At 38.7% G+C, this 230,686-nt stretch carries 230 protein-coding genes and 7 pseudogenes (2 of these 237 cut by a window edge); 120 read left to right on the top strand and 117 right to left on the bottom strand.

Annotated features, from left to right (window positions below; all coding sequences use genetic code 11):
* The 5 genes from cutA to RQ359_RS07830 form a co-directional block, all read right to left on the bottom strand.
* Positions 1–1,367, bottom strand: the 5' portion of a protein-coding gene (gene cutA, locus RQ359_RS07850) for a glyceraldehyde dehydrogenase subunit alpha (protein ID WP_338116985.1). It extends 823 nt beyond the left edge of the window; only the first 1,367 of its 2,190 coding nucleotides appear in the window; its start codon is at positions 1,365–1,367; its stop codon lies beyond the left edge, outside the window.
* A 30-nt stretch (positions 1,368–1,397) separates the two neighbouring features.
* Positions 1,398–1,769: a DUF2203 domain-containing protein gene (locus RQ359_RS07845; RefSeq protein ID WP_156016996.1), complete on the bottom strand. Its 372-nt coding sequence runs from the start codon at positions 1,767–1,769 to the stop codon at positions 1,398–1,400.
* A gap of 68 nt (positions 1,770–1,837) precedes the next feature.
* Positions 1,838–2,323: a hypothetical protein gene (locus RQ359_RS07840; RefSeq protein WP_457921158.1), complete on the bottom strand. Its 486-nt coding sequence runs from the start codon at positions 2,321–2,323 to the stop codon at positions 1,838–1,840.
* Positions 2,324–2,340: 17 nt separating this feature from the next.
* On the bottom strand, positions 2,341–3,102 hold the full coding sequence (locus tag RQ359_RS07835; RefSeq protein WP_156017000.1) for a hypothetical protein: 762 nt from the start codon (positions 3,100–3,102) through the stop codon (positions 2,341–2,343).
* On the bottom strand, positions 3,053–3,937 hold the full coding sequence (locus RQ359_RS07830) for an ABC transporter ATP-binding protein (protein WP_240900128.1): 885 nt from the start codon (positions 3,935–3,937) through the stop codon (positions 3,053–3,055). The genes RQ359_RS07835 and RQ359_RS07830 overlap by 50 nt, the downstream gene beginning before the upstream one ends.
* Before the next feature lie 41 nt (positions 3,938–3,978).
* Here RQ359_RS07830 and RQ359_RS07825 point away from each other — a divergent pair, with 41 nt between their 5' ends.
* A complete protein-coding gene (locus RQ359_RS07825; protein WP_054838267.1) occupies positions 3,979–5,262 on the top strand; it encodes a hypothetical protein in 1,284 nt (427 codons plus the stop codon).
* A gap of 59 nt (positions 5,263–5,321) precedes the next feature.
* Here the strand turns inward: RQ359_RS07825 and RQ359_RS07820 are convergent, their stop codons facing one another.
* Both RQ359_RS07820 and rfbB read right to left on the bottom strand, forming a co-directional pair.
* Positions 5,322–6,125 (bottom strand): hypothetical protein, encoded by an 804-nt coding sequence (locus RQ359_RS07820; RefSeq protein WP_156017002.1) that lies wholly within the window; start codon positions 6,123–6,125, stop codon positions 5,322–5,324.
* 72 nt (positions 6,126–6,197) lie between these two features.
* The gene (gene rfbB / locus RQ359_RS07815) at positions 6,198–7,130 is read right to left on the bottom strand and encodes a dTDP-glucose 4,6-dehydratase (RefSeq protein WP_054838269.1); all 933 of its coding nucleotides are present in this window, start codon (positions 7,128–7,130) and stop codon (positions 6,198–6,200) included.
* A gap of 214 nt (positions 7,131–7,344) precedes the next feature.
* Here rfbB and RQ359_RS07810 point away from each other — a divergent pair, with 214 nt between their 5' ends.
* The 5 genes from RQ359_RS07810 (at position 7,345) to RQ359_RS07790 (ending at position 11,905) form a co-directional block, all read left to right on the top strand.
* Positions 7,345–8,553 (top strand): NADP-dependent isocitrate dehydrogenase, encoded by a 1,209-nt coding sequence (locus RQ359_RS07810; protein ID WP_156017004.1) that lies wholly within the window; start codon positions 7,345–7,347, stop codon positions 8,551–8,553.
* Positions 8,554–9,014: 461 nt separating this feature from the next.
* The gene (locus RQ359_RS07805; RefSeq protein ID WP_054838270.1) at positions 9,015–10,196 is read left to right on the top strand and encodes a Cdc6/Cdc18 family protein; all 1,182 of its coding nucleotides are present in this window, start codon (positions 9,015–9,017) and stop codon (positions 10,194–10,196) included.
* The gene (locus RQ359_RS07800; protein WP_156017006.1) at positions 10,177–10,503 is read left to right on the top strand and encodes a hypothetical protein; all 327 of its coding nucleotides are present in this window, start codon (positions 10,177–10,179) and stop codon (positions 10,501–10,503) included. The genes RQ359_RS07805 and RQ359_RS07800 overlap by 20 nt, the downstream gene beginning before the upstream one ends.
* A gap of 129 nt (positions 10,504–10,632) precedes the next feature.
* Positions 10,633–11,445 (top strand): mechanosensitive ion channel family protein, encoded by an 813-nt coding sequence (locus tag RQ359_RS07795; protein WP_054838271.1) that lies wholly within the window; start codon positions 10,633–10,635, stop codon positions 11,443–11,445.
* A gap of 169 nt (positions 11,446–11,614) precedes the next feature.
* Positions 11,615–11,905, top strand: a complete 291-nt coding sequence (locus RQ359_RS07790; RefSeq protein WP_054838272.1) for a 4a-hydroxytetrahydrobiopterin dehydratase — start codon at positions 11,615–11,617, stop codon at positions 11,903–11,905.
* Here RQ359_RS07790 and RQ359_RS07785 read toward each other — a convergent pair.
* Entirely contained in the window at positions 11,889–13,058 is a 1,170-nt protein-coding gene (locus tag RQ359_RS07785; RefSeq protein WP_457921157.1) for an MFS transporter, read from the bottom strand. The genes RQ359_RS07790 and RQ359_RS07785 overlap by 17 nt on opposite strands.
* A gap of 283 nt (positions 13,059–13,341) precedes the next feature.
* On the opposite strand from RQ359_RS07785, the gene sor reads away from it, so the two are divergent.
* Both sor and RQ359_RS07775 read left to right on the top strand, forming a co-directional pair.
* The gene (gene sor, locus RQ359_RS07780; protein WP_156017010.1) at positions 13,342–14,292 is read left to right on the top strand and encodes a sulfur oxygenase/reductase; all 951 of its coding nucleotides are present in this window, start codon (positions 13,342–13,344) and stop codon (positions 14,290–14,292) included.
* Between the two features lie 170 nt (positions 14,293–14,462).
* Positions 14,463–15,254, top strand: coding sequence for a tetratricopeptide repeat protein (locus RQ359_RS07775; protein WP_162308993.1), 792 nt, complete (start codon positions 14,463–14,465; stop codon positions 15,252–15,254).
* Between the two features lie 4 nt (positions 15,255–15,258).
* Here RQ359_RS07775 and RQ359_RS07770 read toward each other — a convergent pair whose 3' ends face one another.
* The 3 genes from RQ359_RS07770 to RQ359_RS07760 are packed head-to-tail and all read right to left on the bottom strand — an operon-like array spanning position 15,259 to position 16,707.
* The gene (locus tag RQ359_RS07770) at positions 15,259–16,071 is read right to left on the bottom strand and encodes a gamma-glutamylcyclotransferase (protein WP_054838275.1); all 813 of its coding nucleotides are present in this window, start codon (positions 16,069–16,071) and stop codon (positions 15,259–15,261) included.
* Positions 16,071–16,355, bottom strand: coding sequence for a hypothetical protein (locus RQ359_RS07765; RefSeq protein ID WP_054838276.1), 285 nt, complete (start codon positions 16,353–16,355; stop codon positions 16,071–16,073). Before RQ359_RS07765 ends, RQ359_RS07770 begins: the two co-directional genes overlap by 1 nt.
* Entirely contained in the window at positions 16,324–16,707 is a 384-nt protein-coding gene (locus RQ359_RS07760) for an NfeD family protein (RefSeq protein ID WP_156017014.1), read from the bottom strand. Before RQ359_RS07760 ends, RQ359_RS07765 begins: the two co-directional genes overlap by 32 nt.
* Positions 16,708–16,740: 33 nt before the next feature.
* Here RQ359_RS07760 and RQ359_RS07755 point away from each other — a divergent pair, with 33 nt between their 5' ends.
* Together RQ359_RS07755 and RQ359_RS07750 are read left to right on the top strand one after the other, a co-directional pair.
* Entirely contained in the window at positions 16,741–18,048 is a 1,308-nt protein-coding gene (locus tag RQ359_RS07755; RefSeq protein ID WP_054838277.1) for a thermopsin family protease, read from the top strand.
* A 19-nt stretch (positions 18,049–18,067) separates the two neighbouring features.
* Positions 18,068–18,877: a slipin family protein gene (locus tag RQ359_RS07750; RefSeq protein ID WP_156017016.1), complete on the top strand. Its 810-nt coding sequence runs from the start codon at positions 18,068–18,070 to the stop codon at positions 18,875–18,877.
* Positions 18,878–18,910: 33 nt separating this feature from the next.
* On the opposite strand, the gene RQ359_RS07745 is transcribed toward RQ359_RS07750, so the two are convergent.
* The 6 genes from RQ359_RS07745 to RQ359_RS07720 all read right to left on the bottom strand — a co-directional run bounded on the left by RQ359_RS07745 (position 18,911) and on the right by RQ359_RS07720 (position 26,930).
* A complete protein-coding gene (locus RQ359_RS07745) occupies positions 18,911–20,005 on the bottom strand; it encodes a DNA double-strand break repair nuclease NurA (RefSeq protein WP_156017017.1) in 1,095 nt (364 codons plus the stop codon).
* Positions 20,002–20,709 (bottom strand): hypothetical protein, encoded by a 708-nt coding sequence (locus RQ359_RS07740; RefSeq protein WP_156017020.1) that lies wholly within the window; start codon positions 20,707–20,709, stop codon positions 20,002–20,004. Before RQ359_RS07740 ends, RQ359_RS07745 begins: the two co-directional genes overlap by 4 nt.
* Positions 20,699–23,761, bottom strand: coding sequence for a hypothetical protein (locus tag RQ359_RS07735; RefSeq protein ID WP_156017022.1), 3,063 nt, complete (start codon positions 23,759–23,761; stop codon positions 20,699–20,701). The genes RQ359_RS07740 and RQ359_RS07735 overlap by 11 nt, the downstream gene beginning before the upstream one ends.
* Positions 23,762–23,767: 6 nt before the next feature.
* On the bottom strand, positions 23,768–25,375 hold the full coding sequence (locus tag RQ359_RS07730; protein WP_054838282.1) for an ATP-binding protein: 1,608 nt from the start codon (positions 25,373–25,375) through the stop codon (positions 23,768–23,770).
* A gap of 99 nt (positions 25,376–25,474) precedes the next feature.
* The gene (locus tag RQ359_RS07725; protein WP_054838283.1) at positions 25,475–26,074 is read right to left on the bottom strand and encodes a DUF5591 domain-containing protein; all 600 of its coding nucleotides are present in this window, start codon (positions 26,072–26,074) and stop codon (positions 25,475–25,477) included.
* Complete coding sequence (locus RQ359_RS07720) at positions 26,046–26,930, bottom strand: tRNA guanosine transglycosylase family protein (RefSeq protein WP_156017024.1); 885 nt, start codon at positions 26,928–26,930, stop codon at positions 26,046–26,048. The genes RQ359_RS07725 and RQ359_RS07720 overlap by 29 nt, the downstream gene beginning before the upstream one ends.
* 197 nt (positions 26,931–27,127) lie before the next feature.
* On the opposite strand from RQ359_RS07720, the gene RQ359_RS07715 reads away from it, so the two are divergent.
* The 9 genes from RQ359_RS07715 to RQ359_RS07675 all read left to right on the top strand — a co-directional run bounded on the left by RQ359_RS07715 (position 27,128) and on the right by RQ359_RS07675 (position 34,796).
* Positions 27,128–27,805 carry a hypothetical protein gene (locus tag RQ359_RS07715; protein WP_156017026.1) on the top strand — a complete coding sequence of 226 codons (678 nt, stop codon included), beginning with the start codon at positions 27,128–27,130 and terminating at the stop codon, positions 27,803–27,805.
* A gap of 100 nt (positions 27,806–27,905) precedes the next feature.
* Positions 27,906–29,801 (top strand): thioredoxin domain-containing protein, encoded by a 1,896-nt coding sequence (locus tag RQ359_RS07710; RefSeq protein ID WP_156017028.1) that lies wholly within the window; start codon positions 27,906–27,908, stop codon positions 29,799–29,801.
* A 12-nt stretch (positions 29,802–29,813) separates the two neighbouring features.
* Positions 29,814–30,536 (top strand): SDR family NAD(P)-dependent oxidoreductase, encoded by a 723-nt coding sequence (locus RQ359_RS07705; protein ID WP_156017030.1) that lies wholly within the window; start codon positions 29,814–29,816, stop codon positions 30,534–30,536.
* Positions 30,533–31,171, top strand: a complete 639-nt coding sequence (locus tag RQ359_RS07700; RefSeq protein WP_054838285.1) for a thiaminase II/PqqC family protein — start codon at positions 30,533–30,535, stop codon at positions 31,169–31,171. The genes RQ359_RS07705 and RQ359_RS07700 overlap by 4 nt, the downstream gene beginning before the upstream one ends.
* A gap of 5 nt (positions 31,172–31,176) precedes the next feature.
* Positions 31,177–31,824, top strand: a complete 648-nt coding sequence (locus RQ359_RS07695; protein WP_156017032.1) for a hypothetical protein — start codon at positions 31,177–31,179, stop codon at positions 31,822–31,824.
* A 143-nt stretch (positions 31,825–31,967) separates the two neighbouring features.
* Positions 31,968–32,687, top strand: a complete 720-nt coding sequence (locus RQ359_RS07690; protein ID WP_156017034.1) for a hypothetical protein — start codon at positions 31,968–31,970, stop codon at positions 32,685–32,687.
* A complete protein-coding gene (locus RQ359_RS07685; RefSeq protein ID WP_457921156.1) occupies positions 32,687–33,736 on the top strand; it encodes a glycosyltransferase in 1,050 nt (349 codons plus the stop codon). Before RQ359_RS07690 ends, RQ359_RS07685 begins: the two co-directional genes overlap by 1 nt.
* A 101-nt stretch (positions 33,737–33,837) precedes the next feature.
* Positions 33,838–34,227, top strand: coding sequence for a cupin domain-containing protein (locus RQ359_RS07680; protein ID WP_054838288.1), 390 nt, complete (start codon positions 33,838–33,840; stop codon positions 34,225–34,227).
* A 2-nt stretch (positions 34,228–34,229) separates the two neighbouring features.
* Entirely contained in the window at positions 34,230–34,796 is a 567-nt protein-coding gene (locus tag RQ359_RS07675; RefSeq protein ID WP_054838289.1) for a hypothetical protein, read from the top strand.
* Here the strand turns inward: RQ359_RS07675 and RQ359_RS07670 are convergent.
* On the bottom strand, positions 34,773–35,189 hold the full coding sequence (locus RQ359_RS07670) for a hypothetical protein (protein WP_156017036.1): 417 nt from the start codon (positions 35,187–35,189) through the stop codon (positions 34,773–34,775). The two genes, RQ359_RS07675 and RQ359_RS07670, sit on opposite strands and share 24 nt — an antisense overlap.
* Positions 35,190–35,263: 74 nt before the next feature.
* Between RQ359_RS07670 and RQ359_RS07665 the strand changes: the two genes are divergently transcribed.
* Positions 35,264–36,319, top strand: a complete 1,056-nt coding sequence (locus RQ359_RS07665; RefSeq protein ID WP_054838291.1) for a TIGR04084 family radical SAM/SPASM domain-containing protein — start codon at positions 35,264–35,266, stop codon at positions 36,317–36,319.
* Positions 36,320–36,398: 79 nt separating this feature from the next.
* Positions 36,399–37,091 carry a hypothetical protein gene (locus RQ359_RS07660; protein WP_054838292.1) on the top strand — a complete coding sequence of 231 codons (693 nt, stop codon included), beginning with the start codon at positions 36,399–36,401 and terminating at the stop codon, positions 37,089–37,091.
* Here RQ359_RS07660 and RQ359_RS07655 read toward each other — a convergent pair.
* Together RQ359_RS07655 and RQ359_RS07650 are read right to left on the bottom strand one after the other, a co-directional pair.
* Positions 37,062–37,418: a ferritin family protein gene (locus RQ359_RS07655; protein ID WP_156017976.1), complete on the bottom strand. Its 357-nt coding sequence runs from the start codon at positions 37,416–37,418 to the stop codon at positions 37,062–37,064. The two genes, RQ359_RS07660 and RQ359_RS07655, sit on opposite strands and share 30 nt — an antisense overlap.
* A gap of 36 nt (positions 37,419–37,454) precedes the next feature.
* Complete coding sequence (locus tag RQ359_RS07650; protein WP_156017038.1) at positions 37,455–39,818, bottom strand: M1 family metallopeptidase; 2,364 nt, start codon at positions 39,816–39,818, stop codon at positions 37,455–37,457.
* A gap of 198 nt (positions 39,819–40,016) precedes the next feature.
* Here RQ359_RS07650 and RQ359_RS07645 point away from each other — a divergent pair, with 198 nt between their 5' ends.
* The gene (locus RQ359_RS07645) at positions 40,017–43,334 is read left to right on the top strand and encodes a S53 family peptidase (RefSeq protein ID WP_457921155.1); all 3,318 of its coding nucleotides are present in this window, start codon (positions 40,017–40,019) and stop codon (positions 43,332–43,334) included.
* A 44-nt stretch (positions 43,335–43,378) separates the two neighbouring features.
* Here RQ359_RS07645 and RQ359_RS07640 read toward each other — a convergent pair whose 3' ends face one another.
* Positions 43,379–43,729, bottom strand: coding sequence for a hypothetical protein (locus RQ359_RS07640; protein WP_054838329.1), 351 nt, complete (start codon positions 43,727–43,729; stop codon positions 43,379–43,381).
* A 118-nt stretch (positions 43,730–43,847) separates the two neighbouring features.
* Between RQ359_RS07640 and RQ359_RS07635 the strand changes: the two genes are divergently transcribed.
* Both RQ359_RS07635 and RQ359_RS07630 read left to right on the top strand, forming a co-directional pair.
* The gene (locus RQ359_RS07635; RefSeq protein ID WP_054838296.1) at positions 43,848–44,753 is read left to right on the top strand and encodes a (Fe-S)-binding protein; all 906 of its coding nucleotides are present in this window, start codon (positions 43,848–43,850) and stop codon (positions 44,751–44,753) included.
* The gene (locus RQ359_RS07630) at positions 44,746–45,876 is read left to right on the top strand and encodes an LUD domain-containing protein (RefSeq protein ID WP_054838330.1); all 1,131 of its coding nucleotides are present in this window, start codon (positions 44,746–44,748) and stop codon (positions 45,874–45,876) included. The genes RQ359_RS07635 and RQ359_RS07630 overlap by 8 nt, the downstream gene beginning before the upstream one ends.
* Here RQ359_RS07630 and RQ359_RS07625 read toward each other — a convergent pair.
* The 6 genes from RQ359_RS07625 to RQ359_RS07600 form a co-directional block, all read right to left on the bottom strand.
* On the bottom strand, positions 45,867–46,670 hold the full coding sequence (locus RQ359_RS07625) for a hypothetical protein (RefSeq protein WP_054838297.1): 804 nt from the start codon (positions 46,668–46,670) through the stop codon (positions 45,867–45,869). The two genes, RQ359_RS07630 and RQ359_RS07625, sit on opposite strands and share 10 nt — an antisense overlap.
* Before the next feature lie 34 nt (positions 46,671–46,704).
* Positions 46,705–47,775 carry an aspartate-semialdehyde dehydrogenase gene (gene asd, locus RQ359_RS07620; protein WP_054838331.1) on the bottom strand — a complete coding sequence of 357 codons (1,071 nt, stop codon included), beginning with the start codon at positions 47,773–47,775 and terminating at the stop codon, positions 46,705–46,707.
* A 153-nt stretch (positions 47,776–47,928) separates the two neighbouring features.
* On the bottom strand, positions 47,929–48,468 hold the full coding sequence (locus tag RQ359_RS07615; protein WP_054838298.1) for a hypothetical protein: 540 nt from the start codon (positions 48,466–48,468) through the stop codon (positions 47,929–47,931).
* 31 nt (positions 48,469–48,499) lie between these two features.
* Complete coding sequence (ilvD, locus tag RQ359_RS07610) at positions 48,500–50,185, bottom strand: dihydroxy-acid dehydratase (protein ID WP_054838299.1); 1,686 nt, start codon at positions 50,183–50,185, stop codon at positions 48,500–48,502.
* A 240-nt stretch (positions 50,186–50,425) separates the two neighbouring features.
* Positions 50,426–50,806 (bottom strand): PadR family transcriptional regulator, encoded by a 381-nt coding sequence (locus RQ359_RS07605; protein WP_156017046.1) that lies wholly within the window; start codon positions 50,804–50,806, stop codon positions 50,426–50,428.
* 118 nt (positions 50,807–50,924) lie between these two features.
* Complete coding sequence (locus RQ359_RS07600; protein WP_156017048.1) at positions 50,925–51,653, bottom strand: class I SAM-dependent methyltransferase; 729 nt, start codon at positions 51,651–51,653, stop codon at positions 50,925–50,927.
* Positions 51,654–51,687: 34 nt separating this feature from the next.
* Between RQ359_RS07600 and RQ359_RS07595 the strand changes: the two genes are divergently transcribed.
* Complete coding sequence (locus tag RQ359_RS07595; protein ID WP_054838301.1) at positions 51,688–52,242, top strand: hypothetical protein; 555 nt, start codon at positions 51,688–51,690, stop codon at positions 52,240–52,242.
* Here RQ359_RS07595 and RQ359_RS07590 read toward each other — a convergent pair.
* The 6 genes from RQ359_RS07590 to RQ359_RS07565 all read right to left on the bottom strand — a co-directional run bounded on the left by RQ359_RS07590 (position 52,239) and on the right by RQ359_RS07565 (position 57,852).
* Positions 52,239–53,126 carry a LysO family transporter gene (locus RQ359_RS07590; protein WP_156017050.1) on the bottom strand — a complete coding sequence of 296 codons (888 nt, stop codon included), beginning with the start codon at positions 53,124–53,126 and terminating at the stop codon, positions 52,239–52,241. The two genes, RQ359_RS07595 and RQ359_RS07590, sit on opposite strands and share 4 nt — an antisense overlap.
* Positions 53,116–53,397, bottom strand: a complete 282-nt coding sequence (locus tag RQ359_RS07585; RefSeq protein WP_054838332.1) for an ArsR/SmtB family transcription factor — start codon at positions 53,395–53,397, stop codon at positions 53,116–53,118. Before RQ359_RS07585 ends, RQ359_RS07590 begins: the two co-directional genes overlap by 11 nt.
* A 523-nt stretch (positions 53,398–53,920) precedes the next feature.
* Positions 53,921–54,736 (bottom strand): nitrilase-related carbon-nitrogen hydrolase, encoded by an 816-nt coding sequence (locus RQ359_RS07580; protein ID WP_054838305.1) that lies wholly within the window; start codon positions 54,734–54,736, stop codon positions 53,921–53,923.
* Positions 54,727–55,548 carry an NAD+ synthase gene (locus RQ359_RS07575; RefSeq protein ID WP_156017052.1) on the bottom strand — a complete coding sequence of 274 codons (822 nt, stop codon included), beginning with the start codon at positions 55,546–55,548 and terminating at the stop codon, positions 54,727–54,729. The genes RQ359_RS07580 and RQ359_RS07575 overlap by 10 nt, the downstream gene beginning before the upstream one ends.
* Before the next feature lies 1 nt (position 55,549).
* Positions 55,550–57,166: a hypothetical protein gene (locus RQ359_RS07570; RefSeq protein WP_156017054.1), complete on the bottom strand. Its 1,617-nt coding sequence runs from the start codon at positions 57,164–57,166 to the stop codon at positions 55,550–55,552.
* 26 nt (positions 57,167–57,192) lie between these two features.
* Positions 57,193–57,852: a uracil-DNA glycosylase gene (locus RQ359_RS07565; protein ID WP_156017056.1), complete on the bottom strand. Its 660-nt coding sequence runs from the start codon at positions 57,850–57,852 to the stop codon at positions 57,193–57,195.
* A gap of 105 nt (positions 57,853–57,957) precedes the next feature.
* Between RQ359_RS07565 and RQ359_RS07560 the strand changes: the two genes are divergently transcribed.
* Positions 57,958–59,154 (top strand): hypothetical protein, encoded by a 1,197-nt coding sequence (locus RQ359_RS07560; protein ID WP_054838308.1) that lies wholly within the window; start codon positions 57,958–57,960, stop codon positions 59,152–59,154.
* Entirely contained in the window at positions 59,147–59,815 is a 669-nt protein-coding gene (locus RQ359_RS07555; protein WP_240900135.1) for a chlorite dismutase family protein, read from the top strand. Before RQ359_RS07560 ends, RQ359_RS07555 begins: the two co-directional genes overlap by 8 nt.
* Here the strand turns inward: RQ359_RS07555 and RQ359_RS07550 are convergent.
* Positions 59,793–60,296, bottom strand: coding sequence for an NUDIX hydrolase (locus RQ359_RS07550; RefSeq protein WP_054838310.1), 504 nt, complete (start codon positions 60,294–60,296; stop codon positions 59,793–59,795). The genes RQ359_RS07555 and RQ359_RS07550 overlap by 23 nt on opposite strands.
* Positions 60,297–60,340: 44 nt before the next feature.
* Positions 60,341–60,952 (bottom strand): hypothetical protein, encoded by a 612-nt coding sequence (locus RQ359_RS07545; RefSeq protein WP_054838311.1) that lies wholly within the window; start codon positions 60,950–60,952, stop codon positions 60,341–60,343.
* A 53-nt stretch (positions 60,953–61,005) separates the two neighbouring features.
* Here RQ359_RS07545 and RQ359_RS07540 point away from each other — a divergent pair, with 53 nt between their 5' ends.
* The 5 genes from RQ359_RS07540 (at position 61,006) to RQ359_RS07520 (ending at position 66,566) form a co-directional block, all read left to right on the top strand.
* Entirely contained in the window at positions 61,006–61,212 is a 207-nt protein-coding gene (locus RQ359_RS07540; protein WP_054838312.1) for a hypothetical protein, read from the top strand.
* A gap of 243 nt (positions 61,213–61,455) precedes the next feature.
* Positions 61,456–61,914: an HIT family protein gene (locus RQ359_RS07535; RefSeq protein ID WP_054838313.1), complete on the top strand. Its 459-nt coding sequence runs from the start codon at positions 61,456–61,458 to the stop codon at positions 61,912–61,914.
* Entirely contained in the window at positions 61,901–64,891 is a 2,991-nt protein-coding gene (locus RQ359_RS07530; RefSeq protein WP_156017058.1) for an FAD-binding and (Fe-S)-binding domain-containing protein, read from the top strand. The genes RQ359_RS07535 and RQ359_RS07530 overlap by 14 nt, the downstream gene beginning before the upstream one ends.
* A 168-nt stretch (positions 64,892–65,059) precedes the next feature.
* Positions 65,060–65,893 carry a TIM barrel protein gene (locus tag RQ359_RS07525; protein ID WP_156017060.1) on the top strand — a complete coding sequence of 278 codons (834 nt, stop codon included), beginning with the start codon at positions 65,060–65,062 and terminating at the stop codon, positions 65,891–65,893.
* Positions 65,874–66,566, top strand: a complete 693-nt coding sequence (locus tag RQ359_RS07520; protein ID WP_054838314.1) for a phosphoglycolate phosphatase — start codon at positions 65,874–65,876, stop codon at positions 66,564–66,566. Before RQ359_RS07525 ends, RQ359_RS07520 begins: the two co-directional genes overlap by 20 nt.
* 27 nt (positions 66,567–66,593) lie before the next feature.
* Here the strand turns inward: RQ359_RS07520 and RQ359_RS07515 are convergent, their stop codons facing one another.
* Genes RQ359_RS07515 through cobT form a run of 3 tightly spaced genes read right to left on the bottom strand, consistent with a single transcriptional unit; the run spans position 66,594 to position 69,123 of the window.
* On the bottom strand, positions 66,594–67,265 hold the full coding sequence (locus RQ359_RS07515; protein WP_156017062.1) for an HAD family hydrolase: 672 nt from the start codon (positions 67,263–67,265) through the stop codon (positions 66,594–66,596).
* Between the two features lie 54 nt (positions 67,266–67,319).
* Positions 67,320–68,084 (bottom strand): sugar nucleotide-binding protein, encoded by a 765-nt coding sequence (locus tag RQ359_RS07510; RefSeq protein WP_338116986.1) that lies wholly within the window; start codon positions 68,082–68,084, stop codon positions 67,320–67,322.
* 37 nt (positions 68,085–68,121) lie between these two features.
* On the bottom strand, positions 68,122–69,123 hold the full coding sequence (gene cobT, locus RQ359_RS07505) for a nicotinate mononucleotide-dependent phosphoribosyltransferase CobT (protein ID WP_156017064.1): 1,002 nt from the start codon (positions 69,121–69,123) through the stop codon (positions 68,122–68,124).
* 34 nt (positions 69,124–69,157) lie between these two features.
* Here cobT and RQ359_RS07500 point away from each other — a divergent pair, with 34 nt between their 5' ends.
* The 5 genes from RQ359_RS07500 (at position 69,158) to RQ359_RS07480 (ending at position 72,388) form a co-directional block, all read left to right on the top strand.
* Positions 69,158–69,508, top strand: coding sequence for a hypothetical protein (locus RQ359_RS07500; RefSeq protein WP_338116987.1), 351 nt, complete (start codon positions 69,158–69,160; stop codon positions 69,506–69,508).
* Between the two features lie 184 nt (positions 69,509–69,692).
* Complete coding sequence (locus RQ359_RS07495) at positions 69,693–70,220, top strand: MFS transporter (RefSeq protein ID WP_457921154.1); 528 nt, start codon at positions 69,693–69,695, stop codon at positions 70,218–70,220.
* The gene (locus RQ359_RS07490; protein ID WP_457921153.1) at positions 70,190–70,813 is read left to right on the top strand and encodes an MFS transporter; all 624 of its coding nucleotides are present in this window, start codon (positions 70,190–70,192) and stop codon (positions 70,811–70,813) included. Before RQ359_RS07495 ends, RQ359_RS07490 begins: the two co-directional genes overlap by 31 nt.
* Before the next feature lie 86 nt (positions 70,814–70,899).
* Positions 70,900–71,832 carry a quinolinate synthase NadA gene (nadA, locus tag RQ359_RS07485; protein ID WP_156017065.1) on the top strand — a complete coding sequence of 311 codons (933 nt, stop codon included), beginning with the start codon at positions 70,900–70,902 and terminating at the stop codon, positions 71,830–71,832.
* A gap of 145 nt (positions 71,833–71,977) precedes the next feature.
* Entirely contained in the window at positions 71,978–72,388 is a 411-nt protein-coding gene (locus tag RQ359_RS07480) for a transcriptional regulator, SarA/Rot family (RefSeq protein WP_156017066.1), read from the top strand.
* A 177-nt stretch (positions 72,389–72,565) separates the two neighbouring features.
* On the opposite strand, the gene RQ359_RS07475 is transcribed toward RQ359_RS07480, so the two are convergent.
* The 4 genes from RQ359_RS07475 to tpiA are packed head-to-tail and all read right to left on the bottom strand — an operon-like array spanning position 72,566 to position 75,230.
* On the bottom strand, positions 72,566–73,267 hold the full coding sequence (locus tag RQ359_RS07475) for an MBL fold metallo-hydrolase (RefSeq protein ID WP_054838317.1): 702 nt from the start codon (positions 73,265–73,267) through the stop codon (positions 72,566–72,568).
* Positions 73,268–73,270: 3 nt separating this feature from the next.
* Positions 73,271–74,080 carry an aldose 1-epimerase gene (locus RQ359_RS07470; protein ID WP_054838318.1) on the bottom strand — a complete coding sequence of 270 codons (810 nt, stop codon included), beginning with the start codon at positions 74,078–74,080 and terminating at the stop codon, positions 73,271–73,273.
* Between the two features lie 53 nt (positions 74,081–74,133).
* On the bottom strand, positions 74,134–74,550 hold the full coding sequence (locus tag RQ359_RS07465; protein ID WP_054838319.1) for a hypothetical protein: 417 nt from the start codon (positions 74,548–74,550) through the stop codon (positions 74,134–74,136).
* Between the two features lie 5 nt (positions 74,551–74,555).
* On the bottom strand, positions 74,556–75,230 hold the full coding sequence (gene tpiA / locus RQ359_RS07460) for a triose-phosphate isomerase (protein ID WP_054838320.1): 675 nt from the start codon (positions 75,228–75,230) through the stop codon (positions 74,556–74,558).
* 26 nt (positions 75,231–75,256) lie between these two features.
* Here tpiA and RQ359_RS07455 point away from each other — a divergent pair, with 26 nt between their 5' ends.
* From RQ359_RS07455 to RQ359_RS07445, 3 genes are all read left to right on the top strand, one after another.
* Positions 75,257–75,763: a DUF429 domain-containing protein gene (locus RQ359_RS07455; RefSeq protein WP_054838321.1), complete on the top strand. Its 507-nt coding sequence runs from the start codon at positions 75,257–75,259 to the stop codon at positions 75,761–75,763.
* A gap of 193 nt (positions 75,764–75,956) precedes the next feature.
* Complete coding sequence (locus RQ359_RS07450) at positions 75,957–76,226, top strand: ArsR/SmtB family transcription factor (protein ID WP_054838322.1); 270 nt, start codon at positions 75,957–75,959, stop codon at positions 76,224–76,226.
* A 181-nt stretch (positions 76,227–76,407) separates the two neighbouring features.
* On the top strand, positions 76,408–77,391 hold the full coding sequence (locus tag RQ359_RS07445; protein WP_276608305.1) for a zinc ribbon domain-containing protein: 984 nt from the start codon (positions 76,408–76,410) through the stop codon (positions 77,389–77,391).
* Positions 77,392–77,623: 232 nt separating this feature from the next.
* Here the strand turns inward: RQ359_RS07445 and RQ359_RS07440 are convergent, their stop codons facing one another.
* The 3 genes from RQ359_RS07440 to RQ359_RS07430 all read right to left on the bottom strand — a co-directional run bounded on the left by RQ359_RS07440 (position 77,624) and on the right by RQ359_RS07430 (position 80,464).
* Positions 77,624–78,013 (bottom strand): single stranded DNA-binding domain-containing protein, encoded by a 390-nt coding sequence (locus RQ359_RS07440; protein ID WP_054838323.1) that lies wholly within the window; start codon positions 78,011–78,013, stop codon positions 77,624–77,626.
* A gap of 137 nt (positions 78,014–78,150) precedes the next feature.
* Positions 78,151–78,741, bottom strand: a complete 591-nt coding sequence (locus RQ359_RS07435; protein ID WP_156017067.1) for a hypothetical protein — start codon at positions 78,739–78,741, stop codon at positions 78,151–78,153.
* A 616-nt stretch (positions 78,742–79,357) separates the two neighbouring features.
* On the bottom strand, positions 79,358–80,464 hold the full coding sequence (locus RQ359_RS07430; protein WP_256201958.1) for an MFS transporter: 1,107 nt from the start codon (positions 80,462–80,464) through the stop codon (positions 79,358–79,360).
* A gap of 326 nt (positions 80,465–80,790) precedes the next feature.
* Here RQ359_RS07430 and RQ359_RS07425 point away from each other — a divergent pair, with 326 nt between their 5' ends.
* The 4 genes and pseudogenes from RQ359_RS07425 to RQ359_RS07410 all read left to right on the top strand — a co-directional run bounded on the left by RQ359_RS07425 (position 80,791) and on the right by RQ359_RS07410 (position 84,742).
* Positions 80,791–81,864: a hypothetical protein gene (locus tag RQ359_RS07425; RefSeq protein WP_054838327.1), complete on the top strand. Its 1,074-nt coding sequence runs from the start codon at positions 80,791–80,793 to the stop codon at positions 81,862–81,864.
* Positions 81,861–82,448 (top strand): hypothetical protein, encoded by a 588-nt coding sequence (locus RQ359_RS07420; protein ID WP_054838328.1) that lies wholly within the window; start codon positions 81,861–81,863, stop codon positions 82,446–82,448. Before RQ359_RS07425 ends, RQ359_RS07420 begins: the two co-directional genes overlap by 4 nt.
* A 672-nt stretch (positions 82,449–83,120) precedes the next feature.
* Positions 83,121–83,529 (top strand): annotated as a pseudogene (tnpA, locus tag RQ359_RS07415) (IS200/IS605 family transposase).
* Positions 83,504–84,742 carry an RNA-guided endonuclease InsQ/TnpB family protein gene (locus RQ359_RS07410; protein WP_457921152.1) on the top strand — a complete coding sequence of 413 codons (1,239 nt, stop codon included), beginning with the start codon at positions 83,504–83,506 and terminating at the stop codon, positions 84,740–84,742. Before tnpA ends, RQ359_RS07410 begins: the two are co-directional and overlap by 26 nt.
* A gap of 181 nt (positions 84,743–84,923) precedes the next feature.
* On the opposite strand, the gene RQ359_RS07405 is transcribed toward RQ359_RS07410, so the two are convergent.
* A complete protein-coding gene (locus tag RQ359_RS07405; protein ID WP_054839239.1) occupies positions 84,924–85,913 on the bottom strand; it encodes a glycosyltransferase family 2 protein in 990 nt (329 codons plus the stop codon).
* A 158-nt stretch (positions 85,914–86,071) separates the two neighbouring features.
* On the opposite strand from RQ359_RS07405, the gene RQ359_RS07400 reads away from it, so the two are divergent.
* On the top strand, positions 86,072–86,842 hold the full coding sequence (locus RQ359_RS07400) for a winged helix-turn-helix transcriptional regulator (RefSeq protein ID WP_338116989.1): 771 nt from the start codon (positions 86,072–86,074) through the stop codon (positions 86,840–86,842).
* A 344-nt stretch (positions 86,843–87,186) separates the two neighbouring features.
* Here RQ359_RS07400 and RQ359_RS07395 read toward each other — a convergent pair whose 3' ends face one another.
* A complete protein-coding gene (locus RQ359_RS07395) occupies positions 87,187–87,474 on the bottom strand; it encodes a hypothetical protein (protein ID WP_054839237.1) in 288 nt (95 codons plus the stop codon).
* 282 nt (positions 87,475–87,756) lie between these two features.
* Here RQ359_RS07395 and RQ359_RS07390 point away from each other — a divergent pair, with 282 nt between their 5' ends.
* Together RQ359_RS07390 and RQ359_RS07385 are read left to right on the top strand one after the other, a co-directional pair.
* On the top strand, positions 87,757–88,311 hold the full coding sequence (locus tag RQ359_RS07390; RefSeq protein WP_054839236.1) for a hypothetical protein: 555 nt from the start codon (positions 87,757–87,759) through the stop codon (positions 88,309–88,311).
* A 47-nt stretch (positions 88,312–88,358) separates the two neighbouring features.
* Positions 88,359–89,126: a winged helix-turn-helix transcriptional regulator gene (locus RQ359_RS07385; RefSeq protein WP_156017069.1), complete on the top strand. Its 768-nt coding sequence runs from the start codon at positions 88,359–88,361 to the stop codon at positions 89,124–89,126.
* 571 nt (positions 89,127–89,697) lie between these two features.
* On the opposite strand, the gene speD is transcribed toward RQ359_RS07385, so the two are convergent.
* Together speD and RQ359_RS07375 are read right to left on the bottom strand one after the other, a co-directional pair.
* Positions 89,698–90,072: an adenosylmethionine decarboxylase gene (gene speD / locus RQ359_RS07380; RefSeq protein WP_054839240.1), complete on the bottom strand. Its 375-nt coding sequence runs from the start codon at positions 90,070–90,072 to the stop codon at positions 89,698–89,700.
* Positions 90,073–90,518: 446 nt separating this feature from the next.
* Positions 90,519–90,899 (bottom strand): putative metallopeptidase, encoded by a 381-nt coding sequence (locus RQ359_RS07375; RefSeq protein WP_054839235.1) that lies wholly within the window; start codon positions 90,897–90,899, stop codon positions 90,519–90,521.
* A 538-nt stretch (positions 90,900–91,437) separates the two neighbouring features.
* On the opposite strand from RQ359_RS07375, the pseudogene RQ359_RS07370 reads away from it, so the two are divergent.
* Positions 91,438–91,698 (top strand): annotated as a pseudogene (locus RQ359_RS07370) (hypothetical protein).
* On the opposite strand, the gene RQ359_RS07365 reads toward RQ359_RS07370, so the two are convergent.
* The 4 genes from RQ359_RS07365 to RQ359_RS07350 all read right to left on the bottom strand — a co-directional run bounded on the left by RQ359_RS07365 (position 91,640) and on the right by RQ359_RS07350 (position 93,257).
* Complete coding sequence (locus tag RQ359_RS07365; RefSeq protein ID WP_156017071.1) at positions 91,640–91,795, bottom strand: hypothetical protein; 156 nt, start codon at positions 91,793–91,795, stop codon at positions 91,640–91,642. The pseudogene RQ359_RS07370 and the gene RQ359_RS07365 sit on opposite strands and share 59 nt — an antisense overlap.
* An 11-nt stretch (positions 91,796–91,806) precedes the next feature.
* A complete protein-coding gene (locus RQ359_RS07360; RefSeq protein WP_156017072.1) occupies positions 91,807–91,983 on the bottom strand; it encodes a hypothetical protein in 177 nt (58 codons plus the stop codon).
* 28 nt (positions 91,984–92,011) lie between these two features.
* Positions 92,012–92,236, bottom strand: coding sequence for an AbrB/MazE/SpoVT family DNA-binding domain-containing protein (locus tag RQ359_RS07355; RefSeq protein ID WP_054839279.1), 225 nt, complete (start codon positions 92,234–92,236; stop codon positions 92,012–92,014).
* 622 nt (positions 92,237–92,858) lie between these two features.
* Entirely contained in the window at positions 92,859–93,257 is a 399-nt protein-coding gene (locus RQ359_RS07350) for a hypothetical protein (RefSeq protein WP_156017073.1), read from the bottom strand.
* A gap of 950 nt (positions 93,258–94,207) precedes the next feature.
* On the opposite strand from RQ359_RS07350, the gene RQ359_RS07345 reads away from it, so the two are divergent.
* A complete protein-coding gene (locus tag RQ359_RS07345) occupies positions 94,208–94,675 on the top strand; it encodes a hypothetical protein (RefSeq protein ID WP_054839276.1) in 468 nt (155 codons plus the stop codon).
* 1,168 nt (positions 94,676–95,843) lie between these two features.
* Here RQ359_RS07345 and RQ359_RS07340 read toward each other — a convergent pair.
* A complete protein-coding gene (locus RQ359_RS07340; protein WP_156017075.1) occupies positions 95,844–96,002 on the bottom strand; it encodes a hypothetical protein in 159 nt (52 codons plus the stop codon).
* On the bottom strand, positions 95,999–97,015 hold the full coding sequence (locus RQ359_RS07335) for an AAA family ATPase (protein WP_156017077.1): 1,017 nt from the start codon (positions 97,013–97,015) through the stop codon (positions 95,999–96,001). The genes RQ359_RS07340 and RQ359_RS07335 overlap by 4 nt, the downstream gene beginning before the upstream one ends.
* A 307-nt stretch (positions 97,016–97,322) precedes the next feature.
* On the opposite strand from RQ359_RS07335, the gene RQ359_RS07330 reads away from it, so the two are divergent.
* From RQ359_RS07330 to RQ359_RS07315, 4 genes are all read left to right on the top strand, one after another.
* The gene (locus RQ359_RS07330; RefSeq protein WP_156017979.1) at positions 97,323–97,625 is read left to right on the top strand and encodes a hypothetical protein; all 303 of its coding nucleotides are present in this window, start codon (positions 97,323–97,325) and stop codon (positions 97,623–97,625) included.
* A gap of 39 nt (positions 97,626–97,664) precedes the next feature.
* Complete coding sequence (locus tag RQ359_RS07325; protein ID WP_156017079.1) at positions 97,665–98,717, top strand: thermopsin family protease; 1,053 nt, start codon at positions 97,665–97,667, stop codon at positions 98,715–98,717.
* A 298-nt stretch (positions 98,718–99,015) separates the two neighbouring features.
* The gene (locus tag RQ359_RS07320; protein ID WP_420856782.1) at positions 99,016–99,969 is read left to right on the top strand and encodes a potassium channel family protein; all 954 of its coding nucleotides are present in this window, start codon (positions 99,016–99,018) and stop codon (positions 99,967–99,969) included.
* A gap of 290 nt (positions 99,970–100,259) precedes the next feature.
* Positions 100,260–100,535 (top strand): hypothetical protein, encoded by a 276-nt coding sequence (locus RQ359_RS07315; protein ID WP_054839105.1) that lies wholly within the window; start codon positions 100,260–100,262, stop codon positions 100,533–100,535.
* A gap of 526 nt (positions 100,536–101,061) precedes the next feature.
* Here the strand turns inward: RQ359_RS07315 and RQ359_RS07310 are convergent.
* The 4 genes from RQ359_RS07310 to RQ359_RS07295 form a co-directional block, all read right to left on the bottom strand.
* Positions 101,062–101,802, bottom strand: coding sequence for a hypothetical protein (locus RQ359_RS07310; protein ID WP_156017081.1), 741 nt, complete (start codon positions 101,800–101,802; stop codon positions 101,062–101,064).
* 205 nt (positions 101,803–102,007) lie between these two features.
* A complete protein-coding gene (locus RQ359_RS07305) occupies positions 102,008–103,522 on the bottom strand; it encodes a hypothetical protein (RefSeq protein WP_156017083.1) in 1,515 nt (504 codons plus the stop codon).
* Positions 103,523–103,533: 11 nt separating this feature from the next.
* Positions 103,534–106,002 (bottom strand): hypothetical protein, encoded by a 2,469-nt coding sequence (locus tag RQ359_RS07300; protein WP_156017085.1) that lies wholly within the window; start codon positions 106,000–106,002, stop codon positions 103,534–103,536.
* A gap of 7 nt (positions 106,003–106,009) precedes the next feature.
* Positions 106,010–106,576 carry a hypothetical protein gene (locus tag RQ359_RS07295; RefSeq protein WP_156017086.1) on the bottom strand — a complete coding sequence of 189 codons (567 nt, stop codon included), beginning with the start codon at positions 106,574–106,576 and terminating at the stop codon, positions 106,010–106,012.
* Between the two features lie 265 nt (positions 106,577–106,841).
* On the opposite strand from RQ359_RS07295, the gene RQ359_RS07290 reads away from it, so the two are divergent.
* The 3 genes from RQ359_RS07290 to RQ359_RS07280 are packed head-to-tail and all read left to right on the top strand — an operon-like array spanning position 106,842 to position 110,007.
* The gene (locus RQ359_RS07290) at positions 106,842–109,118 is read left to right on the top strand and encodes a hypothetical protein (protein ID WP_156017090.1); all 2,277 of its coding nucleotides are present in this window, start codon (positions 106,842–106,844) and stop codon (positions 109,116–109,118) included.
* Complete coding sequence (locus RQ359_RS07285; RefSeq protein ID WP_054839253.1) at positions 109,115–109,513, top strand: hypothetical protein; 399 nt, start codon at positions 109,115–109,117, stop codon at positions 109,511–109,513. Before RQ359_RS07290 ends, RQ359_RS07285 begins: the two co-directional genes overlap by 4 nt.
* Complete coding sequence (locus RQ359_RS07280; protein WP_054839254.1) at positions 109,513–110,007, top strand: hypothetical protein; 495 nt, start codon at positions 109,513–109,515, stop codon at positions 110,005–110,007. The genes RQ359_RS07285 and RQ359_RS07280 overlap by 1 nt, the downstream gene beginning before the upstream one ends.
* A 142-nt stretch (positions 110,008–110,149) precedes the next feature.
* Here RQ359_RS07280 and RQ359_RS07275 read toward each other — a convergent pair whose 3' ends face one another.
* From RQ359_RS07275 to RQ359_RS07250, 6 genes are all read right to left on the bottom strand, one after another.
* Positions 110,150–110,461, bottom strand: a complete 312-nt coding sequence (locus tag RQ359_RS07275; RefSeq protein WP_054839255.1) for a hypothetical protein — start codon at positions 110,459–110,461, stop codon at positions 110,150–110,152.
* 417 nt (positions 110,462–110,878) lie between these two features.
* Positions 110,879–111,808 (bottom strand): Ldh family oxidoreductase, encoded by a 930-nt coding sequence (locus RQ359_RS07270; RefSeq protein ID WP_256202175.1) that lies wholly within the window; start codon positions 111,806–111,808, stop codon positions 110,879–110,881.
* The gene (locus RQ359_RS07265; RefSeq protein ID WP_054839256.1) at positions 111,783–112,451 is read right to left on the bottom strand and encodes a glycerophosphodiester phosphodiesterase; all 669 of its coding nucleotides are present in this window, start codon (positions 112,449–112,451) and stop codon (positions 111,783–111,785) included. The genes RQ359_RS07270 and RQ359_RS07265 overlap by 26 nt, the downstream gene beginning before the upstream one ends.
* 119 nt (positions 112,452–112,570) lie before the next feature.
* The gene (locus RQ359_RS07260) at positions 112,571–113,854 is read right to left on the bottom strand and encodes a phytoene desaturase family protein (RefSeq protein ID WP_156017092.1); all 1,284 of its coding nucleotides are present in this window, start codon (positions 113,852–113,854) and stop codon (positions 112,571–112,573) included.
* A 253-nt stretch (positions 113,855–114,107) separates the two neighbouring features.
* Positions 114,108–114,497: a p24 family protein gene (locus RQ359_RS07255; RefSeq protein WP_156017095.1), complete on the bottom strand. Its 390-nt coding sequence runs from the start codon at positions 114,495–114,497 to the stop codon at positions 114,108–114,110.
* 460 nt (positions 114,498–114,957) lie between these two features.
* Positions 114,958–115,998: a hypothetical protein gene (locus tag RQ359_RS07250; protein WP_054839350.1), complete on the bottom strand. Its 1,041-nt coding sequence runs from the start codon at positions 115,996–115,998 to the stop codon at positions 114,958–114,960.
* Positions 115,999–116,349: 351 nt separating this feature from the next.
* Here RQ359_RS07250 and RQ359_RS07245 point away from each other — a divergent pair, with 351 nt between their 5' ends.
* The gene (locus RQ359_RS07245) at positions 116,350–117,498 is read left to right on the top strand and encodes an RNA-guided endonuclease TnpB family protein (RefSeq protein ID WP_156017098.1); all 1,149 of its coding nucleotides are present in this window, start codon (positions 116,350–116,352) and stop codon (positions 117,496–117,498) included.
* A 171-nt stretch (positions 117,499–117,669) separates the two neighbouring features.
* Here the strand turns inward: RQ359_RS07245 and RQ359_RS07240 are convergent, their stop codons facing one another.
* The 3 genes from RQ359_RS07240 to RQ359_RS07230 form a co-directional block, all read right to left on the bottom strand.
* Positions 117,670–119,022: a hypothetical protein gene (locus tag RQ359_RS07240; RefSeq protein ID WP_054838800.1), complete on the bottom strand. Its 1,353-nt coding sequence runs from the start codon at positions 119,020–119,022 to the stop codon at positions 117,670–117,672.
* On the bottom strand, positions 119,019–119,552 hold the full coding sequence (locus RQ359_RS07235; protein WP_156017101.1) for a hypothetical protein: 534 nt from the start codon (positions 119,550–119,552) through the stop codon (positions 119,019–119,021). The genes RQ359_RS07240 and RQ359_RS07235 overlap by 4 nt, the downstream gene beginning before the upstream one ends.
* Positions 119,553–119,767: 215 nt before the next feature.
* Positions 119,768–119,968 (bottom strand): hypothetical protein, encoded by a 201-nt coding sequence (locus RQ359_RS07230; protein WP_054838797.1) that lies wholly within the window; start codon positions 119,966–119,968, stop codon positions 119,768–119,770.
* Between the two features lie 30 nt (positions 119,969–119,998).
* On the opposite strand from RQ359_RS07230, the gene RQ359_RS07225 reads away from it, so the two are divergent.
* The gene (locus RQ359_RS07225; RefSeq protein WP_156017104.1) at positions 119,999–120,220 is read left to right on the top strand and encodes a hypothetical protein; all 222 of its coding nucleotides are present in this window, start codon (positions 119,999–120,001) and stop codon (positions 120,218–120,220) included.
* Between the two features lie 153 nt (positions 120,221–120,373).
* On the top strand, positions 120,374–121,027 hold the full coding sequence (locus tag RQ359_RS07220) for a metallophosphoesterase family protein (protein WP_156017980.1): 654 nt from the start codon (positions 120,374–120,376) through the stop codon (positions 121,025–121,027).
* A 272-nt stretch (positions 121,028–121,299) separates the two neighbouring features.
* Here RQ359_RS07220 and RQ359_RS07215 read toward each other — a convergent pair whose 3' ends face one another.
* The 5 genes from RQ359_RS07215 to RQ359_RS07195 form a co-directional block, all read right to left on the bottom strand.
* Entirely contained in the window at positions 121,300–121,944 is a 645-nt protein-coding gene (locus RQ359_RS07215; RefSeq protein ID WP_156017106.1) for a peroxiredoxin, read from the bottom strand.
* 80 nt (positions 121,945–122,024) lie between these two features.
* Positions 122,025–123,005 carry a DHH family phosphoesterase gene (locus tag RQ359_RS07210; protein ID WP_156017109.1) on the bottom strand — a complete coding sequence of 327 codons (981 nt, stop codon included), beginning with the start codon at positions 123,003–123,005 and terminating at the stop codon, positions 122,025–122,027.
* Positions 123,006–123,015: 10 nt separating this feature from the next.
* A complete protein-coding gene (locus RQ359_RS07205) occupies positions 123,016–123,612 on the bottom strand; it encodes a cysteine hydrolase family protein (RefSeq protein ID WP_156017112.1) in 597 nt (198 codons plus the stop codon).
* 229 nt (positions 123,613–123,841) lie between these two features.
* Positions 123,842–124,456 carry an endonuclease V gene (locus RQ359_RS07200; protein ID WP_156017115.1) on the bottom strand — a complete coding sequence of 205 codons (615 nt, stop codon included), beginning with the start codon at positions 124,454–124,456 and terminating at the stop codon, positions 123,842–123,844.
* The gene (locus tag RQ359_RS07195; protein WP_054838796.1) at positions 124,426–124,905 is read right to left on the bottom strand and encodes a protein-tyrosine phosphatase family protein; all 480 of its coding nucleotides are present in this window, start codon (positions 124,903–124,905) and stop codon (positions 124,426–124,428) included. Before RQ359_RS07195 ends, RQ359_RS07200 begins: the two co-directional genes overlap by 31 nt.
* Before the next feature lie 74 nt (positions 124,906–124,979).
* Between RQ359_RS07195 and RQ359_RS07190 the strand changes: the two genes are divergently transcribed.
* Entirely contained in the window at positions 124,980–125,726 is a 747-nt protein-coding gene (locus tag RQ359_RS07190; protein ID WP_156017118.1) for a KaiC domain-containing protein, read from the top strand.
* 82 nt (positions 125,727–125,808) lie between these two features.
* On the opposite strand, the gene RQ359_RS07185 is transcribed toward RQ359_RS07190, so the two are convergent.
* The 3 genes from RQ359_RS07185 to RQ359_RS07175 all read right to left on the bottom strand — a co-directional run bounded on the left by RQ359_RS07185 (position 125,809) and on the right by RQ359_RS07175 (position 127,828).
* Entirely contained in the window at positions 125,809–126,228 is a 420-nt protein-coding gene (locus RQ359_RS07185; protein ID WP_083476992.1) for a phosphate-starvation-inducible PsiE family protein, read from the bottom strand.
* Between the two features lie 101 nt (positions 126,229–126,329).
* Positions 126,330–126,938 carry a sulfite oxidase-like oxidoreductase gene (locus RQ359_RS07180; protein WP_156017120.1) on the bottom strand — a complete coding sequence of 203 codons (609 nt, stop codon included), beginning with the start codon at positions 126,936–126,938 and terminating at the stop codon, positions 126,330–126,332.
* A 47-nt stretch (positions 126,939–126,985) separates the two neighbouring features.
* Positions 126,986–127,828 carry a CBS domain-containing protein gene (locus RQ359_RS07175; RefSeq protein WP_162308994.1) on the bottom strand — a complete coding sequence of 281 codons (843 nt, stop codon included), beginning with the start codon at positions 127,826–127,828 and terminating at the stop codon, positions 126,986–126,988.
* Positions 127,829–127,872: 44 nt separating this feature from the next.
* Between RQ359_RS07175 and RQ359_RS07170 the strand changes: the two genes are divergently transcribed.
* A complete protein-coding gene (locus tag RQ359_RS07170; protein WP_054838793.1) occupies positions 127,873–128,331 on the top strand; it encodes an 8-oxo-dGTP diphosphatase in 459 nt (152 codons plus the stop codon).
* A gap of 210 nt (positions 128,332–128,541) precedes the next feature.
* Positions 128,542–129,627, top strand: a complete 1,086-nt coding sequence (locus RQ359_RS07165) for a glucose 1-dehydrogenase (protein WP_156017128.1) — start codon at positions 128,542–128,544, stop codon at positions 129,625–129,627.
* 284 nt (positions 129,628–129,911) lie between these two features.
* Here the strand turns inward: RQ359_RS07165 and acs are convergent, their stop codons facing one another.
* Positions 129,912–131,885: an acetate--CoA ligase gene (acs, locus tag RQ359_RS07160; protein ID WP_156017131.1), complete on the bottom strand. Its 1,974-nt coding sequence runs from the start codon at positions 131,883–131,885 to the stop codon at positions 129,912–129,914.
* Between the two features lie 351 nt (positions 131,886–132,236).
* On the opposite strand from acs, the gene RQ359_RS07155 reads away from it, so the two are divergent.
* The 5 genes from RQ359_RS07155 (at position 132,237) to RQ359_RS07135 (ending at position 137,942) form a co-directional block, all read left to right on the top strand.
* Entirely contained in the window at positions 132,237–132,440 is a 204-nt protein-coding gene (locus RQ359_RS07155; protein WP_054838792.1) for a DUF3311 domain-containing protein, read from the top strand.
* Positions 132,437–134,044 (top strand): sodium:solute symporter family protein, encoded by a 1,608-nt coding sequence (locus RQ359_RS07150; RefSeq protein ID WP_054838791.1) that lies wholly within the window; start codon positions 132,437–132,439, stop codon positions 134,042–134,044. Before RQ359_RS07155 ends, RQ359_RS07150 begins: the two co-directional genes overlap by 4 nt.
* A gap of 265 nt (positions 134,045–134,309) precedes the next feature.
* Positions 134,310–135,677, top strand: coding sequence for an MFS transporter (locus RQ359_RS07145; RefSeq protein ID WP_156017134.1), 1,368 nt, complete (start codon positions 134,310–134,312; stop codon positions 135,675–135,677).
* Positions 135,678–135,984: 307 nt separating this feature from the next.
* A complete protein-coding gene (locus RQ359_RS07140; RefSeq protein ID WP_156017981.1) occupies positions 135,985–136,863 on the top strand; it encodes a carbohydrate kinase family protein in 879 nt (292 codons plus the stop codon).
* Positions 136,860–137,942: a Y-family DNA polymerase gene (locus RQ359_RS07135; RefSeq protein WP_156017142.1), complete on the top strand. Its 1,083-nt coding sequence runs from the start codon at positions 136,860–136,862 to the stop codon at positions 137,940–137,942. The genes RQ359_RS07140 and RQ359_RS07135 overlap by 4 nt, the downstream gene beginning before the upstream one ends.
* Here the strand turns inward: RQ359_RS07135 and RQ359_RS07130 are convergent.
* Positions 137,898–138,335 carry a hypothetical protein gene (locus RQ359_RS07130; RefSeq protein WP_156017144.1) on the bottom strand — a complete coding sequence of 146 codons (438 nt, stop codon included), beginning with the start codon at positions 138,333–138,335 and terminating at the stop codon, positions 137,898–137,900. The genes RQ359_RS07135 and RQ359_RS07130 overlap by 45 nt on opposite strands.
* Positions 138,336–138,347: 12 nt before the next feature.
* Here RQ359_RS07130 and rtcA point away from each other — a divergent pair, with 12 nt between their 5' ends.
* The 3 genes from rtcA (at position 138,348) to RQ359_RS07115 (ending at position 141,258) form a co-directional block, all read left to right on the top strand.
* A complete protein-coding gene (gene rtcA, locus RQ359_RS07125; protein ID WP_156017147.1) occupies positions 138,348–139,352 on the top strand; it encodes an RNA 3'-terminal phosphate cyclase in 1,005 nt (334 codons plus the stop codon).
* 38 nt (positions 139,353–139,390) lie between these two features.
* Positions 139,391–139,960: a hypothetical protein gene (locus RQ359_RS07120; RefSeq protein ID WP_156017150.1), complete on the top strand. Its 570-nt coding sequence runs from the start codon at positions 139,391–139,393 to the stop codon at positions 139,958–139,960.
* 392 nt (positions 139,961–140,352) lie between these two features.
* On the top strand, positions 140,353–141,258 hold the full coding sequence (locus RQ359_RS07115) for a glycosyltransferase family A protein (RefSeq protein WP_240900148.1): 906 nt from the start codon (positions 140,353–140,355) through the stop codon (positions 141,256–141,258).
* Between the two features lie 207 nt (positions 141,259–141,465).
* On the opposite strand, the gene RQ359_RS07110 is transcribed toward RQ359_RS07115, so the two are convergent.
* Together RQ359_RS07110 and RQ359_RS07105 are read right to left on the bottom strand one after the other, a co-directional pair.
* A complete protein-coding gene (locus RQ359_RS07110; RefSeq protein ID WP_156017153.1) occupies positions 141,466–142,401 on the bottom strand; it encodes an NAD-dependent epimerase/dehydratase family protein in 936 nt (311 codons plus the stop codon).
* 50 nt (positions 142,402–142,451) lie between these two features.
* Positions 142,452–142,877: a p24 family protein gene (locus RQ359_RS07105; protein WP_054838784.1), complete on the bottom strand. Its 426-nt coding sequence runs from the start codon at positions 142,875–142,877 to the stop codon at positions 142,452–142,454.
* A gap of 235 nt (positions 142,878–143,112) precedes the next feature.
* Between RQ359_RS07105 and RQ359_RS07100 the strand changes: the two genes are divergently transcribed.
* Together RQ359_RS07100 and RQ359_RS07095 are read left to right on the top strand one after the other, a co-directional pair.
* Complete coding sequence (locus RQ359_RS07100) at positions 143,113–145,101, top strand: protein kinase domain-containing protein (protein WP_338116991.1); 1,989 nt, start codon at positions 143,113–143,115, stop codon at positions 145,099–145,101.
* Between the two features lie 433 nt (positions 145,102–145,534).
* Positions 145,535–145,717 carry a hypothetical protein gene (locus RQ359_RS07095; protein WP_054838783.1) on the top strand — a complete coding sequence of 61 codons (183 nt, stop codon included), beginning with the start codon at positions 145,535–145,537 and terminating at the stop codon, positions 145,715–145,717.
* Here the strand turns inward: RQ359_RS07095 and RQ359_RS07090 are convergent.
* A complete protein-coding gene (locus RQ359_RS07090) occupies positions 145,714–146,094 on the bottom strand; it encodes a Rid family detoxifying hydrolase (protein ID WP_156017157.1) in 381 nt (126 codons plus the stop codon). The two genes, RQ359_RS07095 and RQ359_RS07090, sit on opposite strands and share 4 nt — an antisense overlap.
* Before the next feature lie 673 nt (positions 146,095–146,767).
* Here RQ359_RS07090 and RQ359_RS07085 point away from each other — a divergent pair.
* The 8 genes from RQ359_RS07085 to RQ359_RS07050 all read left to right on the top strand — a co-directional run bounded on the left by RQ359_RS07085 (position 146,768) and on the right by RQ359_RS07050 (position 157,322).
* Positions 146,768–147,991 carry a YeeE/YedE thiosulfate transporter family protein gene (locus tag RQ359_RS07085; RefSeq protein ID WP_054838782.1) on the top strand — a complete coding sequence of 408 codons (1,224 nt, stop codon included), beginning with the start codon at positions 146,768–146,770 and terminating at the stop codon, positions 147,989–147,991.
* A 6-nt stretch (positions 147,992–147,997) separates the two neighbouring features.
* Positions 147,998–148,231, top strand: coding sequence for a hypothetical protein (locus RQ359_RS07080; protein WP_240900150.1), 234 nt, complete (start codon positions 147,998–148,000; stop codon positions 148,229–148,231).
* Positions 148,232–148,545: 314 nt separating this feature from the next.
* Positions 148,546–150,132: a hypothetical protein gene (locus RQ359_RS07075; RefSeq protein WP_156017160.1), complete on the top strand. Its 1,587-nt coding sequence runs from the start codon at positions 148,546–148,548 to the stop codon at positions 150,130–150,132.
* Positions 150,133–150,602: 470 nt separating this feature from the next.
* A complete protein-coding gene (locus tag RQ359_RS07070; protein ID WP_156017162.1) occupies positions 150,603–152,873 on the top strand; it encodes a hypothetical protein in 2,271 nt (756 codons plus the stop codon).
* A 135-nt stretch (positions 152,874–153,008) separates the two neighbouring features.
* Entirely contained in the window at positions 153,009–153,902 is an 894-nt protein-coding gene (locus tag RQ359_RS07065) for a DUF929 domain-containing protein (protein ID WP_054839265.1), read from the top strand.
* 343 nt (positions 153,903–154,245) lie between these two features.
* On the top strand, positions 154,246–155,469 hold the full coding sequence (locus RQ359_RS07060) for a glycosyltransferase (RefSeq protein WP_162199590.1): 1,224 nt from the start codon (positions 154,246–154,248) through the stop codon (positions 155,467–155,469).
* Between the two features lie 280 nt (positions 155,470–155,749).
* The gene (locus RQ359_RS07055) at positions 155,750–156,082 is read left to right on the top strand and encodes a hypothetical protein (RefSeq protein WP_156017166.1); all 333 of its coding nucleotides are present in this window, start codon (positions 155,750–155,752) and stop codon (positions 156,080–156,082) included.
* Positions 156,083–156,161: 79 nt separating this feature from the next.
* Positions 156,162–157,322, top strand: a complete 1,161-nt coding sequence (locus tag RQ359_RS07050; RefSeq protein WP_156017168.1) for an MFS transporter — start codon at positions 156,162–156,164, stop codon at positions 157,320–157,322.
* A gap of 99 nt (positions 157,323–157,421) precedes the next feature.
* On the opposite strand, the gene RQ359_RS07045 is transcribed toward RQ359_RS07050, so the two are convergent.
* On the bottom strand, positions 157,422–158,030 hold the full coding sequence (locus RQ359_RS07045; protein ID WP_156017170.1) for a hypothetical protein: 609 nt from the start codon (positions 158,028–158,030) through the stop codon (positions 157,422–157,424).
* 169 nt (positions 158,031–158,199) lie between these two features.
* Here RQ359_RS07045 and RQ359_RS07040 point away from each other — a divergent pair, with 169 nt between their 5' ends.
* A complete protein-coding gene (locus RQ359_RS07040; RefSeq protein ID WP_457921151.1) occupies positions 158,200–158,340 on the top strand; it encodes a hypothetical protein in 141 nt (46 codons plus the stop codon).
* A 189-nt stretch (positions 158,341–158,529) separates the two neighbouring features.
* Here RQ359_RS07040 and RQ359_RS07035 read toward each other — a convergent pair whose 3' ends face one another.
* Together RQ359_RS07035 and RQ359_RS07030 are read right to left on the bottom strand one after the other, a co-directional pair.
* Entirely contained in the window at positions 158,530–158,730 is a 201-nt protein-coding gene (locus RQ359_RS07035) for a hypothetical protein (RefSeq protein WP_054839269.1), read from the bottom strand.
* 88 nt (positions 158,731–158,818) lie between these two features.
* A complete protein-coding gene (locus RQ359_RS07030; RefSeq protein ID WP_457921150.1) occupies positions 158,819–159,001 on the bottom strand; it encodes a DUF1286 domain-containing protein in 183 nt (60 codons plus the stop codon).
* A 318-nt stretch (positions 159,002–159,319) separates the two neighbouring features.
* Between RQ359_RS07030 and RQ359_RS07025 the strand changes: the two genes are divergently transcribed.
* Positions 159,320–159,667, top strand: a complete 348-nt coding sequence (locus tag RQ359_RS07025) for a DsrE family protein (protein ID WP_156017176.1) — start codon at positions 159,320–159,322, stop codon at positions 159,665–159,667.
* Positions 159,668–159,874: 207 nt separating this feature from the next.
* Here RQ359_RS07025 and RQ359_RS07020 read toward each other — a convergent pair whose 3' ends face one another.
* Both RQ359_RS07020 and RQ359_RS07015 read right to left on the bottom strand, forming a co-directional pair.
* Positions 159,875–160,711: a tetratricopeptide repeat protein gene (locus RQ359_RS07020; RefSeq protein WP_457921149.1), complete on the bottom strand. Its 837-nt coding sequence runs from the start codon at positions 160,709–160,711 to the stop codon at positions 159,875–159,877.
* 136 nt (positions 160,712–160,847) lie between these two features.
* Positions 160,848–161,156, bottom strand: coding sequence for a Rieske (2Fe-2S) protein (locus tag RQ359_RS07015; protein ID WP_083477054.1), 309 nt, complete (start codon positions 161,154–161,156; stop codon positions 160,848–160,850).
* A gap of 148 nt (positions 161,157–161,304) precedes the next feature.
* Between RQ359_RS07015 and agl3 the strand changes: the two genes are divergently transcribed.
* Together agl3 and RQ359_RS07005 are read left to right on the top strand one after the other, a co-directional pair.
* The gene (agl3, locus tag RQ359_RS07010) at positions 161,305–162,468 is read left to right on the top strand and encodes a UDP-sulfoquinovose synthase (RefSeq protein WP_457921148.1); all 1,164 of its coding nucleotides are present in this window, start codon (positions 161,305–161,307) and stop codon (positions 162,466–162,468) included.
* Between the two features lie 298 nt (positions 162,469–162,766).
* Positions 162,767–163,348 (top strand): zinc ribbon domain-containing protein, encoded by a 582-nt coding sequence (locus tag RQ359_RS07005; protein ID WP_457921147.1) that lies wholly within the window; start codon positions 162,767–162,769, stop codon positions 163,346–163,348.
* A gap of 273 nt (positions 163,349–163,621) precedes the next feature.
* Here RQ359_RS07005 and RQ359_RS07000 read toward each other — a convergent pair whose 3' ends face one another.
* The 4 genes from RQ359_RS07000 to RQ359_RS06985 all read right to left on the bottom strand — a co-directional run bounded on the left by RQ359_RS07000 (position 163,622) and on the right by RQ359_RS06985 (position 168,541).
* Positions 163,622–165,196 (bottom strand): serine protease, encoded by a 1,575-nt coding sequence (locus tag RQ359_RS07000; protein ID WP_156017190.1) that lies wholly within the window; start codon positions 165,194–165,196, stop codon positions 163,622–163,624.
* Between the two features lie 484 nt (positions 165,197–165,680).
* The gene (locus RQ359_RS06995) at positions 165,681–166,673 is read right to left on the bottom strand and encodes a hypothetical protein (RefSeq protein ID WP_156017192.1); all 993 of its coding nucleotides are present in this window, start codon (positions 166,671–166,673) and stop codon (positions 165,681–165,683) included.
* Positions 166,654–168,285 carry a DOMON domain-containing protein gene (locus RQ359_RS06990; RefSeq protein ID WP_206338989.1) on the bottom strand — a complete coding sequence of 544 codons (1,632 nt, stop codon included), beginning with the start codon at positions 168,283–168,285 and terminating at the stop codon, positions 166,654–166,656. Before RQ359_RS06990 ends, RQ359_RS06995 begins: the two co-directional genes overlap by 20 nt.
* Complete coding sequence (locus RQ359_RS06985) at positions 168,278–168,541, bottom strand: hypothetical protein (protein WP_054839241.1); 264 nt, start codon at positions 168,539–168,541, stop codon at positions 168,278–168,280. The genes RQ359_RS06990 and RQ359_RS06985 overlap by 8 nt, the downstream gene beginning before the upstream one ends.
* A gap of 123 nt (positions 168,542–168,664) precedes the next feature.
* On the opposite strand from RQ359_RS06985, the gene RQ359_RS06980 reads away from it, so the two are divergent.
* Entirely contained in the window at positions 168,665–168,964 is a 300-nt protein-coding gene (locus tag RQ359_RS06980) for a hypothetical protein (protein WP_054839411.1), read from the top strand.
* The gene (locus RQ359_RS06975; protein WP_054839410.1) at positions 168,945–169,139 is read left to right on the top strand and encodes a hypothetical protein; all 195 of its coding nucleotides are present in this window, start codon (positions 168,945–168,947) and stop codon (positions 169,137–169,139) included. The genes RQ359_RS06980 and RQ359_RS06975 overlap by 20 nt, the downstream gene beginning before the upstream one ends.
* Before the next feature lie 267 nt (positions 169,140–169,406).
* Here RQ359_RS06975 and RQ359_RS06970 read toward each other — a convergent pair whose 3' ends face one another.
* The 3 genes from RQ359_RS06970 to RQ359_RS06960 form a co-directional block, all read right to left on the bottom strand.
* A complete protein-coding gene (locus RQ359_RS06970; RefSeq protein ID WP_054839109.1) occupies positions 169,407–169,703 on the bottom strand; it encodes an antibiotic biosynthesis monooxygenase family protein in 297 nt (98 codons plus the stop codon).
* A gap of 425 nt (positions 169,704–170,128) precedes the next feature.
* Positions 170,129–171,022 carry a hypothetical protein gene (locus RQ359_RS06965; protein WP_457921146.1) on the bottom strand — a complete coding sequence of 298 codons (894 nt, stop codon included), beginning with the start codon at positions 171,020–171,022 and terminating at the stop codon, positions 170,129–170,131.
* Entirely contained in the window at positions 170,991–171,146 is a 156-nt protein-coding gene (locus tag RQ359_RS06960) for a hypothetical protein (protein WP_156017198.1), read from the bottom strand. The genes RQ359_RS06965 and RQ359_RS06960 overlap by 32 nt, the downstream gene beginning before the upstream one ends.
* 313 nt (positions 171,147–171,459) lie before the next feature.
* On the opposite strand from RQ359_RS06960, the gene RQ359_RS06955 reads away from it, so the two are divergent.
* Entirely contained in the window at positions 171,460–172,539 is a 1,080-nt protein-coding gene (locus RQ359_RS06955; protein WP_457921145.1) for an S-methyl-5-thioribose-1-phosphate isomerase, read from the top strand.
* A gap of 404 nt (positions 172,540–172,943) precedes the next feature.
* Here the strand turns inward: RQ359_RS06955 and RQ359_RS06950 are convergent, their stop codons facing one another.
* Entirely contained in the window at positions 172,944–173,591 is a 648-nt protein-coding gene (locus tag RQ359_RS06950; RefSeq protein WP_054839112.1) for a peroxiredoxin, read from the bottom strand.
* A gap of 149 nt (positions 173,592–173,740) precedes the next feature.
* On the opposite strand from RQ359_RS06950, the gene RQ359_RS06945 reads away from it, so the two are divergent.
* Positions 173,741–173,980, top strand: coding sequence for a hypothetical protein (locus tag RQ359_RS06945; RefSeq protein WP_054839113.1), 240 nt, complete (start codon positions 173,741–173,743; stop codon positions 173,978–173,980).
* 776 nt (positions 173,981–174,756) lie between these two features.
* Here RQ359_RS06945 and RQ359_RS06940 read toward each other — a convergent pair.
* Positions 174,757–175,806 (bottom strand): zinc-binding dehydrogenase, encoded by a 1,050-nt coding sequence (locus RQ359_RS06940; protein ID WP_240900152.1) that lies wholly within the window; start codon positions 175,804–175,806, stop codon positions 174,757–174,759.
* A 120-nt stretch (positions 175,807–175,926) separates the two neighbouring features.
* Positions 175,927–176,661, bottom strand: coding sequence for an HAD-IIB family hydrolase (locus tag RQ359_RS06935; protein WP_054839114.1), 735 nt, complete (start codon positions 176,659–176,661; stop codon positions 175,927–175,929).
* Positions 176,662–177,407: 746 nt separating this feature from the next.
* On the opposite strand from RQ359_RS06935, the gene RQ359_RS06930 reads away from it, so the two are divergent.
* The 6 genes and pseudogenes from RQ359_RS06930 (at position 177,408) to sfsA (ending at position 184,743) form a co-directional block, all read left to right on the top strand.
* Entirely contained in the window at positions 177,408–178,877 is a 1,470-nt protein-coding gene (locus RQ359_RS06930) for an MFS transporter (protein ID WP_083477024.1), read from the top strand.
* Positions 178,878–179,601: 724 nt separating this feature from the next.
* Entirely contained in the window at positions 179,602–180,615 is a 1,014-nt protein-coding gene (locus RQ359_RS06925; RefSeq protein ID WP_156017201.1) for a TDT family transporter, read from the top strand.
* 257 nt (positions 180,616–180,872) lie between these two features.
* Positions 180,873–181,391: a hypothetical protein gene (locus RQ359_RS06920; RefSeq protein WP_054839180.1), complete on the top strand. Its 519-nt coding sequence runs from the start codon at positions 180,873–180,875 to the stop codon at positions 181,389–181,391.
* A gap of 270 nt (positions 181,392–181,661) precedes the next feature.
* Positions 181,662–183,443 (top strand): glycoside hydrolase family 15 protein, encoded by a 1,782-nt coding sequence (locus RQ359_RS06915; protein WP_054839181.1) that lies wholly within the window; start codon positions 181,662–181,664, stop codon positions 183,441–183,443.
* A 320-nt stretch (positions 183,444–183,763) separates the two neighbouring features.
* A pseudogene (locus tag RQ359_RS06910) lies at positions 183,764–183,993 on the top strand (RNA-guided endonuclease InsQ/TnpB family protein); the annotation flags it as partial.
* Positions 183,994–184,083: 90 nt separating this feature from the next.
* Positions 184,084–184,743 (top strand): DNA/RNA nuclease SfsA, encoded by a 660-nt coding sequence (gene sfsA / locus RQ359_RS06905; RefSeq protein ID WP_276608306.1) that lies wholly within the window; start codon positions 184,084–184,086, stop codon positions 184,741–184,743.
* 396 nt (positions 184,744–185,139) lie between these two features.
* Here the strand turns inward: sfsA and RQ359_RS06900 are convergent, their stop codons facing one another.
* Together RQ359_RS06900 and RQ359_RS06895 are read right to left on the bottom strand one after the other, a co-directional pair.
* Positions 185,140–185,622, bottom strand: a complete 483-nt coding sequence (locus RQ359_RS06900; RefSeq protein ID WP_156017204.1) for a hypothetical protein — start codon at positions 185,620–185,622, stop codon at positions 185,140–185,142.
* 184 nt (positions 185,623–185,806) lie between these two features.
* A complete protein-coding gene (locus RQ359_RS06895) occupies positions 185,807–187,231 on the bottom strand; it encodes a hypothetical protein (protein WP_206338990.1) in 1,425 nt (474 codons plus the stop codon).
* 923 nt (positions 187,232–188,154) lie between these two features.
* On the opposite strand from RQ359_RS06895, the gene RQ359_RS06890 reads away from it, so the two are divergent.
* Genes RQ359_RS06890 through RQ359_RS06875 form a run of 4 tightly spaced genes read left to right on the top strand, consistent with a single transcriptional unit; the run spans position 188,155 to position 192,139 of the window.
* Positions 188,155–189,504, top strand: coding sequence for an ABC transporter substrate-binding protein (locus tag RQ359_RS06890; protein WP_054839314.1), 1,350 nt, complete (start codon positions 188,155–188,157; stop codon positions 189,502–189,504).
* 12 nt (positions 189,505–189,516) lie between these two features.
* Positions 189,517–190,335, top strand: a complete 819-nt coding sequence (locus tag RQ359_RS06885) for a carbohydrate ABC transporter permease (protein ID WP_054839313.1) — start codon at positions 189,517–189,519, stop codon at positions 190,333–190,335.
* Complete coding sequence (locus tag RQ359_RS06880) at positions 190,332–191,144, top strand: carbohydrate ABC transporter permease (protein WP_054839312.1); 813 nt, start codon at positions 190,332–190,334, stop codon at positions 191,142–191,144. Before RQ359_RS06885 ends, RQ359_RS06880 begins: the two co-directional genes overlap by 4 nt.
* A 20-nt stretch (positions 191,145–191,164) precedes the next feature.
* Positions 191,165–192,139 carry an ABC transporter ATP-binding protein gene (locus tag RQ359_RS06875; protein ID WP_156017216.1) on the top strand — a complete coding sequence of 325 codons (975 nt, stop codon included), beginning with the start codon at positions 191,165–191,167 and terminating at the stop codon, positions 192,137–192,139.
* 232 nt (positions 192,140–192,371) lie between these two features.
* Here RQ359_RS06875 and RQ359_RS06870 read toward each other — a convergent pair whose 3' ends face one another.
* Both RQ359_RS06870 and RQ359_RS06865 read right to left on the bottom strand, forming a co-directional pair.
* Entirely contained in the window at positions 192,372–193,763 is a 1,392-nt protein-coding gene (locus tag RQ359_RS06870) for an MFS transporter (RefSeq protein ID WP_156017219.1), read from the bottom strand.
* A gap of 181 nt (positions 193,764–193,944) precedes the next feature.
* On the bottom strand, positions 193,945–194,445 hold the full coding sequence (locus RQ359_RS06865; RefSeq protein WP_156017222.1) for a hypothetical protein: 501 nt from the start codon (positions 194,443–194,445) through the stop codon (positions 193,945–193,947).
* On the opposite strand from RQ359_RS06865, the gene RQ359_RS06860 reads away from it, so the two are divergent.
* Both RQ359_RS06860 and RQ359_RS06855 read left to right on the top strand, forming a co-directional pair.
* The gene (locus tag RQ359_RS06860; protein ID WP_054839117.1) at positions 194,432–195,451 is read left to right on the top strand and encodes a DNA double-strand break repair nuclease NurA; all 1,020 of its coding nucleotides are present in this window, start codon (positions 194,432–194,434) and stop codon (positions 195,449–195,451) included. The genes RQ359_RS06865 and RQ359_RS06860 overlap by 14 nt on opposite strands.
* Position 195,452: 1 nt before the next feature.
* A complete protein-coding gene (locus RQ359_RS06855; protein ID WP_156017224.1) occupies positions 195,453–197,093 on the top strand; it encodes an ATP-binding protein in 1,641 nt (546 codons plus the stop codon).
* Between the two features lie 339 nt (positions 197,094–197,432).
* Here the strand turns inward: RQ359_RS06855 and RQ359_RS06850 are convergent, their stop codons facing one another.
* Together RQ359_RS06850 and RQ359_RS06845 are read right to left on the bottom strand one after the other, a co-directional pair.
* A complete protein-coding gene (locus RQ359_RS06850) occupies positions 197,433–197,957 on the bottom strand; it encodes an adenosylcobinamide amidohydrolase (RefSeq protein WP_083477025.1) in 525 nt (174 codons plus the stop codon).
* Between the two features lie 146 nt (positions 197,958–198,103).
* Positions 198,104–199,282, bottom strand: a complete 1,179-nt coding sequence (locus RQ359_RS06845) for an MFS transporter (RefSeq protein WP_054839118.1) — start codon at positions 199,280–199,282, stop codon at positions 198,104–198,106.
* A 283-nt stretch (positions 199,283–199,565) separates the two neighbouring features.
* Here RQ359_RS06845 and RQ359_RS06840 point away from each other — a divergent pair, with 283 nt between their 5' ends.
* The 3 genes from RQ359_RS06840 to RQ359_RS06830 all read left to right on the top strand — a co-directional run bounded on the left by RQ359_RS06840 (position 199,566) and on the right by RQ359_RS06830 (position 203,273).
* Positions 199,566–200,753, top strand: a complete 1,188-nt coding sequence (locus tag RQ359_RS06840; RefSeq protein ID WP_156017227.1) for an MFS transporter — start codon at positions 199,566–199,568, stop codon at positions 200,751–200,753.
* 223 nt (positions 200,754–200,976) lie between these two features.
* Positions 200,977–203,046: a type IA DNA topoisomerase gene (locus tag RQ359_RS06835; RefSeq protein ID WP_156017230.1), complete on the top strand. Its 2,070-nt coding sequence runs from the start codon at positions 200,977–200,979 to the stop codon at positions 203,044–203,046.
* A 35-nt stretch (positions 203,047–203,081) separates the two neighbouring features.
* Positions 203,082–203,273: a hypothetical protein gene (locus tag RQ359_RS06830; RefSeq protein WP_206338991.1), complete on the top strand. Its 192-nt coding sequence runs from the start codon at positions 203,082–203,084 to the stop codon at positions 203,271–203,273.
* Here RQ359_RS06830 and RQ359_RS06825 read toward each other — a convergent pair.
* The 3 genes from RQ359_RS06825 to RQ359_RS06815 form a co-directional block, all read right to left on the bottom strand.
* Positions 203,270–203,602: a DsrE family protein gene (locus RQ359_RS06825; protein ID WP_054839116.1), complete on the bottom strand. Its 333-nt coding sequence runs from the start codon at positions 203,600–203,602 to the stop codon at positions 203,270–203,272. The genes RQ359_RS06830 and RQ359_RS06825 overlap by 4 nt on opposite strands.
* A 46-nt stretch (positions 203,603–203,648) precedes the next feature.
* Positions 203,649–204,287 carry a molybdate ABC transporter substrate-binding protein gene (locus RQ359_RS06820; RefSeq protein ID WP_338116994.1) on the bottom strand — a complete coding sequence of 213 codons (639 nt, stop codon included), beginning with the start codon at positions 204,285–204,287 and terminating at the stop codon, positions 203,649–203,651.
* 638 nt (positions 204,288–204,925) lie between these two features.
* A complete protein-coding gene (locus RQ359_RS06815; RefSeq protein ID WP_162199601.1) occupies positions 204,926–205,756 on the bottom strand; it encodes a DUF929 family protein in 831 nt (276 codons plus the stop codon).
* Between the two features lie 413 nt (positions 205,757–206,169).
* On the opposite strand from RQ359_RS06815, the gene RQ359_RS06810 reads away from it, so the two are divergent.
* Positions 206,170–207,567 (top strand): 4Fe-4S binding protein, encoded by a 1,398-nt coding sequence (locus tag RQ359_RS06810; RefSeq protein ID WP_054839323.1) that lies wholly within the window; start codon positions 206,170–206,172, stop codon positions 207,565–207,567.
* A 99-nt stretch (positions 207,568–207,666) separates the two neighbouring features.
* On the opposite strand, the gene RQ359_RS06805 is transcribed toward RQ359_RS06810, so the two are convergent.
* Complete coding sequence (locus RQ359_RS06805) at positions 207,667–208,185, bottom strand: winged helix-turn-helix domain-containing protein (RefSeq protein WP_156017238.1); 519 nt, start codon at positions 208,183–208,185, stop codon at positions 207,667–207,669.
* 187 nt (positions 208,186–208,372) lie between these two features.
* On the opposite strand from RQ359_RS06805, the gene RQ359_RS06800 reads away from it, so the two are divergent.
* From RQ359_RS06800 to RQ359_RS06790, 3 genes are all read left to right on the top strand, one after another.
* The gene (locus RQ359_RS06800) at positions 208,373–209,506 is read left to right on the top strand and encodes a hypothetical protein (RefSeq protein ID WP_420856770.1); all 1,134 of its coding nucleotides are present in this window, start codon (positions 208,373–208,375) and stop codon (positions 209,504–209,506) included.
* A gap of 412 nt (positions 209,507–209,918) precedes the next feature.
* Entirely contained in the window at positions 209,919–210,146 is a 228-nt protein-coding gene (locus tag RQ359_RS06795; protein ID WP_054839259.1) for a hypothetical protein, read from the top strand.
* A 35-nt stretch (positions 210,147–210,181) separates the two neighbouring features.
* Complete coding sequence (locus RQ359_RS06790) at positions 210,182–211,009, top strand: zinc ribbon domain-containing protein (protein ID WP_162308996.1); 828 nt, start codon at positions 210,182–210,184, stop codon at positions 211,007–211,009.
* A gap of 88 nt (positions 211,010–211,097) precedes the next feature.
* On the opposite strand, the pseudogene RQ359_RS06785 reads toward RQ359_RS06790, so the two are convergent.
* Positions 211,098–211,175, bottom strand: a pseudogene (locus RQ359_RS06785) (transposase); the annotation flags it as partial.
* A gap of 226 nt (positions 211,176–211,401) precedes the next feature.
* Positions 211,402–212,908 (bottom strand): annotated as a pseudogene (locus RQ359_RS06780) (APC family permease).
* A gap of 390 nt (positions 212,909–213,298) precedes the next feature.
* On the opposite strand from RQ359_RS06780, the gene RQ359_RS06775 reads away from it, so the two are divergent.
* Together RQ359_RS06775 and RQ359_RS06770 are read left to right on the top strand one after the other, a co-directional pair.
* The gene (locus tag RQ359_RS06775; RefSeq protein WP_338116995.1) at positions 213,299–214,483 is read left to right on the top strand and encodes an MFS transporter; all 1,185 of its coding nucleotides are present in this window, start codon (positions 213,299–213,301) and stop codon (positions 214,481–214,483) included.
* 267 nt (positions 214,484–214,750) lie between these two features.
* Positions 214,751–215,533: an XdhC family protein gene (locus RQ359_RS06770; RefSeq protein WP_156017246.1), complete on the top strand. Its 783-nt coding sequence runs from the start codon at positions 214,751–214,753 to the stop codon at positions 215,531–215,533.
* Here RQ359_RS06770 and RQ359_RS06765 read toward each other — a convergent pair.
* The 3 genes and pseudogenes from RQ359_RS06765 to RQ359_RS06755 all read right to left on the bottom strand — a co-directional run bounded on the left by RQ359_RS06765 (position 215,453) and on the right by RQ359_RS06755 (position 217,044).
* Positions 215,453–215,872, bottom strand: a complete 420-nt coding sequence (locus tag RQ359_RS06765) for a DUF1286 domain-containing protein (protein ID WP_156017249.1) — start codon at positions 215,870–215,872, stop codon at positions 215,453–215,455. The two genes, RQ359_RS06770 and RQ359_RS06765, sit on opposite strands and share 81 nt — an antisense overlap.
* A 297-nt stretch (positions 215,873–216,169) precedes the next feature.
* Positions 216,170–216,474, bottom strand: a pseudogene (locus RQ359_RS06760) (type II toxin-antitoxin system RelE family toxin).
* A gap of 56 nt (positions 216,475–216,530) precedes the next feature.
* Positions 216,531–217,044 (bottom strand): annotated as a pseudogene (locus RQ359_RS06755) (DUF1286 domain-containing protein).
* Between the two features lie 37 nt (positions 217,045–217,081).
* On the opposite strand from RQ359_RS06755, the gene RQ359_RS06750 reads away from it, so the two are divergent.
* The 5 genes from RQ359_RS06750 (at position 217,082) to RQ359_RS06730 (ending at position 221,159) form a co-directional block, all read left to right on the top strand.
* Complete coding sequence (locus tag RQ359_RS06750; RefSeq protein WP_054839356.1) at positions 217,082–217,528, top strand: EVE domain-containing protein; 447 nt, start codon at positions 217,082–217,084, stop codon at positions 217,526–217,528.
* A gap of 227 nt (positions 217,529–217,755) precedes the next feature.
* Positions 217,756–219,006 (top strand): MFS transporter, encoded by a 1,251-nt coding sequence (locus RQ359_RS06745; protein ID WP_054839357.1) that lies wholly within the window; start codon positions 217,756–217,758, stop codon positions 219,004–219,006.
* A gap of 121 nt (positions 219,007–219,127) precedes the next feature.
* Entirely contained in the window at positions 219,128–219,982 is an 855-nt protein-coding gene (locus tag RQ359_RS06740) for an SPFH domain-containing protein (RefSeq protein ID WP_156017259.1), read from the top strand.
* On the top strand, positions 219,966–220,415 hold the full coding sequence (locus RQ359_RS06735; protein WP_054839353.1) for a hypothetical protein: 450 nt from the start codon (positions 219,966–219,968) through the stop codon (positions 220,413–220,415). Before RQ359_RS06740 ends, RQ359_RS06735 begins: the two co-directional genes overlap by 17 nt.
* A 294-nt stretch (positions 220,416–220,709) precedes the next feature.
* The gene (locus RQ359_RS06730) at positions 220,710–221,159 is read left to right on the top strand and encodes a hypothetical protein (protein WP_054839352.1); all 450 of its coding nucleotides are present in this window, start codon (positions 220,710–220,712) and stop codon (positions 221,157–221,159) included.
* A gap of 592 nt (positions 221,160–221,751) precedes the next feature.
* On the opposite strand, the gene RQ359_RS06725 is transcribed toward RQ359_RS06730, so the two are convergent.
* On the bottom strand, positions 221,752–222,222 hold the full coding sequence (locus RQ359_RS06725) for a hypothetical protein (protein ID WP_054839405.1): 471 nt from the start codon (positions 222,220–222,222) through the stop codon (positions 221,752–221,754).
* A 314-nt stretch (positions 222,223–222,536) separates the two neighbouring features.
* On the opposite strand from RQ359_RS06725, the gene RQ359_RS06720 reads away from it, so the two are divergent.
* The 5 genes from RQ359_RS06720 to RQ359_RS06700 all read left to right on the top strand — a co-directional run bounded on the left by RQ359_RS06720 (position 222,537) and on the right by RQ359_RS06700 (position 225,188).
* Positions 222,537–223,406, top strand: coding sequence for an SPFH domain-containing protein (locus RQ359_RS06720; RefSeq protein ID WP_156017262.1), 870 nt, complete (start codon positions 222,537–222,539; stop codon positions 223,404–223,406).
* A 165-nt stretch (positions 223,407–223,571) separates the two neighbouring features.
* Complete coding sequence (locus RQ359_RS06715) at positions 223,572–223,943, top strand: GNAT family N-acetyltransferase (RefSeq protein WP_054838704.1); 372 nt, start codon at positions 223,572–223,574, stop codon at positions 223,941–223,943.
* Positions 223,944–224,025: 82 nt separating this feature from the next.
* A complete protein-coding gene (locus tag RQ359_RS06710) occupies positions 224,026–224,427 on the top strand; it encodes a hypothetical protein (protein WP_156017265.1) in 402 nt (133 codons plus the stop codon).
* Positions 224,414–224,818, top strand: a complete 405-nt coding sequence (locus RQ359_RS06705) for a hypothetical protein (RefSeq protein ID WP_156017268.1) — start codon at positions 224,414–224,416, stop codon at positions 224,816–224,818. Before RQ359_RS06710 ends, RQ359_RS06705 begins: the two co-directional genes overlap by 14 nt.
* Positions 224,811–225,188 carry a DUF123 domain-containing protein gene (locus RQ359_RS06700; protein WP_054838701.1) on the top strand — a complete coding sequence of 126 codons (378 nt, stop codon included), beginning with the start codon at positions 224,811–224,813 and terminating at the stop codon, positions 225,186–225,188. Before RQ359_RS06705 ends, RQ359_RS06700 begins: the two co-directional genes overlap by 8 nt.
* Before the next feature lie 144 nt (positions 225,189–225,332).
* On the opposite strand, the gene RQ359_RS06695 is transcribed toward RQ359_RS06700, so the two are convergent.
* From RQ359_RS06695 to RQ359_RS06685, 3 genes are all read right to left on the bottom strand, one after another.
* Entirely contained in the window at positions 225,333–227,579 is a 2,247-nt protein-coding gene (locus RQ359_RS06695) for a heavy metal translocating P-type ATPase (RefSeq protein WP_054838708.1), read from the bottom strand.
* Positions 227,580–227,604: 25 nt separating this feature from the next.
* Positions 227,605–227,817, bottom strand: coding sequence for a YHS domain-containing protein (locus RQ359_RS06690; RefSeq protein WP_420856771.1), 213 nt, complete (start codon positions 227,815–227,817; stop codon positions 227,605–227,607).
* A 252-nt stretch (positions 227,818–228,069) separates the two neighbouring features.
* Positions 228,070–228,582, bottom strand: a complete 513-nt coding sequence (locus tag RQ359_RS06685) for a TRASH domain-containing protein (RefSeq protein ID WP_054838700.1) — start codon at positions 228,580–228,582, stop codon at positions 228,070–228,072.
* A 49-nt stretch (positions 228,583–228,631) separates the two neighbouring features.
* Here RQ359_RS06685 and RQ359_RS06680 point away from each other — a divergent pair, with 49 nt between their 5' ends.
* Entirely contained in the window at positions 228,632–229,069 is a 438-nt protein-coding gene (locus RQ359_RS06680; RefSeq protein ID WP_156017274.1) for a hypothetical protein, read from the top strand.
* Positions 229,070–229,244: 175 nt separating this feature from the next.
* Here RQ359_RS06680 and RQ359_RS06675 read toward each other — a convergent pair whose 3' ends face one another.
* Positions 229,245–230,066 (bottom strand): ABC transporter permease, encoded by an 822-nt coding sequence (locus RQ359_RS06675; RefSeq protein WP_240900154.1) that lies wholly within the window; start codon positions 230,064–230,066, stop codon positions 229,245–229,247.
* Positions 230,054–230,686, bottom strand: the 3' portion of a protein-coding gene (locus RQ359_RS06670; RefSeq protein ID WP_156017276.1) for an ABC transporter ATP-binding protein. It continues 288 nt past the right edge of the window; 633 of the gene's 921 nt are visible here — the last part of the coding sequence; its start codon lies beyond the right edge, outside the window; the stop codon is at positions 230,054–230,056. Before RQ359_RS06670 ends, RQ359_RS06675 begins: the two co-directional genes overlap by 13 nt.

Raw genomic sequence — 230,686 nt, 5'->3', positions numbered from 1 at the left:
GCTCCTATTACCACCAAAACCTTACCATCACCTCTCACTCTTACTGACGCGCTCTCCCATGGTCCAAAGTTATTTTCCTCCACGTAAAATGAAAGTCCTGCTCCTGCTCTAATTCCCTTCAAACGTAGTTCCTCTGCTCTTCTCTCAAATTCCCTATATACATGTTCAGCCTTTTGAAGTAAAGACATGAAATCTCCGCTCTCAAAGTTTATGCCTAAAGGATTCTTGTAAGGTAGAGACGTAACTAAATTTCTTTTCCTAAATTCTATAGGATCAATCTTTAATTCGTCTGCTAAGAGATCCATAATTCTCTCTATAACAAAAATTGCCTCTGGTCTTCCGGCTCCACGATATTGATCCAATGGCGTCTTATTTGTATAAACTCCATATACATTAACTTTTATATTAGGAATTTTATATGCTGCAGGCAACATAGTAGCAGCTATATCTGCTAAATAAGTTGAATGAGAGGCTGCACCCATGTCTAATATTAAATCATCTAGAATTGCAGTTATGGATCCGTCTTTTCTGGCTCCAGCCTTTATGTGATGTATTTGACCTCTACCGTGATACGTTGATCTCATATCCTCGCTCCTTGTAGCTATCCACTTGACCGGTCTCTTTGTAATTATACTAGCATATGCTGTTATAAAATCTTCAGCATAAGGAAATAGCTTAGAACCAAAGGCTCCACCCGTATCAGCTTGTATAACCCTAATATCTCCAACTTTATTACCGAGTGCTGAAAGGAGGAACTTCCTCATATAGTGAGGCGATTGTGTAGATGCATAGACAGTCAGGTTTCCTTCTTGAAACACTGACATTACACCTCTGGGCTCCATAGCAGCAGGATATACTCTAGAAATATTCATTTTCTCTTCTATAATTACATCAGAATTCTTAATTGCTGACTCAGCATCACCAGCTGAATATGTCTTCTTGTAACCTACATTATCTTTACCTTCAATCGCTTTAACTTCGTTTTTAAGCGACTCTTCAGGGTCTATAACTGTAGGCAGCTCTTCGTAGTCTACTTGAATCAGCTCTGCCGCATCGGCTGCAACGTATCTATCCTTAGCAATTACTGCGGCAATTGGCTGACCCGCATATAATATCTCGTCTTTAGCCATAGGAAAATTATTTGGTCTGTTCTCGAACTTGAAAGTAAAACCCGTTATTATGACAGATACGCCGGGGTACTTAAGGGCATCACTGATGTCTACTTTCTTCAACTTAGCATGAGCGACGTTACTTCTTAAAATGAACAATTCTTGAACTCCAGGGAGACTTAGATCATCGACATATTTTCCTTCTCCAGTAATAAACTTAAGATCCTCCTTTCTCTTTGATCTTTGACCAACGTACACACTTTACGTTAGAAGAAATAAGATAAAAACCTATAGTAGACTCAAAATATCGTCCTGCCTAGTTATCCTCCTTCTTCCAGCGAAGCCTTCATCAACGTAATGCCAAAATGATATATCCTCCTCACTGGTTAACCAACACAAAAATGCTGGTTTACCGTTTATAATTGCAGGAAAATCAACTAAGCCTATAGCAGGATCCCTAATAAGAATTCCCCTATTTGATATTTCATCTATTATGTTCTTAGTTGCCATAGTGTATAGCGTAATTGCTTCTTTTTCTCCTTTCATTAATGCATTCTCTGCCAGATATTTAACATCGTTAAGTTCATCTATTTTCTTTCTAATCCAACCCATCATTGACCTGGCAGTTTGTAAATCATAATAGGGATACTGTTGCTCCATATATTTATGGATATGTATTTACACCTATTTAAATGAACTACCCTTTATTTTCGTAATTAAAATTACTATTAGTTCCATCTAGATCTCTTTAAAAAGGATATAAACTCTAGAACAGCTCCTATAACGATCATAAATATTCCACCTATCTTCCACTGGTATGTATAAAGTACTGCCTTAACGCCGCTAAAGGTAAACTTACCCGATACGTTATAAGTCAAATTCAAGGGAATCGATTTTATTGTAGAGTTTTCGCACCGTGTTTTAGGTAAGGTAACATTAATGAACTTGAAATAGGAAGTTTCGTTTACAACTTTCAACTTATACTGACCGTAACTGAGCGAAATCACCGTTGGAGTTGTGACGTTAATGGTTTTACCATCATGAACAATTTCTATGGTTGCAGAACCGTTATAGGAAAGGCTTAATTGTGGATTTATCACTAATGGTTGTACATCAATGATATATTCTCTGGAAAAGGATACATTATTTACATAATGATGGGTTATAGTTACCGATGAAAGGGAAAGGAGCACTAAACCTATGCTTAAAATCAATAAACCTATCCTTATAATCATATTTGATACCTCTTAAATATAATTAGTGAAGCTATAATAAAAATTATTCCAAGAATAAAGTCCACTAATGAACCGAAAACCGAGAAGCCAAGAAAAGAGACGTTACCTGTGATATAATACCCCAACAGTGGAATGTAAGGGTTCATGGGAGAAGTTACTAATATATCTTCCATATTTCTAGAGAGAATAAACTCGTATTCTCCAAGTCCCCCAAAAATAAACATCGAACCTAGAACAAATACTGAAAGAAGTGCAGTAGCGCCGGGAGATCTAACCTTTAAGATTGCGAGAAGTATAAATGCGGTTGAGAAAAAGTATCCAGCAGAGAAAACTCCTATTAAGTCCTCTACGATCCCACCAAGGGAGACTCCAAGACTCACCAAGTAAAGGAGAGTTGTAGATATCCACATTATATAAGGAATAACTATATCATTGAAAAGAAACAGAAGGAAAAGCCACGTTCTCTTTAGTGGCATCATGAGAAAAGACACTATCGAATTGTTAAATATATGATCTCCCAAAACGAATATAATGTTTCTAAGTGCTAATGCAAATGTCAAAGTCTCGGAAACGTTGATTATAGGAATTCCTGCCAGAACTAGGGCAAAAGGCCTGAAATCTCCTTGAGCCAAAAAGGCTGGGAAGAATATGTTTGTAGCTATCATAACTGGGACTATTAGCTGAAGGGTGGGATCTCTGTACCTTTCGTTAAAAATTATCTTGAACGTTCCTCCCAGTCTTTTCGAGAAAAGCATCATCTAAAGATGATCTTCTGATCATTATTATTTTTAGCTTAGCTTTATCTAGAACATCTACCACTTCTCGTATTCCGCCTATTACCTCTATATATGCACCTACGGCTTTAGCGTTAAAACTTGACAATAACTTCAGAGCTTCTTGAGGGTTATCCACTAATATGAGTAACTTGTTCTCAGAGTCCTCACCAATAAAGGTATTCATCAACGAAGATGCCACAATTTTGCCTTTATTTATCATTACCACGTGTGTTATTACTCGCTCTAGTTCTGATAATATATGTGATGAAATAAAAAAAGTAATCCCTCTTCTGTTTAGCTTAGTTATCAGGGAATTGAACTCGTTTCTAGCATTAGGATCTAAATTTGCTGTAGGCTCATCGGCTATGATTAGTTCCGGGTCGTTAAGCATGGCAGAAGCAAGCTGAACTTTCTGTTTGTAACCTGCCGATAATTCGCTCAGTTTCTTCTTTCTAAATTTACATAATTCAAACTCTTGGATTACGTTCTCTGGATCTAATTTGTCGAAGAGAGATGCAGTATCGTAAAGGTAATCTTCTACTGTATTAAGTTGAGGAAAATATAACTTATCAAAAATCACGCTCATTCTACTCCTTACTTCGGGGTTGTCCCAAGGATTCATGCCCAATACTTTTATGTCTCCTGCGTCAGCTTTCAGAAGTCCTGAAAGCACTTTAATAGTAGTAGTCTTTCCTGATCCATTAGGACCTATAAAGCCAGTTATAGATCCCTTTTCTACAGAGAAAGATATTCCGTTAAGAGCAACGTATTTACCGAACCGCTTTGTCATACCTTTTACTCCAATAACGTATTCCAACGATACTTCTTTTATCTAGAATAAATTATAAACATTTTTTAATGAAGTATCTGCTAAATGAACTGGAGAGAAAACTTAGAAATGCACAAGAAGGCGGACTAATAATCCTACCTTTAAGCCAACGAGTTGAAGAGGAAATAAAGGAAAGGGTGAAAGGTAGATTTGAGCTTTTAAGAGAATACTACGGAAACGTAAGCAAACCTGATAGCACACTCGTCATAAATCCATCTAGTTCACCATCTCTATTAGTCCAGCTGAAGAGAGTAATTCTCTGGGAATCATCTGAGGAATATATGAGGAAAATGAGACTATCCTTCAAACTAACGAACATATCTGTAAGGAACATATCCCCTAGAATTGTCTCAAAGGAGAGGATTGAAATAATTAGCAAAGTGTATGATAAGTTTAGATACCCTGTGATCCCCCCCAATGAGGAAGAGGGGAGGCTACTGTCAGAAAGAGGAGTCGAAGTAGTGAATAGAATTCAGGATTTGAAGTATAATAAAGTAATACTTGCCAGACAGCTAAAGGAGGCAGCTTATATTCTATTAAGGTCTAAGGTAATTGATTCAGGACATCTTGTTGACCTCACTGAGACTAGCAACATGAATGAGGACTGGGAAAAGGTCAGAATGGCGGAGGCTGGAGTTTACGGAGCTCCGTCAATTGAAGAAATGAACGGATTTAGACCTTCCTCTTATCCTGCTAAAACTAAGATGGACATGGAAGGAAAGGAAAAAGAAGTAATAATCACTCCTAGAAAAGGGATACCTCAGATTAAACTTATAAAAAATAATATTTATATAGGTAGCATCAAATTATTTGAATATTTTACAGAATTTAATAAAATATCAATAAAGGGAAGAAGGCTGTTTTCGTTCGACAGTAAGGACATAAAGAGTTTACTAAGAATAACGATGAGCAGGGATACGGTCCCTTTTCCGACTCTAACTAAGGACTGTGAGACAATTCTAAAGAATAGGACTTTATGTACTCGAATATCTGCAGAGCTGGCGTTGACCTTTCTATCTTTAAAGACAGAGAGAAGAGACCTTTACGCTGAGGTGTCTAAAACTATACGTAGAGACGTAATCAGGGAAATATTAAATGGAAACAAAAAGAAATATGAGATGACCTACTTGGGGAAAAAATTCTTCCTTGTTTTGGAACCTGAAGGTGAAATGTATATATCATTAAGGGGAGAATGTGAGGGAGGGCGAAGCCTAAAGTCCAAGATAAAAGCAACATCAATTATTTCTACAACTGTAAAATCTAGAAAGATAATAACGCAATGGATAAGATCCAACTTAAGATTAAACGAATGAGAAACTTTGCAGGTTATAATTAATAAAAAGTTCAATATATTTATATATTTTCAGCATGACTATCTGGTGATTAAAACTAATTTACCTTTAAATTCAGATGATATACTATTAACGTCCACGTCATAAAGACATGGGTCTTCCAGAAAGGCAATGGAGCTCTCCTCTGTATTTTTGATGAAGAAGTTCAAAATTGCTTGGTTTATCACTTCAGGCTCACAATTATAGACTGGCATGTCATCACATAGAACCTCCTGTTCTCCTACATGAATTCTCCTTCCAAGAACTAGATCAGAGTAGCCCGGGGGTAACACAATAGAGTTTATAAAGTCTGCTATTAGTCCCAACGTTTTAGGTATGCCGCTAGATCTTTCAAATTGTAAGACAGTAAATCTGTTAAAAGCTGAAAATAATCCAACTCTACAAGATGGAATAAAATAAGGCTTTAATTTCTCTAAGGATTGACTATAAAATGCATCTACTGCAACTGAAGAAGAAACTCCTGAAGATAGAATCTCTGGCCTTTCTATTGGACTAGTTTTAACCGCGACGTCTGAGCCGTTAACCTTTCCTTCTACCACGAATTTTCCAGTACTTATTTGAAAGGAAAAATCGAAATTGAACTTGCTCATCTCCAACTCCTGAGAAAGTAGCCTAGAATATGTCTGCTGGAAGATCGAAAACCAACTATCTACTGGATCACTTGGATTAAGCCTACCGTACAACCTCGGCATAGAAAACGTTACTTTATTTAAATAGAAAAGAATTCTAGCATTATATCTCCTTGTCTTTCCCCTAATTTTAGTTATCTTATTGTTTGTATCAAGTTCAAACGAATCATCGGCGTGCTTTATTATGAAGTTCAAGGCAACAATATATTAAAGTTGAACCTTTTATCTTATTGTTTTACACCTTACCTCTGCAATTAGCGTCACGAACTAACTCCATGGGACGTTATTTACGAAGGAATCTTTAATTAAGGGTTCCCACCATGTTCTATTCTTCAGATACCAATTAACGGTTCTTTCTAATCCCTCGTCTATTGACATTGTAGTGTAGGAAAGGGATGGCTTCATTTTATAAAATCTGTCGTGTCCAGGCCTGTCTTTGACAAATTTCTTCTTAACCTCTTTTCCCATTATTCTTCCAATTTTATCTATTAATTCTATGTTCGTAATACCATGCCCTCCAGGAATGTTGTAAATTCTCCCTCTTTCACCAGTCTCGGCAACTTTCTTTATGAGCTCTACAGTGTCTTCTACAAATATCCAATCCCTCATTTGTTTCCCATCACCGTAAACGGGAACCTCCTTACCCAAAAGGGTCATTATTATAGTCTTTGGTATCAACTTCTCAGGAAACTGTCTTGGACCATAATTATTAGAGGGTCTTATTATCATAGCGTCCATAGAGTAGGTTCTAACGTAAGATAACACAAACATGTCTGCAGATGCCTTAGATGCAGAGTAAGGTGACGAAGGCCTCAATGGAGAATTCTCATCAGCTTCGTTGTCCCCATAAACCTCATCTGTTGATATGTGGACTAGCCTGATTCCTTTTTCCCTTGCGATCTGTAAAAGATTTACGACACCGAAAACGTTCGATTCTAAAAAGGGCCTAGGATCCACTATAGATCTATCCACATGAGTTTCGGCTGCGAAGTTAACTATTACGTCTACCTTATATTCGTCGACGACCTTCTTAACTTCATCATAATTAGAGATGTTGCCTTTTATAAAGACGTGATCTACACCTTCCAAGTTTTCCTTTCTTCCAGCGTAAGTTAAAGCATCTAAAACCACAGGGTTTTCTACTTTTCTGATAAAAGCAGAACCTATGAACCCTGCACCTCCAGTTACTAGAAATTTCATATAGGATTAATGTAAAGTATTGCTTTATATTTCTGCTGAACTTCCGGGCTATAAAGTATATTTTACCCCCCGGTAAAATCTAGCCTTCACAGAAAATCTTTATCTCGTCTTAAAAACTAAAAATGGATAACGGAAAACAAGTCAATGAAAAGATGCGGAAAGTGAAAGATGAAGGATTAATGAATTAATTAACCCCACATTTGAAAACTCATCAATGGCTAAAATAAAGTTTCAGAACGGCAAATGGGATGTACCATCAAATCCCACTATTTTATACATTGAAGGGGATGGAATAGGACCTGAAATAACAAGGGCAGCAATGAAAGTCATAGATACCGCAGTTAGGGTAGCTTACTCGGGCTCTAGACAAATTGAATGGAAGGAAGTATTGGCTGGAGATAAAGCAAATCAGGAAAAAGGAGATAGATTCCCTCAAGAAACTAAAGATGCTATTGAGGAATATAGAGTAATACTAAAAGGACCCCTACAGACCCCTATAGGAAAGGGGTGGAAATCCGTAAATGTTGCTATAAGGCTAATGCTGGACCTTTACGCAAATATTAGGCCAGTTAGGTATATTAATGGAATTGAAAGTCCTTTGAAGAACGCAGAAAAGGTCGATATGATAATTTTCAGGGAAAACACTGACGACCTTTACAGAGGCATAGAGTATATCTATGATAGTAATGAAGCTAAAATGATAAGGCAGTTCATGAAGGATAAATTAAACGTGGAAATAGAGGAAGACACAGGCATAGGAATCAAGGTTATCAGTAGAGCTAAGACACAGAGAATTACTAGACTCGCGATGAGATATGCCGTAGAAAAGAAAAGGAAAAAGGTAACAATTATGCATAAGGGAAACGTGATGAAGTACACAGAGGGTGCATTCCGTGAGTGGGCCTACGAGACAATCCTAAAGGAATTCAGGGAAAATGCAGTAACAGAGGATGAAATGAGTCAAGGTGCGAAAGTAGAAGGAAAGGTAATTGTAAACGATAGAATAGCAGATAACATGTTCCAACAGATTATCCTTAGGCCCGATGAATACGACGTTATACTTGCACCTAACGTGAACGGGGATTACATATCTGACGCTGCTGGTGCCTTAGTGGGCAATATTGGAATGTTGGGTGGAGCCAACATAGGTGATGATGGAGGAATGTTTGAGGCAATTCATGGTACCGCGCCCAAATATGCTGGAAAGAACGTAGCTAATCCAACCGGAATAATAAGGGGAGGAGAACTAATGCTTAACTTCATGGGTTGGTATGAAGCATCAAACTTGATAGAGAAGGTGATAGAGAAGGTGATAGAGAAGAAAAAGGTAACCCAAGATATAGCTAGGTTTATGAACGTGAACCCACTATCAACTAGCGAATTCACTGACATACTATGTAAGGAAATGGAGACCCAAAGTTAGTGGTTTACTGTAAATTTCCTACGTTTCATAGGTGTTATGTTCCCTAATTCGTCCATTTACAATAAAATTCTAAAAAGATAAGATAATTGTTAAATAACTAGACGAAATTTGATAGTGCTATTTGGTATTACAATATATAAGGGGGAGACACACTAAAGCAACAATGTTCTTTTAACTAAAAATAAGCTAACTTACTACAATTTTGTATAATTAATAATTCCAGCACTAAGACGTTTGAGTTCCAAACGCTTAACATAAAATAAGAATCAGTTGAAATTCACGCTGTCTATAATACCCCTAGGTTTTTACGGTAAAAATATAGATAGAAACGTAGGAAATTTACAGTAAACTAAAAATCATCGTTATATTCCTTTGTTGGTTTGATATTACCAACATAGTCTATAACATGTATAATACCATTACTTGATCTTGAAACAATTTTAACATTAGAAACACTAGAAATCGTTGTGATCAGAGAGGCATTGAAGGGTGGTAAGGGTGAGGTTATAAAGGACCCAAAGGTTTTCATAGAGCCCCTTACTGCTTTCACAGAAATCCCTTTCAGGGAAGATATACTTAGAGATACTGCAATAGCAGTCCGTTACTTCGTTAAGAACAATGTTAAGTTCTCCACATTATTCCTAGGCCTGACTGGAACTGGAAAAACCTTTGTAGCCAAATATATGTACAATGAAATCGAAGAGGTAAGCAAAGAAGATCAAGAGTATAAAGGAGTTAAACAAGTATACGTTAATTGTAGGGAGGTAGGAGGGACCCCTCAGGCAGTACTTTCGGTAATTACTGAAAGGCTTACTAGTGGTATTGTTCCAAAGCATGGAATAAATTTGGGAGAATATATGGAGAAAATCAAAAACGTCATGAAAACGTGGAGGGCGTTAATATACCTTGACGAAGTTGACACCTTAGTTAAGAGAAGAGGAGGGGATATAGTTTTGTATCAGCTTCTTAGGTCAGACGCAAACATATCAGTGATCATGATAAGCAACGATATTAACGTTAGGGACTACATGGAACCTAGGGTTCTTTCGTCCTTAGGTCCTTCTGTAATCTTTAAACCCTACGATGCTGAACAGCTCAAATTCATATTATCGAAATATGCAGAATATGGTCTTCATTTGGGTACGTATAACGACGAAATTCTAGCATATATAGCAGCTATCTCGGCTAAGGAGCATGGAGATGCAAGGAAGGCAGTAAATCTGTTATTTAGGGCTGCACAATTAGCGTTAGGCTCAGGATTCATTAGAAAGGAGCATGTAGATAGAGCTATTGTTGAATATGAACAGGAAAGGCTTTTAGAGGCAGTTAAAGCGCTTCCTTTCCATTATAAGTTAGCATTAAGATCAGTGATAGAAGCTGAGGACGTTATGACAGCTCACAAAATATACACAGATATGTGCATGAAGTTAAAGCAGAGGCCTTTATCATATAGAAGGTTTTCCGACATTATATCTGAGCTGGACATGTTTGGAATAATCAAGATCAAGATCTTAAATAGAGGAAGAGCTGGTGGAGTTAAGAAATATGTTGAAGTAGAAGATAAGGAAAAGGTTATGAAAGCTCTAAATGAAACCTTTGAATATGAAGATGACGTGAGCCCCGATGATTTGGGAGAAAGTTAGAGAACTTGAAGAAAGGTTAGAACATATCAAAAAAGAGATTAATGAAATTGAGAAAGAACTGGCTTCTCTTCCCTCAGGGCATATAGATTCGAAGAAAGTTAATGATAACCAATATTATTATCTAAGGTACTGGGAGGATGGAAAGCTGAAGAGTAGATATATAGGTAAGGATGCCTCTGCAATAAAGGCTGAGTTAGAGAGGTCCGCCGAGTTAAGGCAGAAGCTGGCTAGACTGAAGGAAGAAGAGAGTAAGTTACAGAGAGCTTTAGATAAAGTAAATATGGCTGTAATCTCTATTCTTTTTTAATCTATATATTTCTCTAAGCTTAGTTTATATCGTTTAGTTTTATTGATTTGTAGCAAAAAAGATGTATCTAATTTAGTTATAGAGTGTAAATACTTTTAAGTTAATTAGTCTAAATGAGAGTCAGAGACTATGGTCTATCAATTCGTCTCAATTACTACTTCCTTAGACAACCTAGCTTCTAGTATAATAAATGCCATACCATCTATAATAGAATTTATTATCATTGTTCTAATAGGCTATATTGTAGCAAACATTGTTGCCTATTCTATAAGGGTATTTTTAGGTAGATTACCTCAGCAAGCCCACATTTCTATGAGCATAGATCTGGTTGCTGGAGCAATAAAGGCGTTAATTATCATCATAGCTCTGTCTATAGGTCTTGAAGTATTGAATTTACCTGCAGCATATACATATATTCAGCTTATAGCAAATTATTTACCTAAATTGGCTGGTGCTATATTACTATTAACCTTAGGAATAACTTTAGTAAACATTCTAACTGACTACATAAAAGGGCAGATCGGAAATACCTCAGACGAGTTCACCGGTGCTATAATAAACATACTAAGGTTTGGCTTCTACGGTATAATTATAACGCTAGCCTTGATACTGGCTATATTCAGCGTAATACCAGGAGTTAACCCATACATATTCTATAGTTTAATAATAGGTTCAATAATAATATATGCAGGCTTTACAATTATAGAGAAGGTCCTTCAAGGAATACCACAAACGCCAGAGTTCTCCTTCCTACCGGTATATGGAAAGTTCGTCCTCTACATTGCAGTTCTACTAATAGGTATAGCTATAATAGTTCAGCCATTTGCAAACGTTACCAGTATAATCAACACTATAGCTTGGGGAATAGCTATAGCTTTTGCAATAGCGCTTATACCTATTGTAGCATTTATAACCAAGAGGTTCCTCTCAGAAATAAAGTAATATGTTTTTTCTAAATAGATTAAAATATTTTATGTTTTTAAATTTGGATTGTAATTTTATATTAATTTTTTTACGACATATCAGCACTTAAAGGACTCCTCACATTTCAGCCTGGAGAATACTCTTCATCTAACAGTCATTTTTATACGAGGAAATAAGAATTTTATTCATGGCTAAGCTCTCAGAAGAAGAAATAAAAAGAAGATCAAAAGAATTATCTGAAGGTTGGAAAATAGAAGGTCAAAAATTAAAGAAGGAATTTAAGTTTACTGACTTTAAGGCATCAGTTGACTTCTTAAAGAGAATCCAACCAGTAGCAGATTCAATAAATCATCATCCAGATGTCTGTATCTATTATAACAAGGTGATTATAGAACTTACAACCCATGATGAGGGAGGAATTACTAATATGGACTTCGATCTTGCATTGAAAATAGATTCCCTTAGTAAGGTCTCATAACTTTACTATTCCAGTATTTTTTATATAGAAGAAAACTGGCTATTACCATTGGAATCAATAGCATAAGAATAGGAATTCTAAAGAATAGTAAAGATACCAATACACCGTAGGTTGGAGGTAGAACAGTAAACAATATGTTATTGTAAGCTATGAAATAGGAATTGGCTGCGCTTCTTTCTGCAGGAGTTGTAGCTCTAGATATCATTACTGTGGTCATTGGAAAGATGGATCCATGTGGTACTCCTAATATTAACATTCCAATTATCATTATCTCAAATGAGGGTGCAAGTGCGACAATACTCAGTCCTATTGCGGTAAGTAATATGCTGAATGCTAACGGTTTCTTTAAGAAATCGAACGGTCTTATTGACATAAGGAGTCTGGTGCTAAATGATACTAAGTAGAATGGAATGAAGATCGAATACGCCTCTGCTCTAGGAACGTTGAAAACTTCCTTGGCATAGATCGCGAAGAAGGTTGTGATTATTCCAAAAGGAACATTATATGTAGTTATAGCTAAAATTGCTGAAATCAAACCCTCGTTCTTTATAACCGACTTAAAAGCTGACGACTTATTGTCACTCTTTATGCTTTCAGGGAAGTTGAATTTCCACGATACCAGAAATAAAGGTAATGCTAAAGGCACGAATAATAGAAAGATATCATTGTAAGTAAATCTAGTAAGTAAGAAAGTTTCAATTACTGGTCCTATCACTAGGCTCAGGCTCAAGCTCATGGAATATATGTTTAGCAGTCTTTCAGAAGACCGTCTGTCTCCGGCCATAGAGGCAATAGTAATCAGATTAGGCAAAATAATGCCATATATAATGCCGAATATTATTGCATTAATCCATATTGTAATTGAATTTGATAGATAGAATGCTATTAGAAGAGGTATTGATATTCCAGACGCTGTTATGAAGAACTTCTTTCTCCTTGTAGAACTAAGGAACGGATTGATAACTGATGTAGATATAAAAGTAGCTACGAAACCTAACGCTGATAGCGCACCTACCTCAGAGTTAGTAAACAATAGTTGATACTTTGATACCAAAGGTACTGTAGTAGATATCATGTTATTTACGGATCTTGCAGATACTGTGGCTAGGATAACGATTATTATTAAGTAGATTGATGACCGCGTTCTATTCATAGCCTTACATAATAAGTAAATATCCTAAAAAGTTACTTGTTTAATTTTTTAGGTATAGAACTATTAGCGGAAGATTAGGATACCTTACTTTCTCTATATATTTTTTATCTCTACCTTCGTTTTTGACGTATGCTCTGTATTGTTAGTTTTGAAAATATATAAAGAAAGACGGTTTTCTATTTATAATGCCAATACTATATAGGTATAAGCCTATTTATACTTTATGTTATTTTTAGTAAATAATCTTTTTTAAGTTAAAGTAAGATATAGTTATCAGATAACTATGCCAAAACCGTATGTAGCTATAAACCAAGTTATTGTAAAGAACGAGCCTAAGACCTTTGAGATGTTTCAATCTGTGGGTCCTAAAGTATGTATGACAACAGCAAGGCACAAGGGATTTGTTGGATTTCAGAACCACATAGAAATAGGAGTAGTTCCAATGGGAACTAGGTATGGAGCAGCCAAGATGGATATGTTAAAAGAGAGCAGCACAATGGGTCTATATCAATATACCATGTGGAAGGACTGGAAGGATCATGAAGAAATGCATAAGCAAAACTGGAGCAGTTTGTTCAGACTTTGCTATTCATGTATGTCTCAGGTAGTTTGGGGACCGTGGGAGCCTCTTTATGAGATAACAATGGCTGATATGCCTCTAAACACTGAGATGACCGACTTTACTGTGATGGTAGGTCAAAAGTTTGCTTCTGGGGATGCATTATCTTTACCTCCAATATCACAACCTTACGGAAAGAGAGTTGTAACCTATGGAGAACATGTAGTAAAGGAGGGAATGGAGAAGGAATTTGAGGAGACATTGTCTAGACTATTACCAATGTTCAAGAGGGCTCCAGGATTCTTGGGATACATGGTTCTAAAGGAGATAGGAGCTTCTCCTCTAGGCAGCTTACAGCTATCTGCAAAGTCATGGCATCAGATGCTAGAGAGCGCGAATGGAATGGACGTTCCAGATCCAAACGGAAACTTCTCTCCAGAACAAGCAAGGAATAAGCCACAGAAATACGTAGTCCACATGGAATGGAGCAACACTGATGCAGCACAGTTTGGTCTAGGTAGAGTATTTCTATCTCCAGAATACAGAGAGATTCACGATCAGATAGTAGACACCTTAATCTACGGTCCATACATAAGAATACTGAACCCTGTGATGGAAGGTAGCTTCTGGAGAGAATACTTAAACGAAGTGAATCTACAGAAAGCTACTTGGTAAAAGTATTTTTCTTAGTTTAAATACTTTTTTTTAAAAAAATTAGTTCTTGATGACGTGCTCTTCGTTTAACTATTTGTTCTTGTCTTGTTATTATAGAGAGCGAAGATTTACTATAGTATTTTCTATGTCATATGAGTAAAAGTAAAAACCTAGATATCGTATTTTATATTATGGACAGCTTAGAGGAGGCAAGGTCGCAACTTAGGGAGGGTAATTTGAACTACGCATACAAGTTAATTACAGATGAAATTGAAAAGCGTGCATCTAAGGAGGCGTACGAAATATTAGGTGACGTTCTATTTGAAATGGGTAATTTCGAGGAAGCGTTGAACGCATATTCTAAGACTGATAATAACCTGAAGAAAGGGAAAGTCATGGTTAGCTTGGGCTTGTATAACGACGCCCTTTTAGAGTTGGGGGATTTGGATAATCAAGAGGCCCATAAACTGAGAGCTTTCTGTTTGCTTAAGCTCGAGAAATATGAGGAGGCTCTAAGTGAAGCAGAAAAATTTTCTGGTAGTGATCCTTTAATATTTAAAATTAAAGGAATATCTGAGTTCAAGCTCGGTTTGCTCTCGGATTCCATTAAAGATCTTTCAAGGGCATTATCCATGTATCACGACGATGCAGAATTATACTATTATAAGGCACTGGCAGAGGAAAAGCTGGGCGAGGACAAAATAGCTGAAAGAGACGCAGATATGGCAATAACCTTGAATCCCTACTATGCTGAAGTGTATCTTACCAAGGGTAGATTGATGGAATTACACGGTAAGGTGAACGAAGCTATCTCCCTATATGGTAAAGCAATTAGTTTGAGTCCTTCTATGAAGGAGGCTTATGTAAGAAGGGCTAAGGCATTCATGAAAATTGGTGATGAAGAGAAAGCAATGATAGATATAGAAAAAGTTAATCAGCTTGACGATAAAGAGAGCAAAGAAAAGGGAAATCCATTTAGTTAATATTCTATACATATTTTTCCATTCCACTACTTAACTTTCCATGAAAACCCCTGGCCAATCCTTCCTTTATTATTTCTATGTACTCTTTGGTAGGTTCCTTCTCTTCTTTGGAATCAGAAACATATGCCATTGCGTAATATTCTTTACCTTGAAGATCCTTTATGGGGAATATTTCCCTCTTATATTTTACCATATGTTCTTCTGCTCTATCTAAAGAATTTAGCTCATGTAGAAAGGTTTTTACATTATATCCATAAATCCTACCAAGTGGATCCTCTACTAAGTTGGCACAGAAACCGTATTTGCAAGACACACTAAATATCATCCTATATCCTTCTAGGATTGCAGGAAATTCGTTTATCACCTTTTTAACTCCTCGATCCTTTATTACATTTATGTTAGTATTTTCAGCGTAAGAAAAATAATTTACAATTTCAGGCATGCCACTCCACATGGAGTAGTTTCCAGATTCTATGAGCTCTCTTCCCTCAATATCCATGTTATATCTGTAGAGGAAAACGTTGTTCATTCTATATCTTCTTCTTTGATCAAAATAAACTGTCGTAGTTTCCCTAACATAAAGGTCGTCTGGACTTCCAGTAAATCCTTCAACTATGTCAAGTTCTTTAATTAAGCTATCATCAATTTCATAGACTTCGCCCCAAACTGTATTCTCACCCTTCACTATCCCTGGAAAGTTGACAAGGTCATACATGTTATATCCTTCTACATGTGCTAGTCCAACGAACCTTGATTTTCTTAAAAGATGATGGAGCTCAAAACCGTAACGAAATGTGCCATAAACGAACAGGAACATTATCTCTCAGTAGAAATCTCTATGTAATCAAGCCAAAAATCTATTTCTCCTTGGATTTCTCTTTCATTTAATCCATCTATAAGTTTACACGATTCTAAAATTGCAGTTTCGCCTTTAATTCTAAATGTTATTAAGTAAACTTTACTTAAATCACCATCTCCTCCAGCTTCCTCTAAGGTTGGGCTTTGAAAGGATATCATCAGCTTATCTTCTTCTATAGAATAGCTATAGGACGAGTTTCCCTTTAGAAAGTTAATTAGCTTGTCTAGTTTTATTTCCCTCAAATGCATCAGCCCTCTTAACTTTTAGTTTAAGTCCTTGTCTTTCAATTACGGTTACGGTTTCACCTTTATGGATCACCTCATCACTTATTGCTTCCCAAAGTTCTCCTTCCACGAGAACATATCCTACCTTTCCAGGGATTATGTCTTCCTCAACTTGGCCAATCTTTCCTACATAAGAATATATGTCACGATGCCTCGTTTTTAGAATCACATAAACTATTCTATAACTTAGAAATCCTATTAATGCTAAGCTAGGTAATGATACAATAGGGTCATAAATATAGCCGGTTATAACCAATGCAATAATTAAAATAAGTATAGCAATCACAGGAATAACTGCGGGATGTGACATAATTTTAATATAACGCAGGCTTAAATATAAACAATGCTATGGAGGAGAGCTGTTGCAATATTTATAATTGCTTCTATGCTGATTCCCCTTTCATCAGCTACTATAGTTAGCTCTCAGATTGGCAGTAGTTTTCCTATGGGAATTTCAACTTTTCCCCTTTCTGGAGTTTACTATACAAAAGAAGTAGAAGGAGTGATTAATGTTTCTAGCCTTCAAATCGGCGAGTCTTACTTACCCAACGGTCAGCCCTTTGAGATGGGAAATGCCTCTCTCCAGCTTAATGCCATGGTTGATGGTTTATATTGGGCTCAGGACGTAGCACTAATCTGTCAACAAACATCATCTACATTTAATATAAGATTTGTTGTGAACTATTGGAATTTAAGTGGTCCTTTTACATTAAAAGTCAATAACGCAACAGTCACTTCATTCCAGGGCTTAGGTGTTATATGTTACCTAAGTCCCAGTATATCTGCAACTATTCCCTTTAACTTGTCTCTATTTATGTTAGAGAATAGAACTGGTATCTCATTTGGATATGCTTACGATAATCATAGCGAAATATATTATTTTATTCCTATAAGTGGATCTTTTCAAATAGGGGGAACCTCTAAAATAGGTCTTCCTAATGACCTAGAGTTAGTATGGGGAGGTCCGGGAGGCGGGAGCGTAGTTAGCATACATATCAATGCATTATCGGAAATATTTTACAAACAAGGAAATAAAATGGTAATTCCTAATGAAACCTATTCCATAGGTTTCGATACGGGAGAGTCGGTTCAGGGAGTTAACGTAAACGCTGATTTATCTCATCTGTTCTCGCCTAAGGCTCAGGAGAAAACTGGAGCAGATAACCCAACCGTACTATGGCCTATACCCCCATCCATTTCTATAAATCAGCATAACTCTTCCGTCAACGTTACCGTTTATGTAAACGGAAAGCCAATTCCAGATCAGGAGATTGAAGTAGAAACAGGATTTCCTCCATCGCCTATAGCTAAAGCACTGACAAATCAAGACGGAATAGCGTCATTTACAAACATAACATCTTCCTTGTTCGTGGTATATTATCCTGGAAACTTTACTTTGTCATATAGCTATGCTATTTCTTCTCCTGCTCTAAATAGTGTATATTCATCCTTGACTTCTTACTATCATAAGCTTCTTAGTTTCCTTCAATCAGAGGAATATTCCTTTAAGAAGGGAATTACCTCGTTTTTCAATGATGGAAGATATGTGAGTCCTCCTTCGACTACTGTCAATTATCTTCTACTCGAATACATAGTCGCAATAGTAGTTGGCGTGGTAATTTCAGCCGTTTTAGTAAGACTTAAAACTTAGGAAAAATATAACATATAATATGTCTTCTTTGGATTTAGTTATAGGATTAGTTTTTCTGCTTGTTGTTATACTTGTCTTCGTTGCTCTTTCATTTAGGATAGTTAAAGAATGGGAAAAAGCGGTTGTGCTTAGACTAGGTAGACTTTTGGGGCTTAAAGGTCCAGGAATTATATTCCTTATTCCGTTTGTAGACAGACCTATTATAGTGGATTTAAGAATTAATAGCGTAGACGTTCCATCTCAATCCATAATAACGAAGGACAACGTTAGCGTTGCAATAGACGCGGTGGTTTATTATAAGGTAGTAGATGCTCAGAAGGCCATTACGACGGTGTTTAATTATAATGTTGCTGTTCTCAATCTAGCTCAGACATCTCTGAGGGATATAGCGGGTCAGATGGAGCTAGATGAAATATTAACTAAGAGAGAAAGTATAAATCTGAAACTGCAGGAGATACTTGATTCAATTACTGAAGGATGGGGAATAAAAGTAACGCAAGTTACTATAAGAGACATCAGAATATCACAGGATTTACTTTCCGCCATAGCTAAACAAGCCGAAGCAGAGAGGTTGAGACGTTCTAGAATAATAATAAGCGAAGGAGAGAAACAAGCTTCCACAATACTTGCTGATGCCTCAAAATCATATAGTGCTAACCCTGTAGCCCTTCAACTTAGGTTCCTGGAAACACTATCAGATGTATCTCAACGTGGAGGTTTAATAGTAGTAGTTCCCGCTGGAAGCGAGATCTATCCAACCTTAGGAACTGCATTAGCTTCATACGATCTCAAGAAAAACGGAGCTACAACTACTCCTACAAATAAATAGATCTTAATTGAATAAGTAAAAACTTTTTATTTTTTAATAATTGCTTTTTCCTAATCTCTTTAGAATTAAATCCTCTTTTTCCATATTTGACATAGTGAACAGATTGTAAAGGGATATTAACCTTTCGCTTTCCTTTTTAGACACGTTAGAGAGATCGTCAGCCAACTTGTTTAGTATAGTTATTTCCTTAACTTGACTTACCGCCCATCTATTTACGTAGATTAATTCCTTTCCTGGTTCTTCTTCCTTTAGATTCAGCATATCTATTCTCCCGATTGGCGAGGAGAAATCTTTCTGATAATAGTATGATATTAACTTGAGTCCGGCCTCTTGAAATTTTTCTTTATACATTTGGTAAGCATCTTCCAGAGATTTTAGGTCTTCTAGTTTTCTTTCGTGTTGAAAGAAAAGGTCCCATTCTATCGGTCCTATTGATAAAGGAGTATTGTAAATTTCTTTTTCCATTCTGTACTTCAGGAAAAGAAATGAAAGGAGGAAATTTTCTGTTGATTTAGATATTTGTTTCATTCCTCTGTTAGAGAAGTAATTTACAAGTAACCTTTGAGAAAACCTTTTAGATATTCCTATAACCATAGATTTTTCTCTTTTCTCTATTATTTTCATAGCTCTCATCTTAGTGTAATCTTCAAGGTCGGGAAAGCCATCTATATGAGAGTCTTGGTAATATACCGGAGGATCAATTAAAGGTCCATCAATCATTATAACATTAACGTCTTTGCATTTATCGAGAAGAGAAGTTTCTAACTGTAACATTAGGAGAATGGATTTATTTCCTACTATATTCTCGTCGTAATAATTGCTGGTTATTTTAAATTCCTGTTCTATTTCTGGAGGTATTTCCTTATTTCCTTTATCGTTCCCTCTAATTAGGACAGCCCTCGCTATAACGAAGATGTTGTCCTGCACCGGGACTATGTATCTACTTCCGTCTATTGCACAAGCATTGTGCGGAGGAGAGCTCTCTGAAATTTCAGTAAACTTGAAGTCTGCGTTTCCGTCTCTTATATCCTCGTAAGCAATTTCTATTGCAGTATTTAATTTTTCTCTATCTTTTATATTTCTTTCAGCGATTTCCTTAATCGACCTTACTATGTCTTCGCTCTTCATAACGAAATCTCCAGTTGAATTCCTTTTTCCACAAGCAGTTTAGATACTCTATTTACGTCTTCTAGATTTGTTTTGTTAACCCTTATCTTGCTGTCCTCAATCAGCTTTATCATTAACGTTAAAGCCCTCTCATCTAGACCTTTTTTCTTTATTTTATCTATTGTAATGGACTTGATATTACCTAAGTGTTCCTCTGCTTCCCTTTTCCTTAACGACAACTCATGAATGGAACTTGAATTTACGGTAAAGGTCATAACTTCTACATTCTCCTCTTCAAGGAATTGCAACAATATTCTTGCATAAACCTTAAGTAATTTATTTATTTCTTCAATTTTATTTTTAAGATTTACTCTGACGTTGTCGCTTGTGTACTCTATATCCTTTATTAATTCCATCAATTCGTGGTGGACATAGGAAATATCGTTCACTATTTGATCTGGATCCTTCTTGTTATATAACGACTTTATCTCGATAACTATTCTATTTAGACGCTCTGACAACCTATCGTTTCTATCTACCTCTTGAAGCTCAGTTAACATTTTCCTTGCCATAACTATTCCTTCAACGATTTCATTTAGCTTGAAATAGGATTGCTTCAATCTCTCAAGGGATTCTTTCATTCTGGCTAGTTCAGCTCTGATTGACTCTACGTTAAGTGTATCCTTGGTTTCCCTTAATTTAATATATAGATCTTCAGCCTTCAATCTCCTTCACCCTCTCTCTTATCTTTGATACTGTGTCTTCAATCTCTTGGGCAACCTTTGTTTTCTCTTCCTTTATTAAAGGAAGTTCTGGCATTGTTTTATTTAACGAATCTAGCAATACATCTATATCCTTAATTACCCTAGCGCTACCCTTGACTCCTTGAATCATATTGAAAATGTCAACTTTATTTAGGTAATCTATAATCGATGTTCTAACGCCATCAAGGACAGCATTAGTGAGATTAGCTATGAAGAGTCCCAGATGGATTGGCTGATCCTCATCCATGCCTATAGCTGAAACAACTTCGTCTAAGGATCTCTTGAACTCCTCACCCTTATTATTTTCGTAAATTTCCTTTAATGTATCGGAGATTTCTTTAGCTATATTTTTCATATTTCGTATTTTATTTAAGATTTCTTCAATTATTTTCTCCTCCTCAGTAGGCTCATTTATCCCTAAGAACTTTCTGGCTTTAACTAAAGTGTCAACTTTCTTCAATATCTGAATTTCGATCTCGTTATTCATCTTGTTTCTACTCTCCTCAGCTGTTGTACTTAACTTCGAGTAGATTGAGTTAAGAGCTATGTAAGACGCACAGAACCTTAAGTTGTTGACATTTTCCTTTGAGAGCATGCATAATTCCCTATATTTCTCCATAATGTTTCTCATTTCACTTAAACTTCTAATTCCAGCGTCCCTGCGTTTGGCCGTAATAAAATAATCGTCGTTCACTTCCTTTTTAGGAAGTTGATTTATTTTCTCAATAATAGCGTCAATGATCTTTTCCTTGTCCATTTTACTTATAAGTGAACCTGAGATTACTGAGACGTAAACTAGGAATAGTAGGCTCTGATCGTTCTTTGTTTGAAGTAGTTTAGCTATTGCATTCAGGAACTTTTCATCTGGAGACGTAGAAGAAGACGAGATGAAGAAGTTAACTAAAGGATTTACATAGTCGTCCATTCTTTGTTTCAAATATCCTGCCAATAAAGTAGAAATTTTATTAATTGTCTCACCGTAAAGATTACTATAGTCGAGGAAACCTTCCTTGCTTCTGATAATTTCGTTATCCGTTAGATAAGGGACAATTTCCTTCTCTAACACAGTCTCAGTTTCAAAGTCTTCTAAATGAAACTGTTTGGAGCCGAAGATCCTAAACTTCTGGTTTACTACCTCGTTGGTTTTCTCGAATATATCCTTCACTTCAGCTATGCCGTCTTCTGGGTAAAAGAGAATCCAATTGAAAGATTGTATTAGCCTCTTATTTATTGCTGGTAATTGAGGAATTATCAGTTTCTCATATGATTCGTTTATACACTTCTCTACATTTCTCTTAAGCTCACCTAATTTAATTTCCAACGCATCATATCTAATGTTGACGTTTTTCATGGTCTTCTTAGCGAAAAGCATATAGAGGAGTTGTCTCTTCATAGGCGTAGGCACGTCTATACGCATCATGGTTATAGAAAGGTTATTGGTAATCTTCACGAGTCTTTCAATGTCATCCATGTTATTTTCTACAAACTCGTTATTCATTAGCAAAAGTGAATGTATTATGTCCTGAGAAGATTTAATTTTTTCAATTATTTTCTCCATGTCCTGATGTGAAGTAGGCACGGCTAACATTAGGTTAATTTTCTTTTCACCTACGGTTAACTGAATTAACGTAGCTGGAAGGGATAATTGACCTCTCTCCTCAACTTTCCATTCTTGCTTGCCTATTTCTATGAAATTAATTATAGATTCTATCAATTTCTTGTTGTCGGTTAAGTTGTCGTTTACAAAACGCAGGGCCATATCTTTCATTTCCCTAGTTTTGAAATCCACTATCAAACCTCCTACGTTAGTATTAACTATCTTCTCGTAGAAGTCCCATCTCAATGCGTAAGCCTCTACGTTAGCTAAAGGAAGAACTTTTTCCTTGATTGCCTCTAATTCTTCAAAATCCGATATTATTCCTTCATAGACTAACTTTTCTAGCTCCTCGCTGATAAAAATATAAAGTGAATCTTCTATGTCTTTCCCCTTTTTTACTGTTAGAAGAAAATCTTCCAAGTTCTGTGCCACTTCACTATCGGACGTTACCTGGATCCACTTACTGTAAGGTACTAAGTTTCCCTTAACGAACATCCATTTTAAAGGTTCAACTATTTCGCTTTCGTCAATTCCAACTCTACACATCAACGACTTGTAAAGATTCTCCCTATCGCTCCTGTCTATTTCATCCTCTAGTCTGAGTAACTCCTTTTCTCTAACGGTTTCCTCTTCGTCGTTCAAGAAGCTCTTGGCAGGTCCTCTAGAAATCTCTTGGAAAGTATTCTCCACTGATGGAAAATTATCCATTATAACTTCGTTAATCAATCTAACGTATTTCCTCCTCTCTGGCTGGGTAACCCAGAAGGGAAGATCCATATATTTTAAATAAGAAATTAGGTCTTCCTCGTCGAATCCCCTTAACTTCATGGAACAATTCAGCATTAATAAAAACTCCAGCTTGGACGGGGTGTTGAGAGTAACCTTCTTTACTCTTTCTACCAGAGCTGGAAAAGTTTCTTGAAACATCAATTGAAGCTGTCCACCGACACTGAATATCTTGCTATAGGCGCTTGGAGTCATTGACAAGTAAATTATTGAGTTACCCTTGCTGTTAGCTAAGGTCTTTATATTAATCCAGAAATCTCTTATTTTTTCCTTATATTTTCCAAATATAGCCGAGTCTACTAAGTTTTCTACTTCATCTATAAGGAGAATTCCATCCCTATTGGGAATCCAGTTTTCCAGTACATTACTGAAGTTCTCCTTTATTACGGCAATGTTGGAGGAATTACTGTATTCCTTTATTATATCTAGAAAGAAAGATTTTCCTTGTCCCCAATCAGCAACTAAAGCAATAATTTCAGGGGACTCCCTCTCACTTTTAATTCGGTCTAACTCATGGTTTATGGTGCTAAAGAATTTCAGCTTATTTAAATATCTAACACTTGAAATGCATTTGAACAGAGAGAAAGCAGAACTGCTATCAGCTGCAGTCTCGCTAAGTCGCTTAGTCATAATATTCTAATCTGTAGTCAAAACTCTTTCAACTCTTTCTACACTGCCAGCGTATGACCCTAACCTAGAATCCCAAGGTATTCTCACAAGTACAGGACTTTTCATGGATGACATAAGTCCGTTGACTATAACGTATCCGGTCTCTAAAGAGGTGAGCGCGTGTGATAAAGATTCTGGCAGACCTCCAGAGGCAGACATGACATATCTTACATCTTCATGGTAAATTCTATGGAAGAAGAAAGTATTTAACATTGAAAGGACATATTTATCGATGAAGGCTGGCCTTTGGCTTACTAGTATTAAGGATAAACCGAACTTTCTTCCCTGCGTTGCTAAGGTAACTAAGACGTCCTTGGTTAAGTTGGCATTAACTGGATAATCGTTTGATGGAATGTAATTTTGTGCTTCTTCTATTATAAATATTATGAACCTCTGTGAACCACTATACTTAGTTCTTGTTAAGTAATTGTAAGTTATCCTAGAAACGTAGCTGACTATGAGTTGTTTTGTGGTGACGTCTATCCCAGGGGAAGCGTCAGCGGAAAAGTCTATTGTGGCTAAGCCTCTGCTTCTCCACATAAGTTCTAAAGTGTTTTCGGTCAACGATGCGTTTGGGCTAACCAAAGACAGCTTATTTACTACCTTGTTTTTAAATATCTCTAGGGCGCTCTGAACGCTTCTTGACGTGCTATAGTTGAATCCTAATTCCTTGTTAGACGATACCCCGTTAACTTCCTGTTTTAGGTTCTCCAAACCAGTAGTTGTTCCCAGCAGGAAGTTGAACTCCTTCTGGTCATGGAGTGATAGTACATATTCTAAAAAATTGGATTGAAGTGCATTTCCTCCTGTCTGACCATACTTGAGCGAAGTAATGAACTCAGCCAAGTCTCTAGGCGAAAACAGAGAAAGATCTATTGTAAGCCGTTGATCGTTAGGGAGGAGTGGATCCCTCAATACGTACCTCTTTATCCATTTTCGTCCTCTTAACATGTCAGAGTTGGTGTAAGTGAAGTCCGAATAATCTCCATTAGCATCAATTAATATTATAGGAAGTGCATCTTCTTTTTCTCCGATTTTTATATTTGAAAGGTTATATAAAAGATATCTCATATTGTAGCTCTTTCCGCTTCCAGTTTCGCCGAAAATTCCGGCGTGCATAGTTATTGAATTTAGGTCAAGCAAAAGCGGAATGCTAGACCCAGCTAGTCTGCCGTACTTAATGTAACCACAAAGTCCAGGTATTCCATAGAATTCAGGTAAATCTTCGTCCCTTATTTCAGGTAGTGTTCTTATCAACGAGCCAGGCTTTGGGGTTGAGTTATGACTGTACCTTCTTATAATGAAGAGGTTCGCCCTAGTTACCGTGCTTGAACTTAGTAGGTCATATATCTCGGAGGACTCAGTTAAAGGTCTTATCAGTTCAGAGTCCTCTGAGAAGAAATTGTTAATATATTCAAACGACTCAATTCTACCCAGCGATATCCTCTCGTTGTCCTGAATTACTAGTAATTGTCCCATGTTAACCTCGGCATCTTGGCTTAATATTCCCCTGACGGAATTACCGTCACCTTTCTGTAAGACTATTCCTATCGGTGGATTCTTTGTAAGTTCCATTAAGAAGTAAATCTATATCAGGTACATTTAAAACATTCTGTCATCTATTTAAAATTTTTATAAAATAAATCTACCAAATGGAAGCTATCTAATTACTCTTCAATGATCTGTCCGAATTATTCCCTTATTTTTCCCTTCACTTATGAGGCTGAATATTGCGGTATGTATGGACTTGAAGGCTAGCTTATCATACTTAAATAAGGAGAAATTAGCTACTTCAGAAGACAATGACCTAGATACAATACTGTAGTGATGCTTGGGAAGCACACCTACTATAACATCATGCGTTTCGATTATTTTATGTAAAGGTTGCCTTAACAAGTCTATGAATTCTTCCTTCTCCTCTTTGGACATTACCTTTGGGGAATATTCATACGAATTAAATGGATAACAATCCTCGAATTCCCTTGGAACTAAAAGCATGGGCTCAGACACGGAATAGACTTGTATAAAGTCTTCAACACCTGCCTTCTTTATTATGGAATATGCTAGCCTATGTGTTGCAGATCTATTGTAAGGCTTAATGGAAGTACAAGGCAGCAGCAGAGCCAATGGTCTATTAGATTTATAATTACTTAAGAAGAATTGATGCCACTTCTCCACCATTGGATGTTTGAAAAGGTCTAGCCCGTCTCTTTTATGAATAGGTTCAAATGAATTAACATGTAGTTCAGAGTAAAGTTCTTGACAATTTATCACACTCTTCACCGATTTTAGCTTCTAATTCATTAAATGTTAGGTCTGCCTCTTGTACCTTTTTATTTTCATATGAAGAATTGATGAGAACCCATGCATTAATCATGCTTCGAGTTTTCCAGTGTGTTAGATCCGGCTTGAAGGGGAAATAGGTTGAGTCGAGAAAAGAGTAAAGAGTTTCAAGTTCCTCTTCAGACGCCCTTTTTACTCTCCATACTATTTTCCTCTCTCCAACGTACCTTTCTCCTTTTCCTGGTATGATTATCATTCCGTGTATAGCCTTTATTCTGTAAGTCGACGTATCTACACTTTCTGCATCATGAAATACCTTTCTCATATAAGGTGATCCTGCACCCAAAACATGTATCCACCTAGATTCCAAAGACTTTCTAATGAACTTATAGATATGTTTTACAAGGGAGCGACTTCCCTTCTGACCCATTGTAGGCGGAACTATTCCACCGTAGGCTATCTTCCTTACTCCATAGGATTTATAGAAATCTATGGCCTTCTTTAGATCTTCCAACTTGTATGCGTGGACAACGGGGATAATTTCCTTGCTATCTAGTTTATGATATAAATATTCAAAGTTGCTGAAATTCTCCTTTGGTACTGACGAACACGGAGAAACTGGCTTATCCAAGCTCATGAAAACGTTAGCATTAAGATAAAGGTACTTCTTATATACAGCCTCAAGGTTTAGGGATAAACCTCTCATTAGTATTTGGTAACCTCCTGAATCAACCCACGTTTCATTATTCCAAGGTATTTTTTCCCAAGATAATTGATTTATCATGACTGGGATTCCAAGATCCCATATCGGTAGTCGTAAATCTGGAATTCCGAGGATTATCTTCATTCAACTAATGAAATGGTAATACTGATTATATGTTATACCAAGATAATACACATAAACAGTCAGGTAAACAACCCCTCATCACTTATCAGGTAAGGTTGGGTTCTCCATCGTATATTCATTAGCGAAAACGTATTTAAGGTTAAGAATTTGGATCACTTACGGTAATCTGACAGCGTTCAAAATTTCCTATCCTCATCATGGCTAAATGGTTTCTACTGCTCTCAGTAATCGTTGCTCTATCTATGTTTCATAATGTTATTGCAGATTCGAACTTAAGTAATGTAAATTTTACCCTATATAACGGCTCGAGCATCACGATTTCATATTACAATAATGTTGTCGTAATATCCCACAACACCTCAATTAACATACCAGTTGGTTCTGTGGTGACAGTACAAGCGTTAAGTACTACTGAAAGCCCATGTATAGAGGTCAACGGAATTAAGAGTCAGGGAACTGCTACCTTCACTGTAAATGGAGGTCAAAGTTATAACGTAACAGTGACCTTGAGACCTATCATGGTATCGCTCAAAGTGATTTATAGGGGTATGGGTAACGTTTCAATAACGTTTCAGAACGGATCTATCATAAAAGTGAAGAACGGAAGTACAATTATATTGCCAGACTTCTCTCTCATAAAGCTGAACGCAGATCCTAAGTCTGGATATGTATCAAACTGGTCGAACGGATTCGAATCTAACGAAATATGGTGTTTTATATCTCAGAATGAGACCCTAACTCTAGATTTCAAGAAAGATCCATCAACGGGATTTAGTGGAGGATCCAATTTATTAATTAATGCTGCTCTGGGTCTGCTTTTGTTAGGGATATACCTATTGCAAAGGTATGAGAAAAGGAAATCTGAAGACATATAATCAAAAATGTAATATAATATTATAAATTTATTTTCATATTATTTCGTAAAACTTGAACTATTAATGAAACATCTTTTATGTTTTAAAACTGAATCTTCATATGGTTAACAACTTATCTAAAGCTAAAAGCGCCTTTTTGAGGGAAGCTGCTGAGCAACCGATAATTTGGAGGGAATGGTCTCCTCAAGTTTTAGAGGAAGCTAAACGTGAAGATAAGCCAATCCTCATAGACGTTGGTGCAGTTTGGTGTCATTGGTGCCACGTTATGGATAGGGAGACTTATTCAAACGAAGGCGTGGCCAGGCTTGTCAATGAAGATTTCATTCCGGTAAAGGTAGATAGGGACGAGATGCCAGATTTAGATAGGGAACTTCAGAATGCAGTTTTTGCAATTACTGGAGAAAGCGGATGGCCGCTAACTGTGTTCATGACACCCTCAGGCAAGGTCTTCTTCGGAGGTACATATTTTCCTCCAGATGATATGTATGGTAGAATTGGGTTCAAAAGATTATTAAAAAACATAGCAGAGGTTTGGAAAAATAAAAGGGATGAGATTGAGAGATCGGCTTTCGATCCATCCACAATCAGTTTTGGAGGGGAAAATCTAGAGTTATCTGATACTATTATTCAAATTATAGGAGAGTACGATCTAGAATATGGAGGACTGGGCAACTCTTCTAAGTTTCCTCATCCTTTAGTTGATACCTTAATGTTAGATTACACTGCAATTTCCGGAGATGATGTGGGAAAGAAGGTTAGCTTGTTTACAGCTAAGAAGATGTATAACGGTGCAATCTTCGATCAAGTTGGAGGAGGTTATCATAGGTATACCGTAGATAGAGAATGGAAAATTCCTCATTTTGAAAAATTGTTAATAGATAACGCAGAAATCATGTTATCTCTTGTTAAGCTCTATGAGGCGACTAACGACGTGGACGTTAAAGACGCGTTGGAGAGAACTTACGCTTTCGTGAAGAGAGAGATGGACATGGGAGAGACCTTTGCCAATAGCCTAGATGCTGATAGTGACGGAATAGAAGGCTATTATTATACTTGGACTTTAGAGGAAATGGAAAGGTGCCTAGCCGAAGATTTTGATTTAGGAAAGAAGATATTTGGAATCTCGAAATCTGAGGAAGTAGAGGGAAGGAAAATTCTACTGCGAGATTTAGAGAACGAAAAATTGATTCAGATTATGGGAAAAGATAAAGCTCTATCTAAGCTGAATTCTATAAGGGAAAAACTGCTGGAGTGTAGAAAAGAGCGTAATCCGCCATTTAAGGATATAAACGACTACACTCATCCCAACGCTAGAATGTCTGAAGCTATGCTATATACTTCAACTTTATTGGGAAATTCCTATGATTTACCGTTGAAGATTTTAAGGAAAGTAAGATCTTCTCCTCACAGAAGGATAACTGGAAATGAGGAACCCTCACTTGAGGACATGGCATCAGTAGCACTAGCAGACATATCAGCATTTGAAATTTCATCAGAACGAGAATTTCTTGACTATGCCAGAGATATATCTTCAGCGATCAGAGAGAAAATTAGGAGCTCTAAACCCTATCCTTTAGATTCTCCCAACGAGAGTTCTGCATCGCTTATATCAAGGCTAATTGCTAAAATGTCTATTTTAGAAGGAGCGGATCTCAAGACTGAGGAAGTGAAGTTCGCAGGTTCCCCATCATTTTACGCTGGCTTGATAGATACGAACTTCATATTACAAAAGGGAGCTTTATCTCATGTGGTAATCGTTGATGAAGGAGATAGTTTAGCGGATCAGCTTCATAGGGTAGCACTACTTTCATTCTATCCATTGAAAATAGTGGAGAGAGTTCTTGATTCTGAAAGGGACCATTTACCGTCATATGTGAGGGCAATGTTTGACGTTAAGAGAGGATCCAGCAGAGCGTTTGTGTGTATAGGAAAATCCTGCAGTCAACCAGTTACAGATCAAGCATCAATTAAACAGCTCCTTAAAACTAAGCTTTAAGGTAATTTAATTATGGGGGAACTTTTACTTGAAAGAAGAGTAGGGGTAATTGGTGTAAGTGAAGGACTAGGGTACGCATTGGCGTATTTTCTACTGAAAGACGGTGCTCATGTCATAATAAATTCAAGAAATGCTAGTAAATTGGAAAAGATTAAGAATACACTTGCTAAATATGGTAAAATAGAAACGTTTGTTGGCTCAATGGATAACGAAAAAGAAATTGAAGATTTCTTTCAAGAATGTAAGAAATCATTAGGAGGAATTGATGATCTAGTGATTACAATAGGAGGTTATGTTGAGGATAACATATACGACCCTAAGGGACTTGATCTAATGATAAATTCTCAGATTAAAACTCCTATTAAAATAATATCAAGTGGAGTCAAGTTTCTTCATGAGGGTTCTACCATAATGATGGTTTCCGCCATGAGAGGGATAAGGAATGCACTACCTAATCAGCTATCCTATGGCATAGCTAAAGCCGGGGTAGCGAAGGCTGTAGAAGTTATTGCTTCTTCACTATTGGATAAGGGAATAAGAGTTATAGGAATAGCACCGAGCGTAATTGATGGAAACTTTCAGGTAGGTAGAAATTGGAAATCCATGAGGAAGCTAGGAGATTGGAAAGCGCCTCCAGAAGACTTCGCTAGCGTAATGTCGCTCTTGCTTAGCGAAAGAGCTAGTTGGATAAACGGAGTAGTTATCCCAGTAGATGGAGGTGCGTTCTTGAAATGAAATCGGATAACTTTTCACATCTTAAAGACAAATACAAAGAAATTTGGGATAGTTACGTTAACCATAAGTTCGTAAATGAACTAAGGGAAGGAACGTTAAGCAAGGAATCATTCAAGTATTATCTCATACAGGATTCTAAATACGTAAAGGAAATGATGAAGGCTTTAGCTAGGGCAGCAGGCAACTCCATAGATGATAAGGTTAATACATTTCTCATGAAAATCCTTAGTTCCAAGGATAGAGGAAGGGAGGTTCATGAAAAGTTAATCAAGAGTATAGGGATAACTGAAACCGAAATAGAAGACTCTAGATTTTCATTAGTTAACTTTGCCTACACTAGGCATCTTCTATTGTCATCTAGAACTTGGGAGGAGTTCGTCTTTGCTTGGACACCATGTATGGTTGGATATTACGAAATAGGAAATATTGCTAAAGATACGAAAATAGAATTATATAGAGAATGGGCTTCCTTCTATGCCTCTGCAGAGTACGGAGAAAGGGTTAAACTGATAATAGATGAGTTAAACTCTATAAAACTTAATGATTATTTAGAGTCATTATTTCAGAATAGCGTAATATTGGAAACGCTCTTCTGGGATTCTGCCCTGAAAATGGATCCTACTCTCTTTAGGTGAATTGCTTGTCATGGGTTACCGAAACTAGCTTTTCATTTTATTGTGACGGAAAGACTTTAATTTTCAATTGTAATACCGGCAAGTTTATCTTAGAAATTAAAAAAAATGATGATAAAATGTCAGTTTTTCTGTTCTCTAATGGTATAAGGGTTACGTTTGACGGTTATAGGCTATTTGATATGCATAATTTAAAGGTTACTAAAGGTGAGGAAAGTAAACAAGAACTTACAAGGCTGCTTCAGGATGCTTCATCGGATATAAACGAAGGAATATCTGTAGTTGGAAATTACTATGGAGTTCCGGTTAAGTTAGTTAAGAAACTTGTAGACGACTTTACGGGGAGTTGTAACGTAGAACCAGAAAGGTACTTAGGCTTCGATATAAGGCAGGTTAAAATATCCTTTGGTAAGGAGTTTTCCAAGGAATCTGCAACTTTCGAAAGTAAAACCTATGCAGAGATAGAAATAGGTAAGGACGGGTGTCTAAAGGCTAAAGTCTACTTCGACGGATCTAAATCTTCTTTCATGACATCTGATGATTGCCAAAATTTCATAGAAGATAAGGACGAGTTCCTCATTAAACTTAGGAGTCTAAATGTACTATTAGAGGAATACAGTGACATAGTTAAGTCTTTAGAAAAATGGGTAGAGTAAGCCTAAAGAAATAAGAATTAATAAAATTATAATGTTATTAATGATTAGGAATATTTATCTACTTTTTTATATAATTTAAATTGCTTTATAGTCTATCCAAAGTTTAGCCGAAACGATTTAAGGGACGCAGTCATATTATAGTTATGTCGGCGTCAAAGGATTTCTACATTAACTTACTAAAGAGCGAAAATTTATATGATAGGTTAGATGGATGGAACAAAATAGATTATTTAATTGATAACGGCATATTAACAAAGAAGGAAATAGAATCCCTCTTGGGAAACTTTGAGTTTCTTCTTTATAATGAAGATGAGACAGTTGCACTCCACGCATTTAAGCTATTAGATAAATTAATACATTATGGAATACTTGAAATAAATGAGAGACTTAGAAATAGAATTGTAGAACTAGTGACGAAGCCCCAATTGGATAACTGGTGGGTAGGAGAAGAAATGATATCTAAGGGAATTCTTAATCCTTCCGATTTGAGCGACAAGTTAGACTTGTTCTTTAATTTCCTAAGATTGCAGAACGCTGATCAGATAGACGCATGGGCCTTAGCAAGGAATCTAGTTAAAGATGATGTAATAGAGAAGTCCTTGTTGAAACCTTATGTAAAGAATATTCTAGTCTTGTTAAAATCTGACGACATGCACTTGAGATTCAACTCTTGGTTGACTGCTTCAGATTTGGTGAAAGATGGAATAGCTAATCCAGAGGACTTTTTGGAAGTCAGGGAATACCTAGTGCAATTACTTAAGAGCGATTACTTCGACGACTTAAGCAAAATTTATGAAAAATACGCTAGCGACTTTCTTGATATTATGACCAAACTCGGAATACTTAATAGCAGTGAAAACTGATGCTGTTAACTTATTTACTAACTTTTCTAACAATTTTAGCTATAATTACAGATATGCTCATATTTATGCAAATTTTAAAGGAAAAGGAATTAAAATTTAATGAAATAAACATGACTCCAAGGGCATCTGTAATAGTTCCAGTTAGAGGAATTGATGAATGTATGGAGGAAAATGTAAAGTCTCTGCTTCAACAGGATTATCCAGACTATCAAGTAGTTTACGTAGTAGATCCGGATTCTGAACCTAATCTAGTGGAAAAATTGAAAAAAATAGGTGTTAAAGTTATAATCTCAAACTATAGGTGCGAACTTTGCAGCGGGAAGATCAGAGCTCAATTATCTGGTTTGGCGTCCAGCGATGGAGAAGTGATAGTCTTCGCAGATTCCGATACTCGCTACGATAAACTTTGGTTGAGGAAGATGGTTTCTGCTCTAGACAAATTTGACGCAACCACAACATATCCATGGCCTAAGCCAACACATCTTTCAATAAAGAATTTAGTTAGAGCTGGATTCTGGACTTTAGGATTCGAATCTCAATTCTCTGAAAAGAATAGGTTTTTGTGGGGAGGTTCGATGGCATTTAAAAGAGATTTAATACTCAGAGCTGAAGTCATGGACGAGCTGTCAAGAGAATGGTGTGACGATTGCACAATGACAAGAATAATTAAAAGGAAAGGTGGAAGGATAGGTTTTCTAATGGACGCGATGCCTCTAAACATTTACGACGAAAAGGATCTTATAAGGTGGTCCTCAAGACAACTGATTACAATACGAAAGTATTCACCAAAGGGTGCAACTGCATATTTACTGGCTGGATTCATATTTCTGATATTTCTAATTCTTTCCCCCGTTGATCCCATTCTCATAACACCGTATTTATTTTGGATAATTAAGAATATAATTAGAGGAAGAAAATATGGGAAGTTATCTATAATTCCTTCCTTAATGACTTTATTTGCGATTCAGTATGCATTATTTCTATTAATATACAATTGGAACAAGAGGGAAGTAGTTTGGAGGGGAAAAAGATATATTCTAAGGAATTAAGGAGAGTACGAATGATGACGTTCTACCCATTTGATTTAATGAAATGGGCGTTGGCAGATTCTGAATCTTTTTAAGTAATGTATGTTTAGAGATTAGTAGCCATGGATTTCTTCAAAGGCGAAGTTAATTCAGTGAAGTCTGATCTAGTGAAGATAGGGCAGAGCAAAGATACCTTCATACAATGGCTTGTGACTAAGGATCAAGGGTGTGAAAGTTATGCCCTTAGAAGGTTTACTATGAAACCTGATGGTATAATATCATGCCATAATCATAAGTACGTAGAGACCTTATTCATATTGCAAGGTAAGGTCAAGGTTAAAGTGGCAGATGAAAGCTATATGTTAGAACCAGGAAACTTCATTTTTATAAATAAGTTTGTCCCGCACGAACTTGTAAATGTAGGTAAAGACGATGTAATTTTCCTCTGTATAATCTCTTACGAGGATGATATGAACATAAAGATTGCAGAAAAATGCGGAAGAGGTTCTTAAAAATGATAAATAGACAGTCATCTCAAAATATAACTATTGAAATATACTTTAACCCATACGCTTTTCATGAAAGTATAACAAAGTATCAGATAGAAAACGATGGAGACTGGATTAAGACTAAGAATGGTTATATGATGAGGGAGTTTGGAAATTATGCTATTTTGATATATCCTATTTTATCTCAAGATAACGATATAGTTATGTCTCTTTCAGAGAAGTTAGATAATCTTGATAGATTTAGAGAATCTCTAATGAAGCCAGGTAACTTCAAGGACTCTATAACTTTACATGTGACTGAAAATGAGATCACCACTTCCCTAGACCTAGATCTACAGGAAATTGTAGGGTTATCGTTAGTTAACGATGTAATCTCCCAGAAGGGAGTGCGCTTTAAGGAAAACGAAGATTTGACTTATGTTTCCGTCTCTATTAAGAGACCATTAACGAGTAATAGCCTAAGCGAATATTTCTCTAAGATAGCTTATGCATTAAAGCTATACTATAAAATAAGGGAAGAGCAGGAAGACATAGCACTTAAGACTTCTTTACAATTTGTTAATTTTCTTTAATAGAGAAGCTATTATCCCAACTACTAAGAGAAGTATACCTATACTCATCGACATATATTCATAAGCTATGTAAGGAGGGATAACTATTTCCTGTTCCTGTATGTCTTGAGTATATGAATAGTTATTTGCAACTACTACCGCAGTAGCTGATGCAACTTTTTCCGTCTTTAGGTCAAACACAGGGCCTCCATAATAGGTTACGTTTAGAGGGTTGGTGAACTTTATGTTAATCAAGGTGCTACTACCTAACGTTGTGCTATAAGTGGAATAAGGCGATATAGTTACATTCTGAGTGAAGATATAAGAGCTAAGAGTAAAGTCACTTATCATTATAGTAATCAATATTACCATCAAGCCAACGATTGCAATTAGTTTGGGGGATATGGACTTCAATCCTAATTATTGTTAATACCTTTGCTAACATATAAGCATATCTTTTTTAATGGGAAATATTTTGGGTCAATGCGATGCTTTGGTTAGTAATGACTACGGGCAAATGTAATCTTATCTGTGATTATTGTGGAGGTTCATTTCCTAAGGACGTGGTATCTTGGCAAAGCAAGTACAATGTTTTGCAACTCAAGCAAGTAATTGAAAAGAATGATAAATCACCTACTATAATATTTTACGGTGGAGAACCATTGATGAACCCAAAGTTTATAATGAAGGTAATGGATACAGTGAGAGCGTCCAGATGGGGTATACAAACTAACGGAACTGCAGTTAGATTGCTTCCAGAAAGTTATTGGAAAAGGATGAACGTAGCCTTGCTTTCTGTTGATGGAAGAGAAGATATAACGGACAAGCATAGAGGAAAAGGTGTCTTCAGAGCTGTAATAAAGAACGCTGAATATTTGAAATCGATGGGCATAGAAACAATAGCGAGAATGGCAGTTACTAAGGATTCAGATATCTATGAAGAGGTAATGCATTTAATAAATCTGAGAGTTTTCGATAAGATTCACTGGCAACTTAATGTAATATGGTCTGAAAGGTGGGATTTTGAGAACTGGGCTGAGAATTCTTATCTCCCTGGTCTAACTAAATTAATGGACTTCTTTATGGAGAATCTGAAGGAGGGTAAGGTAGTTAAAATAATACCATTTCTGGGAGTTATTAGCGCTCACTTCACTGGTGGTTATAGGGGTTCTCCTTGCGGAGCAGGATACTCTTCAATTACCGTGACTCCAGAGGGAAGAATTCTCTCCTGCCCCATAGCAGTGAGGGAGAAATGGGCAGAGTTAGGAAGTGTTAATGGTTTCAGGCTATTGGAGGATCCTCTGCCTGACTACTGTAAGTCTTGTGATTTAAATAAATATTGTGGAGGGAGATGTTTATATGCATCTAACGAAAGATATTGGGGCGATGATGGTTTCCAAGTTGTAGATTCTGTAAATAAGCGATACTTAAGACTAGTTATATCCAAAATTCCTGAAATAGAGAAACTAATAGAGGGCGGAGTGTTAAGCAAAGAGGATTTGATTTACGATCCAGTTCAGGATTCTACAGAAGTTATTCCTTAGCGATGTGAATTAGCGTCTAAACTCAAGGTTTTATGGTGGAAACGTTTAATTGAAGCCATAGATTACTAATAAGATTGTAATGGTTGTTGTGGAATCTTCCAAGGAAATATATAGCAATCTCTTATCTGCAATAAATAAAGCCTCGTCCAAAGTCTTGGTCGTTACGGAAAAACTCGACCAAGATGTGGCAGAGGCCTTACTTTCCAGAGCTGCTAGCGGAATTGACATCAAGTTGATCACCTCGGATAATGTTTGGTCAAAGTGGCTAGCCAATTCTAAGCTATCCTATAGGATAGGTGATGAAAAGAAGATACAAGAAGAACTTAACGAGCTGGAACATCAGATTACCCTGTTCTCCAGACTTCCAATTATTGTAGCAGTTATTCTCTACGCTGTATCATTTGTGCTTTTTCTCAAATATGGTTCTATATTTCTTCTGTTTTCATTGGTTATATCAACTTTGATTACAATTATAATCTTTTATTATATAAAATCTAAGAGATTAAAGGAGATGTATAATCAATATAACATTAGTAAAGAAAACCTGAATAACTTCCAAGAGCAATCAAAAGCCTTTAGAAACGAGATATCTAAAAGATTAGAAATAAATGAAAGTAAAGATATAGGTTTTACTATAATTTGTTGTGATTCAGATTGCTTCATAACTTCAATGCCATTAATTAGACAAAGGGAAGAGCAATATCATTTCTTCGATAGAGTAAATTACGGTGATGTAGTGGTTCTACTGTCTCAAATTCCTATAGCTCATTGAAAGATGCTTGAGCTCGTCATTTAATATCTCCTTAATTTTTTCCTCATTTCTAAACCTTTCCTTGTAGAAATTTATTGCACCCTGCTCAGCTTTTCTGTTTACATATCTGACCGCTCTTTCCCCGACGAATGAAAAGAGTAAACCTAACATGAATAAGGATATAAAAACGGGAATTTCCAGGAAGGAAGTCCTAAACTCCTTGAAGTATTTCCAGTGTTCCTTCTCTTCTAGATATGCCTCTTGAAATGCCTTGTATCTTATGCTGAAACCTTTCGCTAAACCGCTTGCGCCAGCTTCACCTAGTAAGGCTAACAAGTACTTGTCCATGTTGGTCATGGAATATTAGAAGTTTAAAAAATGGTTTTAAGCCAATTTTGATAGAGCGTGCAGCATTTCTATACCAGCCTTAATACCCCTTTCGGCTTCCTTTATTTGTTTCATCTGGAAGAAGTTTGTTACTTCATCCTCAATGCCTATACCTAATAACGGTAATGAATCAGAGAGCACTCTTCCGAATATCCCTGTTCCCTTATATATTTCCCTTATTTTATCTATGTTAAGCTTCAACCAAGTCCATACTGCTATTCTTGAATATGGATTTGAGGAAGCTCTAGTTAGTATTCTCACTATGTCTTGCTTCTTAATCTCACCTGTGTAAAAGAGTCCTAAAGTGAGGGAAACTAGGAAATCCTTCTTGAAGCTGAGCATTGAGTTTATGATCCTTAATTTCTCTTCGTCTAAGTTGGATTTTCTTAATTTGTCCAGCAAATTAATGAATGAGTCTTCTTCCCCAGTTACTGCGTATGCAATTGCAACGGGCTGTTTAATGTCACCATCAAGTTTGTCATAATCGTCAAATAATTTGGCTAATCCTAAGGAAAATCCCTCGTCCGCTATAGCTAGAGTCGACGCTACGTTAGAGTACGCCATCTTCTCTAATCTGCCCTTAGGCTTGCTCCAAAGCTTAATGGTTTCCCTTAATGTGTCCCTTACAAGGTCTCCGTATTTTGACGGACTAATAGCGAAGAGAATTCTCATTTGATCCGCAATCTCGTTGGAAACTAGCGTCGACTTCTGTCTGGCTGAATAAGCTAGGACCTTCTTGTAAGTCTCAAGATCTATCTTTCCAGCTATTAAAAAGTGGAAATAGTCGTTTAGTAATCCCCATTTTTCCATGCTAGATTTTTCAGTCCTTAGAGCCAAATCTAGATCCTCATAAAGAACCCTATAGAACCCTGTCTTGTCAACATTAGCAATCAATTGGCTCGGATAGGCGTTAAGTTCCTTTTCTAGGGTTCTCTCACGCATTAGGACTGACTCATTATTTCCGTTTAATCTATAAGTTATTGGAATTGCATATGTTTTCTCGTCATTTTTCCCATTTAAAAGAAAGCGATCTTGTCTTAAAGCTAGCCTGAACTTTCCTTGATTTCTAATTAACTGAACTACAACAAGCGGGTAACCTTCCTGTTTTATCCAGCTATCCATGATTGGTTTAAGGTTCTCCCCAGATGCCTCTGAGAGTGAATCCCATAGATCGTTTCCAGTAGCGTTGGAGAAAGAGAACTTCTTCAAGTATTTGGAGATCCCTTCCCTAAACTTTTCTTGTCCCAAATAAGCCTCTATCATCCTTAGAACGCTGGCACCTTTACCGTAGCTTATGTCATCAAACATCTGCTCAATATCCGATTCTGACTCTACGTGGGCTTCTATAGGATGTGTGGTAGTTAGGGAATCCTTCATGAGAGCTGGTGCAGTTTCCCCTGTAAGAAACGATTCCCACATTTTCCATTCTGGGAAGGTCTCATTTACTGCTTTATGACTCATGAATGTTGCAAAGCTTTCGTTAAGCCAAAGGTCATCCCACCACTTCATTGTAACTAGGTCGCCAAACCACTGATGGGCCAACTCGTGAGCTACAACCTCCGATACTCTTATCTTTTGTTGAGTGCTTGAGTTATCATCAGCAAGCAGCGCAGTCTCTCTAAAGGTAATTGCACCCCAGTTCTCCATTGCCCCAAAGGCGAACTCCGGAACCGTAATTAAATGTTCCTTAGGTAGCTGGTACTTTATGTCAAAGTATTTTTCATAGAACTCAATGGTTTTTCTTGCCACTTCTATTGCAAATTTTCCTTTACATGACTTTCCTGGCAAGGTAGCAACTATTATTTTAGGCTGTCTGGAGTTATCCTCTATTTCCTCAAAATTACCTATTCCTAGATAAAGGAGATAAGTTGACATCCTGGGAGTCTCATCGAATGAGTATAGTACCTTATCTTCCACGTAGCTCACTTTAGCTTCCATGTTAGAGATTACCTTAAGTCCCTTGTCAACCTTCACATCTAACTTGAATACAGCCTTATATTCGGGTTTATCTACGCATGGTATGAACTCTCTAGCATGTGTAGCCTCAAATTGCGTTGAAATGATGTATTTATCGTCACCGTCATATCTAGCCTTATAAATACCAGTTAGCTGAGTAGTTTCTACTTCCTTGGAGAACCATATTTCCAACGTTTTCTTATTTTCGTTGACTCCATCTATTTTGAGTACCTTTCCGTCGTATTGAAATTTAGTCTCAGCGCCATTCATTTTAACCCTTTGGATCTCAAAGTTCATAGCATCGAGCTTCACATCTTGGGTTTCCAATAAAATTTTTTCATATCCATTGTATTTTAGGTTTTTAAAATCAAAATCTAAACTTATATCGTACCTTTCTATTTTCATGAGATCACTTCTTACGATTAAGTAATAAATCTAAATTTGATTGTAGCATGTTTTCCTTGTTCATTGGCATCAAGGTCCTTTCAAAGCTAAACCAATTATTTATGTCAAGATATTTTGTAATTGTTGATAAAAAGTCAAAAAATGATATTTAAGTAGTATAACGAATAGTCTTTAAATGACCACATCTTAAGGAAAAATATGCCGTTATCGAAAGTGATCACTTTAGTATTTATAGCGATTCTAATGAGTGAGGCCGGGTTAGTAGCTTCATCGTTCTCGGTTCCTTTACTACAGAAAAATCTTGATTCTAACATTCTATCTGATGCAAAAACAATAAATGGTAATTCATACGTTACATTATCTATAGTATTCCAACCCAAGAACTTAGCCTTGCTACAAATGATGGTTGAAAATCATACAATAGTTAACAAGACCCAAATGATGAGATTGTTTATTCCTTCATCTGAGATTTCGAATGCAGTCGCCTATCTTAAACAGAAAGGTCTTTCAGTTGAAAGTTATCTAAATGTCATTACAGTTTCTGGTAAAGCCAGCGAGGTAGAGGACGCATTACACGGAAAGATAGTCGAGTCGTCCTTTCATGGTATTAACTACTATCAATTCTTAGGTAATTCTCCTTTCAGTAACGCTATAATTACAGGGACTAACATAACCGAGGCTTATTTATCTAAGCCTGATACACTTTATAATGCAACACAGCTTGTAGCTTATCAGCAAATTTCGCCCAAAGAAATATACAAAGCCTATAACATAACGTACTTGTTGTCCAGAGGTATAGAGGGCAACGGAACTGCAATAGGAATTTTAGATTTTTATGGAGATCCCTATATAAGTTCTCAATTACAGTCATTTGACTCCAAGTATAATATACCAAATCCTCCGTCGTTCAATATCGTTCCAATAGGTCCTTATGATCCGCAAGCTGGAATAAGCAGTGGTTGGGCGCTTGAAATATCCCTTGATGTAGAATATTCGCACTTAGTTGCGCCCGAAGCTAGCATTTACCTTTATGTAGCCAACCCCGATTTACCTCTTCCTTCCATTTTAGCCAGTATCGTGAATAGCGATCAAGTTAATGTTGTTTCTGAGAGCTTTGGAATTCCTGAGATAGACGTGCTTATAGGTGCAATTCCTCTCAGTTATATTCAGAGTCTAATATATGAGTACTGGTTGGGTGAAGTTGAAGGTATAACTTTCCTTGCAGCTGCAGGAGATGCTGGAGGAACCGGATATAACTATTTCTTATCTCCACAAGGTTCACTGTTGTTCCCTGCATCAATTCCTTACGTTTTATCTGTTGGAGGAACTACGCTTTACGTATCTGGCAACACTTCAGTTCAAACTGCGTGGAGCGGAGAGAGCATTTTTGGCGCAACAACATCTGGAATTAGCTCCATATTTCCTTCACCTGTATATCAAGGGTTATACGGATTTACAAAGGTTCCCGACGTGGCAGCCCTTGCTAACCCTTACACTGGAGTACCAGTCCTTTACTATTATAACATTACGGAACTAATAGGCGGAACTTCTGTAGCTACACCTCTAACTGCTGGTATGATAGACTTGATGACTCAAGCTTACGGTAAGCTAGGTTACGTTAATACGTTACTTTACTCTCTAAATGACACGAATTCGTTCACCAAGGTTAACTTCGGCTATGATACTCCTTACTCGGTAAATGATTTCAACATAGATGGTCTAGGTTACATAAATGCAGGCAATCTATATCAAAACCTACCTTCAGTTCTGCATCAGAAGGAAATTCAAGTCGCTACATATAACTCAACCTACGGAGATGGACAAGAAGTAACAGTTGTTGTCAAGCCTAACTTTCCAGTGAAAAATATGCTGGGAGAAGTTTATAACGGTTCTAATGTGACTCGTTTCTTTACTCTGCACTTCAATGGAACGTATTGGGTAGGTCACTTCAACGCTTCTGGTTCTGGAGTGCAGGAGATAGTTGTAGGCTCAGAAGGAGTTTATGGATTTTCCTATATTACAGTGGGTTATCAAGCAGTGTTTATCTCACCAGAACTAGCTATTTATCCCGAGCCTGAGGACGTCCCAGTTATAGTGGAATTAACCGACGCCAATGGATCCTTGGTGACGCCATATAACTCTGTAAACGTCAATATTTACAAGTATTCGCCTGAGACTAACTCAGTGTCCACTGTTACATCCGTTACTGCTTCCATATCCCCCATTTTCAATATTACTATATTTGGTCAAGTCTTTCAATTAAATACATCGTATTATCTAGGTTACTATAACTTCAGCGATCAGAAGTACATAGGAGGAATTTATGAAGCTAAGGTCAACAACGCTTTCGGAATTGACGAATTCGTAGAAGGAATATACGTTGTCCCAGCCGTCATTCCTGCTGTTGCAACTGAACCACTAGTGATCTCCCCTGGCCAAAATGTGACCTTAGATGTAGCTGAGGAGTCCTTAGGCATGCCCAATATTACTATATCTTTCGTTAAGGAAGGAAAGGTTGAATATTCAGCATCAGTTAATGTAATTACATATGGAGCTAATTCATATTACCTAGCACAAGTTAAAGTGCCAGACATACCTTCTGGCTACTATACGATTATAGCTAACGCAACTTATTCCTCAATTAACTACACAGCCACTGGCATAGGTACGACGCAAATATATGTAGCCCCTCAAAGCTTGGTAACTTCGGTTTCAATATCTCCATCCGGGGTCTTGTACGAGAATCAGACGGCTCATATTATGACCGAGATTAACTACTTCAACGGTTCACCCGTTAAGTACGGTACGTTTGACGCTGTGTTAGTACCAAACTTCTTGTTGAATAATATAGGACAAGGTCAGGTGGTGGTTCAACTTAACTACGACCATGGTAAATGGGTGGGCAACTTCACAGTCCCAGAGGACGCGTTCGGCAGCTCTCAGTTTGGTTCTTCAGGTTACTGGAACGTATACGTCGAGGGAACATCGTTTAACGGATTCCCCACCTTCTCTCCATCTTATCTTAACGTGAGCTCTCTGGAGATATTGCCTTCAGCTGTAAACACGAGAATCTATGTTTTACCTTACGTTTACATAAAGAACTTCGACGGTAATTTTGCAGCCTACTCATACGTCCAAAACGCCAACATAGTTGACCATAACGCTACTATAATTAATAGCGTGATAAACAACTTGATTGTAAAGAACGGCACGGTCACTTTAATTAATTCCACCGTTTTGCATCTAACTCAGGAAGTTAATGGCAGTGTAGAAAGGCTTGGTATTACAAATATTAAGGTAACAAACATAACTGCCATAGGTAAATCAAATTCTCCGTCTAAATATCAAGAGAACGTTTCGATGACCCAGAATACTTCAAGTACTAGCCCAATATCCTTGACTCAGAATAACACTAATAGCAAGGTTACATTGCAATTCTCGACATTAATTGCCTTGATGGTTATTCTAGCAATAGTTATATTTATAGCCCTGCTTACTAGGAGAAAGTTCTCATAAATTCAAGTCATTTTTCAACTTTTTAAATAATATTCAATTTTTATTTACTTTACTGAGGTTATTATTCCCATCCATCCTCCTTGTTCATACGTTACGTTCATGAACTGAACTTGTATTGTTATTTTCTTATTAGAAACCTTTGTCTTAATTTTAACGTCGTATTCGAAATAGTAAATATCCCCTTCAATTTCAGTTTTAGCCTTTTCAGGGAACTCAATTTCGTATCCATACTGCGATGCTATTTCTTCTAATTTCACTGTAAGCTTTGCTATAATATCCTTTATAGTTGAACCATAAAAAGGCTCAAACGTTATAGCTTTCAATTCCTTCTTAAAAGCTAGAATACTCTCGTTAACTCTTTTCTTCTGTGTAAGCTTTCTTGTTTTCTGAGTCACGATTAACATCTCTCAATTTCTGGCTTATAAGGGGATATGCGTATGATTTCCTATATAATCCAAGGTAAGTAATTGTAACAATTTAATGTTACTGGCTGGGAAGGTTCTTTATTAGAACATGTTGTATATAGTATCTCTTATGGATAAATCGCTGAAGGAAGCTCTAATGAAAGTAATGATGAGCGATTTCACTCCTTTTCCTTTAGATAAGTCCATATGTACTGGTTGGGCTACGAATGAGCCTAGGGGAGGAAGAACCATACTATACACAGGTTGTATGTATCAAGTTGCACCGCTATCAGCCATTTTCGATAGATTTATACCAATACTTTCAAAGAATAGGCTCTTCTATGCTTCGCTTTTAAACTTAGCAAAGAAATTCCATCCTGATAAGGCAGCCTTAGATAGGTCATATAAAATACTAAGAAGTATATCTTCTCTTCTGAAAAAGAATGGAATTAACTTCGGCTACATGTATGAGGGCGAACCGTATAGTGGAGCGTTTCTGCTAGAGTTGGGCATGTTGTCGGACTTCGAAAGGTATGCTACTCTAGTAAGAGAAAAATTTAAGCAACAAGGGGTCAAGAGAATTATTACCACAGATCCTCACTCTCACAATGCACTTTCTAGGTATTCGGAGTTCATTACATTTGACATAGATGTAGTAAACTACATGGAACTCTTGAGGGAAGTGGGAATTGGGAAGAAGGGCGATTTCGTAATACATGACTCATGCTTATATTCAAGGTTTCTAAATAAGAGAGAAGTGTATAGGGAACTTCTGAAGAAGGCTGGGGTTTCCTTCAAGGAAGATTATATGGTAACATCCAAGGAAAATTCCCTCTGTTGTGGTGGTCCTCTCTCACCCATCGACGAGAGGGTCAGTAAAAGAATAGGAGAATATAGGGCAAATCAATTAAAGAAAGTTTCAGAAAAGGTGATTGTACAGTGTCCTTTCTGTTACGTTAATTTATCGCCCTACGTTGAGGCATACGATATAGCTGAGGTGATTGACAGTGAATGAAATATGGAATATAGCAATAGATAGAGCGGTAAACAACAACGTCCCCAGAGTAAGGTCAATTCTAGAGTCTTATCCTTATATTAACGACGCAAGGAAAAAACTTAGACAAGGCAAGACCGAGGTAATCAAAGATATCTCCAAGTACGTCGAGCTTACAATAGAATCAGTGAAACGAAACGGAGGAAACGCATACTTTGCCAGGGACGCTAAGGAAGTGAGGGAAATTGTTGATAAAATAGTTGGAGATAATCAAAGAATTGTAATGGGTAAGTCAATGGTGGCATACGAATGTGGAGTTAGGGATCATTTAATAGAGAGAGGAAAGGACGTGTGGGAAACTGACTTAGGGGAATTTCTAATACAGCTCTCAAACGAACCACCTTCACATATAATAGCTCCAGCAATTCACATGACTAAAGAGCAAGCGTCTAAGGTTGTACGTAAAGTTAATCCTGATTCTAAAGCAGAATCACACGAGGAAATAGCCGTTGAAGCGAGGAAATTTCTTAGGGAAAAGTTCATTAATGCTCAGGTTGGCATAACTGGAGCAAATGCCATAGCTGCAGATACTGGGTCCGTACTCTTAATCGAGAATGAGGGTAATATAAGAATGACCACCATCCTTCCAGAGAAGCATATAGCTATTGCTGGCGTGGAAAAGATTCTTCCCACACTTGAACATGCCTTCCTAGAAGTGATGGTTCAATCGGCATACGCTGGGTTGTATCCTCCAACTTACGTTAATTTAACTTCAGGACCTAGTTCCACAGGAGACATTGAAATGAAGAGGGTTTCTCCAGCACACGGTCCTAAAGAGTTCAACCTTATTCTGGTGGATAACGGAAGGATAGAAGTTTCAAAGGATCCCACAATATGGGAGTCACTTCTTTGTATAAGATGCGGAAGATGTCATTTCCATTGCCCGGTTTATAGGGTCTTAGGCAGTACTTGGGGAGACCCGCCGTTTACGGGTCCTATGGGTGCCATGTGGTCATACGTCTCATATAAGGATGCCACGCCTTCGACTTACTGCGTTCATTCTGGAGGCTGTAGGGAAGTCTGCCCCATGGATATAAACATACCCAAGGTTTTAGAGAAGTTGAAATCTTTAAGTCAGAAGTAGTTTATCTGAGAGTTTATTTCGTCTTTAATTTTTCTCATCGCCTCAGCGAAGTCATCCGAACCGTCTTTCACGTTCATAACTGCGCTGTGTCCTTCCTTGATCAGCATTTTAAGACCGTTTCTTATCCCGTACTTCATTACTAGCTTATCGAATTCGTTGGTTGCCACGCTTCCTGCTACGACTACTGTAAGGAAGTCCAATAATGAAAGCAAGTTGTCAGGTTCCTTTGAAAGCGAGATTGCCTTAAGGGAAGTTTCCCTGCTTAGGTTTTTAGCCCATGGATACTTTTCCCTCAATTTTTGCATAGCATCACTGTCGTATATAGCATCTGAGATTATTTGTAAATAATTCATTTCTTTTTCTTCATTTCTTTTCGCTAATAGATCCGGTATCAATCCAGAGGCATCTATCATGACTGAGGTTCTCGTGGGGTAATCCGATATCCCTTGATCTTCCGCTATTTCCTTTATTGTACTAAAAACGCTGTTCACCTCTTCCTCTATAAGCGACATTGACAAGGATTCTCCTGATAAAGAAGAGCTCATTCCTATTATAGAGAATACATCGCTGAATACCAGCATTTCGAAAGCTTCGTTGTAGCGAGGTCTTGCCAAAAGCGGAAAGTCCTTTATTATCTTTTTTGTGTAACCATTAGGCCAATATCTTAGCTTAACTATCATGGGCGGCTTTGCATAGTAAAGTCTCGTGAAATATCCTCCATTGCAGATTCTATAAACTTTAGTTGCAACCTCCTTGGAAACAGAGATCTTCTTTATTAGCTTAAAATAGTCCATCTCTACAAGAAAGAGTAAAAAGAAGACAAAAAGATTACTTAGGTAGGTATCCTTTCTCAGTTAGTAATTCAGCAGTTAGTACGCCTCCTCCTGCTGCTCCTCTTACGGTGTTATGTATAAGCGAGACGTACCTAATCGTCTTCTTGTTTACTTGCGATATTCTTCCAACTACTATGCTCATTCCAGGTGGATTTCCTGCCCATCTATCGAAGTACACTTGAGGCCTATTATCCTTATTAGTTAATAATATTGGTTTATCTGGTGCTGAAGGTAACTTCAGGTCTTGAGGTTCTCCCTTGAACTCCTCCATTGCCTCTTTGACTTTTTCTGCGCTGGTCTCTTCCTTAAATGTTACATACGCTACCTCGTAATGCCCTTGTATTGTGGCTATTCTATGCGTAGTAGCCGATAAGCTGACCTCCTTTATGTGAGGCTCTTGAACGTTCCTCTTCGTCTCGCTTAGTAACCTATACACCTCCTTTACGGTCTTCGCGTCGTATGCATCTCCTAGAGGTAAGATGTTATCCACGATATCTAATGAGGGAATTCCGGGATAACCTGCACCAGAGAGTGACTGTATTGTAGTGACGAAAGCACCCTCCATTTTAAAGTTCATGAATATTGGAGCTAATGGTATTGCGGCTCCTTGTGCTGTGCATAGAGGTGTGGTAACTATAAATCCCTTCCAATCCCTCCTCTTTCTCTGTTCATCAATTAAAGTTACAGTGTGCGAATTTATTTCTGGTACCATCATAGGAACGTCTGGGTCAAACCTATGATCGGGAGAATTGCTTATTACCGGGAAGCCTTGTTTTGCGAACTCTTCTTCCACTGGCCCGGCTGCCCCTGCCGGTAAAGGAGAGAAGATTAAATCAACGTCATCCATTAGCTTTGGGTCTGTCGGTTTCACTTCCATGTCTGCAATTTCCTTCGGAATCTGACCTACTGTTTGCCACCTTGTTATTTCGCCGTACGGTTTACCTACGGATCCCTTTCCAGCTAAGTACGCTGGCTTAATGTATGGGTGCTGTGATAATATTCTAGCGTATTCTATTCCAACTAAACCTGTTGCACCTAAAATTGCGGCTTTAAGAACTCTTCTCATAAGTCTCTCCATATACTACTTTAAATTCAGGGATATAAACTTGTTTTAACAATATAAGTGACTGGCTTTATACCCATTTTTATTACTATAAATATGGAAACCATTATATTAGTCTTTTTAGATTAAATATAAATAATAATAAATTATATTCTTTTAAATCCCTAAACTAGTTTCAAGGTTAATAAATGCGGCTTCAACATATCCGCTTATTAAAAGTGTTAGCCCTACTCCTATTATGATGAAAGCGTAATCCCTAAGTATTGACTTGTTAAGGTTTCCCTTTGTAATTGCACGACCTAGTATGAAACTTTCTCCCATCATGACCGAATAACATATGAACTCAAACCAGAAAAAGGGTAAGAACGCTTCATTGGAAGCTAAAAGCACTCCAGGTACTTTGTTCATAGCTCCTAAGGATGCGAAGGCGTATGCAGTGTCTCCTAGAACAAAGAGTCCCCAAGCTAAGCCTACGAACGGAATTGACATACCGAGTGCAAGAAGGAAATTGTGCATTCCTATGTAAGCTCCTGAAACTAAGTAGTTGCTGGAAGGAGATGGCACCTCAGATTGTAGCTGATTTGAGATGCTCTTGCCTAATAAAGAAGAGCCAGGTAATGCAGAAATTACAGTTGTTAATGCAATGTTAATTATTAGCATGTATAGAAAGATCTTCGGGTCAGTATTCCGATCCATAGTATGTTATTTATTTGCTTAAAATAAAACTTCATTCATCAGCTTGTAGAACGGCACCCTTGGCTGAGGATGACACTAAGCTAGCGTACTGTGCAAGTAGTCCTCTTCTATAGCGTGGATCTGGAGCCTTCCATGTCGATCTTCTCTCTTCGATTTCCTTCTTTTCCAATTCAACTTGTAATAATCCGCTTTCTCCGTCTATTTCTATAATATCTCCGTCCTTAAGTAATGCTATAGTTCCTCCTACTATAGCCTCTGGAGCTACGTGACCAACCATGATTCCTCTAGTGGCGCCGCTAAACCTGCCGTCTGTAATTAATGCTACCTTCTCTCCTAGACCTTGACCTACAATAGCGCTGGTCACTGCTAGCATTTCTCTCATTCCTGGTCCACCCTTAGGTCCTTCATACCTTATCACTACTACGTCGCCTTCCTTTATCTTTCTATCTAGGACAGCGCGGAAGGCTTCCTCCTCTGAGTTGAACACCTTTGCTGGTCCCTTATGTCTCTTCACCTTGCTTGCAGATACCTTCATTACTGATCCTTCTTCCGCTAGGTTCCCCCTAAGTATTCTTATTCCACCAGAAGGTAAGAATGGTTCCTTTACGTCTCTAACTATGTGGGCATGGGATATTTGAGGCAACGTGAATTCCTTTAGGTTACGTTCCATTGTCTTTCCTGTTACTGTAAGTACGTCTCCATTTAGAAGGCCAGCCTCAAGCAGCTTCTTGAGAATCAAAGGAGCGCCTCCGACTCTATGAAGGTCATACATTGCGTATTCGCCTTCAGGTTTCAGGTAAGCTATCGTTGGAGTTCTCTTGCTTATTCTATCAAAATCGTCCAGCGTCAACTTAACGTTAGCTTCCTTAGCTATTGCAAGTAGATGCAGGACAGCGTTAGTTGAACCACCAGTAGCCATAAGCATAGATATGGCATTTTCGAAAGCCTCAAAAGTCATTATATCTCTTGGCTTTATTCCGTTTTCAACTAGTTTTCCAATAGCTTTGCTTGTTTCCTTTGCATATCTAACCCTCGCGGAATCCACAGCGGGAGGCGATGCACTGCCTGGCAAGGCTACTCCTAATGCCTCTGATATTATTCCCATTGTATTGGCTGTATACAATCCTGCGCAAGTTCCAGGTCCGGGAATAGCGTTGTCCTCCATGATCCTCAAATCCTCTGCAGTCAACTTCCCAGCACTGTAGGATCCCACTGCCTCATAGACGTCCTGAACTGTGATTGGTTTTCCCCTGAAAACTCCTGGTAGTGCTGAACCTCCGTACATGTAAATGGAGGGTATGTTAAGTCTAGCCATCGCCATCATCATCCCCGGTCCAGTCTTGTCGCATCCTCCGAAAGCTACGAAGCCGTCATATCCGTGAGCATTAGTAACTAACTCTATCGTGTCCGCTATCACCTCTCTGCTTACTAGGGAATACTTCATACCTTCGCTTCCCATGGCTATTCCATCAATGACGACTGGAGCCGTGAAAACCCTCGGCGTTGCTCCGGCTTCTCTCACGCCTTCCTTGGCGACTGATGAAAGCCCTAGCAAATGTATGTTACAAGGTCCTGCCTCATCCCATGCGATTGCTATTCCAACTAGAGGTTTTGAAATGTCATTATCATTAAGTCCCATTGCCTTTAAGAAAGCCCTATTAGGAGCTTTTTCATATCCTCCGTAAATAAGGTTTGACCTTCCCTTTATAGAACTCATGGGGATTCCTTAGCTCAAAGGGATTTAAAAACTATGACTAGCCAGATAGTTCACTTTGGCTTGGTAACTACCTTATTAGAGGTTCTGATTTCAAATCAGTTAAGAACTATCTTTTACTATTAACTATTTCTTATTCCCTTATAGCTTCTATAGATACAAACCTAAGTCAAGACAAGTTTATAACAGTTATTATCTATATCTTAAAGAAATATAAACTGAGATATTATCCATAATAAGATCTTATTTGCTCTCTTTAAGTTGCTTAGTATTTTGATTTTCGTTCCTTTTTGACTTCTGATTGTAATCATCAACTATTTTCTCTAAAATTTCTATATATTTCTTTAATATTGGTATATGGAAATCTAAAAATTCATTGCCCTCTTGACTTAGCTTATAGTATTTAGTCCCATTAACATCGTAAGAATTTACGAGTCCAGTCTTTTCCATTTTCTTGAGCGTTATATACACTATGTTTCTTTTTATTTCTTTATTTAGTAGAATATCTAGTTGTTTTTTTATTTCGTATCCATACATATCTCCTTTGTAGAATAAAAGAAATGCTATTAGAATCTGTATAAGTCCTTTAAGTATCATCATCTTTGGTTTTTCTCTAAAAGGCATAGGTATCTTTTCGTCAACCTAATTAAAAAAATAAACTGCCACTTTTATCTATTTCATCCTGACGTGCAGTCTTCATCATGTCAGATAAGGCCAATTTAATCATCTCTTCTCTTTATGTCTATACCTTAGATATTATAGTCATCTCGGAGTCCTCTATACTAAATCCCTTCCATGAATGACCTGCGACGATTTCTATTGGCTTCAATCCAGCCTTCTTTAAAATAGACAGAACCTCATGCAGGCTGTATAGTCTCTGGCTATATTCTATTTTACCTATTTCTTTGTCGTTCATAAAGTACGTTCTCCTTACCATTAATCTTGAAGTGGTTGGATCGAAAGTTTCTCTAGATAGGACTAAATAAGGAGGAGCATATGTATAATATTCATTTGGTTTATTATAAATAGTATAATCCCTATTATCTAGATTTATTATAACAAGACTCTTGCTGACTTTCTTCAATTGATTTAAAATTTTTACGTCGTCCTCTTCCTCGTAGTAACCTAGACTATTGTTTATGTTGATTGTGATGTCAAATTTCTCGTCTTTAAAGATATCCTCCAAGTATCTCATATCTCCAATCTTGAATGTAGCTCCTTGAGTGTTCTCCTCAGCTGCCTTTATCATTTTTTCAGATATATCAACACCAACTACATTAAAACCCTTCTTCACTAAGAAGTGAGAAATTCTGCCTATTCCACATGGGACGTCTAGGATTCTCTTTCCGGTTGAGTACTTTGACGTTACCTCTGATATCCATGAGGCCCACTTCTCCCCTTCGTCCCATAACTTCATGATTTGCTTAATGTAAAAGTCTGATTCGAATACTAGTTTCTTTTCAGTTTCCATAACTTTAAACTGTCACTCGACAATAAAATATGCTATGAAGGTATTGTTGCTTTTTATGGTTATTTTAGTTCTAGTGTTTCCTTTTATGACCTTAGGAGTATCGCCATCAACTTACCTTTACACTGTTAACATTGCTGACGGTCAATTCTTGACTGCCTATTCCTATAATTATACTGTTACTTCATCAACTTTTACATCTTATGTTCTTACCATATCTTTTCCTAACGGTACCCAAATTTACAGCAAGTCCTTAATTGATGGCTCCTCCTGTTTTCCTAACTTCATTCCTTTCAGTGGTCATAACGTATCAATTAGCTACGTAGGGCAGGTTGCGATAGAAGGAAATCAGTACAAAGAATTCAAGGGAACCACTGAAATATATAACCAAACTATACCTATATCCGCATACTTTCTTAACGGAGTTCTCTTTAAGCTGAATGGTACTTACAACCACATAACTTTAAACATGGTTAATATAGAACCTCCACAAAGTACCCCTTCAAATACCTTAGAATATATTCCTATTATAGTAGTTTTTGCAGTTATAATCATAGGTATAGTAGTTATGATAAAGCTGGGAAAAATTTAGGGCAAATTAAGCATTAATGGAAGTATTATAGGGATAACGGCAGTTAGTGTAACTCCGCTAAATACGGCTGTGATTACGTATTCGTCACCCAGCAGCCCTATGTAGAGGGGTAAGGTTGTGTCCATTGAGGTTGCGCCTCCAACCGCAATTGCAGAGTAAGGGCTGTATTTTACCTTCAAAAGAAATGGTATTAGAATGTAAGAGAACTGCTCCCTGAAGAAGTTAATTAAGAAAGCTATCGATCCATAATATGGAGAATAATATGTTGAGACCAGAGGACCCGTGAACGTATACCATCCGCTACCCATAGAAATTATCTCGTCTAGTTTAAGGTTTCCTAAGCCTATAATGTAAAGAATAACGCCAGATATGAGGTTTCCTATTACAACTAAAATTAGCGATAGACCCCCCTTACTTAGTGATTTTCTTATTACATCTATGCTAATTGATTTTGAGGTAGAATAGCCTAGGAAGGAGGCTAAAAACAGCAACTCTATGTTAATTAATGTTCCGTAGCTTAACTCCGGTCTTATTCCCATTCCTACTATCCATCCCAATACAAACGGGATTCCGTATCTATATTGGAAGCTTGCTATGTCTTTCCTTCTCAATTTTATCTCTTCTTTTTTCTGATCTAATAGAAAACCTAAACTGTATGTAACTATTATTACAATTATAGAACCTAAAATAGAATAAATTAAAATAGAACTTATGTCGCTAAAGGAAACCGAGGTACCGGCCCACAAAGAAATAGAAAAGATTAGAACGTAAACTACTATGTCGGACAATTTAATGACGACTTCTATTGACTTTAGCTTTCCTAGTATTCCAAACCCTATATAAAGTAAGATGAAAATTAGTGAAAACGTTAGCTCATTTAGCATCGTAAAAATTGGGTTCCTCTTCCTTTAAATATTTTTCAATACTTCTAGCATTTTTAGTAACAACATAAATATTTTTCCTTTTATCAGCCTTCTTACTTATTATGCCAAATTTCTCTAATAATTCAATATGATATTTAACTGTAGAGTAATTTAAGTCTAACTTCTTTGCAAGTTCATATGCAGTACATGGTTTATTTTGCAATTCAAAAATAATCTTCTTTCTAGTATCCCATCCTTTGTTTTCGAGTAGTTCTTCCATTTTGACTAACATATCTAAAGATAGCCTACCATAAGGTTTAACTCTGAACATTTTTACTCAAGTTCAAATAGCTTTAACTCAATTAATCTAAGTTAAAATAGTTTTAATAGGAGGCTATTGTAAAATTATTTAGTAGAACCACTTTTTATTAAATTCTTGAAAAAAACTAGTATAATAATAAAAGAAGTTATGAAAGAACCAATAAAGTAATAATCTCCTTTTAGACCTAAAATAAGTAATAATATAAAGTAAAACGGTATTATAAGCTTGTAATTAGATCCAGATAGAAATAAACTAATTGTTATCGCTGGTATAAGAAAGAATGGGCTAATTATCGATAAAAGTAGCGTAATAATAAAAATTATTATTAGTATAATTATTAAAGGACTGTACCTTTGAATCAGCATTAGCATCAACTAAATATTTACGAGACCTAAACTATTAAACAGCACTCAATCGTTTAATTATATTTATGATAGATATGAGATTCTCGTTACGACGTAAAGTTGACTTTAAGCTTTTATTTTGATATCTTTTACAATTTAGATAAGTATCTATGAAATTCGCTTCTATGGTCCTTAAATCCTGAGTTTAATCTAGATATTCTATTCTCATTAATATCGATGACAGTTATAGCATTCATCTCCTCTAATTCTTTCATTTCTAACGTTATCTTTCCTGAGGGGGACGAAACCATCGATCCTCCCCAGAAGTACTCTTCATCCCCCTGTCCTACCATGTTTACGAATATGACCCAAACGCTGTTCATTAGAGAGTGGGCTACAATTAAAGACCTCCAATTGTCTCTAATATCTTTTCCAGTTAATCTTAAAGGAGACGCTGAAATTATAAAAATAGCCTCAGCTCCCTTCCTTGAAAGTAGTTCTATTGGTTCTGGATGCCATGCGTCTTCGCATACCACGACTCCCAGTCTTTTTCCATTAAATGAAAATGTTTTCGCAGTTCTCAAATCACCTGGTTGAAAGTATCTTTTCTCGTCGAATAGCTCATAGTTAGCCAAGTAAAATTTATCTATAAAGAAGGGTTTTCTTCCATTTCTTATAACGGATGCGGAATTTCTGAAAATCCCTGGTCTAACTTCCCTCGGAATTCCTACAATAACACAGTTTTGTTTCCTGTCGACAATCTCCTTTATTTTCTGTATCCCGCTCAGAGCCAGTTTAGAGGAATTATAGAACGCATCTTTGGATATATAACCAGTGAGAGAGAGCTCAGGGAATACTATACAGTCCGCATTAGAATTTTGTATTATTTTTAGATGTTTTTCTAAGTTTCCCTCAACGTCACCAGGCTTGACGTAAATTTGAGCTAACTCTACTGTTAACCCCATATCCTAGGATACCTCCAATCTGAACCTACTGTTCTTTCGCTTATTTTAAAGATTTCAGGTGTTCTTCTCTTATGTTCGTTCATCTTAACTAGCTTCACTATTCTTTTCACAGTATTTTCGTCAACTCCGGTCAGTTTAGACACCGCTTCAGGTTCCATGAACTTTTCGAAACAGTAGTAGAGTATTTCGTCAGCCTTCTCATAGGAAATTCCAAGCTCTTCCTCCGCAGTTTGTCCTTTCCATAGAGCGGGAGAACTTGGCTTTTCTATTATCCTTTTAGGTAGGTTCAAGTATAAAGATAGCCTTCTAACTTGAGACTTATAAAGATCTCCAATAGGCAATATGTCAACTCCTCCATCTCCATATTTAGTAAAGTAGCCCAGTAGAATTTCACTCTTGTCTCCAGTCCCTACTACCAAGTAATTTAACTTCTGTGCATATGCGTAGAGAAGCGTCATCCTAGTTCTAGCCTTGATGTTACCTATGATCAATCTGTCATGTATTCCGGTTTTAGATACTATAGTTGATACAACGTCATCAATGTTTATTTCCTCATGGGGAGGATTACCTACAACGTTCAGCATCTCCTTAGAGTCCTCTATATCCTCCTTGGGCGTACTTTCAGATGGCATTAGTAGGACGAACACGTTATCGGTAGCTTCCCTTAGGAGTCTAAGGACTAGCGACGAGTCTATTCCTCCGCTAAGTCCAACTATAGCTCCATCTTTTCCAGCTGCACGTATGTAATCTCCTATTCTCTTTACAAGGTACTTTGAAACGAATCCCCAGTCCAGTTCAAGTTCTCTTATCATATTATGAAATTGTAGAGGAAGATATATTAAACGAAGTTAAGTTTACCTTATATTCTCCAATATAGTAAGACGAATATACCTGAACTGTAAGACAAGATCCGTTTACTGAAAGGGATTTGTTGTCCGTAAAAGCTTCAATTGTTGCGTTAGATCCAGGCTTTATATAATTACTAGGCGTATAGTTCCATACCATGTTGAGGTGATTAGGAACCGAAACTCTAACTAAAGTAATGTTAACTGGAGAGTCCCCCACATTTTCAACCGTTATGTTAACTGATGTTATTGGCTCGCTCTTACCGTTCACGTTTACTTTCACTACTTTTACTGGATCTTGACTTACGTATTGACTATGGGCTAACAGTCCTAAACTTCCCACCACAACTAAAGCTGTAAGCAGTATTGTCGAGATTTCGCCTTTAGGTATCTTTATTTGAGGTAAGTTGTTTCTTACATTGTTGAAATCGTAAAGCTGAAAGACAGATAGGAACATGAGCATAGGCCATACGATGAAATATTCACTCAATGTCCTCCATGAAAACCACATTATCAGCATGGGGTATATCCACAAAGTTTCCCTTAGTACGCCAAATCCTTTATAATACAAATATAGAGAAAGGGATCCTATCACTGTCATCATAAAGGTGAAATACCAAGGTTCTACCTCAAGAATCCCGGTAAAATTAAGTACTGTAAGTCCAGTTAAACCTACTGGGATTGTAGCTACATCGGTAGTAAAAATATGTAAAAATCCGTATGGGTTCCAAATTAAGAAAGGCAGAGATAATCCAATGATTGATATCGTAAACCCATTTAACGTTTTAACGAAGTCTTCCCTTGATGTTTTAAACTTATATATAAGCAGGAAAGGAGTTATAAGCCAAGAAATCTGGTTGAATAAATTTGCAAGACCTAGAAATAAACCTCCTTTCCATCCGCTCTTGAGGTAACCTAAAGCTATGAACGTAGCCCATATTGAAGCTGACACCCCACTAAAGCCAGGTGCCTCAACGTCCGCAGTAATGAATAGGAAGATAATTGGCAATACAGCTATTGGATCTTCCCTCTTTATCCCTACCCTAAATATTATGAGAGATAGCAAATCCTGGAAAATTATATTTAATATGTTAGTAAAATAAAGTGGTAAATTTAATGCAGATAATACTAATATTATAGGTATGTAAAGTAAGAATGATAACGGTGGATAGATAAAAGCATGAGTAATTCCTCCATAAACCGTATACGTAGGCTTAACCCCGAGGGGTTGATAATTAAAAGATGTATATGGGTCATATCCTTTCAAGAGATTCAACGCAGCCTGCACGGTGTATTCTTGATCGTCGGTACCAAACCCGTGAATTAGGCCTATGGATACTATTGTGAAGATAGCCATGGAAATGTAAAACACTACCTTGTCTATCTCGCTGATCTTTCTCTCCCTTGATAGAAGTTGTGGACTGAGGCTAAACATGAATATAGCTATTATCCCAAAGAACGAAATGGACACTAAGGCTGCCTCAACTGGATTATTAAGGATATTTAGCTTAAAATTTAAAATAAATAGCGAAGACAGGATTATCATGCCCACCAGTACGTAGACTACGCTTCGCCTCAGATCCATCATTGTAGATATCTAAGCCAGAAGTTTTAAGCATTATCTGAGTCAAGAAGTGATTTTATTTTTTTGAAAACATTTATCCATTTCTCCCAAGTCAATCTACCACTTATAAAGTTTTGTTGGCTAGGATGATAGGAGGCTATAATCGTTGTCTTACCCACTTTATACGTTGCCATATGGGAGAATTTGCCATGAACGTTAAGGACGTACGTTATAGCTTCAAAGGAGATCCTTCCTAGCGTTAGAATTACCTTCAAGTCGGTTAGAAGTTGAATTTCCCTGTTTAGGAAATATGAACAATTGGTTATTTCCTCAATAGTGGGGACATTTCTTGGTGGGGCACACTTAACGGCATTGGTTATGTAAACTCCCTTAAGCTCTACAAGGTCTTCCCTGCTCTCGCTTTTTGGAGATGAGCTAAACCCTATTTCATACAAGGCTCTGAATACCCTTTCCCCTGACTTATCTCCAGTGAAAACTCTTCCAGTCCTATTTCCCCCATGAGCAGCAGGAGCCAACCCAACTATTAGAAGCTTAGCTTTAGGATCTCCAAAACCTGGTAGCGGTTTACCCCAATATTCAAAGTCCCTATACTTAGGTTTCTTTTCTAACGCTACTAACTTTATGTAAGCAGAGAGCCTTGAACACTTATTGCAATTGATGATTTCGTTTTCTAATTCATTTATCATAATTTTTATTGGCTAAGATTTTATATTTAAGTCTCAAGGTAAAGAACTTGGGATAAGGTTTTTCTATTATGTACTCGTATTAATGTCTAAGAAGGCTTGATTAGAGTGAAGATATTACAAGTATTTTCCGACGAGAATGAACCTAAGGTGTTATGTTCTGTTGTTGAAAAAGAGGGACAAACAAAAGACATACTTCAAATAGAGCTCAGGGATAACGGTCTTCATATATATAAAAGGAATATGGACGATGAAGACCATTATATACTTCCTCCAGTTCCTGAGATTGATAGCTTAGTTAAGGAAATAATAGAGGAAGTAGCAGACGAATTAAGCGTAGAAGCTATAGTATATAAGTATGGGCAAGACAATGAAACTGAGGATTTAGTTTTAGCTGGAACGTGGCATGATCTAGAAAAACTTGCTCTGGCAGCATCTAAACATGCTGCAGTTTCAGCGGACGTGGAATCTAAGGTAATAATTGGAATAGTTAAGTTTTCTAACTTCATTCAGGCTGCAACGTTACTGAGAAAGGAAGATTCTTTTCCTATCATGCAAGTCTTCGTAGACTTCTCAACGGACCCACACACGGTAAAGCTTTACAATGAGATGGGACAGTTGATCGAGAATAGGAGGGAAAACGTGAATGACTTTGAGGAATACGTAAAAGGTCTCACTAACGAGGAGGACTCGGTTATCGTATATAGGGAATCTATAGGCCGTTCTCCTTCACCTACTGAGGTAAAGTACTCTAACGGTGAAACCAAGTATGTCGGCGTCATATTCAAGTACATTATAGGTTTCAATCCTGAGGACTCCTCTGATCCAAAGGTAAAGAACAAGAGGAGACTTTCCACCATAATTAGGGGTACAACATATCTAGACAGGCTATCTGAAGGTAGTGGAGTCGAGGTCATGATAGGCAATCCAATTACATTGGATCAGCTTGTTAAAGAGACACTTAAAATCAAGAGGAGAATACAAAGAACTTTATCCAAGCTTGGCATTCAAGCTACAGATATAAACTACTTTGGGGCAGATGAATCCATACTTAAGGAAATTAAGGACAGTAACCCTTGGATGCTTCTTGTCCCGATAGGATTTTTAGTAGTCGGTTCAACCAAGAAGGAATTCGATGAGTTTGCCTCGAGAATAGTTATGGGACCTACCCCAGACGGCATGGAGATACTAGATGAGGAAATTAAGAGCAACCTTTCCAACATGTTCGTGGGATATTTAGCCAGCCTAGAGGAAGCCCTAATTTTATACAACGATATTGATGAAGAGGTGTCAAAGGATGAATGAAGCCTTCATGTATGTAATGTCAATTAAGTTTGACACGTCATGGTGGTCTAAGAGTAAGGACGAAAGAGCTTCCTTGATTTCCTCACTTGAAGAAACTGAAAATAAAATAAGAAGTAACCTTATCTCCTTGAAGAGGTTTGTTTCTGTCAGAGGAAATTCTGATTTACTCTATTGGTTCTCATCTGCAGACACGGACTCGCTTCTAAATTCAAGGTACTCAGTTCTAGCATCCTTGAGAGGTGCAGCAAGTGAAGGCTATTCCATGATCTCGATATTCAGACCATCTCCTTATGAGATGGGAGGTGGTACAGATGTGTCTAAAATACTTAACCTACCACAACTTCAATACTTCGTGGCGTATCCAATGAAAAAATCTCCAGAATGGTACTTGCTTCCTTTTGAGGAGAGAAGGAAAATTATGGGAGAGCATATAAACATGGCAAAGTCGCATCCTAAAAATCAGGGGATACGCTCATATACGACTTACTCTTTCGGTGTACAAGACGACGAGTTCGTGGTCTTATACGAGATTCCTTCGCTTTCAGACTGGACTCATGTAGTTGAAAAGTTGAGAGAAGCTCTAGCTAGAAAATGGATAGTGAATGAAGCTCCGATACTAGTAGGGGAGACAAAGGATATCAAGTCTGCTTTCTTGCTATGAAATAGATCGCAATAATAGTTTTTGCATCAACGATATCCCTTCTTTCTACCATTGCAAGGGCATCCTGTATCTTTACCTTAACTGGCTCTATTATCTCATAAGGTTCAGGCTTTGCTCCTACGTAGCGTAACCCCTTAGCCAGAAATAGGTGCATTTCTTCGTTAGTTATTCCAGGCGATGGGTAGAAGCTTAGTACCTCGTCAAGCTCCTCAGCTTGATATCCAATTTCCTCTTCAAGTTCTCTTCTTGCCGTTGTAAAAACGTCCTCACCATCCTCTACGCTTCCAGCAGGTATCTCAAATATGTACTTTCCAATTACTGGTCTGTATTGTTTTATTAAAATAATTTCATCTTCACCAATTAGAGGTAATATCGCAGCAGATCCTCTATGTTTGATGATTTCCAACTCTCTCTCAAATCCGTTAGGTAAAGTTACCTTTTCTACTTCGAGGCTAAACTTCCTTCCATTATATATTTTCATGGCTTAGATATCTCCTTTTCTTCTTATTTTTTATTTTTCTGACTTTAACCCTCTTTCTGTTTCCATACCAACCTCTTTACGTATGTCATGGCTTCCTCATACGCTCTCTCCCAGTCAATTTTGAAGAGAACGTAGCCTAGAGCTCCAAATATGACTATAGATATTAAACCTATTTCTACTGGATTAACATTTACTACTTCTGATATTGCTTTTAAACCTAAAAACTCAGTTCCTATTTCAATAAAACTTTTTATTACCTTAGCTACTATACTTATTTGTAACATTGACAAAACGTTAAGCTTGGCCGCACCTCCAGCTAAATACAGGAAATCGTCCATCGGAAGGAAAGGCATAACTGATGCAATAAATAGGGTAATTGAAAACCCTCTATTAACTCCGATTTTCTTCAGGAATATAACATTTCTGTTCTTTTGAAGCGGTTTCTTAGCTGATATTCCTATGGCATACATTACTGTCTTAGATGTTGCTGCTCCCAATCCCGTGACTACGCTTACTATGACGAATGAAAGAGGTGTTACACCGTTCTGGAGAAGAATAGTTGTTGCAATTATTGTATAAGGTCCTCCGAAGAAAGGTGTAGCATTAAAGGCAAAAGATATGGTGAAAAGGAAAAGGAGGACGCCAACATTAAGCATTAATTAGATTTAGACTCACTGCTTAAAAGTTCTATCAAGATGAAGTCTATTTCATGAAAGTAATCTTAGAAAACCCCGAGTTCACGGGTGACATAATAGAGGTAAGGCTTAACGGTGAGTCAATAATGAATTTCTCTCCCTCCAGGATAAACAGTCGTAAAATAGTAATGGACATAGGGGGCATTCCTAGGAAGGGTAATAACATTTTGGAAATAATAACTTCCAAAGGTGGTTACATAAGGCGATATATAGAAATTTGATTTTATGTTTTATACTTTTTAAGTCTCGTTAAAGCTCACCCTTATAATCAATATGTTTTTATTTTTAATTGAATTTATGGAGATTCTACCTATGATTGTTCAAGAAATAGTATTTCTTATATACAGAAACTGATATACATCAAGCTAAGCTGTTTCATGTATGTGATAAAATTGAAAAACAATGCAAGAAATTTTCATACAAAGGCTTTTATGGACGTATAAGCAAAAATAGGTGATACTTTAATGTGTTTGTTCTGTGATATAATAGAACACAGACAAAAATCTTACATAGTTTATCAAGATAGTTACGTTACTGCATTCTTGGATAAGTTTCCCATTAAACCTGGACATACCTTAGTGGTTCCAAACGTACATTCAGAGAACTTCTTAATGATGGATAGTAAAACTTCATGTCAGTTGTGTAATACGCTAAAGACTATTGCGATAGCAGTTAAGGGAGCATTAAAGGCTGACGGCATTAGGTTAGTGTCAAACATAGGTGAAAGTGCAGGTCAAGTGATATTTCATACACACTTCCATATTATGCCAGCTTGGTCTCAGGAACCTGACTTTCCCTCCTTTGTTCCCCGAAAAGAGCAAACGGAAGAGTATTATAGAAGTATGCAAAGTGTTATTATGGATGCAATCAAGTCTGTTTTATCAAATAGTCAAATTCATGGTGAAGTAAATGAGTCTACGTGAGGAGCTAGAAAAACTCTTTGGAGATAACTTTCATGACGACTTAACCAGCAGACTATCTCACTCATCTGACATGGGTTTCGTTCCGGAGCTGGTCTGGAGCGGAATTAAGCTCAAGATAGTTCCAGACTATGTGGTATATCCAAAGAACGTAGAAGATGTAATAGAGCTAGTAAAGCTAGCAGCAAAGTATAACGTTCCCATTACACCCTACGGCAGGGGAACAAACAGATATGGTAACGCTATCCCTGCAGATGGTGGTATATTGATAGATTTCTCTAAAATGCAAAACGTAAGTGTCGACGAGAACGAGAGAGTTGCAATAGCGGATCCAGGAGCTACGTGGAAATTAGTTGACATTTATGCCCAATCTAAGGGCTTGCAGTTGAGGACCTTCCCTTCCAGTTACGACTCAACCGTTGGAGGAGGTATAGCCGGCGACGCCTTGGGTATAGGATCCTACGAGTTCGGTTTCATATCAGACAACGTGAGTTTCGTTGATATGATAAACACAAAGGCAGAACTAGTTCATTTAGAAGGCAAGGACCTTGCCCTCGCTTGTGGAGCTGAGGGAATAACCGGAGTGATAGTTAGGGCAGGTATGAAGCTGAAACCTTTCACTCCGTACGAAGCTATGGTAATATCTTACGCCAATTTAGACCAAACTGTAAAGGGTATAGGCGAATTCTATAGGGAAGTGGTTCCTGCTTGGCATATTCAAGTTAGGGGTCCTGGTATATCCTCGTATATAGCTGAGAAATTCAAGGCTAAATTAGATCAAGGAAAATGGAATATGGTTATCCTTTACCCATCAAGCAGATCTACATTAGTTGAACCAAAATTATATAGGATAGCTCAAAGCACGGGAGGTAATATATTTGAAGGCGAATGGACAGGATGGTGGTCCTTCAATCATGGTGTCAATGCAGCCCTTAGAACTAAAGGAATGTTAGTTCATCAGCACGGTTTAATACATTACACTAAATTGAGGGAGCTTCTTGAAAGCATGGAGAAGTTACTCGGCAAGCTAGGTATGATAACTCCAGACGGAGGTTATGACGTTGACATAGACCTCGAAAAAAGAGAAGTTCTCCTAGTTAACGCGTTCACTGAAGTTAGCGTTAGTCCAGTTGATAAGAAGGTCATATACGACCTAGCTAAAAATACCTTGATGATGGAGGAGTTCATAAAAGCTGGAGGATCTCTGCTTTCTATAGGTATATTCGCTCACAAATACACTAAGAACAGATTAAGTGCAATGGGTAAAACATTCTCTGACTACGGCATTGACAGGTTTGAATACATCTCCAAGTATAAGGAGCAAACCGATCCAGAGGAGATAATGAACCCAGGTAAGGTCTTGGACCCTCAGAGGAGAGCGAAAGAAGTTTTAGAGATTCCTAAGAAACAGAACGAAGCGCTTAAGCTTAGGTTTGGAATTGGGCTAGCAAAGAAGCTTGCTCCTGGAGGTGAGGTTGATGGTTACAAGTTCGTAAGCAACTACTTAGGTGACTTTGCTGACTTCGGTTTAAAATGTATAGATTGTGCCATGTGTGTTACAGTATGTCCACAGTACAGATTGATTCCAGAATGGCCGTATGCACCTAAAGGTATGTTTGATATGGTAAAGGGAGCAATAGCATATTACTACCTGAACGGTTCAATAGACATACCTGATAGCACAATTGCGGAAATATCTGGTTGCCATAAGTGTGGACTGTGCGACGGTGTATGTCCAGCTAAGATCCCAATATCCACGTTATTGATAAAGCTTAATGCAGCAGTAGCTAAGAAAGCTCCAGACGAGCCAGCTGTAGATCTTCCTTTAATCAGCGATGCTTCCTTAGCTGACGTTGTAGACAACAGTAGCGAGAGTGTTCTCTTCGTTGGTAAAAATATAATAAATAATCCCAACGTAGCAATTGTAGCCCTAAAGTTCTTGAAAATGTTGGGACTCAAGGTTCGTCTAGTAGGTACAACAGGCGATAGCGGGTTTATGGACTATATCAGTGGCAACGGATCCATATTGATGGACAAGATGAAGAAAAACTTTGATATGTTCTCGAACACATTAGAGGTGATAACGCTAGCTCCAGAGGACTATAAGACGATGGCCGTGGCGTATAGAGATTATTCGAATTTCGCTAAAGCCAATTCAATGTTCGACGTAATCCCATTCGACATTAGGTTACTTAAGGCTGTAAACGTTGACGGAAATGGTGAGGAAGTTAATCTACATGTGGCATGCTTCTCTTCAGATTATGCAGACGAGGCCATGAAAAGATTAAGGGATAAAGGGTTCAAGGTAAAGAAGATAGAGGGGTGTTCAGGAGCAATATTAGAACGTAATCTGGGAAGAAGGGCTGACGTAATGGCTAGAACATTGGGAGAGAGATATGGAAAGATAGTGACCCTTTGTCCTCTTGCAGCAGCTAAGTTTAGAAGCGTAGGTATTCAGGCAGAGACCCTAATAGAGTTCCTCGCAAAGAAAGTCGGAATAGCAGTTGACGAATACGTGATTACTTCGTTTAAGGTATCTGACGAAGAAAAGAAGCAGCTTCAAGCTTCAGTTTCAGCCTCCATACTTTCCTCTTTGATGGGGAGGACAGACATAATGGTAGAGACCCTAAGCTTTTCATCTTCAGGTATGGACGAATATAAGAAAATTATAGAGCCCTTAATTAACGATGCAGTCGAGGAAATGGGCAATTCCATAGCAGCCAAAATTGATGATTTAATAAACAAGGCTTCGGCTAGCGGCGGAAACAAAGTTTCTGTAGCTGCAGCTTACGTTAGGGCACTCTCAGATCTGATGTCAAGCATTCAACTAGATCAGGTTATACAGCCTCTAGTTTCCACGTTGAAGTCTAAGACAACTGACGAATTTGACGAAAAGACAGTTATTTCGTCGATAGTAACCTTAATTAGACAGAACGAAAGTAGAATTAAGGACATTGTAGCCCGTAAAATTTCAACATAAAATGATTTCACTTTTTAACCTTTTTCCTCTCTTCTTGTTTTTTAATATTCGTCTTAATTCAAAGATTTACAACTACTTTCATCAATAGGATAAGAGAAAAAGTGAATACTTCGTAACGCCTTTCTTCAGTTGTCAACAATTTAATCTCTTTACACTAGAGACTAAGCTATGGCTAAGATTTTCCTCGGAACTGCAGGAGTTCCCTTCTCAGCTAAGAAGGGGACTACTATAGACGGAGTTAAGGCAATAAGAGACCTTTCCTTGAACGCCATGGAGGTGGAATTCGTTCAGGGGGTCAGGATGAAAAGGGAAACTGCACAGGAGACTGGTAGAATAGCGAAGGAGTTAGGAGTTAGGTTGTCTGTACATGCCCCTTATTTCATTAACTTATGTTCATCGGAGAAAGAGAAAGTGGAGGCTTCCAAGCAGAGAATACTAGACACCGCGGATAGGGCTGAAGCTATGGGAGCCGATGCCATTGCGATACATGCGGCATTTTACGGAAAGCTGAAACCAGAGGAATGCTATGAAATGGTGAAGGCTGAAATTGGAGAGGTAATAGACAAGGCTAGAGAGAACGGCATACACGACGTCAAGTTCGGAATAGAAACTATGGCAAAGGATACTGCCTTAGGTACTTTAGACGAGGTCATTGGTCTCTCAAAGGAGGTAAAAGGTGTAATACCTTACATTGATTGGGCTCACACTTTTGCAAGGCAGGGAGGTAAAATAGACTACAAACAAATTATCGATACTTTAGTTAAGGAATTAGGTTTAGTTCACATCAATTCCCACTTCGAATCGCTGAAGCTCAACAAGGGCAAGTACGTAGACGTTCATGTCCCAATTGAAGCGAATGCTCCTCCGTTCGATCAATTGGCAGAAACCCTTGTTAAAGACGATAGGATTTCAATAACTTTGATATGTGAAAGCCCTGAACTTGAGCGCGATGCCTTAAAAATGAAAGCTGTACTAGAAAAGTATGGCTATAACCTCAGGTAAGGTCTTGGTGGTCTCCGATTACGATAGAACCTTAGCACATGAGAAAGATGGGTTCTTCGTGAGTGAGGAAGTTAAACGTAGAATCCAGTCCTTCGTGGAGAGGAACTATTTCGCCATTGTCTCAGGAAGGGAGAAAAGGCTAATGGATATATTCGCTAAAGGGCTAAAACCTACAGCTTGGGTTCTGGAGAACGGTACTCTAATTTTTGTAGGAGATGAGGAGATACTTAACGCCCCAAGGTCCTGGTTCCAAATAAGGGAAGAAGTTACATCTAGGCTTGAGAAAATGGGAATAAATTTCTCTGTAGGAAGGGTAATAGTTTACGTAAATAATAGAGGGTTTACAGATCAAGAGCTGTCTCAACTTAGGGAGATATGTGATGTTGAGTATAACAGAGGCGACGCCATGATATTACCGAAAGGGATCAACAAGGCAAGCGGGATAGTGAAGCTTAAAGAAATCCTGAAGTTTAACGGTAAAACTATAGGGGTAGGAGACGGAGAGAACGACTTGAAAATGATGGAGGTAGTTGACGTTAAGGTAGCCGTTGGTAATGCAGTCCCCATGATAAAGGAAGTAGCAGATCTTGTCTTAAAGCATGAGGACGGAGAAGGGATTCTGGAACTCTTAGACTTGATAGATTCAGGCAAGTTAACGAAAAAGACCAACTAGCTCTTCTTTGAATAGGTACATGTGGAATTAGCTCTGGTCCATTCTTTCAATTATTTGTAGAGCTTCCTTAAGGTCTCTTGCTTTGTTACATAAAAGGTCACTGTAGAATCCGTCCCTGTCAAGCAGGATAGGACTTAAATAGGCTCTCTTAGCTCCTACGTAGTCTATTTCATATATATCTCCTACATGAACTCCTTTCTTTCCTCTTACTTTTTCCATAGCATGGTTGAATATTTTAGGATGAGGTTTCATTACTCCAAGTTCGTAAGACGAAGCTATTGCATCGAAGTATCCTTCAATTTCAGTTTCTTTAATTATCCTGAATACGCTGTCAGTTGAGTTGGTGACAAGAACTAACTTTTTGCCCATTTCCTTTAGGTTGCTTAAGAAGTAAATCGAATCGTCAAATAGTTCCCATTGGCTAGATAGAAGTTGGGAACTATTCAGCTTTTCCACTATGTTAGGTTCTGGATACAAGCCAAGTTCCAAGAAGATGTCCCTGAAGTCCGGCTGTGAAAGCCCCCAAATTTGGGGATGTGGGTAGTGATGGTTGCCAAGAACTTTGTATACTGCTCTGAAAACCTTCCTTTCCTCCACGTCATATCCAAACTCCTTAAGTAGAATTGCTACATTTTGATGATACTTTGGCTTGAAAGAAACTAGTGTTTCTCCCATGTCAACTAGAACCGTATCTATCAATTATTTCACTCTATTAATTAGATGTAATTCCTCTATATATTCCGTTTTCCACTATCAAGCTTCGCCTACTGCCTTCCTCTCAAATAGTCTCAAGAAGTCTTCTCTGCCGTCTATTCTTATACCTAAGGCTCTTAGAAGCCAGTCATCTAAAGACAAGTCTATATAGGGCATTTTAATTTCCTCAACGTCATTACCAAATAAGTTTGATATCTTAGTGCAAAAGTCCAACATTGACGTTCTAGGTCCTGATACGTTTATGAAGCCTTTTATTCCATTTTTGATTAGTTTTTCTAAAATAATAGCAAAGGTATAGATGCTAATTGGAGAGATGAACATTTCGCTAGGGCACCTTATTCTCCTACCTAGGAATGAAGCCTTAATGAATGACTTCAGGATTCCCTCATAGGAGAGGGAATACAGCGCACCTACTCTCATTATTAGATAGTTGCCTAATGACGCAATTCCCGTCTCAGCAGCAAGTTTGCTTAGACCATAATAATTAAGAGGATGCGGAGTGTTATGTTCTAGGTAATATCCTTTCTTTCCATTATAGACCATAAACGTGGAAGGATAAACGTTAACAGCACCTATCTTGCTTCCTGCCCTTGCTATGTTTATCGCCATCCAAGTGTTTGTACTCCAAGCCTTTGGAGGGTCGGAATTGCTTTCCCAAAAGGGAATTTCTGCCGTGTGTACTATTACCTCAGGTTTTTCCCTAATAACTGAAGCCGGGTTAGGCACATAAACCACTTCCTGGTCCTTGAATACCTTTACGAGTTCCTTAGAGATTTCTCCTTGATCAGTAACTCCTATCCTCACTTAGAGCATTACCTCCATAAATTTAGGTGATGTTGGGTTAAATCTTTTCGTTTTTGGCTTCTTCATACACCTTTTCAACTTCCTTCAATATGTTTTCTGTGGTGAAACCCATCTTTATTGCGAATAAGGATAGACCCCCTGCACCTACCCCTTCTTTTACGTAACCCTTCTCGTAGACCCTTAAACCTTCAAATTTGGACTTAGAAAAATCCAGAGGGGAATATTCTACCTTAACTCCTATCTGCGACGCTAGTCCCAATATGTCAGAACTCTTATCTGAAACTATCCATTTAGTAGTCCATATCTCCATATCCTTTAGCTTCATCGGTGCTAGCTTCTTTGTCAGGGCAGCAACCGCAGTCATTTGTGTTCCACCTGCAAGTACAATCTTCCCCTGGAAACCTTGAGCTATCCCAGACGCAGATATAATCATAGGGTCAGATAATCTAGCTATTTTGTCTTCTTCATCGCTTACTTTACTCAGTGCTTCTCTGACTATTTTCTCCTTTAGCTCCATGGGATTATCGGGAGATGCAGAGCTAACTTTTCCAAACGCATTGTACCCTAATGCAACTAACGTGCTCATGGCGGTGGTAGTTCCAGCTGGTATGGACTCTCCTATTATTACTCTGTCGAATCCCCTTGAAAGCTGTTCCCCAAGTCTCATAGAATTGTTCAATATCCTTTCCATGACGTTCATTTCCAGTGCACCGCTTCTGATGTCTTTTCCAGGCTCTCCACCTACCTCGAAGAAGGGAATTGCTAAAGGACGTACTTTAGCTCCAGCGTTCACAACGAAGGTAGGTATCCCGGTCAGGTTCAAAGACGCCCTAGATATAATTGCGGGGCTAGGAATTCCATCTGGTGTTATGGGAACTCCCTTTATTACGTCACATTTTCCGTTAATTAGAAACTCTGCGTCAGCTGCTGGAGTATACATAGTAAGCTCAGGCGTCGCTCCCGCTATCGTAGTGCCAGGTATCATACTTACGTCGGTTGTAGCTATAACTAGAATGAATGCCACTCTTTCTTGAGGCATAACTATTTGTGACCTATCAAATATATGAAATCTCGTGTTCTGGGACTACTATAGAATGGTGGAGGAAGGCACTAAGGTCAGCCTGGAGGATTTCGCGTCTAATTCAGATCTGAAAAATAAAGTGAAGGATGGCGTCAAGGGTCTATTTCAGTGTTTTCTGAAGGAAGCTTCGTGGCAAGGCGGAAACGTGGAAGACTTAATATGGTCATTTGGAAAACAAGGTATATTTCCCCCTTATCTGGTTCAGGAATTGGAGGACTTGTACAACTTGGTCTTCAAGGACGTAGATAAAACAGACGATAGACTCCTTTATGGAATGTTAGTGAGAATTATGGAGGACATTGAGGAGGCAATAAATTACATAAGGGAAAGGAAGAGAAGCTAAAGCTATCAAAAATAGCTAAATTTTAGGCTCCTAGTTAGACGGTGAAAAAATTCTTTATAGTTTAGCTTATAAAAATCTTCTTTTTGGACTTCATGGAATCACAGAAGTGAAAATATCAGATTTGGATCTTTCAAGGAAGAGCGCTGTTAGTCCACTTTAAAAGCATACTCCTTCATTTTAATTAGTGCAGGACGTAAACAAACTTGCAGTAATAGGAAGTGCCAGATCTTTAGGAACTTCCATCATATGGCCTTTCATAGGTTTCGCCCTCTTGACGGTTTATCATTTCTCCCTTGAGTTTGTATCCTTGTTCTATTTACTTCAGGGCATAGTGAGCGTGTTGGCTTACATAGTTTCGGGTTTCTTCACTGACTTCTTTGGAAGAGTTAAAACAATGATTATGTTTTCAGTTTCTGCGTCAATTAGCATGTTTCTAGCCTTTTTGTTTCCTAACCCTTTGTTCGTAGCTCTTGGGGTTTTAGCTCAAAGCTTCTTTAATTCCGGATATTATGTAGCCAATACCTCCATCGTTGGAGACCTAAAGAAGAACGACATCTCATCCCTCATAAGAGCTTTCTCAAGATTAAGGGTTGGAATAAATCTAGGTTGGGCTCTTGGACCTACCTTGGGTGGTTACGTATTTTCCATCCTAGGTTTTAGGCTCTTCTGCTTCTCTCCTCATTGGTTTCTATATTTCCAATCTTCTTGTTGAGGTCTCTTCCTGACGTCAAAACAAAGATAGAGCTATCCCTTCATGTGAGCAAGGAATTCCTGCAGTTTCTGCTTCCTACCTTTTTCACGTTTATGTTAATGGGACAGCTAGGTTTCTCCTACTTAACTTATTACGTTTCTGTGGTTAAGTTCACTACCTTTCAAGTGGGAATCCTTTTCATGATAAACGGTCTCCTGATAGCCACACTTCAGGAAATTGTGGGAAGGAAGATAAGACCTTTTGACATAGTTTATGGTATGTTGATTTACGCAATATCTTATTTCTCTATCAGTCTAGTTTCTAACTTCGTTGAAGCTTCTCTTGACATGGTTTTCATTACATTAGCCGAGATGATTGTAGCTCCCCTTTCTCAAGCTCTAGCATCTTCCTTTTCAGATGATAAATCACGTGGAAGGACAATTGGCATTTACGGTATGGCCACTTCTCTGGGGAGGGTTTCTGGTTCCTCAATTTCTGCTCTGCTCATGACAAGCTTCTTGTACCGTCCTATAGAACTGTGGGGAGCAATATCAACTTTCGGCATAATCTCGTCTATTATATACTTATTGATGTTCTACCATAGGAAATTTTAAATATAATTTATTATATTTGCATAAATTATAAAGTCCTTTGTTACCAATTAAAAGTTTTAATACTAGAAACCGAACATATGTTCGGAATGAGCATCGAATTCATCAAGGAAATAAAACAACTAAAAAAGGAAAAAAATGCAATAATACTTGGCCATAACTACATGGATTACGGAGTACAATTGGTTTCTGACTTTACAGGGGACTCCTACGACCTAGCAGTCAAGGCCATGAAGACAAACGCTGATATAATAGTTTTCGCCGGCGTTTACTTCATGGCAGAGCAAGCTGCAGCGTTAAATCCGGAGAAGTTGGTGTTGTCCCCTGACCCTAATGCAGGTTGTACTCTATCCGATTCTCTAGACGTTGAGACATTGAAGGAATTCAAGAAAATGTACCCAAAGGCACCTGTTGTACTATACATAAATACCAGCATCGCCGCAAAAGCCATGGCGGATTACATTGTAACCTCTTCAACTGCAGTAAAGGTGGTCAGTAGTTTAGATGACGATGTAATTCTATTCGGGCCAGACGCTAATCTAGCCAATTACGTCCAAAGGAAAACCGGAAAAAACATAGTGAAAGTTCCACCTAACGGAAGATGCTTAGTACATGCGAGTTACACAAGACAGTTAGTAGACGTAGCAAGGAAGAAATATCAAGGCGCTTTACTCATGGCACATCCAGAATCCCCGTTAGAGATACTTGAAGCTTCAGATTTCGTTGGTTCTACAAATCAGATGATAGATTTTGCTAGGAAATCCCCCTTAAAGGAATTCATAGTTGCGACAGAGATAGGAATGATAAACGCCCTTCAGATTAACGTCCCTGAGAAGAAGTTTTACCCGTTAGTTACAACTGAGACGTGCAGTTGTGCAAGATGTCCTTACATGGCGATGGTGACGTTAAGGAAAATCAGAGATTCTCTAATGGAGGGCAAACACATAGTTAAGGTAGACCCAGAAGTAGCAGAAAGGGCTAAGAGAGCCTTCGAGAACACTATGAAAATACTAGAAAAATAGAAAAGTGCTTCCTCTTTTCGCTTTAACTTTTGTTTTTATAGCGCAAATCGTATTATATTGAGTTTAGCTTCAATGTAATTCTATAGTTGTTATTAGTAAAATTTTTAATGTGAATTAGTTTATATAATATGTAGAGTGTCATGATGTGGAGACAATAGAAAGGGAAATATTATCTAAATTATCGTTATTTTATATGCAAGTAAAGAGGAAGCTTAACTCCAGTGAGCTACCTGAAGGTTTAACTATTACCGACTTTATGGTTTTGAACTCTCTTATGAATGGCAAAAAAACCATGGTTGAAATCTCCAAGGAAATTAACGCAACTCAGTCATCTATAACGTTATCCATCTCCAAGTTAGAGGAGAAAGACATTGTTAAGAGAATAAGGTATCCGAGCGATAGAAGAATAACCTTCGTAGAAATAACCGATAAAGGAAAAGAAGTTGTGTCGAGCTGCCAAAATAAACTCAATGTGGTTCTTTTGGAGTGTATAGGAAATCTTTCTCACGCTGAGAAAAGGAATTTATTGGAGATTCTAAAAAAGCTGAATTGCTGAAAAGGACAAAAATATTAAGAAAAACATACATGTTATAAGAGAAATTTGTACAAACTATGAGATTAAGCACCAGTTATGTTTTATACGGGTAAAAAGAGGAAAAAATACAAAATGATTAGCGAGAGCAAGGGTTTAGACATAGGTAGGAGTCATATACATGAATCTCCTCAGAGGAAATTAGATTTCAAAAGTAGTACCGTCCCTGGCTATAGTGAACTTCTTACCTACTGCGTTATAAATCTCGTCCTCTATGTGAGTAGGTATATGTGTGAGAATAATCCTCTTTTTGCTTTGATCACCGAACATACTTATGAGTTCCTTAACTGAGGTGTGACCGAACTTCTTGCAATCCTCTACGCATGACGCTTCATGTATAACAACGTCTGATTCTCGTATCTCAGACAATAACTCCTCGCAGGGCTCTGCGGTGTCCCCTGTATATATTAGTTTTCTTTTACCGTCAGTTATTACATAAGAGACTGCATAAATTGAGTGACAAGCTTTAACGCTATAAACCTCTAGATCGTCCACCTTTCCCTTTGGAAGCTTGCTTTCCTTTACGTTTGCAGATATTTGGTTTCCAGTTTCCATATATGAGTTGAGAATTTTGGAGAAACCAGGAGGAGAGAAAATTGTAAGATCGTTCAAACCTCTAACCTTTCTGGAAACCATGTAGTCGAAGACGCCGTCAATGTGATCTATGTGAAGATGGGTGAAGAAAACAGTGTCGGCGTCAACATGGTAATCATCTATTCTAAGGTTGGATCCGGGACCCATATCTAGGAATAGTTTTCCTTCACTTTCAACGTAGATCCCAGCCTTAAATCTGTACGTATTTCTCGATGATCCTGAGCCTGTACCTAGGAAGAGAACTTTCATGTTTTAAGATGATTCTCTCTGCTCATAAGCTTTCTCCAGGAGAAGCGAAAAGGAATACCTAGCGTTCTCTCCTACCTTGAGCACTTTTAGCCCAATGCCGTTATGGTAAGCATCTGGAGCACCGCTCATAGGCTCAATTGCTATTGAGTTAGGTATTCCAGTATATATTTGAAGGAACTTCATGTCCTTTGAAGACAATGTAATTCTATGTTTGTCTGTGGTAAGAATTACCTTTCCTTCAAACAGGAAGCAGTCGTCCAAGCTATTCATGGAGTTTACGTCGACAGTTATAGTTCTCCCTGTTGGAATCTTGTTAACGCTTTCCAGCATTTCCATTTTGCTTGGCTCTATCCTCCATTTATTGGCGACGAAATAAGGATGGGCACCTACAGTCAGGGGAGCATTACTGTTTCCCTCGTTAAATATCTCCATTTCAACTTGGAGTGAGTTACAGCCAATTTCGTATGTAACTCTACAGGAAAGAGCAGAGGGATAGCCTTGATTCTGAATCTTAACTTTGAACGTTACCTTATCTCGACTGGACGCTTCAACGTCCCAACGCAAGTCCTTGGCGAACCCATGGATTGCATTTCCTTCAGAGTTCCTAGGTAAATCATAAACTTTTCCCTCAAAGATGTAAGATCCCCCCTTGACTCTGTTGGCGAATGGTATAAGTAACGCCATTCCTCCTCTAGTTTTTCTCTCTAAGTTTCCGTGAAGCAAAACCTCCTCGCCGTCCTTTCTGAGGTCCACCAAGTAAGCCCCTTCATTAACGATCTCAGCTTCCAGCTCACCCTTCTCTAGTTTTACCATAAAACAGAGATAAAAACCAGTAGATTAAAAGTTAATGAAAATGCACCTATCATTTACCCCTTCAAATACTTGAAGGTTAAACCAAGAAAGATGAAACCTATCAAGTCGTCTATGGGCAAACCGTGGAAAACGGGATAAAACCAAGCCCATTGATATGGTTCCTTGAGGTCAAATATCCAATACAATACATCCTCCATAGTAGAAGCGTAAATGAAGTACCAAAGCGTGTCAATGGATATCAGTTTCCTGGACGCTAGATATGCAGGGTAAAAGAAGATCACGGAATATATAATCCTATAAAAATAGAGGGAGAACACAGGGGAGAACACATCCTTCATCCATTGGGGAGAGGCTGGGTCCTTGGACGGATCCCACTGCATTCCTAATTCAAGAAGAGCGTAAATGGACGCAAATAATGTTAGCGCGATTAAGTTTTCCTTAATACCTAACTTTGAACTGAAGTTTCTCATATAATCTAATTACCAAGAGAGCTTTTAACGAATTCCTCTACGACTTTACAAGGTTCTTTAGCCTTCATTACCGCGCTAGCTACGCCTATGCCGGCTGCGCCCAATTTAAGGGCAGTTGAAACGTCCTCTCCGTTGGTTATCCCCGCCCCAGCAATCAGAAGAACCTTTGGAAACTCCTTCACTTGCTCTACGGCATTAGTTATGACCTCAGGCCTAGCTTTAGAGACTGATATACCGCTGCCTATTAGCTCAGGAGGTTCTATTAATATAGACGTAGGCTCAAGGGTACCTATTGCCTTCACTAGCTCGTTCCTGTCTACGCATACTACAGTGTCAAGGTTCAACTTCCTTGCTCTTGATAATATCTCAGCTATCTCGTCTATTCTGATTCTTCTTTCACTGTGGTTGATTAACGTACCCTCAGCACCAGCATCTTTAACCATCTCTGGAGTAACCGATCCCGTGTGTGCACCTAAAGGGTTGGCGTCAACGTGTTCAGCGTAAACGGGTATTGAAACTTCATTGGATATTCTGTATATCTCGGTAGGAGGAACTGAAATTATGATCTCTGTAGAGTACTCTAAGCTTATTTTCTCTATTTTCTTTGCTATGTCGATTCCTTTTTTGCCAAAGGATGTATCATAAGCCTTGAAGTTAATTAGAATTACAGGCTTTTTCATAAACTAAAGGAAAACATATCACATTTATGACTTTCTGTGGAATAGACCTCGCGGTGAAGAGGAAGACGGATGTGGCTTTACTCTCAGGTAATAAGGCTACAGTATATGAAGTTGATACGGACGAAGAAATAGTTTCGTTATGCTCAAGTTCAAGGTTGATAGCCATAGACTCGCCTCTCTTGTTACTTAAATATAGGGACGTCGATAAGGAAATGATAAGGAGAGGTTTCAAGGTTCTACCGCCGTCGTTTATGGTCTCTTTGGTGGAAAGGGCTATTTCGTTGAGGAGTTTCATGTCAATGTTGGAGACCCATCCTACCTCTTCCTTGAAGAACGCTGACATATGTTGGAGAGACCTATCTAAGAAGAAGGATATAATTGACGCTGTAATTTCAGCTATGGCCGCTAGGTTATATTATGAGGGGAAAGCCCAAGTTATTGAAGCTCATGACGGGAAGGTGATACTTCTTCCTAAGGGCAGGTATAACATCATTCCCGTTGGTGAGAATAGGTTCTATGTGTTCTACATTTGAGGCCAGGAAAGTATTTGTGTTCGCAAAAGATTGAAAGTCTAGCCCTTTAAGGCGTGGAGCAAGTCAGACTTAGTGTAACTCTTTCCTTTTCTCTCTTTGAAATTTGATGGATGTTAAGTTTCCAATCTGTCTACTTTTGATAGAGCATTAGCTACACAAAATATTTAAATATTAGGGTTACCCTAAAAGTGTCATGGTAAATTACTTACTGGATCTATTCTCTTGTTTGGCAGATGAAAATAGGCTAAAGATTCTACTTTACCTAAACGAGAGGAGGCAGGCGTCGGTGAGTGAAATAGCTAAGGCAACTGGTAACTATCAATCTTTGGTTTCTCATCATCTTTCTAACTTAAGAAAGGCTGGTCTAGTTCAAAGGAGGAGAATAGGAAAGACCTCAGTCTACGTTATATCAGATCGCGTGACTAAATTATTAGAATATGTGAGCTCGACGTGGACCAGTTGACATACAAGTAAGAGAAAATATCTCCTAGAAGTGGAAGCGTGTAAATACAGCGTTTTCTACTTTCATTCTAAGATCTACAGTATCTAATGTTAGCAAAATAAAGAGAATACGAATTTTTTTACTTTAAGTAAAAGGTAATTATTTCTTTTAACTTACGCTGCATGCGAACGGAAATATATTAATGTTTGATTTCAGTAAAGAAAAACAGATAATAATGTCCTATCCATACGGTGGACCATACGGTCCTCCATACGGTCAACCTCCAACGCAGCCTCAGCCCTACGGTACTCCCTACGGCTCACCATACGGTCAACCACCTAATCCAATGATGACAATGATGATGTGCTCACAGTCTTCTGGACTAGGAGGCAAACAGCAAATGATTCCAATAAATGGACCCATAAACCTTCAGCAAGTAGTCCAACAAGCAGTTATGTATCTAATGGGACAAGGATTCCAAGCCTTCCCCATGGTAGGACAGAATTTAGCAGTGATACAAGCTCAACACTCATCCCTTCTTGACAAGCTAACTGATCAAAGCAAGGCATACACTGTGAGGATATGCGTAGGTCCGGAATTCGTCATGGTAGAAACTGGAATTTCAAATTTAATGCAGGAGTTACTCACGGCGGGTGTAACAGTAGGAATTTCAGACGAATTATTACATAATAACCTACTCACTATGGCTGGGGGTGGGATAGATGCCTACGGGCTATACAAAGACTATGCCGGTGAGGAACAGTTAATGAATATAATTACTATGGCTATAATGAGTGCTCAAACCTACCCTCAACAATACGGTTCTTACGGACCATACGGTCCTCCATACGGTCAACCTCCAACGCAGCCTCAGCCCTACGGTACTCCCTACGGCTCACCATACGGTCAACCAGGTCAACCTAGTCAGTACCCTCAGCAGCCTCAACAACCGCCGCAGCTGCAAAACCAACCGAGGCCTACTACTCCATCACCCCAACCAGCACCTCAAACAAAGGTTAAATGTTGGAAGTGTGGTGCAGAGAACGATAGTGGAGCGAAGTTCTGCGAGAACTGTGGATCCCCCTTAACTTCCATTAAATGTCCTAAGTGTGGTAAGGAAAACCCAGCTGGTTCCAAGTTCTGCTCTGAGTGTGGAACAAACCTACAGCAAACCATTAATCAATAGAAAGTAGAAGCGCTTTTTTTACTATTATAGAAAATAAATATATACAGATTTTGTTTTAATAATATACATAATAGCTTTTCTCATTTCATGATATTTGGGATTAATAAGAAGTAAACACAATAAAGCGAAAGCGCATTTTTACGCGCGATATGAAAAAAACTTAACGAAAGCGTGCGTGATAACACGTACGTTTTCACATTTTTCTTAATTACTTTTTAAAATATACGATCTTTTAATATCTTCTATTGAAACTCCTTCTGTAACCTCCACGATATCCAGAATCTTCTATCTTCTGATCGGAGAGGTTCTTTTCAGTATTTACGTTTTCGATGTTCTGTGAGGATTTTTCCATTTTACCTTCCCTTCCTAGGGTTAGCCTCATAGAGCCTCTTACTACAGAAACATAACCATTATTTACCTCAATAACGTCGTTCTCGTTTACCTTGCTTATGTTCTCATCCCATAAGCTCATCAGTATTGATCCAGTTTCATCTCCTACTAAAACGTCAGATACCTTGTGTAATGAGCCGTCCTTGTTGGTTACTTGTTTTGGTTCTCCTAATTTAACTACCTTTACTGTTACTGTAGCTGAAGCTCTAGGCTTCAATTCACTTACTTTCATTTTGGGTTCTTTAAAAGCACGTTACGTACATAATAAAACTTTCTCACGGAAAGCTTACAGAAACCTTGTTTCAATTTCTCGGCTCAACAGAAGTTTGCAAAAGTTCATAATTAAAAAAGAGAGGCATCTCAAGGTTATTATGGTGTGTAGCCCGTGATTTCGCTCATCAACGTCATTAAGAAATTCCTATGCTCGTCCTTCATGAAAGGAGTTCTGGTAACATGATTGTAAAATGAGGAAGAGCTTAAGAATTCCCTTCCGCAGACGGGGCACGAATTGTGGTTCTTTTCCAGCTCCTTCTGAAGCCTTGAGAACACAACTTGTTTCTTAAATTCCCTTACTATGTCGCTCAATGTGGATCTATCAACTGTCTCTTCCTTCTTTTCTTCCCTTAGGAAATCCATGATTGCCTTGACGCTCCTTGATTCTATTTTGTTCATTGTTTTTTCATAATTTTTGAGCTCCTCCTCAGCGTATTCTAACCCAAAGTCTATCATTCTTTTCAGGTCATCCAAATCTAAGGCGAACCTCAGTACCATTGCATGTAAAGCCTCCTTAGCTGAAGAGTAAGTTCCCCCTCCAAATGGGGTATTAATATACCACTTTCCTCCATCACTTGAAAATTTTAATTGAACTAAGTTGTTTCCTCGTGAAAGAGTCCTTGGGGCAACCCTCGCGTAACCAACGTGAAGAAGAGCTCTATAGAGGGTTACCTTCTTGGGCTTCATATTTTAGAATCTCAAGGATGCGTTTTAAAACTAATTTAGGCACACACTCTCATGTATCTATTTTGTTGCCTTTTATTTATAAACAGAATTCTCTTCACATCGGGATTACTATGAAATACTTTCATTAATCGCCCCTATCTTTTTATTAGATGCTATAAAATTATTCCTTATTACTTCCGTGAACTGTAGAGTTGACTTTAAAAGATATTAATGAAAAAGGTAAAATGCCTGAGAAGAGAGGAGAAGAGAGTAAAAAAGGATTTGCCTTTAGGGGAAGGTTTTGCTCTCTTTCATTATTTCTTAGATGAGGAGGGCTGTTGGGTCTCTTTCTTCTCTCCTTTCTTCTTGCCTGCCACTTTTTTTTACCTAAATTTCAAGGTTATTCTGGCTTATTTTAAATGTTTCTTACTAGCTAATTGACATCTTCTTAAGCAAAAATAGGAGAGAATAAACTACATTGATTTTAGGTTTAGAAGTAAATAAAATTTATACAGAAAAACAAAAGTTATTTACAATATGTTAACGAGGCTATAAAGGAACAATCTATTATTGGGAGTAAAATTAACGTGAATTAATATTTCGTGAAAAAAGCATATTTTTCTTTATCTTTCTTTAGTTAAGATTTCCTTATGGTCAAGACGACCAGGGAGGCAACTATGGTCATAATACCTGCAAAGGAATACGAATATAAGGGAGATACAACGTAAAGAAAGCCCATAACTAAGTTGCTTATTGATATACCAAGCGCCCTACCCAAGGACAAAGTTCCCATTCCAGTAGCTACCTTTTCAGAGCTTGTAAACTTGGATATGATAGAAGGTTCGAAAGTCTCTATGGCACCTACTGCAATCCCCATTAGGGCACTGAAAGCGTAGAGTAAAGCCAAAGAAACGTTATAGGTAAGGGCAAAGCCGAAGCTTGCAATAGCAGCCACTCCGTACCCAAGGAAGGCTAAACCTGTTATTTCCCTTACTTTACTTCTCCCATAGATTAGAGCTGATAAAGCAGATGTTCCTGAAAATATTGCGAAAGCAAGTGTCCCTAGGTACTCTTGATGCGTAAGCTCTGCTACGCTTATTACGGGAAATCCGAAGCTGAAGAAGGTGAAGCCGAAGAACAAGGTGGAAATAGTAACAGTAACTACTACTTTAACGTTGGTCTTTCCCTTCCTTTCCAACTTTGGTGTCTTAGTTATAGCTATAAGTAAAGTGGATATAGCTAAGGGTATAATAGTTCCCAGCAGCGCGTATTGAACGGGAAGACGAAGGAAGAGTACTAAGGATATATAAATTATCGCAAGGAATGCTCCAGTCTGATCTAAAGTGTGCAATATTCCGAAGGCTCTCTTCCTCTCATCTGGCGTAGTTACCTCGCTTACAAGTGCCCTTCTTGCTGGAGATCTGAAGTTCCTAGCCCACCATCCTGCAGCGATGAGCACGAGGGCAATCAGTGGATTCCCCACTATTCCGGAGAACGACATAAGGGCAATCAACGAATTACCTAATGAACCAACCAGCCTTCTTCCATATCTATCTGCAGCTACCCCTCCCAGGAAGGACATAACTGCACCGCCTCCGTAGTTTATAGCCTCTATAATTCCGTATACTGCTGGAGAGAGGTGATAGTACACCGTGATCAACAGCGGGAGAAAGGACATCACTGCCATATATCCAAGGTCAGCAAAGAACGCAGAGAATGACAGTTTGTAAACTTCCCTTTTCACAACATAGGAAGAGGATCATTTCTTAAAAATCCTTTTGCAGAACGGAGCATTAATGTACTTTCAATATCTTTACCTCAACTCAAAGGAATGACTTTTTCAGTATTTTGAAATATTATGTCTAAAACCCGTTTAATTAAATGTAAACTTTAAATTAAATTCAATTAACAATTTAAGTATTTAGAATTTACATATAATAAAGATATTTTCGTTTTAGTAATTATATAAAATAATATAAAAGTTTTTAATCCAGTTAAAGTCAATAAACATTCATCACTGCTTATATGAGATAAAAAGTTTTTAAAAAAATGTAGACAACAACTATAGACGTGAGGAAGAGCCATAACGATGAAGAAAAGGCCTCTATCACCCCCGTATACAGCGATGTGGTAGACCTTCTAGAATCCGCCAGAAGAAAGTACCAAGTTATAACGGGTGAACTTAGGTCTGAAAAGTCCTTCAATACCTGGCTCTTCCAAGAGATGTTCAATTCTATAGATAGGTACGGTAAGAACTATGTTGGTTTAGATTCTTCATTCATCTTCGTTTATAAGATGACTCATGACTTTTATTACAAGTTTGTTCCATACGTAAGAACTATCAGGGATCTTAAGAGGGACGATCTACTCTTTTACGCTGAGATAATATCAAAACGCTTGGACTTTATAAAGGCTAGGGACGTTCCTACATTGCTCTCCTTCATTTTTCCCCGAAACGTTTCACTGATAAATCAAAAGAACGATGGAGGAAAGTACATAGTTTCAATTAGTCAAACGGCAGACGTTGAGCAAGAGAAGTTCAAGCTAATTATTGAATATGTAACCTCCCTATTAGGCAGCCATCTTGAGATTAACGTCGATAACGTGAGTGGTTTTCACGGCGTCATTGTAGTAAACGATGACGAAGAAGGAAAGAAGGGTAAGGAGAATGCAACCAAATTAATCCCTGTCTCTGAGGGAATCGTGATATTAAGAGATAAGTTAATGAAGAAATTCAACCTAAACATAGATAAGTTCAGATCGAGCTTTTCCAGCACGGTTTTGTCTCAAGCCATCAGGATCTTCAACGTAACAGGGATCACAAATATAAGCCAAACTTTTGATGCCTTTATGGATTTCTCGGATTCAGGATATTCACTTCTGCCTTGCCCTAGGCTAGACGAGACAGAATTTCACGTACCTTACACCAAGGATCTCCCAAAGGTTGTGGCCATCCTCGAATCGCTTTACCCTGGCATTAAGATAATTCTAGACAAGAAGGACATGATTCTCATTTTTCCCTTTTCAGTTGATGGGGACATGTGTCCTAGGTTGAGCGAACAATTGAAGGAAATGATAGGGGAAAGCAACCTGAAGGAAAAGATTAATTGTAAAGGTCATATCATTTCTCTGAAGATATTATGAAGGACGAAGTTTGGAAGAGAATTCCTTGGCACATAGGAGAGAACACCAGGAAACTGCTTGAGGAAGCTTGTCAGAATATAGGGATACCTCAGCTAGAGAGGTGTTCCGACAAGATTCTCAATTACTCCATTGAAATGATAAGAATAGGAGAGGACATAACTCAAGAGGAAGAGCGATACGCGATCATTGGATTTAACGTTCTTTCATCCTCCTTTTTCTTCTATAGATTGTTAAGACTTAACGGGAAAATAAGGGAAAATGTTGAGGATATCTCTAGCTTGATATCTGCGACTGTGTCCTCCATAAATGAGGAAACTGGAACAGACAAGGCGAAAATATTTATGGGGGTAGCAGTTGCATTAGTAAGGCTTATCTCCAATGTAAGGCCGTCAGTGGAGAAGAACACAATCAGAGCTAACCTAACTAGCATCGACGATGAGACTGCGTCTCAGCTTATAGACCTTTTAGAGAGTACCGCAAAGAAATTAGAATTGTTCCACTCAATTGAAAAAAAGGGAATATTCTTCAAGTTGAGTCTAAAGTATAGTGAAAACGTAGAAGGGCAGCATAATGTTTCTGGCTGAACATGCCACGGCGGGTTCAGTTCATTTTAGATTTAAATTTCTCAAAGGGATAGTTGAGAGGATTCCTGATTCTCTCATGTTAGTGGCCTCGACTAAGTTACGGTCGTTCTTGTAAGCACAACCAAGATGGGAGACTACTTAAATGCTGTCTCCCAGCTTTCTACTGCATAACAACTACTGAAGACGCGTGCTGTTTCATATACTCCACGAGGAAACTATGCATTTAGTTTAGCATCGAACTCTACGGTGTTTTGTGTTAGGGCTTACGCCTATATTCTTTGATAGTCTGTTCGCATTCTTGACTAGGTTATCTGACCTTTTTCATAGTAAGAGTATTCTAAAACCAGAAGCATGAACTACCATAACCAAAAGGACAAGAATTCCTGCTTCACTAGCGACTGAGGCGGAATTCTACATCATGGTGGTTTATATCACGCAGCGAACTTAACGTTAATAGTCCCCCGGACTGGCTGATGAAGAGAAGGCGTACTACATAGGTCCCGCTTTAAGGCGTCCCTGTGGAGCTTACTCAAATGATAGTCATTGACGTGATCTCTGTAAACTCATTTTTAACTTAGTGGGGGTTAAGGGGGCGAAAGTCCCCTTCCGTGAGGGATGGATAGCCCCCTTACAGAAACCTTATTTTACAGTTATTAAAAAATAGATATAACTATGCGGTACAGATTGGACAGAGGATCGCATTCGGTTTACGCTCTTTATTACCACTATGTCCAGGTGGTGAAGTACCGCAGGAAGGTGTTCGATACTGAAGAAATAATCAACTTCCTAAAGGAACAAATTCAGGAAATAAGCAAAACATTCGAAGTTGAAGTCATAGACATAGGAGTAGACAAAGACCACTTCCACATGTTATTCAAGGCAAAACCAACCCTGAATATACCCAGATACGTGAACGCAATCAAGACAATCACGTCTAGAGAAATACAGAGAAGGTTCCCACAAGTATAAGGAAAAACTGTGGAAAGGACACTTCTGGTCACCTTCCTACTTCTTAGCTACAAGTGGACAAGTAACATTGGAGGTGCTGAAAAAATATGTGGAGAGCCAAGGAGAAGAATGACAAGATCCAACTCTCATTCAAGTACAAGATTTACCCAACGAGAGAAGTAGAGGAGAAACTCCTCAGGGCAATGCAAATTGAGGCTAAAGTATACAATGCCTTGCTAGACGTGGTGAATAACGCGAGGAAAGAAGGGAAAACGATAACACCTAAAGACACTCAAAACATGTTGAAAGACTTGAAAATAGAAGGGAAGGATCTAGTTTACTCCAAGGTTCTTCAAATGGTTAACAACCAATTATGGTACAACATCAGCTCTCTTCACGAACTGAAGAAGAAAGGGAAGAAAGTTGGGAAACTTAGGTACAAGAAGATCTTGAAGATCATCAACTACAATCAATCTGGTTTCAAGGTTGAGGGAGACAAGCTGATCCTCTCAAAGATAGGAGAAATAAGAGTTCTCTTTCACAGACCATTAGAAGGCGAGGTAAAAGGAGTTATAATAAAGAAGAGTGTAACTGGATGGTATGCTATCTTTCAAGTCGAGGTTGAAAAGAAACCTCTTGAGAAAACTGGGAAAGTGGTTGGAATAGACTTAGGAGTGGAGAAACTTGTAACCACCTCTGACGGTGTAGTGATAGAGAACCCCAAGGTTTTTGATAAGGTCGAGAAGACGCTAAAGATTTTGCAACAATCATTATCTAGAAAGAAGAAGGGGTCTAGAAACTACGAGAAGGTCAGGGAAAAACTAGCTAAGCTTCACGAGCATGTAAAGGACTTGATGAGTGATTATATTCATAAGGTAACTTCGTGGCTAGTAGAACAGTATGATGAGATCTACGTGGAAGACCTTGGTGTGAAAGAGATGGTTGAGGACAGTGAAAGTAAAACTTTGAGAAAGCATATTCTTCACTCCAACTTCTCCAAGTTTGTGAGCTACCTCTCCTACAAGGCTAAAAGAGCTGGTAGGAGGGTAGTGAAAGTAGATCCGAGGAATACTTCAAAGACATGTGCTAGGTGCGGACATGTTAAGAAGGACTTGACTTTGGCTGACCGTATATTCTCATGTCCCAAGTGTGGTTGGGCTGTAGACCGTGACTATAATGCTTCTCTAAATATTCTTCACGCGGGGTCGGGACTGCCCTTAGAGCCTGTGGACAGGAGACCTCTGCTACACATACCCTTCTCTGAGGGTGTGTATAGTAAGTTTCCTGGAAGAAGCAGGAAATCTCCATCGCGAGGTGGAGATGCCCCGTCCGTAAGGGCGGGTTAGTTCACATATAATAAGGCATCATCTCCTCTCTCATAGTTAGGGTCCTCTGCCCCTTAATCCCCATCATGATAAAGCCCTAGCAAGATCCAGAAAGAAGGTAAAGTAAAACTGATAGTGTTTAGAGTAAGACATCTCCTTAGGTATTATCATACTTCATCGTTGTGCCTTTCTATATTTTGTATTATGCCTCTTGTCCCCTTGATATATCCTTCTTTTCGTTAAGAGCTACGTAATATCTGCTTTCCATTAACATTTTCCTGAACCGTAACGGCTCCACATCTTCCTCAATTCCCCTCAACGCTATTCTAAGTCCTTCTTTAGCTACATCCCAGTTTATGTCATTTATCATCTGGTTTATCAAGCTTTCATCTATGTGAAAGCCGAGATAGTTAACCCCGTAAGGTAGAACGAATCTCTCTAAGGCTAAGTAATCTGCAACTAACTTGTTCTTAGTTCTCGACAAGGATTCCCTATCAGCATGGTTTACCTTAGCTCCTTGGAAGTTAATGGAGTGGAATCCCTTCCTCATTCCGTTTAACGCTATGAGGCTCTCGTTGTAAGTTCCTCTTAACGTGAACGTGAGAGGAACGTAACCCTTTACTACCTCTCCCTTCACGCTCATGTTTACACCTGCTACTGCCAGAGTTTTGAAAACGCCTTCAGGCTTTGGCTCGTTCTTATCAACGGAGAGCCCTCCCTTAGTAAGAAAACCGTGGTATTGTTGGAAATCTTTTGAGTACGGTTTCATGTAAACCTTGTCCCTAAACTTGTCGAAGATTAGATTGGGATAATTCACCCATTTACTTCCCTCTATTTCTCCCGTTGCACATCCGACCCATTCCATCTCTTGTATCCTTACGTGATCCTCAACCCAGGTCGGAGACGGTGTAGCATCGTCGTCTGTTGTTACGTAAAGGTCAGCTTTCTCTCGAAAGAGCAAATCCAAGGCTTCCTCGAAAAGCCCTTCCTCTTGATATACCAAATTCAAGTCAAGATCTCCCCTGAAGCTGTCCAAGATCTGCAGCGTCTTCTCGTCTCCGCGTCTCTCTCCCCTTTTCATGATCACCTTCACCTTGAAGTCCTTGTATGTTTGCTTGGTCAAAGCCTCAAGGAGGTTTCCTATTGTATGTCCATCATTCTTATAAGTTGGTATCCCTATCGTAACTTGCATAAGGTCTAACAAGTCTCTACTCTTTAAATATTTTTGTCATGAACTATTTTATTATCTTTATGATATGAGTCAAGCTGAAGGTTAGAATAACAATCTCAAAAAAGTTATCGTGAAGTTAAAATTTAAACTGTCAATACGTATGATAAAATCGGTAAGTTGTGGATCTAATAGACAAGAGGTTAATCTTTTATCTTTTTCGCGATGGTAGGGCTTCCCAGAGAAGCATTGCGAATGAGTTAGGACTCACAGCTCCGAGCCTTAACTATAGGTTTAAGAAATTGGAAGATGAAGGCGTAATCAAGGGTTTCAAGCTTTATCTTAATCCCAATTTGAACTTCAAGTATCAAATGTTCGTAGCCTTCAAGAATTACGACGACTTTTCAGCAGACTGGATCTCATTTAAGTTAAAGTGCCTGGAATGGCTCAACGTTTACAACATCCTAGGGGACTCCTTGACTGACTTAAAGAGCAAGGTATCTGAAATGTCATCTAAGTTAGGAGACCCTGCAATGTCTTACGTACCTTTACAGTCCATGATAAAGCTCTCCTCCTTATCCAGGAAGATTATAGATTACCTAATGGAAGATCCCAGAAGACCGTTATCAGAGATAAGTGAGATACTGAAGGTGAACACTAAGACGGTGGAGAGGCACGTAAAATACATGATATACAAGGGAATAATCATGGTAATTCCTTTAATTGATATACCTAAGGCTGATATCGTAATGTTTTCTATGTTCAGTAAACAGATAGATTCACTGGACGAAACGTTACAGCGTTGTAAGGTGTGGAAGTTCAGCGACGGAAGTGCAGGGGTTACAACTTGCGTAACCGAAAACATGGAGCTAGCTAAGAGGTATATAGACGCCTCAAGAAAGGTAGACCCGAAAGCAGACGTAATGATTGTTTATGACTACGATTTCAAATAGATTGTTTTTTAGTTTCTGGTTGAATGGAAACTAAGCTAGTATACGAGAATGGTGAAGAGGTGCAGAAATGGCTAAAGATACACTCTAACTTTAAGATTAAGTTTAACTTTTTCACTTCTCACTTAAATAATGATTCTTTAGTAGCTTCACTTGTACTATATTTTTTACACATGAAGGACGTCATTATTCACGAAAAAATCTAAAGACACTATTTTTTACCTCGGACTATAAAATAGTAGAAGAAATATTGCTAATTTATATAAAAATAGAAAAAATAATTATCAATACTTTTTAGTAGCTTATCTCATTTTATACATATAAAAAATAAAACAACTTCACTTAATTTAGTAGTATCTAAATACCTTCCTCTTCTTTCCCTGTGGCTTATTCATGGTCTTATATTCATCTATTCTCACTAAAGCCTCCTTTACGTCATTTACTCCCTTTAACATCTCAGCTAATCCTTTCTCGCCTATATATTCTAACCATGCCACTATATGTCCTTCCTTCAAGTGGTACTCAACACACGCATGGTCTTCCTTAAATAGCCTCTTCATCTCCTCCCTTAACTCATCCACATTATGAGCTACGCCCACTACTTTATCATACGATTTGAAATAGAACGGTTCCATTTTTTCTCTTCTCCAGTTTACTTTTTCATTATAGCCGTATAAACTTTTCTCTCATCATCCTAACTTTTCATTATAGCTATACTAGCTAGACAACCTTGTCCCTTTATAAAGAAATTTTACGCTTTCGCCATCGCTTATCTCCTTAGACATGAGGCGTCTAAAAGTTCAAAATCGCAGTATTCAAAGCCACAAGGCTTTTAAATCATTTTGTTATCTACTTCTTTTCAGAAAGGCTTTGTATAATTAAACAAATCTTTTTATAGTAGTTTTTAGTAATAATACATGTTGGAGTCAAGCCTGAAGAGGAGGATAGGTGATTACATCAGGTATTCCGACGTGAACTACGAGATAATGAGGGCTGACCACGAGTCTGTACTCAAATTACCAAGTAACGATAAGTTGGGTCAAGTCTTTCACTCTTTCGTACAAAGCACTCTCACGGGTAAGAGGTTTTCCCTTTCTACTTGGGTAAAACCTTTAGAGGGCAAAATGGTAAAGGCAGTTGAGATTTTGAAGGAGGAGTTAAGGGACTCACAAGTGGAGGTATGTAATACGCTGACCGAGATTATCCACGGCGTTAGGGTAACCGGTCAAGCGGACCTATGTAGCGACGATTACGTGATTGAACTAAAGAGCAAGGAGGAAATGAAGAAGGAGGACTTAATGCAAGCCTTAATTTATACTTTCCTTTACAGGAAGGACGTGATCCTTCTAATGTTCAACATTTACACTGCAGATTACTGTCTAGTTAAGGTGTTTCACGACGACGGAAACAGCGCCCTTCTGATGGACGCAATTAAACAAATGGAAAGTGATCGAAATTGTGGAAGAATGTAAGTCGAAAGAGTATAAAAGGATATTAATTGGGTCTACAAATTGATAATATGGACGAGATAGACAAACAGATAATCAAGATAATGTTAAAGGATGCTAGGACTCCACAGAGGAGACTAGCCCAAAAATTAAACATATCCCCACCAGCAGTGAGCTACAGGGTGAACAAGTTAATTGGCGACGTTATAAAGAGGTTAGTCCTTTACGTGAACCCCAACTTCTACGGAAAGTACCACGGATACGCTTCTTTCAGTAATCTAAAGGACTATGAAGGAGAATACATAGCTAAGATAAGGTGTATAGAAAGCGAGAACATTTACGAGATTGAGGGAAAGAACAGGGAAGACGTTAAACTGAAGATCGACTCCATGGCACAGGAATTGGGCGAGCCTCACATGGTTTACATACCTGCACAGACACCTTATAATCCCTCGAGGTTTGACTTGAAGCTAGTTAGTATACTCAAGGAGAGACCCTTGGTTAAGCCTGTTGAAGTAGCTGAAGAATTGGGCGTGTCCTCAAAGACTGTTAGGAGACATATGAGATATATGTTCGGGAAGAACTTCTTTAGACTTATACCAATTGTAGACCTTGAGAAAGCAGGCATTTTGATGTATGCCGTATTCACTAAAAGGGTAGAGATAGCTGAGAAGTTCTTTTACAATACCATGATAAGGGAGATCTCGGACGACAACGCGGGAATTTTTGTGAACGTAGCTGACAACGTAGATGAAATAAACAACACGACTATGAAGTTCAGGAAGGAATTCGACCCAGAAGCAAGCATAATGATAACGTCGAAATATGAGTTCACGTAAGACTACAAAAACAAAAAAATATCACGTGTTTTGTAACATATAGCCTTACCTCATCTATTTCGTAATTGTTCAACGTATATCATTGTTTATCTTTTTAAAGCGCCTTTGTAGTTGTTTTGCATGTCTGTCTAGTCTCTAGTTGTGCATTTATATTGTTCCTTCTGATTTAGGTCTTTCTAAACATCTTTACTCTGAATTTTGAAATAAAGGGAAAACATTTGATAATGATCCGCCTAGAACACGAACCATGTATTTTCTTTCTATAATTTTCTCTTCTACACATAATGCGAAGAGGTAGTTACAGTCTCTATAACGTAAAAAGTTAAGGTAAAAATAACAAGATTCCTTAACGTAAGGGATTCGGCGAAAAAGAAGAACTAAATGTCATGTATCGTTAGGAAAAAAGATACATACATACATACATATACACACACGGTTTTATACCAAATCATAGTTCATTTCTTTTTATTACACTCTTTCCTTATTTTTTCTAAAAAAGAATTTATTTCAATCCAATCTTTTGCCTCAGGTAGTACATTTACATAAAAAATAACCTTGACGGTGAAGCATTTTAGTTAGAGCTCCTATCGGCGAAGAACTTCTGGAAACGTTTGGGCTTTAGGACGCCCACCAAGTAGTCGAAGGCGGCCTGCGGGTCACTGTTCTCACCACAGGTGTAAACGTCCAAGGTGGCGTAATTGTATTCATTCCACGTGTGGAGGGCTATGTGGCTTTCCTCTATGAGAGCTATTACAGATACTCCTCCCTTATTACCATCAAACTTCCACGCCTTCTCCTCCACCAGGTGCATGTTAGCCACCTTAACCGCCTCTTTAACGGCTTCCTCCAGCTTGTCCTTGTCGGTTAGTAAGCTTTCGTCTATCTCGTACAAGTTACCAAAAACATGCTTCCCAATTATTCTTTCATTTAAGAGCTCTACTTGCATCTCTCTAAAGATATCCACATGATACGCGAAAAATAAAGGTATTCATCCTTAAACATAGTGATATCTTTCTTAGCTAAATTTCATACCATAGAAATTTTTCTAAAAATGAAGTCAATAGATATAAAGAGTACATTGCATCATCCTTCTTGTAAAGGCTATTTTGAAAAAATAAGGCAGTGTAATCTAGAAAGTAGTGAAGGAAATCACGGGTCTATCATTAGAAATTTTTAGCTATCCGAAATAGATGATGGAACATTCTAGATCTTTTAGTCTCAATATATATATATATTTATTCTATTTATATTTAGATAATGTCTTTATCGTATCATCTTTACACGGAATTATACAAAACGTCTAGTAAAATAAACAGCTAAACTAAGTTTTAATTACATATTTTATTTTCAACTATAATTTAAGCCACAGCTAAGTACATGAGATTCTACAGTTCAGGATAAATCTTTAATTTCCTTGAGTTGTCTAAACAACTTGTTAACTTCTCTTTGGTTAACTTTCTTTCCGTGTGGTCTAAGTCCTCCGCTGAACTTTCCTGGAATGTGAAGTAATTCGTGTATCATTACCTTGTCTTTATCGTCATCGCCAAGCACGTAATATCTCTCCCAAATTAACTCTATGGTATAAAGTGTACCTAAATCGAAAGCGTACGAAACAGCCCTTGGGATAGGCCAGATTCTAGCAATAGCTCTGCTCTTTGAGCCAGTGGATCCTATGACTCTGACCTTGTTCAGATCTATATGTTCCATTTTTAATAGCCTAACGATTCTCCTCATTCTTTCCTCTTCTTCCTGGACCTTGAAATACCTAATCAATGAGTCTTCACTTATGTTGCTGTGTTAAAAAATAAAATACTTCGGATCACTCTGATCTCATTATAATATATTCTGAGGGTGTATGAACGATCACGCAGGAGCTCTAGATTCGCAGGGACATGAAAATCCTCTTGAGTCATTCCGTAGGAGGTTCAGGAGATACCTCACCCTCTTCCTTAGGTGAGAGCAATGAGACCTCGAGCTAGGACCTTTAACCTCCCATGGAGAGTTTCCCGTGCTTCATCAAACTTAATCTATGCTACCCTTTGGTACAGAACATTTTTTCCGCCTATGTTGAATGGGGAAACTGCTGTTATAATAAAGAGAAACATCAGCTGACCAGTATCTAAACTTGCAAAAAAAGAAAACACGAGAAGGATCAAACAAAGCTGCACGGATCTACTCTATCTACTTTATCGAAATCTTTGTCTGCAGATATTACAGAGAAGGGGGTTAAGGGGGCGGAAAGCCTCACCAGCGGGGATGGATAGCCCCCTTATAAAAGGTTTAAATATTTCTTTTTTTCAAAAATCTTTTAGTGACGCTAACGATGCTCCTCCCCAGCTCGATTGAGGGCTTAATGGGACTTTGGGAGGAGCAACCATAATCTTCCTTTTCCTTCAAGGGACTAGAGCTCAGCAATGAAAGTCCCCTACCCACTCTGTCCAAATGGGAGTGGTTCTCTGAGCCACTCGACTGCCCACCAAATGAGAGATGTAATCCCGAATCGATGGTGGGAACTATGAACCCTCTGGAGGGGAACCCTCGCCCTTCCAAGGCGGGGAGGAAGTCAGTCTAGCTCTAACCTTTTTAGCTACGTACGCGTGTAGTGCGTCGTAAGGTGATAAGGTAGTTGATAAACTTTCTACCACTTCCTCCTTTTTTGGCTCTACCACCGAATTGGGAGCTACAGGGTAGCATTTAGTTCTTCCTCCATGTGCTCAGGACTCTTGAGGAATTTAGCTAACGAGTTAGCCACTTCTAGGAGGACTACCGTATCTATGTACAAATCTACCTCTCCCTCGAAAACCTTTCTGATAACCCTCTTACAACACTCTCCATTTTTTATCTCCAATTTTAGCATAAAAAATACATTGCTGTCTATGAAATACCTATTTTTCTGTAATTTCGTCTACCTTTTCTGGATCTATCTCTAGTTCTACCTGCTCTCCTATCAGAACTGATAGTGGGTCCTTGATTTTCTTAATTTTTCTCTTTATCAAAATTTCATCGTCGCTGATCGCTCGTACCTCAACTTCTTCGCCTGGCTTCAACCCAAGTTTCCTTCTGACTTCTTCTGGAATGGTTACTTGGAACTTCTCTGTTACCTTAACTATGAGAGAGTGTATACGTATATACGTTGTATATAAACTTGAAATGACGAGAGTATGTCCTCGATATAGAGAAGAATCATGGACAGAATTGTCATGGAATTTCTACATAATTAGAAAGTTACGTAAACTATTATAGGGTAGGAAAAAGTAGGGATATAGATTTATGAAGAAATTATAATAGAAATTGTTTAAAGAAGCTCTGAGAATAAAAACACTTCTAGTGATAATGTAGAATAACATTTAGTGTTAATGATTTACTTTGTATTACTCTACCTTTCGAGTGGGCTCACGACGTTATTTCGTACAACTTATTCTTCTGACTTGACTATTCCATGAACATAAAGGAAACCTTTGTCGACATGGTGATGAACGAAGGTTTCCTATACGTTATACTTAGAAATGAAATTAGGAGGTAACTCCTTATCTATTTACTTTGAAACTGTCGAAGTCAATGACGTTATCTCTAAGTACAGAGTCAGGAGGGAAGATACTCTTGCCAACTTCTTTACTTGTTCAAGAAATCTTTTTTTAAAAGAGATGGAAATTTGTTTATCTGATAAATAAAGTAAGTGAATGAAGCCCTACAGGAATTGTTAAGAACTCGAGGTGTTTTCTATTTCACTCTTTATCCGTAGTAAGCATAAGCATTCAACGAGTTGCCATCGCTTAGACCTAGAATGACATTGTAGTGTTCTCCTTCCTCGGGCGTGAAACCCGAAGGTAGAGTTACGCTCAAGTTATTTACCCCTTCGTTTATCTCAACGTTAGTGCTCTCAATGTAACCGTTCACTGAGATGGAGTCTACTGTTACCTTCCCCGTGGAGCTTACTTCTCCTGTTAAATAGTAGACTCCTCCTTTATATACTATGAGAAGTTGCCCGTTCTGTTTCACGGTAGGACTTGGGCCGTATGTAAGGTTTCCAAACGTAAATCCAACTACAACAAGAGAAATTACGATTGATGCAGTTATAAGTACAAACGACGTTAACGCTCCAGATATCGCTTTTCTCTTCCCAGAGGCCATATGCAAATCTCAGTTATTGTCTATATAAATCTTTCTTTCTACTACATAGTTAGAAGGCTTTTTCAGTATTTATATAAAAATTTATAAATAATTATATTGGAATTATTCATGGGTGTGGCTTGCAAAGCTTTACTAATTTATTTACATTAATATGATAAATATTACTTTTAAGTAGCTTATAAAAGGGATAGTGTATTATTTCTTCGTGAGAATTAACAACTGAAATAGTCATTTGTAAAGTTCTAAAGTGGCTAGATCTTGCATGGCCACAATCATTTCCGTTAATAATATTATATATATAATTAATTAATATTTCCATGAAGTTATGAGTTTAGACTGCGTATGAACACTAACTGGCCTAGAATAAGGTTCACAAGAATTCGAATATACTTTATGGATACTATATTATTTTAATTAGAAAAATACAAAAAAGAGTCAGGGCGAGTTGATAATTATGTTAAGCAAAGACAACTATTCCAGGGCAAAATGGTTATCGAGATCACTGATGTTATACAAACTTACTATAAAGTAACGGCTACCTATGTTAAAATGATTTTTTCACCGTTCCTTTTGTACATCTTAGAGTTTATACGTCATCTTCTCGGTGAAAGGTAGGGAGATAAGACGTTCAATGATTGGTAAAATCGAATTATGAGAAGTTAAGTTAGATTATCCTTAATTTTTAAGGATAATAAGGCAATCTTTTCTCATGAATTATAGTAGACCTACCTGTATCTTATTAATGATAAATTATTTAGTTTCAATAGGCTAGTAACATAAACGAGAAGCCTTAATATGATAAAAGTGCTTCATCTTCTCAGCCAAGTAGAAAATTGATATTTGTATTTATATATAACAATACTATTATTTTTTCTTGATTATCTTATTTGTTTGAAATAAATTAAAGTATATCACACGCCTAACTAGTGAGAAAAGCTTAAATAGAACAAATGGCACAAGGAAATTTAGAGAACATGAAAAGTCTCATAAAACAAAACAGGAAAAATAAGAGTGGTTTATCAGGAGCAGTAACAGCTTTAATTTTGGTAATTGCCTCAGTGCTTATAGCGCTGATAGTTGTTGCGTTTGCGTTTGGATTCTTAGGATTTACGAATACTGCGACAGTTACTCAGGTAGGTCCTGCATACATAGAGCCTGTTAGCAGTGGTACTGGTTCTAGCAGTAGTACTAGTTATGAGCTAGTGGTTACTCTTTCAGCTTCTGCACCTGTGACTATAACGGAGATAAGTGGCACAGGTATATCTGGGAATTATGGTGTAACCACTGCTTTAAGTGCAGGTACAAATCCTGTGACTATATACTTACCATCAACTTTTAATGCTGCAAATAGCGCATACACTTTTACTCTCACGTTAAGCAACGGGAATACGGCTGTAGTTAATGCAGTATTACAATAAATTAAGCTAAGCATAATAAATAAGTTATATTAATTTATAGCTAAGAAGGAATTTTTTTAATATCTTTTTACTTTATTTTGAGGTGTTTGATGTTGTCTAAATCAGTATTTTTAGCTATATTTCTAGTATGTATTGTTTTAATTTCCGATTTACAGGTAATAATATCAGAGACTCCCCTGCAGCAAGGTGACTTCCTTATCTATAAGAAATACTCTTACATTTACGTTTCTGCTAATATAACAAAAGAATCTGATCTCGAAATTTATTTTATAAATGATTCCTTCCCTAACGAAACTCTCTTAGTGACGTTTATAGATATTAATAATCAAAATAATATCGGCTCGATTCATTCCGACTTACAAAACTCTACTCTTCCTCTAGGTATACCTTATATCTCTCCCTTTTTGTTAGGTAAGAACATTTCTTATGCCGATGGTTCATCCTTAATTTTCGTTAAAGAAGTAGATAACCTATATATGTACTGCTCTTTTTCATCTGTTCAATTATTTGCGGTTAAAGGGGTATACTATTTCATGTCAAATGGAGTAGCAAAGAACATTAGTTTTTATCAAAAAGATAATAATACTTGTATATCAAAAACTTTTATTATACTGTTAGAATCTAATATAATTAATCGAAGCTTAACATTGCCCCATTACCATTTCACTATAGGTCATACAGTAAGTATAGGCTTGAATACTAGCTTGAATACTACTCTCACAATCTATGATCGGATAGAAGAGTCAATTATAGGAGTTGGAATCATATCGTTGATAATTGTGTTTATTTTTAGGAAAAAATAAGACTAAAAATGTATTAATTTTATTATATATCGGATATAATCCTATTAACTAATCTATTTTCAGATATGTAAAACTAGCCTTCTACCAGATTATGAAATCCTTAACCTAATTTATAATGCCCATTAGCAGGATATTTATATCAACTACCTTGCTCCTGTATACAAGACTTCTTGTTTCATTCTCCTTCCTCGGCTTTTCTATGAGTTGAAGGCTAAAGCCAGAACATTTAGGTGGAAATCCACGTCAAGGGAGTTATAGATCTTTACATGGAGTAGAGATATACTACATAGAGACTCGCTTTAACAAATACATCTAGATGATACTTGCTCTTCAGTAACTCTCATCTATGTGGAGTCTCTGCAAACTTATCTTGAAATGAGGTGTAGTCTACCTAGGATGTGGTCTTCCGCCCTATTAACTCCCATTAAATAGCTCGTATTCTCTACGTTATCATCATTAGTCATTAATTGCTCCTGTTTCTCTCGATTTGCTGCATATATTTTTATGTTTTTTGTATTTCTCATAGCATTTTTGAAGCTTCACCGTATATAGGGTCCAAGAAGGAGTAGTCACTCATAAGGCTCATTTTCTCCAAGTTTCTCAGCGCTCTGTCAAGCACACTCGTGGACACGGTGGACTTCTCCATTTCTTCCACGCACTCCTTTACACTTTTCCAACCCTTCCTTCCTTTCCCTATACATTTCAATACCTCCTTTTCCCTCTTTGTAAGCCCCTTCATCTCGTTTAGAGCTAACCTCAAAGCCAGATCCTTTACCTCGTCTATTGATTTTCCTTGGACATATCTTAACCCGGCGAATATTAGCCAGCCTGGTATACCATCAAAGGCTTCCACCAATTCCTCCACTCCTTCCTCCTTAGCACCCACCTCACTGAAGCCCTTCCTTAACATCTCCCCGCTCTTCTCCCTTGTGAACCTGGAAAGTTCAATCTCCACGTAATGTCTCCCAAAGAGAGGCGATCCCTCATCGTCTACCCCTAGGAAGTCCCTGAGCAGCCCTACCTCGGATCCAGTGAGCAGGAACGTGATGTTCCTGTCGTAGTCGTAAGCGTGGGCTATAGCATCCTTTACCTCTGAGGAGAGCGGACCTCTCAGCTTCTGAGCCTCGTCAATAGCTACGACTACCTTCCTCTCGTTCAAGTGGTCGAAGAGGTCAGCTAGACTAACGTATCTTTCCCCTCCCCACTTCAACTCCACGTAGTTGCCTACCACACTTATTCCTCTCACTTTAGCTAAGACATCCCTCAATTTCTCTGCTTTAGAGAGAGCGTCAGACAGGATGGAATACAAATCCTTTCTGCCGTAGTTTTCCTTCAGCTTCCTGCAGTCCATCACCACTGAGACGCCTCCCCACTCGTTCAAAGTAACTTGTAACACTGAGGTTTTTCCAATTCTTCTTATTCCAGTGAGTAAGATCAAGGGTTTACCTTCCCTGATTGTGTTGAGCAGTAACTCAAGTTCTTTCTCTCTATCAAATAAGTCCTCCCTTCTATTCTTTGGTCTCTCATCAAGGATCAACTTCTCCCCCAGAAGTATACTTCTCCCCCAGAAGTTAAAAGGATTTCATGACGTGATAAGCGTTCACTGGTAATTGTTATCCAGAAATGTTTTAACTTTTTGAGTTAAGGAGGCGAAACTCCCCTTCCGTGAAGGAGGAAATGGATAGGTAACCCTCAGTAAGTAGTTAGAACTTCCCATGGATTTCCTATCTTCGCTATTACAGAGAAGGGGGGTTAAGGGGGCGGAAAGCCTCACCAGATGGATAGCCCCCTTATAAAAGGTTTAAATATTTCTTTTTTTCAAAAATCTTTTAGTGACGCTAACGATGCTCCTCCCCAGCTCGATTGAGGGCTTAATGGGACTGTGGGAGGAGCAACCATCATCTTCCTTTTCCTTCAAGGGACTAGAGCTCAGCAATGAAAGTCCCCTACCCACTCTGTCCAAATGGGAGTGGTTCTCTGAGCCACTCGACTGCCCACCAAATGAGAGATGTAATCCCGAATCGATGGTGGGAACTATGAACCCTCTGGAGGGGAACCCTCGCCCTTCCAAGGCGGGGAGGAAGTCAGTTATGCTTTATCTACCACAAGTATTTTACGCCTCCAATTGCCTAGTTCTAGAGTTGTGAAAAATTCTTTATATGTCAGGTTGAGAAAAAGAGTAAGAAATGAACAAGAAGGCAATTCCGCTGCTTATCGCAGTCCTTCTGATATCGACGCAAATAGTTTCCGCCACTGTTAACCCTTACATAGACACTCAGGAATACCCGTTTCACAGTTACGCAGTGGGAATAGCCTCTTATGGCGTATATCAAAAGGGAGATAAACTAATCCCTTATTACATTACTACCAGTTCAGTTCTAGGTTACGTTTCTCTCCATCAAGTGCAAGCTAACTCTCCTTTCTCGGTGCAGATGAACGTTATGTTGATAGTTAACGATCAGACGTTCTGGCTTCAGAACGTTGTTGTAATAGATCCGGTTGGGCATTACTTTTACTTATCATCCAGCGTCCTTAACTTGACTTGTACAAATAGTCCTCTCACCAATATTCAAGGTGAAGGTAGTTTCGTAAAGGGAAACGACGGTCAATGTTACTACGTTAATTACGTAGGAGATTATAGGTATTCCTTACCGCTATCATTTTACCTCGTAATAAACGTTACTCACACCTCGAATCACGTGAGGATACTTTTCGGATTCAAGGGCATAAATGGTACTTGTATTCAAGGGAAGACGATTTTCTTTCAGGACGACGTCATCTACATACCACATGTGTATAGAGCTTCCCTTTACGTGTCTGGCTACAATTATCTAAGCGACAGCTCCCCCTACCAAGGTTTCTCCTTTTATGACGCCGAGCTTGTCTTCGGAGGAGAAGGTAACGGAAAGGTGATCAACTTCGATAAGTTACAAGCTTACTTGTCCCTTTATTACGATCGCGGTGGCTACGTACCTTTTCCCTCATATTTTGACTTTGGGTCAGACACTGCTGAGGGGACTACCAACTTGGTAACGCATAAGGTAGGAGACCTATTTCTGGTCACCACAGGAAGGCAGGCTTACTACTACTTGGGAGAAGTCCATGACGCCCCCATTCATTTAACCGGGTCGGAGATTGTGATAAGTGAACGTTCTCCGCTGGAGATGGTGTTTCTGTCCTTGGTCCTCTTCCTCATTGTGGTAGGAGCATTCTTCAGGAAGATAATTTCCATGCTTTAACGTGGTTTAAGGTGGCGAAAGTTCCCTTAACCCACGAAAAGATAGAAGAAGCACTTACTTATATCCCACGAGAATTCCGCTTTTTCCCTCATTTTTTCTAACTTTTTTTTAAAAAAACCTTTTCTTTTATCCTCCTTACTCAAAGATTTTCTTCACTAAACTTCATGTTAATGCATATTTTTTCTATAATGAAAACCTATAGATTCCTTTAAATTTGAGAGAGGTAAATATCTTTCGAGTGTTTTTGAATTGGATCACCTTGTGGAACAAGGTGTTAGTTCCCGCCTTGGAGTCATTAATGGCCCCATATTCGATTTTCAGGAAGGTATTCCCTCAGGTTGTTCTCCTTGGTGTAGCAGTTTACGTGAACGCGTTCGTTTTCATGACATTTCAACACCTAGACCTTCTTTCAGCAATTTATGCTGGAGTGAACGTAGTTACAACTGTTGGTCTTTACGCTCCGCCACTATCTCAAATGCCCTCTACGGAGAAAGTAATTCTCATCCTTACTATCATATTTGCGGTTGGTTTATACACAAGCATAATTCAATCTTTAGTATCAACAGTGGTGAGGAGGGACTCTTGGGCAGACGCAAGGGCTAGGTGGAGGGGATCTCACATGAGGCAGCATACTGTAGTTATAGGTGAGGGGGAGGCAGTTAAGGGCGCAGTCAGGAGGCTGGAGAGGTACGGTGTAGATTACGTCGTACTTACCCGTGAGAAGGGAGATCTACACGGAGATAAGGTCATAGTAGGTGATCCCAAGGACGAGAAGAACCTGATATCTGCGGGAATAATGGAGGCTAAGAATGCCATAATAAGCATGGAGAATGACATGGATTCTCTTCTCGTTACATTGAAGGTTCAGAAGCTCAATCCTCCACTCCAGGTTACTTGCATAGTGAGGAACAGTTCAATGATTGACGAGTTTAAGACAGCTGGAGCGGACATGGTAATACCAGCTGAAGACATTTTAGGAAGGATAACGGCTTCAGCTGCTCTTTCTAATAACGTTTCAGGACTAATTTTCTCAGGTAGAGTAAGGGATGATATAATGATAGGCTTCTTCTCAGTGAACAAGGAAACCAAGGTAGGTGATCTACCGCAGGGTATAGTTCCGCTCGCAATAGTTAGGGATGGAGGATCTTTAGACCCTTACTTTGCAAAGGATACCGTAGTAAAGCCTGGGGAGAACTTGGTTGTTATAGGTAATCCGTCCCTTTTCAAGAAGGTCAAAGATTTACTAGGTTAAATGAGGAAGGATTTACGCTTAATATATGCAGTGGAAAGAATCATGGGACTATAAAGATGAAAAACGGGTCATAAGGCTCTCACTAGGCTTCAATTGAACAGAGGTCAGTTCTAGATTGCCCGTCCTTTTTTACATGTATTCCAAGATAACCATGAAGGAAGAGTTTTTTCCTAACATCTCCTTCCTCATGTAAAAAAGCTTGCAACTGAAAACCTTCCTAAGGGAAGAGGAAGCCAAGTTTATATGAACGAGAAACCGTTTTTACTGTGTTATTTTAATTACCTCTACCGATGGCGTCTATCTCTGCTAGGAGTGCACATAAATACGTTATGAGCCAATTGGAGAGGATGGAGAGTGGATATGAAATAGAATTACTTAGCTTCAAGAAGGATAGGTCGGTTGTCGTAATGAAGGTAGAAGATGGTAAATTCAGAATAAGGGAAGAAGGTTACCTAAACGGTGAAAAAGATCTTGACAAAGAGACTCTCTCAAAGGAGCTAAAGAAGGCACTTGAAAGGGAATTTCCTCGGAGTAACACTCTTTTCGTTTCATTGAGGAAATCATGAACAAGGATTTTTCCCAGGCAAAGGAAGAAAAAAGTGACGTCGTCTTATATACAATATATACACATACATACTCATATTATAAAAAATGAAATGGTATAGAACATACATTCATAATCAGTTTCTACGTGAAATTGATCTGACTTCCTCGCTGCCATTAAGGCGAAGCCTTCAATCTTTTGTAAAGAGTAAAGGAAAATAATTATGTAAACGCAAGAAACAGAGAGCGCACATTCAATTTAGTATTATCTACTTTATCCTTCATGTGACACCCATTTTAGGACCGTTACTAGATTTTCTGCTTAATCTACTTGTTAAAGATAATATTAACTTTTAACTCTCTTCTAGCGCTGAGATATCATTTTGATAAATCCTAGAAAATCATAATCTTAAATCTTTTATTATTATAATATATATAGACTTTTTAATTAAAAATCATGAATTTTAGAGAGTAGAAAAAGTAAATAAAAAAGAAGGGCATGAGCGACGTACGCATCAAAGATGGCGTTTAGTAGTTTCAACTCTCTCACTAATAATAAACTACTGCATACCTATTACGTAAGGCTTGCCTGGACCCCGATCTGGTCATAAATAGGGAGATCAACCCAAGGATTATAGATATCGGAAAGAACAACGGTATGAGAACCCCTCCTACAGCCATTATTATCCCGCCGTTGGATAACCCGTTTATCCTGAAGGAAGACCCAATGTCGTGAATTCCTATGCCAACCAGGAGGATTGAAATTCCCATAAATATCTCTATTACTATTTCAACTCCTCCTATCAAAGCCTCGCTCTGATAAAGGGAAATCAAATCAGCAGGCGAAGGGAGTGCGAACACTTGAAGTACAGGATAAGCTACAAGAGGAAGCACAAAGACAACTAGAGACGAAGCAAGAGTCATGTAAGCTCCAATAGTTGCCTTGTAAACTCCCCTAACTCCAGAGAAGTTAACTAGGGCTCTCTTCAGTTCAATCAAAGAGAAAATCGAGAGGGCAGCTGAAGCCAAAGCACCTATACCAGTTACTGCGTTAAAAACGGATAAACCGGAGATAGAAACCAAGAGGAAAGGTACCAAAACCAGGAGGGCTAAGATCATGCCAATGATTGCTAGACTCGAAAACCTCAAGAGCTGTTTAAACCCCTTAACTTCCTTCTCACCGAAGGAGAAGGTTGTGAAGCTTCTCACGAAATAGAGCGGCGCATTACAGAACTTGCAGTTGGTGTTATAGTCTTCGTTGATTCCGCCGCATACCGGACACCTTTTCATGGTAAGGAATTAGAAAGGAAGGGAAAAAAGTGTTTTGCATTTATAGTTTTTCAAGCATATAAGACGTTTTTAGTGGTGTGTTTTAATAAAGAAGTTAAAAATATAAAAAAATTATTTTATTTTTATATTAGTAAAAAGATAATTATTGTTATATTTATAGCAGGAAATTTAAACCTTTAGCAAATTCTATACATAGATTCTAGCATTATCTAGGTCTCCCCCTTATTATGAAAAATGACATCATTGAGAGCACAATTGCCGCAGCAACAATCAGGACTAATCCAACGTTCAGCGGATTAGACAGAGGAGAAGTTGAAATTGTTTGAGACGAAGTTTCAATAGCATGAGAGATCACGGGTTTAGCGTAAAAGTTAAGTGTCGTATTGTCAATTAGCGGAACCTCTACCATCTTTGGAGCGAAAGAGTAGTTCTTTCCGGTTAGCGAGACTATGTAAGTTCCTGCAGGTAATATTGTAGTAAGATTTCTCTTAAAGGTCTCAGTTGATCCGTTAACATTTAACTGTACGTAATCATTGTCACCATAAACGTTAATCTTAAGGTAGAAAAATGGTTTGGTGTAGTTTACATTTATAGAGTAATTGTGATTTAGAAAAACTAATATAGACGAGACATTGGGTTTCTCTATATAAGAAGGTAGAAAAGTTATGTTATAATAACCTTGTGCTAGACAGAAGTCCATTTGGTTCTGTGAACTTTCATATTTTGTTCCATTAAGGAGTACGCTAAACCCCTGGTTTTTCTGTAGAAAATCTGAAGCCTCTATTTTTAAATTGTATAAAGGCGGAAGATTTAGGTTATACCTAATTACACCTTCAGATGTGGCAGCGTAAATTGAGCCGTTGTAAGTTATCATGGAGTAAACTGGAACGTATGATGAATAGAATACCTGCGAGTTGCGTAGATCTATTGCGTTTAGACCCTCGTCTGATGCAACGTAAAGTACTCCATTTAAACATTGAATAAAATCTGGTTCTACGGTTGTACTTATGAAAGATATATTGTAATTAGCAATTTCAGGGAAGAGATTATCATTTATCAAGTTCAATTTCAAGACGCTCAAATTATGGAACACGAATATACCCTGAGGAGAGTAAGATCCAGATATGAAGTAACTCTTAGTGAAACCCATTCCAGAAAGAGCGTCTTGGCAGTTAACAGTGGTGTGATTAGTCCCGTTATAGAAGAGTAATGTGTAACCTGTGACTGAGTCTACTATTGCTGCAGTGTTTGTGAAGGTCATATAGCCAAAGCTTTCATAAACGAAATACTTGTGAAGTATCGAGGTTCCGTTTAACTCGTATACGTAACAATTTTCAGTAGTAACATATGTAAGGTTATTATAACTATCGTAGAATATCATGAAAGTTTTATTTATATTTACGTAGTTTATTGAACCATTATAATATAGAAGTGAACCATTATTTCCTATTTTTATATATAGATCATAATTATTTGAAACAATATAAACTGGATCGTCAACATTTATAAGCGGTTTTAGGCTTCCCTCTCCGTTATATATGTAGATGTAATTTGATTCTGGATAAGATACAACAAGTTGACCGTGATATATCGCTATGGAACTAGGATATCCAGGGGGAGTTGAAGAATATGTTATCAAATTTGGAGTAATAGATAATATAATGAAAATTAATGCAACTACAGTATAAGAAAAAAAGAATAACTTACTTATATGTTTCAATTAGGTTTCACCTAATAGGTTGGAAAAGGCTGGAAGTTATTTATGGAGATGTATTGGAATCCACTCTGTCCTGGGGGTGTCCACATTAATCCAAAGTAAATTGCCGTAATTCCGGAGTTAGTATGTCCTGGACCAGGTCCTGGGGCTGTAGTAGAACTTGAAGCATCTGCCAAGTTAAATGTGAACACAGTGGTAATATTTATATCTTTAACTAGATGATATTCAAATATAGGATAATTTACATCATTAGGTATATTGCTATAAAGTATATTAAGATGGTTATTAACGTAGCTACCCTGAAATACTTTTTGACCGTTCATGTATACAGTGACATATTCATTCGCATATCTTAAGATTTGCCCAACGTTATCTGTGAAATTGACAGAGAAAACATACGTTCCTGGATTCTTTGGTATGAGCATACCTTGTGACTCAAAGGTTATGTTTATGTTCTTGCCTGCTAGCACGCTTGGGTTAAACACAAGTGGTGCTGGTCCAGACCATATAACTATGTCGTTAAATGGAGCGAATGCTGTAGGTATCGCTGCTCCCTGTCCCCAGTAGCCGTTTAGATCGTTAGGATTAGCTAAATTAACTACTTCCACAGCGTCACGACATAGGGTACCGGGATTGCCGGGAACATTAAGGTTAACACACTGTGCCGTGTTTTCAGACCATAGTACAACAATATCTTTAGGAGATGGTAAAGTACCGCTTTGTATACTTTGAACTTGTGTTTGAACTAAAGTAATATTGTATAAGAAGCCAGGACCTAGTGCTCCATTGAAAGAATAAGAGTTTGCTCCTGCATCGTTTATGTCTCCTGACATTCCTGGTATTGTTTTTATCTCGTTGTTAGAAATATTATAGACCGAACCAACATCCATGAAAGGATAGCATAGTATGTCTTTTTCGTTTAAAGTAACGTGGCTAACTAATTGATTATTCAAGTATAGGCTCATTTGCGCATTATTCTGTGAACCCAAGAACTTTCCGATAGCTTCTGTAGAACTTGTTGGGTTTATTGGGTTTGGATCTACTATTGTTATCCATGTACCGTTATATAACTGCACACTAAGTGCGATGTAATAATTAGAAGAAGGTTGTGGATTCGTTGGTTGTGCTGGGTATTGTCCACTAGTCTGTATTTGTATTGAATTTCCTTCCAGTAAAATGATTTTTCCGTTATCACTTGTAGCAATCTGATCTCCTGTAGGTTCAGTTGAGCTATAGTATGCTAGATTTGCTTGTGGTGTAGTAGAACCTCCTGTTGTTTCAATAACTATTGGATTATTGGGGTTCTGTTTACCAGGTGGACCTTGAGTGCCTGAAACAACATTACCTTGTACGCAAGCAGAATCATAATATAAATGGAGGCCTTTAGGTATGTTAGCTTGGCTTACAAGAGTTCCGTTTAAGTATAAACTTATTTGACTATTAGTCTGTGAGGATCCGAAACTTCCAACTGCAAGAGTTAAACCTGATGACTGTTGGCCGTTCTCAGTTGCCACATCGCCTGAGAATCCATTTGGATCTACTATTGTTATCCATGTGCCATTGCTTAATTGTACAGTGAACGCAATGTAAAATTCATTATTCGGATTTTGTTGTGTTGATCCTCCACCAGGTCCTCCATTGTTGTTAATTTCTATTCCATTACCAACTATTATTCCAGCATCTCCGCTCCAAATTAAATACCCTCCCTGCGGTGCATATGTACTATAATACGGCGTATTAGCTTTAGCTACAGTTGGTCCTCCTTGACTAGTGCTTATATTTATGGGACTGTTAAGCCCTTGAGAAGCTATGAACCACTGTACCAATGTCTGATTCTGCAACATTGGATTTCTAGTTTCGGTAGAAATAGTTCCTATGTTATCATTATCGCTCTGATAACCAGTTAAGAACGAGGAAATTGGGAAGTAGCCTGAATTTATCACTTCGCCCTTCCCGATTACTGTGCCGATATTTATGCATGTAGTTAATCCTACAGTGTGTTCTATAGGAATATAGAATGCGTTACCCAAAGTTGTTAGAATTTCTATTTCTCCGCTGTAGTAAGGAGGTGTATAAAGGTATAATGTGGTGTTGGAATTTACACTGAAACTACCAGGGAAAGCCTTGACCCATTCATTTAGAGAAGTGTTGTAGTAAAATATCTCTAATATATCAAAAGGAATGGGTTGATGCATATAGGTGAACTGAATTATGTCTTTTCCGCTTGGACTTTGACAAACAACTATAGAGGGATCTCCTTGTCTAAATTCCTCGACTTGTAGTTGCTTCTCAGAAGAGATTATAGAGGATGAACTTCCGTCCTGAACTTCGTAGTCAGTTGTGGAGCTTTTTTGCAACATAAATGGTAGAACAACTGCTATTATAACAACTAAGATTAACAAAAAAGCGATTAAAACTGCTTGTGCTCTTCTAATTTTATTATTTACTTTATATTTTTTTAGATTAAAATATTTAATGTTCATGTATTAATCACCCTGTGGAATAAGTGTACGTTAACCTGAAATCATAGCCACCTGAATAGTATATAACCCATAAAATAAGGGCTTGATTACTCCCAATTTTTCCCTCAAGTTCAAAGGGTTCGTTCCCAGGAACTTCATAGCCCTTAATATTGTTCACTATTAAGTGACCATTTATGTCATAAACACTGGATATTGCTACTTCTTTAGCATTCTGACCTGCTCCTGTTGAGCTAGGATTAAGGGTGATTCTAAAAGTGGGGGAGGCCCCATCTTGAGGGCTTAGAATCTCTATAGCGGGTAGTTCAGAAGTGGGTACACAGAATGGAACCACAGTAAAGTTTCCTGAGTACCCTGGAGAATAAATGTAACCTAGGAAAGAACTTTGTCCAGTGTCAGACACACCAGGGGGACTTAGCGTAACGAAGACGTCATTAGACATGGATATTGCATACTGTTGGGCATTTGTGAAACTATAAGCTGGTATAAAGTAAGAAGACGCAAAGGAGAATATAACGAGTCCAAGTATAACAGCAACAATTACTAAAATAAATTCTGATACTCCTAAGTCAGCCATTTTACTCTAAGTATTAAAGTGATGGCTGTTCTATAAAAGTTTTTTGTGAATTTAGTAATTAATATTGATGTTTAGCAAGTTAGAAATCACTTTTAATATAATTAGATATAAAAAACCATTTATTATTATCATCATCATAATTCTTTTTATATATCTTAGTCAATATTGTCGTTGAAAAGAAAGATTATGTGCATAAATTTTTTAAGAATAATCTCTAGGGAAGTTTATATAGAAGTTATAGTAAATTTAATATAGTGCATAGGAGTTGAACGGTGTAATAACAACTTTCATTCTTTTAATAGTTACAGTATCAATAGGCGCCATAATATTTTCATTTGCTTCGTCGCAGGGTTCTTCCTTTTATGTAAATACTCAAGGCCTCCAAAATGCAGAGGAATATTCATCTCTGTTTCAAATATCGTCATCGGAGCCAGTAGTAAAGTTCATAACTTCTAGTTCGTCTACTTCTAATTTAAACGTCAGTCTAAATTACGTGATGACGCTTAATATACCTAACTACACTGGGAATTTAATATTATTACCATTTATTTCTTCTTATCAAAACGGAAGTCTAGGATTCTATGACCCAAGTCATGTAAAATATATTACTAATCCTGATTATGTTGGTTACTTCGCGGTATCTTTGGTACCTGGTTCGTCCAGTCAACCTTTACCCATAAATCCAGAAAGTTTCAATCATCTAGTTGTGTTGTCAAGCAATAGGAACTATCAAGTAAGTGGAGAAGTTTATGTTGTCCCTAATGGCGCAAGTATAAATATAACTACCGTAGCAAATTCCACTACCATTCCTGTAATATGGGTAATGGTAGACATAGGAGGGCAGTATTATAGAATATCTTATCCTGAACTGTATAATCCAGAATCGGGACTATTATTTTCAGGTACAGCATCAGGATCAAATTCTCCAACATCAGGTTCTTCACAATCTTCTTCAAATCCGCCAGTATACAGTACAGAAATATATACAGAAGAAGGAAAAGTCACTCTTCCAGTAAATTATATATCATATTGTGAGTATCTGAAGCAGCTAATACCAAACTATTCTCAGATTTATTATCTGAATGGAACTCAAAAAGCCACTTTTATTGGTAATACTATCTTAAATGCGTCATCATCAAACGTAGCCTTTGTGTCAGGTAGCAAATCTGCTACTAAAGTTACTTTTAACGGAAATGCTGAGGTGATAGCCAAATACATGGGTGTCTCAAAATCCATTACCTTAATATCAAATGTAAAGTTACCTCCTATAGTTTGTACTGGCCTTCCTCCTTATATTCCATTGTCTGTAATTGAAAGCCCAATACAAGATCTACTTAAGGGTCAAAGTTGGATAATAGACAATGACCCTAAAGTATATTTCAATTCGAATCAAAATAATAATGGAATAATTGCTCCTACTGTTTTCGAAGGTAGCGTAACCTTTAACGCAAATTCCAACGTAAATTTTAACGCACCAGTAGTTTTCGAAGGTAGCGTAACCTTTAACGCAAATTCCAACGTAAATTTTAACGCACCAGTAGTTTTCGAAGGTAGCGTAACCTTTGAAGGAAGTTCCAACATAGTTTCTAGTCAGGGTATGATTTTTAATGGTACACAATCGATTGTAACCTTTAATGGCAATACTCATAACACATTAGGCGGTCCAGTTATTTTTAACACATCCCAGTTAATATTCAATGGCGGTTCCAATGTTACAGTTCAAGGACCAGTAGGCGTAGCAAGTTCGTCTATAAAATTCTATGGAAATTCCAATCTAACGTCATACCAATACTCGATATTTTATAATGCGCCTATTTTCAATGGCAATGCCTATATTGGCACAATAAATAAAGTTCCTCCAGTCAATATAAATATTAAAGTTCCTCAGTCGCTCTTTTACACGGAAGATGGAAGCCTAGACTCAGTACAAGCTTGGTTCCAGCCCATACCTAATTATAACGGCATGACTGTTCTTAATTACACTTTGTCTAACTCTTCCTCGTTCTCATATCTTACGGTCGCTCTTTATCCAAGTGGACTTTCATCTTCACAATTGAATTTGCAAGTTAGCTTGACTAACGCCTCTGGCACTTACATACTTTCTACGTTTAATGGTATTCAAGCTTACTCATGGTATTTTGTTAACATTACCTTAGTCTATCCGGCAAAGGTGGAAATGCAGTTATATAATCAACAATCTGAAGTGATGTTAAATATCCAAAAATATACGGCTCTACCAACCAATTCCTTAGTATCGGCTTGTATAGGAAATGAGAGCTTTACTCAGCTATTTTTATTGAGCTCCGAACTTAGCAATAATCAAAACCCAACCTTTATACTAAACAACGGATATCTAACTGATAACAGTAAGCAGCTCTCTTCCGTAGATTGGGGAAATTCCATTGTACTCTATTATTATCTCGTTTCTAGCTATCAATTATCATCTTCAGCTACTCAGATACCTCCGTCCTTTGCAAATCCGTCATCTTACTATTCCTACTATTTAAAGGTATATCAGACGATGGTTGGGTATCAGACATGAAGGGTCTATCTGAGTTAATTGGAGTTCTAATAGTATTCATAATAGCTATAGTAGTTTTAATACCAGTTATATTGTATTCTACTTCTCTTTACTATTCTAGTTATACCTCACCAATAAACGCACAAGAACAAGTGAATGGTAAGTTCGTTAATATAACCTATATAGAGAAACAACAGGATGGCTATCTTTATGTTAAGGTACCAGCTGGTGTATCCTTTCCGTCAATCCTTCACTTCTATAATTATAGTAAAGGTCAGTGGGTGCAAATTTCAACTATTTCCACATCTTCTCCTTATAATTTAGGTAATTCTCCTAGAATTGAAGTAGAAATTGAATATTATGGACAGATTTATTATGTTTATGCTGAGTATAATACTTCTGCTTTGGTGGGATAATGAACTCTAAGGGATTATCAACAAGCATAGCTGCAATATTCCTAATTGTAATTATAGTGGCGATTTTGATTCCATTAGGGGTCTCTCTTTTTAATAATAGTTCATTGCAATCCACTACCGATTACATTGATCAAAATTACGCCTACTATAGGAATCTCGATAATCAATACTTAAGCCAAGGTATAGTTGACATAGAATATTGCGTATATCCACAATCTGGTCAAAATCAAAGGCAGTTGTCCTTTACTGAGAATGCTTCTATAGTTTCAGCTCCTCTAAATAGTTTGGAGATAACTGGGATCTATTGCTTGGATAACGGGCAATGGAATGAAGTGCAATTGCAAAATGGAATGAGTTATCCTGTTGAAGTTTCCCTTTCATACGTTCCTTATACATTAAATCTTCCCCCAACAACACAATCACCTGGAGATTTGCTTATAGTTCTGAACAATGGATTAATGGTGTTTCTAGCACCTAACTCTACAAATTACTAAGAAAATTTTCCAAAGGGAATAAAATTTAATAGTATATTTCTTTCTTTTACTTATAAAGATAAGAAATTGAAAAACTCTTATGTTTATGCTTATTGCAATATTTAAGCTTTTAAGAAAGAATCTATAGATCTAATACTATTTTTTAATCTGTCATGTATAAACTTTTTATTATCTTGCCTAGTATATTTTTCTCGTCTAGAACCTTAATCTTAGGATACATACCTTTCAACAATGAGAGTAACTCGGTCATTTTCACTTCAATTGGATTAATGTGATCTCCATAATGTCCTTTTTTCTTTATACTGAAAGGAAACACTTGGGCAAATAACAATATGCCATTCAATTTGGCCACTGGATCTATTTCTGCGCTTTCAACAAACTCTTCATCCACTACGGCAATATAGACGGTAGTCTCTTCCTTAATGTTCATTTCCATCCTTAGTTGTTCGCTCATACATATCTCTCACAAACAGACATTTATAAAAATTTCTATTAACTAAGAAAAACATAGTTATGCTAAAGAAATTATCTAAAAGTGAAATGTTAGTGTTACTAGGTTGGTAGCACTGGCTTTCATGGAGAGTAAGAAATGAAATGTCGTTATAAAGATATTGGAAAGAATTTCGACCGCATCGCTTGGTTAGTAAAAGTATAGCAAAGCCAACAAATAGACCATAAAATTTAAATAGTAACTAATTCCAGCTATACCTTTTAGATTAAAGCAAACTTTCAATTAAGCGCGAAAAAAGTAAATCCTTTTTTAGGTATCTATACAATTAACAATTAAACTCCGTTATTACCCTTTTAAGCCTATCTACCGGCGAAGTCTTAAATCTAGAGATCAGATATCAATTAGATTCCGCTTTCAGTTTCAAGCAAGCTTCCTCAATTCCTCCATTAGAAACTCGTCTACCTCAAGTAGGTTTGATTTTATGGCTTCCTTCATAATTTTCTCTCCGTGTTTTCCAGGCATTTCGCCTTCAATGTGAGGTAGCTTCACTTGGTGATAATATTTCACTTCGATTAGTACTTCTCCCTTGTTTGGAGGCTTGGAAGTATTCAGAACGCCTACAACGTTCTCAGCTATTTCTGAACCCGAGATGGAAGACGTGAGCATATCCAAGAAAAGGGAAAGGTAGAATCCCTTCCTTCCTCCCAGGGGGAGAATCCCTCCCATAAGTGCCCTTTCTGGCTGATCTGTTTCCTTACCTTCCTCGTCTACAGCCCAGCCTAAAGGTATCTTCTCGCCCTTCCTTTTAGCCTCCACTATCTTTCCTCTAGATGTAGAGGCTAAGGACATGTCCAACACAAGGTCGGGAGGAATCCCTATGCTGATAGGCGAAGTCGAGAGCACTTTCTTTGTGGTTCCAGGCATCACAACAGAAGGCTCAGCATTACCGAACATTATGGACATTACTCCTATGGAGGCGAGCCTAGAGGTATAATATCCAAGGTAGCCTATGTGGGAAGCATTCCTAACTGAAATTAAGAACACGTCTGAATTTGTCACCCTTTTAATTAAGAGGTCCCACAGAACTATTCCTATGGATCTGTTCCCATCAATGTAAAGGGACGAGTTGGTCTCCCTTTCAACCGAAAAGGATATCTCCCTCCTAATAGTTCCTACATCTAATCCCTTTAGGAGTGGGATCATTCTCTGGACTCCATGGGAAGAATGTCCCTTAAGTTCGGCCTCAAGGAAGTGGTTCACAATGACGTCGGCTCCTTGAACCCCCCTCCTTTTTAGCGAGTCAAGCATGATCCCTTTTAATTCATCAATTTTTACCTTCGACTTTTTCACCCCTCAGCTTAAGCGGAACATTGCTGGTGACGCTGTCTACCCCAAGCCGGGATACCCTCTCCAATTCCTCCCTCGTATCCACGGTCCAAGTACCTACCTTGAAGTTATATTTGTTTTTCATATCATCATCGAAGAGGAGAGTATGGGACGGATGTAACCAGTTTACACGAAGTTCTTCTGCGATTGAAAGGAACCATTTAATTTTCCCAACGAATATCATACCGGTCTCAGCGCTTGAGATCTCCCTTACCCTCTTCAGAGAATCGAAGTCGAAGGATATTATCTGAACCTTTCCTCCCTCAGTTGCATCCAACACCTTTTCCTCAACTCTAGGGTATACCTTGTAGGAGTGTTTCAACTCTACAAGGAAATAAGGTATCTTGAGAGACATGACTTCTTCCAGCGTAGGTATTCTATATCCGTTTAAGTCAATCCTCTTTAATTCCTCCAAAGTCATTGACGAGATTTTAACGTTTACACCCTTCAACCTGAGAAGGTCATCGTCATGAAACACGATTGGTTTCCCGTCCTTAGTCAGATGGACGTCCAGCTCAACTGGAAGGGAATTTAGTTCGGCTTCCTTAAAGGCCTCCATTGTGTTCTCCAAGTGTTTACAGTGAAGGCCTCTGTGGGCTATTATCATGTCATGTAAGAGAAAGCACTGAGGTTAAAAACTGTAGATGCTAGGGTAAAAAGGTGGTTGTCACATACACGCAATTATCCAGCTGGAAAGGAAGGAATTTTTAGCATCACTAAGTCTTTCTACTTTAAGAATCCTCCAAGGTTAAGGTTCATCTCCTTAAGAAGTGTTATTGCAGCGTTATATCCTGGAACTCCCGTGATTTGTCCTCCAGGGTAAGCACCAGAACCCCCAACGTAAAGTCCCTTTAGTGGAGTTAAGTAACCCATGTTAGTAGGTCTTTCAAAAAGGTAAGGACAACGCATTGGAAGGTGATTGAGGTCTCCTGAGGGAAGGTTGTACTCTTCCTCAGCTTTTCTAGCGTTCATTTCTTCAATGTGAAGTGGCTTTACGTTCAAGTATTGAGAGGTAGCTTCAGGATCTCCCATGACCGTAACTACGTGACCTCCCAAGTCGTCGCATAGGGAAGGTAATGTAACTTCCCCTGTAGGTAGAGTGAAAAGCGTGCACACTTCTTCCCTGACGGGAGAGGGTAAGCTTCCCGTTTTTATCTCAGCGGGAAACAGTGTGTATCTTCTCCACCTTGATATTGGAGGTTCATCAACCTTCATTCCGATCATTTTCTTTAAGAGCACAGGACTACCGGTCATGATTATCCTGTGGGATTCCACATCTCCGTTAGTAGTATTGATTCTCTTTATCTCCTCGCCTTCTATTCCAGTAACGTGGGTTGAGAACTTGAAGTGCACTCCAAGTTCTTCTGCTCTCTTCATCAGGACCTTAGCTACTGTCCCTGTTCCTCCCTTTACTATTTTCCAGTCTAAACTGAAGAAGTAAGCCATTACATATGCGGGTTCTGACCCCATAAAAGGATAAAGGAAATAACTGTGGAACTCCTCATCTAAAAATTCCGAGATTACCCTCTTGGAGGGCTCCATGAACATCTCCAGACCCGTATCCTCAAGTTTCTTCTTGAATTCTTCCTTTGTTGGAGGTCTGGTTGTGAAAAGTAAGCCCTCCTTCTTCATGAAATTCTTTAGTTCTAACATCTTGTCTTCAAGCTCTGGGTATTTCCTCTGTCCTATTCTAATGAATTCCTCGTGCCTTTTCTCTTTGTCTTTGAAAAATCTTATCACATGTGTTTCATCTGTGATGAATGTGCCATTTCTATCCCTTTCCACGGTCGGAAACGATACTCCTAAGTAATCTTGTAGCTCTTTGGGAAAGAGCCCCAATACATAAGATGATCTGGGGTACCTTACGTGATTCCAAGTTGACGTGTCAGCCATTCCTCCTTCCCTATCTCTACTCTCTACGACAAGGACCTTAAGCCCGTTCTTTGCTAAGGTAATTGCAGATACTAATCCGTTATGACCAGCTCCGATGATAACCGCATCATATTTCATAACCTAATTTTTGAGCTCAGGGAAAAATAGATGTGTTTAAAAGGGTGCAAAAACCTGAGTGACGTAGTGATAAGGAATTTAGAAATTAAAGAAGTTTTTTATTAGATTTAGAAATTGTTAAGATTACTTGTAGAACGTAAAGTCCTATGTTGTATAGGTATGTTTATCTATTATAATAATAAATATATTATATACATTTATATATATACATGAATAAATAATATCTTTTCTCCTTTATTTTGTCTTTAGAAAATTAGAGGAAACTAATTAAACTTCTTTCTTCAATTATATGGATAGTTACCTCTGCTCCGCTAGTCTGAGGATTCTTTATACATAGCATATAGGTTCCGGTTTCAGGAGCGTTAAAATCATAATAATATGAGGAGGTAACTTCTACGTTATCAATTATCTTTTGCCCCGTGGGTGATGAGAGTGACAGCGACACTTGCCCTCCAGAGGTCATAACTAGAATCTCAGTACCGCTACCTTGAGTATCGTTAAATATTAACTTATGACTTTCGTAAGGATAAAGATGAACGCTAGCTGGAAACGTCTGGCTTAATGGAATGAAGAAGAGTAATATCACGATTATTACTACGATAGATATTAACGCTGAGAGTAGGACTATCTTTAGCTTTGACATAATCTAAAGCAATGTAACATTAAGTAAAAAAATCGTTCATGGCAAGCCTTATGTTTAGCACCTTACGTAGGAAAGCGTCAATTATTACAAAAGCTTAACGCAAATAGAAAGGTGTTATTTACATTTATGTCAAGATAGATGGTATTAGCTAAAGAAATTTTTCCTTTATATTATTTATCATTTATAAAGTTAAATTTAACTAAAATATAATGAGATAAGTAGCTCATATTTGCTACTTTATTTTTTTAAAAAAAAAGACAAAAAAGCTTTTTCTGTGTTGACTTCGTAGAGATGTTTGCCCTTCTAACGTTGGAAATGAGCAGAGGACCTTTTGGAATTAACCGCTTTGTAATGGAGACTCTAAAGAAACGAGGAAAATGACCGTAAATGTAACATTCTTAATAGTAACAAAATAAAGTCCAGTTCAAGATGTTATATCGTTAGCTTCCTTATATTGGCTCTATATCTGAACTATGTCTATGAGGTCTGACACGTCTTTTACTTTTTCGAAAATGTCTTTTAAGATTGGGAAGGAATCTAGGAATGCATAGAAGATGTCTCTAACTGCGTTATCCTTGGTGATTAGCTGAACTCCGATTTGGTAGGCTAGGGCTTGTACCCTCTCTTCAGCGTCGCTGCACACAAGGAACACTTGGTTAGGCAACTCTCTTGTAACTACAACGGCGTTTAGGACGTCCTTCAACTGATCAACACTACACTCTCTATCTTTAGATGAAGTAAAAACCCATACCCTGGCTTTAGCCTTCCCTGCGTTTCTCTCCCCAACAACGTCAATCCTTACCTTTCCCTGTTCAGGAACTTCAACCTCCTTTGACGTGGTGGAAAATCCCATCTTTGTAAGAAGCGTAACTATGGAATCCTCTAACGAAGCAACTTTAGCCTTCGCTCCGCCAGACATTACTTGAAGGAGTTGTGTGGGCACAACGAAGTGGACAACCCTGTCGCTGTTGGTTGAGTGCTCTAGTGTATATTCGGGCTTTATCACTATTACGGGTAATTCACTTATGATTCTCTCCACTAGGTCGTGGTTAATCTCGTAGTCCTCCTTCATGACCTCGAAAGCAGTAGCTAAGTTACCCCTTTCTTTCCTTGAATTTGAAAGGAACTTCAAAGCTTCAGATCCGACGTTGCCGTGAACTAGTATCTTCATGGCTTCGCTATCGCTCACGTTCATGGCAGCCATTTGAACCACATCTCTTATGTCCTGAATACATACAGAGTGGTCTATTCCTTCACATCTAGATTTCTTGAAACATTCCTTTACCTCGCTCATGAATGTGTCAAAGGATTCCCTCTCAGAGCTTGTCATTTTTCTCCTTATTGAGGACAATAGCATTTCTATCTCATTTATGGATAGGTCAGCACAACCCCACGTTCTATATTCCAAGATGGAGAGAAGAATTAATAAGGTTGATAAACCGGCTTTGTCTCCCATAAATTTGCTGAACTTAGACGTTAAACAGTCCTTAAGATCCTCCATGAGTTTAAAAGTCTACTTTCTTGCCAATAAGGTTTTCATCATTACACACATATTGGTTAATATACAATAAACTCCTTTTTATAAGAAACATGTGAAAAATATGGACGTGGAAGAGAGGAGCGAAGCTCCAGTTCTATTCTTGTCTAAGTGTTGTGATCTCCTAACGTAGCATTTTCTCCTTCTTTTTCTTTTCACTATATTAGCCATGATAATGATAGCAATTTTATTATAAAGAGTAACTGGGAGTATCTTACAGAGAAGGGGGTTAAGGGGGCGGAAAGCCTCGCCTCTCTGAGGCGGGGACGGATAGCCCACTTATATTTAAATAATTCTTCTTCTTAAATTCCATTAATGGCTAGGAGGGGTAGTAAAGCGATCAGAGCTACTATTTCTACGAAGATCGCAGTCTCAGACTCCCTCCTAGCCCTCGTTAATAACTACGTTAAAGCACTCCGTTTTTCGTTGTTTTGGTTAAAGGAAAATGTGAAAAACCCAAATGAGAAGGGAGTGCTTTCGAAAGTTCATGAGGCGTTATACACGAGGTTAAAGGAGGAGTATAATCTACCGTCGAAGGTTGCTCAAGACTGTTATCGTGATACCCTCTCAATATACAAGGGATGGTATAATAATCCTAAAAAGGGACGTTTCCCAAGAGTGTACAAACCCACTGTTTGGCTAACTCCTAAAGCGAGTTATAGCGTGAACTTCGAGAGAATGACTGTTAGGATAACCAGTGTTGGTGAGCTTCCAATTCTGGGTTATCCTAGAAACCTCAAGGACTACATGAGTTGGAAAATGAAGGAGGCTAGGTTGGTGATCAGAGACGATAAGGCTTTCCTTAGGGTCGTTTTTGAGAAAGAGGAAGAGAAGGTTGAGCCAAAGGAAAGTATTGCCGTAGACATTAACATGGCTGAAGTAGTCGTAGGGAAGGACGACAGAAACTACGTTAGGATCCCAACTCGTCTCGAAGAGGTTCACCACTGGAAATCATTAGCTGAAAGACTACAAAGGAAGTACCCTAGAAGGTGGAGGGAAAATAAGGGGATCCTAAACAGGATTCATTCCTTCCACCTAAAGGCTAAGAGGGTCATGGAGGATTTCGCTAGAAAAGTGGGGAAGTGGGTTGTTGAAGTAACAAGAATGATGGGTTCCAACATCATTAAGTTGGAGAACCTCAGGAACCTCCTCAAGAATGTTAACAAACTACCTAAGGAGTTTCACGATAAGCTGTATCTGATGCAGTATCGCCGTTTACAGTATTGGATTTCTTGGCAGGCTAAGAAACACGGAATGCTTGTTGAGTTTGTTAATCCCAGTTATTCATCAGTCTCATGCCCAAAATGCGGTCAAAGGATGGTTGAGGTTTCCCATCGTTGGTTTAAGTGCTCATGTGGTTACGAGAACGATAGGGACGTTATTGCAATCATGAATTTAAATGGGAGGGGTTCTCTGAGCCTCTCGACTGCCCCTCAAATGAGAGATGTAAGAGCGAATCGATGAGGGGAACCCTCGCCCTTTAGGGCGGGGAGGAAGTCAGATATAAGTTAGTCTAAACGTGTAAGGAATTCTAAATATATATCTTCTATTTTCTTTCCTCTCTTTCCCTCTTCTTTTTGTAGGTGTATATAGATATCTTTGCTTTTTTATAAATAGAATGTATTAACATTTATTTCAAGTTTCATTTGATGCCTCGTTTGCGGAAGTCTTTCCAATCAAGTTGCTCTCCCTCAGGCGTTCCTTCAGTTTCTCTGCAAGTATGTCTACGTCACCGTCTACGATCCTTAGTACCTCTATTGTGCTCATTGTTACGAAGTTAGTACCGTTAACGTTCGCGTTAGTGATTACTAGTTTCCCTAGTACCTTGTAATCTTTTTTATCATGTTCCACAGTATTTACAGTGAGGATACTTTCTACGTCAGCTTTGTCAGGTAGCTCCCCATCCTTAGAAAGTTTTACCGTCCCTATGTAAGCACCGTCTTCGGTTAGGAAGAATAATGAAGCCAATACCGACTTACCGTTAGAGTCAACTACCCGCTTTCCTCTGGGGTGAATGTACTTTATGGAAAATTCTTGAGATAAGAGGGAAAGTGCCTCCCTTACTCTCTTTTCCATCTCCCTAGTTTCCTCCTCAGGATTCTTCAAAGCCATTGATTTCTCCACGTAATTCTTCATGCATTCTATTGATTCACCGCATTCCCTTTCAGCTTTTTCCGATTCAGACCTTAGGAACTGTAATATGGAACTTATAGAGGGAAGCTCCTTACCTTTCCAAAGTAAGTTGATCATGGGCAACAATAAGTCTCCTAACTCACCGCAGTAGGTCTCAACTATCTCCTTTACGTCTTCCTCAGTCACCCCGTCATCTAGGGAGATCCTACTTTCCTCTATCCTTCTACGTAAAGCTAAGTCGCTTATCCTACTGAACGAATCCGTTGGAATTGCCATTATGACAGGAACTCCCAAACCCGCGTTTATCACACGGTGAATGACTGGCAAGTGAGTTTCCCTTACCTCGTCTATTAATAATCCTACCTTGTTGATTTCCTTTAAGTCCTTAATTAAAGAAATCATTCCATCGTAGTTCTTAGGATACTGCATGCAGAATAGTCTCATATCAACGTCGTCAACTTTACCGCACATTCTTTCCACATGATCCCAGAACTTGACTCCGAAGAGCTTCTTCCAGAAGGTGTAACCCAATTCCTTCTTTCTTCCCTCCAATCTGATTAGCGAGTCTTTCCTTATTTCGGTCTCGTTAATCTTGGTCCAAAACTCCGATGACAAATCATCCTTATTTGCCATGTCAAGGAAGATCGGTTTTATCCATTCCTTTGAGCTTTCTTCTAACTTCTTTAGAATCGTGGTTTTCCCCATTCCGGGCTGTCCTACGATCGAGGCTACTTGCCCCTCCTTCATGAGGGATAGTCCTCTCTCGTAGTACTTTCTGTAGGTGGGTCCTGCTAGGACTACGTTCTTTACACTCCACGTTGTAACGGTTACTTTTGGTATTTTACATAAGGTCATCTTTTATCACCCTTTCTCCTCTTTATTATTCCGAATAGAACTCCCTTCCTAACGTAGCCGTCGTCTCCGCCAGCAATCATCTCGTAGTTTTCCTCTACATGTTTTCTGAACTTGCTATAGAACTCTTCTTTACCCATTCCAAGTTCTACCCTAATCCTCTCAAGCGATGCATAACCTAATGAATCGCTTATTCTACTATACGCATCATCGAAAGCAGTAGTGTCTACCCGAGCCTTCCAAGACTCTTTTAACGCTTTCACTTCGTTCTTAAGAGTTCTAACTTCCTCCATCAAGGTCTTTAAAACGTCGTTGTCATTGGTTGCTTCAAAGCTCTCAGCTGGAGAAAATGACTTTCCAGACCCTGAAGACTTCTCTATGACCTTGTTTTCCATCTTGAGTTCAGCAATTGCCTTTAGCAACTCCGAGCCATCCTTAACTCCTAGTCTCTTCTTCAGTCTCGAGAAGGACACTGGCTTCCCTTCTTCGTGGTAAGTATCCTTAATCAGTTGAAGAACAGTATCTTTGTCCATCTAGATCGTTTATTCTGCTTCAGTGGTTAGGTTCAAAAGGATTTGCACTTCTCGTGCAAATGTAGCTCCTCTAGAGTAATAAGCCTTATAAAGAAAATTCTCATTCACCTACGTATCAGCTAAGGGTTAGAGTATCTAGATTAAATTAAATATGTTTTTAGCTCATTTAGCCTTATTCTTAATATTTCCATTTATTTTAGATGTCCTTTTCTTTCTTAACTTTCCTGGTTTTCCTCAAGTCTTTCTAAAATTTCTTGAATTCTCTCTACAACTCCCTTCATGTTCTGTTGGGAAGCCTCCTGAAGAAGTTCGTTCAATCTATCCTTAATTTCGCTGCAGTCGTTCTCTTCCTTTAAGCATTCATTCACTCTTTCTGAAATTACGTTTAATTCTCTTCTAATTTCAGTCTCGTTCATGGGTTACTCTTTGAATCGGGTTAAATATTATTGACTTATCTTAACTGGGTCAATGGAGCGGAAGACCCTCACCGTAAGGTGGTGGATGGACAGCCACTCATTTATGTACTTCTTTTTCCCTCAAATATTCTATTTATGATAGTCACTGACTTGATAAGCATCAACGAGACGCCTTGGTTAAAGCGAGAGTCTACGTGTTACGTCTCTGCCCCATCCAATAGTCCCATATGGGACACAGTAGGATCACATTAGTGGTCGGGATTGGAACGACAGTGCCTGCGGAGTTACGCCCTCTGCCTCTGTAAGGCTAGGAAGTAGTAAGCCTTGTCCGTAAGGGAGGGGTAGTTTCCAGTCCATTGAGTTAGTAAGGAAAGTTAAAAACCCTAAAAAGAATAGTTGGTATTGTTGAAGCTAATAGCATCTTCAGATATACATTCTCCGAAATGGACTGGCAAGTTTCTAAATTCTCTAAATAAAGTAAGAGATTTCGACTTGTTAGTATTGGCTGGAGACTTGGCAGACAGAGGTGGCTACAAGCATCTATATCCTATTTTTAATCAAGTAAAAGAGAAAAAGTGTGTAGCAGTCTTCGGAAATGAAGACTTTCAGCAGTATAGAGAGAGTTACAAGAAGGAATATCCTGGAATAACGTGGTTAGACGATTCGTCAATTTTGATGGATTTTGACTCTAGGCGCGTTCTCATAGTGGGAAGTGATGGAGTGTTGCAACGACCTACAAGGTTTCAACAGTTGATGGGAATTGATTCAGCTTACTATAAGAAGAAGTTGGAAAGAATTGAGGAGCTACTCTGTCAAGAAGCTGACGTAAAGATACTTGTAACGCATTACGCTTCCTCTATGGAGACTGTTTTCGGAGAGCGAGAATCAGTTTACCCGTTTTTAGGCTATCCTATTGTTGAAAAGGTAAAATGTCCTCCAGATATTGCAATACATGGACATGCACACTACTCCAAGAGGACGTTTTACTCCAACGGTAGGACAAAAATTTATAATGTAGCTTTTCCAGCAAACGGGAACGTAGTAACAATAGGCATCTGAATTAGTCTTTCCTCTACCATGACTTTTAATTTCGATCTGACTCTATCTGCGGCACAAAGAAAAGGTATTGAAGGTTAATACCTTGAGATCGTTCTTATAACAGGGGAATCAATTACGGGAAATATCATCACGATTAGAAATGATAGGAAATGAGAAGGGAAAAGGTAATAATATAATGTCACATGAAAATAATATTCATGTTGAAATATAAAAGGAAAGGTAGTAAAAGAAATAAAGAAAAAAATGCATATATCTCTGTTAATATGATGGCTTTACACTTTCTGATCCTGAGGAAGCTCGTTATAATCCTTGAATAACAAGTACCATGACTTTGCCTTTGGCATCTTCATTCTCATTGTAGCTTCATCGAAAACGTTTGGCGGTGGGACTATTACGTCCTGACCTGGCTCCCAGTTTGCAGGTAGCACAACCTTAGCCTTGTAGTTAACTATCATTGCCTTTGTTATTCTCAACAGCTCAGATATCTTCCTTCCAGCTTCCAGAGGATAGTAGGCTATAAACCTTATTACGCCGTCTGGACTGACGAGGAAAACTCCCCTTATTGTCTGTCCCGATGCTTCATCGACTATATCTAGCAACCTAGCGAATTTCTTGTCCGGGTCAGCAATTACAGGGAATGGAACCTTGATTCCGTACTTCTCTTGTATGTCCTTCAGCCACTCTATGTGTGAATATACACTATCTACGCTAAGACCTACTAGCTGAACGCCCAAGTTGGCGAAGTCGTTATATGCCTTGGAGAACTCAACGAATTCCGTGGTGCAGACTGGAGTGAAGTCAGCCGGGTGGGCGAATAGGAATAGCCACTTTCCTTTGCCGAATATATCCTTGTAAAAGTCAATTACACCTTGGGTTGTGAGAACTTGAGTTTCAGGGAACTTCTGATACAGTTTCATTTCGTATTCACTACAACTTGCTAGCTACTTTACGATTTAAAGGTTTCTTTAAATTAAGGGATAAAAAGCGTTTTTATTCTTCACTGCGACATTGCTCTATTCTCTTTGTATTCCTGGAATCCAGCCTTTTTCACCGCTTGTTCAACTCTTGTAGTTACCCAATTCATCATGAATTTCCTTATTCCTATCCTCCTGAAGAATCTGTGTAAAGCTGGAACCCTAAGTGCTGCGCCTGCAGCCAACGGATGGCCTCCTCCACCGAACTCCAGAGCGAACCTTCTAATTTCATACGTGGAACTCCTGAACGAGATTGACTTTCCGTTGGCTGAAACGAAGACCACTGCCCCAGTCCTTGACATAATATATTGAGAGGCATAACTTATATCGGGAGGGCCTCTCCACCTAATGGCTATCGCTACCTTTTTCCCGTCTATATCTATAACTTTAAAGTACTTCTCGAGCTTCTTGTAGCCTTTAAGTTCCTCGTCAATCTTGTCTTCCAAGATTTTCTGGAATTCATCGTTCCAGAGCTCTCCCTTGAAGAAAGTCTCAACTAAATGGAGTTTCCACGAGTAGTCAGGGGAATTCTCAACTACTCTCCTTAATTTTTCGCCCATGGGATCGTTGTGAAGCCATATATCAACTGAACAGTCAGCTGAAGCTAATTTTGAGGAGAACTCATCCTGCGGATTCTTTACTTTATGGACTACCCCAGCTCCGCAGGTTGAAGTATCATGATATAAATGAACTCCAGCCTGCGTTACTTTATCCTTCCATTCCTGTTTCCACACATGATGATCGAACCACTCCACCTCAACGCCCTGAGATACTATCCAACTCAATCTTTCCGTTACTTGGTCTATTGTGGATCCGTTAGCTCCAAGATCTGCGAGGACTATTTTCTTTACTCCCCTAAGCTCTAGCTTATTCAAGAAATTATGCAGTCGCGTCGGCTCCGTAAAAAAAGTGTTTTTAGGTAAATAACCGACGGCCCTAGCGTAGACTGCAGCTGAAGCTGTCCCATCAAAGTCGTTATGTACTATCGCATAGTAATCTTCCATTGCTTTCGTATTAATGTTGTAGATTTACCCCTTTATATGTAGTTATTATACCTTTGTAAAGGAATTCCACTTGTCGTAAAGTTGAGTAATAGTCGAACTGATCTAATGCTGATATTCCTTCCTTCGGTACTATTACATTATACCATCTCAGTGCTGCACTTCCTGCAGTGTGAAGTACACATATGTTAGCAACAGTTCCTACGACTACCAAGTTTTTCACGTTCTTAACTCTCAGCACGTAGTCAAGGGATGTGCCGAAGAAGGCGTCGTATCTGTACTTCTTGATTAAGAAATCATCTTTCTCTGGGGTCAGATTTGGATATATTTCAGCACCCCATGTCCCAGCCAAGGCATGCTCTCCCCATATCTTGAACTCAGGATCGTCCTTCATGTGCCAATCTTGAGTATATATAACCAGTGAACCTGCATCCCTGAATTTCTTTATAAGTTCCTGAATTGGCTTAATGGTAGATTCTGCGCTAGGTACGTAAAGCTTTCCCTTTTTGTCCACGAAGTCGTTTTGCATGTCAACAACTAACAACGCGGTTGAGGAAGGAGGTAAATAGACCTCGTCGCTTTCATGAATCTCTGGAACCCTAATTTCCATAATTTTTATTCATGTAAAAGGAATATATAAAAAACGTGGTGGCTTTCTAGGAAGTTTCTTTTCACAAGAGTTAAAATTTCTTTTCTCTATTTTAATAGATAAAAATATATAACTCGTACTTTGGTAAAAGATCTCCTTTCTTTTTCCCGTAAACGTTCTTTACAAAGGTTTGGAGATTTGGTGATGCAAGCCTCACTTTTTCAGGGCGGAGAGGAAATAAAGGGAAACCTCATTCCTTTGAGCTTTCGTTCTCTCCCTTTTTGTATTTCTTAGTTAACCTATCAGTTTCCTTAAGTATCCCTGGATATCCCATTTTGGATACATAAACGCAGTCCTCTAGATCTACTTTGTTTCCAATGCTGTAGTAATATTTCCCCGACTTAACTCCCTCTTTTTTTCCGTTAACTACAACGTAATTTACCCCTCCGTCTTGTAGGATCTCCCCAGTTAACCTTGACTTAGCTATTCCTATAGTAGGTAGATTTAGTAAAACTCCTAGAACTACCGCAATCCCACTTCTCCTTGGATGTGCTGTCCCATGCCCGTCAACCAAGAGGAGGTCACATTGAAATCCCTCCAATGCCTTCAACATGATTGGCGCTTCTCTCATGAATAGATATCCTGAAATATAAGGGAAGTCCACAGCTCCTGAAAATACCTTATGCTGGACTACCTCTTGGAATGATCCTCTGGATGCCACCGCGAATCCGGTTTTGCCGTTGTAAGCCACGTCAACAGCACATACTTCCTTAACGTTTTCTATTTTCAGGTGTTCCTCCTTTATCATTGAAGAGAAAACACTCTGTAAATACCTTAAGAAGAGTAGAGTATGCTCTTCAACCATTCTCTCTTCTCCTCAACCTCCTTTACAAATAACATCTGTTGATAACTCTGAACCGCACCCTCTCTAACTTTCCTTACGTTTGCTATGGATTCCTCCCATGATAGTCCCTCCAAGGTTAGGATTGAGCTAAGGACAGTGCCAGTTCTTCCTATTCCCCACACACAATGTACAAGCAAAGGGGAGTTGTTGCTCTTAATCCATTTCAGGATCTCTACGAACTGTTCCATTGTAGGTGGCATATTGTCTTCAACGGGCACATGGATGAACTCCAGCTTATATTTCCTAAGCATCGAGAAGTAATAATTAACGTCCCCCCAAGCATCCTCAATTTCCCAGTCTTGCGGCAAAACTATTACCCTCCTGACTCCGCTCATTACCCATTCCTGAATTTCACCCTCCATATAAGGTATGCAAGATCCTGCAAGTCGATTTTTCTTCACCCAATACATTCATCATTCACCTCAGGAGATCCGCTGTTCGTCATAACTCAGCTTATTACCCTTGTATTACATAGTTAAATATTATGACGATTGGTAATATAGAAAGGTTATCAACCGGTGTCCCTGGTTTCGACAGACTCTTGGAGGGAGGAATACCACAAGGCTTCATGGTGGCTCTAACGGGAGAGCCAGGTACTGGGAAGACAATATTTTCTTTGCACTTCATCGCTGAAGGATTAAAGAAGGGAGAGCCGTGCGTTTATGTAACCACGGAGGAAAGCAGGGACTCTATAATAAGACAAGCAGGTCAATTCGGATGGGATTTTTCTTCTCTACTGGAGAAAAAGCTGATCATCATTGACGCGTTGATGAAGGAGAAGGAGGATCAATGGTCTCTGGTTAACGTCACACCGGAAGAGGTAGTTCAGAAGATAATCGATGCTAAGAAGGTATTGGGTTACGGGAAAGGAAGGTTGGTTATTGATAGCGTCAGCACTCTTTTCTTGGATAAGCCCGCCATGGCTAGAAAAATTAGCTATTATCTAAAGAGATCTTTAGATAAATGGAAATTTACCACTTACGTTACGTCTCAATACGCCGTCACCACATCTCAAGCTTTCGGCTTTGGTGTAGAACACGTTGCAGATGGAATAATCAGGTTTAGGAGGGTAGTGAAAAACGGCAGACTGAGGAAATTTATCTTAATAGAAAAAATGAGACAGACCGACCACGACAAGCACGTATGGGAAGTGGACGTTGAGAAAGGTAAAGGTTTCGTTATACTAGGGAAGATAGATGAAAAGGCAGAGGACTTTAGACTTATGAAATGATTCTTAACACTTCATAAAACGAAAATAAAATAAAAAACAGAAGTTATATTTTATTAATAGAAGTTTTTAATTAAATTCTCTTTTAGATACCTTTCTCAGCTCTGCTGGTCAGGAATCTAGAGAAAGAAAGTATAGCTACGATTCCAGCTAGGACTAGCAAGGTCGTATTTGAGTCCACGCCGTTAAATACGTCTATTATTATTTCCCTTACTATAAAGGATATTGAAGCATCTATAACGTAGCTTGCCGTTCTTCCCTTACCAGATAAGTAATCCTCAACAGCCAAATAAATTTCAAGAAGCACTATGATCAGGAGAGCATTTTCAATTGCAGTAGTGACTAGAGCTACTGGTCCGCTAATTATCAGCGAGCTTACAGTGAGGAAAATTGTTATTCCTATTTGGGTAATTATACCCACTATAAGTATTGCCCTAACAACTATTCCTATTATTCTAAAAAGAATTTTATCATCAAATTTTAGCTTGGGGAAGCTTACTTTCAATAATTAAACAAGCATATGTGTGGATAAAAATCTGCCTCACATGAGTATTTTTAAATAGAGAATGTAAGACCTCTTTTCAACGTTGAATCCAATTACGAAACTCAAAGAACTGGTCTTTTCCTACTATGCTTTCCTGACATCCCCTTGAATCTTTCCTCCTCCCATACGTCTCCTCTTTCGTGATATCCTCTTTCCTCCCAATATCCATCAATGTATTTGTCTATAAACTCAATCTCCGTGAGCCACTTTGCACTCTTCCACCCGTAAAGGTGAGGTATTATTGGCCTTGCAGGGAATCCGTTCTTTTCAGGTATTGGTTTTCCGTTTATCTTAACTGCTATCATGGACTGGGGATCGTTCCTTACGTCGTCAAGCGGAATTATCGTAGTGTAACCATCCATGCTGTAGAAATTAATCCACTTGGCATTTTCCTTGACTTTAGCCTTCTCTATAATTAAGCTGAACGGTATACCTTCCCATTCCACGTCTAGAACGCTCCATCCCGTTACACAGTGGAAATCAGTTCTTATCTTTTCATGAGGTAATTCATTCATGAGTTGATCATATGTAAATTCTAAAGGTTGCTCAACTAACCCAGTTACTTTCATCCTATACTGCTGAATATCCACATGGGGTATGCCGAACTCAGCGTATATTATGAAGTTTTTAACTACGTGCTGATTTGGTGGTATTTTAGTCTGCTTTTCCATAACTTAATTTATATTAACTGGGTTAAAAGTAGGAGTTAGAAAAGTTCTCATTCTCCAGTTTTCATTGCCTGCATGTGTAACATGTGGTGTAATGCAATCAAAAGGTCCCTCTCCGTTATGATTCCGCTTACTTTTCCGTTTTCGTCTAAGATCATGAATGAGCCCTTCTTTTTATCCAAAAGTTCTTTAGCTGCATCGTTAACGTAAGTTTCGGGACTTATTGAGAGCACTGGATACTTCATTACCTCTGATACCTTCTTACCGAAGAAGAAGGAAGGGTTTTTTTTCTCTATAAACTTAGCAAAAGCCTTTATAGCATCAGTCGCAGTAATTATTCCAATCACTTTTCCTTCACTGTCCACTACGGGCAACCTCCTGAAACCTCTCCTTATCATGAGGGAGACAGCTTCCTCCAGCCTTATTCCACTGTCTATAGTTGCTACCCTTGAAGTGGCAAACGATTTCACCTTGTGCGTCTTGGGCAAGTCCTGATAAAGCAGTAGGAATTCCCTTTCTGTGACTATTCCTTTTGGTGCATATGCTTTATCCACAACTGGCATTGATCCGTAATCATGCGATACCATTACGTTAATGATGTCCAAAGCTAAGTCGTTTTCATAAGCTACGGAAGGCGAGCATACCATATGGTTCTTAACTGGTGCGTAAAGTACATCCTTCATTATGTTTTCAGGACAACCTTCAGGGCATTCTTGCACTATGAGCTCTAAGAGATCCCTTGTTGTAACTAATCCTACAACCTTTTCCTTGCCAACTATTACTCTTCCCACACCGAACTCGTTAACTTTACGTATAGCTTCCGCTAGAGGATCGTTAGGGTTCAGCGTAGATGGATCTGGAATCATCAAAGTCCTTATAAGAGTTTTTCCCACATTCATATGTAACCTTTTATTCGTTTTTATGCCTAAAAAATATTATGAACGATTATAGGAGAACTTGCATCTCCATAGTGAGAAAGGACGATGAGGTACTTATGTTTCTCAAGAGGAAAGGTTTAGGGGAGGGATTCTACAACTTTCCTGGCGGTAAGGTAGAGCCAAACGAGGAGCCATGCCAGTGTGCATCAAGAGAATTGAGGGAAGAAACTTGCTTGGAAGCACGATCCTTGAGGAGAATCGGGGAAATAACGTATAATCTTGACAACGGAGAGATAAGCGTAATGAGCGTATTTCAAGTGGATTCCTTTGAGGGGACTATGTGCGATTCACCTGAAGGAAAACCATTTTGGACGAAGGAAATTCCATTAGATAAAATGTGGGAAGATGATAGAATATGGATCCCACTAGCAATGTCAGGCAAGAAATTTCAATGCCAATTTTTCTTTTCATCAGATTGGAAGATATATAAGGGAGGAGAATGTAGGGAGGTGAACTAATCTTCTTCTTGGTTTATTATTACTTCTCTTTGTCGGGTATTTTGTCTTTTAATTATATTTATGTTATTTTTTTAAAAAATCTCTTTTTGCTACATGATCTTAGGAATATTTTTATTATTTCTTGTTTATTTTTGTGACATTAGATATTTTAGACGTAGAGCTGTTTAGTTTCAAGCAATAAAATATAAACTCTGGTATCCAATTTTGAATATGAAAGCTGTCATAGTGAAGCCAGGGGAGAAAGGAGCCACATTCAGCGACGTAGAAATAAAGGAAGATCAGATAAAGGGGGAAGAAGTAAAGATAAAGACCTTAAGGGTAGGCATTTGTGGGACTGATCGGGGAATTGTAAACGGCAAGTTGGATTTTGCTAGGCCTCCTGCTGGATATAACTTTCTAGTTCTAGGTCATGAGGGTCTAGGTAGAGTTGAAGAAGTTGGAGATAAGGTAACTTCGCTAAAGGAAGGCGACTTAGTTGTTCCAGTTGTGAGGAGAGGTTGTGGGAAATGTCTTAATTGTAAAATAGGAAGGCAAGACTTCTGCGAAACTGGGGAATTTGTAGAAGCTGGAATTAGGGGAATGCATGGTTTCATGAGGGAGGAATTCGTGGACGATGCTAAGTACTTGGTGAAAGTTCCTAGAGACTTAGGAGAACTTGCTGTCTTAGCTGAACCCTTATCAAATGTCATGAAGGCGTTTGACGAACTCATATTCATTCAAAAGAGAAGTATATGGCATTGCGAAGATTCGTCCTATGGCTGTAGAAACGCCACTATAATAGGCTCTGGTCCAATAGCGCAGTTCTTCGCTATGACGTTTGAGGCTAACAGATTTAACGTTACCATGCTTAACAGGAGGGATCCCAACGAAATAGAGGAAAAGATTTCCAGAACTGTGGGTTATAAATTCGTGAATACCTCCAATGGTTTAGATGAAGTTCCAGAGAGCGACGTTATAGTGGATACTTCAGGTTATCCTTCTGCCTTCATACCTCTCATAAAGAAACTTAAGCGTAATGGAGCTTTGATACTTTTTGGAACAGTAGGAGGAGAGAAGAGCGAGATAACATCAGATATGATAACAAAGTTCGTTGAGTACAACATAGTAGTCATAGGTAGCGTTAATGCAAGTAAGTTGAACTTCGAGGAAGGACTTTCATACCTTTCTCTTTGGAAAGCTAGATACGGTGACGTTTTGAGAAGCATGATAACTAAGGTAGTTAAACCCGAGGAAACTCAGAGTGCAGTTCTAGACAAAGCAAAGGGTAGTATTAAGACGATTATCGAATGGGATTGAAGGCATTCAGACTGCACTGAATGAACAGACTCATGCCATTTCTCTGCATGTTACATTTTTCATTGACGGAAATTAACTTATATTTTAATAGGTATGTTTAGATTTGTCCTAGAATGCTGATAAAGTGTTACACATAATTCCTTATATTCAATATAGATAACTAAAAAGTTCAATACTAGAATAAAATGTAAAAAAGAAAGAAATAGAGGAAAGATATTTCACGCTTACAAAAAACACGGAAAAGAAATTCGCCTAAAATATGTTGGACGCTTATCCTAAAATTTTCAGCTTGGCTGATTAGCAAGCTGTTTCTTTAATTCCTCTGAAGCTTTCTTTATCTCCTCCATTGAGGCCTCATCTTCCATTGTAGAAATGTCTCCCATATTTGACCCCATAACTACTGCCTTTATTACCCTCCTCATTACCTTTCCTGACCTAGTCTTAGGTAACGTATTGACGAAGTGAACTTCTGGTATCACGATAGCCCCCATGACTGTCTTTACATGGTTCTGTATTTCCTTCGCTAGTTTTTCCGACGGTGCATATCCCTGTTTTAACACAACGAAGGCATGGGCAGACTCACCTTTCTGAGGATCTGGAACTCCAACTACTGCAGCTTCCGCTACTGCTGGGTAGGACGTTATTGCGGACTCTACTTCTCCCGCCCCTATCCTATGAGCAGCTATCTTCAGAGTCTCGTCTGCTCTTCCCAGTACCCATACGTAACCTCCTTCGTCCATCATCGCATAATCTCCTGGATAGTAAACTCCGTTAAACTTGCTAAAGTAAGTCTTCTTAATCCTTTCATTACCTGGGTCGTTCCACATGGCTATCATCATGTTTGGAGGGAACGGAGGCTTCATTACAAGATAACCCCTTTCCCTCGGCTTAGCTGGATTTCCTTGCTCATCAACAACCTCTATTTTATTTCCGGGTAAAGGAAAGCCAGATGAAGGACCTGACTTCATCTTAAGGAAGAACAAACCTGGTAGATAACCTAAGTTAGGTGCTCCAGTTTCAGTCTGCCACCATTGATGTGACATGTAAACCTTTCCTCCGCCTACACTCTCTAAGCCGAACTTCCAAGGAGCATAATTTAGAACTTCACCGTTAGTAACTATAATCCTTAGCGAGGAAAGATCGTGCATTTTGATGTTTTCCTCACCATACTTCATTAGGTATCTAAGGAAGGTTGCGGATGTGCCGAACGTTGTAGCACGATAGTGTTCAATTAGTTCAGCCCATTTGTCTGGATAAGGATAATCAGGTGCACTCTCATATATAACGACCGTTCTTCCCATTACCAGGGGAGCGTAAGTAATGTACGAGTGTCCTACAATCCAGCCTATATCTGAAGTGTTGAACAGCACGTCGTTTTCCTTATCTAATCCGTAGCTCCAAAGCAACATTGCTCCGGTTCCCGTAATGTAACCTCCTGTGGAATGGGTTATTCCCTTTGGCTTACCTGTGGTTCCTGAAGTGTAAAGGATGAAAAGTGGATGGTTAGACTCCACCCATTCTGGCTCTATTGGCTTAAACTTGCCAACCTCGTCAAAGAAGACATCCCTTCCTTCCTTAACGGAGATCTCGTTGTTAGCTCTTCTAAAGACAAGGACATGTTTCACGGTGCTCTTGTCTCCTAGTATATTCAACGCTTCGTCAACTGCCTTCTTAAGTTCAACTAGTTTTCCTCTTCTGTAATATCCGTCTGCAGTAATAACTACCTTAGATCCAGCGTCTTGTATCCTATCAGCTATTGCTTGGGGACCGAAGCCTGCAAATATAACGCTGTGAATTGCGCCTATTCTTGCACAAGCCAACATGGCTATTACTCCTTCAGGCGTCAACGGCATGTAAATTGTGACGCGGTCTCCCTTCTGGACTCCCAGCTGTTTTAGCGCATTAGCCCACTTATTTACTTCGTAGTAGAGGTCTTGGTACGTTACTACCTTTCTTTCTCCTTTTTCGCTCTCCCAAGCTATAGCAGCCTTAAATTTCCTATGTGAATTGAGGTGTCTATCAACTGCGTTATAGGACGCGTTAACCTTAGCCCCCGTAAACCACTCAGTCATTGGATCCTTCTGTACGAAAACTTCCTTCCAAGGTTCCTTCCAAGTTATGAGCTCTTCAGCTACTTTCCCCCAGAACTTTCCAGGGTTCTCTACGCTCTCCTTATACATTGCCTTGTATACTCTTTCGTTATAGTCAGCAAATTCCTCCAATTCCTTTCCTTCCTTTTCAGCGAGAACGTTATCCATGTTATATCATTTAAAGATGCTTAAACTCTACTAAAAAACTTTACCAGCTGAGTGGAAAAAACGTAAGATATTTCCTTAAACAGTATACATATTCACGTCAGGACTCGCTTTAAACATTTTTATAATAATCCTTTTTAAAGTAAATTTCTTCAATACTACACAAGTAGCTATAGACGTTTACGTAAATAGTTTTCATAGTTTATATAAATCTACTTACTATTATTTTAGATCATTTACTGATATATAAATTTCTAAGAAAGAAATTTATACTTTTTTATAGTTTCTTCATAAAACAAATTGCTTAAATACTAGGCTAGAGATTTTTAGGTTGCAATTGATAAGGCGATAAAAATGGTTTCGTCCAACGGTTCAAAGTATTACTTGATAATGTTGTTCATGTTCATAATCGACATTATTTTATACGCTCTACTTCCGGTTTACAACAAGGTAGCTCCTAGTATAGGCGGCCTGCCTTTCTTTTATACGTACCAGATAGTGATGCTGATAGTTTCGTCAGTGTTATTCCTAATACCCTCATTAGGTGATAAGAGATGACATCCCCACACATAGATGATGTAACACTAGGAGTTTTCATAGCTCTTTTCGCGGTCTTCACTTTCCTCGGTTTTTATGGTGCTAAGTGGAGGAAGGGAGATCTTAATAAGCTGGGAGAATGGGCTCTAGCAGGAAGAAGGCTAGGTTTCTTCTTCGTATGGTTCTTAATGGGTGCAGACTTATTTACAGCTTACACTTTCATAGCAGTACCTTCGGCTTATTTAACGACTGGAGCGTTGTATTTCTTTGCAGTACCTTACGTAGCATGGGGTTTTGCAGTCGCTCTACTTACAATGCCAAAGCTACATCAATATGCTAAGAAGAGAGGCTTCATAACCGCCTCAGACTTCGTAAAGGAAAGGTTTGGAAGCAGAACCTTGTCAATCCTCGTTGCTTTAACCGGCACAGTGGCTGAGCTTCCCTACATAGCGCTACAAATAGTGGGAATGGAGGCAGTACTGGAAATGTTGTTTATAGGGCTGACTGGTAAGTCTCCAAGTGATATTATAGTAGAGTTATCCCTTTTGATATCCTTTATAGTCCTTGCTGCATTTACCTTTGCCAGCGGACTAAGAGGAGCCGTACTAACAGGAGTGTTCAAAGACGTACTTATATGGATATCAGTAATAATTCCAGTAGTTTACATAGCTGTTACTTTAGGCGGTTTCTCTTCAGCTATACATGATACAGCTTCGGGTCCGATAACTTCGTCCATGATAAATCACGCCCTTTCAGCTGCTCATGCAGATAAACCCATTCCTTATAATTACCTGATACCAAGTAAGGACTTAATTGCAGCTTACTTCTCTCTAGCCATAGGTAGCGCGTTTGCACTTTACTTGTATCCTCACGCTATAAACGGTTCTATGAGCGCAGAGGATCCTAAGAAGCTTAAGATAGGAACTGCATTATTGCCAATTTATGGAATAGGTCTTGCACTAATTACGCTATTCGGTCTTTTAATTTATGCAGTACCCGGGGCAATATCTCTAATATATACTAGCAAGGATGGTGCCTTGACAGTTCCCGCACTTATATCGTATACAATGCCTGACTGGTTTGTGGGTATTGCCCTACTAGGAATATTTATCGGCGGCTTAGTTCCGGCTTCAGTAATGGCAATAGCTGTTGCTAATTTATTCACTAGAAACGTTATAGGTGAATTCAAACAATTATCACCATCCAGCGAGGCTAGAGTAGCTAAATGGATATCTACTTTGTTCAAGTTCCTGGCTTTAGGCTTCGTCTTTACAGTCCCCGCTACATACGCTATTCAGTTACAATTGCTGGGCGGAATCTTCATTACTCAAACTTTACCATCTGTGTTTCTAGGCTTATTTACAAATAAATTAGAAAAGAATTCAACTATAGCAGGATGGGCTGGAGGAATAATATCAGGACTCATGTTGGTATTGTATGCAAACCACTTCAAGTCCTTATCTACTAGCCTCTTTGCTACTCCATTCGGTCTGATATACGCGGCCTTAATAGCCTTGGGAATAAATCTAGCTATAACCTTAGTAGGGACAGCCTTGGCAACAGCCATGGGATGGAGGCCAAAGGAGGACCAGTTAGAGAAGGAAATAGAGACAGAAACAAAGTAAGCTTTTACTTATTTTTAATTTCTATTTATTTCTACTGTTTAAATTAAGTCTTTTGTATTCTATTTCAAATAGAATAATAATAAAACCTCTTTTTTAGTTTCTATAATATTTTTATTAAGTAGATGAATAATCTAGTAAGTTGTAAATATATGATGCTATTTTTATATATAGAATATAAAGCTACTAAAGCTTAGAAATAAAACTATCTAATCACTTTTAATTAAACATAGAAAAATTCATAATCTGGAAGATAAATCTCTTCTTCATGGATAAGAAAAGTGGAAACAAGGAGGAAAAAGCTAAGGAGCTAATTGCAAGGCTCAACAGGCTTTCTTCTTGGCCCTTACCTACTTCCTTTATTCTGATTATAGGGGTGGGCTATTTCTTCACATTCTATGACATATCTGATATAGGCTTTGCAATGCCTGCAATAGATCAACAATTCCATTTAGGTAGTTCATTATCACTTTTCATTGCGCTTTCAGTAGGGCTCATAGGATATGCAATAGGTTCCTATGTAGTTGGTACCATATCTGACTATTACGGTAGATTCAGGGCAATGATACTGACCATGGGTCTAACTGCGTTAGGTTCCTTCGGTGACGCTGCGTCATTCAACGTGCCAGAGCTTGCAATTTTCAGGTTCATAACTGGGCTAGGTCTAGGAGCGGATCTCAACCTAGTTTCAACTTATCTAAGTGAACTATCGCCTCCTAACATACGCGGAAAGATAACAGTGTATTCCTTCATATTAGGAATTCTGGGACAAGCTATTACTCCTTTCATAGCCCTTAGTTTAGTTCCTGTTTATTATGATGGTTGGAGATACTTGTTTGCAATAGGCGGTATAATAGCTGTAGTGGCATTAGCTCTCAGATTTGAGCTTCCTGAATCTCCAAGGTGGTTAATATCTAGGGCGGGCAACTTGGAGAAGGCCGAAGAGATCATAACAAGAATGGAAAATACAGTTAGAGATAAGATGGGAAAGTTAAACAGTCCCAATATAGTTAACGTTGATGTTAACGAAAAGCGTTTTCCTACGTCCTACGTATTCAAGAAACCTTATGTGTATAGATTAGCCCTTCTTGTCACAATGTGGTTCTTCTGGTACATAGGTAATTACGGCTTTCTGGGTGACGCTACAACGTTGCTGTCGGCCAGCGGGATTTCAATTTCTAGCTCTATAGGATATCTTGCAGTAGGTGCAATAGGATATCCCGTAGGCGCGATTCTTATGGCTTTAACAGCGGACCGGTTCGAAAGGAAGTATGTGATATTCATGGACACGGTGGTTTGGTTAATTGGAATGCTGACCTTCTCAACCAGAATACCTTCACTCATCTACGTAGGTTCGTTCCTAGCCTCGTTGGCATTAGGAATGTACCTTCAAGTGGCTTACACTTATACTGCTGAGAACTATCCTACCAGAGCCAGGACATCAGGTTTTGCGCTAACCGACGGAATAGGGCACATAGGAGGTGCATTAGGAGCCCTCTTTCTTCCAGTTCTGGTATCTACATATGGCTTCTCTTTCGGCTTTACCTTCATAGGTATCACTGGTGTAATAGCTGGAGTTTTGGCTCTGCTGGGTCCTAAAGCCTCTAAAATTGCTTTAGAGGAAGTATCCGCTTGAGTTAGAAGGAAATTAGAAATATAATAAGATTATAAAGTAAATGAGATATATAAGTGAAATTATCCATTTTTTAGCTCTTCTTTTTATAACGATATACTTTTTAGTTTAATTATGCAAAACTTTTTTACATATATGTGAAGGGATATCTTAACTTTTCCCATAGTCTAGGCGGTCTGTCTCATGGTAAAGTTGGTGAGAAGAAAGAGAAAAACACATAACTATACCTTTAAATCATGTTTGCAAAGTACTATTACATCTAACGCTTTTATTCCCGGATGATGACGACCTTTGGGACTTACTCGTGAAGATGTGGCGGCTGTCTGACTATAGGAGCATTCACTTAGCTGTAGGGAAGTTAAACGTAGATGTGATAGTGAAGGGATTGGATCAGATACCCCCTCCAGATACTCCAGTTTACGCGGAAGACGTGGAGATCGTTCCTGGAGGGGCAGCTACTAATTATTCAGTTGCCATTTCTAGATTCGGCCATTCTGTGAAACTTTTGAGCAAGGTTGGGATAGGTCCAACCATGAAGGGTATAATGACATCTCTAGCCGAGCTTGGAGTCGGTTTAGAATACGTTCAAGAAGAACAATACGTTCAAAGTCCGACATTAATCTTCCTGAGGAATGACGGCTCAATATCGATAGTTAGAAAAAAGAACTCAGTTCCTCCAATAACTAGGGAGGAGGTGAACCGCTTCGCCGGTCTGTTTGATGTGGTTCATTTCGCTTCACTTCCACCCCAACTTGTTTTGCGAGACCCTTACGCTAAGGTTACATCCTACGATCCTGGACCTACAGTCAGGGAAATCGTGGATCCCCTAGAGGTTGATGTGCTCTTCGTAAATAACACGGAGGCTGAGAAACTTGACATGGAAAAAGTGAAAACTAGATACCTCGTTGTAAAGAAAGGAAAGAAAGGAGCTACAGTAACCTCAGAAGTGGAAGAATGTTCAGTTGACGCCATCCAAGTAGATCCAGTAGATACGACTGGAGCTGGGGACGTTTTTGATGCCGCGTTCAATTTTGGTCTAGCTGAGGAGTGGAGTTTAGAGGAAACCCTTCAGTTCGCCTCAGTAGCTTCTGGGCTTAAGGTAACTAGACTAGGTGGCACTTCATCTCCTTCTTTCCAGGAGGTAGTTTCGTTTTTAAATGAGAAACCGCCTAAGGTAAAGTGTAGATGAGGAGAAAAAGGATTCTCTTCGTTGATTTAGATTACTTCTACGCTCAAGTGGAAGAAGTCATCAACCCTTCCCTAAGAGGGAAGCCAGTTGCAGTATGTGTCTTCTCGGGCAGAAATGAAGATAGTGGCGCAGTTGCCACTTCAAATTACGAAGCCAGGAAGCTAGGAATAAAGGCTGGGATTCCAATAGCTATGGCTAAGAGGCTCAGTAATGATGTTATACTTTTGCCCATGAGGAAGGACCTTTACAAGGGCATATCAGATAAAATCATGGGTTATCTATCAACTCTGGGAACAACTGAGGTAGCTAGCATAGATGAGGCATACGTTGACTTGGGCGAAATTACGTTGGAAGAAGCCTTCAAACTTGCCAAGGAAGTCAAGGAAAGGATATTCAAGGATCATGGGTTAAAAGTAAGCATAGGAGTGGCCAGCAATAAGGTCTTTGCTAAGGTAGCTTGTGAAATGGGTAAACCTGACGGATTGGTTGTCCTTGACGACGAAAAGGAGGAAAAGCTAAGGAGCGAAATAGAGGTAAGCGAAATCCCCGGGATTGGTCCAGTTCTTAGGGAAAAGCTAAACGAACTTGGGGTAAACAAGTTAGGTGACATGAAAAACTTAGACGAGTATAAGTTGAGGAAAGTTCTAGGCGAAGCCAAGGCACAGTATCTCATATCATTGGCAAATGGAACTTACGATGAGCCCGTTAAGGTCAGGCAAAGGAAACATCAAGGTAGGTACGTAACTCTCAAGAGAAACACTAGGGATCCCAACGAGATCAAGCCCTATCTCTTCAGGGCAGTAGACGAAGCCTTCGCCAAGGCGTCTGGAGCTTTGCCTATGGAAATCCACGTTGTAGCCATCATGGAGGATATAGATATAGTAAGCAGAAGCAGAACTTTCAAACATCCAATAAGCAAGGACGAAGCCTACAACACATGCTATAAATTGCTCTTAGATATACTTAGAGAGGATAAAAGGCAGGTAAGAAGGATAGGTGCAACCTTAGGCAAGTTGAAAAAAGTGGATGGATCTCTAGACAAGTTCTTCGACTTTAAATTGGATGGAAACTCCGTTTAGGTTTGGCACACCGTAAATTCTAACGTAATTCAAAAATCCCCTAACCCCCCTAGATGAGGTGTCACCTTCAGACAATTCTATATCGTAGAGTAAAGGGACTCTCTCAGTAGATAGTGGTCTCTCTATTCTGATCTTGCTTATGAGATAAGACCAAGCTTCCTTTACGCCTGAAGCGGTTACAACGGTCTTCTTTCCCCTCAATGCATATGGCTTTCCCGTCTCCTCTACTAATCCGTAGCTATCCCTCAACACTAAGAACCTTCCCTTTCTTCCTCCTGGGGTATCCTCGAAGAAATTTAGAGTTAACACGTAATAACCATCCATCGATAAAGGTATAACTACGTCCTCCTCTTCGCCAAGGTAACTTGATATCCTAGGTATTCTCACTATCACATGTGAATTTCTTTGATTGAGATAGATGGGTCTTTCGGTGAAGGTGGGGGACAGATTCTGAGGACTTTGTTGACCCTTTCAGCCCTTACAGGAACGCCATTTAGACTATACAATATCAGGAGAAATAGGCCCAACCCGGGATTACAAAGAAGTCACTTATCTTCAGTTAATGCTGTATCTCAAATCTCTAATGCCCAAGTCAGAGGAAACTACCTTAATTCCACAGAACTGGAATTCATTCCTCACGAAATAGAAGATGTTAACCTTCAAGTAGACGTTGGTAGCGCAGGTAGCATTACGTTGGTATTGCAAAGCGTTTTGCCATTGATTCTCAATCGTAGGTCTTCCATCTACTTGAAGGGAGGCACAGACGTACCTAAATCTCCTACAATGGATTACTTTCGTTATGTCTTCTTAGGAGCCCTCAGAAGGGTTGGGATAGAGGGTAAAACAGAAATAAAGAAAAGGGGATATTATCCAAAAGGAGGAGGCGAAGTTCACGTCTCCGAATTTAGGGGAGGAAGGGAATTCTCGCTCTTAGAGATGGGAGAAGTCACCGATGCATTCGCGATTTCCCACGTAACCTCCTTACCTTTGAGTATAGCAGAAAGGGAGGCAAATGCAGCGTTCCAAGTACTTTCAAGTCGTTTTCAAGTTCACAAAGAGACGAGAGAAGATATAGGTATTGGCAATGGAACTTCAACATTGGTTTTTCTTGAGGGAGGAGGAATAATTGGATCAGATTCTTTGGGGGCTTTAGGAAAGAGGGCTGAGGACGTGGGGAAAGAGGCTGCAAATAACGTTTTAATGGATTTTCTTACCGAGGCCGCAGTGGACTCATATTTGAGCGACATGTTAATGGTTTACTCGTCCATATTCGGAGGAGAGTACAAGGGTGCAAGGCTCACGTGCCATGCTAGGACTAACGCAGAGATCATAAGGAAGTTTGGGTTGAAAGTAGAAATCGCAGGAAACTCACCCTTCTTCTTTAGGATAAAGGAACCTCTTGTCTTTTGATAAAAACTAATAAAATATTTTTCACGTTTCTGTGTTTCATGCATAGAGAGGATTTACTTAAAAAGATGGAAACTCAAGGTTTCAGGAAAATTACCGGACCACCAGAGGACTGGTTGAAGGCTTTAGTTAGCATGGAGTGGGGATTTAGAGACAAGGAAAGGCTAAGAAAGGAATGGGAGAAAATAATGGAAGGGGATATCTTCATTTTTCATTCAATGAAAACCGAGCATTTAGGAGACTATAACACTCCAACTGGAATCGTGGGAGTAGGAGTAGTATCGTCAACCTATGAAGGGGAGGACAATGATCCTGGCTTCGAACCATCTAACTTGAGACCACTCAGAATGAAGTTCGGGGAAACTTGGTGGTTCGGAAACATTGACAAGATAAATGTGAAGGAGCCTTTCGTAGAAAAGGTAAAGAAGGGAAGAATCTACATAAGAAAGGAGGTGGACTTTCTAGTCATTAACTGTTTGACGTTCTCGGAAATGAAGGCTAAGGGTTTCACTATCTCCACTCAGGGTGCAATTCAGAACGTTAAAAGCGATAAATGGAAACCTTTAACCGAGATGATAGGACGTAGGATGAGATATTACATTAAATCTTGAATAGTGCAAAGAGAGACGTGAGCTAAGCATTTTATATATTATTAATTATTTACGAAATTATAAAAATCTATTAAGGATATATTGTAAAAATGTCATATCTCTATTAAGTAGTACATCAAAGTGGAAGTGAGGGTCAGAGACAGATTAGAAAAATTCACGAGAAAGGGAGTCTAAGCATAATATCACTTATGGACTAAAAGAAAGAGGAAAGAAAAAGAGTTGAAATGAACTTAAGAGAATGAAGGTTAGAGCAGGGATCGGATTTTAAAAGTGTCTATTCCTGTTTTAATTGATGGACGTAGAGATCGCAATACCTACTTGTTGTAATGACGGAAAGACGATAAAGTTCACTTTACAATCTTTGGCGAAGCAAAACCTACAAGGATTTTCATTTGTTGATTGTATATAAGCCGACTCCTAACGACCATACCCCTGACGTTCTAAAGCCTTTCTCAAGGGAGCTTAACATGAGCATTATAGAACAAACTGAGGGAGGAATCGATGACGCCATGAACTTGATATTTCAGAACGCAACAGGGGATATATTGCTAACGACAGATGACGATGAAATCCCGGACGAAAATTGGGTCAATGATCACGTTTTATTTCATGAAAGATATCCAAACGGTGGAGCGTTCAGGGGTAGGGTAAAAAGGAAGAGTTCAGATGTTGGGAGGAGAGTGAAATTCAAGGGATTAAGGAGATTAATCTATTCAGATTACTCTAGCGATTTCAAGGAATATATAGGTTACCTAACTGTCTTCGGTTTACCTTATGATAGAAGTGATAACGCCTCTCCACGTAAAGGTGAAGTGATGAAAACAATCACTCTAACTTATGAAAACAGTTCGTTTAAGAGAAAAGTTTACAATGACTTTAGGGTACCTGGCTATTCCCTTAGGGGCTTTCATGGAGAGGATCTAATTTCACTTCATGCCATAAAGAAAGGATTCTTCACCGGGGAGATAGATGGAGGCTGGACAGAGGAGATAGAAAGAACTCAATTTGGTGTCACTAACGAATCTTTGTCTACGCCTACTAGCATTAGGGGAAGATTAGGTCTGATAGCTGAACACTTCCTCTTTCCTTACGGGGCATACTTGGAGGGCTTTACACCGAGAAGGTTATGGCTATTAAAACCTCTGTTATCAACTATAAGGGACCCGTTAAGGAGGGAAGCTTCAATTTTAGGCCTTACCTTAGCTCAAGATGCAATTTCAAAACGTTTAGAACCTAAAACCGTCAGGAAGATGCTTAAGTCCTCATTAGATTCATTGTATTCTAAATTCAATATATAACTTTATTCTTTAAGTAATATGTATATTTCAAGACTAATTATAAACCTTTCCTTTAGGAAAAGCCAGGAGTATGTAGCTCTTTTCCTATTACTTGGATACTTGATTCAATCCCAAGTTTTGTTCATATAAATATTTTCAATATGATAACGAAACCTTTCTTGTTATCGTTACTGCTAATTTTGTATGTGTTTCCTCAAAGGTGTACACTTATGTTGGTATCAATATCTTCTTGATTTCCAAATGGTGTAAAAACTTAGCGTTCTCTACTATTTCGTTTTCCCTAAATCTCAGATCTTTCACTATGTTTTTACAAGTGGAACAATCGAAGGTGGATTTAGTATACTTTAGTAGTGACCTTACGTAACTGGGAAGAACCACCTTAGCTACAGATCCAGGTATCGGAAGCCTTAATCCACCATTTTTACCAAGTCCCTCCCTCATAAGCTCGAAGAACCTTGTAACGTTTACTGGTTCACATTCGGTGGCGTAGAAGTATGTAGTTTCTTTGCCATCCACCGAACTCTCTATTACCTTTGCTAGGTCATTTGCGCTTATTGAATTAAATGAGAAGGGCAAGGATGGAATTATCCCCCTTTTAGCCATTTTATACATAGTTATAAATTGCACGTGAGCTCCGTATCTACCGTACACTAAGGTAGGTCTAATTAGGATTAGCGGAAAGTCGTTTTCCTTGGCTATTTTCATTAATTCCCTTTCAGCTTCAGCCTTAGTTCTCTCGAATGGAGTCTCTGGGTTTAGGTTGTTCAAATGAGGTACTTCAGGCTTTACGTTATTACCAACATATCCCAGCATTCCAGTAAGGTGAACCATAACTTTCTTGCTCTTAGATACCAACTTAGCAATTGATACTGGAACTTCAACGTTGGCCTTCCTTAGTTTCTCCTCATCGCCTTGAATCTCACCTACTAGACTTATCACTGCGTCGCTCCATTCAACTAGTTTAGCGAATTCCTCTTTGCCTACCTCAGTTCTTATAAGTTCAGCCTTTCCTTCCAGTAAGTGAGCATATTCCTCCTTTACAGGGTTCATGTTTCTGTAGGTCACCTTTACCTCGTGCCTACTGGATAGATATTCAGCTAAATGCGTCGAAATGAACCCGTGACCTACTAATAGATATCTCATTTAAGAAAGTATAATTTTTAAACAGTTAAAAAATGGAATTAAGCTAGGGATTAAATTTTCTGCGCTAAAGTGTCGTAGCTAAGAAGCGGAGTGTCCTCGTGAATAACCATTGTGCCTGTTACGTTCTTGGTGAAGAGTGAAATTCCGTTATTTATCTGAAAAGTATAATCGCCTCCATAAGATGTAAACTGATAAGACATGGAGTTAACTAGACCTATCCTTGTAACCGAACCATTAGGGGATACTATGTTGAAGAATATGGTATTCACTCCTCCAGATACACTTAAATTAATGTAAACAGTCGAACCCTTCGGTATGTCTAGAGAAAAATCATATTCTTTACCTGCAGGTATTTCTTTGGAAATGTTGTAGGATACCGTATGGGGTATAGGTACTACAAATAGTATAGCTCCTATTGCTAGAATTAGAATTATTACGCCTACTAGCTTTCCCACTAACCCTCTTCTATTGTTCATCTTAGTTACTAGGTCGGTCTATTACTTTTAAGTTGATTCCCACTTTATAAATATATTTTTTCTAGATGAGGAGACTGTCTAAACCTTTTAACTATAACCTATTTAAGCTATTTCATAAATCACACCTAGCTTCAAAAGGAGAAACATTCTTTTAATTAATGGTCAAATTTAAGACTCATGTTCCAGTATTATGTGTATTTCCTTTTGATATCAATATTACAGTAATACTGAAATCGTGCAATTCGTTGTCGTTAAGGACGGTAACAAGTATCTCTTTGATAACGGTAACGTAACAACTTACGATGGAAAATTGAAGGTTAAAGGAAACGTAATAGGGTACGTAGTAACGATTGACGAAAATAAGGTTAGACAAACGTCAATTCCTGTGATGGTTCCTAGCAATGAGGTAGTAGACGTAAGGTTAATTGCTTACACGCCGGAGCTGGGGTTCATCTTCGAAGGGAATGACGCAGTGTTCCTCTATACAGGGAAAATTGACTCTCCAGTATTGAACGGAATGTATCAGATCATATATGGTGTTCCTGTGCTAAGGGGTTCCAAACAATCCATCCTAAATGCGGCAAAGGATCCGAAAATAGCAGAATACGTTCTCAGATTTTACAAGGATCAAGACCTGATGAAAGAGGCATTCTCAACCCTTGCTTCTAACGGAGAGTGTGGTAAAGTTGTCAGTTTCTATAAGGAACTGAAGGTGACAGATCCCGAAATTTCTCTCATAGTAGCTCCATGTCTTGAGAAGGTAGGAGAAGAACTTGAAGCGTTGAAGATATATTCTTTCTTCTCCGAAGAGAAATATAGAGAACTTGAGGCTAGGCTCAGGGCTAAGGCTAACTCGTTGATTGACAACTTTTACTCCACTAGGAACTCAAAGTACCTCCTTGAGGCATTAAAGGTACTACCAACATATGATGCACCCTCTCTAGCTTTGGGCTGGCACTACTTCGAGAAGAAGGATTACGAACACGCTAAGGAAAACTTTGAGGAGGCAGTTAGAAAGAGATCCACGTTCCATAACATGGTTATGCTAGCTTGGTCTTATATACATCTCAATGAGTATAAGAAAGCCTTTGAGGTAATTGAGAAGGCAGAGAAGATCAAGAGAAATGCAGGTTCAGCATATGTGAAAGGTCTTGCACTTGAGGGCATGAATGCATCGTCTATGGCGGAAAGGGAATTTATGTTTGCATGTAGAGAAGGCGTAATAGAGGCGTGTAACAAGTTTAAACCTTACAAGTTATTCGTTCCTGACGTCTTTGATCCGTCGTCTTGGGTAGGTTATGTAATGTATGGGTATGAGATAAAGGGTGTTCTAGGAACCGGAGGCATGGGTTACGTGTTGCTGGCCGACAAGAACGGTAAATCATTTGCAATGAAGGTAATGAAAAAAGACTACACATTTGTGGAAATGCTTTACGAGGTAGCGAAAATGCAGGAGATTTCAAAAAGGTCAGACAATCTAGTGAGGGTTTACGCGTCATTCTTGGACGAGAACTGGACGGATTATTTCTCTAGTCCGCCTACCATAGTGATGGAGTATATGCAAGGAGGAGACTTGAGGGATGTATTGGTTAATGAGGAATATTCAGCATTGAGACATTCCGTTAAGTGGCCTCAGGTAGTGGCTTTGATATTCTCAAGGATAGCTAGAGGAGTAATAGATGTCCATAAGGAGGGTTACGTTCACTGCGACATAAAGCCCTCCAATATACTCTTTAATAAGAAATTGCCGAAGATGGGTGAGGATGCTATGAAGGCTCTTTTAGGTTACGAAGTAGTTCCTAAACTTTCTGACTTAGGTTCTGCCCTTAAGGCTGGAATTCCCGCGGTACACTATACTCCTTACTATGCTCATCCTATGCAGAGGTTCGGGATGAATGTAGACTATCAATTTGACGTGTATTCGTTTACCGTATCGCTTTACGTGGCTTTGACCAACAATTTTCCGTTCTCGGAGTGGGCAGAGAACGAAATTGAGGAAGCCGTGAAGGACAGATCTAAGCGGGAGACTATACTGAGGGAATTCTACGAATTGAATCCCCGCTTAGACTACGTCCCTCAAGAGTTTCATGAAATTATAACCAAGGGGCTAAAGGGAGAAACTACAATGGAGGAGATAGTCAAGGAACTTGATTCAGTCCTTACATATGATTACGGAATCGAGGTTCCTTGGAACAACTCCAGAAATAGCCTAACTGTTTTCTAAAATTGAACAAAACAAAAATAAAGTCATTCCCTTTCGGTTATCTTGTACTTTAGGTTGAAGAGGCAATAGGATTCATTTCCACTGGAAGGCTAACCTTTAAAACCTTAATTGGAATCGTTTTTCATCACGTAATATTGATGTTTAATTGAAAAATAAAAGAATACTTCTTGAATCCTTCCCTTTTATCTTAACGGGGTTAAGGGGCGGAAGACCATTCCGTAAGGGGCAGGGTAGTTCATGTATGCTCCTCAACCTCAATTTCTCACGATTTCCATGCTTACATGTTGAACCTTTTTCATCTTAGGATCGCCTTATATGGAATCCTTTCGAAAACTTTCCATCCAGATGTGGATTCTCCTCTTGCTCTTGTAGGGGAATGAGTAGAAAGGTTTAAAAATGATTGAGTAATATTACTTAGTTTAAGTGATCGAGAATGGCAGAGTACAGAAAGATCTTCGAAGGTACTGCATATAGTATAATAGAGGATGAAAAAGCTAGTCTAGTCCTGTTAGAGGGTAAGCCAATAGCAGGGTCCTGTATAGTTCATGGAAACCACGACCTATATGATATGTCGTGCCCATATCTAGAAGGACTAATAAAAAAGGTTTTTTCCTAAGCCTTTTGAGCTATAACTCCTATTTCTATGAGGGCTCCTTTAGGAAGACCCTTAACTTCTACTGTAATCCTAGCTGGAGGTTTTTCCTCTGGAGGGAAATACTTTGAGTAAACTTCGTTGAACTCTGAGAACTTTCCCATATCCGTGATGTAAACTAAGGACATGACAACGTCTGACATCATGTATCCAGCCTCTTCTAGGATAGCCTTAACGTTCTTAAGTGACTGTTCAGTCTGTTCCTTTATGTTAGACGGCATTTTTCCCTCCTGATCTATGGGAAGCTGGCCAGAGACGTACAGGGAATCCCCTACTTTGACGGCTTGAGAATACGGACCTATAGGCTTAGGAGCCTTTTCTGTATAAATGATTTCTTTCATACATGGAAAGAGAAAAGGTGAAATTTAAGCTCGATATACGCGAGTTTGAAATATGTATGATTTTTTCATTTTCGTCCAAGGTTAAAGTGCTACTATTTTTAGACTTCCTCTTCTAAACTGCTTTCATCTTTTTTCGCCAGAGACCCCGTCCGTAAGGGCGGTGTAGTTTACTTATCTAAAAGGGGTTAAGGGGACGGAGGGTCTCACTCATGAGTAGGCAAATAGTTCCCTCATATCTAAGGATTAAAATACAAATTTAAAGATCGTATATTAATGACATTCACCAACGTGAGTAAGCTTCAGTGAGATGCCTCGGTTAAAGCGATGTTCTATCAAGTAACCTCTTCCTGATCCTAGACTTAGTGTGGATCAACCTTTCAGGAAGCACCGTGGGTTAGAACTACCCTTAGTGTATATGGAGCTCATCCTCTACCGTTGGACAAGATGGAGTAACGAAGCAGGAATTCCTGTCCGTAATGGCATGATAATTCGCTCCTGAAAAATTTGAAAGCATGCTCTTTAGGTCGAGAAAGATACTTACCTCGTCATTTTAAAACATCAATTGTAAGTTTTCTGAACTAAAGATCACAGTGTTAGTGAACTTGATTTCAAATTTAATAAAAAAAGAATTTACTCTACGAAGAGGAGAGTGAATCTTTAGGTGAAAAGAAAAATGATAACATTTACCGCACCCATGTGGGTCGGTCTCCTCATAGGTTTCGTGATAGGAGGAGCTGCTGAAGCTTGGGGAATCTCAAACCCTGAAACTTTAATCAGACTAGCGAAATGGGAGGATAGGCTATTCCTTGACTGCATACTCATTGGTTTCGCTGTGGCTACCCCTGTTATCTTCGGCTTATACGCAGCTGGAGTGGGATTCCATTGGTCCCCTAAGCCACTCTACATCATAGGCGTGGGTCTAGGAGGTATTCTCTTCGGTGCAGGACTTGCAATCTCGGGTTACTTCCCAGGTTCAATATGGATGGCATTAGGAGAGGGAAGAAGGGACGCGATATACGCTATAGTCGGTGCAATTCTAGGTGCAGCAACTTGGACAGTCATATATCAGACTCCTGTAGGTAGCTGGTTAGTTAACACCTTGAACTTCGGGAGCTTAGTACTGGGAGGAAAGAAAGTGTCACCTTACGTTATACAGCCTTTAGACGGATTAACTAAATTTGACATGTTCATTATCTCCCTAATTTACGCAGCTGTGCTCTTCACCATAGCCTATTACATGCCAAGATACAAGGGAGGTTTCAGGTCGTGCATAAGAGCAAACGTTGAGAAGAGGATGTCTCCTATTGAGGTACAGAAACACATTGATACCGCAGTATACTTAACCGATGGTGGTTTGCCATACGGAGAGGGAACAATAGCTAAGAAGGTAAACGAATACTACGCAACGGAGGACAACGTAACTAGGTGGTTCATGATATCCGTGGCTGGACTAGTAGGGCTTACCGTAGTGCTGGAAATGTTCTTGCATCAAATATTCGGAGAGTCCACAACAATGTCTTGGATAGCAGGTCAGTTGTTCCTGCCTGACTTCAAATATAGCCAGATAGTGTTTAAGGGTATAGGCTGGGAACCTTTCAGCGACATAGGAACATTAATGGGAGCGTTCTTCGCGTCGGTGTTCATAACTAGGAGGTTCACCTCCTTCAGGAACGTGATACCTCCCAGCTGGGTGGCTAGGTTCGGAAATAATCAAGCCGTGAGATTCATGGGTTCATTCGGAGGAGCTTACTTAATGCTTTTAGGAGCTAGGATGGCTGGCGGTTGCGCCTCAGGACACATACTGAGTGGAGGAATTCAAATGGCACTTAGCGGATGGGAGTTTGCCTTTGCAGTGTTTGCTTCTATGTTGCTCACAGCACGTTTGCTTTACAGGTGACGAGGAATGGCAGTAACTCAGGATCGATTAGAGAAAATGGACGTGGCCTTTAAGATAATATTCGTTGTAGCTTTCCTGATACAACTCATCTTAGCTGCATGGGTAACTGACGATTCTGCTACTAGTCCGCTAACCGGCTCACAAGTGGCAATCGTGGGTACGATAACAATTATCTTGCTTATAGTAGCAACTACGATATATAGTCAATTCCCAGAGTCTAGATTAGGAAAGCCTAAATGAATCCTAATTTTCTTTTTGTTTGTCTATTTATCTGTTTTCTATGATTTTATCCCTCTTTCATAATTTTTCTCTAATATAACATAATTATATTAGTTTTCTGATTCTAGTAAGCAGTGTATCAATCTATCTGTTCTTACTTTACATTGTTTTTACACTTAGCATTGGAGTTTAAGGGCAGAAAGCCTAGCTTTTCTAAGGAAGAAATCAGATTAAAATCAAATAGTTTCCATTCCTATAACATGAAGTTGAATAGTAATTAATTAGTTCTGTATAAATAATGAAAAGGGTTTTTACCTTCCACCGTATCTATTATCATGGAAACACAAGTAAAAGAGGGAGTTATATTCTCCCTTTCATTTCAGGAAGCCCTAGATAGGGCTACCTCACTAATTTCTGGCTATAAGGCTAAGCCTCTTCTCATAGGAAGTTTAGCCACCCTCTCACCACTTTTCTCCTGCAAGGTTACTTTGGAATATGACTTCCCAAATGATAAGAGAAAGAGAACGCTCACAGCTACGATATTCGTTGATCCGAACGGTAATGAAGTGAAAGTGAAAGGAGACATTCAGTATAGCGTGCCATTCCAAGTTGAAATGGTTGAAGGCAAACCACCTTCAGATGAGGCTATCCTTCAGGTTGCTAAAAAGGAACTACCTTCAACAGCTGAAGTCATTAACTCAAGAATTGATGAAGTCAAAAAAGTATGGTATACGTCTTCCTTTACCTTCACCTTCTCTTTAGGACTTACTAATGCACACGTGAAAGTAGGAAATACTACGCAAGTAACGATAGATCCAATTAAGAGAGAGGCGATAGTAGACCTACTCAAAAAGGAGTTCGGTGTAGAGGGAGGAAACGTGGAAATCAAGGAAAGGGAGGAGGGATACACCTTAACTTACTTAGACGAGAATTGGAACGGGTTCATGGAGCTTAACAAGGTAGGAGTAGTTCTATCAAAGGAGTTAAAGATAACTCAGAAACATGCAGTTTCCTTAGTTGAGCAAAAAGTTAACGGGAAGGCACTTCTCGTTACTGGAGAGTTCAGAGTTTACGCAGAAGATGATACTACCCTTTATAGATGCGACGTTGACCCTCACACTGGAGACGTATCATGTAAAAGGGTCGGAATACCCTCAGGAAAGGTGAAAGAGAACTCAGAGACGTATTTCATTAACAACATGTTTTCACGTCCTACCACTCTAGATGTATCGTTCACAGAGGAGGGATGGATAGTAAAGATATCTGGAGAAACTGGGGTTGCAGAGTACTTAGTTAAACACGACGGAAGTTCCATTAAGGTAAAGTTCCTCAGGGTAAACGAAAAGTTCGGAGAGATGTGGGGTAAAAAGGAGTTTCCTGGATGTGAGGTCAAATCCTCTATTAAGGAAAATTCCATAGAAGTTAATGCCAGCGATGGAAACTTTAACCACAGGGTTATCCTAAGCTTAGAAGGAAAGGTAAAAGAGAAGGAACATTCTATCACAGATTCCTATGCATTGAGGTTAGCGTACAATACCATGGGATTGTCATCGGGTTGTAGGGAAGAGTTAAAGAGATGGAAAGGATATATATTAGTAGATCTTTCGTGCAACGGAAAACATCACATCGCTAAACTGGAAAACGACGGTAAAGTTAAGGAGACACTTGATGTAGTTGATATAACAAGTCTACTTGGATCACTGAAGTTAGGCAATGTAGTATCAGCGGGTTATAAAGACAAGAATATAGTAGTAAAGGTAGAAGAAGAAAAGCACTACAGATACATAAAATTCAACATGCAAGGAGAAAAGTTAAAGGAAGAAATATGCGACAGAGGATTTCTATCCAAGATAAAATGCGTAAAACAGGACTTAGAATATAGACCATCTACACAAGATCCAACTGAATTAATCATGTCATAACTTGACTTCTATCTTCATTTGTCTTATATTTACCGTTACTTATAATTAAGACCGGCTTCCTTCTTATCAAGCAAAGCAACGTAAGGTTCATTATCAGATGGTAAAATATAAGATAGATGAGATAATAATTAGAGCTTAATCTGCATTATCTATTTTAACCTTCCTTTGAAGTGTAAAAGGGATTACAACATAACTTATCCCTCATTTATTTTGACCTCGCTAACTTCCTTCATGTCCCATTAGAGTAAGGCTTTAAGCAATTTTATAAAACAATAGGTACATGTAATTATACTGATATTTAATATGTAACTTTTTAGACGAGATAAATATTAATAATAGATATCAGTACTTTTTACTGTGGATAAAGTATAAATTTAAAGGTTTCATATTAGGGTACAATAACTTACTTATTTTGAGTAGAAGGAAAATTTGGGAAAATACTTTTTATATCTATCAATCCCTTCAACTCAATGGATACAAAGATAGCAGGACTTGCAATAGTCGCAGTAATTCTCCTAATAATAGCGGCAGTGGGTTTTTTGGAGTATTCCTCCGTTCAATCTAATTACTCCTCACTGTCCAGTTCCTATTCTTCGCTTAGCCAAAATCAATCATCTCTAAGTAACGCTCTAGCCCAAGCGTCCGCAAACGAATCTTACTATATGAAACTTGCTCAGAACAACTATTCTCAGTACCAGAGCCTTAAGTCAATGTTACAAGCAATGCAACAGAATTATTCATCTCTAGAGTCTAAATATAACGCTTTGATGCAATTATATGCTTCTGAACAAGGTGGAAAATCTCCATTAGCACCAGTATTCGAATTCCTTGATGGAATTGCAATCGAGTCTCCATCTGATGTAACTCCATTCCTAGCTCCTAACTTTACAGCAACTATTGAAGGTACTCCATTCCCCGGTACGTATAGCTTTAGTACGTTCAATTCTACCTGGTTATCCAGTTTCTTCTCCAACTATGAGACAGTGTATTTCTATACAACGTCTCTACCAACAGTAACTAAGATGGGATCAGTTTACTATGTGACAGCGGTAACCCAATACTTTGTTGCCCCAACATCAGACCCAGTTTATTTACAAGTATTTAATGCATCAACTACATTCACTGTACAGAATGTAAACGGAGCTCTTGAGATAACGTCATTAAAGTGGAACGGTAATCAGCTGTCTCCTTCGGCAGTAATAGCTGGATATCCATCACAGCATCAAATAGAAGCTAACCAAGTAGCTGCAACGGTATTATCTCAGATAAACGGATTTGGAGCAGAATTCCCTGGCAATGTAGTAGCACAAGGTTTTGCTCCAAATGCAACATTACAGATTAATGGACAACTCCCTCTAGGCCTTAAGAACGGAACTTATACCGGTATATCTCAAATAGAGAAATTCGTCAATGCATGGGATAGCTACTTCATTTTCGTAGTTGAATACTCGCAGAACTTACTAGCTAATGGAACTGCAGTACCACCTTTCATAAACGTTAATCTCTCTCCAAATGGAACTATGGCCACTTTCTATGCAAATGTAACGCCATTCATAGGATTTGTTAATAAAGGAGAACCAACATATCCTGCAATTTATGATCTTCACGCCTCCATAAAGGCAACACTAATGTACAACTCTACAGCGTCAATGTGGCAGATAACAGATGAGACATGGAACGTTACTCCTGTAAGTTTACAGAGCGATACAATTTACTACAATCTGAACGTACCAACATTTAACATTATAAAAGAATCCACAGTTACTGTTAATGCGTCGCAAGGCGCCGTTGTTCAAGCTGGAAACATAGTAACCGTAATAAAACCAGGAACATTCGCTGAATTACCAAATGGATCTCTAGCGTCAGTATACAATTTCTCTCTAGTAATAATGAGCACAACTGCAGTCTACTCTCCACCAGGAACAAACTTAACGCCTACCTACGCCTTCGCGTTTGAAATTAACGGTCATATATCTCCAGCATACTCACTCGTAAATGCAAGTAAAGCAATGTCTCCAGCAATAACTTTCGTATACGCTCCCGATACTTGGACCACATGGACATGGTTCGGAGGACATCTTAATGGATCAACATATATAGGCGGTGCATATAAATTCCCAGATCATTGGATATATGGACAGAATGTTATGGTAAATATACAATTCTTCAAACCTGTAATATGGATATTTGAGAGTGCAGGAACTCCAGTAGCTACGCCACCTACACCAGTAAACATGGCTGTCAGCCCAGTGTTTAATTTAACTCCAATAAATGCGTATACATATACAGTAAATGGCACGGTTGGTGGAGTGATAAATGCAGGAAATATAATGGTCGTTATACCTCCAGGCACATATGTTAACACAACTACGGGTCAATTAAAAGAATATAACTTCTCAGTAGTATACTACTCCGTTCAGGGTCTAAAGGAACCAGTAAGCGGACAAGTACCTTTCATAGCATTTGCCTACGCAATCAATGGAGTTGTAAGCTTCAAGTATTCTGCAACTAATCACTTCATAACATTCATAAGTACTCCAAGTATGGGAGCTCAAATGTGGACATTAGGTCAGTCAGGCTATATATTCCATGATCCAATAGTCTTAGGCAACGGAATAATGATAAATCTGACGTTCTTTAAGCCAGTGCCTTGGGTAATAACACTGCCAGAAATGAACATGTCTACTTCAACGAGTAGTAGCTCTTCTGGAGGATCTGGCGGATACGGAGGATATTATTAATTTTTTTTTAAAAAAATTTTAAAAGTTTTTTTATGATAAAAAGATTATCTTTGTTTTTATTAATAAACATTTATATATTAGCTTTTATATCTAAGTAACGAATAACTTTTAAAATAAAGTATATTATCAATTTATATGAACAAGCTAGTTATAGCTGGGGCTTTATTAATTATGATTGTAGTAATTATGGTAGCAATAATACCAAGTTACATTCCTCATAACAGCAAACAGACATCATCTATTTCCAGCTCTACATATACAGAACCGGCTGGAGTTCTAGCTCAACCAGAATATAACGTAAGCCAAATACCATTTGGAAAGTTCATTAAGGTAAGCAATCAAGATTTGGCACCACCAGGGAAAGTAGAGGTAATTGAACAGTCTTGGATTGGATGCCCAGTAGGTGCGGTTGCATCTTGGGCTATATATGGAGCATTAGAAAAATGGGGAACCTTCATCTATTATAATCATACTTCAGATCCACTTGATACTGTGGCTCAAAATATACCAGGACTTATATTTGAGAACTTCAAACCTAATTCTACAGTAGAATTTCATGTTGTATATGTTTATAATGAGTATCTAAATGGAAGCGCTGTTCTCGACAATGGTACTTTCTTATCCGGATATCCAATATCGGAGAATCAATTAGTACCACAAGGAGAGAAGATACTTAACCAAAGCCTAAAAGAAACTTTGAACCAAACCGACTGGTACAATATTTCAAGTCTGTTTATAAAATACGAGACACAAGTGAAGGTTGAAGGGTATAATAATAGTTCTGCTTATATTGTAAAACCTCCTCATCTAAACTTTGGAATCATAATAACTGGACCTAACGGTACTTGGGTTGATGCTACTCCTTTAATTAGTCCTACATATCTAAGAGGAATGACAGTAAACGAAGTTTGGAGCCAATTAGATCATAACGGAGGTAATCTAACTGCGATAGTGAGCGCTGCCAATTATATAGAATTAGTTATAAATGAGGCTTCAGGCACAGGAGCACCCGTAGTTAGTTGCTTTTAACATAAACTCTTTTTTTATGAACCTTTTCTTTTGTTTTAACAAGGTAAATAATAGATATTAAATTATCATCTGATTTTTAAATTGCTTTATTCTTTATGAATTCATTAATTATAAAATTTTTAAGAGAACTATTAAAAATAATCCTAAAATGTTGTAATGGCGACCTAAAGGCTAGATTAAGTTCATGACAAAAAGAACGACAAGCCTCGCCCTTTAGGGCGGGGAGGAGGTCAGAATCTTTTTAACTTTGCAGAAAATCCTTTCTCTATAGGTAGCGGAGTTGTCTATTGAATATATATATGATATGGATGAGGTTTTTTCACTTCTCTCTATTACCTATTTCTTGATATTATTCCTGTTTGCACGCTCTCCCGTGAAACAGCCTCAAGTAAACCGCTACTCCTCTAAGGATGTAACTGTGGTGATCCCAGTTTACAGAGAAGATGAAGGTCTATTCCTTGACACAGTTAAGTCGGTAGCATCTCAGGGAGTTAGATTCGTGGTAATAGGAGATGGCTGCTCTTCCCCTTACAAGGAAATTACTTCTGTCTTCGGAGGAGAGTTCCTTGAGATACCTCACTCAGGAAAGAGAAGAGCTTTAGCCGAAGGAATAAAAAGAGTTAGAACTTCTCTTGTTTTGCTCTTAGACAGTGATACACTAGTGGAGCAGGGAGGAATTGAAAATCTTGCCAGTAAATTCGATGACTCTATTGGAGGAATAACTCCGCTAGTAGAAGAATTAACAACGTCTAATTCGTCGGTATACTTAATTTCAAAGGTATTGAGCTTCTTCAGAAAGCTGAATAACAGAGTCCTTTCGAAGAATGGAGGTATAATGGTTCTAAATGGGCAGTGTTCGCTCTTCAAAACAGATGTAATTCTGCCATTCATAACATCACAGGAATTCCTGAGAACAAAGGAAGGTTTCATAGGGGATGATAGGGAAATTACTATCTTTCTCAAAGAAAAAGGATACAAGGTTGTTCAAGACGAAGACGTTAGAGTATTTACTTCACCGCCTCGTGACTTTAATTCATTATTGAAGCAGATGACCAGATGGTTCAGAGCTGGATACTATTATTACGTTCAGGAATTAAAGAGAAAAGTTACACCTAATCCCATATACTATTATGTGTTAAGCTATTGGTACTTATTGCCCATTCTTTTGACTATCGAGTATATGTATACTGGCTTTGATTTAGGGTATCACTTAATAAGAACCACGGAACATATTCTTGAAAGGCAGGGTAATCTTGGATTACCTATCTTGTCAGATTTATTGGCCTTCAGACGGGCTTTAGTTATATTTTCTGTAAGACTAATTAAAATGGCAAAAACAGAAGTTACTTCCTTCGATATTTTCTTGAAGTTAGCCTACTCCATTGTAGACTTCATATTCCTCGGTGTATTAATATCCTCCATGAAGACCAGAATCAGGGATTCAATATATGTGCTTTCAGCGTTCCCCGTGATGTTCATGTCATCCCTGACAGCGTTACTATCGGTATTATTAAGTACTCTAATTAGCTCAATTAGGAGAATAGTGAGGGGGGGAATGGATACATAAACACCCTTAAATAAGATAAAACTCTATTAGGGACTAAACTTTCCTTATTTTTATAACTAAAATGTTTTAATGGAATATAGGATAAGGGGAGCTAAAGATACACAGATTAAATATTTCTTATCCAAAGTAGCGAAAACCAAAAAAGCTCTATCTCTGGGAGTAAGGTATACTTAAGGATAGAATTATTTAACTTAACTTAATAGAGAATAGCTCTCATAAAATTCAGACATGGAAGAGAACGCAATATATATAAATACGTCTGTTTCGGATTTTTCTCAATATGAACATATGTAAGATTAGGGACATATATGTGGTTGGAATACCACACGTTATCAAGGGTTACCTACAAAACGTGGTGGTAGTATACAAGAAAGGAGAGAGTTGGATAGTTCAAATCGCGGAACATTATAGGACTAATGACAAAGATCTATCAACGTTGTTGAAAGAGCTCATGTTCGCAACTACTGAGGAAGACTTTGAAGAAGGGGTAGAAAGAGCCATAACCAAAGGCATTAAGGTTGAGAGGATAGAGGAAAATAAAAATAAATGGAATTTACCATTCCCTAAGAACTTGGTTGAAGGTAAAGTAAAGTTACAAAAAGAGGTGGATTAACATATGGAGAAACTAAATTCAATAGTGACGCATGTCATAAGAAAGTTTAAATTATTTATACAGTATATACCCACTCGGAATGTTATCGAAAAAACAGCTAGCCTTAATTTCAGTCGGAACGTCGTTGTCCTTTTGGGATATATTTAATGTACCTTACATCGTGGATTATTCAGCCCAACAGTTCAACGTTCCTACTTCTTCAACTATCGCTAACCTCCCCCTTACAACTGAAATGTTAGGCTACTTCTTCGGTGGTGCTACTAACGGAATTATATCTACATTATTGGGAAGGAAGAAGGGATTGGTGTTCACCATGTTGATGATAGCAATCGGTTCTCTTGTTGGTTTTCTCTCTCAGAATTTCCTTGAGTTGGCAATTGCAGAGCTTCTCATAGGGTTCGGAATAGAGGGCGAAATTGCCGTAATTCCTGCTTACGTTAGCGAGATGACGTCGGCTTCATTCAGAGGTAGAGCAGTAGGTTTAGTTAATTTGGGGGGTTTCCTTATGACCTTGGTTGTAGGACCAATTGCCGTGTTCTTGGGTGAGGAATACTGGAGGTTGCTTTTCGTGGCTGGTCTATCTCTCTCACTGTTCTCTGTAATGTTCAGGCTCACCCTTCCCGAGAGTCAGCGTTGGGAGACGAGCAGGGGAGAGAAGGTAAGAATAAACAAAGAAATAATTCTACTTACCTTGGTGTGGTTCTTTAGTTACTTCGCAGGTTATTCCCTATTTTCAGGGAGTATTTTCTCAATTATTCAGAATAAGGGATTCGCTGACGCTCCATTATATTTCACCTACATTCTTTACGGGGATCCACTGGGAGTAACCTTGTCCTCTCTACTTAATGACAAAATTGAAAGAAAGTGGTCTTCTTCCCTTAGTAACGTTTTGAGCGGCGTGGCGATCATAGGTTGGGCAATACTCTCGGGTTTACCTTTTCTAATTGTGGCTTTCATATCCATGTTCTTCCAGGGGTTCAAGTTCCCCACAATGTATGCTTACACTGCGGAGAACTTGAACAACAGAGTAAGGAGCTTGGGAATGGGCATAGCAGACGGAATAGGTCATTTGGGAGGCGTTGTTGGACCTCTAGTTGTATCTTTGGCTTACGGATATTCACCGCTTTACGCTATTTTTACCATGGGGATTGCGTCCATGATATCAGGAATAATGTTGTTGAAAGGAAGAAAGGTTAACAACATAGAGCTAGAACAGATAGCCCAGGAAATAAAGGAATAACGAGAAAGAGAGTAAATGCAAGACACAATGTTATGATGTGTTTTTTAGTTGAGAGATTGTCCATTCATCTACCTATTTCCCTTTCTTTTATGCTCTTCATCAAGGAGATACGTAGAAATAAACGAACATCGGTTGAGACACTGGAGTGAAAACTTCTATAGTGTAATGATGCCCGCCAATAAGAGGGTAGAATTTCCATTCCTTAGAATGTATATAATATCCATGTATCCACAAATTTAATGAGGCATTTAACACCTTAGTGATTCCGTCATTCAACGTTACCTTCATCGTACTGCTGTTAGGTAACAGTTCCTCCTTTACTACTTTCGGTAATACAGGACAAAAAACTGGTGGATAAATGGAAAGCTGAGTTGCATTAGAGACGTTGTTGTAACTATATATCCCTTGATAAATGACTATACCTATTGGAACAGTGTTAACGCAAGGCTCTTGTCCAGGTACATCTGAGACGTTTATATCGATTTTATAGTTTGTAGGATTTACAATTCTCACCTCTATGTGTTCGTCTTGTCCTTCTATGATGGAACGATTAGCGTGGACTATAACGTAAGTTCTTGAATTCTGGGAATTGTTTTCGTTATTGTTTGTCTTGAAATTTTCCAAGCTAATTCCATGCGCTAAGAAATAAAGGAAGGAAACCGAAGCTATTATCACGGCAACTACGAGGATGAAAGCTCTCTTTTTCATGTTTTCTGCCTTTTTCCAAAAATATTAATAACCTTTTTCATAAGTCCATTATAAAATATAAATAATTGAAGGTTAGTTTAAGGCTTAATAACTTTGCTAGAATGGAAAAGAGATATGTATAAAAAAAGGAATGAGATATTAATGCATGAAATCATAGGTGAATATTTTCGTGCATGTCTCCTTCCACTCCGTTCCAGCCGTTAACTACCATGCCCTTAAGGACAAGACTTCCTGCTTCAAACCTTCCCTTGCTAACGGTATAGGGCTGAGCCCCACAGTGATGGTCGTTCCAGCACAGAACACTACCTGATTAGTTGGGTGTCCACGAAGGGACTTCAGATGTAGCTGAGACGTACCACATAGACTCTCCGTTCCAAGGCATATCGGCGACAGTTAACTCCGTCGGTAACTGTAATTGATAGAATATTGTAGACCTCGATATTTAAATATAAAAAGACTATTCACCCCTTCATGAGGGTCTTCCGCCCCTCAACCTCCATCAAGATAAAGCTTCACCTTGGCCTAAGCTCACTTCCAAGCCGTTTATCAAGAAGAACATGTTTATGATCGAGTTGACCTCTTCCCTGTTCTTACCTGAAATAGTCCACGTTATCCCTTCCGGGGTGAAGCTTACCTTCACGAACTTGAACCCCTTGTCGGAGTCTCCCCATAGCCTCGACGGTAGCGGAAACCCCCACATCGTACTTGAGCATGTACACCACCTTGTTCCCTTACCCCCAGGAGGATAGTTTTTTCTTTAGCTAGAGGATTATTATATCTGAAGTGAGCTAATGCATATCTCCTCCACTTCCCTTTCCTTTTTTCACGTATACCCCTGCCTCAGTGAACATATCTAAGAACATGTGGGAAGGACCAACCAAGACTGAAGCCACAGCCAACCACCACAAGTAGTACCCTAAAAAGTATCCCAACAGCAGAAAAGGTATTGAAGGTAGTAATCCCCATACCACCGGGTAGTTCACTTTGCATCTATAATTATACGTCTCTGTTTTCTCATTTTTGTTGCCTTATTTTTCTATAATGTTCTTGCTATTCAAGAGAGGAGCGAAGATCTTCGCTCCTCTCTTTTTCCCCTTTTTCACTTATTCGGTGGAGAGATCTTAAACGTGATTTTTACATTATTATTTTTTATAAGAAGTGTACAGAAAAGTCGTCCCGAAAAGACAACGAAAAGAAAATAATTATAATATATCGATTTTACGTTTAAGAGATTATCTAATTTGGACGTTTATATTTAAGCTTTAGATTGTAGAATCCTTATATAAATCATGGCAAAAAACATCCTTATTATGATAAACTCAGGAAAGGATCAGAAGCCTAAGATTTTAACTGGCTTAAATTTAGCAGTTGTTGGAAAGCAGAAGCACCTATTTGATGATATTAAAGTCATATTCTTCGGACCAAGCGAACAAATGATTGCAGATGGAGATCCTGAAGTTATGGACATGATCAAGAAGTTATCTGAAATGGGAGACAAGCCAATGGCGTGCCAAGTAGTATCTGACAGTATGAAGATAACAGATAAACTGAAGGCAGTTCAAACATTAAACGTAACTATGATAGGACCTGTACTTGCGGACCTTGTATCCAAAGGCTATGAAGTACTGAATTTCTAAAACATTAACTTAATCTTTTTCAAAAATAAGATAGCATGGTATATATACGTTGGGCATATATTCTATATACAGATATATATAGTATAAATTTCTTTTTTAGCCTTCTCTTTTTTCTTATAAAAACAAAATATTGTATATAAAGATATAAACATATTTCTTTTGTATGTATTAATTTGAAACAAGTAAAGGAATAAACGACTTATTTCCTTAGACGGATCTGGTTAACTCTTTAACTATCTCGTCTATTAGAAATCTAATTCCCTTACTCTTCACGTTTTCCTTCACAACCGTAGGATCCTTCCATTCCCTTCCCTTCTCAAGTTCTTCCGAAGCCCTTTGGTCGCCGTGAAGAAATAGTATGGAGCCGTAAACTGTATGCAAAAGAGGAGAGTAAGGATCTATCGACACGGCTCTCTCACTCTCCTTTATGGCTCCTTCTAAGTCTCCTTTTAATGCCTTCGATATGGAATTCCCTATTAACCAAGGAATGAAGTTAGGTGAACCTACCCTTTCTTCTTCCCTACCGTTTATCACAATATCCAGAAAGTTGGCTATCAACGACGCTCTTTCATCGTTAGCTTGCTTCAGAGTTGAGATAGACTCTTGGATCTTTCCCTTTCTCACCAGAAAGAATGCCTTCTTTAAATACCCATTAAGAGAAGGTTTAGCCATGATGGATCTTTCCACCAGATCCTCAGCTTCCTCAACGTTTCCCATGATTTCCATGATGTCTGATTCCTCCAACATAATTTCTGGATCCTCAATTTTCTTTAACGCAGATATCGCTTCCGTCCCTTTACCCATCTTTAGGTAGGTCATGGCAATCTCGTGGTATAACCTTTTCACGTTTTCCATTCCCATCTTTTCGGCTTCATTGAAAGAGTTAAGAGCTTCGTTCAGTTCACCTCTTTCCCTTTGACATATACCCTTTAGCAAGAGTAACTCTGGTGATTTCTCTCCTTTCTCTAGTTCTCTCTCTATCAAGGAAAGAGCCGTGTCATATTTACCGTAGTATATCAAGTCCTCTAAATACGCTAAATCCATGACTTTCACAATATACTGTGTTATTCTATATTCTTAAAATGTAGATATAAATTACGGAAGGGAATTTTCCCTAAAGCCTAAAGTTGAAAATTATTCCGTAAACTTCCCTTTCCTTATTTTCTCTTTCTAATTTCTTTTACTTTCTATGTGGAAGAGATACTGGGAATGGATCTATCTCGAAGGTTGGTTCACCTTCCAAATTTACCCTTATCAACTTACACCCTTCACATGGGGTCTTAGACTGCGGTGGCTTCAACATGTCTCCAGTAATGAGACTGAAAACTGCTCCGTGGAAAGGACATATCACTGTATCGCCAACTATCTCAGCTTCGTCTAATGGCCTTCTCTTGTGAGGACACCCAGAGTACCAAGCGTAAATCTTATCGTTCTTTTCTAAAGTTATCACGGAAAATCCTTTCACCTTGATTACTTTAGGATGAGACAAGTTAATCTCAAGTTAACTGAATATGCAACTATATAAAAATTAGTTAGTTAATAGGATGAAAAATACGTGTTCGTACAAACGATAATTTTTCGGAAATTGTTGAAAAAGGTACCCTTTCATTTTTAAGGTACATAACTGATTAAACCACATGAGAGTTATTGTATTCGGAGCAGATGGATATCTGGGTTGGCCCCTTTCTCTTAGGCTGGCCTCGAGAGGACATGAAGTTTTAATGGTAGATAACCTTTTCACGAGAAGGGCAGTCACGGAGGTAGGATCGGATTCAGCCTTTCCCCTTCCTGAACCTTATAAAAGGGTTGAAAACGCAAAGAAGGAGGCAGGAGTGGAACTTAAGTTCCAAATGGGGGACGTGAAGGATTACGAATTCGTGGAGCAAACCATAAGGGATTTCAAACCAGATGCCGTGGTTGACTTCGCTGAACAGAGATCAGCGCCTTACTCAATGATAGACGTTTATCATTCAGTATACACTGTTGAAAACAACGTGAGGGGAACAATAAACCTGATCTATGCAATTTCCAAGGTAAATCCTGACATTCATTTCCTGAAGATGGGTACAATGGGAGAATATGGTACTCCTTCATATCCAATCCTGGAATCTCCAGAAGTGGAGGTAGAGATAGGTGGAAAGAAAGACGTTATATCCTTCCCCAAGAAGGGAGGAAGCTATTACCATTGGAGCAAGGTGTTTGACACGTACCTGCTTCTCTGGTCCTTGAAGGATCTAGGTAAGTTGAACAGAGTGACCGATATAATGCAAGGACCAGTTTACGGAACAAGAACTGAGGAGATAAAGAGCGAGGGAGTGAGAACCAGGTTCGACTTTGACGAGGTATGGGGAACAGTTGTAAACAGATTCTGCGTGGAAGCCGTGTTAGGAATGCCTCTTACGCCTTACGGAAAAGGAGAGCAGAAGAGAGGGTTCCTTTCGTTAGAGGATAGCATGAGGGCACTCACGGCATTGCTGGAGAATCCTCCAAATGGGTATAGAGTTGTAAATCAAATACATGAAGTTTATTCGGTAAACCAAATAGCTGAGATGGTAAAGAAAGCGGGCCAGTCGTTGGGATTGAACGTGGAAGTTCAACATGTGAAGAATCCCAGAGTAGAAGCTGAAGTTCACGAATATGATGTTGAAAGCAAGGTTCTTCCACAGTTAGGTGCTACCCCTGTTAAGAGGATGGATGAGGAGGTGAAGCTCATTATCGAGGACTTAATACCTTATAAGTCAAGGTTAGAGAAGTTTAGGAATTCTATAATGCCAAGAACTGACTGGAAGAAGGGAAGATAAGACGCGTATATACATGTACAATGTCATAGTATTAGAGTATGTAGTAACATATATGCGTAAATATGCATGTAGGTACATATAATATCCTTCCATGCTTTCTAGAGCTAGAGAAAAGATGGAAAATTTTGAACGTTATGGTGGAACTAAGAGAAAATAAGAAAAAAGAAATCATAGAACTTAATAGTATAGATAGAAGGTATTTTTATAAAGTGTAAAATTAGATCAAAAAATGAAAGTAAAGTTAGGGTTAGACGAAAAAGGAGAAAACCATAAAGCCTAGAGGTCCATGTAAATAACAATGGATAAAACCTTTCAGGGCGTAAACGTAAACCTGCCTCTTCTGGCTCAATCCATTGATTTTTACCTTCAAGGTAAAGGTTATCATACACAAAATTTTGTGAGCGGAAACTCAGCCGTGGTGCAAGCCAAAAAGACGGGTCTATTGAGGACAATTTTCGGCGCAAATAGAGCCTTTACAGTTAGAATGACTGGTGGTCAAGGATATCTAGACGTGAATATAGGATTGGCAGATTGGATTGTAGGTACTTCAGTTGCCGAGGACGTGATTACTTACTTAGTTCTAACTCCACTAGCTGTCGTAGAAGGTGTTGAAGAGCTTTGGAATCTTGAAATAGAAAGACAAGTTATGAGTGAAATAGAGAGGTTAATAGGCACAGGTCAAGTTACCATGCAGGGATATCCTAACCAGCCCTATCAACAAAACCCATATCAACAGCCTTACCAATATAACAATCCTTATAACAACCCGTATCAACAACCCAATCAGGGATACACATATCAGAGGAACTGTCCTTCATGCTCATCCCCTCTACCTCCTAATGCTAGGTTCTGTCCTTCCTGCGGTTACAAGTTATATTAAAACAAGCAAAACGCTTTTCTTCTTTTTCCCTTTCTTTTCATCCATTTCTGTTGATTTTTAGTTAGAGTTTAGAGTGAAAAATTCTTTTTATATGTTCACCATTTCCACCCTTTAAATAAAAGTTCTAAATCCGAAGAGGCTCAATTTCGCTTAGTGTAAAAAGAACGAGAATAGAAGAGTAAACTAATTCTCTCTCACGGATGGGGGGGGGAGGTCCCTGGCGAAAAAAGACTAAAAACTTTATACAAAATAAATCTATAGTACCTTTCCTCGTTAAACTGAGTTATACCACGTTAACTCCTCCGTGTTCTCACTCATCCTTATGAAAGGCATGGCATGATATAACGCGTATGTGCTGTTTCCAGCATTCATAAAAATGTAAGCAACTAACGATGGACCGTCATAGTATGCAGCTTGGTCCTCCAACAGAGGTACCTCGTTCTCCATGTACTTCTGTATTGAAGTCTCAACCAAGTTCTTAGAAGTGGAGTTGAGCTGCTTTAGGAAATACTCGCTGAAATTCATAGCCAACTTTGCATAATAGTTGGCGAAGAATCCATAATCATACACCAGATTAGGGTTCTTCATTACATTAGTTAACAGCGTCACATTACCGTACTGAGAGCCAGTTACTGCATCGTAGTATTCAGCTGCGTACATATCTACCAAGAAACCGTTATATACTCCTTGGTATAAGCCGTAGCTTGTTATAGTAGGTCCTGCACTTATTGATTCACTTAAGCCAGCCCAGGCCAAGGAATCAATTTTGTCGGTCATATTTCCGTGGTATAAATACTCTGCCTCTGCTGCTGTTTCAATTGCCCATAAGTTTCCGCTCTCCTGAGCCTTTAGTGCAGCCTGATCTATGGGGAGCGAAGTTCCATTGTAAACAGCCTCAATTGCGAGTGTCATTGGATTGTCGGGCAAGTAGAATTGATAATACTGTCCTTCATTGGCTAACTTCTGTGCTTCGCTGAAGTAAGAAGAAGCCTTCTCCTTAGCCGTGGAGTTAGCGTGAGAATAAAGGGATTTATAAACCTCCAGCATGTAGTTGTAACCTGAGCTAAGGTTAGCTTGGAAATCTATGTATCCATGAGGGTTAGGTAATCCTTGAGACGTTTCTATTTGATAAATTTGGGGGATATCACATACCGTGTATAAGGTCTCGTTGTGAGCCTTAGCGTATTCCTGAGCCATCTGATAGTTCTGTCCCTCCGCTAAAGCCATCATCTTAGGCACTACCAAGTAATATATTCCTCCTTGGTTTAGCTGCACAATTCTCTGATAAACTACTCCAGTGGAGTACATGTAACCTTCCAGACCTACGTCACCAAGGAAATACATAGACTTGTTCAAGTAAGATTCCTGCCCTAACATGGAAGCTAGGAACATAACGGTTGCTGAGTCAGTTTTTACTGCACCTCCTACGTTTATTGTTGAAGGGGCCGTGATATATAGATAATAGTCATATGATGAGAGCGGCTGTCCTGCGAACATAGAAGCTACCACTGCTGCACCCTTAGCTCCAGCCAAATATCCGTTTCCTGAGTTATACAGACTTCCTATGAAAACTCTCCCGTTACCTAACGTCACATAACCGTACTGAGATGCTATTGTATGTGCAGGAAAGACAGGATTAATCAGATAATCCTCGCTATTTCCTACACTTGCGGGTGGATCTCCAGCGTATACTTCTACCGTAGACGAGGTGGAAGTCTCAGTTACAGCTGTTACATCACTAGTGGACATTACTGCAGAGCTTTTTTGACCTATAAGAAAACCGCCTACGGCACCTACAACTACAAGTGCTACCAAGATAATTAATAAAATACTTTTTTTAATTTCCATAGCAAAATAAGGAAATAGTCATTTCTTAAACTTTTTCCCATATCACAACAATAAGTGAAAATGGATTGCAAGCCTTATAAACCATGAAGAAAAGGAATTTAGACAATATAAGCTACTATATAAGTCAAGTTAAGATAGTCTCTCTTACTTTATCTTAGTGTGGTTTAAGGGAGTGGAAGATTCTATCTATAAGGGGATAGATATACCTCTTTATATTCAAATATTAGAATCTATAATATTCTATTAATAACGGTTAATGATAGAACTAGTGTTACAGAGACACCTTGGAAGGGTAGGAGAAACATGCCTCTGATCTATTTGATGTAATATATGTGACATTATGACAATTCACTCGGCACTCTGAGTGGAGTGACCTTCAGTGCAGAGCTTCACTCTCTTTACGCAATGTGAAGTCATGAAGCAGGAAGCCTTATCCGTTAGGGTAAGGTAGTTCATAAATAAAAAAGAGAGAAGGGAGAGCTAATCATTGAGCTGAGACATTCCTTTCCATTTTATTCTCAATTTTTTCTCTTTGATGGTTAGAGATCAAGAACATCAGAAGGCATGCCATTAAAGGAGCCAGCATGTACGTAGTTAGTGGTACTGAATCAAATATCACTGTTCCGGCTAAAATCGACAGTGCACCGAAACTTAGAGCTTTATCGCTTTTTCTAAGACCTAACGCTACACCTAGAGTTATGAAGGCTATCAAGAAGATGATTGGAGGCATCCAATCCCTTATACCTAAAATGCCAAAAATATACGGGAATGCTACTCCTATTGCGAAACCCCATCCAGGAATTACATTCAGCAATGTAGCTATGGCAACGAATGCACCTACCGAACCTAGGATAGAAACTGTCTTAAATGAAGTTCTCTTCAATTCAAGAGCTGTGAAAGCTATTCCAACTAACATGACGGAATATGCAATTAGATATCCACTGTATGCTGATATTATGCTCGCCATGTCATTTCCCATTCCCTGCGATAGCCAATCAAACCATAAAAAGGAGAATGCAAGTAGGTCTGGAATCAAGAGAACGTAAAAGGCTCTCCTTCCGCTTAGGTGAACTATATAAAGCGATGATGCAACTATCAGCAACACGTAAGCCATTGAGAACTGGTATGGAAGATTGAGGGCAGTGCTGTTTATTCCTATGTATGCATGTAGTAAATCCGCTCCAAGCGTAGACAGCAAGACAGAAGCTAAAAGGGCTCTAACCCATCCCTTAGTTACGTATATGCCCCAACCTAAAAGTATAGGTTGAAGGAACAACAAGAGAGCGTAAGAAGACCCCCCAACAATGTACATGAACCTCAGGGCTGGCTCTATAGTGTTTATTGAAATGCCTGCCAGCCCGAAGGGTAAAACTGAAACTAGAAACTCCCTATTGAAAAAGAGCTCAAGAAACTCTGCTATTAGATAAACAATTAAAAAAGAGGAAATTAAATTAAAATCAAATCTTCGTTTTTCCATGTCCTGACACCTTCAAGAATGTCTTCAGGAAAGGTAAAGCTACGAGTCTAAGTAACGGGTACTTTAGAGTTTTCATTGAGAGTGGAACCATCGGTGCTATCAGGAGACCCATGAGCATTGGTAGCATTGCCACATAAGAGGAGGAAGAGGCTGGCTCTATGTACAAGTTGTACCAGAACGATATGGACTTAAAGTCAACAGATTCTCCAGCTCCTCCTTGGAATACAGCAAATGCAACGTGGTAAGTCTTGCCAGGAGATAGTTGAACTTGATAGTGGGATTCTCCTTGACCTCCTGATACACCCACGGTAGAGAACGTCCTCACGAACTCAGCGTACCAGTAAGTTCCAGTTTGAGTTTGACGATAAGTTATGCCAGTAGCTACCACGGATGGATTCCAGAGCTTAGATGCGTTGTACATGCCGTTCATTAGATCCCAAGTGTTATACTGTGGAGTGTTGAGAGCGGGGAAGCCTATAAAAGGTACACCGCCTATGTAGTATATTGAAGATCCGTTAACGTACGCATCAGCTATTATCCCCTGATCCTTGAGATAACCTAAGTTTAGTGGGTCATTATACGCTGCATAGTGGGCATAAGGTGGTGTGGAGTTCCTGCTGAACAGAGTTGGTCCTGGATAGCCGAAGTCTTGGGTGTTATTAGCCCTAGGATTATCGTTTAATACCCATAGCTCGTCTTGACCTGCAGATATTGCTCCAGAAGTACCAGGCATCATGTGTGGGGTATAGGCAATCTGATACCAATCGCTGGGAGCTCCTCCCAAGGACCATAATATGGCGAACCTTTCGGGGTACATGAAGGATGAGTTATAGAAAAGTGTAACGTATTTAGCAGTATCCTCAGGATAGAACTCATTATATGCATTCTGTCCCCAAGTTGTGTCGTTGAGACCCATCTTCACGAACTGAGATATACTAGTAATCATGTGACCGCTGTAGTTGAGGTCTAGGGAAGTTATCACTATTGGATTGCCTCCGTTCAACGGATGTCCTCCAGGACCAGTAGCGCCTAGAATTTCTCCCACTAGTTTACCGCTCTGGTTTACTGCGATAATCTGTATTGGATTAGCAAGAGCCTCGCCCGGTGGATATTGTATTTGGTCTTTAACGGGTATACAATTGACAGACGCTACGCTCTCGTTGGACTGCTTATACGATACGTTGACTACCCACCAACCTGCATGTTCTACTGAGAAAGGTTGCCATAATTTGCCCGTAGTTGTAGTCTCAGGACAAGCCATCCAGGAGATATATCCATGATTTCTAGCCTTCATTAATATCATAATATAGGGGACGTTGTCCACATATGTCCACGCTGCCTTCACGTAGACGAAGTGGGTATGTCCTGAAATTCCTCCTGGTACTGGCACCGTTGGTACTAGAGGTACACTAGTCCATGGAATAGTGCTCCAGAAGGACTCAGATCCAGGGTTTCCCAGATCGGGAGATGCGTTGGGAACATAGTAAGCTGTTACCGTACTTGTAGCTTGAGCCGCAGAATTAAGTACGAAATCAGCACCGTATGAAGCGAGCAGAATAGCGATCACAACTATAGCTCCAACTACGAGGAGTTTAGTGTACCCATTAGCCATTTACACCACCACTTTTGTTTTCAGTTCTTTGTAATTCTACTAAAGAGATCAAACCGCCTGCTCCGAAAAGCAGTATAGCAAGTCCAAAGAAATTGATAAAATAGTTGGGAGTTGAATTCCCAGTTATCTCAATCATTCCGTTAACATCGAATTGCTCTCTAGGATACACAAATGTTGTTGTTCCGAAGATAAAAAGGATTAAACCGACTATTACAAGGAGTATAGATATATATTTTAAACTATCTTTTCCATTCATTCAAACCACCTCAAACTGTTCCATTAACTACGTGAGGATCCCATTCCCCACTTGGAAGAACTCCTCCCGTAACTTCTTTCGCCAGAGTAACATTTTTTAGGGAGAAGACGAGGCAGAGTTCCTATGCTTGAGATATACTCTACATTTACCCTCATGGTTTTCTCCTTCGTGTTAGCTGGAATTATGACGTTGATAATGTTGGGGGTTGCTGAAAACGATATTGTGGACGCCTTCGGTCTAAACATGATTCCAAGGATTGAGTTAAGGCTTCTTTTCATTGTAATGCTTTACGTTATTTTCCTGGGCATTCTAGAGGGATTTACCTTGTATACTAATGGAATGTTGATATCCCTTGATGCACTTCCTTACCTAATCCTGGTAGCTTATCCAAAGGGTGACAAGGATGACCACCGAGGGTTTTAGAAGCTTAGTTTATATAGTGGAGATCATTTTCGTTTTCGTGTTCCTTTATCTCTTCGATATACTATATATCAAGAATGGTATAGCATATTACGGAATCCTAGCCTTGGGAGTTGCGGTATCGCTTTACTTAGGTTATCTGTTAGTCAAGAGTGTTCAGAAATATTTCAATTATTAACCTAAAAGTAATTATAACACGGCATATTTTTCTGAGTTCATTAGGTTAGAAATGAAGAATAGGCAGAGGATTTTTATGCGTTTTTAACTGATCGTCAGTTTCTTCAACACATCTAAGTCTTACATAGGGAAGCAAGTAAATATAATAATCTAGAGAGAAATACCAGAATCTTATCATATTTCTTATAAAAAATCAAATATAATAAAATTATCTATATATATAAAATATAATCTCTTTTTATTTATTTATTTACTACTATCTTGCTTTTCATATAGTTTCATTAACTTCATGTAATACCTTGTGGGTTGGTCTTCCTTCCAGAATAGTCTTGCCGTAGGTAGTTGTTTCCTTATATTCCCTAGAAAGTATGAATTTCCTGAAGGTTTCCAAGTCTTCCCATTCCGTGTAAATCATGTACTCGTTAGGTTGATCTACTCTCTTATATAGCCTAGCTTCACGGAATCCTTTAGTTGAACTAAGGAAAGACCTAACCTTGGAAAAAGTCTCCTCAAATTCCTTCTCATGTCCCTCCTTAACCTTGTAATAGAAACCGACGTTTATCATAGCACTATATTATAACATTTGAAGGTAAAAAACTTAAGTTTTAATATAATTTTTTCATTTTAGTAAAAGAAAACTTGTTAATGGAACAATAAGCTTAGATTATTGGAAAGAAATCGTTATAACTTTTCGATATATTTATGGAGATCTATCTTAGAATAGAACCATAGACTTCCTAGATTAATAATATAATTAATTATATTAGTGAGTTTTCTTTATCGAATTAGCTCTTCTAATATTCGAATCAAAAACACAATATCTTCTTAAATTTTATGGTAGTATATACCAATCTTTATTTAAAAGCTTTGGAGAAGTAAGAACGAATTAAAAGACATAAGGAGCGAGATAAAGAAAAAAGAATAGGATAAAACAGTAGCATTATGAAATAATTTTATACTTTAAGAGAGATTATTTCAATCCAATCTCAACTAAAAAGGTTGTCTGAGCACATCTACTTTTAAATTTTTGACGTCTATAACCTTTCCTTTAAACTTGACAAAATCTATCATAGCTCCTATTTCGGTTGCATAAATTGACATTTCCTCTCCAAGTAAACAGGAAAGCTTAACCACGTCGAATACGTTTCTGAGAGAATGCTCAAGTAAATCCTCTCCGTATCCTGCAGTTACTATTTCCATGCTATTCAAGTTATCCGTTGTAGCGTAATCAACTACGAAATTCATTATTCTATCTTCCAATTCTCTTAAAAATTTCCTGTGAATTACAACCACGGTGTCCCTAGTAACTACTGTATCATCAGCGTAAGTATCTCCAAACATCTCCTTAACCATTCTCTCCTCTGCTTCTCCCTTTACAATGGATAAGGATGGTATTCCTTTAATTAACTTATTCCACGTCTTTTCATAGAGTTCATGTAACTCCTTATCATGATGGGATAACATCTCCATCAAATCTATCATTAGAGAGGTAGACTCCTTGTACAAGTGTGGATGGCCTAAAAGCATAAAGGATAGATTCATGCTATACAGCGACGAGAATAAACCGAACTTGAGGATTTCCTGTTTTCCCTTCCTAGAGATTATTGCAGTTGAAGAAGTTCCCATCTCGGTGACGGGCAGATCAGGGTACATTGACTCTACTATAGCTTTCACTCCTCCCTTATGGGACACCATGACCTCCCTTGTGGGTGAAGGCTCTATAAATTTCCTATCAAAGGTATACATGACCGGCTTTACCTTATATAGATAGCCTGACAAGAAGAGCCTATTCTCTAATGTCGTCTTCAGATCAACGTTAAGGGAGCTTCCCATTAGTACTAGATAGTCAACGTCAAGGATCGAAAACGTCACTTCCTTCAACATAATTACCTTGCTTAATAGATATGACAGAAATTTGATTAACTTGTATGGCCGTAACCAAAGAGATACTTAAAAGAACTACTGCGATAGTCAAGGAAAAAATCGCTAAAGACAACTTCATTTCCAAGTTGAGTTGTTAATGACCAAGTTTAAAAAAGTTAATAAATAAACGCAACACTTTTCTATTAATTTCTAATCTTAAATTAAATAGTTATTTTTTAATTTTTACTTTATAATGATTTTAATTATATTATTGCTACTTTAATAAATTACAAATAGTTTGCTTTTTTTATTATGTCTAAACCGAATTTGGAATTTAAATTTAACACTTGTAGATCTTCTACCGACCAAATTCTCATACAATTAAAATAAGCAGTCGTTCTGTAATAAGCACAAAATAGAAGGAAAACGTTTTTTCTTTATATTCATCAAATAATCAAGTGGTTACTCTAGAAGAGGTTAAAAACGCATTTAAACCCAAGTTAAAACCTATAGAGTGGAGAGGAGATTCTCTCTTACTTTTAGATCAGTCTCAATTACCATTTCAGAAAACTTGGATTGAGTTAAGGGATCCAGAGGGTGTATCTTCAGCTATTAGGAATATGCAAGTAAGAGGGGCTCCTGCCATAGGTATATCTGCATCTTACGGAATGGTTTTATCTGTTAATGGATCATCACTTAACGAAGCGTTAGACAGCATGAAAAGAGCTAAAATTGTACTGGATTCTGCCAGACCAACAGCTGTCAATTTGTCTTGGGCTACTTCCAGGATGCTTAACCTCGCTAATAACGCAGTGGAACAAGGCGATGTTAAAAACGTCAAAGAACTGAGGGACCTCATGGAGGAGGAGGCTAACCAAGTATTCCAAGAGGAATATGAGGCAGAGCTCAAAATGGGTTTGTATGGTCTTGAAAAACTGAATAGCGGTGACGCCGTCTTAACTCAGTGTAATGCTGGAGGGCTAGCTACGGGTACAGGTCTGGGAACTGCGCTAGCTCCCATGAAGCTCGCTCATGCGCTGGGTATGGATATATCCGTGTTTGCGCCGGAGACTAGACCTTGGTTGCAAGGAAGTAGGTTAACCGTTTATGAACTAATGGAAGATGGAATCAAGACGACTCTGATAACTGATACTGCAGTAGGTCTAGTGATGTATAAGGGAACGATACAGTCGGTTATGGTAGGAGCAGATAGAATTCTAAGAGACGGTCATGTGTATAACAAGATAGGAACTTTCAAGGAGGCAGTTATTGCTCACGAAATGGGAATTCCTTTCTACGCTTTAGCTCCAACCTCAACCTTTGACCTTAAGAGTGAAGAGAAGGATGTAAAGATAGAGGAGAGGGATCCTAACGAGGTGAGGTTCCTTAGGGGAGTTCCAATTGCACCTGCTGAAGTTCAAGTTTATAATCCAGTGTTCGACGTCACACCTCCGAAATACGTTACAGGGATAATTACAGAGAACGGAATCATATATCCTCCATTCGAAAAGAATGTACGGAAAATAGTACAAAGGTAATTTTTGTTAAAATTGCTTTAAAACAAGAAGATTTCATAGTAACATGGTATAATTAGGCAGAACTCGACTTACCTTTCGTCTCCATTCAATCAAATTTCATTAACTGATAAGTGATAGCTCACACATATTGAAAACGGGACTGAGTGAACTAAGCTTGATTTGCCGAGGAGTTTATACAATTACTTAATTTATGGTACTGAATCTCGTTTTAGCTATAAGGTATTTTACAAGATACTAAATATCTTCTGTATCTTTACCTAAAAAATTCTATAGAAACTTTATTTAATTAAATATTAAAAAATTTTCTTTTCCATTTTATATATATGTTTTAAACCTTATGCTATAGTTTTTCTATTATTATCTATATAACTTACTTTAGCAATTTGAAAGAGATTTATTAAAGTTTATACTACCCTTTGATCCTGAGGTAACTCATCATATTTCTTGAAGGTTAGATACCAAGTCTTAGCGTTTGGTAACTTCATCCTTATCTGAGCTTCATCGATTGTAGATGGAGCTGGAACTATAACCTCCTGACCTGGTTCCCAGTCTACTGGTAGAGAAACCTTTGCCTTATAGTTTACAAGGGCAGCCTTGGTTATTCTCAAGAGCTCCTCTATTTTTCTGCCATACTCGATAGGATAATAGGCCATAAATCTGATTATGCCTTCTGGGTTAACTAAAAAGACTGCTCTTATTGTAACTCCTGAGGCTTCATCAATTATATCAAGAAGTCTAGCAAGCCTCTTATCTGGATCAGCTATTAAGGGAAACGGAACTTGTATTCCATATCTCTCTTGGATATCCTTTAGCCACTCTATGTGGGAATAGATGCTATCTACACTCATCCCAACTAACTCCACGTTGAGTCTCTTGAATTCTTCATAGACCTTTGAGAATCCCACAAACTCCGTCGTGCAGACTGGAGTAAAGTCAGCTGGATGAGCGAAGAGGAATAGCCACTTACCTTTCTCAAATACATCCCTATAAAAATCGAGGGGACCTTTTGTAGTTATCACTTGGGTTTCAGGGAACTTTTGATATAGCTTCATTTAATATAACTTGGAGAGAACACGCCTAAAAATTGAATGTTTTGTGCAATTTTTGCATATAACTTGAGTTACTATATTTACGAGTTCATTCTCCTTATTTTTGAAAGATACAACAAGAAGTTTAAATTTACCGCATCTTCATTCTACTTATGAATAGAAGAGACCTTCCCTGTTCCGCTAAACTTGTACTAAAGATAATTGAAGCAAAGGGAAAGGCAACGTTCAAGGAACTTCTACAGGAATCGTTACTGCCAGAGAGAACTCTGAGAGAGGCAATTAGATTACTCATTAAAGGTGGGTTCATAAAGAGAGGAATTTGCCTAAATGATACAAGAACCAGAATATACGAATGTATAAAGGTTGAACGAGAGGGGAATATAGGTCCATGATATATCAATATGGCGTTAATATTACGGAGAAATATTTAAAAATCAGCTCAATTAAACGTTTTAAAGAAGCGCATAAATGTTTATAATTTTTATCTGATGACTAATATAAATTACAGAGAAAATTAACTTATCTACATTTTCTCTTACTTTCATTATGACGCTCTGGAACTATAGGATCAGTTACATCGCATATATTGTTAAGGTTTTATGTCTAAAACTGGAGTACTATCAAAGGCGTCAACTCCAACTAACTTTATAGTATGTTACCTTTTCCTCTTTAATGACTTAAACTGAAACCCTATTGGATTAGGTCTATTCTGAGATCTAGTTGAAAAACTCCAATAAAGGTATCTCTATCCTTAATTAGACCTCTCTCTTAGCTAAATGAAGTGATATGTTAAAATGAGGTGAGAGAGCTTTTTTATAGCTAAGAGTCGTTCTCTATAAACTCTGGCTTGATTATTATACCTACATAATCGTTCCTTGAGGATACTCCCTTCTTCCTTTTTTATAAAATTTAAATAATTGAAACAGCAATTCATAGTAAATTTGATAGCTTAATCGCTTTAAGTTTACTAATAGAGATTATTTCCTCGCCTATTCATCAAGATTATGGTTCGTTCTAATGAAAAAAAGATATTTTATCTTTGACTATATCGCCTAATTATATACAAAAAGAAACTTTCTATTTCGATATCTAGTACTATATCTTTCATGATCTTAGATTTCAATCTAGTGCTATATCATAATCACTATATATTAATTTCGGATATAACCTAAGAGAAAACTATAGCTTTAATTACCTTTCTTTCCTTTACTTCTTGAAGTAATTTTCGAAATTCGTAGAGTTTATAACGATGCGTAACTATCTTTCTTACATCTACTTTTCCTTTTCTGATAAAGTATAATGCCTTTCTAGTGTCCTTATCGTCTGCGGAGTTACTGAGAACTATGGAAACTTCCCTATTGAATAGCTCACTTAAGTCATAATCTAATTTAGTTCCCTTATAAGGAGCTGCAAACAAGAGTACCTTACCTCCTCTCCTCACTGATTTCAAACCAGTAATTATTGCAGAAGGAGATCCAGAAGCTATAATTACGAGATCTGCTCCCTTTCCATCATTAATTTCCCTAATTCTCCTTGGTACATTCTCCTCGCTCGGAATTACATGATCAGCGCCCAACCTCTCGGCGTAATCCAACCTGAATCCTCTTGAGTTAGTTATTACGACGTCAGCTCCCATAGCCTTCACGGTCATTAAATGAAGAAGGCCAATAGGGCCAGCTCCAACAATTAGAACAGTATCGTCCGGTTCAACGTTCACTCTGCTAAGTCCTCTGATTACAGTAGAAAGGGGCTCTATAAGGGCGCCTTCCTCGTAAGATATATCGTAAGGTAATCTAATTACTCCTCCTTTCCTTATGTTCCATTCTGGGACAATGAAATACTCCGAGAATCCGCCCGGATATATATTAGTTGATCTATAATGGGAACACATTGTCTCGCTTCCTTTAATACAATATTCGCACTCGTAACAAGGAGTATGAACGTGAGGAAATACCTTATCGCCTTCCCTGAACTCCCTTGATTTGGATTCAACTACGACACCAGAGACCTCGTGACCTAAGTAAGGGGTAGCAGCGTACTGCCCACAAATCTTTTCCATGTCTGTACCGCAAAGACCTACGGCCTTCATTTTCACCAGTATCTCTCCGTCCTTAGGTCTAGGGATCTCCTCATGTAACTCGCTCAATTTTCCATCCCTTAACACATAAGCTAACATTGTTCCGTTAGTTTCAAACTTCCTAACATTTTCGGCTTCCATCCTTAATGCACCTCTCATATTTCTCATGGGGGTATTTATTCGCATTATATCCCTAGCATCTATAAAAAGTGATAAAGAATTGACTAAAGTTCTAAAATTCTTTAATCATACTTAATAATTTTAAATATAATGTTGTTTAACAATATCCAAAAGCCTTCCTTCCCTGATCATGTCTAATACCTCTAGTACTCCTTCCCCTGGACCTCCTTTCATTACGATGTCTGCCATTTTCTTTATTTCTGGTAGTGCATTTCCCATGGCAACCTTTACGTCAACGTTTTGAAAGAGAGGAATGTCATTCTGCGCGTCTCCTATTCCTACCTTTATTCCCTTAAACTGCATCATGTCGACTAAGTCCCTTATTCCTCTTCCTTTATCAACGTTTGACGCCATTACCATAGCGTCGTCAGTGTTCCATTCCACCTTTCCTCTACCCTGACTTACATCTTTCACTATTTTCTCTAAAAGTTCCCTTTTGTCAAGCGTGTTGTCCGCGAACATTATGGTTTCCCCTAAGGCATGATCAATGCCCTCTTGAGAGAACCTCCTTGAGATTTCGTCCATGTCTTGCAACCATTGCTTGCTTACCATGATGTGTTCTCCTCGATATAGTATCATTGAGCCGTTCTCTAATATCCACCCCGTTGGGACGAGGCCGTTGCTTAGCTCAAATACGCTCTTTCTTTTCACGCCACTAACGTTCTTCCGTTCCCTTCCTGTGACCACGAAGAAGAGGTTAAACTCACTATACGAATTTATCTCCTTGACTACATAATCCTCTATTATGAAGCCGTTCTCCTCAGGGGCCAATGTCCTGTCGAAATCGGAAAGTATCATTACTTTACTTGAGTCCATGATCTTTCTCTATACCTGCATCCATTATAAAAGCTACTATATATTTAGAGAAAATAATGAAGAAATAAATATTTAGAATATTCTTTTAACTTTGTATAATTTACTTTTACTAGTTCATTTGTATCTTTTATTATGATGAGGCCGAATTTTGTTAGTTTCTTCATGAGCCAAAAATAGGAACCTTTATCTTTTATTCATACTCAGGCATATCATGAGCTTAATACCTTCCCTTTATCTGGGTAAAGGAGATCCTTTACTATACTCTAATAAGGATTCTAATAAGGATATTATATGACGCTAATCATGTTAGAAAACTAAAATCATAAAAGGATAAGGTTTACAAGTTTGAGTTATTTAATAAATAATATAAATTTAGATAATTAAAAATACAAGATTTTTACATGTTTATGTTTTTATTAGCTATTTATCAGTATAATCCTAAACAAATGTCTCCTAGTTCACCAGTACACTATCTGCAATTTCAGTTTTGTTTTTATTAAATCGTGTAATTTAATCCTTAGCTATTACATATCAAATTGAACATTCTGATATGTCAATAATTATCATTGTCTTAAATAAAATAATAAGCTTTAATTCCCATCGGATTTATAACTTTAATCTTGTCTCATCATTTGAAACCAACTCTTTGTTTTTCTTTAACTAAAATTAAAACTATTCTAATGTTTATAACCTAAAAAACATCAAGATTTTTATATAATGATTTCCATAGGTTTTATCGGTCTAAAATGTCAGATATCAAATACGATGTCTTAGATAACTCTAAGGTCGCCTCCTTCCACAAGAGGCTCACGGTACTAGCTGCACTTGGACCTTTCACCGATGCCTTCAACGAATTCGGAGCTTCGGTTTCATTAATAGCAGTAGGTGTTCTGTTTCATCTAAGTGCATTAATGCTCTCAATAATCACTGCTGGATATTGGATAGGAGTAGCTGGAGGTGCCGTAGTAGGAGGTTTATTATCGGACAAGCTCGGTAGGAAGAATTTGTTCGTCTATGATACAATTGGAATGGCAGTGTTCGCTCTGCTTAGTGCAGCGTCAATAGATGGAATATCATTCTTTATATTCAGGTTCTTCCTGGGAGCCTTCATAGGGATAGACTATGCAGCAGCAGTACCACTAGTATCCGAGTATGCGCCTGCAGACACTAGAGGGAGATTACTGTCGATGGAGAAAGTGTTTTTCATGTTAGGCACAATAGCCACAGTAGGAATAGGACTAGGCTTTACTGCTTTGTATGGAACTTATTTGGCGTGGAGGGCTGATTTCATCATTGCGGCTATTCCACCAATTGTGTTGTTCCTCCTGAGGAGAAAGATGCCTGAGAGCATCAGGTGGGCAGTGGAAAGGGGAGACAAGAAGACAATTGAAAAGGTAGTTCAGGGTTTAAGGAACTGCGGTTTGGCTCCAGAGATCAACTTGGATGCAATAACTCCAAAGGGATACTCTACCATTCAGAGCGTAAAGACGTTCTTCAGCAAGACTTACAAAAGGCAGGTAGCATACATTTTCTGGATCGGTGCAGCTTACGCTTTGATAATCAATTTAGTCTCAGTCTACTCATCTAAGTTCCTGAGCGACCTAGGCGCGTCTTCAACTGATTCCCTGCTTGGGACTTTGACCATTGATGTACTTGGTACTTTAGGCGTATTGTTGACAGTCTTTACTGCGGACAAAATAGGAAGAAGGATGTTGGGAACCCTTGGCTTCGGTCTGACGGCAATTCCATCTTTGATATTGTTAATTGCATACGTTAACCACTTTCTCAGCATACCACTAGTCATAGGAATGTTCTCATTGTTCTTCTTTATCAACGTAGGACTTGTAGGAACCCTGCAATACGTTCCAGCAGCTGAGGTGTTTCCAACTAACCTAAGGGGGCTATCAGTAGGATGGGAGAAGCTCTTTGAGTTTGGACTGGCACTCCCTTCACTTGCACTGTACGCAGTACTTGGAATTGAGGATACATTCATATACGAGACCGCAATGTGTGTAATCGCTGCTGTGGTATACTACTTCCTGTCCTTAGAGACGAAGCAAATGACACTAGAACAAATTCAGGATAGATATGTAGGTGGAGGAGAAATATCCTATGCTAGCGACTTTGACGTGAAGAAACAAAGCGAACTAAAGGGACCTAGGAGTTTCAGCACTGAACTCGACAAGGATGACGATGGAGACAGAATAAATAGATAATAAAAGTGCTAATGACAGCTTCAACTTACTCTCAATTAAAGTTTTTCTCTTTTCCTTGTATTTCTCGTCTTTTATCGTCTAAGCTTGTTCATGTAAGAGGAATTAATAACAAGCTATAATAATCTCTCTTTATTATTTAAATGATGAAATTCATTGATTTATCATATATATATTCGAGTAGAATAACTCTTTAAGCTATATAAGGATAAAAACATGGAAGAAACTTATTGTTGTTTTTTACAAAATATTTCATTATTTTAATATTTATTTTTCTCTTTTTAGTCCATGTGATAGTATCACTCAAAGACTAGATTGACAAGCTTTTCATTTTATAACTTATTTATTTAGTTATTCTAAACCTAATAAAACGGTAACGACTTTCTCGGTTTTAGAACCATGATATATCAGAGAGCGTCTAAATGATTTAAATCAACTTTAAAAAGGATAATTTTTTTCTTCGTTAAATCGTATCTAAATTTACGATTTATAGTTTTGAATTATACCTTAAACAGTACCAAAACCACGGTGTATATTTAGAAAATTTTCTTTTTATAACCTAAGTTTTTTAAAACTTAATAACTTTTTATCGCTCTTTCTAAAAAACTTTCTAAAAAATTTAGGAAATATATTTAAGCTCTTTTAATGGCGATGAATAAATATGGATGTTTGTTTTAAAAAAGCTCGTAGACAAACTCTAAAAGATTTAGTTAACTAAACGATCACTATGAGAATAACGACCGAGTGGTTTCCTATAGTTTTAGGAACCATGGTTCTCTCCCTAACTTCTTGGATTGACTATACAGTGTTCAACATGAGTTTAGCCCTTCAAGTTGGGAAAGTAATATATTTTATAGCACTTGCGCTGTTTGCCTTAATATTAATAGGCTGGGCTTATGGGTACAGAGACATAAACAACATTAAGGAAGATTTATCTTCAATAAACAGAGTAGCGTTCTCTGCATTCATCGCAGTTCTAATTTTCGTATCAGGATTCTTTTACACAGTGTATATTTCTTATTCTCCAACAACGGTCATTGACCTCAGTTATCTATATTTCTTCGGATACGCACTGGCATTCGTGATAAACGTCGTAACGTGGGTGAAAATATATCTAGGGCAGAAAGTTACACCCAGCTATGCCTTACTGGTTCCATCAATAGCTCTCAGTGCAGACGTTGTCTTGGGAGCTCCAATTTTGCCTCCTTTCTCATACGTTTTGAAGGACGTTGGAACTATCTACATTTTGATGCTATTGGCTCTAGGAATTACAGTACTTCAATTCGTATTCTTAGGATCCGTGTCGCTTCTTTCCCACCTTCAAGGCACAAGGGCATATCCCACAGTGATGATCCCTCTAGGAGCGGCAAGTATAATTGGAATAAACGTACTTTCCTTTCCAGCTTATAATTATCTGGGATTATTTGACGTTCCTGAAAAGGCTGCTTTAGCAATCGGAGTCTCCTTGTTCGATTTCGAACTATGGAACTTGGTACTTGGTTTATTTATAGCAGTTAACAGGATTAGGGAGCCTCCATCCCTCATATCTTGGGCTTACGTCTTCCCTACTGGAATAGCTATGTTTTCGGCTTTTATGCTGTTTCAAATGACAGGAATATATACCTTCGTCGACTTCATTATTGCATTGAACATAGTCGTCGTTTTGCTTTATTCCTTTTCTGTCTTGAAGACGTTCCAGTTTATGAAAGCTATGATGAAAAATTCTACCCCACAGAAGTAAAGACTTAACCGCGACGTATAGAATAGGCTCAATGAGTAAAAAGAAGAGGAGAAGTATACTTTTTTCAATTAAATTAAATAAACTATATTGTAAGTCACTTTAGAATAGTTAATCCTGTATTTCAATAATAATTGTAATTAAAATATTTTGTGTATATATATTAAAAATTAATATAAAGAGAAAACAAAAATTGAAGTGATTGACGAAAAAGCGTCATGTGAAAAATAATAAATATCGACGACGAAAAGTATTTCTTTATGAATAAGTGGTTCATTGTTGCAATAATAGGAGTGGTGTTGCTAGCGATAGGCTTGGGGCTATCAATATACGGAACCGACTACTTGGGAGGAGTGGTTAGTTCCACGTTAAGCTCATTGAAGTCAGAGAGCTTCTCCTCTTTACCTCCTGGTAAATCGATATCGATAGTAGTTCCTTCAAATACTATTATGTTAGTTGCTTATAATTCAACAGCTCCCATAGAGTTCAATTCAACGATAACTCAAGCTAATGGAATATATCTCTCAGAGGTAACCTCTACTACAACACCTTCAGTATATTCTTTCACCAACAATTATACACATGCAGTTGACGTGAAGTACGTAGTCAAGACGATTGACATTAGCAAGGTAGAGATGGCTGGAATAGGCGTCATACTGGTATTTGTAGGATTAATAATTGCTATAATTGCAGGAATTATAGGAGTAATATCATATTTTAGAAAGAAGAGACAGACTGGAATGCCGCCGTCTCCACCAACGAATCCATATGGACCATAATGTAAATTTTAATAAAAAAGTTATAGAAGGTATTATCAAAAATATCTCTTCTATTCTTTTTAAATTGGTTGTGTGTTCTTTAATCTCCTTTGGTTAAGATATAATTTGTTACCAGCTAAGACTAAAACAAAAAATGAAGGACTACTTAAAGATTAATTATCTATCTAACTTTGCTACTAACGGCATAGATTTTTAAATTCATTAGATTTGGAAAAATTTGTTAGTCACAAATTTCATAGAGTTTAAAATGGAGCTAATGATAATCTCTATGTGAAACCTCTTCCGTGTATTAACAACGAGTTTACAGGAGCAATTATAAGAGGTACTGACGTTGTGTGGCTATCGTTCCCGCGATATGACTCTCCATCAGTTTTCTCCTCGTTACTTGACGAGGAAAAGGGAGGTCATTTCAGAATTGAGAGCGAAGTTGTATCACAGGAATACGTTGTACCCAACGTGGTTTCCACCAAACTGAAGGACGGAAGCGAGATCACTGATCTTCTTCTTTACGGAGATCATGGAATAGTAAGGAAGATCAAGGCAAATTCAGAATTGAAGGTTGAGTTATCTCCTTCCTTCTATTACGGTAGGAATGGAGCTAAGGTAAAGAAGGTCACTGACAAGGTGTTCCGTTTCTTCGATAACGGAACAGATTTCCTAGAGGCACACTTCCTTTTCGATGAGGTTAAGTACGACGGTTCTTGGTACGTTAAAGGAGAAGGATACATCTACTTGGGATACTTCAGTGATGAGAGGTTCGGGATATACGGAAAGAACGTGAGTTTCAACGTAGAAAGGGGATTCGATAGGACAATAAACTACTGGAAGAACCTGATGAAGAGGGAGAGAGGAAAGGGAAAAGTAGCTGAAGTAAAAATAGGCAACTTCACCGGAGATAAACTTCTTGACGCATATCAGAATAGCGTAGGTATGCTATTAGGGTTGATGTATAATCCAACCGGCGCTGTGGTTGGATCTCCAACAACCTCTCTTCCGGAAGTGGAAGGGGGAACTAGGAACTGGGACTCCAGATATGCTTGGGTTCGAGATTCATCAGCGGTAGCCGAGGCGTTGATAGCTACCGGATATGCCCAGGAAGCCAGGAGAATCATAGAATTCCTGTCAAGGATGGTTTCATTCGTCTCTAAACCATTCATGTATTCGCTTTACTCAATTGATGGTTCCTTGCCTCCAAAAGAGATAGAAATACCTTGGCTTTCAGGATACAAGGGTTCTAAGCCGGTCAGGATAGGTAATGATGCATTGGCCTTGATTCAACTAGACTTAGAGGGTTCGTTCATGAATGCATTCTACAAGTACTATGAGGCAACAGGAGACGATAACTATGTGAAAAATCACGCGGACATATTGGAATACGTTGCTGATTGGATTTCAGATAACTGGAAGGAAGGCGACGTAGGAATTTGGGAGGAAAGAGATACGAAGGCTCAAAACGTTCACTCCAAGGTTATGGCATGGGTTGCTTTAGATAGAGCAGGAAAGTTGATGAAGGCAATAGATAGGGACAACCCTTGGAGAGAAGCAAGAAACGAAATAAAGGAATGGATCATGGATAACGGAGTCGTTGAAGGAAAATTTGTCAAGAGGGTTGGAGGAAAAGAAGTCGATGCATCTCTTCTTACCTTGCCACTTTACGGTTTCATAGACGTAAAAGATGAGATCTTTCAGGCTACCTTGAGACAGATTGAGGAAACCCTATCTGTAGACGGATTACTTAAGAGATATAAGCAAGATTCCTTGGGCGAATGCATCTATCCATCAACCCTATCTTCCCTTTGGTTGGCAAGGATATACACCAAGTTGGGGAGACTAGATGATGCGAAGTTAATCTTGGAGAAGATACTCGAGGTGGGAGAAGGTTTTTACCTTGTTGGAGATAAAATCAACGTTAAGTCAAAGGAATTCCTAGGAAACTATCCTAACTCCTACGCTCAAGCTAACTTGGTTATGGCATTAGAGGAAATAGCCGAAAGGGAAAGTGCTGAGGATAAGGGGAAGAAGGGAGAAAGTAACAACAACAAAGCCAGTTAAAATTAGAAAAATACAAATAAGCGAAAAAATAGTGAAGCTAAGAGAAGAAGAGCTGACGCTGTAGTAATCATAGATAGGCTTCACCTTATTTTCTTTTGCGTTGTGTATATAAAATACAAAATCCTTTTTGTACTTCGTATTCTTTATGGTATCGCTAATCTTCATGAGAGATTTTGTCACGATAGAGAAGTCACTTAGATCTAAGCAATAATATGAGTGTACTTAACTCTCTTCTTACAAAAATTCATATATTCCTCTGTATGCTATTCCTCATTTTCCTTGGGTTTATACAGAAAGACATAATATACCTAACCTGCAGTTCTAGAAAGGCTTTCCTTTCCCATAACTGGTTTAAGGCAAAGGCTAAGCTAGATAAATCTTATGAACACCTGAGTAATCTCAGGGTAGACATATACATGAAGTTGTGGGGGGGGGGAAATACTTCGCTGAGTATTACAACGTCTTCATGACGGAGAACATTCACATGAGACAACTTGCTGGCAAGTCCCTCAGGAGGATTAGGCTCCATAATGTTGCTCTTTATGAGCTTCCTTACGCAAGTAAAATCGTTCTCAGTTCGCAATCACATCATAACAAGTTGTCTTTTAATTTTCCGCATGAAGAGTTTACATGAAGGTAATTGATTCAGCCCGGTGAAGAAGTATACAAGTTTCCTCCACTCATGGAAGGAAAAGTTAGAGAAAGACCTAATAGGTTCGTAGTAATTCTAGATGAGAATTATAAGTGTCACCTTCATGACCCTGGTAGACTAAAGGAGCTATTATATAAGGGAAACAAGGTTCTGTTCACTAATGTAGAAGGAGACAGGAAAACTAAATGTCAAATCGAAGCATGCTGGGACAACGAATGGGTTATAACAGATTCAAGCATTCACAATAAGATAGCCAGGCTATTTCTTCCTAAGGATGTTAAATCCGAGGTAAAGTGGGGAAGAAGCAGGATAGACTTTCAATACGATAATACTCTTGTCGAAGTAAAAGGAGCTTCGCTCGTAAAGAATGGAGTAGCCCTCTTTCCAGATGCTCCTACAGAAAGGGGAAGGAGACATTTGGAGGAACTTTTAGCTGCCAAGAAAAAAGGAATGGAAGCAAAATTAATGATTCTAGTAATGAGGAACGCCGAATGTTTCATGCCGAACGAGGAGACTGACCCCAAGTTTGCTTCTACTTTTAGAGAAACTTTAAAGGGAGGCGTTAAGGTTGAGATAAAGACGTTCTCGTTAAATGATAGGTCAGTAATCTACACCAAAGATATTCAGATCTGTCATAAACTAACCTGACTTCCACTTCACTCTAGAAGAGTTCTCCTCCCAAAGGTTTCATAGTTCCCAAAATCTATTGGGGATTACACCTCTCATTTGGTGGGACAGTCGACTCAGAGAATCATCCATATGAAAACGGGATTTGTCAAATTCCATTAATTCCTCAATCGAGGAGAGCATCATTGGCGCTACTAGCCGATGTCATGCAAGAGAAGTATTTAAACCTTGAGTAGGGAACTATCCCCGCAAATAGGCTTTTATCATCCCTCTGACTTCCCACTTTTTGTAAAAGACTTGAATTCAAAGTCTTGACAAGGAAACCGCCTTCATGGGAACTTCATCTTTCTAACCTCGAGATCACATTCGTGATGACAAAGTAGTTTACTTTAGTAAGAAGACCTTGAATGTTTTCATTTAAAAGGTTTCCAGCTTCTTCGCCTTCTGTAGAGTGATCCTCGAAGCAGCAATTAAAAGGCCCGTGTTAACAGAAAGCAGGAGATTTATCACGTAATCGATCAAGAGATTTGCAACGTAACCCTGATTGAAGTTTAGCCCCAGAAAATAGAGTGAAATTCTAGCAATGAAAAGCGTTGACCACAATAGCGTTATTGACGTAGGCCATTGATAATAAAGTTTTCCGTTCCTGTAGAAGAAACGGATCTCATTGTTTTCTAACGTTCTCATGCCAAACAGATATCCTAGATATCCAGTCGGTATTAAGGAGATAAGCATTAAGCTGGATAGACCTAACGATGAGAACAAAAGTAAAACCAAGTAAATCGAGGGCAACGTGAATACTCTAGTCTTTTTAAATTTTCTAGGTCTCAGTCTCCTCAGAAGAATTATCGCTATAATTATAGCGAAGACTCCAAGGTCAATATAATAGTAAGATTCCATGATGAATATATGAATCTCCTGCAGGAAAATAAGATAGTAAGGAAGTTCATTTCCTGTACCTAAGATAAATTCTTTACACAAAAATTATTTAAATAGATACTTAAGAACGTAATTATGTGTGTATTTCCTTAGCTCTCCTTTTATCACAGCTCTCATATATATAAGGAGAACGGATCTAAGCTCATTAGAAATATCCTTTGAGGGCCATAACCCTTAGCAGCGAGTTGTAATAAATTCCCGTGGCTATTATGCCCCACACCAGGGCGAAGATAGCTAACGTTTCCGCAAGCGAAATCTCCATGAACGTAAAAGTTGACACAAACCCGGCTATTTCGGAGGTAACTAGTAATACAAAGAAGGGAACAAAGTTAAGGAATGATATTCCTACAACGTTTCTCACCGTAGAGACGTAGGGTTGGCTCTCGTCAACTATGGTCTGAACGTTGGGCAAAGATGACGCCGAGGCCACGAAGCTTATAAGGTACAATAGCCAAGACGATGGAAGGACAAGTATAGCTAGAAATAATATCTTCAAAGATACAAATAAAGAGGAAATTATGGAGAATGCGAAAATTACGACCCAAGCTAAGGTCAGGTTTGTCAAGTTGCTTATATGTACGTCCCTAAAATACCTCCTTGCGCCGAATATCTGAACCCCTAACCAAGGTCTCTCAAACGCTAATGTGCCTACAACTAACCATTGGACCATGAAAATGAAAACTAAGTAAAAGGCTAACCCGACAACGTAATATCCTCCCAATACGTTAAGGTAATTCCTAAGAAACGTAGACATCATTAAGGTGAATGTCCCACCTGCAATTGAAAGTAAGAACATGATTACTCTTCCGTTTATCCTTGGCTTTATTATCTTAAGCTGTCCAGACACGTTAAAGGTCAGGACCAAGAGCGGATTCTTTAATCTGTTGATGATCAAGGCTTTCTCTCCCGATGAGGAGACTATGACTCTATCTTGACCTACTTCTCTGTTATCTGCCGAAAAGAGTGTAGACAGGAATTCAACCGGGTCGTATCTGGACCTCATTAAAAGGTAAGTTGTCATAGAAGCTAGGGTAATCAAAGTGGATATTCCGATTGAAACTAAAGTAGGAAGGAAGGCAAAAGATAATGCCTCAGCAAGCTGTCCTCCATAAAATAGAGGCTTCATTTTCCTATTCACCATGTTCACGGGTGACAGAAAAGCTCCAGTTAGGGAATATTCCAACACGAAGGGAAGACCGAAAGGTGATAGAACGTCAACTTGAAAGGCTGCTGAGAAGAAACCCAAGAACATCAATCTATAAAAAAATTGAAAGCCAAACCAATTATCATACATCTCTTCCATTGGATAAGGTAGAGTAAATACGTTGAACGCGTCAGCTTTAGTGGGAGTTGGAGTCAGAAATGCCAATGGTATAGTTCCGAAGAGGAAGTATATGTTCATGAAGGTTAAGTTACGAGCGTAAACCTCAGCTAAGTTGTTGATTCCAAAGTACGCCTCAATGGAAAAGTAAAATTCTACTACTGCAAAGATAATGCCTAACAAGTAGATCACGATCAATGGTACGCTAAACCTAGACCTAAGCAGAAACCATATTAGTTTAAGCTTCACAGGGTGAATTCTGTTACTCATTTATAATACCTTTTTCATCTTTCTAACTTAGAGATCCCATCTGTGAGATAAGGTAGTTATAAGGCTTATATTTAGATTATTTGCATACCGTAGAGACATATCTATACACATCGCCCTTAGAAAGCAGAATTTATCTAGGAATGCAGCTTTCCCTTTTTTGCCATAAAATGATATTTATCTATCTGAATTTCCTCTATAATCTTTATATATTGAATAAAATTACGTCAATTTTGTTTATTTAAAGCTGTCTATTATCTTATAATATTTAATAATATTGAATAAATAATTTATATATCTGCTAATATATAATGTACATATAGAAAAAGATGTCTAGAAACAACCTTTTAAGACCAGTAACAGATCGATTGACTCTTTGATAATCTCCAGAGCATCAAGGCACTTTAACGTGTTAAAGGTAAAGGAGGATGGATAGCTCGTTTCTACTAAGTTATTAGCTAGTTTCACTGAAATGGCTCTAAGGTGTATGAAAAAGACTTTTATTTTTAATTTATATAATATAATAATTAAAATATTTACTAATAATTTATTTTTATATCTTATTTGTATTTATCTTAAACTTTAAAAATTCTATTAAATTATATTAACTTACCGTGAATTTATATTATACAATTAAAACTCTAAAGTTTAATCTATGTCCCTCTTTTTCAACTAATCGTAAGTTGAAAAACTTCCTATTGACGCACAGAACATGTCAAATTATTTTACTTTCATATTATAAAAAATATAATAAAATGAAAAATTTTTCTTTTAGAAAGGTATAAATGATCCAACTTATTTTAAATAGGTTAAAGGTAATTTGTATTGGAAATAATTATTTGAATCATACTAGGCAGAACTAATTTTTTATATAGTAAAAACATATTGTATTACGGGTATATATAATGAACAAGAAATTAGTAAGAGCGATAGGAAGAACTGCACTAATAGGAATCTTGGTTCTTGCCGTTATAGTAGTTGCTGCAGGAGTAGGATATTATTACTATACTGGATCATCATCTCAAAACGGTAAAATAGTTATAAATTATTACGATGACTTGGCACCTTCAGAAGCCAAGATCTTTGACAACGCCATAATTCCCTTGTTCGAGAAAGAATACCCTAACATAACGGTGAAATTGCACGTTGAAAGTGCTTCAGACATGGTTGGAACAATCAAAGCGTTAGTTGAAGGAAACGATGTAGGATCAACTGTTATAGCAGAAGATAATATGATTATAGGAGAGCTCATCTACGCAAACGACCTAATGAACATTACACCTTACATGTCGTCCTTACCTACATCTAACCTTATCCCGTCTATGGTAAACTTGATGAATTACGAAGAACACGTGTACCACAGTGTCTACTTCATACCATTTAGGGGAAACATACACCTAGTGTGGTACAACGAAATAGTTATGAAAGAAGTAGGAATAACCTCTCCACCTTCCAATTGGTCACAGTTAATGAATGATGCACAATTGATATATCAGAAGACTGGCGTTAAACCGGTGATGTTCCAAGGACATGGTGGAGCAAGTACCTCAACTGAGTTGTATCAATGGATGGTTCAAGCAGGAGGAAATCCGTTCGTTTTCAACGATTCGGGTGATATAAAGGCGTTCACGTACTTGGACAAACTATCTGCATACTTCAATCCTGATTATATACACGGTTACTGGGGCAATTACAAAGGACTAGCTAACGGCAAATACTACATATTAGACTATCAATGGCCATACATTTACTCCACCATGAAGAGCGAGGGAATTAACGTAAGCGGAATAGGTTTCTACCCTGGACCTACTGGACCTGCTAATAACGATCACTTGGTGGGAGGAGACGTCATTGCAATACCTAAGGGAGCAACTCACGTCCATGCGTTGTTATTGTTTGTGAAGTTCTTGTTGTCATATCAAGTACAGAGGGATATAATCATGCTTTTAGGAGAACCAGCCGTGAACTCACAAGCCTACAATAACCTTCCTTCTAACGTATCTTCACTGTTCAAGGCAGAGGAAACAGCCTTCCAGAGCGCATTCTTTAGGGAACCAGTACCATGGATAAATGAGTGGAACAAGATAGCTGACAATGCCTTCGTTAGCATCGTAGAGAACAATGCTCCTACTTCAGAGATACCGTCAATTTTAAACAGTGCAAACCAGGAAATGTATAACTACCTACTAACGAACTATAACTCAACCGTAGCTAACGAGTACGAACAAGGATACTTCGCACCCCTTTACGGGTAGCGGTGAAACTCTTTGAGAAGAGATTTAAAGTATTTCCTTTTTGTTTTACCTTCAATCATCTACGTTTTAGCCTTCGCATTTTACCCTTCAGCTAGAGCTGTTTATTTGAGCTTTGAAAACTCTAGAGGACAGTTCACTTTAGCTAACTACAAGGAACTGTTTTTCTTCAACATTTATGGAACGATTGAGAACACAGTCATTGTTACCGTTGGTGCTCTCCTCATTCAATTGGGCCTAGCCCTTGGTATATCCTCCATCTTGGTCAGGGAGTTCAGGGGGAAGAAGTTAGTCTCTACAATATCCATCATACCTATGGGTGTAGCCACCGTTGTGGCAGCTATAACTTTCTCCTTTATCTTCCAGACTTCTGGAGGATATGCCAATAGCTTCCTCCACCTATTTGGGCTAAATGGAGTGAATTGGTACTCCACTACTTTATCCTCGCTTTTCATAGTAATGATAGCCGACAGTTGGAAGAACACTCCTATTATGACACTAATACTTTTGGCAGGCATGTATTCGATACCAAGGGACTTATATTTCGCAGCGTCATTGGACGGTGCAGGTCCTCTTAGGAGATTCATACATGTTACATTACCTAACCTAAAGAAATTCATTGCGATAGCCTTGATAATTAGAGGAGTGAGCGAGTTCAATATTTTCGCTTTACCGCTAATATTAATTGGATACACTCCTCCATTGCTCACCACTTTGACTTACAGTTTGTATTCAACCACAACGAAGAACTTAGCTTCAGCTGGGGCCGTTCTAATCTTGGCGTTAATCTCAGTATTAATTTTCCTCAACATCAAACTTGGTGGTAAGAGATGAAAGCTGGAAAGATCCTTACATATGTAGGTGCGACCATCTTCACTTTGTATTTTTTAGTTCCGTTGTACCTCCTTTTCCTTATAGCGTTTAGCCCAGCTAAGTTCACTTTAGAAGCTTTATATCCATCTTTAATATTAAAACAATTTACATTGAATAATCTTATATATGCATTTACTCAGTACGACTTCATTTCCCCCTTCCTTAAGAGCTTCTTTGTGGCTTCATTAGTAGGGATTTTAGCTATAGTTTTAGGCGTGCCTGCAGGATATGGACTTAGTAGGTTACCAAGTAGATTAGCCTATGGCATAATAGTGCTCCTTCTGATAACCAACATGGTGCCTGGACTAATTGTTGCAATTCCAATCAGCGTGGAATTCATAAAGTTACATCTGTTCGATAGTATACCCGGTCTAGCATTAGTTCAGGAATTAGTTACACTCCCTCTAGCAGTTTTCATACTTCAGGGCACTTTCTCTGCAGTACCTCGGGAAATAGAGTATCAGGCAAAGATGGACGGTGCATCGACTTTCTCCTTCTTGACCGATGTGTTAATGCCAGTAGCTCTACCAGGAATAGTTACAGCTTTCCTAATATCTTGGATGTTCTCGTGGGATGAATTCACATATGCTATACTGCTCTCCCCTATACATCCCACATTACCAGTAGAAATTTACCTGAACATAGAGAGAGGTAACGAGCTAGCTGCGGTAGCGTTTTCCCTAGTTTTCACAATACCTGTGATTGTTTTAACTCTAATACTTCAGAAATATTTGAAGGGTGAATATTTAGCTGGAGGTGTAAAATATTAAGTGAAGTGGTGATGTGATATATGATAGAATTAAAGGAATTAATTAAAAGGTACGGTCAAAAGGTAGTTCTTGACGGAATAAGCGAAAAGATTGAAACTGGAGAATTTTTCGTGATACTTGGACCCAGCGGTGCAGGAAAATCCACCATGCTTAAGGTAATAGCTGGTATCGAGGAACTTGACAAGGGACAAATCCTCGTTGATGGAAAGGATATCTCTCACCTTCCTCCAGAAAAGAGAAATATAGCAATGGTATTTCAGAACTATGCCCTTTATCCCAACATGACTGTCTTCGACAACATAGCTTTCCCCTTAAAGATGAAGGGAATGAAGAAGGAAGAAATACAGGAGAAAGTTAACAGGGTAGCAAAACTTTTGGGCATAGGAGATATTCTCAAGAACAACGTTACAAAAATAAGCGGAGGCCAGCAACAGAGGGTAGCCATAGCGAGAGCGATAGTGAGGGAACCTTCGTTCTATCTGCTGGATGAACCCTTATCCAATTTAGACGCTAGAACTAGGTTTGTGGCTAGAGGAGAGCTTAAGAGAATACAGAAGGAATTAGGCGGGACTTTCATTTACGTTACTCACGATCAGAAGGAGGCAATGAGCTTAGCCGACAGAATAGCCGTCCTTCACTTGGGAAAGTTCGAGCAGGTTGGAACTCCAATGGAGTTGTATGAGTATCCAAAAACTAAATGGGTCGGAGACTTCATAGGCGACTTCCTCATGAATTTCCTTCCAGGTAATGTAATTGGGATTGACGGAGTCGAGATAGGGTTCAGACCAGAATGGGTTAAGGTAGATGATGGCGAATTCAATGGAGTTGTTAACTCAATGGAGTCAGTGGGAGAGTCAACTTATCTTTTCCTGGAGGTAAAGGATATGAAGGTAGTGATAGCAGCTAAAGGATCATTTGACGTAGGCGATGAGGTAAAGTTCGGGATAACTAAATTCAGGAAATATAAGAATGGATTCATGGTGGATGAAAGGTAAAAGAAAGGTCTCTTTTTTGAAAAATATGAAAGAAGAACGCTCCTTATATGATTTGAATCACCTTTCATCAGAGATAAACAGAGAGATAACTAAAAGAAGATAAAGAATATTAGATCATGTAAACGCATAACGTTACTTTTTATTTATAATTAAACAAAAGGAATCCGATAGAGAAATAAAAAACGCTAAAAACTTCTTAAAAGTAATTGCAAAAATCTCTCAATTTCCAAAATCAATTTCCACGTTTTTTGTCATCATTCTTTAACGATTCTTCCTCCACATTCTCTTTATATTCTCCCTTGTCTACGATTTCATCTGAGATGTCCTCCAATTCCCTTCCTTCTACCCTTATCTTTCCGTGAAGCGTGAAGAGTGCTATCAAGAACGCTATGAAGTTTATTATACCATAAACTAAGAGGAGACCGTGAGTGCCGTAAGCTGCGGTAATGAATGAACCGCCGAATATTCCTATTATTCCGGCTATCCTTATGGCGAGGATTCCCATGCCTTGACTTGTTCCTCTAATTTTTGTTGGAAATATTTCAGTGCTTAAAGAATATATGACTGGAAGGTAAAACGACGCAAACACTCCTGCAACTGCTAAGAGAACTATCAAGTATGAAGCATAAGATGGGCTTGCGAGGAAGGACATGGTTATCAGCGACCCTCCTGTGATAGCTGAGCCAATAAGAAGCATGTTTATTCTACCAACCTTATCATAAAGAGGATATGCAAGCACCGCACCTATTGACTGACTTCCCAGGAAGGCTAGCCCAGAGAAGATTAAGTCCAGATTTGCAGGTATCTTTAAGGCTGAAAGCAGGATGGGGTTTAGAGCAACAAGACCTGACAATGGTAAATTTAACAACATATTCACAAAGAAGATAGATATCAAAAGTGGAAGGAATATCCTGAAAAGCTTTGAATCTACAATTTCCTGCTCCCTCTTAGTAAATTGAGAGATGTCTGGGATCAATCCCATTTCCTCCATTGCGCTCTTAGCCTTATCTATCATTCCCTTAGTTGCGTACCATCTAGGTGACTCTGGAAGCTTCCTTCTTAGGCTCAACGCGATTATTGGAGGTATGGCTCCGGTGAGGAAAAGCAATCTCCACTGAAGCAGACCGAATGGCAACAACGCCGTAGCGACGAAATAGGATAGCATTCCACCCAAGCTGAAAACTATGAGAAATTTTATGAGATATTTACCTCTCTCAGCCTTAGAGGAATACTCAGAGAGCATGGTTAGTGCAGGAGGATAGTCTGCCCCTATTCCGAAACCCACAAGTAGTCTTAGAGCAAGGAGTTCAGCGAAGTTGGTTACGGCAGAGATCAACAACTCCGACACGATAAAGATCAGCAACGTGATGACGAAAGTCCTCTTTCTACCTATTTTATCAGAAATCAATCCGAAGCTGAACGCTCCTACTGCCCCACCAATGAAGGTCGAAGCACCGAACAGTCCGAACTCTGCACTTGTCAAATTCAGACTTTTTATAAGGGTTAGTGACGCTCCTCCCACGATAGCAGTGTCGTAAAGATCCGTAAATCCACCCAAGGCTACGGAGAGAAGAAGTAACCTCATAAATTTGTTGTATTTCTCAAAATTGTTAATTGATACCATGAGGAAAGATAAGAAATTAAACCAAGGAATAAGCTTTTTAACATAAGAAAAGTAGCTAGATTTATTCTTTTGAATTTTCTATTAGATTAAAATAGATGCATTAGCAAATAATTAAATGTGCGTTAATGTGCATATCAAACTCTCAGCACTGAAATGATGATAGACCTCATGTATAAGGATGTCACAAAGGACGTTCATGTAGTATGAGAGTTTTACAGAGAAGGGGGTTAAGGGGGCGGAAAGTCTCGCCTTTTAAGGCGGGGATGGATAGCCCCCTTATAAAAGGTTTAAATATTTCTTTTTTCAAAAATCTTTTAGTGACGCTAACGATGCTCCTCCCCAGCTCGATTGGGGGCTTAATGGGACTGTGAGAGGAGCAACCATCATCTTCCTTTTCCTTCAAGGGACTAGAGCTCAGCAATGAAAGTCCCCTACCCACTCTGTCCAAATGGGAGTGGTTCTCTGAGCCACTCGACTGCCCACCAAATGAGAGATGTAATCCCGAATCGATGGTGGGAACTATGAACCCTCTGGAGGGGAACCCTCGCCCTTCCAGGGCGGGGAGGAAGTCAGCTAATTCTCTTTCCTTTAAATGACAAACTTGTACTTTAACTCTCCTGATAGCTAAAAACACAATCTTTTTAATGTAATCTAGTACAACATATTGTATGGGCGTTGACAACGTGATTGGGAGATTAATGAGGGTTCTATCCGAAGTCTCCAGACACGAGCCTTATTTAGGAGTTTTACCTACTTCTAACTTCGAGGACAGTACCCCATTGTACTATGACGGCGAACTGGAGGACTGTTCTCCCCTTGAAAACTTCGCTTACTTAGACACATCTTCTAGGACAATAAGCGTAAGAGGAGCTAACATACATATGGCTTCACTTTATGCTAACGAAGGTGGAAAGCACATAATGGTTCCAACGGACGACACTGTTCCCTTCCTTGCTATGAAGGGATCAGAGGCAGTGATTACTAAGGTCAAAGAAGCACTTGGTAACGTTTTAGCGACGCATAACGTTAACGGTGTACCTTACAACTATGACTACAAGGACGATAATATCCTTGACGAGTTAAGAATTTCGCTTGAAAACATGGTTATAAATAAATCCACTAGACCGGTGATCGTCGATGGACCAATAGTGCCCGGCCCTTACCTCCAAATGGTCGGTGAGCCTTACAAATCTGCGTTTGAAGAATTAGCCTCCAGGAGGGATAGGTCTAATCTAATTGGAGTGGTGAAGAGGCTCAACTTTACAAGAAAGCTTTCCAGGGAGGAGAATGTCAAAAGGAATTATCGTTCACTGGTGGGAGCCACTGACGACGTTATAGTTCAGCAAATGGGAAAAGGAAAGAGCAAGTTCGTAACTTCGGTGTTTAAGGAGGAGGTGAACCTGAAGGGAACCACAGTTAGAAGATATATGGTCTACGTTAAACTTAGGGACAGCGTGTTCAGAGTAGAGAGTGTTAATAGGGAGCTTCTTTGCAGTGGAGTGAAGACGTCTTTGAACAGCGTATCTATAAGGGGAATTCCTACTTTCATAGAGGTAGCGGACAAGATGTCAAAGAGGTTGAGCGCTTCAGTTTACGTACTCTCTTTCATCCATGCCTCTAGTCTCCTTGGAGTGAATTACGAAGATTGGAACACATACTTGGAGGCAAGTCGAGATTTAGGTGATTAACTTGGAGAATTTGGAAAGTGAATTAGATCTGGATAACCAAGTGAGAAAACTTATCGAGGAAGCTAGGACAAGGGCTTCCTCAGCGGGTGAAGTAGTTGGACTAGCCTCAAGAGTTACCCCGCTTTCACACGGAAAGGATAACAGAGAAATCAAGGCGGAAGTTCCCTTTGAGGTCTACCTTAAGAAGAGGTTTCTGGTAGGGAGCTATTTGGGAATATCTCTACCCGTGTCCAAGACTTTAGTTCTGGGAAGGGTTAACGCTGTGGAGAGGAGCGATATACTAGCTGTGTCTAAGGTGCCTGCACTTTCGCCCATAGAGGACGCGTCTGGAATTGCTACTTATCTGGCATTGACAATAGAGCTACTTTCGGAGGAAGTTGACGGTGAGGTTGTTCCTCCATCGTCTCCAGTGGATCCACAAAGTCCCATCTTTGTACCTAACGAACAGTTCATAAAGAAGATGCTAGGTCTACCCGAGAAAGGAACAGAGATAGGAAGGGTCATGGAAGGTTACAAGGAGACTAGGGTTGAAGTAAGGTTAACTCATGACATATTAAGACATCATATGCTAGTCGTGGGAACTACGGGAGCTGGAAAGACCAACTTCCTGAAGCTCATAGCTAAAAACAGCGAAGTGCCCACTATGGTCTTTGACATTCAAGGAGACTACGTGAAGACAGTAGCTGAGATGGGAGGGACAGTGGTAGTCCCAATAACGAGGGAATATGCCAATCTCGAAATAATCGAATTCTTGGATATCTTCCTAAAGAGAACTAACATGCTTGGTTACATGCCTAAGGAACTTAACGGAAACAAGGTTGTGATGAGAAATGAAGCTGGTAATGAGTTCACGCTCTATCTAACGGCGTTCTTGCTATCAGAAATTTACCAGTACCTTCCTGACGTCTCGCCATTCTTCACACCTCAGGGGGCTTCGTACTTTAAGGCCATAACCAGAGATTGTATCACTACCATAGATCAGTGGGAGGAGGACTGTTCCGACATGATGAATGAGATGAGAATCCACAAGTTAACTCAGGATAGCATAATAAGAACTGTGGGTCTATTGAAAGAAACCGGTATAATTGACGTGAAAATACCTGGCACTAAAGGAAGAAGTAAGAGGGATTTCTTCGGAGAGCCAAACTATGAGGAGGTAATGAAGCAGAAGTCGGTTATAGATCTAAGGTGGGCCTTGGAGAAAGGTACGTCAAGTGCTACAATATCGGCTTTCTTGGTATCTCAAAGAATATTCGAAAGGGTGGATAAAATCTACAAAACAGAGGGTAAGGAGACACCCTTCCTGATGATATTTGATGAAGCTCACGAGTACTTTCCGCAGGGAAGGAGGGAAGAAGATAAGGAAGGATTAGAGAGACTCATAAACAGGATCCTAAGGTTGGGTAGAGTTAGGGGAATAGGAACAGTGCTCGCTACTCATAGACCTACAGATCTGAACAGACTTATTCTGACGTTAACCAACACAAAGGTCGCAATGAGAGCGGATGAGGACGCATTGAAGGAAATAGGAATGGAGGATTACGCTGGAATGCTTCAGGCTTCTCCAGCTGGTTACGGAGTCATGAGGACTTTCTCCATGAAGGTACACGACTTAATATTTAGGTCGCTGAAGTTCAGTTAACTAACTTCCTCCATCCCCTGCGAGAGTTACATCCAAAGATTCATAGTTCCCATAATATATTCTGGATTAGTTATGGGTAGGCTACTTAAGAAAAGCTGAGATCGTCTAGAAGGATAACTGTTCTATTGCTTCGCCTATCAAGGAGGAAGCATTAACGTTTAAACCTTTTTGCATTGAACATAATAATAATTATATAAACTACACTGTCAGTAAGGACAGGATCTCTTTTGAGAAAGATGAATACTATAATATTATAGTTAATAAACACTTTTTTATATTATCAACGTAGAACTCTCTTCTTGGTTTTTGGGAAAAGAGAATAAAAACGTCTACATTAACTTATCCTTCAAGAAGTTCAGCAAGAGTTCGTATCACTTCCCTGGAAACCATTTTGCCTATTTCCGTTGAGGGACCCATAAAGTCCTCCCTCTTTCCTCCCGAGATTCCGACTGCTGTTGCATCACTTGCAGTCCCAGTTATTCCCATCTTCATTAGGAAAGAACATTTAGCCTCTGTAATTGTTCTCACCATGTCAACCATGGCGTTTATAGACGCATTCCTCCGCAGGAAGACTCCTACGTTTATGGTTCTACCTGCGTGTTCTCCGCTTCTCCCTATTCCAGCACTCATAAAAAGGTAGAAATCTCCTAAATCTTTCATCTTATACTTCCTTGCAGCAGTCATAAAAACCAGGGATTTCTCGCATTTGCAAATTGACATTACGTCCTCAACTGGAGTCAGGCTTTCGTAGTCATGGGGAACTATTGCTAAAACTACCTTGTTTATCTCTGAGATGCCTTCAGGATACAGGGCGGAAGAGATGGTGATGAACCTTTCACGTAATGGGAAGGTTAAGAGTTCCATGACTTAAAATATGTTGGTGGAAAATAACTTTTGTATAAGAGTTCATGAAAATGTCTGGCATTTACGTGATGAATAAGACGCTCTAAACGTGAATTTACGTATAGTAACTTTGCACGTGAAAAATTTGCCAACTCATCCTTAAGGTTTCACCTAGTTATGACTTGCTTTCTTTCCTTGGCTTGGGATCGTTCGTTAAAGTATATCCAAACTACTATAACAAAGAAAGCCACGGAGACTGGTAATAACAATGCGAACGAGTCCCTTATTCCAAAAAAGTTCACTACAGATGATATTATAACAGGTATGAAGGAAGAAAGACCCATCATAATGGCAGAGAAGTAGCTGTTAGCCACGTTTCTTTCCTCGATAGAAAAGCTTCTGGACAATGAAATGAGTGAAACAGGATATGTTAAACCGTGGGGTATACCGAGTATGAAGAGAGCTATAATGTAAAACATTAAGTTGGGAGATAAGAAAACCATTAGCAGGCCTATTATAGTCAACGATCCTGAAATCCATATTGGAGTCCAAATATTCTTAGGCGGGTTTATTGTCAACAGAAGTCTGCCTAGGAAGGAGGTAGCAAAGAAGAGACCGAAAAGAGCCGTAGCGAGGGAATACGATGCCTTAAAGCTCTCTACTGCGAAAATTCCACCGAAAGTTGTGAGCATTCCAAAGGGAATGGCGTACATTAAGTTAAGCGCAATGGAAAGCTTGAATCCTGTCCTTCTCCATACATTTACGTTAACTCTTTGGAATTTCGAATCCTGAGGGAACTTTACAGTAAAGGAGAATGCTGCAACTATAGCTGCGAAAATTGAAAATACTAAGAACGCCTGAAACAAGTTAACCTTAAGCAGAACTACTGACTCTATGAAAGGGCCCAGTATTAGAGAAGTGCTTAATGCTAGAGTGTAAAGGGAAAGCATCCTCTCCCTTGTCCTCTGATCTTCTGCCATTCCTGCGTAAGTCATTATATTTGGCATGACTAGGCCCATGGCGAAGCCTAGAAAGGAGGCTAATAACCAAACGTTGTATGGATTCGAGAAATAGAATAACGGGAAAACTATCGCGTATAGAATTGCGAAGCCCACGAAGAACTTCTTCCTTAACCTAGAGTTTAACCTAGAGTTTACGAAACCGCTCGACATGAAAGCGAATATTGCTGCTAGGGAAGAGACCAAGCCAATAAGTATACTGGAAAAGTGGAAGTCATATCTTGCTATTAGAGGAAGGGTTGTTATAACCATGTTGTTGGATGCTCGTAAGGCGAAAGTAATTCCTACGATGATAATTGCAGGGATCAGCGGAATCGACTTTTTCATGATATAAATAAGTACAACTAAAAGATATATCTCTATCTTCAAAGGTAGTCGTAAAATTAAACCTTATTTTTGACTTTTAGGCTACCTCATTTTCTCCTATCTTTTTTGCTAAATAATTATATATTGTAAGTTTTTTTATATATATACACACATAAATCCTTAATATATTACATATACGATTCGTGTCATGCAAACAAAAACGTTGACACATCGTCTTTGTCCACGTACTCCGTAATCATTTATCAAATAAAGTTTTAATAGGTCATTTCTATACCTATATTCTATGGACTCGAGAAAGATTTCCTTTATAGAAGTTCTGGTTGTAATAGTCACCATGACCTTCGCCATTAGAGCTTCTAACAACATGATATCGACCACAGTACCGCTTTTGTCTCGTTACTATTTCCACTTCAGCCAAACAGAGGTAGGATTAATTTCAGCTTTGTTTTCACTGGGAACATTCATAACCAGCGGATTGATTAATTCTAGACTAAGTTCGCCCAGCAGGAGGAAGTTCTTCATAGCTTCGTCGATAGGGTATGCAATTGTGTTACCAATGTTCCGATTCGTTGATCCGATCTCATTGTGGTTAGTAACTGGATTAGCGGGAATAACTCTAGGCTCAATAATGCCTAACATAATAACCTCTGCAGGACTGCTGGAGGATAGGAAAGCAAGGGAAAGGGTTCTATCCATCTATACTTTAGCACTCAGTGGAAGCCTAGTTGCAGGACCAGCAATCGAGACCGCAATACTTTCAAGGTTCCCAATTCCTGACGTATTTCTGTTCTTCGCTCCCTTTGGTGTTCTAGCTGCTGCACTTTCATTCTTGATAAAGTTCCCAGAGGAAAAGAAGGAAGAGAACAAAAGGAAAGTGGACGTGTTGGGAAACCCAGGCTTTAAGACCGCGGTAGTTAATATTCTCGCATATAACATTCCTTTCGCTGTAATACTTGCCTTCGGTGGAATTTATGCCGTAGATCAATTTCACGTATCCTTTGCGGACGTGACTGGGCTATTCACGCTGTTTTTCGCAACATCTTTCTTATCTAGAATATACTTGTCAATTAGACCACCCGAAAGCGTAAGGAAGCATGCTATAGCAGCAGTATCCATTACAGTGATTGGATTACTCATGATACTCGGAGGGATAAACGTTTACACGTTTGCTATTGCTTTGCTTATCCTTGGTATACCTCATGGCTTAACGTATCCTCTGTCAATAATTTCCATAAGCAGGACATTTAATCCCAACGAGAGGAATGCAGCCAACAGTGTCTTCTTTGCCACTATGATGCTGATTGGAGTAATAACGCCTTCAGCTGCAGGTGCCATAGCTCAGTTAATTGGTCTAAAGGACCTCTTCGGTGTGCTAATACCAATAGTCTTGGTGCTCTTGGGACTACTAGGAAGATATAGTAAGCCCGTTGATGAGGTTGTGAAAAAGGAGGCTATCTTACAGTCAAAGTGAATTACCGTATTGAAATTATAGGAAGACTTGTTTTTAGCTTTTCATAGACAAGTATTTTGCCACAAGTCTTAGAAAAAGGAGAAGTGAGATAAAAACCTCATTTTCATATCTTTCGTATTTATATTCCACATGTTCTAACCTTTTTTGACGATCTTGAGTTTTTGTAAATGATACAGGGGAAATTGTTGAAAACCCTTTAAGCTAGCCTACGTTTTTAACCTACATGAAATTAGTGATCACGGAAAAGCCTTCTGTTGCTATGGATATAGCCAAGAGCTTAGGAAAGGTTGAAAGGAAGGATGGTTACGTTGTGGCTGGGGATTACGTGGTCACGTGGGCATACGGTCACCTTCTTGAAATAGATGACTCCATAGCTCCCAGAAAGTGGAGCTTGGAGGATCTCCCAATATTCCCGGAGAGGTTCAAGTACAAGGTTATAGATGGCAAGAAATCCCATTTCTCTTTGATAAAAAAACTCCTGGAGAGAACCGACGTTGTAGTTAACTGCGGCGACGCTGGAAGGGAGGGAGAGCTTATAGTTAGGGAAATCCTTGAAAACGCAGGATATAAGGGGAAAACCTTACGTTTATGGACCTCTGAAGCACTAACTCCTGACGTTGTGAGAAGGGAGTTCTCTTCCCTTAAACCTTCCTCCCAGTTCGACGATCTTTATTTTAGTGCATTAGCGAGACAACACAGCGATTGGATAGTGGGAATAAACCTAACAAGGTTGGTTACCTTAAAGGCCAAAAACAAAGAGGTCTGGAGCGTGGGAAGGGTACAGACGCCCACCTTGGCAATGATAGTGAAGAGAGACAGGGAAATCAATGAGTTCAAACCACAAGACTATTACGTTGTAATTGCTAAGTTCGCTAAGGGAAGGGAAGAATACGTTGGATATTTGTTGAGGCAATCCAAACTTAAGGACAAAGAGTTCATCGATGACCAAGGGGCGGAATTTACCAGACTGAATAAAGAGGAGGCGGAGGAAATAGTGAAGAGGTTATCTACAGTCAAGTATGGGAAGGTTAAGGAAGTAATTAAGGAAACCAAAAGAGAAAAGCCCCCTCTGCTTCACTCCCTTACTTCCCTGCAGAGGGAAGCTAACTCCTTGTACGGACTTTCAGCAAAGAAAACCTTGGACATTGCACAGAGACTTTATGAAGAGTATAAGGTAATAAGTTATCCTAGGACAGACGCAAGATACATGGGGGAAAGCAACAGAGGACTTGTAATTTCCGTGTTGAGGAAGCTTGGTAAGGAAGAGCTTATACCCAGAGTTTATAAGGTAGGAAAAAGGGTATTCGACTCCTCCAAGTTGACGGATCATCATGCTATCATCCCATTGGACAAGTTCGAAAATGGTAATGACTTGGAGAAAAAGGTTTACTACCTAATCTACAGGAAGTTCGTTGGCACGTTCATGGACGATTACGTCTATGAGACTACGAGGGTCATAACTTGCCTAGGCGGGGAAAGCTTCGTGTCCCACGGGAAAAGAAACATCTCCTTGGGATGGATGTCACTGTATGAAGCAAAGGAAAACCCACTCCCTGAATTGAGGGAAGGGGACGAGGTAAAGAACGCTGGTGTGTCCTCGGAGAAGAGGAGCACTAAACCGCCTGCACATTACACCGACTCATCGATCCTAAAGGAGATGGAAAGGCTCTCATTGGGCACCCCAGCAACTAGAGCTTCCATACTTGAGACCCTGCTCTCCAGAGGATACTTGACAAGGAAAGGAAAGCTTCTAGTCTCCACCGAGAAGGGTAGGGAGCTTATAGAGAAGCTGAAGGATAGCAAGGTTACAAGTCCTGAAATGACGGGTGAATGGGAGAAACTTCTCGAGGGAATTTACCTACAACATACGGGGGAAAAGGGATATCAGGAGTTCGTGAGCAAGATAAAGGAGTTTGTGAGGAGTGAACTAAAGACTCTCATGCCTAAACTAGAGGATTTGGGGGATAAAAGTGAGAAATCCGAAGGAATAGAAAAGAAGGAGATCAAAGTTAAGGGAATCAAAGCTCCCTTAAAGTGCAAATGCGGGGGAGATGTGAGAGAATTCTATAAGGGTTGGAAATGCTCTTCATGTAAATCGGTGGTCTGGAAGACGATTTTAGGTAAAAGGATAACTGAAAGACAAGCTTCTCTCCTTTTCCAAGGAAAAGAAGTTGAGGCTAAAGGTTTCATTAGTAAGAACGGCAAGAAGTTCTCTGCAAAGATCTACTTAGATGAAGGAAGGGTAAAGTTCAAGTTCGATACTAAAGAGAAAAACGATACAAAAAGTAAGTAGAGCAAAAAAAACGTGAAACGATACATCACACTTGGATGAGGCTGAGTTTTGCTTTAAGAAGACAAAGAGGAGTGGAGGAAATTAAGAAACAAAATCTTGCAGAAAGAACGAAGAGGAAAGTAAAAAGGGAAAATAAACAAAATAATAATAATAATAGAAAAGCTAATAATGTGGTCAATCCTTTCCCTGCCAAATCCTACGGACGAAGCCATGAAAATGATGTTTAAACTCTAAGGTATATCCAGCCCTCACTCTGCCTCTTTACTATCTCTGCAACTCCAGCGTTAACTACGATAGTTCCAAGAGGTAGTTTCTCCTCATTTATCCCCTTAGCCTTTAAGGAATTTCTGCAAGCAACAACCCTAGCTGGAGAAAGCGTAGATACAAGGGAAGGATTCAAAACTGCTTCTATGGCCTCTTGATGGAAAACTACTTCTACCTCCTTGAATTTCATTTCCTTGAGTAGATTCAACACGGAATTTATTCCCTTTTCTGGATTCTCCGCTATCTGAATCACTACCTTTAAATCAGGAGCGTCTTTCTCTTCACCACTCACGTGAAACACGGCTCATCATGTACTTTTACATTGTTAAAGTAGCTTTTCAAGCTATCCACTTGAATCCATATCTCTCATAAACTTTCTTGGAATCTTCGGAAAGCAAGAAATTCATTACTTCCTCCGCCTCTTTTCCGGACCACTTAGTTAAAGCAAAGGACAACTTTCCCTTTCTTCCTGTTCCTACACTTCTAAATCCCCACTTGATAGCCTCAGTCTTCCAAACTACTCCAGCGTCAACCATGCCTTCTCTCATCAATTTAGGGGTCTCCCTGTGATGTACCTTGGTAACGTAACTTCTTTCCCTAAGTGAGACGTAGTCTCCACATGTTTCCTCATAGACTTCTCTAAAGATTTGGCCTATTCCCTCGTTCTCAGGATTAGGAAGTGCTATTTTTAAACCCATAAGGTCACATACATCCTTTAATTGAACGTTAGTAGCTAGGACCACTTCGTTTTCCACGTAGTCTATTTTGTTCTTCACTAGATCACTTACTTGGTTTATCATTGAAGGGGGAAGAGAAACAACGTCTGGTTTAACGTCAATTACTAAGTTTCCTATCTTGACTTGTTCACCCATAACTTGCTTCATCACTACCCCTGGCGGAAGGGTCTCAACAAGAACTTTGCCCAGCTTAGATATCAAGTCTTCTATTACGAACCACTGATTACCCGCTACGAACACTTTGACTCCTGAAAGGTTTCCGTAAATGTCATGAATTACAGAGAAGGGGGTTAAGGGGGCGGAAAGCCTCGCCTTTTAAGGCGGGGATGGATAGCCCCCTTATAAAAGGTTTAAATATTTCTTTTTTCAAAAATCTTTTAGTGACGCTAACGATGCTCCTCCCCAGCTCGATTGGGGGCTTAATGGGACTGTGAGAGGAGCAACCATCATCTTCCTTTTCCTTCAAGGGACTAGAGCTCAGCAATGAAAGTCCCCTACCCACTCTGTCCAAATGGGAGTGGTTCTCTGAGCCACTCGACTGCCCACCAAATGAGAGATGTAATCCCGAATCGATGGTGGGAACTATGAACCCTCTGGAGGGGAACCCTCGCCCTTCCAGGGCGGGGAGGAAGTCAGGTCGAATCCATCTAAAGTTAGATCTATCATGTATTGAAAAAGGAAATATATGTTTAAAAAGAGTTACTCTACTGAAATGCTGAACCAAGAAAGTTGTCAGGAAATAGATCTCCTATGGTTAACATATCGTTTTTCCTATTTAACATAAATATAATTTTTGATTTTTACCTAAAGTTTAAGCGCTCTCCCTTTTATTTTTGTATTTATATAATTTTTCTTTTTATATGCATTATAGTAGAGTTTCACCCTATCACTTGATCTCCGAAATACTCTAGCTGAAGCAGCTGGCTTAGGTCCTTTATTGTAGGTTCATTACATACGCTCGAAGGCTGTCCTCCATCCATTGAACATGCAGCAGCAGTAATCTCGTTAGCCGAATCTATTACTTGCTGTCTGAACTGCGTGTTTCCTTGTAATTGTGAAACTACGTAAGACCAACTCTGTCCGTTAATTAATCCTGGATTTACCGAACTACCGTTCTGTACTAGTTCTCCTCCTATAATTATGAAAGGAATTGAGGAATGAAAGTCCTTCCAAACAGAGGAGTAGTTCTGAGGCACTGACATTAAGGCATCGTGAGATCTATTCTGGTACTCATAATACTGGAAGCAGATGTAGTTGCTGGTATATGTAGAGTTATAGAAAGTTACAGTTGGCGTGTTAGGAAAAACGTCATTTGGAGACGACATCATGTAGTGCAGATTAGAGAATTCGCCAAACCTTGAAAGAGCTATTACAAGAGCCCATCTTTCTGCTGCACAGAAAGGACACCACTCTGCCCCAACGTAGACTATAAGGAGTTTATGATGAACGGTCAGGGGAAAAGTCTGATTAGGAAAGAACTGAGTTCCGTTAATTCTATAGAATATCGAACTGTACGAAGTGTTAGGTAATCCGTAATATCCAGAAACTGAATTGAACACAGAATAATAGGAAGATGGAATAGGCTTTCCTATTTTCTCTAGCATTCCTTGTTCTGAAGCGTAACCAGAATAAATGTAAGCACCTATTACTATCGCTATAATCAGAAACCCCGTCAGGTAAAACTTCTTCTTGCTCTGTCTCCTTGGCATGAAGTTGATTATTTTACATGATAATATAAATGTTTTAGGTGAGATAACTTTTTCATCAAGTGAATTCTGCATGAGCCTTGAGATATCTTTCATATAGAAAAATGGTTTAGCATTGTGTACGCTTAGCCTACAAAATATGAGTGATAAGGTTTTTCTCTGTTATTTAGGAATTGCGTCTCTTATATGTAATAAATTACCATAGTCTAATTCCAAGAAAGCATTGAAGTCCACTTATGACTTTGTACACATAGAAGGTTAAATTATGGAGGGAACATAAGATGGTTCCTCCTACGTATAATTGAATAGAATAATTAAACTTAAGATATAATTTATAGATTAGAATGAGCCATATAATTTAAAACTATTGGGTAAATGCTTATTTTTGTCCTCCCTTCTAATTCCCTTTGATAGAAATGGGAGCTAATTCCAGTTTATTCACATTATTCTCAAGATATTTCTCATTGGCGGCAGTCGCAATGGGCTCTCTAACAGCTACGTCTCTAGGCTGGATTTATGCTCTAATTGCAGGGATATCTCTTGGTCTATTAATGAACTCAGCCTATATAAACAGGAACAAAGGAACTGGAGAGGAACTTAAGCTAGAACTGACTTTACTAGCGTCATCCTTTATAGCGTTAGTATCGCTGCTTACACTGAGATATTTATCCTTATTGGATCTTCCTTTAGCTCTCACTTTTGTGATAAAAGCTCCACAAGTAAAAAGTTACATAAGGGATAGAAGAGTTGCCTTTACTTTCCTTGTAACATCTTTCGCCTCGTTCCTTTCGTTGTCTTATCTGTTCGGTTTCTTCACGGGAAACACCCCTTCTCCGGCGTTTGGTTTATTTCCAGTTTATCTATTTCCTTTTGATCTGATATCAATAGTTGCAGGAATAACTGGCTCTTCAAATTTCTCAGTTGTATTTGGTCTAGGATTACTAACCGTTGTATTATATAAAATGAAAGAGATCAAAAAGTTAAGTAATAGAGTGAGGATGGGATTAATGCTCTTGGCTTACTTTGTGTATTCCACGTATATACCAGACTTCTCACCCATCTCCTCCAGCGTTCAATACATACCTTATATGTGGTTCAACGGCTTAGGTACATATGGAGGAATAGAACCTTCCTTACTAGTTGGAATACTTGGAACCTTCGCAGTTACCTCTGCTATATCTTACATGTTCGGATCTAGACAGATATGTTCGGTAACCTGTACTGCTCCTTACATGTTACAGGGACCCTTTATGGACAGCATGAAGAGATATAACAGAACTTCCACCTTAGGAAGGAAGACCTTAACTTCTAGGTTAGCCACATGGTATAAGGCTATAATGTGGGCTACTTGGAGCTCACTTTTGGCTGCAGCAATTCTCTCTTACTTAAATTATCTAGGAGTAACTGACGTATCAATCTTAGGTAACGATCCTACGGTATTTTACGTTATTTTATACTTCAACTTCTTGTGGTACGTTCAGTTCTTGCTCATGCCATACTTCGGAAACTATGCCTGCGTAAATCACGGAATATGCACTTGGGGGTCTTTCAATCAATTGTTCGGATATTTAGGTCCGTTTAAACTCAAGGTTAAGGACCCAAGTACTTGCCTTACATGTAAGACTGTGGATTGTGCAAAGGCTTGTCCTGTTGGCTTAACTGATATGAGATCTTCCTTTATTAAGAAAGGCGAGTTCAAGTCCTTCAAATGCATCGGAGTGGGTGAATGTATAGACGATTGTCCTCATGACAACATTTTCATTTACGACATACGGAACGTAGTTAAGGAAAGGTTAGGATTCAACAAAATTTAAGTTGCTAAAGTGCAATCTTTTTCTTAATTCGTTTTCCAATTGCATGAACTTAAATTTTGAGTATTTATAATTAACTTAATTATATAGGATAGAGAAAATCTATTGACCTTTCATCTTAATGTCCTTTATTCCCTTTTCTGCACTCTCTTCTAGCATTGAAAGCTTCCTCAATATTTCGTCTGGCTTAGACATAACTATCTTAAGGGATTTGATGAAAACCAGAGATGCATAATCTATAGGATCAATTCCGTTGGGTATCTCGTTATTATCATCAATGTACTTGAATATTTCGCGGTTTAAATCCTTCCATACGGAAGCCACTGGAATTATGCTCCCATTTAAGAACGAGAAATCCTCATCTATGAAGATTACAGCGCTAGATCTATAAATTCTAAGCACTGGCCCACCTATCTTTTTCTTTTGCCTTACGAACTTAATAATACCAGCATTCTCCATGTCATTGACCCTCTTCCAGACTGCCAATATTGGTTTGTTAAGCTTCTTCATAAGATCTAAGGGAGTAAGCTCATTCTTTATCAGAAGTTCTACAATTTTTTGGTTTACAGGATCAGCAAATATCTGAATATCCTTCTTTTTCACCGTCATATAAACTTGCATTGTGTCACTTATTATCTATTATTGAAGAGATGTTATTTAAGCATATTCTAGATATTCGTTCTATAAAAGCTTTTATACTCCTACCTTCCTCTTTAAAAGTTTATTCATTTAATAGTAATTTATAAACCAGTACCTATCAATTATATTAATGAAGCCTTATATTAGTAAACGAAAAGGAAAAGTTAGCGTGGCGGCTTCAACAACTGTCTATATAGCTGTTATAGTAATATTAATAATATTAGCAGCTATAGGTTTTGGTCTTTACGCTACTAAGTCAGTTGCTCCAGTTACTTCTACTAGCGTATCTACTGTGACTAGTGTAAGCACAACAACTGTTCCTACAACCGTAACTTCTTCTACTACTGCAACAGCTAACGTAACTACTACTGTGACCAGCACTACTACTACTACAAAAACTGCTACCGTAACTTCATTGCCTCCAAGCGACGAAATCCTGCTCAACGACTCAGGAACCTTGTACAACAACATGGTAATAACTCAACATTACACAGCAAACTACGCATGTGAGAACACTTCCTCAGTTCAGTCATTATTCAGCGGACTTCCAGGTCAGGAACAGCAGAGCACTGACTGCGAGGTTGGAGTTGGCGTAGTACCTTCTGGCACTTTGCCTCTATTCGTCTTGACCCCTGCATACGCTGGGCTATCCATATTCGGATATCAACCTTTAGGCGCAACCCCTGAGGGATTCCCAACCTTCACCTACAACGGCACAACTCACGTGGTATTAACCAACTGCCCAGGAATGGGAGCTTCAAACCCAGCATTAATGTGCGTAGACCATCCTTTCCTACTTTACTCTCCATACTTCACAGCAGTTGAGCAGCACTTGGGAATAAAGAACGGACTGAACGTAACCTTGAGCAACGGACAGACAGTTCACGCTGACGAAGGAGTACTATTCACCCCTGCACACACACACCTCATAGCGACAAGCACAGGAAACAGCTCAATAGGCTGGTACTTGGTTGTTGTACTAGTTATGGATCCAAACATAATGCCCAACCCAATAACTGGTCAATGCCAGGACGTAGTTCCAAGCAACTTAACAGACCCTACAGCCAACTGTTTGACAAACATTACTTCATTGGAGCACGCAATGACAACTTATGACAGCGCTGTAATAGCTGCAAACGCAAATAACCCAATATGGCAGACTCTTAACGACGCATTCCACGTTGGAGGACTTCAGGTAATAGTTCCAGGCTTAAACAGTCCAGCTGACTTAATGAACACTTCCAACACTAACGTAGTACTGTACTTCAGCACTCCAAACATGTACCCACCAAACCCAATCTAACAACTTAAGCTACTTTTATAAATCTCTTTTTAAAAATAAAAATTTTTTATTTTTATATAAAACACTATAACTCTACATGTTCAGTTAATTTTTATCATTATTCTACCATCTCTACTGCTATTGAACAGTGATCTTTATGGTTCTTGATTTCTAGAGGATACGTCCTTCTCCTTTTATAATTCCCAGCTGAAGACCTAAGATTGTTAAGCGGTATCTAGTTTTCTTCCTTGAACCTCTGGTAGCATGTAAGAAATCTTTTCTTCTTCTTAAAAATGTCATGAACGATTTATAATATTAATAATCAAAGCTAAACGTTAAAAAATAAGATATGGCAATTCCATAGCTAATATGGTCTTCTCCACCTACTATCTATTTTATATAACAATTCTTAGAAAGAAGTATATATTAGCCTATGCGTAAAATAGTCTATAGATCAAGGGCAGGAAAGACAGTAGTGCTATACCTAGATCACGAAGTAAGGGTAACAGGCGATTTCTTCGCCGAAGAAGAGGACTTAATTAAAGTGGAAGAAGAGCTATCTCAATGCAAGAAACCTTCAAGGGAAATCCTAGGGGTAGACATGGAAGAGCTTTTTAGTTTGATCAAGGAAAACTTCGAACACTGCATAGGCAAGGTCTGAAAGCATTTTTTATTCGTCGTGCATAAATGGGGTTAATGAAATGCCCTAGGTGCGGTTACGAGAATCCTCCTAACGCTCATTTATGCGAGAAATGCAGATATCCCCTATTTCCTAACACAGAAGAGCCACACACAGATAGAAAGTGCCCTAGGTGCGGTTACGAGAATCCTCCTAACGCTCATTTATGCGAGAAATGCAGATATCCCCTTAACGTTCCAGTAGTGAAGTTTCAGGCAGAGAGTAAACCGGAAGTTCCTCCCGAAGTAATGAAGGGAATGAGTAACTTAAGACTTTTCTCCTCTTATTACGTTTTGGCTTTCCTTATATTCCAAGCTTCAATTTCAGTCATTAGCTTTAACAGAACTCTTGCAGAAGGCGTAGCTGTAGCTAGTGGACTATTGATGCTATTATCCTTGAGGTATCTTTACGACGCCACAGGATTTCTAATAAGAAAAGATAAAGCTCTAATAAACAGAGTAGGGGTATACGTATCTATAATCTCCACTTTCCTAGTGGGAGCTGGCGGATATGAGATATTGCCCTACGTGAAGCCCAATGAGACGGTGAACTTGGTCACATCTCATGGGATAATGGTAGCCTCTTTCCTGCTTGTTGGAGGAATCCTACTTTTCTTGGTGGGAAACGTCCTTTCAGTAGTTTTAACTCAATTTGAATTGAGTAGAGAATTCGGGAACCAATTCAGAAGAGCTGGACAACTTTTCCTGATATCCTTCGTTTTAGGTCTGTTAACTTTCATATTTCCTTTGATGGAACTGATATCCTTCTTCGTATTGCTCTACGCCTCATATCTTGTCACTGACGCTTCCGTTAAGTCTTCAAACGGATATAATAGAAAGGTTTAACCTGGTGAATTACCCCGCACGGACAAGGCTTCCTGCTTCCTAGCCACAGCTTGCCAGGGGTAGAGGGCTGTGCTCCACAAGCCATTTAGTGAAAATACGCGTCTGCCCAGCATAGGGTGTTGTATACTTCACACGCTAACCTCAACTGGGCTTTCAACGCCCTCAACGTTCCTTCGTCAGCGTAAGCACGGAACGGAACCCTACGTCGGCATTAACAGAAGATCGTAGACTCTGATATTTAATTATAAGGGCTAATCAATACCCTCACGGAAGAGGGTCTTCCGCCCACTTAACCTCCCTTAGGACAAAAAGAGTGAGAATGAGAAAAGTAAAAGAAAAATGGGAAACATTTTATTTAAGGTATGGTTTAGTCATTCATTTAGGTTTCAACCTCACTCTGGTGGGATTTCCTTGAAGTTGAGATCTATGTTGATGCCTCTCCTATAATTCATAGTTCTAGAAATAATGTAAATTACTGCTCCTAATCCTATGAGAGATACTATATATGCTATACCAGGGAGAAAAGGTTTACCATCACTCACTACTCCGAAGTAGGGATTTATGAAGGCTTGATAACCCATGAAGATCATTAATATAGCTGAAAGTATTCCTAGAATCGATATGGTTATACTTCCGTTTCTAATCCCTACCCTCACGCCGGTTATTCCAATCAGAAAGAGGTAAGCTATAGCCAAAGGAGTGTAACTATACAATGCCTGAACTCCTTCTGGACTAACGATGGGGAACAAAAGGAATATCATCGTGACCACAAGGTCTAACATGTGTGCGTATATTGGCGACCCCTCCTTGTTTAATCTTGAGAACAGCTCAGGGAAAAGCCTATCGAAGGAAAATGCAAACACGTATCTGGCGAATACTACTACCCCAAAAGCCATTACGAAGAACTCCCACGCGATTAAGCTAGCTCCTATTATAACTTGAAGAATTGGGTTACTTACCGAAAGTGCTGCAGTCCAGAAGTTATAGGTCCCAGATGGATATAGCGACATATTGAATGAGTACCCTGCCTTCAAGTCCATGACATAGAAGGGCAAAGTTATCATAAGTAAAGTTAAGACGCTGCCCAAGATTACGTTATATTTCACGCTCCTATAATTCTTCATTTCTCCTGATACCGCTGGTCCTGCGTAAAGCCATATGTATGCAAACGAAGCGAAGTAAGGTATCATGAAAAGTGTCGCTCCCAAGTTAAATGAAGGGGCCAGTATAAGGTGAAGGAGTTACTCCCTCCTTCTCCATTACATTGATCACCTGCGCATGAAAGTCGTGAGCTATGAGAATTGAAGCAATAGCAAGGAAGATTCCTAGAGCTGACAATATTCCCAAAGCTGATACTAATCTGAAACCCCATTTTGGCTTCAATACGTTGACTGCAACGATTGCACTAAAAATTACTGCGGCTAGACCATAAATAAGCCACTCCTGTGTTATGGTCAAGTTTTCGTATGGGTTCACGAAGATGTTGTTTGCAAGGTAGCATAACTCGCTTATATGATCGCTAATTCCCACTGTTTCTAAGACGGAATTTATTGCGGCAACGGAGAAGAACGCTGAAAGAGCAAAATAAGGGGGCATATTGAAAGCTATAGCTATTCCCATAATGGAGCCTATTTTGCCGTTTAGATATCGGGAGAGCCAAACATAGTCTCCTCCAGTCCTATGGGTTTTGATGAGCAGATAAGTGTACAGCAACGAAAGCGGAAGCGTCGCAAGAAATGTGATCAGAGATGCGATCCATAGGACTGAGCCTGGTCTAACGTAAGGAGAAACTCCAGTGAAAACTGCTAGCCCTGCACCCATGTTGGCTACGTTTAACATAACAGCATCTAAGAGAGAAATCCTCTTCACTAATCCTGAGCTATTCCTTACGAACTGCATTTCGAGTTAAAATAATGGGCTGGAAATAAAAACCTTCCGAACACATGTTCGAATAAAGGAAGTATGTTTGAAGTATAGAAATTCTATAACTAGTCGCGATAAGATGATCTCTGTGTTTCTTTATTCCAAGACAAAACAATATATTAGTTGTTTTGTTTATCTACATACTGTATAGCGATTTCGCTTTTTACCTCATCAGGCCCTCTTCCTAAGGATTTTCTTTAAACATTATGTCCACGTTTCGCTCCATTTAAACGAAAAACTTTTTCTTGATTATATGCCAATTTTTGTTTATCATTATTAGGTTGCCACAATAACTCGATCTAGGTATTAACAGTTTATCTAAAAAAAGAAAGAAATCCTTTTTTACCTTAGTTTTTTTCTTTTGATGTGGAGAAGTATATTTACGCTACACTAGCCTCGTTCTCGTCTTGGGCAGGTAACATCTATGATCTACTCATCATAACCTATGTTTACGAATATCTCTCGAAGTACCTTGGGATGAACACTGCTGAAGGTACATTACTTTTCGCTCTAGGGTTAATATTCAGGGTAATAGGGGGCTACATTTTCGGCAAATATGCTGACTCTCACGGTAGGAAGGCTGTCCTAATCATGGGAACCGCTGGATACTCTCTTGCGCAAGCTGGAATAGCATTCTCACCCAGCATAATTGTAGTTCTAGCTTTCAGATCCATTCAGGGTTTAATGATGGGAGCTCAATGGACTGCAGGCACGGTAATAGCGTACGAAAATGCGCCTCTGAATTTAAGGAGTCTCATAAATGGGGTAGTTCAGGCTGGGTATGGAGTAGGGTATGCCATGACGGGAATATCGTTTTTAGTATTCTCCCCTCACATGGCCGGATTAGGTTGGAGGTTGTTCCTTTTAACTGGCAGTGTTCCCTTAATTGTAATACCTTTAATTCTTTCCAAGGTATCTGACGTAAAGACATTCTCTAAGAAAGCTGAGACTAAAGTAAATGTAAAGGAATATATAGGAGTACTAATTAGAGCTTCCCTAGTTATATCTGGCATGTTCTTCTCTTATTATTCAGTGTTTGCAGTTTATCCTGACTTTGTTGAAAGTTTGGGAATTTCTAAGTCGTTAGTAGGTGAGATAATGTTTGCTTCCAACATGGCTTTAGCTGTATCTTTCATCGTTTTCGGTAGAGTTGCTGACTACATAAGCAAGAGAAAGCTAATCATAATTGGAGTAGTTGGAGAAATGATTGGAATACCTATGATGCTTCCTTTAATTCATGTCTTACAAACGTTCTCCTTTATGGTAATAGGACTCGTGTTATATACTGTATCTACAGGATTCTGGCCCCTCGCACCTTTACTGGTCATCGAATCGGTTCCAGTTGAAGTGAGATCCGCATTAACTGGCTTATCCTATAACTTAGGTTCAGTTATGGGAGGAGTTGGGTCAATAGTAATGGGAACTTTAGTCACCTTGTTTGGAATAGGAAGTGCAGCTCTTTGGGGAAACGTTCTATGTTACACAGCACTCACGGTAGTCCTTGCAACTCTGCTTACATGGAACAAGGGAGGAAACAAGATCAGAATCTAGGAAGTATAGACATTAAATTAGGTTAATTCATTGAGTATAAATAAATTGCTAGAAGCTTATATCTAACAACATAAATATTAATTATAAATAAATATAATGATAGCTTGAGTCGGAGACATAAAAGAGCAAAATAAAGGAAACAATATTTACATAATAAATTGTTATAAAAAATTAAAAAGTTTCTACTTTTTATCTTACTTTTTCTCTTCTTTTAATAAACTTTGAAAGGTGAATGAATAAATACTTCCTAGCACAAAATTAATTCTCATGAGCAGTTGTGAAATATATCCCGTTATCGAGGAGCTGTCATTAAAAGGTAAGAAGTTCTGCATCGTAACTGAGGTATATCCTAACGGAAAAGTTAAGAGGGGCGTTGTATCAGAGGGTAAGGTTATAGTAGGCGAGATAGATCCCTTTGCGTTAGAGGGAAAAGAGGAAGTAGAAATTCAGGGGATGAAAGTGAAGATAATGACAGACTGTGCAGAGGGAAATCCAAACGTAATAGTCATAGGCAGTGGTAAGGTTGCCAGACACTTAGTTTCGTTAATGAACTTCCTGAATTATCCCGTCACGGTTGTAGGGGATCATGACGTTGATGATTCCTTTGAAGCAAATGTCGTTAACGATATGAAGCTCCTTCCCACGTTGATAGACGAGAATACCTTCGTAGTTGTAGCTAACGAAGGCGGAAAGCATTACGATGTGTCAGGAGTCGAAATGGCAATAAAAGGAGGGGCAAAATTCGTGGCTTTAATGGCAAGCAGGAATAGGGCAGCATTGGCAATTAAGAGGATGATTGACAGCGGAATAAAGGAGGAAGAAATAAAGAAAAGGTTTTACTCTCCTGCAGGGCTAGATTTAGGATCAAAAACGCCTCAGGAGATAGCGTTAAGCATTGCATCACAAATAGTTGCTATAGCTAGAGGAGGCGGAGGAGGGCATTACATGTTGAAGAAAGATCCTTATTCTCTAGTGGGTAAAGTTCAAGAAGAGAACTGTGTGTGGATAGACGAAAAGAAAGAGCATGAATACCCCAGCCAGCGCTGCTAGTCCGTTAGCGAAGGGATTGTTATATCTGAAGTGAGCTAATGCATATCTCCTCCACTTCCCTCCTTTTTTCACGTATACCCCTGCCTCAGTGAACATGTCTAAGAACATGTGGGAAGGACCAACCAAGACTGAAGCCACAGCCAACCACCACAAGTAGTACCCTAAAAAGTATCCCAACAGCAGAAAAGGTATTGAAGGTAGTAATCCCCATACCACTGAACGGGGATAGGTGTGAGTCAACGGAGTCCTTGTAGGTATCGTTCCTCTCCTGGTTTGTACCTCCTTGTGCCCCAGCCCGTCTATGATCAAGTTCCCTGCAATTGCTACCACTCCAGACAAACCAGATACACTTTCCGTGATCCTTAGAAATGGAAGAATGTATATAGCATATTATATACCATATACTCCAATAAGAGGAAGGTCTCTTTTATGATGCTATATTTAATCATAATATCGATTTTTTTTCTCAGTTAACTGGGGAGTTTATTCTAGACTGCACCTTTAATAACCTCTGTGAGAGATTTATACATATGAGAATTGTTGAAGATGAGTACGGTAATAAGTTCCTAGAAATCGAGAATGAGGAGGACTTTAAGAAGTTTAAGGAGGACTTATTAAAGAGAGCTAAGGAAAAGGCTAACGCCCGTAAGCCTTCTTATGAGACCCAACCTCCCAAATAAATACGATACAGTTTTTGAGTCAACGCTATAAAGAACCCTTATATCTCCCGTAACCTCTATTGAGAACATGTTATTTCCGTAAATATCATTTCCTAGCTTCTCTCTAGCATACCTGAAAGGATTTTCTTGTAATAGTTCCAATTTCTCCAAGATAAGCATTAACAGTTTGTCACTGAAGCTATCTAAAGCATAATCCATGAACTCTTCATAACTTCTGGCTTTTTTCATTAGGAACCTTATCTTCCACTTCTTACAACCCATACTAAAAGTAATAGAAAATATATTTAAAAACTTTTCTCTTTTCGTATAATATCTCATTAGGAATAATAGTTGTAATAATGATAATAATGATAGTAATGAATGCCGTGAATTGATGCTAAAAGCATGAATACCCCAGCCAGCGCTGCTAGTCCGTTAGCGAGAGGGATTGTTATATCTGAAGTGAGCTAATGCATATCTCCTCCACTTCCCTCCTTTTTTCACGTATACCCCTGCCTCAGTGAACATATCTAAGAACATGTGGGAAGGACCAACCAAGACTGAAGCCACAGCCAACCACCACAAGTAGTACCCTAAAAAGTATCCCAACAGCAGAAAAGGTATTGAAGGTAGTAATCCCCATACCACTGAACGGGGATAGGTGTGAGTCAACGGAGTCCTTGTAGGTATCGTTCCTCTCCTGGTTTGTACCTCCTTGTGCCCCAGCCCGTCTATGATCAAGTTCCCTGCAATTGCTACCACTCCAGACAACACCAAGTAGTAAGGCGTGAACATGCTCATAATCAGGGAAAGCAATCCAGTAGTGAAGAGGTAATGCGTAACTAACTTCATACATTATTTTTATAACTTTCATCTTATATCTCATCATGTGACTTACTGGATCGTACCAATCCAAGAGGACATGTGGGACGTGATACTCTCTGAAGGGATTTACGGTTACAAGGAGGATATAAGCAATTACATTAAGAACGGAGACTACCTAGTCATTTACGTGAGCAAGTACTATGCCAAGAAATATGGGGGTAAACTTGTTGGGGTAGTGAAGGCTGTATCAGATTGGTTTAAGGACGAAACTCCCATTTATCCAGAAGAGAAGATCAGAAACAAGGGAATATTCATCTATAGAATTAAGGTAGAGCCTATGGTCATAGGAGTTTGCGATTTCAAGCTAATACTTGATCAGATAGTTTTCATCGAAGATAAATCCCAAGTGGCAAAGTACCTACGCAACGCTCCAGCTAACATGAAGAGACCCATACCGGAAAGCGATGGAAAGATAATAGAACAGTGTCTAAAGGAAGAAAGGGGTAAATGACTCCACATAGAGAGTTGATAAGAAAGAGAAAAAAAGATGGGAAAAAGAATTACAAAGTATAGAGCAGGTTATGTCTCATTAACCTAAAAGGGAAAAAGGAAAAGTAGTCAACTCTATCTTTTTATATCATGTTCTTCATTAGTAGGATAATTTAAACTCTATTTGAAAGCTTTGGAATACATTAAATAATTTTAAAAAGGGAGTAACGTCCTTTCCTTTAGATGGGAATTCAACAGAAATCTGACTTCAAATGGATGTATACCGCTTTGCCTTTCAACGCATCTACGGGACCCCTATCCACGCTGATCACACTTGAGATACTTCGTCTTCACGGCAACGCCATAAATGTAGGTTTAGCAATATCCTTGGGAAATGCTATCCTTATACCAGCTTCTATAATTTGGGGTTTGATGGCAGATAGATACAGTAGAAAGTACCTAATTTTGACTAGTTTCGCAGGAACTGGAGCTTCCCTTTTAGCTATAGTGTTCCTGAATACTATCCCTTTAGTTTCTGCAGATTATGCGTTATCGGTCTTCTTTAGCACCGCGGCAAGTACCCCAATGAACCTCTTAATTATGGCAACTGCAGAAAAGAAGAAATGGGCTTCCGCATTTTCCAGACTTTCAATGGTGTCATCAATAGGCATGTTGTTGGGTTTGATAATATCCAGTGTGGCGGTTAACTTCGTTCCTCTCATACTGGTTATTCAAATAATGGGTTTGTTGTCCATTATTTCTCTCATTCTAGGCCTAAAGCTTATTCCAAGGTCTCCAATAAGGGTCGAAAGAGTCGCAATGGTTCATCATAGGGAATCTTTCTCAACCAGAATAAGAATGCTGCCTCTATTCTTTCTGCATTTACCTCAATTAGCACACTTTAAAATGTTCTCTATAAGGAGACTGAGGAGAAGACCGGTAAACTATATACCGATGTTGTACTTAGGAATAGTAGCGTTCTATTTCAGTAGTGGATTATTTAACACTGTATATCCCGCAGGGCTTTACACTCTAGGAGTAAGTAGCTCAATAGTCCTTGCCGTGATTTCGCTGGGAATGGTAGCTCAAACCCTGACTTTTTACTTCGCAGGTAAAGCTATAGAGGAAAGAGGAGAAAAACTTGTTGCTTCTTTCTCCTTGCTGGTTAGAGGTTTATCGTATGTTATAATGGGAATATCAACGCTTGCCACAACGGGAGCTATGGTAGTTATAAACTCCCTGTTTTATCCACTTGCTGCCGGATTCGCTTATTCTCTTTATTACTCATCCTCAACCACAATGATATTTAAGGTAGTGGGAGAGAGAAGACAAGGAACTGGATTAGGGGTTTATAGTACAGTGGTTGGAATAGCACTTCTGTTAGGCTCGTTAACTTCTGGTTATGTGAGTCACTTCTTAGGCTACGCGGTGGACTTTTCCATTGCAGGAGGAATCCTGTTAATGGACGCTTTACTATTCTCTAAGCTGGAGGAAGGTTAAAAATTAAAATGTATATAAATTGGAGGAAACTTTTATTCTATCTATTTTTTTTAAAAAAAGTAAAAATATCTAAATTCAAATAATGAGTAACCTTAATAATGATAATTTATTAAAAAATGTTATGTCTCTTCAATTTAGAGGTTCTGTAATTTCAACTGAAAGGGAGAACGGAACCTCAATGATGGCTGAAGATACCATAATTTTCCGTTATCCAAAGGAGGAGATAACCTCCAAGTCAATCATCTTCGTGCAGCCAAACGAACTTGCTGTTGTGGTAATTCAAGGGCAAGTTCAGGCTGTTTTGCCTCCTGGAACACATAACGTACAAAGTCCTCAGAATCCTTTATCGTCGTTCTTATCAAAAATGAGATATAACGGACTTCCTTTCGATACCATAGTGTATTTCTGTTCTTCGACGAGGCACGAAATAAGAGTAGTTGGGAACAGCCAAACTCAGGACTTAGTGCCATTGATTTACGAAGTCGCAGTGTATTATAGGGTAACAGATCCCTCAAAGTTGGTTTTCAATGTCCAATTTGGAAATAACGTGTTCAAGGATGCGGACTTAGGTAGATATATCTCTCCAATGATCGATCAGGAGGTAAGCCAAGTGATAAACTTCGTTAAGCTAGCGGAAATATATAGCAAGTTTAATGATATAACAACTGGAGTAACGGCTATATTGAAAAATTTCTTAGCAGAAATAGGAATTGAACTGATTTCTGTGAGGGTAATAAGGCTACTACCTGAGGACGATGAGTTGAGGAGAGTCATACAGCTACGCGACTTGGGAGTTGACGTTGAGAAGGCAATCAGGCTATACTTAGCAGGTTCCTTGGCTTCCAAGAACGATCCTGCTTCTGTAAATATGGCCTTAGGTATACCTTATTATCCAAACTTGTCTACTTTAGTTAACTTACCCGACAATCTAATTAAGGTAAACCTAAGGGGAAACGAAGATGAAAAGAAGGGCTGAGATCATTATAGCTATAGCTCTTATTATCCTTGGAGTTTCTTTAGCGGCTTACAGCCTTACTTCCGCGAATTTTAGAACTATCTCAGGCAATGGGATAATACCGCCTGAGGGAAATCTGAAAGTGCCTTATCCAGCTGATTCCCAAGTAATATTAACTCTAAATACTACCGAACCGGTTAACGTCAGCGGGATACCCCATAACGGAGAGAGCGATAATGATAGCGTAAATTACGTTTTGTGTTTCTTCTCTAGTGAAGAGGGAACAGCAGAAATACATAATGATGCTAACATAAGTGCTACGGTTTTCTACGATTTAGAATACTCAACCTCAAGTTCGGTGGGAAAGGAATTCATATTGATAGGAGGAGTAGTCTTTACAGCGCTAGGAGTTATACTAGCTATAGTAACTTACGCCAGGGGAAGGTCTCCTTAAATAAGACATTAGATAGCTTGTTTTAAATTTAGCATTATTAAACTATAGAACTATTTTTAGATATAATTAAAAGAAAAATAGAAATGTGAAGACAATATAAAATATTAATCCTTCATAATGCCGACATATACGTTTATGTTAGTTATCTTCCTTCACTTTTTTATTCTTAAAATGAGATTCTCTACCGTCATTGAATGAAAGTGAGTTAACCTTGGCAAATCATATTAAATTATCTTCTTTATAAATGAATAAGTTTTTTACCTTAGTTAGCATAAATATTTCTAGTGAAGAGACGTGGAGGCTAGGAGATTAAGTTGGAACATAGGGGCTGGCATACTTTACACAGTTTTCCTTACAATTGTGATCACATTGATTAACTTAATTAGCAAGTTGTTTTATCCTCCGTTTCCAGTTGACATTTCACCTTTGCTTTCGATCTACACATATCCTACATTATCCTTGATTGAAATACTAATGTTAATCCTACTTGTGGTCTTTGCCTATCCAATTAAAGGAACTATGCTAAATATTGAGCTTGAACAAGTTAGGAATCTTGCATTATTTGGGGCTATAGGATACTTGTTTCTGTCCATGATACCTTATGCAGTACATTCTCCATATCCGCAAACTTTCATAGGTCTCGTCGTAGTCTTCATTCTTTTTAATGGAATTTTCTCTGGAGTAATGGCTTCCCTAAGAGTCACAGACGAGAAAAGGGAGATAAGTAAAGGAAGGACTCACTGATTTTTATTGAAAGGAAAGGGTGGAGATTTAGTATACTCACAAATTTACGTTATTTACATACATGTATTTTTTCTCCCTCTTTATTCTGCTTTCACGTCAATGACTTGTGCTAGGTGCAGGCACGTTAAGGACGACCTAACTTCGGCTGATCGTACTTTCGTCTGTCCATAGAGCAGTTGGGCAGCAGACCGTAACTACAACGCTTCCCTCAATGTCCTGACTAGATTACTGTCCTACCATTGATTGGATAATCTTTAACATTTGTGAAACAGCAAAGAATAAGCCAAGATATCACAAAGGTTTGTACTATCGTCCATGAAGCATAATCAATGTAGAGACGTGAAGGATGGAGATATACACTGGTTACTCTATCCTTATGTTCATCAAGATCTAATGAAGTTGAGGAGTACTATCAACGTCATTAAAGGAGGTGCTGAAAATAAGCATTTAAATCTTAATAAGTGATTAAACTATAGAGGCTTTCCGCTCCTTAACTTATAAGGCAAGCTATCTCACCGTCATGTAGGGGTTTCTGACGAGAAAGACGAAGTAATCCCCTTTACAAGCTTCCATCTTATAAATGGTTTTCAATTTATTGCAGAAAGGGAAAGAATAGCCTTTGTCTTGTAATTAAAATTGACCTTATCTTTTCTATAAGCTCATTAATTCCATTTATATCACCGTCTAAAGCCGACTGAGAAAGATAGTTTGAAATATCTATAAGGGAACTGTCGTTTTGGACTATTTGCTCCAACGCTTCAGAAGTTATCTTATATCTAGCGTAGACGTCTGTCCCCCCACTCTGCATGGTAGCCATGTCTGCTATTAAAGATCTTAACTTAGAGTTAAGAATTTCAATCTGTTTAATAATGGATGAGAATGGATCTTGTTGAGCTATTAAAGACTCTCTATCTGATAGTTTGTTAATCGCGTTCTCCAAGTTTTGTCTGACGTAGTTTCTAACTAACATGTCATCTTGCCTTATAAGGTCCTTAACCTTGTAACCTCTATATCCAGGTATAAGTAGTTGCATTTTCTCTAAAGGTGTTAACTCTTTAGACATAAAATACACTTTCTTAGCCTAAAATAAATGTTTTATCCTAGTTTAGTGTTCACCATATTTTTAGCATGAGCCTATTCGTTGTGTTCAAGAAGTTCTAGGGGAAAGATCCACTAATCCTCGTTCATGAAGAAACAAATCATTTTAGATTATTTAAAGAAGCACGAATATGATAACTATCCCTTTGACCTCTAGATTTTATGAACAAGAAAAACCAAAAAGCTAATCTGAAATAACTAGATTGAATATATTAATAGATGGAGTATATTCTAATAATCAAAAACTTTTTCATCTCAGTCTACTTGTTCTAATTTAAGATGTCCCTCCAGTTTAGAGGTTCTGTAATTTCAACTGAAAGGGAGAACGGAACCTCAATGATGGCTGAAGATACCATAATTTTCCGTTATCCAAAGGAGGAGATAACCTCCAAGTCAATCATCTTCGTGCAGCCAAACGAACTTGCTGTTGTGGTAATTCAAGGGCAAGTTCAGGCTGTTTTGCCTCCTGGAACACATAACGTACAAAGTCCTCAGAATCCTTTATCGTCGTTCTTATCAAGGTTTAGATATAATGCTTTGCCTTTCGATACCATAGTGTTCTATACTTCGACCACAAGACATGAAATTAGGATTGTAGGTGTATCTCAAACTCAAGATTTAGTACCTTTAGAGTATGAAATAGCAGTGTATTATAGGGTAACAGATCCCTCAAAGTTGGTTTTCAATGTCCAATTTGGAAATAACGTGTTCAAGGATGCGGACTTAGGTAGATATATCTCTCCAATGATCGATCAGGAGGTAAGCTCTATAATAAATTATGTAAGGCTATCCGACATTTTCAAGAAGCTTGGCGATGTAAGTAATGCAGTTTTAGCCAGTCTAAAGGCTTTCCTTTCCGAAATAGGAATTGAACTGATTTCTGTGAGGGTAATAAGGCTGTTGCCCCAAGATGATGAGTTGAGGAGAGTCATACAGCTACGCGACTTGGGAGTTGACGTTGAGAAGGCAATCAGGCTATACTTAGCAGGTTCCTTGGCTTCCAAGAACGATCCTGCTTCTGTAAATATGGCCTTAGGTATACCTTATTATCCAAACTTGTCTACTTTAGTTAACTTACCCGACAATCTAATTAAGGTAAACCTAAGGGGAAACGAAGACAGGGAAAATACGGAAAACAGTAACAAATAACTTTTTTAACTACACAATTATCCCTTTTTTTAGATAAAAGGAAAAATAAAAGGTAGGGAACTCGTATGCACTTAAATTGTGTTTTAACAGGAAAATCGCGTTGAAATTATAAGAGAGATAGAGAGGAGGGATGTTGGGAGTCCCTTCTTCTCAGGAGATCCTAGGATGGACAAGTACTCTTTGAAGGACTACTACAAATGGAAGGAAAAGGGAGACATTGTACTTGTACTCGAAGATGAAGGAGAAATTAAGGGAGTGGTCGACATGGTAGATAAGGGAAATTACCTTCTCTTAGATATGATAGCAGTGAACAGATTATTCCGCGGAAAAGGTATAGGTTCCAAGATGCTGAGGAAAGTTGAAGAAATTGCTGCCTCCTTAGGAAAGAGAGGAGTCATGTTAGAGGCTTTAGAGTCCGCAGTCGATTTCTATCGTAAGAACGGTTTCGAATTCTCACACATCAGAATAGACAAGGAGTTCGGTTCATTATACGTTATGGTCAAGGAATTACGTCCTCTAGCTACGATTACGTCCTAGCCTATAATTTAACCATTTTTTCTTCTTTTTATACTTTCCTGATGAATATTCTTAAATAGTTAATTAGAAGTAATTGTTCTTAATGGACAGTGAGGATATTCTAAGGTGGTTAACTGGATTCTTGTCTTTGGCATGGGCTGTACTTCATATTGCTGCTGGCTATAACGCTGCCACCTTAGCGTCTAAAGCTATAGGTGAGTCATCTCTAGTCTTTGCCATATATTCAGAATACTTTGGGTTTAACGCAGCATTATATATCTTTGCTGGATATGAAATAATATCAGGAACAAGAAAATTACTAATACCGTTTACAATTCTGTTCATGTGGAATACAGCACTTCTTATAGAGTCTCATATTGCGCCAGCTCCAATCCTGGGAAAGACCTTGCCTATTATACCTCTGGTGTTTCCTGTGCTGGCTTTAGACTTCCTCCTTGTAGGAAGTACCATTTTAACGTGGTGGAAGTCAAGTGTCCGTGTCTGATAAAATCGTAACGTATGAGGGAGTGAATAGAATAATAAGAAATCCTTATCTAGCGTTGGTAGCTACTAAACATTTTCATGTAATTGGAGAGAACGGAAATAACGAGTATACTGTGGTGATGTATGAAAGGGAGAGCACGGCAAAGATCAGACTAGACGAAGATTTCGTCATTTATAGTATGAAGGTTAAAGATGAAGGAGTAGGTATAACTTACATTTTGGAGGAAGCAAAAAAGGGAGGGAATCAATATAAAATATCCTTTATGAAGAGTGGAAACAACTTGACTGTCTTGATAACAGGAAAGAAAGGGGGAGGGTTACTTAACAAGTCCCCTTTTATAGAGCCAGAACATTTAATAACACATATTAAGGAAATTCTCGGAAATGTATAGGAAAGGGTATATTGTTTTCTATAGCTGCAATAAAGGAGAAATTGTTACTAGATCAAGAAAGTTCGAAATAGAGGAAGGGCAGTACTTTTATGTAGGGTCTTGTGGAAGGAGTTGTAGCGACAGAATTTCTAGGCACATGAGAAAATGTAAGAACAAGTTTTGGCACGTTGATTACCTTACAGATTTATGTACTCCTCTAGGGTCGCTAATACTACCGATGGAAGAGAGGGAAATAGTTAAAATGTTTAAGGGTTTGCGTGTTATTCATCGGTTCGGCAACGGTGACGATAGAGAATCTGAAGGACATCTGTTTTTAGGGAGGATGAAAGACATAATTATTCTTGTACTTGAGAAAGTCTCTGTTAAATGATTTTTTCTCTATGTATGATTAGAATCTTATTACTAATACGGTCATGGGAAAAGAGGAGAAGAAATGGCCTCACTAACCAGATCTTTGACAAGATAGGAGAGAATGGAAGAAAAACAGAGGAACTCTTAAGAAACTCAAGATATTTTAGAGTAAAGACCACGTACTCACTATTACGCTACTAAACGACATAGCTAAGGCCGCGAATTCAGGAGGTAGCCAAAGTAGAGGATAGAAAATTCCAGAGGCAAGGGGAACCATTAAAGCGTTGTATCCAAAAGCCCAAGCTAGATTCTGCTTAACCTTAGCTTCTGTGCTTTCACCTAGCTTAAATAGCTCTGATAGCTGACTTAAGTCCCTTATTACTACGTCTCCCGCTGCCTTAGCAATGTCGGAACCTGAGGAAACCGCTACCCCTACATCAGCCTCCTTCATTGCTAATGCATCGTTTACACCGTCTCCTACGAAGAGCACCTTATAGCTTTCCTTAAGTTTGGATATTAGCTCCCCTTTATCGTCAGGTGACATGCCCTTATGGAGCTCAACTCCAAGGTAAGAGGCAACTTGATCTGATGACTTGCTTTCGTCTCCAGTGGCTATAATAACCTTAATCCCTCTCTTTTTAAGGTAGTCAACTAACTCTTTTGCCCCATTTCTTATCTCCTCCTTTAAGGTTATTGATGCTCCAGCATTTCCATCTATGCACACCATAAGGTCCCCCTCATCCTTGTCCCAGTTACAATTTGACTTAACGAAATTAGGCTTTCCAACTATCACGTCGTGGCCGTTGACAACGCCATAAATTCCATTTCCTATGAACTCCTCAAATGAGGTGACCTCCAGATTTGAGGGGGGAAAAGCCTTAGCTATGGGATGAGAGCTCCTCTTCTCTAATGCACTAGCCATGGAAAAAGCATCCTTGACGAACTCCTTTACGTTCTCTATTCTGTAAGTTCCGCTCGTAACTGTTCCCGTCTTATCTAGAATCACTGCGTTAACCTTAGTTATGTTCTCCAATGATGATCCATTCTTTATAATTATACCCTTCTTCATGGCTCTGTTGACCTTAACTAGGATGGCCATGGGAGTGGCAAGGCCAAGTGCACAAGGGCATGCAGCAGCAAGAACAGAGACGCCAAATAGCATTGCTGCAACTGCGTTTCCAGTAATTGCAAACCATATCCCGAACGTAATCCCTGATATGGACAATATTATAGGAGTGAAGATGGCAGATGCCTTGTCTGCTATCCTTTGCATGGAAACTCTCGCGTTATATGCTTCTCTTAAGGTTTGAACTACTGTATTTATGTATGTTCTCTCAAATGGAGTAGTTACGTATTCCTCAATATATCCTGATACCATCATGGAACCTGTCAGAAGTCTATCACCTTTTGTCTTAAGTACCGGCTGACTCTCTCCGGTAACAATAGATTCGTCAACTAACCCCTGCCCTTCCTCCACAATCCCATCAGCAGGTATGTTCTCCCCTGACTTGATTACAACCACGTCACCGGATTTCAGTTCCTTAGCGTTAACTTTGCTTCCGTCCTTCTTAATGGCTATCATCTCGGGAACCTTGACTTGGGTTGATATCTTATATTTCAGATAGGACTCTAGAGTTTTTCCTATTAGCACGAAAGTTATCAGCATTGAAGACACGTCAAAGAAGGTAGTCTTACCTAAAGCTAAGAAATAGAGGCTTGAAAACCACAGTATGTTTGAAGCCAAAGAGATGAGGGTGTCCATGTTGGCGTTCTTGTTGAGTGTAGCCCTTATGAAACCCTTGTGGAATGTAGATCCTGAAAAGAATTGAACAGGAATGGACAGGATAAGTTGCAAGATTCCGTGTGTCAGAAGAATGAAGGGAAGCAGAACTATACCTACTATCAACCTAATCTCCCTGTCTTTGAAGTCCTTTCTAGCCACGTCCTCTTCCTTTCCGCTCTCTATTACCTTAGCTGAGTAACCTGAGGATGTTAACTTTTCAGCTATTTCAGTCGCTGATGTCTCTTCCGGATTGAACTCCACGTTTATCGTACCTAATCCTGGATTATCCAAAGCCTGAATGACCCCAGGTAAGGACTCCACAAACGTCCTCACCTTGGACATGTCCTCAGGAAGAACATTAACCTTCAGAGTAGCTCTAGAAGTTACTACGTCATATCCAGCCTTCCTTACAGCCCTTACTACTTCCTTCAGACGTACGTTTCCATCCATTATTATCTTAGCTGATGATGTAGCTAAGTTAACCTCGGCCTCGCTCACTCCTTTAACATTCTTCAACGCACCTGAAACAGTATTAACGCAGGAGGCACAATGCATCCCCCCAATTCTCAGTTTAGTTTCCTTCTCTTTTTTCTCCTTCTTCTCACCCTCAGTCTGGTTGGATTCCATCATTTTCGCCCATTCAAATCATTCCTTAGCAACAGTGATCTTCATGATGGCCGTGATGATGACCATGACCTTGCATCCCCGGCATTCCCTTAGGTCCTCCTTTTATATAGCCCTCTGGGTCTGATAGGAAAGCTTTCTTACAAGCTTCGGAACAAAAACGATAGATCTTACCTTTATACATTGTCTTGAGGTTAGTAGTTTCCTCCACTTCCATTCCACAAACAATACATTTGTCCATAGACATTCAGTTGTATGCATAGAATATCACTTTTTCTTCGTGCACTATGCACCTAAAAAGATGAAGATCGCTCGTTATTAACTAGGAAACATCTATCACTTTTTAGATGCAACTTTAACGAATTTTTTAATTGGAATGTGTTTTTTCCTTAAAAATGTTATTAATATTATTTTTTAAGCAAAAAAATTATTAAGATTCTTAATTATAGATATATCTTATCTTTTTTTTTAAAAATATAAAACTTTAGAATTTCTACTTAAGTATTTCGCTTCGTTTCTCTAATTGATATTTAATTCCCTTCAGGCATGAAGTACAACAAAGGTAATAAGTCCGATTGTTTCTATTATACGTAAAATATTTTTCCCCTTGGTGTATTTCCTTACCACAGTAGTCGCAAGTGAGGGTTATGGTGAACTGAGGGTCACTAATGTTTCCCTTCATGGAAATGAAGACTTGTTTAGCCTTGACTTCAGCGGTCCTTCTTAATAGCGAGTCCACGTCGTCAGCCCTCGCCACGCACATGTTGTTTTCATCTATGAGTGGATAGCATTCCTCGCACCAGCTTGCACACTCTCCTACAATGAAGATAGTAGGTCTATTGTCAAGAGTTACCTTTAATTTAACTCCCTTTTGAAGGACAGATCTAAGAACTCTTGAGGCGGTGTTTCTGTTAACGTTAAGCTCAAGCGCAAGCTCCTTTACGGTTATCCTTGGGTTCTTCCTTAACACCTGAATAGCCCTAAATTCTAACTCGGAAAACTTCATAGATGAAATATGGAAAAAGGATATTAACCTTTATTGCTAATTGATAGATGTGGACAAACCAAGCCTAAGTTCTTCCTCAGTAGAGGCAATAAGATACGTTGTGATTAAGCTTCTTGCAGGTAAAAAGTACGTGGTAGACGCGGTTTATAGATACTTGGTAGAAGGAAAGGGACCAAGCGAGTTAGCGTCAGAGTACAACGTTACAAAACATAGGATAAGAGGAAACATAGTGAGGTTCATAGAGAAGTCTGGAGGAGAAAGGAAGGCCAGAGCCATGGCTAAGCTTCTAGCTGAAACTTCAATCGAAGTTACCCCAATAGTAAAGGGTGGAGTATGTACAATCTGCGGTGAGAGAGTACAAGAAGATAACGTAGATAGGCACATAGCTACGAAACACAAACATGAGGTTCAATATCTGACTAACAAGACTAAAATGGCAATAATAAAGGTAAAGAAGGAAAAAGAAAGGGAGGCAATGAACAGTTAAACTCCGAGAAATGAGAAGACATTATTAAGAAATAAGTAATATATCAATTAACATGTTTTATTACGTTTGTTAATTCTTAAGATTAAATTTTCAGCAACAGAAGAATTTTATAGACGTCGTGTGATACTCTTTCTCCCGATAAGTATGATAATGTTAAGCTACCTTTTTTTCATGCCTAATATTCCGCTAGAGTCCCTTTCTCCCTTGCATGTCTGAAAGCCACCCTGAAGCTAAATATGCCTAAAGGAACAAGAATTACGTCAAATATCAATAGAGCAGCCACAATATTCCAGATGCTAGAGATACTTGCATCCATCAACATAGAATCCCTTAATCCATTTAGAGCCCACGTAAGCGGTAAAGCATAGCTCACGTATCTTAATGCCAACGGGAGGACTGTCACGGGGAATACCGTACCGCTCATTAAAGTGGTAAAAGTGGAGAAGAAAAACGACACTGGATTTCCTTGTTTTATAATCATCGTAAACGCACCTGAAAGTGAGGCAAGCCCAAACGTTGAGACAATCAATGTTATCAAGACTAATCCTGTGGATACGAAGTTTACGTCGTACCGAACTCCTAGTGCGTAACCTACGGAGAGAATTACCACAGCGTTAATTGTGTTTAGAAGAAATCCCCAGAGCGCGGAATACGTGAGAAAGCCCGTTACACCTGCCTTTGATATAACGTAATATTCTATAGTTCCGTAAAGTTGCTCGTTTCTAAGTCTCTGGCTTATGGTAGTAATTACTGACGACATATAACCCTGAAAAGCTAGGCCTATAACGAAAAACTGCGTATAATCATGAACTCCCACAGCTGAAACTACGTGCTGTCCAAGGGATGTACCTACAAAGTAATAAGTAAACACTGGTAAGGTCCATGAAAGCACAGTTAACACAACTTGAGTCTTGTATGATATCCATACCTTAAATCCCCTTAGGTAAATGAATACCATTGCCATACTTAACCAATTTCTTAATTTCAATCTCTCCATCTTGCACCACCTCTCCTTCTTCCCTCCCTAGTAACGTCTACCCCTTCCTCAACAAAGTAAACGTAAACATCGTCCATTGTAGGAGTAACTTCCCTGAGATCGTAAAGTTCAACGTTATGGATCTCCCTCTCGGGCAACCTCATAACCGCGTAATTTCCTTCAATCTTAACCACATATCTCTCCATCCCACTAGGAACCTCGTATACCTTTCCCTCATAGACCTTCCCTATGGAGCTCTTGAGCTCTTGAGGCTCACCCGAGGCTACAGCGTGACCCTTTTTGAAGACTATTATTCTCTTTGAAAGGTCCTCCACTTCCTTAAGGTAGTGTGAAGTTAGGAGAACGGTTTTCTTGAGTTTTTGAAGGTTTTCCCTGAAAACCCTGCCAGACACTGGATCTAAGCCTAAGGTAGGCTCGTCCAAGAGGATCACAGGAGGATCAGTTAACAAAGCTCTAGCTAAAGCTAATTTCCTCTGCATCCCAGTGCTATATTTCATATATTGCGTGTTCTTCCATTCGTATAAATCCACCAATTCGAGTACATCATTAGCTCTCCTTTTGGCGTCAGATAATGATAGACCTTGAAGGACGCCGAAGAAGATTAAATTATCAAAGCCAGT

This window comes from Sulfuracidifex metallicus DSM 6482 = JCM 9184 (assembly GCA_032834875.1).
GTDB lineage: Archaea > Thermoproteota > Thermoprotei_A > Sulfolobales > Sulfolobaceae > Sulfuracidifex > Sulfuracidifex metallicus.
This window is presented reverse-complemented; position numbering and strand designations above follow the sequence as displayed.

Coding starts and splice junctions, on each gene's coding strand:
- RQ359_RS07845 (WP_156016996.1), bottom strand. CDS start 1,769: ATGGAGCAACAGTATCCCTATTATGATTTACAAACTGCCAGGTCAATG.
- RQ359_RS07835 (WP_156017000.1), bottom strand. CDS start 3,102: ATGATGCTTTTCTCGAAAAGACTGGGAGGAACGTTCAAGATAATTTTT.
- RQ359_RS07825 (WP_054838267.1), top strand. CDS start 3,979: ATGAAGTATCTGCTAAATGAACTGGAGAGAAAACTTAGAAATGCACAA.
- rfbB (WP_054838269.1), bottom strand. CDS start 7,130: ATGAAATTTCTAGTAACTGGAGGTGCAGGGTTCATAGGTTCTGCTTTT.
- RQ359_RS07810 (WP_156017004.1), top strand. CDS start 7,345: ATGGCTAAAATAAAGTTTCAGAACGGCAAATGGGATGTACCATCAAAT.
- RQ359_RS07800 (WP_156017006.1), top strand. CDS start 10,177: ATGATTTGGGAGAAAGTTAGAGAACTTGAAGAAAGGTTAGAACATATC.
- RQ359_RS07795 (WP_054838271.1), top strand. CDS start 10,633: ATGGTCTATCAATTCGTCTCAATTACTACTTCCTTAGACAACCTAGCT.
- RQ359_RS07790 (WP_054838272.1), top strand. CDS start 11,615: ATGGCTAAGCTCTCAGAAGAAGAAATAAAAAGAAGATCAAAAGAATTA.
- RQ359_RS07785 (WP_457921157.1), bottom strand. CDS start 13,058: ATGAATAGAACGCGGTCATCAATCTACTTAATAATAATCGTTATCCTA.
- sor (WP_156017010.1), top strand. CDS start 13,342: ATGCCAAAACCGTATGTAGCTATAAACCAAGTTATTGTAAAGAACGAG.
- RQ359_RS07775 (WP_162308993.1), top strand. CDS start 14,463: ATGGACAGCTTAGAGGAGGCAAGGTCGCAACTTAGGGAGGGTAATTTG.
- RQ359_RS07770 (WP_054838275.1), bottom strand. CDS start 16,071: ATGTTCCTGTTCGTTTATGGCACATTTCGTTACGGTTTTGAGCTCCAT.
- RQ359_RS07760 (WP_156017014.1), bottom strand. CDS start 16,707: ATGTCACATCCCGCAGTTATTCCTGTGATTGCTATACTTATTTTAATT.
- RQ359_RS07755 (WP_054838277.1), top strand. CDS start 16,741: ATGCTATGGAGGAGAGCTGTTGCAATATTTATAATTGCTTCTATGCTG.
- RQ359_RS07750 (WP_156017016.1), top strand. CDS start 18,068: ATGTCTTCTTTGGATTTAGTTATAGGATTAGTTTTTCTGCTTGTTGTT.
- RQ359_RS07745 (WP_156017017.1), bottom strand. CDS start 20,005: ATGAAGAGCGAAGACATAGTAAGGTCGATTAAGGAAATCGCTGAAAGA.
- RQ359_RS07735 (WP_156017022.1), bottom strand. CDS start 23,761: ATGACTAAGCGACTTAGCGAGACTGCAGCTGATAGCAGTTCTGCTTTC.
- RQ359_RS07730 (WP_054838282.1), bottom strand. CDS start 25,375: ATGGAACTTACAAAGAATCCACCGATAGGAATAGTCTTACAGAAAGGT.
- RQ359_RS07720 (WP_156017024.1), bottom strand. CDS start 26,930: ATGAAGATAATCCTCGGAATTCCAGATTTACGACTACCGATATGGGAT.
- RQ359_RS07715 (WP_156017026.1), top strand. CDS start 27,128: ATGGCTAAATGGTTTCTACTGCTCTCAGTAATCGTTGCTCTATCTATG.
- RQ359_RS07710 (WP_156017028.1), top strand. CDS start 27,906: ATGGTTAACAACTTATCTAAAGCTAAAAGCGCCTTTTTGAGGGAAGCT.
- RQ359_RS07705 (WP_156017030.1), top strand. CDS start 29,814: ATGGGGGAACTTTTACTTGAAAGAAGAGTAGGGGTAATTGGTGTAAGT.
- RQ359_RS07700 (WP_054838285.1), top strand. CDS start 30,533: ATGAAATCGGATAACTTTTCACATCTTAAAGACAAATACAAAGAAATT.
- RQ359_RS07690 (WP_156017034.1), top strand. CDS start 31,968: ATGTCGGCGTCAAAGGATTTCTACATTAACTTACTAAAGAGCGAAAAT.
- RQ359_RS07685 (WP_457921156.1), top strand. CDS start 32,687: ATGCTGTTAACTTATTTACTAACTTTTCTAACAATTTTAGCTATAATT.
- RQ359_RS07680 (WP_054838288.1), top strand. CDS start 33,838: ATGGATTTCTTCAAAGGCGAAGTTAATTCAGTGAAGTCTGATCTAGTG.
- RQ359_RS07675 (WP_054838289.1), top strand. CDS start 34,230: ATGATAAATAGACAGTCATCTCAAAATATAACTATTGAAATATACTTT.
- RQ359_RS07665 (WP_054838291.1), top strand. CDS start 35,264: ATGCTTTGGTTAGTAATGACTACGGGCAAATGTAATCTTATCTGTGAT.
- RQ359_RS07660 (WP_054838292.1), top strand. CDS start 36,399: ATGGTTGTTGTGGAATCTTCCAAGGAAATATATAGCAATCTCTTATCT.
- RQ359_RS07655 (WP_156017976.1), bottom strand. CDS start 37,418: ATGGACAAGTACTTGTTAGCCTTACTAGGTGAAGCTGGCGCAAGCGGT.
- RQ359_RS07650 (WP_156017038.1), bottom strand. CDS start 39,818: ATGAAAATAGAAAGGTACGATATAAGTTTAGATTTTGATTTTAAAAAC.
- RQ359_RS07645 (WP_457921155.1), top strand. CDS start 40,017: ATGCCGTTATCGAAAGTGATCACTTTAGTATTTATAGCGATTCTAATG.
- RQ359_RS07635 (WP_054838296.1), top strand. CDS start 43,848: ATGTTGTATATAGTATCTCTTATGGATAAATCGCTGAAGGAAGCTCTA.
- RQ359_RS07625 (WP_054838297.1), bottom strand. CDS start 46,670: ATGGACTATTTTAAGCTAATAAAGAAGATCTCTGTTTCCAAGGAGGTT.
- asd (WP_054838331.1), bottom strand. CDS start 47,775: ATGAGAAGAGTTCTTAAAGCCGCAATTTTAGGTGCAACAGGTTTAGTT.
- RQ359_RS07615 (WP_054838298.1), bottom strand. CDS start 48,468: ATGGATCGGAATACTGACCCGAAGATCTTTCTATACATGCTAATAATT.
- ilvD (WP_054838299.1), bottom strand. CDS start 50,185: ATGAGTTCTATAAAGGGAAGGTCAAACCTTATTTACGGAGGATATGAA.
- RQ359_RS07605 (WP_156017046.1), bottom strand. CDS start 50,806: ATGCCTTTTAGAGAAAAACCAAAGATGATGATACTTAAAGGACTTATA.
- RQ359_RS07600 (WP_156017048.1), bottom strand. CDS start 51,653: ATGGAAACTGAAAAGAAACTAGTATTCGAATCAGACTTTTACATTAAG.
- RQ359_RS07595 (WP_054838301.1), top strand. CDS start 51,688: ATGAAGGTATTGTTGCTTTTTATGGTTATTTTAGTTCTAGTGTTTCCT.
- RQ359_RS07590 (WP_156017050.1), bottom strand. CDS start 53,126: ATGCTAAATGAGCTAACGTTTTCACTAATTTTCATCTTACTTTATATA.
- RQ359_RS07585 (WP_054838332.1), bottom strand. CDS start 53,397: ATGTTAGTCAAAATGGAAGAACTACTCGAAAACAAAGGATGGGATACT.
- RQ359_RS07580 (WP_054838305.1), bottom strand. CDS start 54,736: ATGGGGTTAACAGTAGAGTTAGCTCAAATTTACGTCAAGCCTGGTGAC.
- RQ359_RS07575 (WP_156017052.1), bottom strand. CDS start 55,548: ATGATAAGAGAACTTGAACTGGACTGGGGATTCGTTTCAAAGTACCTT.
- RQ359_RS07570 (WP_156017054.1), bottom strand. CDS start 57,166: ATGGATCTGAGGCGAAGCGTAGTCTACGTACTGGTGGGCATGATAATC.
- RQ359_RS07565 (WP_156017056.1), bottom strand. CDS start 57,852: ATGATAAATGAATTAGAAAACGAAATCATCAATTGCAATAAGTGTTCA.
- RQ359_RS07555 (WP_240900135.1), top strand. CDS start 59,147: ATGAATGAAGCCTTCATGTATGTAATGTCAATTAAGTTTGACACGTCA.
- RQ359_RS07550 (WP_054838310.1), bottom strand. CDS start 60,296: ATGAAAATATATAATGGAAGGAAGTTTAGCCTCGAAGTAGAAAAGGTA.
- RQ359_RS07545 (WP_054838311.1), bottom strand. CDS start 60,952: ATGCTTAATGTTGGCGTCCTCCTTTTCCTTTTCACCATATCTTTTGCC.
- RQ359_RS07540 (WP_054838312.1), top strand. CDS start 61,006: ATGAAAGTAATCTTAGAAAACCCCGAGTTCACGGGTGACATAATAGAG.
- RQ359_RS07535 (WP_054838313.1), top strand. CDS start 61,456: ATGTGTTTGTTCTGTGATATAATAGAACACAGACAAAAATCTTACATA.
- RQ359_RS07530 (WP_156017058.1), top strand. CDS start 61,901: ATGAGTCTACGTGAGGAGCTAGAAAAACTCTTTGGAGATAACTTTCAT.
- RQ359_RS07525 (WP_156017060.1), top strand. CDS start 65,060: ATGGCTAAGATTTTCCTCGGAACTGCAGGAGTTCCCTTCTCAGCTAAG.
- RQ359_RS07520 (WP_054838314.1), top strand. CDS start 65,874: ATGGCTATAACCTCAGGTAAGGTCTTGGTGGTCTCCGATTACGATAGA.
- cobT (WP_156017064.1), bottom strand. CDS start 69,123: ATGCCTCAAGAAAGAGTGGCATTCATTCTAGTTATAGCTACAACCGAC.
- nadA (WP_156017065.1), top strand. CDS start 70,900: ATGAGCATCGAATTCATCAAGGAAATAAAACAACTAAAAAAGGAAAAA.
- RQ359_RS07475 (WP_054838317.1), bottom strand. CDS start 73,267: ATGAAAGTTCTCTTCCTAGGTACAGGCTCAGGATCATCGAGAAATACG.
- RQ359_RS07470 (WP_054838318.1), bottom strand. CDS start 74,080: ATGGTAAAACTAGAGAAGGGTGAGCTGGAAGCTGAGATCGTTAATGAA.
- RQ359_RS07465 (WP_054838319.1), bottom strand. CDS start 74,550: ATGAGAAACTTCAGTTCAAAGTTAGGTATTAAGGAAAACTTAATCGCG.
- tpiA (WP_054838320.1), bottom strand. CDS start 75,230: ATGAAAAAGCCTGTAATTCTAATTAACTTCAAGGCTTATGATACATCC.
- RQ359_RS07455 (WP_054838321.1), top strand. CDS start 75,257: ATGACTTTCTGTGGAATAGACCTCGCGGTGAAGAGGAAGACGGATGTG.
- RQ359_RS07450 (WP_054838322.1), top strand. CDS start 75,957: ATGGTAAATTACTTACTGGATCTATTCTCTTGTTTGGCAGATGAAAAT.
- RQ359_RS07445 (WP_276608305.1), top strand. CDS start 76,408: ATGTTTGATTTCAGTAAAGAAAAACAGATAATAATGTCCTATCCATAC.
- RQ359_RS07440 (WP_054838323.1), bottom strand. CDS start 78,013: ATGAAAGTAAGTGAATTGAAGCCTAGAGCTTCAGCTACAGTAACAGTA.
- RQ359_RS07435 (WP_156017067.1), bottom strand. CDS start 78,741: ATGAAGCCCAAGAAGGTAACCCTCTATAGAGCTCTTCTTCACGTTGGT.
- RQ359_RS07420 (WP_054838328.1), top strand. CDS start 81,861: ATGAAGGACGAAGTTTGGAAGAGAATTCCTTGGCACATAGGAGAGAAC.
- RQ359_RS07410 (WP_457921152.1), top strand. CDS start 83,504: ATGTGGAGAGCCAAGGAGAAGAATGACAAGATCCAACTCTCATTCAAG.
- RQ359_RS07405 (WP_054839239.1), bottom strand. CDS start 85,913: ATGCAAGTTACGATAGGGATACCAACTTATAAGAATGATGGACATACA.
- RQ359_RS07395 (WP_054839237.1), bottom strand. CDS start 87,474: ATGGAACCGTTCTATTTCAAATCGTATGATAAAGTAGTGGGCGTAGCT.
- RQ359_RS07390 (WP_054839236.1), top strand. CDS start 87,757: ATGTTGGAGTCAAGCCTGAAGAGGAGGATAGGTGATTACATCAGGTAT.
- RQ359_RS07385 (WP_156017069.1), top strand. CDS start 88,359: ATGGACGAGATAGACAAACAGATAATCAAGATAATGTTAAAGGATGCT.
- speD (WP_054839240.1), bottom strand. CDS start 90,072: ATGCAAGTAGAGCTCTTAAATGAAAGAATAATTGGGAAGCATGTTTTT.
- RQ359_RS07360 (WP_156017072.1), bottom strand. CDS start 91,983: ATGCTAAAATTGGAGATAAAAAATGGAGAGTGTTGTAAGAGGGTTATC.
- RQ359_RS07350 (WP_156017073.1), bottom strand. CDS start 93,257: ATGGCCTCTGGGAAGAGAAAAGCGATATCTGGAGCGTTAACGTCGTTT.
- RQ359_RS07345 (WP_054839276.1), top strand. CDS start 94,208: ATGGCACAAGGAAATTTAGAGAACATGAAAAGTCTCATAAAACAAAAC.
- RQ359_RS07340 (WP_156017075.1), bottom strand. CDS start 96,002: ATGAGAAATACAAAAAACATAAAAATATATGCAGCAAATCGAGAGAAA.
- RQ359_RS07330 (WP_156017979.1), top strand. CDS start 97,323: ATGCTCCTCCCCAGCTCGATTGAGGGCTTAATGGGACTGTGGGAGGAG.
- RQ359_RS07325 (WP_156017079.1), top strand. CDS start 97,665: ATGAACAAGAAGGCAATTCCGCTGCTTATCGCAGTCCTTCTGATATCG.
- RQ359_RS07320 (WP_420856782.1), top strand. CDS start 99,016: ATGGCCCCATATTCGATTTTCAGGAAGGTATTCCCTCAGGTTGTTCTC.
- RQ359_RS07315 (WP_054839105.1), top strand. CDS start 100,260: ATGGCGTCTATCTCTGCTAGGAGTGCACATAAATACGTTATGAGCCAA.
- RQ359_RS07310 (WP_156017081.1), bottom strand. CDS start 101,802: ATGAAAAGGTGTCCGGTATGCGGCGGAATCAACGAAGACTATAACACC.
- RQ359_RS07300 (WP_156017085.1), bottom strand. CDS start 106,002: ATGAACATTAAATATTTTAATCTAAAAAAATATAAAGTAAATAATAAA.
- RQ359_RS07295 (WP_156017086.1), bottom strand. CDS start 106,576: ATGGCTGACTTAGGAGTATCAGAATTTATTTTAGTAATTGTTGCTGTT.
- RQ359_RS07285 (WP_054839253.1), top strand. CDS start 109,115: ATGAAGGGTCTATCTGAGTTAATTGGAGTTCTAATAGTATTCATAATA.
- RQ359_RS07280 (WP_054839254.1), top strand. CDS start 109,513: ATGAACTCTAAGGGATTATCAACAAGCATAGCTGCAATATTCCTAATT.
- RQ359_RS07275 (WP_054839255.1), bottom strand. CDS start 110,461: ATGAGCGAACAACTAAGGATGGAAATGAACATTAAGGAAGAGACTACC.
- RQ359_RS07265 (WP_054839256.1), bottom strand. CDS start 112,451: ATGATAATAGCCCACAGAGGCCTTCACTGTAAACACTTGGAGAACACA.
- RQ359_RS07260 (WP_156017092.1), bottom strand. CDS start 113,854: ATGAAATATGATGCGGTTATCATCGGAGCTGGTCATAACGGATTAGTA.
- RQ359_RS07255 (WP_156017095.1), bottom strand. CDS start 114,497: ATGTCAAAGCTAAAGATAGTCCTACTCTCAGCGTTAATATCTATCGTA.
- RQ359_RS07250 (WP_054839350.1), bottom strand. CDS start 115,998: ATGGAGGATCTTAAGGACTGTTTAACGTCTAAGTTCAGCAAATTTATG.
- RQ359_RS07245 (WP_156017098.1), top strand. CDS start 116,350: ATGGCTAGGAGGGGTAGTAAAGCGATCAGAGCTACTATTTCTACGAAG.
- RQ359_RS07240 (WP_054838800.1), bottom strand. CDS start 119,022: ATGACCTTATGTAAAATACCAAAAGTAACCGTTACAACGTGGAGTGTA.
- RQ359_RS07235 (WP_156017101.1), bottom strand. CDS start 119,552: ATGGACAAAGATACTGTTCTTCAACTGATTAAGGATACTTACCACGAA.
- RQ359_RS07230 (WP_054838797.1), bottom strand. CDS start 119,968: ATGAACGAGACTGAAATTAGAAGAGAATTAAACGTAATTTCAGAAAGA.
- RQ359_RS07215 (WP_156017106.1), bottom strand. CDS start 121,944: ATGAAACTGTATCAGAAGTTCCCTGAAACTCAAGTTCTCACAACCCAA.
- RQ359_RS07210 (WP_156017109.1), bottom strand. CDS start 123,005: ATGGAAGATTACTATGCGATAGTACATAACGACTTTGATGGGACAGCT.
- RQ359_RS07205 (WP_156017112.1), bottom strand. CDS start 123,612: ATGGAAATTAGGGTTCCAGAGATTCATGAAAGCGACGAGGTCTATTTA.
- RQ359_RS07200 (WP_156017115.1), bottom strand. CDS start 124,456: ATGGTTGAAGAGCATACTCTACTCTTCTTAAGGTATTTACAGAGTGTT.
- RQ359_RS07195 (WP_054838796.1), bottom strand. CDS start 124,905: ATGTATTGGGTGAAGAAAAATCGACTTGCAGGATCTTGCATACCTTAT.
- RQ359_RS07190 (WP_156017118.1), top strand. CDS start 124,980: ATGACGATTGGTAATATAGAAAGGTTATCAACCGGTGTCCCTGGTTTC.
- RQ359_RS07180 (WP_156017120.1), bottom strand. CDS start 126,938: ATGGAAAAGCAGACTAAAATACCACCAAATCAGCACGTAGTTAAAAAC.
- RQ359_RS07170 (WP_054838793.1), top strand. CDS start 127,873: ATGAACGATTATAGGAGAACTTGCATCTCCATAGTGAGAAAGGACGAT.
- RQ359_RS07165 (WP_156017128.1), top strand. CDS start 128,542: ATGAAAGCTGTCATAGTGAAGCCAGGGGAGAAAGGAGCCACATTCAGC.
- acs (WP_156017131.1), bottom strand. CDS start 131,885: ATGGATAACGTTCTCGCTGAAAAGGAAGGAAAGGAATTGGAGGAATTT.
- RQ359_RS07155 (WP_054838792.1), top strand. CDS start 132,237: ATGGTTTCGTCCAACGGTTCAAAGTATTACTTGATAATGTTGTTCATG.
- RQ359_RS07150 (WP_054838791.1), top strand. CDS start 132,437: ATGACATCCCCACACATAGATGATGTAACACTAGGAGTTTTCATAGCT.
- RQ359_RS07145 (WP_156017134.1), top strand. CDS start 134,310: ATGGATAAGAAAAGTGGAAACAAGGAGGAAAAAGCTAAGGAGCTAATT.
- RQ359_RS07140 (WP_156017981.1), top strand. CDS start 135,985: ATGTGGCGGCTGTCTGACTATAGGAGCATTCACTTAGCTGTAGGGAAG.
- RQ359_RS07135 (WP_156017142.1), top strand. CDS start 136,860: ATGAGGAGAAAAAGGATTCTCTTCGTTGATTTAGATTACTTCTACGCT.
- RQ359_RS07120 (WP_156017150.1), top strand. CDS start 139,391: ATGCATAGAGAGGATTTACTTAAAAAGATGGAAACTCAAGGTTTCAGG.
- RQ359_RS07110 (WP_156017153.1), bottom strand. CDS start 142,401: ATGAGATATCTATTAGTAGGTCACGGGTTCATTTCGACGCATTTAGCT.
- RQ359_RS07105 (WP_054838784.1), bottom strand. CDS start 142,877: ATGAACAATAGAAGAGGGTTAGTGGGAAAGCTAGTAGGCGTAATAATT.
- RQ359_RS07095 (WP_054838783.1), top strand. CDS start 145,535: ATGGCAGAGTACAGAAAGATCTTCGAAGGTACTGCATATAGTATAATA.
- RQ359_RS07090 (WP_156017157.1), bottom strand. CDS start 146,094: ATGAAAGAAATCATTTATACAGAAAAGGCTCCTAAGCCTATAGGTCCG.
- RQ359_RS07085 (WP_054838782.1), top strand. CDS start 146,768: ATGATAACATTTACCGCACCCATGTGGGTCGGTCTCCTCATAGGTTTC.
- RQ359_RS07080 (WP_240900150.1), top strand. CDS start 147,998: ATGGCAGTAACTCAGGATCGATTAGAGAAAATGGACGTGGCCTTTAAG.
- RQ359_RS07075 (WP_156017160.1), top strand. CDS start 148,546: ATGGAAACACAAGTAAAAGAGGGAGTTATATTCTCCCTTTCATTTCAG.
- RQ359_RS07070 (WP_156017162.1), top strand. CDS start 150,603: ATGGATACAAAGATAGCAGGACTTGCAATAGTCGCAGTAATTCTCCTA.
- RQ359_RS07065 (WP_054839265.1), top strand. CDS start 153,009: ATGAACAAGCTAGTTATAGCTGGGGCTTTATTAATTATGATTGTAGTA.
- RQ359_RS07055 (WP_156017166.1), top strand. CDS start 155,750: ATGAACATATGTAAGATTAGGGACATATATGTGGTTGGAATACCACAC.
- RQ359_RS07050 (WP_156017168.1), top strand. CDS start 156,162: ATGTTATCGAAAAAACAGCTAGCCTTAATTTCAGTCGGAACGTCGTTG.
- RQ359_RS07045 (WP_156017170.1), bottom strand. CDS start 158,030: ATGAAAAAGAGAGCTTTCATCCTCGTAGTTGCCGTGATAATAGCTTCG.
- RQ359_RS07035 (WP_054839269.1), bottom strand. CDS start 158,730: ATGTGGGGGTTTCCGCTACCGTCGAGGCTATGGGGAGACTCCGACAAG.
- RQ359_RS07025 (WP_156017176.1), top strand. CDS start 159,320: ATGGCAAAAAACATCCTTATTATGATAAACTCAGGAAAGGATCAGAAG.
- RQ359_RS07020 (WP_457921149.1), bottom strand. CDS start 160,711: ATGGATTTAGCGTATTTAGAGGACTTGATATACTACGGTAAATATGAC.
- agl3 (WP_457921148.1), top strand. CDS start 161,305: ATGAGAGTTATTGTATTCGGAGCAGATGGATATCTGGGTTGGCCCCTT.
- RQ359_RS07005 (WP_457921147.1), top strand. CDS start 162,767: ATGGATAAAACCTTTCAGGGCGTAAACGTAAACCTGCCTCTTCTGGCT.
- RQ359_RS07000 (WP_156017190.1), bottom strand. CDS start 165,196: ATGGAAATTAAAAAAAGTATTTTATTAATTATCTTGGTAGCACTTGTA.
- RQ359_RS06995 (WP_156017192.1), bottom strand. CDS start 166,673: ATGGAAAAACGAAGATTTGATTTTAATTTAATTTCCTCTTTTTTAATT.
- RQ359_RS06990 (WP_206338989.1), bottom strand. CDS start 168,285: ATGGCTAATGGGTACACTAAACTCCTCGTAGTTGGAGCTATAGTTGTG.
- RQ359_RS06985 (WP_054839241.1), bottom strand. CDS start 168,541: ATGAATGGAAAAGATAGTTTAAAATATATATCTATACTCCTTGTAATA.
- RQ359_RS06980 (WP_054839411.1), top strand. CDS start 168,665: ATGCTTGAGATATACTCTACATTTACCCTCATGGTTTTCTCCTTCGTG.
- RQ359_RS06975 (WP_054839410.1), top strand. CDS start 168,945: ATGACCACCGAGGGTTTTAGAAGCTTAGTTTATATAGTGGAGATCATT.
- RQ359_RS06970 (WP_054839109.1), bottom strand. CDS start 169,703: ATGATAAACGTCGGTTTCTATTACAAGGTTAAGGAGGGACATGAGAAG.
- RQ359_RS06965 (WP_457921146.1), bottom strand. CDS start 171,022: ATGTTGAAGGAAGTGACGTTTTCGATCCTTGACGTTGACTATCTAGTA.
- RQ359_RS06950 (WP_054839112.1), bottom strand. CDS start 173,591: ATGAAGCTATATCAAAAGTTCCCTGAAACCCAAGTGATAACTACAAAA.
- RQ359_RS06945 (WP_054839113.1), top strand. CDS start 173,741: ATGAATAGAAGAGACCTTCCCTGTTCCGCTAAACTTGTACTAAAGATA.
- RQ359_RS06940 (WP_240900152.1), bottom strand. CDS start 175,806: ATGGAAGCCGAAAATGTTAGGAAGTTTGAAACTAACGGAACAATGTTA.
- RQ359_RS06935 (WP_054839114.1), bottom strand. CDS start 176,661: ATGGACTCAAGTAAAGTAATGATACTTTCCGATTTCGACAGGACATTG.
- RQ359_RS06930 (WP_083477024.1), top strand. CDS start 177,408: ATGTCAGATATCAAATACGATGTCTTAGATAACTCTAAGGTCGCCTCC.
- RQ359_RS06925 (WP_156017201.1), top strand. CDS start 179,602: ATGAGAATAACGACCGAGTGGTTTCCTATAGTTTTAGGAACCATGGTT.
- RQ359_RS06920 (WP_054839180.1), top strand. CDS start 180,873: ATGAATAAGTGGTTCATTGTTGCAATAATAGGAGTGGTGTTGCTAGCG.
- RQ359_RS06900 (WP_156017204.1), bottom strand. CDS start 185,622: ATGGAATCTTACTATTATATTGACCTTGGAGTCTTCGCTATAATTATA.
- RQ359_RS06890 (WP_054839314.1), top strand. CDS start 188,155: ATGAACAAGAAATTAGTAAGAGCGATAGGAAGAACTGCACTAATAGGA.
- RQ359_RS06880 (WP_054839312.1), top strand. CDS start 190,332: ATGAAAGCTGGAAAGATCCTTACATATGTAGGTGCGACCATCTTCACT.
- RQ359_RS06875 (WP_156017216.1), top strand. CDS start 191,165: ATGATAGAATTAAAGGAATTAATTAAAAGGTACGGTCAAAAGGTAGTT.
- RQ359_RS06870 (WP_156017219.1), bottom strand. CDS start 193,763: ATGGTATCAATTAACAATTTTGAGAAATACAACAAATTTATGAGGTTA.
- RQ359_RS06860 (WP_054839117.1), top strand. CDS start 194,432: ATGGGCGTTGACAACGTGATTGGGAGATTAATGAGGGTTCTATCCGAA.
- RQ359_RS06850 (WP_083477025.1), bottom strand. CDS start 197,957: ATGGAACTCTTAACCTTCCCATTACGTGAAAGGTTCATCACCATCTCT.
- RQ359_RS06845 (WP_054839118.1), bottom strand. CDS start 199,282: ATGAAAAAGTCGATTCCGCTGATCCCTGCAATTATCATCGTAGGAATT.
- RQ359_RS06840 (WP_156017227.1), top strand. CDS start 199,566: ATGGACTCGAGAAAGATTTCCTTTATAGAAGTTCTGGTTGTAATAGTC.
- RQ359_RS06835 (WP_156017230.1), top strand. CDS start 200,977: ATGAAATTAGTGATCACGGAAAAGCCTTCTGTTGCTATGGATATAGCC.
- RQ359_RS06830 (WP_206338991.1), top strand. CDS start 203,082: ATGAGGCTGAGTTTTGCTTTAAGAAGACAAAGAGGAGTGGAGGAAATT.
- RQ359_RS06815 (WP_162199601.1), bottom strand. CDS start 205,756: ATGCCAAGGAGACAGAGCAAGAAGAAGTTTTACCTGACGGGGTTTCTG.
- RQ359_RS06810 (WP_054839323.1), top strand. CDS start 206,170: ATGGGAGCTAATTCCAGTTTATTCACATTATTCTCAAGATATTTCTCA.
- RQ359_RS06805 (WP_156017238.1), bottom strand. CDS start 208,185: ATGCAAGTTTATATGACGGTGAAAAAGAAGGATATTCAGATATTTGCT.
- RQ359_RS06795 (WP_054839259.1), top strand. CDS start 209,919: ATGCGTAAAATAGTCTATAGATCAAGGGCAGGAAAGACAGTAGTGCTA.
- RQ359_RS06790 (WP_162308996.1), top strand. CDS start 210,182: ATGAAATGCCCTAGGTGCGGTTACGAGAATCCTCCTAACGCTCATTTA.
- RQ359_RS06770 (WP_156017246.1), top strand. CDS start 214,751: ATGAGCAGTTGTGAAATATATCCCGTTATCGAGGAGCTGTCATTAAAA.
- RQ359_RS06740 (WP_156017259.1), top strand. CDS start 219,128: ATGTCTCTTCAATTTAGAGGTTCTGTAATTTCAACTGAAAGGGAGAAC.
- RQ359_RS06735 (WP_054839353.1), top strand. CDS start 219,966: ATGAAAAGAAGGGCTGAGATCATTATAGCTATAGCTCTTATTATCCTT.
- RQ359_RS06725 (WP_054839405.1), bottom strand. CDS start 222,222: ATGTCTAAAGAGTTAACACCTTTAGAGAAAATGCAACTACTTATACCT.
- RQ359_RS06720 (WP_156017262.1), top strand. CDS start 222,537: ATGTCCCTCCAGTTTAGAGGTTCTGTAATTTCAACTGAAAGGGAGAAC.
- RQ359_RS06715 (WP_054838704.1), top strand. CDS start 223,572: ATGGACAAGTACTCTTTGAAGGACTACTACAAATGGAAGGAAAAGGGA.
- RQ359_RS06710 (WP_156017265.1), top strand. CDS start 224,026: ATGGACAGTGAGGATATTCTAAGGTGGTTAACTGGATTCTTGTCTTTG.
- RQ359_RS06700 (WP_054838701.1), top strand. CDS start 224,811: ATGTATAGGAAAGGGTATATTGTTTTCTATAGCTGCAATAAAGGAGAA.
- RQ359_RS06695 (WP_054838708.1), bottom strand. CDS start 227,579: ATGGAATCCAACCAGACTGAGGGTGAGAAGAAGGAGAAAAAAGAGAAG.
- RQ359_RS06690 (WP_420856771.1), bottom strand. CDS start 227,817: ATGGACAAATGTATTGTTTGTGGAATGGAAGTGGAGGAAACTACTAAC.
- RQ359_RS06685 (WP_054838700.1), bottom strand. CDS start 228,582: ATGAAGTTTTCCGAGTTAGAATTTAGGGCTATTCAGGTGTTAAGGAAG.
- RQ359_RS06675 (WP_240900154.1), bottom strand. CDS start 230,066: ATGGAGAGATTGAAATTAAGAAATTGGTTAAGTATGGCAATGGTATTC.